This is a genomic window from Shimia sp. SK013 (genome assembly GCF_001292625.1).
Classification (GTDB): domain Bacteria; phylum Pseudomonadota; class Alphaproteobacteria; order Rhodobacterales; family Rhodobacteraceae; genus Shimia.
Genome location: NZ_LAJH01000013.1, coordinates 55,902 through 247,792 on the forward strand (window position 1 = coordinate 55,902; position 191,891 = coordinate 247,792).

Here is a 191,891-nt window from a genome sequence, read left to right on the forward strand (position 1 = left end):
ATTGGCGGCGTTTGAGTTGTGCGAGCTGAAACGGGGGGCGCGCAATCTGGTGTTTGCGGATGGCAACCCTGCCGCGCGGGTGATGATCATCGGCGATGCGCCAGGGCGGGATGAAGACCGAGAAGGCAAGCCGTTTGTCGGTGCTGCCGGGACCCTGTTGGACCGGATGTTTGGTGCGATCGACATGGGACGGGATGTACCGCTGTCTAAGGATGCGATTTACATCACCAATGTTTTGCCGTGGCGCCCGCCGCAGAATCGCGATCCCAAGCCTGCCGAAATCGCAATGCTGCGTCCGTTTGTGGAACGACACGTGGAGATCGTTGCGCCGGATGTGATCGTGCTGATGGGCAATGTCGCCGGTGAGGCCGTGCTGGGCAAACGTGGGATAACGCGGATGCGCGGCACTTGGCAGGAGGCGTTTGGCAAGCCGGTTTTGCCGATGTTGCACCCTGCCTATTTGTTGCGCCAGCCCCGTGCCAAGCGCGAGGCTTGGGCTGATTTGCTGAGTTTGAAGGCCAAACTGGAGGACACTGCGTGAGCAATCCCGTGAAGGTTTTGGCGTTTTCCGATCTGCACCGGGCGGCGCCAGCCGCGCGAAAACTGGTCGAGATGAGCCGCGACGCCGACTTGGTGATCGCGGCCGGGGATTTTACCAATCACCGCAAGGATCTGGCGGGCGCGATGGCGCTGCTGGAGGGTTTGAAAACGCCAGTGGTGATGGTGCCGGGCAACAACGAAAGCGAAGATGAGTTGCGCGCGGCGGCGCCTGAAGGTGCCGTTGTGCTGCATGGTCAGGGCGCCGAAGTGGCAGGTTTGCGTGTCTTTGGACTGGGCTATGCCGTTCCGGTTACGCCGTTCAAGGACTGGTCCTGTGATCTGACCGAGGCGCAGGGCGCTGAGATGTTGGCGGATTGCGGCGACGTGGACATGTTAATTTCCCACTCGCCACCCAAGGGCGTTGTCGATGTGACGTCACAGGGCATGTCGTTGGGCTCGACGGCGGTTCTGGACACGATCGAGCGCTTGCAGCCACCGTTGGTGGTGTGCGGACATATCCACGATTGTTGGCGGCAAAGCGCGATGGTTGGCAAAAGCCGCGTGGTGAACCTTGGGCCGGTTGGCACGTGGTTTGAGATTGAGCCAAAAGGATAAAACGGCATGAGCAGGATTGACGAGACCAAAGAGTTTATTGCCGTTCGGATTGCCATCCTGACCGTCAGCGATACGCGCTCTCTTGCCGAAGACCGATCCGGTGACACGTTGGTGGCGCGGCTCCAAGCGGCGGGCCACACGCTCGCGGATCGCAAGATTGTTCAGGATGAGCGCGACGTGATTGCCGATCAGCTGCGCGCGTGGTGCGCATCGGATGCGGTGGACGTAATCATCTCGACCGGTGGCACGGGATTGACAGGGCGCGATGTAACCGTTGAGGCGCATCGCGATGTCTATGAGAAGGAAATCGAAGCGTTTGGCACCGTGTTCACCATGGTCAGCATGCAAAAGATCGGCACAAGTGCCGTGCAAAGCCGGGCCACTGGCGGAGTGGCGTTAGGCACATATCTGTTTGCGCTGCCTGGCAGCACCGGAGCCTGCAAAGACGCTTGGGACGAAATTCTGAAGTGGCAGCTCGATTACCGTCACATGCCCTGCAACTTTGTCGAGATCATGCCGCGGCTTGACGAACATCTGCGGCGCAAGTGAGCGCAGCGACGGGCAACATTTTTGAAGTTTTTTCGACGGATTGCGCGGGCTGGGGCGTATCACCCTAAGTTGCCTTGGCATTTGCATGTGTCAGGCGCATCATACGGACTGAGCATCGCAAGGGGAGACGACGCCAGATGAGGTTTTTACGACAGAGCCTGACCGGGTTATTCCTGTTGTCACTGACAGCAGGGCTTTTGCTGTATGCGGGCGACTTGGTGCGCGGCGCAGTCGAAGACCGCCTGTCCCGCGACAACGCCGGACCTCCGGCGCGGGAGCGGGTGTTTTCGGTAAATGTGATGCAGGCGGAGCTGAGCAGCGAAGCGCCGGAGTTGGTGGCGTTTGGCGAAGTGCTGTCGCGGCGTTCTTTGGAAATCCGAGCGTCGGCGTCAGGACCGATTGTGCAACTGGCGGAGAATTTTGAAGAAGGCGCGCGGGTGAAGGCGGAAGAGCTGTTGGTTCAGGTCGATCCCAGCCGCGCCCGGTTTGCGCTTGAGAGGCTGGCCAATGATTTGTTGGATGCCGAGGCGGAAGACCGTGATGCGGTACGTACGCTGACCCTGACACAGGATGAACTGGCGGCAGCAGAGGCGCAGTTGGCGCTGCGTAAGAAGGCATTTGACCGACAGCAGGATTTGCTGGCACGCGGCGTAGGCACGGCATCGACGGTGGAGACGGCCGAGTTGGCATTGTCGTCGGCACGGCAGTCTGTGTTGGGCAGCCGGCGGGCCGAGGCGCAGGCGGAGGCCCGGATTGATCAGGCCGAGACCCAGCTAAATCGCCTTCGGATTGCCCTTGCCGAGGCCGAGAGAGATCTGGATGACACCATCATCCGCGCAGATTTCACAGGAACCTTGTCAGACGTGACTGCGGTTGAAGGCGGATTGGTGTCGATGAACGAGCGGCTTGCAACATTGATTGACCCGCTGTCGCTGGAAGTCGCCTTTCGAGTGTCGACACCGCAATATGTCAGGCTTTTGGATGATACGGATCGATTGCATCAATCCGAGGTCATTGTATCGCTGGATGTGATGGGCACGGATTTGCAGGCATCGGGCGTGATCACGCGCGATGCGGCGGCGGTGGGCGAAGGCCAGACCGGCCGCGTTCTGTTTGCGCGTCTGGATGGGGCCCGCGGGTTGAAGCCGGGTGATTTTGTCACTGTGCGCGTGAAGGAACCGGCGCTGGATCGTGTGGTGCGGCTCCCTTCTATGGCGCTTGATGTGGGGGGCACCGTGCTGGTTGTCGGCGACGAGGATCGATTGCAGGCCATACAGGTCAATCTGATACGCCGTCAGGGCGACGAAGTGCTGGTGCGCGGTCGCGGACTTGAGGGGCAGCGGGTTGTAACGCGCCGCACGCCGCTTTTGGGGGCTGGCATCAAGGTAAAACCGGTCGATGCGGCCGCTCCTATGCCGGTGCAGAATGAGACGGTCGAACTGAGCGATGAAGAACGCCTGAAGTTCGTGACGGCCATTGAGGCCAGCGACCGCATTCCTGGCGACGTGAAGAAACGCATGTTGAAGGCGCTTAGTCAGCCGCAGGTTCCAGCGCAAATGGTCGAACGTTTGCGCGCCCGGATGGGGGGCTAACCCATGCGGGATATCGGAACGCGCGCTGGCGGCATCCTGAGCTATTTTACACGCCACGCGACGGCAGCAAATCTATTGCTGGTGGTGCTGATTCTTGCGGGTATCGCCGCCGTGCCACGGATGCGGGCGCAGTTTTTCCCGGATGTTATTGTCGAAACCGTCACTGTCTCGGTGAAGTGGGAAGGTGCGGGCGCGGAAGATGTTGATGCGGCCATCGTGCAGGTCATGGAGCCGGCATTGTTGGCAGTGGAAGGTGTTGAAAGTACGTCCTCGCGATCCACCGAAGGCTCATCCCGGATCACGCTTGATTTCGAGCCCGGCTGGGACATGGCGCGCGCGACAGACGAGGTGCAGGTCGCCGTAGACACTGTGACGACTTTGCCTGAAGAAGCGGAGGATCCAGTGGTGCGGCGTGGTGCTTGGCGAGACCGGGTCACGGATGTTGTGATCACCGGACCTGTTGGCATCGACCAGATCGCGCGGTTTGCGGATGAATTTGTCGTGCGCTTGTTTGCCGAAGGGGTCACCCGAACAACAATTCGCGGCCTTGCAGAACGTGAAACTGTGGTCGAAGTGTCCTCGGTCGACCTGATCACGCATGATATCACGCTGGCCCAGATTGCCGAAGCCATCGCGCAAGAGGTCAACGCCGATCCCGCAGGCGATGTCACCGGCGCTGCGGCGCGCGTGCGTACCGGCGTGGAAAAACGAGCGCCCGACGAGATCGCGGCCATTGCGCTCCGGTCAAACCCTGATGGCACAAAGCTGACGGTGGACGATGTAGCCACGATCCGCGTGGACGGCGTGGACCGCAACCGCAGCTATTTCGTGGGCGAAAATCTGGCAATCTCCATTCGGGTTGATCGCACCAGTTCCGGCGACGCCATAGGCATGCAGACCAAGGTCGAAGAGGTCGTTGCCGAGTTGCAATCGACCTTGCCCCAAGGCGTCGAAATGCAATTGATCCGCACCCGCGCCGAAGCCATTACCGGCCGCCTGAACATCCTGGTGGACAACGGCGCGATGGGCTTGATCCTCGTGGTGGTGTTGCTGTTTCTGTTTTTGAACGCGCGCACGGCATTTTGGGTGGCAGCGGGCATTCCGACGGCAATGCTGGCGGCTGTGGCGCTGATGTATATGGCGGGGTTGACGATCAACATGATCTCGCTGTTTGGCCTGATCATCACTTTGGGCATCGTGGTGGACGATGCCATTGTGGTCGGGGAGCACGCGGATGCGCGCTCGCGCCGGCTAAACGAAGCGCCGCTGGTGGCGGCAGAAAACGCGGCGCAGCGCATGGCGATGCCGGTGTTTTCCTCGACCCTGACCACGATCATCGCCTTTTTCGGTCTGACTGTGATTTCCGGCCGGTTTGGCGAGCTGATTGCCGATATCCCGTTCACCGTGGTCGTGGTTCTTGCCGCGTCATTGGTGGAATGTTTCCTGATCCTGCCGCACCATATGGCACACGCGCTGAAACACACGGCGAAAGAGCATTGGTACGACGTGCCAAGCCGGATCGTGAATCGCGGGTTCCGCTGGGTACGAGACACGTTGTTCCGTCCATTCATCCGTTTTGTGGTCTGGGGGCGGTATCCGGTGGTTGCGCTGGCGATTGTGGTCTTGGCTGGACAGGCGGCGTTGTTCATCAACGGGGACGTCAAATGGCGGTTCTTCAATGCGCCAGAGCGTGGGTCCGTGACCGGCAATTTCGCGATGTTGCCCACGGCCACCCGCGAAGACAGCCTGGAAATGATGCGCGAGATGCAGCGTGCCACCGAAGAGTTGGGACGCGAATACGAGGAACGACATGGGCGCAATCCGCTGGACTATGTGATCGCAGAGGTCGGCGGCAATGCGGGGCGGACTTTGCCCGGGGCGGAATCGCTTGATCCCGATCTTTTGGGGTCCATTTCGATCGAGTTGATTGATGCCGATCTGCGTCCCTATTCGAGCTTTGCCTTTGTCGGAGAACTGCAAGACCGCGTTGCGCGGCATCCGCTGGCGGAAACCCTGAGTTTCCGTGGCTGGCGGTCCGGTCCAGGAGGCGATTCTCTGGATGTGGAGTTTTTTGGGGCCGGCAGTGACTCTCTTAAGGCGGCCAGTGAGGCGCTGAAGACGGCGCTGCTGGATTTCTCCGAAGTTTCGGCCGTGGAAGACAATCTGAGTTATGACAAAGAAGAAATCATCCTTGATCTGACACCACAGGGCCGCGCGCTTGGGTTCAACATCGATGCGTTGGGGCGCGTTCTGCGCCACCGGTTGAACGGCATCGAGGCAGCGACCTATCCGGATGGACCGCGCAGCGCGGCGATCCGGGTCGAGCTGCCTGAAGGCGAATTGACGGCTGATTTCCTCGAAGGCTCGCTGATGCGCACGCCGCAGGGGGCCTATGTGCCGCTGGCAGATGTGGTGACAGTGCAAAGTCGGACAGGGTTTTCGACGGTGCGCCGCGAGAACGGCGTGCGGTTGATCAATGTCACTGGTGACATATCCGAAGACGATCCCGCGCGGGCGGAATTCATCATGGCGCAGCTGCGCGACGATATCCTGCCGACAATTGCCAGTGAGATGCAGATTGAGTGGCGGCTGTCGGGCTTGGCGGAGCAGGAAGATGATTTCCTGAACGACGCGCGCACGGCGTTGATCCTGTGTCTGGCGGGGATATACCTTGTGCTGGCTTGGGTGTTCTCAAGTTGGACACGACCGGTGGTGGTCATGGCGATCATTCCCTTTGGACTTGTGGGCACCATTTACGGCCATCACATGCACGACGTGCCGCTTAGCATGTTCACGGTCGTGGGCCTGTTGGGGATGACTGGCATCATTATCAACGACTCGATTGTTTTGGTCACCACGATTGATGATTACGCCCAAGAGCGCGGGCTTGTGCCGTCAATCATTGATGGCGCGGCGGACCGTCTAAGGCCTGTGTTCCTGACCACGGCGACCACGGTACTGGGGCTTGCGCCGTTGTTGTTTGAACGCTCTCAGCAAGCGCAGTTCCTCAAGCCGACGGTGATCACGCTGGTCTATGGCCTAGGTGTTGGCATGGTGCTGGTGCTGGTTGTTGTGCCTGCGTTGATGGCAATGCAGTCTGACATCGGGCGGCAAGTCGCGGCCGTGCGTCGCGGATCAAAAGCGCCCGGGTTGCGAGGACTTGTCACCACCGCTGGTGTGGCCATAGCTGCTTGGCTGGTGGCGACTCTGGGCTGGGTGGTGGTCTTCGGCGAAGTTGTGCCAGTCCTCGCAAGTGTAGCGCCGGTGTTGGCCTCAGTCAGTGGGCCGTTTGCGGCGCTGGGCGTGTTTGCGCTGGGCGTTTTTGTGGTGACGGCGTTGGCATTCACCTTTGGTGCCGTGGGCATTACGTTGCGCCGTCGGTCTGCGTCAGCCTGAGCAGCCGCGAATATCGACGGCGTGGGCCGCACCCAAAACGGTGAACCTCAGACCGGATCTGTCCAGAATAAAGGGCGTTTCGTCCACATGCATCATTTCGGTTTCCGCAATCAGCGTGTTGCCCTTACGTGTCGTGGTCGCCTCCGCCACCCAGATGTGGGGGTCACCGGCTTCGATCACGGCCACTTCGCGGCCTCCCGCGTGCGGCATCTGTATTGTCGCCCGCAGTCGCAGACCGTCCGCAGTGGGGCTGACACGGCACGTCACAGAGCCGACGCGCGCGTCTTGTTGTGACATCGGCTGGTCATTCAAGGCGGCGGCGATGCGGCCGTCATGTTCGCCATCGGCGGGAAGTTCAGCCTTGATCCGGAGCGTCTGAGGTACGCAGATGTCGCGGCATACGCCAATCTCCAGCTGCGCTTTCAGGGTCATCGCTTTTCCTGCGTTTTGCGGTGAGATCTGCACAGGTATGATGACTTCTTCGGTATAGCCAACCGATCGCATGCCGTTCTGGTCGAACACCTCTGGTGTCGGCCAGCTGAGTTCAGCGCCGCCCAAATTGCGCGAGCCGCGCCATGTGATGCGCGGCGGGATGCCTGCGTCACCGGGCGCACGCCAGTAGGTTTTCCAGCCTGGATTGAGCGAGATTCTGAGAGCCGCGGTGTGGGTGCCATCCGCGTTGCGCCAACCCTGCAAAACCTCAGCTTGCACAACCTGATCATAAGATTGTGCCAGCGATTGCGTGGCCATGAAACAAAGGGAAACGGCGGTCATGAGGGCGGTGCGTATCATGCTACAGACATGGGACACTTGCTGATCAATGCCAATACACAATCGGGCGAGAATTGACACAGGTTCTGAAACAAAGCGGGCTTAGGTGAGTGGTGGCTCTTGCGTGGGGGACGCTCGCGCCACATGTTGGAAAGAACAGAAGTCAGCAGACGAAGGGGCCATCGGTGCAGGACGAAACAGAAACCACTGACAGTCTTGATCTGACCGGACGCCTGTTGATCGCGATGCCGGGGATGGGTGACCCACGATTTGCCCATTCGGTGGTGTTTCTGTGCGCCCACTCCAAGGACGGAGCGATGGGGTTGATTGTGAACAAGGCGATTGAAGGCATGCGCCTCTCGGCGCTGCTGGATCAGCTGTCTATCACGCTTGCGCGCCCCGAGCTGGACAGCAATCTCTACTTTGGCGGGCCCGTGGAAACCGGCCGTGGTTTTGTTTTGCATACGCCGGACTATGTGTCCGATCTCAACACTCTGATGGTCAGTGACGACTTTTCAATGACCGCAACGCAGGATGTGCTGGAAGCGATTTCCGTCGGCGCAGGACCAACGCGTTCGTTTATGGCGCTTGGATATGCCGGTTGGGGGGCAGGCCAGCTCGAGCGAGAAATCGCGGACAATGGCTGGCTGACGTGTGATGCGCCGGTGGAGCTGGTATTTGACACACCAAATGGTGACAAATGGGCAGACGCCCTCAAGACGCTGGGTGTGGATCCGGTGAGCCTTTCGGCCACCGCAGGCCGGGCCTAAGCAACCGCGCCATTGCAGATCAGCGCCAAGCCCAAAGCGCCTGGCACGGTTTGTGGTTTCTTTCTGGCCAGAAATACCCGAAACCTAACAGGTGCAGGCTTTCGCGCCCTGTGCGACAGGGTAAAACACCGGGGATGCAAAAGGGGCTTCGCTTTTTTGCCGAAACCCTCATTGGTGTCGGGTGAATCACTTGACGCTCCCCCCAAACCGGCCTAAAGACGCGAAACGAAATTCCGGGTGCGGCCTAGGCGGCACCCATCTGCTTTGACGGGGTTGCTATCCCCGTAGACCGTAAAACGAGGATAAGCCCATGTCGCGCCGCTGCGAATTGACCGGAAAAGGCCCGATGACGGGCAACAACGTAAGCCACGCCAAAAACCGCACTCGTCGTCGGTTCTTGCCAAACCTGAACGATGTGACTCTGCAGTCCGAGACTCTCGGCCGTGGCGTAAAACTGCGCATCTCTGCTGCAGCTCTGCGCACTGTTGATCACCGTGGTGGTCTGGACGCGTTCTTGGCAAAAGCCAAAGACAGCGAGCTGTCTGACACCGCGCTGAAAGTCAAAAAAGACATCGTCAAAGCCCAGGCCGCAAACGCCTAATTCCTTTGAACGTCTGAAGTTTTTAGCGGCCTCGCCATATTTGGTGGGGCCGCTTTCTTTTGTCACGTTGCTCCCGACATCAGCGCGTGTATACCAGACGGATGACTGATCGCTTCCGCATGATGCTTTCGTGGATAACTGTGCTGGCCCTCGTGTTGACGGGCCATGCAATGGCGGTTGCGCGGGGCATGCCTGGCGCTTCTGGTTATGCGGAATACTGCATCAACGACGTGGCGGTTATGGTTGCGGTGGATGCCGACGGCACTCCAACCGGCGAGAGCCACATCTGCCCCGATGTAAGTCTGTCTTTGCTAAATATGGTGACGCCGGAGGGGCCAGTTGTTCTGGCGCCAACGCAACGGGCACGCAAGGCCACCGCGACGGACCTCGCGTTTGTTGAAGTGATTCGACACATCAAGGCTACGGCACGCGCACCGCCTGTTCAGGCTTAAGATCTTCTCATTTCTTAAGGCCCACTATCGAACAGGAGACACACAGATGTCCTTGAAAGTAATCACTCTCGCGGCGCTCGCTGCAACTGCCATTGCGGCTGCGGTACCAGCGCTGGCTGACATCAAAATCGAAGACGCATATGCGCGTGTATCGACCCCAATGTCGAAATCCGCAGCGGCCTTTATGGTCATCAGCAACGACGGTGATACCGCAGACCGTTTGGTCGATGTCGTCAGTGACATCTCCAAGCGAACTGAGCTGCATACACACAAAGACGATGGCAACGGCAATATGTCGATGGTGCACGTCAAAGAGGGATTTGCGATCCCCGCAGGCGGCGAGCATGCTTTGATGCGGGGCGGAGACCACGTGATGTTCATGGGGCTTGGCAACGGGCTCGCACATGGGGACGTGGTGCCGCTGACCCTGGTGTTTGAGAATGCGGGCGAAGTCTCGATCGAGGTGACCGTTGATCTTGAGCGCAAGCCCGCGCATGGCAAGATGAAGAAACACGGCCACAAAGATCACTGAGATTTTTTGACACGGTGTTTCGGGGCCGTCTTTTTGGGGCGGCCCTATTTTTGTGTACGGGCCAATTCATCGGCGACCCATTGCGGCACGACCTCGGTGGCGGGACCAAAGCGGGTTTCGGCAAAGCCGGAGGCGCCAGCGGAAGGTTCCAGATTGAGTTCAATTGTATGCGCGCCATGGTGGTCGGCCTCGGCCACAAAATTCGCGGCTGGATAGACCTCACCGGAGGTGCCAATGGAGACAAAAACGTCGGCTTGTGACAGCGCCTCGCTGATAACATGCATGCCATAGGGGATTTCCCCAAACCAGACCACGTCGGGGCGGGTGGCTGGTTTTCGGCAGTGCGGGCAAGGGTCCGTGACGGACATGACCGGCGGCGCGGGCCAGCGGTGCTCGCAGGCCTTGCACAACGCGCCATGCAAGGCCCCGTGCATGTGCAGGACATTGCGGCTGCCAGCCGCCTCATGCAGGCCATCGACGTTCTGGGTGACGATGAAAACCTCGCCCGGAAAATCGGCCTCAAGCCGCGCAAGAGCCTTGTGAGCCGCGTTGGGGGTGGCCTCGGCTGCATTGGCGCGACGGGCATTGTAGAAGGCCATCACCAGCTCGGGATTGCGGGCGAAACCTTCGGGGGTTGCGACGTCGTTGAGGTCATATTTGGTCCAAAGACCGTCGACGTCGCGAAAGGTGCCTAGCCCGCTTTCGGCGCTGATGCCAGCGCCTGTGAGGATCACGATTTTGGCGGTCATTTGGGGGCTCCGGGGTGGAAGGGTTGAGCATGAGAGTCGGGCGGGCGTTGCACCTGATCCTTTTAACACGCGGGACTTTGACGGCATGTCGACGTTGATTGAAGACCGCGCAACGCGCGTATGGGGCGCTTTGTAGTCGCGTGGAATTTTGGGTTTCTCAAATCTGAGGGAAGCGGCATTACTCTTCTAGAATGCGAAGATTGTCCCGTAGCCACGGGAAACGCTCGATGCCCGGCGTGATCAGGTGTTGCTGGATCAGACGGCGCATGGTTTGCGCCACGTCGCGTGGCACGGTGTCCGCCCAATCGTCGCCAGCCAGCAAAGAAATGCTGCGGGAGAAGGGCGGAAAAGGCAGGGGGTGCGCGTCGACTTTTTCGTGAAACCGTGCTGCGCGCAGGAAGCCGAACGGCGTGGTGACCGCCCAGCCGATGCCACGCGACACCATGGCAATGAGCGACGGATTAGAGGCGATTTCAAACCGGTTGGGTGGGTCAAATTGCGCCCGCTTGAGGTGGGCTTCGATCTGGCGGGAAATCAGCTGTTCACGGCCATACCGCAACATCGGGAGGCTACGGAGCGCTGGCATCGGATCGCTGCCCGGTGCCACCAAACCAGCTGGCGTCACAAGAATAAATGGATCCCGCGCCAACGGATATTCAGAAACCCCATCAATGACTTCTCCGGTAGAGGCCGTGACGCCGAGGTGCAGGCTGCGGTCCCGCAATGAGTCAGCAATCTCGTGGCTGGGGGCGGTAATGAGGCGGAACTGACAGCGGGTCATAGATTCCGCCAAGGTGGTGACAAGACGGGGAGTCAGATCGTTGTCAAAGTCATCGATGATACCCATCGACAGCTGTGTCAGATGTGTCAGGTCCATCACCGAAAGTTCGGAGTGTGCCAGTCGCAGTTGGGCCAGCACTCCGGAGGCACGGGCAAGATAGGCCCGCCCAGCCGGGGTGAGCTGCATTGGCCGCTTGCTGTGGTCCAAGAGGTCGCTGCCAAGGGCGGTTTCGAGATTGCGAATTTGCTGGCTTACGGCAGGTTGCGACAAGCCGGTGGTGCGGGCGGCCTGCGCCACAGATCCACTGGCCGCCAGGGCTTCAAAAACCTCTAGTCCACGTAGAGTTACGCCTTTCATCAACATTCGACCTGCTCCGCTAGATTTGCCATTTGTGAATTCAGCGAGCGGGGTTGGTCAAGCTAAGAATTAGCGAAGGTGTCCACAGGAGGCTGATACGACGGAGCCAAAATCTTTGTAACGCAGCCAGAATTTCTCGTGGCTGCCATTGCTGGATTGGCGGATTTCCTGGGCTTTGTGCGGCTCGCTGAAAAAGCTGGCCGCGAGTTTTTGGTCGGAGCGCGACAGGTTTTGATTGGCAACTTGTTGAATGCAGCGACAGACCGAGCGCGTCGCCCCGCCACGGTCGGATTTCAAACAGGCACGCGAAACGGTGCCCGCTTCGGTCGTATATGGGAATATCAGGAACAGAACTGCGCCTGCAAATGCGGCGCCTAGGAGCGATTTCATTTGTGCCTCTCATCCGGATCTATGATGCCCGGTATTTGCCTCAGGTCGGTCGCGGCGGTCGCCCGTTTGTCGGTGTCGTTCCCTGCCACGCTTGGCTTGCAGTATGCGCAAACTGGCGTGCGGTTGCAATCGGGGCGCCGCGGGTGATGCCTAAAATGTCATCCATAGACCGAGTTTGAGCTTTGTGCGCTGATCCGGGGATAGAACAGCCGCGCCGACCAGGTGCATGTTCGAGCGGATTTGAAAGGCGAGCGACGGTGTTAGCATGGTGCGAAGCGGTTGACCGGTTTCTTTCTCGGCCGTGGCTTGCAAAAAGGTGATCGCCTTCGGCGTCAGCGACAGGCCAATTGTGGTTTCTGATTTTATGACAGTGGTTTGTGTCGAAATCACATAGGCAGCTGACGTATCGATTGTCAGCCAACCGGAGCGCTGCAACATCGTAAGATTGCGCCCCCAGCTGAGTTCCGGGCGCAAAGCGTAGCCGACGCCCGCCGCCGTGCTTTGTTGTCCGACGCCCAGTGCAAGAGCGACGCGAGCTGACCGACCTTGCCAGACCGGACGGCGCAGAAAAATGTAGGCTTTGCTGTACCCAAGTCCATTGGCACCTGTGTCAAAGCCCATGGTCCAGTCGCGTTTCAACCCACGCTCATAGTAAACAGAGGCAAACGCCTGAGCCAGCGAGTCGGCGTTGTGTGGTGCCTCAAGCGAAACACTCATGAACTGCTCGCCCGGCGGCCTTGGCCAGGGACCGGAGTGCGCCGCCGGAGCGAGCGCGAGGAATACTAGTACCAACATAATCATGAACACCTCGCGGTTCATGATTTGTTATTTAAGGTGAATAATTGGTTAACAACACCCGTTATGCGGGTGCGTGATTCATGTAGCCAGCGGGGCGGAGCGTGGTCTAAGCTGAAGACAGCAAGGGAGGAAGCCATGCCGAAAATCGCACAGGGTGCCGAGCTGCAAACCGTGATCACCACGTTTGAAATGACTCCGGGCACGTGTCAGGACCTGATGGATGCGTTGACCGATGCCTATGACAGCTTTATCTCCAAACAACCGGGATTTATTGCGGCGGGACTGCATGTTAACGATGCACAGACGCGCATCGCCAACTATTCGCAGTGGCGGCGACGCGAGGATTTTCAAGCGATGCTGCGGACTGACGAAATGCGGGAGCGCAATCGCAAGATAAACTTGTTATGCCGTAGTTTTGAGCCGGTCATGTACGAGGTGGCCGCTGCTTTTGAATAAGCGAAAGGAAGGGACCTGATGTATCAGCATATTCTAGTGCCTGTGTCGTTCGATGAGGACCACCATACCACGGCGGCGCTAGTCGTTGCCGGTCAACTGGCAACACAAGGCGTTCGGGTGACGCTGCTGCATGTCATGCAACAGGTGCCAAAATACGCGGTGAACTATATTCCGGCGGGGTTTCAGGACGAAGCGCGGCGCGCAATTGAGGTCAGCCTTGAGACACTGGGCGCGGAATTGCCGCACGCCAATGGGGTCGTCATCGAAGGTCCGGTGGGCAAGAGTATTCTTAAATGGGCGGAAGCCAACGACGTTGACTGCATCGTTGTCGCGTCACATCGCCCGAGCGTGCAGGATTACATACTGGGCAGCACTGCCACCCATGTGGCACGTCACGCGCGGTGTGCCGTGCATTTGGTGCGGTGATCGGGGGCAGAACGCCTCAGGGGATGCCATACGTGGCTATTGAATTTGGAGGTAAAGGATTGCAAGGTTTGACTAAATTGCTGTCCATAGCGGTTTTGGCCGTGGGCATTTTAAGCGCGTCCAATTCCGGGGCGGAAGAGGGCGACATAGGGTTCTCCGCAAGCCAGACGGACCGCACTGTGGCTGCATTTTCAAAGGGGATCGAGGGGTGCATGGAAGCACCGCCGGTATTCCGGGTGGACTGTTTTCAGCACGCTTACTCTTCGACGGTGCGGGTGATCGCCAATGCCTCCGCTTACTGGGAGGCAGAGGTGGCTTTGACGCGAGTAAACCGGACCCTCTACCAGTTTGTGCGCGCCAATACCGACAAATCGCTGGGTAAAGAACGATATGGATCGTTTAAGCCCCGCGCCATTAATGAATCGGTTCTTGCGGAAGCGCAGGCGCTTTACGCGGACCTTGTTGATAAGGCTGTAGCGATTATGCGGGGCGGCAGTTCGAGCGAATTAAAGTATTTCCAGCCACTTGCAGATGCCGTCGAAGCAACGCGCGATGCGTTGCGCTGACCGCCGCATTCGTTCGAGTTAATTTTTGATTTTGCGGAATTTTGGGCTGCGGTAGTGCGTCGGCAACCCGTAGGTATTGCATCGGTGCGACTTTCGCCCGCTAACAAGTGTTAACCAGCGTAGCGTCCGGTCAGTTGCGTCCGGTCAGTCTATGAAATCATCTGCCCGCAATCCGGCCCGTTCTATGTGAATAGGTAACGTGCGGCCATAGAGCTGCTGCGTGCGTTCGACGCTGCCAACCATTCCCGGTTCTTCTACATAGGAAAAGATGGCCACATAGCGGGGGCGGTCCCCTCTGAGCGGTGCGACCCGGTGCAGGGAGTAACGGCCCCGAAACAGCTGCAAGTCGCCCGGTTCCAGTTCAAGCACAGTGATCTTCTCGGACGTTCCGTCCAAGACACGTTTCACCTCTTCGAAATTCTCGTGCTCTTGCCGGATGCCCGCGGCGTATTCAAACGCCCCGCCATGGTCGGCGTTCTGAATGGCGAGCGTTACGGTGAAATTATTGGTGTCAAAATGCCATGGAAACCCGTTGCCTTCGTCGGCCATGTTCACGATCACATCGGCCAGCGGATCGGCATAACGATGGAAATTCTCCTCGTTCAAACACTCCTGGATGAACCGGTCGAACCCGTCAAAGTCATGGACTGTACGCAACGCCCCGTCGGGGGCAAAATTATCCGCCGGAATGAATGCGTTTGAGCGATCAAAAAATTGCCGGCGCGGATCATTGCTTGGCAGACTGGGGTCATCATTTGTGAAGTAGGCATTTGTCCGGCTGAACGAGCGATGGCCTGCGTTTGCGACACCGTCGGCCTCGGTCGTAAGGGCGGATATGCCCTGTGGCGTCAGAAAGCCTTTCAGGACGGCACAGCCATCGCGTGCGAGGTCGCTTTGCACTCCGGCGAGGACAAGATCCCTTTCCGGACCTTCGCGATGAATTGGATAGCGTTCCAGATTGATCAAGTCTTCGCCACGAAACCGCATGTGCACCTCCTGTTGTCAGGTCAGGCTCAAATACTTCCCGAGCGGTTTCTGTCTTGATCGCGACATCGGATTTGGCGGAAAATAGCGAAGGCGCGCAGACTTAAGTGGCGCTGTCCCCTTTAAGTAACCCACCGCGCCCGCCCCGCGAGGGCGGTTCGGGTGCTGGCAAAGCAACGCCTTGGCGATGGGGACCAAATGCGAAGGAATGGCAGCTATGCTGGACAAAGTGTGAATTCGCTGCGCCTGCGCCAAGGTCCGCACATGTCTAAACGGACGTGAGGTGATCGGGATGAATATCGGCACGCCCGGATAACTTTCCGAGCGCGCAAGTAATTTTCGACTACTGTGCTTGGGGCAGTGGCCTCGCTTCGTAGGCCACCATATGCTGAATCGAACCTTCTTCTCGTAAGGGTACGAGCGCTTGATATTCGTCCGAGTTGTGCCAAGTATCGAGTGCCTCCATGGATTCGAACTCAGCGACAACGACCATCTGATGGCCGTCGCTCTCACCGTTGAGCATCTTGGGTTGGGCTCCGATCGCGACCGGTTTGGCTCCGTATTTGGCGCCCACGGCCCGGGTCTTGTCAAAATAGCTGTCGAATTTCTCTTTGTTGGTCACGGTCACGTGCGAGATCATGTAAGCAGGCATTGGTATTTCCTTTTTTGAAGGTTTGAGGATCTGGTCGTTCATCGAGATTTCCGAAGACGCCGGATCAGGCGTTTTCGCCTTCCTGATGGCTGAAACCCCGGTCAGGCGACTTGCTTTGAGATTGGTTTCAGCTCGGTTGATGCGTGGCTTTCGCGCCAGGTGTCGTCGTCGAGGCAGAATGCTGGAGCCTTGAGCTTGATGTAGTCCTTTTGGGTCTCGATGGCGGAGACGTCCGGTGCCCTGGTGATCAAGATTTTGAGAAACCCCCCGATGGCCTTGAGTTTTCCGGCAAGGCTTGGCCGCAATTTAGGACGTGCGGCCACGTATCGCCTGGCAATGCTCTCGAAGTTTTCCGGCGTGCGTCCACCAACTGTTTCCACATCCGTGGTCGGTGCGCCCACCGCCATGGAGCCACGACGGTATTCGTCGGTGTAGTAGTGCCCGGCTTCCAGAAGCACGACAGAGTAATTGGGTGGAGCTGTTGCCTTGAGCGCCTTCAACATCAACCTTGGTGAGATGTTCTGATACTTCACCCTCCGGCCAAGCGCCTGACCTATCGCGGCAGCAATGTCATTTGGTGACAACAGCTCTGGTCCAGTGGGCCTGTACCTCTTGCCAGCGTGAGTGTCCGGATCGATCAAGGCGCCAACGACAACGCTCGCGATGTCTTCGTTGGAAGGCGGCGCATTCTTTTTCACATTTCCATCGCCAAGAGGCATCGAAAACACGCCGAGATGCAGCGCCGAATCCAGCGACGAGAGGTAGTTGTCCGCGAACCAACCGGGGCTGACCGTTGTCACCGTCATCTCGGATCTCATCCGGATCAGAATGTCCCCGATATAAGTGTCGCGGGTAGACTGTGATGGGTGGCTCGGACTCGCCAGCCACTGGCTGAGTGTAACGACATGCTCGAGTTGGGCTTCGTAGGCGGCAGCCGTGAAGACCGCGTTGAAGACCGAACCATTGGGCGCGGTGGGCGCGCATTGATAGGCGCGCTGCACGCCGTTCATTGCGGCCCGCATATCGGTGATAGAATACTGGTTGCCGAGGAACACCTCTGCCCCAGCGTGTTCAAGCGCCTGGCTTCGATCATCGAGCTTTCGCACGAAGGCACGGACCGGAAATCCCTTTTCAAGCAGTTGCAGGACTGTCGGAACGCCCGTCTTGCCTGTGGCGGATGTGACAAGGATTTTCGGTCTTGCAGACATTTTGGTTGTTCCCCTATAAGCTGGCTTGAGTGAATAAAGCGACCACTTTAAAAAATAAAGTAACAAATCTGTGATTGAGATGAAACAAAAGACGAGAAGCTATAACCTGCTCTGCCCGATCTCTCGGACGCTTGATCATGTCGGCGACCGTTGGACGCTGTTGATCCTGCGAGACCTCCATGCGGGCCCTGCGCGATTCAAAGACCTTCAAACCGGGCTGACCGGCATTGCATCGAACCTATTGTCGGATCGGTTGAATGCACTGGAATCCAGCGGCCTCATCCAGAAATACGAGTCAGAGTTCGGAGTGTCGCTCTATTCGTTGACTGAGTTGGGCGAAGAAACCGGGCCGCTGATTTTTGAACTTGCGCGGTTTGGTGGCCGGATGCCCCGGCCAGCGAAAAGTCGAAGACCCGGCAATCTCAGAACTGTGGCGGTCTCATTAGGAACGGCCATCAAAAGGGCGGTTGGCCCAGAGCATGACTTCGAGGCCACTCTGATGATCGACGGGGAAGCCTTTCGGATGACGGCAAGAAAGGGAAGCGCCGAGGTCCGCGCGGGCGCGGCAGAGGCCCCCGATGTGGTTATGACCACGTCATACGATCCAATAATGGCGCTGGCAGACGGCGAGATCGAGCAAAGCCAGTTCTTCTCGGAACACGTAGCTTTGGACGTCAATACGCCCGGCAAGGAGGCTGAGTTCTTTGACCTTTTGTCACGCAGCATGCGCGAGTTCGATTGACCAAGGGGGTCAAAACAGACCGATTTTAGAACGAAACCCCTGCTGAAACAGCCAACGTGGCTCAGGTCTCGTTGCCAGTGCCATTGCAACAGTTTCGTCAGCTAGCTGCTCGGTCAGTCCCAGTTTGCCGCGTAGCCACGAGCAAGTTGGTCAAATTTCGAGCAGTCGACTAGCTGAGGGTGCGCAGCTAAGCCATCACTCAGCCGAAGGCCGCCTTCACGGCTTCCAACACACGCTTGCTACTGCTTCGCAGGCGATAGTCGTCGGTTTGATCAACCCACCGGATCGTCCCGGTTTCATCGATTAACAGAGTGGTCGGAATGGCCATTGCCTCGAATTTGAACGGCGCAAGCCCCACAGGTACACCGCCAATCGTGAGCTTTGTGTTCTTTGTCTGACCAAGCGCTTTGTGATGCTCAACGCCATAAGCTCTGATGATTTTCAGGTCCGGATCGGACAGCAATGGGAAATCAAGCCCGTCACGCGTTTTGTGAATCTCCGCCTGCTCGGGCGTATCTTTGCTCAAGGCCAAAACGCTCACATCATGTTTTGCGAGCTCGTCCTTCATTGCGTCAAACGCAACAAGTTCAGCCGAGCAGTACGGACACCATCCGCCCCGAAAGAACTTCAGTAGAGTTCGTTTGCCGGATAGTTCTGAGCTGTCAAAGGCTGCGCCCTCTGACGTCATCGAGGTAAACGGTAACAGATTGTCCCCCACAGCGACTTTGATCTCTCCTATCGGCGTTTTGCGCTGAGTAAGAACCCACAAAATGAAGCCGCCAAAGAAGATCCCAAGACTGGCCAGAACATAGGTCAAAGCACCGGCCATGCCTTCGCCAGTCAGACCAAGATAGACACCAATCAGTGACAGCGCGACGCCTATGATCAGCTTGGTGGCAAAGCCGCCAACTTTCTCTGGAACAGTCCCCCGAGGGATCGTTCGAAAGTAAAGGATTATCGAGATAAGAACGATGGCGAAGCCAGCCATTGCTGTCAGTATTGCTGCGGTGTTCATCTGGGTTTCCTTTGGCGATCAAGATTTGGCAGGTTAAACTAAATACACCTGACTAGCCCAAAAGCAGAATACTAGATTCACCGCCGCGGCGGCGGAGATCGTGGACATCGGCAATGTCCGGGTCGTTTATCCAAGCCATTGCCGCCTCCTTGTCAGGGAAACTCAGCAGCGCCGCCATATTTGGCATCTCTGGCTCACCCTCCAAGGCGGTGAACTCGCCAGTGGCGGTGGCGACTTTTCCGCCGTGCTTTTCAAGCGCTGCCCCGGCCACATCCCGGTACTGCGCTAATGCTTCAGGGTTCTTAACGCTCATTTTTGCAATTGCGTAGATCATCTAAGCCTCCAACGTGTTTCTGCACCGAACATTGGCCTAGCCTGCGCCAAGTGAAAACGCGTGCAATTGCATAGCGCTCGTGCATAAAAGCATACATGGATATAGCTTGGGATGATTTGCGCACAATTCTGATGCTCGTGCGGCATGGTTCACTGGCAGGCGCCGCGGAGGCCCTGAACATTAACTACACGACCGTAGCGCGCAGAGTTCGCCGCGCCGAAGAGGCATTAGACCAGCTCTTGTTTGAACGCTTGCCGGACGGATACAGACCAACCGAAGCGGCACATTTGATCGCCGAAAACGCCGAAAGAATGGAAAACGCGGAACACGATATGTTGCGCCGGTTGCAAGGGACCAGCACAGAGCTGTCGGGAAGTCTAAAGATAACAGCACCGCACGTGCTCATTGCCAATTTCCTGTCTCCGGTCATCGATGAGTTCAGCAAAGCCCACCCAAGAATTGACCTGCGTATACTGGCAACAACCGAGCTTTTGGACCTGACACGGCTTGAGGCTGATCTCGCAATCCGTATCAGTCGAAACCCAGGCGATACCCTGACTGGAGTTCGGCTCCTGAAACAGGACACTGCGAGCTTCGCAAATCGGGAGGTTGCAGAACGCATTCGAGTTGATCCGACCGCGATGATCGACTGGCTTGTTTACGAGTCTCACCCAAATCTTCCCAAGGCGATTTCGCCGGAATTTCCGAACAACCGCGCACGTCTTCAGTTTGATGATGTCGTCGCCATGATTGGGGCTGCGCAGGCCGGATTGGGTGTCATGCGTTTGCCGATGTTTCTGGGACGCGCCTCTACTGGGTTGGTCCAGGTTCCGGTTCTGCCACCCCAACCTTATGCCGATATTTGGGTCGTGGGGCACCCCGACGTGTGGCCCTCGCAAAAACTGCGCGCACTCAGGGCTATTCTGACGAAGCACTGCAAGGCACAAAGCCACAGGTTTGTCGCCTGAATACTGAGCGTTCAGGATTGGCCCGAAATCTTTGCGTCAACACCAAGCGATCGATTTCGCGAATTTCCGAACACCCGACATTCATGCAACGCGCAGCATCCTGTAATTTGGGCTCAAAGTGAGAACTCGTTGCACTGGCGTATCCCAAGCCGCCAAACAAAAACGCCCCGCTTTATCCAAGCGAGGCGCCTTAATCTTCTTCACAAACTTAAATCAGACACCTGCGTCGATGATCGCCTGTGCCAGCGTCGGGATGGTGTCTTTGTTCAGGCCCGCGATGTTCATGCGGCTGTCGCCCACCATGTAAATCGCATTGTCCACGCGCATTTTCTCCACCAGATCGGGCGTTGTGCCCAACAGGCTGAACATGCCGCGGTGCTGCGCAAGGAAACCGAAACGGTCTGACCCGCTCAGCCGCTGCAACTCGTCGGCCAACTGCTGGCGCAAGGCCAACATGCCCAGACGGGTTTCCTCCAGCTCGGCCATCCAATCGGCCTTCAGTTCGGGATCGGTCAGGATCGTGGTCACTACCCGCGCGCCGTGGTCCGGCGGGAAGGAGAAATTCTGTCGGTTCAGGTGGTTCAGGTTGCCCTGCGTCACCGGCGTGTCCGCCGCATCCTTGCTGATCGCAATCAACAGACCAGTGCGCTCACGATAGATACCAAAGTTCTTGGAACAGGACGCCGCAATCAGCAACTCAGGCACTTGTGACGCCACCAAACGGGTCGGCGCGGCGTCCTCTTCCAGACCATCGCCAAAGCCCTGATAGGCAATGTCGATCATCGGCAAACAGCCTTTGTCGAGGATCAGGTCAATCACCGTCTGCCACTGCGTCAGGTTCAGGTTCGCACCCGTCGGGTTGTGACAGCAGCCATGCAGCAGGATCACATCCTCTGACGTCGCATCCGCCAGATCTTCCATCATGCCGTCAAAATCGACCGCGCGGGTGTCCCCGTCGAAATAGCGGTACTTCACCACCTCGATGCCGAGATAGCCAAGGATGCTGACATGGTTCGGCCAAGTGGGGTCCGACACAAACACACGCGCATTCGGACTCATCTGTTTGGTCAGCTCAAACGCCTGCCGCACAGCGCCGGTACCGCCCGGTGTCGCTGCCGCCGCAATGCGCGCACGATCCACGCTGTCGGCCAGCAACAGATCACACATCGCGCCCGAATATGCCGGATCGCCCGCCAGACCGGTGTAGGCCTTGGTTTCCTGCTCTGCCACCAGCTTGCGTTCGGCCGCTTTCACGGCGCGCATCACAGGCGTCACGCCCTGCGCGTTTTTGTACACACCCACACCCAGATCCACCTTGGTGGCGCGCGGGTCTTCGCGATACTGGGCCATCAGGCTCAGGATTTTGTCTTTGGGTTGCTCTTTGAGGTTCGTGAGCATCAGGCTTCTCCGGTGGCTACGGGCATGGTGGGAAACGCGCCCCACTCCGCCCAGGATCCGTCATAAAGCGAATGGTCGGACTTGCCGAACCGCTCCATGGCGAGGCTCAGGACCGCGGCAGTGACGCCCGATCCACATGTTGTAATCGCGGGTTTGGACACATCCACACCCGCCGCTTCAAATACCGCGCGTAAGTCATCCGGCGACTTCATCGTACCATCTTCAGCCAGCAAGGTCCCGAACGGCACATTCTTTGACCCCGGAATATGCCCACTGCGCAATCCTTCGCGTGGCTCCGGCGCTTCGCCGCGAAACCGCGGCGCGGCACGGGCATCGATGACCTCATGATCGCCAAGCTTGGCGGCCTGCGCCACCTGCGTCACGTCGCGCACCATATGGTTTTGACGCCGCACAGTCATGTGCCGGTCGCGCACCACCGGCGGCAGGTCATCCGTGTCGCGCCCTTCTTTGATCCATTTCGGCAAGCCACCGTCCAGCACAGCGACGTTCATTTGCCCCATCAGGCGGAACAACCACCAGACGCGAGCCGCCGAGAAAATCCCGTGGCCGTCATAAACCACCACCTGATGTCCGTCGCCCACGCCCATGGCCCGCAGGCGCGACATGAACTTTTCAACCGGCGGCACCATATGCGGCATCTCGCTGCGGGCGTCAGACACGTCATCAATGTCGAAAAACCGTGCTCCCGGAATATGCGCCTCGGCGTATTCCGCTTTGGGGTCGCGCCCCATCGTTGGCAGATACCAACTCGCATCCAGAATACGCAGATCGGGATCCTTCAGATGCGCCGCCAACCATTCCGTCGAGACCAGCGTTTTCGGATCGTCCAAAGCCATTCTATCCCCCTCGTTCTGCGCCGCCACGCACGATTGTTGCGCGGCCAATCCAGAGTCATCTGAATGCCTACATCCGGGGGAGGAGAGTGGCAAGGCGAAGACTACGACGAGAAGGATATCTACACCGTAGTCAAAGCCGAATTGGTTGGCGAAGTAGATGACTTTGGCACATGCGAAGATTTTGCTTGGTTTAAGGCGATATTCAACAACGTTCTGGGAAATGAGGACAAAAACATGGTGTCTTTGACCGCCATCGTTTCGCAGACTTCTATCGTTGACGACAACTTCAACACCAGAGGATTTGCAGTACCACTGTTGCGGTTTCAGAAAACTGAGGGGGAGGGTGAATACACAAGAACTTTGAATCGGTCCTCGACCATTGCGCGTCTGCGCGCTGATGGAGAATTGAAAGTTCTGGTGACCTATACATACAGCGACAATTTCGAATATCTGGACAATCTGTCAAGCCTCGCAGACAGCGCGATTGGGGGGGGGTATGAACGGCGCGATAGGTGCGGCAGTACCGGTTGTATCGGACCTTCTTGGTGACGAAATCGGCTTTTTTCGCAAATCCACCCTACGAGAGGAGCTGACCATTCCGCTGACACCACAAACGGATGAAGACGCTTATCAATTGTCTATCCCACTAGGTCAAAGCGGCAGTATTCGGCTGGTCATCTCCCAAGATCCGGCGGGTGTGTCCGCACCAGCAGACCTGAAAGGCGTCGGTGATCTGCAAACCGCGATCACCACCGCCAAAGTTCTTCAGGTCAACGATGACAACTCTATTAGCCCGATCAGAAAAACCCTACAGGAGCAATTCGTTGGCACCGTGAACTTTAACAACGGATTTTTCTCAAATCAGAACAACGACTTAGACGATCTAAGAGACAACTGTCAGGATTTACGCACGGCCATGAGTGGCTTTGGAATGACACATACTGCGGTTGAACACCTTATTGCGTTGATGGTGCGAGAGTACCTCTTGACGGGCAAACACGCGGACGCGAGAACAGTTGGCCAAACGCAAACCGTTGGGAACAACAGTTTCGTGACTCCAGCCTGCGTGTCCACCGGTGACTATGAGGCACATAGAGCCGTGGTCTTTCGGAATATTGGCCCGGCTCCAAAAAAATGCTCTGGAAAGATCGATTGGGTGGTTAGCGAAGGATCGTCGTTGCACAACGCCTGGCGTGATGTGTCCTATGAGCAGATCAAAGAGTTGTTCCGTACTGACAAACTTGATCTTAGTCAGGATGAAGTGAACCGCGCCTACCGCGAGTTTTCTGCATCTCGGCCAGAGCGCGAAAATGACCCGCAGGCCGATTATGTGGACACGGTTTTGGTACCGATGCGCAAGGGCTGTTACCATTCGCTGGCCAGCGAAAAATATGCGTTACAGCCAGAGCAATACGGATATTGCAATATCGCCTACGCGTTGTTTAGCAACGACAGGGATCCAATTTGGGTACAAGTGCAAAGCAAAGACGGAAAAGGCATGCTTGCAGAGGCCAATATCGGGATCCAAAACATCGGAAAATTGATCGACTTTTCCAAAATCTCCGCAACGGGCACGTCAACTCTTTGTGCCGCGGAAATCAAGCGGCAAAAGACCCTCATAAAGGCAGCTGAGCCGTCCTGATCAAAGCCTACCGCCGGTCGCGTGTAATCTGAGCATGTGATCGGCCTTGAATGCGGCCAGCCAAGTTTAAAGTCGGAGGAATGGGCCGAATGCGTGTTTCCAGTGCCCGTTAGAAATCGACCCTATTCCTAGTAAATCGCATCTCAGAGAGGCAAGGGTGCGACCCCATCAGGCCGCACCAAAAGCGTTATTTTGCGAGCGCGTTGCGCACCACGCTGACGATCGCCAGCACGACACCGCCGCCGACGCCACCGCTGGCGACCTGACCGATGATACCGGCGATGTCCATGCCACCGCCCGCAAGACCACCAGCGCCGATCAGGCTCAGCACCTGACCGCCAAGGCCACCGCCAACAATACCTGCAATCGAGTTGATCAGCGGTCCCTGATCAATCTTGCCCACCAGCTTACCAGCAGCATTGCCGCCCACAGCGCCCGAAATCAGCGAAATCAAAAGTTCCATCAAACGTCCCTTCGTTACCGGACCTTGGTTGATTGGTTATATTGGCGGGCCCGTCGCCTGCCGCTACATAAGCTGCGTCTTCAAAGCCACATAAGGGGAATTCTCACCTCATCTTCCCGCCGCATCCGTCACATCTTGTTTCCAAACCTTTGTAAATCTGATCTATTTTCTTCAGTTGCACGTAGTACGTTTGAAGCAACCCTGTAACTCGCCCGATCGCGGAGGCCGTTTTGTCCGCCAGCTGTTCCACAGTCCTGATCCTTGGCAGCGCACCGAATGCGGTGGAGGCGGCCCCTTGGCCGCGCGCGCATTTTGATCACATCGTGGCCATCAACAACGCATGGGCCGTAAGGCCGGACTGGTCCCACCTGATCCATCCCGAGGATTTCCCCGAGGCGCGCCGCCCGGTCGATCTGCGCGAGGACCAACAGCTTGTGGATTACACGCACTACATCCCGCAACAAAACGCCTTTGGAGGCATCGTCTATACCGGTGGCACTATGGCTTTTACCGCCGGTTATTGGGCGCTTGGCGCGCTGAAACCGCGTGTTATGGCCTTCATGGGCTGCGATATGATGTACGCCAGCGCAGGCAGCACACATTTTTACGGCACCGGCGCTGCGGACCCTTTGCGCGACGACATCACCCTGCAATCGCTTGAGGCCAAATCCGCCCGTCTGGCACTATTGGCGGCCGAGCAGGGATGCGCCTGCGTGAACCTGTCCAAAGATCCCAGCCGCCTCGTGTTTCCACGCCTGTCACCGGAGCATGTTACCCGCGCAACACGGGCAAGGCTCGCCGACACACGCGGCATCGCCGCGGCGCGCGCTCAAGAGGCGGCGCTGGATTACGCGGCACCCGACGGGCGTTACTGGAAAGTCCAAGATCAATTTGATGCGGCCGAACTGGCCCGGATCGATGCACTGTGGCTCACCGCCTACGAGGCCGCCTCAATCGCCGTGGCGTAGCAGCCGCTGTTTCTGGCGACCCCAATCACGCTTGGCATCATCAGCCCGTTTGTCGTGATTTTTCTTACCCTTAGCGATGCCGATCTTCATTTTCACAAGACCCTTGTGATTGAAGTACATCACCAGCGGCACCAAGGTCATGCCTTTGCGCTGGGTTGCATTCCACAGATTTGAAAGCTCTTTGCGGCTGACCAAAAGCTTGCGTTTACGCCGCTCCAGATGCGGGAACATCGCCCGCTCGTATGGCGCGATATAGGAATTCACCAACCAGAGTTCGCCATCTTCCACCGCTGCATAACTTTCGGCGATATTGCCGGATTTTTCGCGCAGGGATTTGACCTCGGACCCGGACAGCATCATGCCAACTTCAAGATCGTCGTCGATGGCATAATCATACCGTGCCCGCCGGTTCTCGGCGATCACCTTATAGTTGGGATCCGTATCTTTCTTTTTCTTCGCCATAGCGGGGACGGGATACCGCGCGGAACACCCCTTGTCCATAAGGCGTGTTCCGATGACCTCCAAAAGACCCCAAGCCCCGCCTCGCGCCTGCACCTCTCTGCCGTTTCCCCCTCGCAGCCGCCGCGTTTTACAGTTAAACCGCCCCTATGACCCAAGCACCCCCCAAGTTCGAAATCTTCGCCACCACCGCCCCTGGCTTTGAAAAGGCGCTGGCAGCTGAAATGACCGAGGCAGGCTTCAAGAAGCCCAAGATGATGCCCGGCGGTGTCCGCTTTCGCGGCAATTGGCACGACGTCTGGCGCGCCAACCTGACGCTGCGGGGCGCGGTCAAGGTGCTGGCCCGCGTTGGGTCCTTTCAGACCATTCAACTTGAGGGGCTGAAAAACCTCACAGCTGAATTGCCATGGCTCACCCACCTGAGCCCAGATGTGCCGGTGAAGGTCGACGTTACAACGCAGAAATCGAAAATCTACCACGCGGGTGCCGCGCAAGAGCGTATCGAAAATGCCCTGCGCGACGCGATTGGCGTGCAAATTTCGCCCGACGCCCCTGTCACCATCAAGGTGCGCATCGACAACAACATGGTCACCTTCTCGCTGGATACCTCGGGCGACAGCCTGCACAAACGCGGCTTCAAGGCTGCCGTCGCCAAGGCCCCCTTGCGCGAAACCATGGCCGCGATGTTCTTGCGTCAGATGGGGTATGACGGCACGCAAACGGTGCTGGACCCGATGTGCGGCTCTGGTACTTTTGTGATCGAAGCCGCTGAAATCGCCGCCGGTCTTTTGCCCGGACGCGAACGCAGCTTTGCCTTTGAACATCTTGCCACGTTTGACATCGAGGATTACGCCGCCCTGCGCGCCACGGACGCCACAACTGCGCCAACCGCGCGCTTCTTTGGCTCCGACAGAGACGCGGGCGCCGTGCGCATGTCCGAGGAAAACGCCACCCGCGCAGGCGTCGCCGACCTCTGTACCTTCACCAAGATGTCCGCAGGCGACATCACCCCGCCCGACGGCCCACCCGGTATCGTGATTGTGAACCCGCCTTACGGCTCGCGCATCGGCGACAAGAAACCTTTGTTTGCCTTGCACGCCAGTTTGGGCAGCGCGTTGAAAAAACGCTTTGCCGGATGGCAGGTTGGGCTTGTGACAACGGACGGAAGTTTGGCCAAGTCCACTGGTCTGCCGATGAACTCTCGTTTCGCGCCCGTGGCCCACGGCGGCCTTTCCGTGAAACTGTACACCTGCGACTTATAAGGCCACGATCTCGGCGCATCTTTGCTTTGCAACCTGCGCTTGACTCAAAGTCGGCTGCACGGCCTTAATCCGACTTTTTGTCTGAGTTGGTCCCATGCGCAATTTTTTTGATACCGATGTCGCAGAAACCTATGACGCCGCCCATGGCGGCACTGACACCGCGCTGATCGCGCAAACCGTCGACACCTTGGCCAACCTCGCCGGTGACGGACCGGCCTTGGAATTCGCCATCGGCACGGGCCGCATTGCCCTGCCCTTGGCAAAACGTGGCGTGGCTGTGTCCGGCATCGAACTCTCTGAGCCGATGGTGGCCGAGATGCACGCCAAACCGGGCGGGGCGGACATTCCCACGACCATCGGCGACATGACCACGGCCCGTATGCCCGGAACCTTCTCTCTGGTCTTTCTGGTGTTCAACACGATCGACAACCTGACCACTCAGGATACGCAGGTCGCGTGTTTTGAAAACGCCGCCGCGCACCTTGCTCTTGGCGGTCGCTTCGTGATCGAAACCCTGATCCCCCCGCTGCAACGCCTGCCGATGGGCGAAACCCGCCTGCCCTTTGCCAACGACGCCGACCACTTGGGCGTGGACGAATTCGACGTCACCACCCAGACCTACGCCTCACACCACATCTGGCTGCACGGCACTCAGGCCGAGCATCTCTCCGTGCCGTTCCGCTATGCATGGCCCGCCGAGATGGACCTCATGGCCCGCATCGCTGGCATGCAGCTTGAACACCGTTGGTCCGACTGGTCCCGCGCGCGCTTCACCAACCTCAGCCGCAGCCACATTTCGGTGTGGCAAAAATTGCCTTAGCGCGCAAAGCCTCCGCGCGCTGTCTCTGTCGTCGCGCCGCAACGCGCGCGCCATTTACCGGCCTCAAGGCAAAAACCGCACCGACGCGATGCCGACGTGATACCGTCGCTTTGCAGATCCTGAAAATCGCTCTAAATCAGTCCATTAACCCTTGGTTCGGCTCCCCCGGCGTCAACAGATGCCGCAACAGCGCGACAGGGTGTTTTCGCAGAGTCAGCCGCATCGACACATAGTCCTCCACCACCTGTTCCCCCATACTCATCTCCGGCAGATGCGCCGCTGGCTCCATGATGCCCTCACCATCCATATCCCCTGCAAAAAGCGGCAGCGGCTTTTCGGATTGGATCGCCTTGGTCTCCCACAACGCCTCCCGCCGCTTTAGTCCCAACGACGCAAAGGCATCCGCCTCCGCCAGGCGCGTCAACACATGCGGCCCAATGCCTGCACGCCGCCACACATCCTCGACTGTCTGATAGCCATTGCCCCGCGCCGCCGCGATCCACGCCGCATCCTCTTCGCGCAGCCGTCGTATCTGGCGGAACCCCAACCGCAGCGCCAAACCACCGCGCCCGTCAGGCTCCATCACATTGTCCCAGAAACTCTCGTTGATATCCACGGCCCGCACCTCGACGCCATGCTCCCGCGCATCTCTAACTATCTGGGCAGGCGCATAAAATCCCATCGGCTGACTGTTAAGAAGCGCACAGGCAAAGATGCCTGGATGGTGGCATTTGATCCACGCGCTGGCATAGACCAACAGCGCAAATGACGCCGCATGGCTCTCGGGGAAACCATACGATCCAAACCCCTCAATCTGGCTGAAACACCGCGCGGCAAAGTCGTCCTCATAACCATTCTTGCGCATCCCACGCATGAACCGATCCTGAAACTCCGACACAGATCCATGCTTTTTGAACGTCGCCAAAGACCGCCGCAACCGGTCGGCTTCCTCTGGCGAAAACCCCGCCCCGATGATGGCAATCTGCATTGCCTGTTCCTGAAACAACGGCACACCCAGCGTCTTTCCCAACACCTCGCCCAGCGCGTCAGACGGAAAGCTCACCGTCTCCTCGCCATTGCGCCGCCGAATATAGGGATGCACCATGTCGCCCTGAATGGGCCCCGGTCGGATGATCGCCACTTCGATCACCAGATCATAGAAATTGCGCGGCTTCATACGCGGCAAAAAGTTCATCTGCGCACGGCTCTCCACCTGAAACACCCCAACGCTGTCGGCCTTGCACAGCATGTCGTAAACCACTGGATCTTCAGGTGGAATCGTCGCCAGCGCCAACTCCATTCCGTGATGCTGCGCCAACAAATCAAAGCCTTTCCGGATGCAGGTCAGCATGCCAAGCGACAGCACATCGACCTTCAAAATCCCCAGTGAATCAATGTCGTCCTTGTCCCAACAAATGACCGTGCGATCCTCCATGCTGGCGTTCTCGATCGGCACCAACTCATCCAACCGCCCCTCGGTCATAATGAACCCGCCCACGTGCTGGCTCAGATGCCGCGGAAAGCCAATGATCTCATGCACAAGGTCCATCGTCTGCGCCAAGCGCCGGTCGTTTGGGTCCAAGCCGATCTCGCGCATGCGCTCATCCTGCACTGCATCGACGGAGAAGAACCCCCACAACTGCGAGGACAGCGCGCTGATCGTATCCTCCGTCAGCCCCATCGCACGCCCCACTTCGCGGATCGCGCGCTTGCCACGATAATGCACCACCGTCGCACACAGCCCCGCACGGTGACGACCATAGCGCTCATAGATGTGTTGGATCACCTCTTCGCGGCGTTCATGCTCGAAATCCACGTCAATATCCGGCGGCTCGTCGCGCGCCTCACTCACGAAACGCTCAAACACCATCGTGCCAATCTCGGGACTGACCGAAGTCACGCCAAGACAATAGCAAACCACTGAATTCGCAGCACTTCCCCGCCCCTGACACAGAATATCGCGACTGCGGGCAAAAGCCACCACATCGCGCACGGTCAGGAAATAAGGTTCGTAATTCAGCTTGGAAATCAACGCCAACTCATGCTCCAACATGGCCCGCACTTTCTCCGACGCCCCTTGCGGATACCGCCAGCGCAACCCCTCAAATGCCAACCGATGCAGCCGTTCTGTGGCGGTTTCTCCCTGCGCCACCTCGCTGGGATACTCATAGCGCAGCTCATCCAGCGAAAACGTGCACTGCGCCTGCAGCCACTCGGTCCGCGCCAAGGCCTCTTCATAGCCCCGATACATCCGCACCATCTCGGATGCCGACCGCATACGCCGCTCGCCATTGGCCTGCGCCCCACGGCCCAATGCATCCACCCGACAGCCCAGTCGCACCGCACTCAACACATCCGCCAACCGCCGCCGCTGCCCCTGATGCATCACCGGCGCCGCCGTCGCCACCAACGGCATCCCCATCCGCGCCGCCTCTGCTGCGCGGGCCGCAAACCGTGCGCCGTCCTCTCCGTCATAGGCAGGCGTCAACCCAAGTTGCATTTTGCCAGCAAAGCGGCGCGTCAGGCGGGGCACATGTGTCTCCCATCCACTCGCGCCGCACACCCCCGCCAGACCCAACTGCGCCGGATGCAGGATCACCTGTAACCCTTGCGCAAAATCCACAAGGTCCGACAGGCTGAGAATGCAACTGCCCTTCTCCGCCCTCAGCCGCCCCTTAGACAAAATACGACACAGGCTCGCCCAACCCTGCCGGTTCTCGGGGATCACTGTCACCGGCGGCGCATCGCTGAACTCAAGCCGCGCCGCAGGCATCAAGCGCGGCGTCGCATAAATCGGCGCACTCAGTGGAGCTGCAACCCCCTCAGGCCGCGGCGGTCCAATCAACCCCGTTGCCTCATCAACCCGCCGCCGCTCGCGCACTTTACGCGCAATTTCACGCGCTTCGGTATGAGCACGCACAATGCCCGCCACGCTGTTCACATCGGCAATGGAAATCGCCTCTATTCCGGTCATCGCGGCACGGCGGATATACTCCTCCGGATGTGATCCCCCGGTGAGAAACGTGAAATTCGACGTGATGCAAAGCTCGGCTACCATAACGCAACGCATGATATTCACGTTTTGTTCTCAATGCGAGTCCCAGATACGCAACACGCCCTCGGCTTTTTGTTCTCAAAATACCTTGGGGTGAATGCGCCAAAGGCGCAGAGGGGCAAAGCCCCTAAATATCCGTACTAAAACGGTGCCTTAGCGCGAAAAGACATACCCTTGCCACTTTCCGGATGATTGAACCGAAGCTCCTCGGAATGCAGCATCAACCGATCAAAATCCCGCGCCTGCCCTTTGGCATACAAAGGATCCCCGAGAATCACATGACCCAGCGCCAACATATGCACCCGCAACTGATGGCTCCTCCCGGTCTTGGGAAACAACCGCACGCGGCTTTCTTCATCGGACGTTTTCAGCACACGATAGTCCGTCACCGCAGGCTTGCCGTTCTCATGATCCACCATCTGCAACGGCCGGTTCGGCCAATCCACAATCAACGGCAAGTCCACCGTGCCGGTCTTCTCTTCCATCCGGCCCCAGACCCGCGCCACATAAGTTTTGCGCGTCTTGCGCTGCTCAAACTGCATCGACAAATGCCGCTGCGCATGTGGCGTCAACGCAAAGATCATCACACCCGACGTGTCCCGATCCAGCCGGTGCACCAACAGCGCATCTGGAAACGCCGCCTGCAACCGCGTGATCAGGCAATCCGCCAGATGCTCGCCACGTCCAGGTACCGACAACAGGCCAGCCGGCTTGTTGACCACAACGACGTCGCTGTCTTCATGCAAAATATCCAACGGAGTGTCAGGCGGCAGATATGGGGTGATTTCACTCATAGCGCCTGCCATACGCGTTTGACGCCACGGCCTCAACCCAACGTCACGCTTGCTATGCCACCAACCATCGGCAATCTGAACGGCGATTAGATCACAAAGCCACACCGCCATTCTCAAGGGAGAGAGAGATGCACCCAACCATCGTGAAAATGCAGGAAGTTGTTGCCAAAGGTAACGAAGAAGACATCAAAGGCCTGCTGGCCGAAGACGTGACCTTCCAGCCCCCCACCTACTGGGCCACTTGGACAGGCCGCGATGCAGCTGCCGCCGTGTTGGGCCATGTTGGCCAGGTGTTTCAGGAATTCAAATACCGCCGCGTGATGGGCGACGGCAACGACTGGGCGCTTGAATTTCAATGCAAGGTCGGCGAGTTCGACTGTGTTGGTGTCGACTTGATCACGCTTAACGATGCAGGCGAAATTCAACACTTTGAAGTCGTCATGCGTCCTTACAAAACCATCGGCGCCCTGCGCGAAGCGATGAACAAACGCGTCATGACCGACGTGCGCTTCCTCAAATTCAAAGACGCGCTGAGTTAAGCTCACCTTGCGTCACCCCCTTTGGGCAGGTTTTCCAAACTTGCCCAAGCCCCACGGGATTCATACGGTGCGCAAAACAGAGTTAGGATTGAGTTTCAGATGTTCAAAGCCACGCGCCGTCTCACCGCCACTGCCATTCTCGCCGCCCTGCCTGCAACGTGGGCTCAGGCGGATGTCACGGCAATGGATGTCTGGGAAAACATGCGCGCACATGCAGCCGTTTTCGGAGGAAACCTAGCTGCGCGACTGGAGGAGACCGAGGACGGGCTGAAGGCCTCAATCATCACCTATAGGACGAGCCTCAAGGTGCCGGAAGATGGGATTGGTAGCCGTCCCTTGCACGTGGCGGATATTGAAATCAGCCTACCTGATCTGTTGTTTGCCGAAGCCTCGGACGGCTCCGTCACCCTACACGTTCCGGAAAACCGACCGATTGTGTTTGATTTTGCAACCGAACACGACTTCGCGGCATCCATCCCCATTTCAGTCGAAACACTAAAAATGAAGGCGCGTGCCGTCGGAGAACCAGGCGCAATCACCTATGGATACACGACTCCTCGATTGCGTTTTGCACTCAAGTTTTCCGCCACAGACACGACCATCGAAGCCGCCCACAGCATGCCCGCCGTAACACTGGCATCGGAATACTCCGACGTCGATATCCAGACACACCTTACCGAAGGCGACCTGTTAAAAGTCGCCTCGACGGTCCGTGTCGCGAAGACCCAAATGAGGACGGAGATCATTCCGCCCAGCGGCCTTAAGCAGATCACAATCGCTACCTCGACGGATCAATCGGGAAGCTATGACATTGCCTACCCCAAACGGCTCTCACTGATCAGCCTTGCCGACTCCATCGACAGAGGGTTTTCCGTTTCGATGTCAAACAGCCTCGCTAGTTTCAAACAAACGGAAACCGAGATTGACGACAACGGCGAAACCCATAGCAGCGTCAGCGTGTCTGCGGGCCGCACCGACACGGCCTTTTCTCTGAACAGTGAAGGGCTGTTTGTAGAAGCAAACGCGGTGGACGGCCGGATTCATGCCGCCATGATGGACGTGCTCCCAATGCCGATTGAAGTTGCCGCTGACCAGATGTCCTTAACGCTCAACCTACCTCTGTCCAAAGCAAACACGCCTGCTCCGTTTGCCTATGAAACGACACTTTCGGGGCTTACTTTGGGGGGTGATCTCTGGTCTGCGTTTGACCCGATGACTGAGCTTCCCCGTGACCCCGCTTCCCTCGCAATCGATCTTTCCGGCACGCTGACGCACAAGGTCGACTGGCTGAATTTCCTCGCCGTGCCCCACGCGATGGACGCCTTGACCAGCCTGCCGATAGAACCCCACGACGTCTTGATCAACGCGCTGACGCTTGACGCAGCAGGCGCCAATCTCGCCGCCAATGGTGCGTTTTCCTTTGACCTCGATGACATGCAAACCTACGCCGGTATGCCACGACCCGACGGACAGATCAGCGTTGACGTTCAGGGCCTGGATGGCCTTCTGGACGCTCTGATCGCCATTGGCCTATTGCCCGAAAACCAGGCTATGGGAGTGCGCATGATGCTGGGCGGCTTCGCCAAATCCGTTGGCGAAGATCACCTGACATCCACCATCGAGATGACGCCGAGCGGCCAAATTCTCGCAAACGGTCAAAGGCTGAAATAGCGGATGATTGCCATCGACCAAATCGCCCGCATCCCCCTTGTGCCGCTCTTGGTGGCGCAAGGCTTGGGCATTCGGCGCAGGGTCAACCAACTGCCGGAACCTCCGGGCGCGCGGTCCGGCACCGAAGGCCAAGGCCCAACGCTGCGCCTTCTGATCATCGGCGACAGTTCCGCCGCAGGCGTCGGTGCCACCACGCAGGCAACCGCGCTGTCCGGCCAGCTGGTCGATCAGCTGGCCCAAACTCATCGCGTGCACTGGCGGCTTGAGGCCGCCACCAGCGCGACCACCCGTGTCACGCTGGACCACATTGCGTCGCAGATGCCGCAGACTGTTGATGTGGTGGTTTCAGCCCTTGGGGTGAACGATGTGACGCGCGCGACGTCCAAAACCAAATGGGTGGAGCGTCAGACAAGGCTGGCCGATTTCATGGCCGACACTTATGGCGCCAAACTGATGGTAGCGTCTGGCTTGCCGCCAATGGGAAACTATCCGAAACTGCCGCAGCCGTTGCGATGGGTGTTGGGCGAACAGGCCAAACGTCTCGACCGTGGCCTCGCCAATCTGGCATCCAGACACGCGATCCTGTCCCATTTGCCGATTGATATCCCCTTTGAGCCACGCTTTCAGGCTGAAGACGGATATCACCCGTCTGAGGAAGCCTACGCGCTTTGGGCCAAACTCATCGCAGAGCACATTCACGCAAATCTGACGACCTAGCTCTTACGCCGGAACTCGCGCAGCATCGGGATTGAATAGATCACCAATGCGGCCCAGATCATCGGAAAGGCGATCATGCGGGCTTGGCCAAACGGCTCTTTGAACACGATCACAGCCACGAGAAAAATCATCGTGGGCGCGATATATTGCATGATGCCGATGGTCGACAAACGCAGCAGTTTGGCGCCATTGGCATACAGCAAGAGCGGCACCGCTGTGACCACGCCACAGACCAACAGAAGCCACGTGTCTTGCGTGCCTTGCAGAAAATGGCTCTGCCCCTGTGCGGTCAGCCAAAGCAGATACAACGTCGCCGGAATGCTCAGGATCAGCACCTCAAGCAAGAAGCCCTGATTGGGGCCAATCGGCAGCGATTTCTTGAAAAAGGCATAGAAACCCCACGACACCGTAAGGGTCAGCGCGGCCCAAGGCAGGGTACCCGCATCGATCCACAACACGCCAACAGCGGCAGCTGCAAGAGCCACCGCAACCCACTGCAATCGCGTGAGTTTTTCACCCAGAAGCAAGGCCGCGAGTGCGATACTGAAAAGCGGGTTGATATAATACCCCAGAGCCGCATCCAACGCGCGATCTGTTGCAATCGACCAGACATAGATGCCCCAGTTGATCGACACCAACGCCGCTGTCACACAGGCCATCATCAACGTTCGCGGGCTCTTTAATGCAGCAACAAGCGCGTCTGTGCGGCGCATCAACAGCAGGATCGCACCCGCAATCGGTACCGACCAAATCACCCGATGCGCAACGATCTCCACCGGCGGAATATGCGCCACCATTTTCATGAAAAGCGGCAAGAACCCCCAGAACACATAAGCGCCCAGCGCAAAGGCAAAGCCTTGCTTCGTGTCCACATTGTCAGCGCGATCTGTTGGGGGTGCCATTGGCGTCTCCTCAGGGGCGGCCACGCGCCCCGACGCTCTTTGGTAGACGGGCTTTGCCGCAAAGGAAAGCCGTTAAGATGTGAAGTAAACCATCAATTCCAGTGATGCCGCGCCACCAACTCAGACCCGCGGTCCTGCAGTCATCGCTGCAATCATTTCCTTCATATGGCGCATGTCGGTGCCGCAACATCCGCCCACAACATTGATCTGCGAAAACCTGTGCTCAATGTCTGCAAGTTGTTGGCCGAATTCTTTCGGATCACCACTGTCGAGCGTGTCTGCCTCATCCAGTTCCGCATGGCTGCAGCGAGACGCATTGGCGACCACACCGCGCAAGCGCTCCCGACACAAAGGCGAATCAATTGCGCCGATCAAATGTTCAGGGTGAGCACAATTCACCATGAAATAAGCAGGATAATAGTCACAGGCCTCGTCTACCTCTCGGATCGCCGCCTCCAAGGAAACGCCAACAGGCAAGCGCCCATCCGTTTCCACCGTGAAGGCGATTACAACTGGCAAACCCGCCTTCTTAGACGCCAAAGCAATGCCCGCGGCTTCGTTTGGATAGGACAGTGTATAGCCCGTCACCAAATCCGCTTCCGTTTCTGCCAAAACCGCAATCTGCTCTGTGTGATACGCCGTTGCTTCGGCCACGGTCATCTGTTCACGCGGTGCGTAAGCGTCTTGGCGCGGACCAACATTTCCGCTGAGCAGAACCGGATGCACCGCACTTGCGCGCAATTCATCCATAAACGCCATCGCTGCGCGGTTGGCTTTGGCCAAGGCATCCGGTCCATACCCAATCGCCGCCGCGCGATCCCTATTGGCCAGCCAAGTCGTGCTTTCCAAAATCACGCCAAGCCCGGCCTCTAGGCCCAGATCGATCATCTGCTGATACGACCGGCGCAACAACGCCCGCCCCTCGGCCGTTTCCAACAGCGGATAGGAGGCAAATCCTGGCAACTCGGCGCCTTGCGTAAACAGCAAATCGGTTTCCATGCCTGTGTAAGCAAGGAATAAATCACCGCTTTCGTGCGGAAGAAGGTTAGGCATTTGTGACACCGGCAATTCCTGTAGGTTTTGCCGACCTTAACAGAGCTTTCAGGGCGCAGGGAAAAGGATGCATTTGGCGGGTTTCACCACTTTGTGCCACCCATGCATCCTAAACCTTCACACGTTCCGATTTGGGATCATACATCGGCCGGATCGACGCCTCAGCGCGCACTTTCGTGCCCATCACGTCGATCTCATAGGTCGAGGCCAACACCTCTGCCGCCTTTTCCCCTGCGCAGGGCACATAGCCCAAACCAATCGCACCACCCAATGTGTGGCCATAATTGCCCGAGCTGAGGTATCCAACATATTCCCCATCCCGCAAGATCGGTTCATTGTGGAACAACAGCGGCTCTGGATCGGTGAGTTTGAACTGCACCATACGCGCCTGCGGACCCGTCTCTTTGCGGGCAATCACCGCCTCTCGGCCAATGAAATCCGGCTTGTCTGTCTTGACCGCAAAGCCCAGCCCCGCGTCCACCACATGATCTTCGCATGTGATGTCATGGCCAAAATGCCGGAAGCCTTTTTCGATCCGGCAGCTGTCCATCATATGCATACCACACAACTTCAGCCCCATGTCCTGACCGGCGTCAAACAACGTCTCAAACGCGTGCCCCGCCATGTCTGAGGACACATAAATCTCCCAACCAAGCTCGCCCACAAAGGTTACCCGATGCGCTCGCGCGAGGCCCATGCCAAGCTCGATCTCTTGCGCTGTGCCAAACGGGTTTGTCGCATTGGTGAAATCGGCGGGCGAAACTTTCTCCAACAGCTTGCGCGCGTTTGGCCCCATGATCGCCAACACACCTTCGCCCGCCGTGACATCGGTGATCACCACGTTAAAGTTGCCCTTGTTGCGCATCATCCACGTCTGATCTGCCAATCGCGTCGCCGCGGGGGTCACCACCAAATAAGCGATCTCGCTCATACGTGTGACAGTCACATCCGCCTCGATCCCACCCTGACGGTTTAGGAATTGCGTATAGACGATCTTGCCATTTGGCACCGAATAGTCGCCACCGCCCACGTAGTTCATAAAGGCCTCGGCATCCGGCCCTTCGACGCGGATTTTGCCAAAAGACGACATGTCGTACATGCCCACGTTTTCACGCACCGCGCGGTGCTCGGCGGCAGAATTTTCAAACCAGTTCTGACGCTTCCACGAGTAATGATAGTCGCGTTCCTGGCCGTCGTTGGCGAACCAGTTGGCCCGCTCCCACCCAGCCAATTCGCCCATCACCGCGCCTTGTTCTTTCAGATGATGATGAAACGGCGTGCGCCGCACACCGCGCGCAGTGGCCTTTTGACGATAGGGGAAGTGGTCCGCATAAAGCAGCCCCAGCGTTTCCTTAGAGCGTTCAAACAGATAGGTTTTGTTGCCCTGAAACGGCTGCATCCGCGAGATATCGACGTCGCCCAAATCAAAAGGCTTCTGCCCGTCTTCCATCCACTGCGCCAAGGCCATACCCGCGCCGCCCGCCGATTGAATGCCAATCGAGTTGAACCCCGCCGCGACCCAGACATTGTCCATCTCGGGCGCCAAACCAAGGTGATAGGCATCATCGGGCGTAAAGCTTTCAGGGCCGTTGAAAAAGGTATGAATGCCCGCCTCTGCCAGCATCGGCATGCGATTGACCGCCGCCTCTAGGATGGGTTCAAAGTGGTCAAAATCCTCTGGCAGTTGATCGAATTCAAAGCTGTCGGCAATGCCGTTCATGCCCCAAGGTTTGGCCGTGGGTTCAAAAGCACCCAGCAGGATTTTGCCCGCGTCCTCTTTGTAATACGCGCATTCATCCGGCACCCTCAGCACCGGCAATTGCGTCAACTGCGGGATGTTCTCCGTGACGATATAGAAGTGTTCACACGCATGTAGCGGCACATTCACACCCGCCATACGGCCAACCTCATGGCCCCACATACCGGCGCAATTGACGATCATGTCGCAGTCAATATGGCCTTGATCTTGGCCGTCATCGCTGACCCAATCCACGCCCGTCACCTCGCGACCTGCCTTGGCGATATTCGTGACCTTCACCCGCTCTTTGACGATGGCGCCGTTCTGACGCGCGCCTTTGGCCAGCGCCAGCGCGATATTGGCCGGATCGCCCTGCCCATCAAGCGGCAAATAGACCCCTGCGGTCACGTCTTCGATGTTGAGATGGTCGTATTTGGCTTTCACCTCGGCGGGCGAGATTTCCTCGACCTCTACGCCAAAGGCCCGCGCCATCGCAGCTTGGCGATAGATTTCTTCGCGGCGCTCTTCGGTCAAGGCGACGGTGATCGACCCACAGCGCTTAAAGCCCGTGGCGACGCCCGTTTCAGCCTCGAGATTGCCGTAGAGCTCTTGTGAGTACTTCGCGAGTTTGGTCATATTGGCGGTGGCGCGCAGTTGCGCGATCAGGCCAGCGGCATGCCATGTGGTGCCGGACGTGAGCTGTTTGCGCTCCAGCAGGACCACGTCTTTCCAACCCAGTTTGGTCAAATGATAGGCGACTGAGCAGCCAACAACGCCGCCGCCGATGATGGCCACGCGGGCCTTGTTTGGGAGATCAACCATGGCAAAGTCCTTTCAGGAATTTCGACTGGCTTGCGCCAACGATCCGGCCGGGGGCGCTGCCCCCGGACCCCCGGGATATTTTGAGCAAGAGGAAATCATGCACCGACAATCGTGTGACCTGCGGCAGCGAGGCGTGTGGCAAGCTCTGCGATATGCGCGGGGCCGACCTCGCAGCAGCCGCCGATCAGTTTAAGGCCCTGATTGGCCCAGCCCAAGGCGAAGTCAGCGTGCGTAGCAGGGGACAAGTCTGTGCGCGCTGACAAGGCATCAGCCGTGCCGCCAATTTCAAGCGCACCAATCCCGGTGAAGCCATTGGCATAGGCCCCCGTTGGCAAGCCAGCGGCCAGAACCGTGGCGATATTGGCGTCAATCACTTCGGGTTTGCAGCAATTGAGACCCACGCCCGCGATGCCAGAGCCTTGTAGGGCTGCGAGTGCCTCGGCCAGTGGTTCGCTCGAGCGCAACGTGCCGCTGGCGTCATCTTTCAGCGTCATGAAAACCCAAGTGGGCAGGCCGGTCTCAACCGCCGCCAGTGCCGCAGACGTGACTTCGGCGACGCTAGAGAGGGTTTCTGCAAGGATCAAATCGCTGGCCGCGACCTGACCTGCGATAATCTCGCGGTAAAGCGGCAATAGATCATCGTGGCTCATGGCCATATCGGGCCGGTAAGAGCCGTGCAAGGGCGACAGGCATCCGGCGATCTTGACACCTTCAGCGCCAACCTCATCCCGTGCAGCACAAGCGAGGTCGACCGCGCGTTGTTGCAGCCGCGCAAACATATCCGGCTCACCTTCACGCTCCAGCCGTTCGGGCGTCACTGTATACGTGTTGAGTGTGATCAGGCGCGCACCGGCGCGGATATAGTCGGCATGCACCCCCTGAACAACGTCGGGCTCGTCCATCATTACCTTGCAGGACCACAATGGATGAGGTGGCATCGACGAGCGCGCCAGAAGCTCTTGGCCGGTGCCACCGTCTTTGAGAATGATGTCGCTCACGCCCGCAGTCTTTCGTTTTCCGGATCCCACATCGGTTGATCTTCTTGCACCACCGCGCGGTATTTTTTGCCGTAGATTTCGACCTCAAGCTTTGTGCCGGCCGCTGCCAGTTCCGCCTTGATCATGCCCAGCGCGATCGAGGCATTCACCCGATAGCCCCAGCCACCCGATGTGGTTTCGCCAACGATCTGATCGCCATGCCAGACGCAGGACATATAGGGCGCGTCCGTATCTCCGGCCTCGACCTTCAACGTCACAAAGGACTTTTTCACGCCCTGCTGTTTCTCACTCAAGATCGCGGCTTTGCCCGGGAAATCCTGCGGCTTACCAAGCTTCACAAAGCGCCCAAGTCCACCTTCAAGCAGCGAATAATCTGTCGACAAGTCGCCTTTCCACGCGCGGTAGCCTTTCTCCAGACGCAGCGAGTTCAGCGCATACATGCCAAAGGGCTTCGCCCCGCCTGCGACAATCGCATCATAGATCGCCGGCATATCGGCGTTCAGAGCATGGACTTCCCAGCCCAGCTCGCCCGCAAAAGACACGCGGATCAAATAGGCAGGCTGACCGGCCACTGTGGCAGACTGATGGGTCAACCAACCGGTACTAAGGTCCGCATCGGTCAAACCCGACAGGATCTCACGCGATTTTGGCCCCGTCACAATCAACGTGTCCCGCGAGGTGGTGACATCTTCGACCGTCACAGTCGCGGGCATCGCAGCCGTCAGAATATCGCGGTCATGCCATTGCGCCGTGGCGGCTGTGATCATCAGGAAGTCATCATCGCCCATCCGGATACAGGACATTTCCGTCAGGATCCGCCCACGCGCGTCTGCCACATAGACAAGGTTCATGCGACCCACTTTCGGCAAACCCCCGGTGATCAGGCCACGCAAAGTTTCCGCCGCGCCTTCGCCGCGCACCATGAACCGCGAGAACCCCGGCAGATCAAGCACGCCGCAGTGATCGCGCACGGCTTCACATTCTTCTTTGATGCGCGCTTCCCAGGGGCCGGAGCGCCCCCATGTGTGGGTGGCGTCCAGCGACGTGTCGTCGCCGTCCTTGGCGAACCAATTGGCCCGCTCCCAACCGTTATAGGCCCCCATAACACCACCCTGTGCAACAACCCGGTCATGGACGGGGGAGAGCTTTTTGTCGCGCGCGGCGGGCCATTCGTGATGCGGGAAATGCATGGCGTACTCGTTTCCGTAAACCTCCATGCCTTTCTTCACGCAATAATCGTGATCTGTGTAATCCGTATAGCGGCGCGGATCGACGGCCCACATGTCCCACTCGGGCGCGCCATCGACGATCCATTCCGCAAGAACCTTGCCTGCGCCGCCACCTTGGGCAATGCCAAAGGTGAACACACAGTTTTCAAACGCATTTTCCACGCCCGGCATCGGACCAATCAAAGGCAATCCGTCCGGCGCATAGGGGATCGGGCCATTGATCACACTGCTCACGCCAGTGGTCGCCATCAAAGGCACACGCTCCATGGCGTCGGTCACAATGTCCTCGATCCGGTCCAGATCATCCTGCCAAAGCTGGAAGCTGAAATCGTCAGGCATCACTTCGCCGTCCGTGTCCCAATGCGCCTTACAGTTGGGCTCATAGGGGCCAAGGTTATAGCCGTGCTTTTCCTGCCGCAGATAATAAGACACATCCACATCGCGGATCAGCGGCAGTTTCACGCCGCCGTTTTCCTTGGACCAGGTCTCGATCTCGGGGATCTGCTCGGTCAACAGATACTGGTGGCTCATCACCATCATCGGCACTTTGCGCCCTCCATAGGGCTCAAACATCTCGCCGACGCGCTGTGCGTAATACCCAGCTGCGTTCACCACGTAATCACAGGCGATGTCGCCTTTGTCGGTGTGCACAACCCATGTCTTGTCCGCCTGCTGCGTCACACCGGTGGCCGGACAAAACCGTATGATCTTGGCGCCCATGTCACGCGCACCTTTGGCCAAGGCCTGCGTCAGCTGCGCGGGGTCGATGTCGCCATCTGTCGGATCATACAACACACCGGCAAGGTCGTGTGTCTCAAGGAACGGATAGCGCTCTTTGGCCTCTTCCGGAGTCCACATCTCCATCGGGATGCCTTGATAGCGGCCCATCGACAGCGCGCGCTCAAACTCCTGCATGCGCGCTTTGGTATGCGCCAGCCGGATTGACCCCGACTGGTGATAGTTCATCGGGTAATCGACCTCTTCGCCCAATCGCGCATAAAGCTCGGTCGAATAACGCTGCATGTTCATGATCGCCCAACTGGTCGAGAACGTCGGCACATTGCCCGCCGCGTGCCACGTGGACCCCGCCGTCAGCTCGTTCTTCTCCAACAACACACAATCGGTCCAGCCCTTCTTGGCCAGATGATACAGGCTGCTTGCGCCGACAACGCCGCCGCCGATGATGACCACACGGGCCTTGCTTGGAAAGTCAGACATGATGGTCTCCCTCAGTCAAATACCAGTTTTGCCGCCAGCCCGCCAAAGATGACGGCCGCGATCTTGTTCAAAATTCCCGTGGCTTGTTTGAGCTTTTCCCCAGCAACCCCGGCCGAAAGTCCGATGATCGAAACGACCACCAATCCGCCCGACGCATACATCACCCCGAGGATCACGATTTGCTGCCAGATCGGGCCCGCAACGGGCGTGGTGAATTGCGGCAGAAACGCGAGGATAAACAGGATTATCTTGGGGTTGAGCATGTTGGTCAGAAACCCGCGGCGCACCGCGCGCGGAATGCTGGACCGCCCGTCCACGTCATCGCCAACTGGCTTCGCAGTCCATGCCTGATACGCCAGCACCACCAGATAGGCCGCCCCCGCATAGCGGATCACCAACAACGCCGTGGGTGAGGCCGCGACCAACACCGCCAAACCCGCCGCTGCTAAGGTGATGTGTACAACCAACCCCAATGTCACACCGACAGACGCCGCAACCCCAGCCTTTGGACCTCCGGAAATTCCGCTGGCGATGGTGAACATCATGTCCGCGCCGGGCGTCAGATACATCACAAGCGATGCCGCCATAAACGCCCAAAGCGTCACGCTTTCCATTTGTGCGAATGTTTCCAGCATGTTCAGTCCTTCTGCTCCAGACCATCTGCGATGTCGTAGAAGTCGCCCTTGTCCGCGACAAAGATATGCCTCTCGATCTTGATCCCTGTTGGCCCGTCCAACGCGCCCAAAGCAAAACTCATCGTGTCTTCGTCATGTGCTTTCCAAAACAGATAGGCCCCACAGCGCGGGCAACTGCCACGCTTGGCAGTCTCGCTGGCTTCAAACCACAAGACGTCTCCACTGATTTGCAACGCATTCTCCGCCACAAAGGCCGACGCCCAAACACCGCCGGATTGTTTGCGGCACTGGCTGCAATGGCACATCGACGGTCCTTGTGGCGGCGCGGATGTCTCAAACGTTACATCCCCACACAGACACGATCCTCTTAGCATCGCTTTCCCCCTCAATAGACCGGCGGCGCGATCACCCAGATCGCAACACAGGTTTCATCATAGGGATTTGACCAATGGTATTCCTCGCCCCGAATGCGGAAACTGTCGCCCGGTCCAACCGAAAAATTCTGCGCCCCGATACGCAGATCAAGTCGACCGGAAATCACATATCCCACTTCTTGCGTCGGCCGCTCCGCAGGCTCCTGCATGGACGAGCGTGCCGCAAAAGTAGAATGCACCATCTCAAAATCGTCGGTCAGATCAGGCGACAACAGCTCCTCGACCAGACCCTCGTCGCTGCCGCCCATCGGCCGGCGCGCACCGGCGCGCACCACATAACCTTGCTCATGCGCGGGTGCTGACGATTGCCCGAACAACATCGACATCGGCACATCCAGCACCTTGGCAATTTGGCGCAAATCGGAAATCGTCGGCTCGGACTTGTCACGCTCCACTTGACTCAGCCAGCCCACCGACCGCTCTAGCTGCTCCGCCATATCCACAAGCGTCAGCCCACGCGCCTTACGCAAGGCGCGCACATCGGCTCCCAAAGTCTGAAGATCTGTCGGCACTTTGTGCAACACGTGCGATTCTTCCATGAAATTATTCAACTGAATTTCACGGTGCGTCAATCTCGTGAAATTACCAAGAACTTTTTCACGGCATCACGAATTTTCTCGCGCAATCGGCGCTTTCTGTTCAAAAAAATACCTTGGGGTGAAGGCCGTCAGGCCGAGGGGCAACGCCCTTAATCCGTTCGCTGATTGCATCTTCATTGTTTCATGCTGCAGAAACGAACCTTCACGAACGGGCTGCTGAGTGACCGCATTGCGGGACAAACCGACTTTCGCCGCAACCGTTCCAACGATTGCACTCTGCAAACCCACTCAATACCGCACACAATCCACGCCGGCAGACATTTGAGTATTTGTGCCGCTTTCAAACAAAGCCTCACAAACAACCACGATGCGCCACGAAGCGAGGTAGAAAAGACGTTGGTCACATGGCCGTAGAAGCAGGTACACGCGTCACCGCGCGCCGGTTTCGGAAGCGTCTTCGCTCAGCACTTTCCTTGCTGCGCGAAAGCATTCCAGCCCCTGCGGGACACCACAGTAAATGGCAACCGCATGAATGATGGCTCGGATTTCTTCCTCAGTGACACCATTATTGATGGCCCCACGGCAGTGAAGTTCCCATTCGGTCATTTTCCCCAAAGCACCGATCATTGCCAGATTCATCATCGAGCGGGTCTTGGCGTCGATCACCTCATCTCCCCAACCAAAGCCCCAGCACCAGGCTGTCATCGCCTCCTGAAAGGGGCGCGTGAACTCGTCCGCGGCGGCGAGGTTCTTCTCCACATACTCTGCTCCCAGAGTTGCTTTGCGTTGCTCCAGGCCCTTCATGAACAGGTCTTCGTCAAAAGTCGTCATTACGCGATTCCTTAAGTGGCTAGGCCTTCGGCTATTACTATGTTCGCGGTGCAGGCCGTTTCGCGATGCACGCGAGCCGATTTGTATTCGGGCGAATGGTAGCAGGCGAGCGCCTGAGCTTTGCTTTCAAATTCAATGATCACATGTCGTTGAAAGTCCTGCCCTTCCAGTGTGTCGCCATCGTCGCCGCGCACCAAAAATTTTGCACCGTATTTGGCAAAAGCTGCCGGTGCGTGTTTTTGGTAGCCCGCATATCGGCTCGGATCAATGACGGTGACAAAGGCGATCCAGTAACCTTTAGGCATCTTTCACCTCCGGTTGGTCCGCGTTCAAAAACCCCCGCGCCGTTTTGGCGGCATCCGTGATATGCGCCTCTACAGCGGCACGCGCGGTGGCGGCATCCCGGCTAAGAATTGCGTCATGAATTGACCTCATATGGCTCATGCCTGATGTTTCTCGGTCGCGAGCAGCAATGGTCAAAGCGCGTAGACGGCTTATTCTGCCGTTTAGGCGTTGCACGATGTCCCATGCGATTGTCTGACCTGCTTCCAGAAAGATAAGCTCATAGAACTTTGTGGTTGCTTGCAAAAGATCGGCCCATTCGGTGTCATCCATAGTGGCTTCGACAGCATTTAGAGCACGGGTGAGTTTTGGACCAAAATTCCTGCCCTGAACCACAGTGCAAGCAGCAGCCGCGGACCCTTCCAACAGCAGGCGAACGTCGTATATCTGCTTGGCCTGATCCCAGCTTAACGTGGCGACGATGGGCCCCTGGTTGGGCACAATCTCAACCAGACCCTCAGCTTCGAGGTAGCGGATAGTTTCGCGCACGACAGTCCGACTGACGCCAAGCTGGTCACAAAGCGGACGTTCGACAAGGCGTTCGCCGGGTGCAAAGTGGCCAGCGATAATGGCTTCCCGCATCCGGTGTTGCACGATGTCGCGCAGGGTTTGCGGGGCCTTGGTGATCTTTTTCAATTGGGTAACTGACATACTGCGTGCTTATCAGGGCGACCGAAGCGCTTCAAGCGTTCTTGACATACGGTCTTATGGTATACCATGCTTTGAGACGACTCAGTAACCCAAGGAAATGCAATGCCCGCTGAAATCCGCAAGACGCTGCTTCATGTTGAGAACACGCTGATCGAGGGCGGTAAAATTGCTGAAACGCCCCTCAAGATGATCGCGGCGGTCGCAGTGATAAAAAACCCATGGGCAGGGCGGGGGTTTGTCGAGGATCTGCGTCCGGAGATCCATGAGTGTGCACCGGGGCTCGGTGAAATTCTAACCGAATTGATTCTTGAAGCCGCCGGCGGCGGTGACAAGGTGGAGGGCTACGGGAAGGCCGCTATTGTCGGTGTGAATGGCGAAGTGGAACATGCCTCGGCTTTGATCCACACCCTGCGGTTCGGAAATCATTTTCGTGAAGCGGTTGGGGCCAAGTCTTATTTGGCTTTCACCAATACGCGCGGCCCAGCAAACGCATCTTTGCAAATCCCTTTGATGGACAAAAACGATGGCGGCCGCCGCAGCCACTACTTGACCATTCAACTGTCTATCGCGGATGCGCCCGCCCCAGACGAGATCGTGGTTGCATTGGGAGCCTCAGTCGGCGGGCGTCCGCATCACCGCATCGGAGACAGGTATCAAGACTTGAAGGAACTTGGCCATGACGTTGACAACCCTGCGGCTGTCTGACCCATACGGCAAACTGGCATTTCGCGAAGCAGGATCCGGGCAGCCGATTGTGCTGATCCATGGTGTCGGTATGCAGTCTGCCGCTTGGATGCGACAGATCGAAATGCTGTCCAAAACACATCGCGTGATTGCCCTCGACATGCCCGGTCATGGCGGGTCCTCGCCTCTCAGGCGCGGCGCGCAACTTCCTGAGTATGTTGATTGGCTTCAAGCCGCCTTGAGGGGTCTCCGCTTGGAACGCATAAGCTTGGCTGGTCACTCGATGGGAGCCCTGATCGCTCTGGGGTTTGCCGCTACCCACACACAAATGCTGGATCGCGTCGCAGTGCTGAATGGCGTCTACTGCCGGTCAAAGAACGCGCGCGCCGCGGTGGAAGAACGCGCAGCACAGATCAATGAAGGCGTATTTGATTTGGCAACGCCTTTGGCCCGATGGTTTGGCGACACACCCTGCGAGCAGATCGCGCGCGAAAAGGTTGCTGGGTGGCTGTCTGAGGTGGATTTGCAAGGCTACGCAACAGCGTATGACGCCTTCGCACGCGGAGATACGACCTATGCCGACCGACTGGGCAATATCACCTGCCCACTGCTGGCTTTGACCGGAAGTGATGATCAGAATTCGTCGCCTGAAATGGCGCGATCCATCGCCGCCGCCGCGCCGCTCGGGCAAGCGCTGGTGATAGAGGGGCACCGCCATATGGTTAGTTTGACAGCTGAAGAAGCGGTGAACACAGCCCTGCAAGAGTGGCTCGAAACAAAACAAAAAGTAGAGGCGCAATGACGGAATTTGACCCACGTGAACTGCGCGATGCCTTTGGGGCTTTCATGACCGGCGTGACCGTCGTGACCACCCATGACGTCGACAAAAAGCCAATCGGGTTCACCGCCAACTCTTTTTCCTCGGTCTCATTGGATCCGCCGTTGGTTTCGATCTGCATTGCCAATAGTTCAAGTAACTATGACGCACTCGCAACCGCGTCGGGCTTTGCCGTCAATGTTCTGTCGGAAACCCAAAAGGATGTATCTAACACATTTGCCCGGCCGGTCGACGACCGTTTTGCCGCGGTGACCTGGCAGAACGGTCCGAACGGCGCGCCCGTCTTTGAGGATTGCTCGGCTTGGTTTGATTGTTCGATGTTCAAAACGGTTGAGGCCGGAGACCATCTAATCTTGATCGGCAAAGTTGAAGCCTTTGAGAACAGCACGAGACCCGGCCTTGGCTATGTGCGTGGTGCCTATGTGACCCCCGCATTGGAGGCCGAAGCACTCAGCAACACGTCCAACCTCCTGCTTTCGGTGTTGATCGAATACCGTGGGAAAGTTCTTTTGGTTGATGATGGGCGCGGCCAGCTTTCGTTACCTGAAATGCACGTCGGCAAGGAGGGTGTCTCAGCCGTTTTGCAAGGACTTATCACGAGCAACGGTGCCGAAGCCGAGGCTGGGTTTATCTACTCGGTCTACGAAGATGAAGCCCGCGCAACGCAACACATCTCGTTCCTTTGTCAGGCAAGCAGGGGCACTGCGACGATCGGAGCTTTTGTCGAACTGTCTTCGACCACTCTGGCGGACATCGCAGACCCGGCTGTCCGCATCATGCTTGAGCGGTTTGCGAGCGAAAGCCGGATGGGGAATTTTGGGGTATATTTTGGCAACCACGTCAGCGGCAATGTTCGCGCGATGACATCAGGGAGTTAAGGCATGAAGTTTTCTCTTTTCGCTCATATGGAGCGTATTTCCTCTGATGAAGATCAAAAGCAGCTGTATGATGAGTTCGTTGAACTGTGCAAAATCGCGGACAAGGGCGGGATGCATGCGGTTTGGACTGGCGAACATCACGGGATGAACTTCACGATCTCGCCGAACCCGATGCTCAACTTGGTGGACATCGCACGCCAAACGACAAATGTGCGGTTGGGCACGGGCACCGTCATTGCGCCGTTCTGGCACCCGATCCGTCTGGCTGGCGAAGCTGCCATGACAGACATTATTACGGAAGGTCGATTGGATCTGGGTATCGCACGCGGGGCGTATTCGTACGAGTATGAGCGCCTTGTGCCCGACATGGACGCTTGGGAAGCTGGGCAGCGAATGCGAGAGCTGGTCCCCGCAGTCAAGGCTTTGTGGAAGGGGAATTATGCCCACGAGGGAGAGTTCCATTCCTTCCCCAAAACCACGTCATCGCCCAAGCCCATCCAAGCAGATGGACCCCCAATCTGGATCGCAGCACGCGACCCTAACAGCCACGAGTTTGCTGTGCAGCAGGGCTGCAACGTGCAGGTCACACCCCTGTGGAACGGAGAGCCGGAGATCGCGGACTTGATGAAGAAATTCAACGACGCTTGTGCGAAACACTCTGATCTCCCCCGTCCCAAGATCATGTTGCTCTTGCACACCTATGTCGGGGACAGCGATGAAGACAGCAAGCAAGCAGCCGTCGAACTCAATCGGTTTTATTGCTACTTTGGCGCATGGTTCATGAACAAGCGCGATGTCGATCAGGGCCTGATCGCACCGATGAGCGACGAAGAAATCGCGGCTCACCCCTTCTATACTCCTGAGGCGATGGAACGTGATCTGGTGATCGGAACGCCCGAAAAAGTGATAGAGCGTCTCAAAGTGTATGAGGCTTTAGGATATGACGAATACTCGTTCTGGATCGACAGCTCGATGCCGTTTGAGCGCAAAAAGGCTTCGCTTGAAAGGTTCATAAACGATGTGATGCCGGCCTTCGCATAAGACGATGACAAGGAAAAACCAAATGCAGAGATTTCAGCAGTATATCGATGGTGAGTTCCTGAACGGGAGTAGCCAGTTTGACAGCCTCGATCCTGCAACGGGTGCACCTTGGGCGAAAATGCCGGCGGCCTCCGGCGCAGACGTTTCCCGCGCAGTTGAGGCTGCGGATCGCGCGTTTCTTGCGCCTGATTGGGCCTTAATGACGGCAACCGCACGCGGGAAACTATTGATGCGGCTCGCGGACCTGATTGCAGACAACGCCTCCCATCTGGCCGAGCTGGAAACCCGTGACACCGGAAAAATCATCCGAGAAACCAGCGCGCAGATCTCCTATGTCGCGGACTACTACCGCTACTATGCCGGATTGGCCGACAAGATCGAAGGCGCCCACCTCCCTATCGACAAACCCGACATGGAAGTCTGGCTGCGCCGTGAGCCCATAGGTGTTGTCGCGGCAATTGTTCCGTGGAATTCGCAGCTCTTCCTGTCTGCCGTCAAAATAGGACCAGCCCTTGCGGCGGGCTGTACTGTGGTTCTGAAAGCCAGTGAAGAAGGCCCCGCGCCCATGTTGGCGTTTGCACGCATTTTTGATCAGGCCGGTTTCCCCAAGGGCGTTTTCAACGTGGTCACAGGCGGACCCGAGGTTGGCGCCGCGCTGACCAGCCATCCGAAAGTCGCCCATGTGGCCTTTACGGGCGGCCCCGAAACCGCACGACATATTGTGCGAAATTCGGCGGAAAACCTGGCGTCAACCTCGCTCGAATTGGGGGGCAAGTCGCCCTTCATCGTGTTTGACGATGCTGATCTGGAAAGCGCGGTAAATGCGCAAGTTTCAGGGGTTTTTGCGGCCACCGGACAAAGTTGCGTGTCCGGCTCTCGTCTTGTGGTTCATGCTGATATCAAAGAGGCGTTTCTTGCGCGTCTCAAGGCAAAGGCCGAGGCGGTGGTGATCGGCGCACCTGATGATATGGCGACCGAGGTCGGGCCGCTTTGCACCCTTCGACAGCGCGACACCGCGCTGAGCCTGATTGCGCAATCTGTCAAACAGGGCGCCAAACTTGTGACGGGGGGCGTGGCTTTGGAACGCGATGGGTTCTACTTCCCGCCGACTATTTTGGATTGTGACGATGCTCCAGAGGCCGTCAGCCTGAGCCAAGAATTTTTCGGGCCGGTCTTGTCCGTCGTCAGCTTTCATACCGAAGCCGAGGCCGTTGAGATCGCCAATAGCACTCAGTTCGGTTTGGCATCGGGGGTGTTTACGCAAAACTTAACCAGAGCGCATCGCATGATCCGGGCAATCCGAGCAGGCATTGTATGGGTGAACACGTACCGCGCCGTCAGCCCAATAGCGCCATTTGGTGGCCACGGGCTGTCTGGTCACGGGCGCGAAGGCGGTATCGAAGCTGCTTTGGATTTCACCAAAGTGAAAGCCGTTTGGTTGCGAACCAGCGACGAACCCATTCCAGACCCTTTCGTGATGCGTTGACCGGCATCACGCGCACGTGACGTCTTCAAAAGTTCCCCATCGCCATCAGACGCGAACCCAACCCTTGTGTTCTCTCCCGGTCAAATCATTGTTCGTGGCGGTGACGTGGAGCGCGCCAAATGTGCAATCAACGGCGTGCAAAGGCCCTCTAAACGGCCTCAGCGAACACGTTGGCCAACAATGCGGCCAAGGCATTTGCATCTTTGTGCGTGAACGCATCCGGCAAATCACTGTCCAGATCAAAGACCCCCAACAAGTCGCCTTTGCCATTCACAACCGGCAACACCAATTCTGAACGTGTCGACGTCGCACAGGCAATATGGCCCTCAAAGGCCTCGACATCCGCCACCAGCTGCACCTCACGCGTGCGCGCCGCGGCGCCGCAGACCCCCCGTGAGAACGGGATCACCAGACAACCGTGCCCACCTTGATAAGGCCCGATCTTTAGCAAGTCCGGCGCCACTACGCGGTAAAACCCTGTCCAGTCGAACCGGTCGTCGCTGTGATGTACTTCACAGGTCAGCGTCGCCATCAACGACACTGTATCCGTTTCCCCTTCGGTCAACGCCAGCACCGTCTTGTTCAACTCGTCATAGTCCACGCGCATCGCTCAGCTTCCTTTAAACACGTCCTGCAGCCAATTGGCCGTTTTCTCGATCGCCTCATTGCCCTGTGGGATGACCTTGGTCAATGACATGAACGCGTGGATTTGGCCCGGATAAGTCACCAACTCCACCGCGACGCCCGCCTTGCGCAACGCCTCCGCATAGACATGTGCGTCATCCCACAAAGGATCATGCCCGCCCGCCACAACAAACGCTGGCGACTGTGCCGCGAAAGTGTCGGTAAAAACCGCAGATATCCTTGGATCCAACCGGTCATGACCCTCCGGGATATACAGATCAAGATACCACCGGATCCGCGTGCCCGGCAACAACGGCTGATCCTGTAAATCCTGCATCGACTGTGCCGTCATCCGCGCATCCACCGCCGGATAAATCAACAATTGCGCCTTCGGCATCAGCAAGCCCGCCTTGGCGATGTCATGCATCAAAACCGCCGTCAGGTTGCCGCCCGCACTGTCGCCGCCAACCACCAGCTGTGCGGCGTCAACCTGCAGCCCGGTCTCGCCTGCGATCAGGGCGCGGTAGCACGCTAAAACATCATCCACCGCCGCCGGAAACATATGCTCCGGCGCAAGACGGTAATCATACGACACGACCCGAATGCCCGCCAAATCCGCCAACCTTGCGCACAGCCCATCGTGGCTCTCAATCGCACCCTGAACCCAACCTCCACCATGCAAATACAGCAACGTCGGCCCGGCAGCGTCAGGCGACACACCTGCTGGTGTATAGACCCGCGCGCGCCTCTCTCCATCGGCCCCCGGAAGCTGAATATCCACCATGCCAACACTGTTGGGCCCCGGTTTTTCCAGCTTCTGCGCGGTCTCCAAAAGCTGGCGACGGCTTTCCTCAACTGTGGGCATGTCGTTGATGTCACGCATCATAGCCACGGCCTCGCTGACCGCCTGCGCCTTGGCGTCGATCATGCGCCCCGCCACAACCGTGCGTCGCCCGCGATACATCCATGCAACGATGGGTTCGGGCAGAAGAATTCTCAGCAGCCCGAAAAAGGTTTTCAACTTGGACACGACGCGCCTCCCACAGCTTCCCGCAAGTAAGCTGCACCGAGACCGCGCCGTGTTCAACTGCTACACGCGTTCAATCGCGATCGCCGTGCCTTCGCCGCCGCCAATACAGATCGCGGCCACGCCACGCTTCAATCCGCGTTTTTCCAGCGCATTCAGCAACGTCACCATGATCCGCGCGCCCGACGCCCCAATTGGATGGCCCAGCGCACAGGCACCGCCGTTCACATTCACAATGTCACGGCTCAGACCCATCTCATGCATGAACGCCATCGGCACCACAGCAAAGGCCTCGTTGACCTCCCAAAGGTCCACATCGTCTTTGGACCAGCCGATTTTTTTCAGCAACTTTTGCGCAGCGGGAACCGGCGCCGTGGTGAACAATCCTGGTGCTTGCGCATGGCTTTCGTGACCCAGAATACGCGCACGCACCTTTAGCCCCTGCGCCGTGGCCGCTTCCTCGGACGCGATCACCAGCGCGGCTGCGCCATCGGAAATCGATGATGCGTTCGCAGGTGTCACTGTGCCATCTTTGCGGAACGCCGGCTTGAGCTGCGGGATTTTTTCAGGGCGTGCATTACCCGGTTGTTCATCCTCGCCAACAACCACGTCACCCTTGCGCGTCGCGATGGTCACGGCCGCCATCTCGCCCTCAAATGCGCCGGATGTCTGCGCCTCCAAAGCGTTGGACAATGACTTCAACGCATATTCGTCCTGCGCCTCGCGGGTGAACTGATAGCTCTCCGCGCAATCCTCGGCGAATGTGCCCATCAGGCGACCTTTGTCATAAGCATCTTCCAGACCATCAAGGAACATGTGGTCTTTGACCTCCTGATGTCCGATCCGCGCACCGCCGCGCATTTTCGGCAGCACATAAGGCGCGTTGGTCATGCTTTCCATGCCGCCCGCAATCATCAAATCCCGATCCCCGAGCGCGACAGAGTCAAACGCCATCATCGCCGCTTTCATGCCGGAGCCGCACATCTTGTTCAGCGTGGTGGCAGGCACTTCCTCGCCCAGTCCACCGGCAAACCCGGCTTGCCGCGCCGGTGCCTGTCCCTGACCGGCGGGCAAAACACACCCCATCAGCACTTCGTCCACAGTCGCCGTGCCTGCATCTTTCAGGGCCGCGCGAATCGCTGTGCCACCAAGCGTCGCTGCTTCGACACCATCAAACGCACCTTGGAATCCGCCCATCGGCGTACGTGCTGCACCGGCAATTACTACATTTTTCATAGATTTCTCCCCCAAATCAGATATTTACCCCTCGACGCGTATGGTTTGCACCACAAACCTTGCACCGATGTTGCAGCTTTCCTGCGGGATCTGGCAAAGGTGTGCAACATGTTCGCGCTCACTTATTGGTAAGGATTTTTGTGTATAGTTTTGTACTGACACATGGTTTCGGGAGATACTCATGAACTTAACAAGTAAAACAGAAGGCGAGACACGAATTGTAACGGTGCACGAAACCCGCATCGACGCATCTGTCGCGATCCAGTTCAAAGACCGCATGCGAGAGGAAACCGATTCCGCCGAAGGACGCGTCGTATTGGACCTGTCCGAGGTCGACTTCATCGATTCCAGCGGCCTCGGCGCCATTGTCGCCGCCATGAAACAGTTGGGCAGCAAGCACCGGATGGATCTTTCCGGCCTCAATGAGAACGTCGACAAGGTTTTCCGCCTAACCCGCATGGACACGGTTTTCAAAATCCACCCCTCTCTGGAGGTGGCGCTGGCAGCTTGAGTTGCCAGTATCAAGGAAGGACCGGGGCACTTGGTCAAAAATCATCCCGACATCCACATCGAACTCGAAGGCACGCCTGAAGAAGTGCGCGCCGCGCTGATGAAACTGCGCGAACGCCTATCCGAGCATCAGGTTGAGACATTCAATGCTGGTACCCTCGAAGTGGTGCTCGCAGAAGTGTTGAACAACGTCGTCGAACACGCGCTCGCCAATCATAGCGACGGCACAATCACACTGTGCGCCAATTATGACGTCAACAAATGGTGTATCCGGGTGCGCGACAACGGCACACCGATGCCTGACAATCAGATCCCGGCCGGCGAACAGCCAGATGTCGACGCCGATCTATTGGACTTACCCGAAGGCGGCTTTGGATGGATGATGGTGCGCACGCTTGCCCATGACATCGTCTATGCCCGCACGGCACACAACTGGAATGAGCTGACCTTTACCATTCCGGACACGCCCGGCTAACCACGCGCACCTCGGTTTGGGCCCAAGTCCACTTTCTGGACCTTGCACTTCGTCCCAAGCTGCCTCAGTCTCCGTTCCAAGAGGCAGGCTGACAACACAAGGGACACCTATGCGCGACTTTCAACTTCCCGGGCGTTCGCCCGTTATGTCCTCAAACGGCATGTGCGCGACGTCGCACCCATTGGCGGCGCAGGCCGCACTCGATATCCTGAAATCCGGCGGCTCTGCCATGGATGCCGCCATCGCTGGCGCGGTGCTTCTTGGCATTTGTGAGCCGCAATCCACCGGAATCGGCGGCGATTGCTTCGCTTTGGTCTCCTTGCCCGGCAGCAGCGAAGTCCATGCCTTCAACGGCTCAGGCCGGGCCCCGGCCGCGGCAAGCGCCGCCCGCCTGCGCGACATGGGCCACACGGCGGTACCTGTGTTTGATGTTGAGGCGATCACCGTTCCCGGCGCCATTGACGGCTTTTGCCAACTGTCTGAAAAATACGGAAAACTCGGCATCGCTGACAGCCTTTCCCCTGCCATCCACTATGCTGACGCCGGCGTACCTGTCGCGCCGCGTGCCGGGTTTGACTGGGGCAACAATGGCCGCACTTTGCAGGGTCATGGCCGCACTCACTTCATGAACAACGACAAGCCTTATTCGACCGGCCAACTCTTCAAGGCCCCCGGTCAAGCCGAGGTTCTGCGCCGCATCGCCAAAGAAGGCCGCGACGCCTTTTACACTGGCGAAATTGCCGAAGACATGGTCGCCACCTTGAATGCTCTTGGCGGCGTGCACACGATGGAAGACTTCGCCGACAGCGTCGGCACCGACGCCACGCCGGTTAGTGGCACATATAAAGACGTAGAACTGATCGAGCATCCGCCCAACGGCCAGGGAGCTGTTGCGATCTTGATGCTCAACATTCTCAAGCATTTCGACATCGCCTCGATGGACCCCTTCGGCACGCAACGCGCCCACATCGAGGCCGAAGCTGCCAAGCTCGCTTACGACGCGCGCGACCGGTTTATTGCCGACCCGGACTCCACCACGCGACTGGATCATCTGCTGAGCGAAGAAACCGCCGCCAAACTTGCCGCGCTGATCGACCCGAAAAAGGCGCTGCCTCACCCTGCCCCACTGACCGAAGCGGTGCACAAAGACACAGTCTATATCACCGTCGTCGACAAGGATCGCATGGCGGTCTCGCTGATCTATTCGATTTTCCACGCTTTTGGCTCCGGCATTGCGTCTGAGAAATTCGGCATCCTGATGCAAAACCGTGGCGGCGGCTTTACCCTGCAAGACGGCCACCCCAACGAGCTCGGCCCCAACAAACGCCCGATGCACACCATTATCCCCGGAATGACCCGCCGCAATGGCGTTGTCGAAATGCCCTTCGGCGTGATGGGCGGACATTATCAGCCCAACGGTCACGCCCGCGTGCTGACCAATATCGAAGACTTCGGCATGGACGCCCAAGAAGCATTGGACGCGCCGCGCTCCTTTGCCGAAGATGGCGTGCTCAAAGTCGAGCGCGGCTATTCTGACACCGTGCGTCAGGACCTCGCTGACCTTGGCCATACCGTCGAAATCCCGCCCGCCCCGTTGGGCGGTGCACAGGCGATTCAGATCCATCCCGATGGCTATTTGATCGGCGCCTCTGACCCGCGCAAAGACGGCGCAGCGATTGGATACTGATCGATGACCATCACCCCTGTGAAAACCCTCGTAGCGCAAGCCAAGGACCAGATCACCAGCCTGTCACAAGACGCGGCCGAGGAGATGGTGGCAGATGGAAAAGCGCTGTTTGTCGACATCCGCGACCCGCGCGAATTGGCGCGTGAGGGCCGAATCGAAGGCGCGTTTCACGCCCCGCGCGGCATGCTGGAATTCTGGTTTGATCCCGAAAGCCCCTATCACAAACCTGCGCTGGCGACCGACAAAACCCTGATCCTGTTCTGCGCCAGCGCGTGGCGCAGCGCCTTGTCGGTGAAAACCCTGCAAGACATGGGCGCCACCAATGTGGCCGAGATGGAAGGCGGGTTCGCAACGTGGAAAAAACGCGGCGCACCAGTCGACACCGACTGACGCGCCCAATTTTTCACGGCCCAAACGGGCTCAGTTCATGTTGTAATGCAGCGGGTATATCCCGTCTTCCATCGGACCAAACATCTCCGGCAGGTCAGGATGGCCAACCGGTTCGCCGGAATAATCCGCGATTAGGTTCTGCTCAGAAACATAAGCCACATAGTAGCTTTGGTCATTCTCGGCCAACAGATGATAAAACGGCTGGTCTTTCACCGGCCGACTTTCCTCAGGGATGTTCTCATACCATTCGTCGGTATTGGAAAACTCGGGGTCGACGTCAAACACCACGCCGCGAAACGGGTGTTTACGATGACGGACCACTTGACCGAGATAATATTTTGCGCGTGTTCTAAGCATGTATTGCAGCCTCTATTGCCTAAAGTTAGACCCTTCAAGGGGGCAATGTCCAACTTTTGACACATTTTTCCGGGAAACAGTCTGTGAACATAATCTTAACAGTTCTCGAAATTGTCGCGCCGGTCTTCCTGGTCGCGGGGGTTGGCTTTGCCTGGGTAAAGGCCGGATTTGAATATAGAATTCAATTTGTTACCCGCCTCGCCATGACACTGGCGGTGCCCTGTCTGATCTTCACCGCATTGATGAAAACGCAAGCTGATCTCGCCACCCTTGGCACGCTCGCCATCGCCGGAAGTGTCGGCTACGCCGTCATTGGCGTGCTGTCATGGGGGATCTTGTCGCTCGCTGGCCTCGACATCCGCACCTACCTCGCACCGGTGATTTTTGGCAATACCGGCAATCTTGGCATTCCGTTGTGTTACTTCGCCTTTGGACAGGTCGGGCTTGAGGCCGCCGTGGTCATGCTGGCAGTGACCGCGATCTGGTCTTTTACAATCGGCATCTGGCTGGTCGCGGGCAAAGGCTCGGCGGGCAAGATCCTCAAAGAACCGATGATCGCCGCCACCATTCTGGGCGCGCTGTTCCTGTGGCAAGGCTGGGAAACGCCGCGCTTTCTGACCAACACGCTTGATTTGATTGGTCAAATGGCAATCCCCCTGATGCTCATCACGCTGGGCGTGGCCGTCGCCCGCCTCACCCCGGCCCGCGTGACCACCGCAATTTGGCTATCGATCGCCAAACTGGCGCTGTGCACCGCCGTGGGTTGGGGCGTGGGCCTCGCATTTGGCCTAACCGGCGCCATTTTTGGCGTGCTGGTACTGGAATTGGCGACGCCCGTGGCCGTCACCGCCTATCTTTTGGCGGAAAAATACGAGGCTGACAGCAACGCTGTCGCGGGACTAGTGATGGCCTCGACTCTGACATGTGTGATCGGATTACCGCTCATCCTTGGCTTTCTGGTCTAGCCCCCCGCGATTGTGATTTCATCTCGCAGGTGGAATGCGCTAAAGTATCGCAAAACAACAAACATAGCGTGAGGCAGATGAGCAGAGTCCTTATCGCGCTTTTGGCCGTCCTTATCGTGGCGTCCTGTGGTGGCGGCGACAAACAGCCACCAAGAAACCTTGAGAACGCATGTTCGATTCTCAAGGAGAAGAAGCATTTCGGCAAAGCGTTCAAACGAACGCAGCGCAAATGGGGTGTGCCGGTCAACGTGCAAATGGCCGTGCTGTATCAGGAGAGCAAATTTGTCTCCAATGCCCGCACACCGCACAAATATATTCTCGGCGTGATGCCAATGGGGCGTCAATCCTCGGCTTATGGGTATGCTCAGGCGCTCGACGGCACTTGGGATCAATACCGCAAGGAAACCCGCAACCGCAGCGCCAAGCGTAACGACATCCGCGACGCGTCCGATTTCATGGGTTGGTACTTCACCAAGTCCCGTGAGCGGAACGGCGTTTCAATGGCGGACGCTCGGGGTCAGTATTTGAACTACCACGAGGGACACACAGGGTATGCCCGCGGCACCTACAGGAACAAATCGTGGCTGGTACGCGTGGCCGACGACGTCAACAGCCGCGCGGCCCGTTATGGCCAGCAACTGCAAGGCTGCAAACGATTGTGGTAAAGTCGGCAGGCGCGGGGCTCAGTTGGCGCCGCGCCGTTCCCGGTCAATGTCAAAAATCCGGTTGCCCAGCGGCATTCCTGACTTGGTATCTCCAAGGATCACAGTGGTCTGACTGCCTGTGTTGTCATTGATCACCCACTGCCGCAGCTCCACCGGATCAGCCGTAAACTTCAACTGAATGCTGCCAATGTCAGGATTTTGCGGATCTTGCGCGGTCACCACGGTGGCTGTGCCGTCATAGTCGTGCCCGACCACCATATTGGCCTGCCCAAGGTTCACGTCCTTATCCAGAATGATCGACAGCGGCGTGCGCTTCAGCGGATAAACCTCCGGCGGCTGGTTTGACCGACCGTCAAAAATCGCCACGCTGTTGTTGAACGTCAGAACAAGGGCTTTGTCCGGCGGGTTGTATTCGAACCGCATCATTCCAGGCCGTTTGATAAACAGCTTGCCAGTCTGCACGGATCCGTCGTCCGATATCTGCGTGAAATTCGCCTGCACGGTGCCCATGTCGTTCAAATAGTCAGACAGCGCATCCAACGAAATCTGGTCCGCCTTCGCAGGCAAAGCATAAGCCGCAACAGACGCGGCCACGACAGCGGGGGCAACAAAGCTTTTCAACATTCTCATAGCCTTAAACTAAGCAACCGCCGCTCGGAAATCAGCCCCGAACGGCGGTCACAATCCTGTGTCAGCGACGCACCGCCGACCTATTGCTCGGGCACCAGAATTTCGCGTTTGCCCACATGGTTCGCAGCACTCACCAAATTCTCGTCTTCCATCTGCTCCACAAGGCGCGCGGCCTTGTTGTACCCAATCGCCAGTTTGCGCTGGATATAGCTGGTCGAACACTTGCGGTCCTTGATCACAATCGCAACGGCCTGATCATAAAGCGCATCTTCGCCCGTGGTGTTGCCACCGGTATTGAGACCGAGAACTGCATCGATATTATCGGCCTTTTCGTCGGCCGGCCCTTCAACCACGCCCCCGATGTAACTTGGCGGACCAAAGCTCTTGAGGTGGTTGACGATTTCCTCAACCTCTTCATCGCTCACAAACGGGCCATGACACCGGGTGATCTTGGCGCCACCAGCCATATAAAGCATGTCACCCATGCCCAGCAGTTGCTCGGCGCCCATCTCACCCAGAATGGTGCGGCTGTCGATCTTGGACGTCACTTGGAACGAAATCCGTGTTGGGAAGTTCGCCTTAATCGTACCGGTGATCACATCTACCGATGGGCGTTGTGTGGCCATAATCAGGTGAATACCCGAGGCCCGCGCCATCTGTGCCAGACGCTGGATGCACGCTTCAATCTCCTTGCCCGCCACCATCATCAGGTCGGCCATCTCGTCTACAACAACGACGATATATGGCATTTTCTCAGGCATAATCTCTTCGGTTTCAAACACTGGCTCGCCGGTGTCATCATCAAAACCGGTCTGCACGGTACGCGAGAATGTCTCGTTCTTGGCAAGTGCGTCGGCCACGCGGCTGTTGTGGCCATCGATGTTGCGCACGCCCATTTTGGACATCTTGCGATAGCGTTCTTCCATCTCGCCGACGACCCACTTGAGCGCCACAACGGCCTTCTTCGGGTCGGTCACAACCGGTGACAACAGGTGGGGAATGCCGTCATAAACCGACAGTTCCAGCATCTTGGGATCGATCATGATCAAACGGCAATCATCTGGTGTCAGACGATAAAGCAGCGACAGGATCATCGTGTTGATCGCCACCGATTTACCGGACCCCGTGGTCCCCGCAATCAACAAGTGAGGCATCTTGGCCAAGTTGGCCACCACCGGATCGCCGCCAATGTCTTTGCCCAACGCCAGCGGCAGCTTCATATTGCTGTCGCCAAAATCGCGCGCGCTCAGGATCTCGCGCAGCACCACTTTCTCGCGGTTCTCGTTTGGCAACTCGATGCCAATCACACTGCGGCCGGGCACCGTGGACACACGCGCCGACAAAGCCGACATCGACCGTGCAATGTCATCCGCAAGGCCAATCACGCGGCTGGCTTTCAGACCCGGCGCAGGCTCAAGTTCATACATCGTTACAACGGGGCCGGGGCGCACCGAAACGATCTCGCCTTTGACACCATAGTCGTCCAAAACGGATTCCAGCATCCGCGCATTCTCTTCCAACGCATCATCGCTCAGATGATGGCGCGAGATTTCCATTGGGCTTTCCAACAGGTTCAGCGGCGGCAATTCGTATTCGATCTTGGTCTCGTCAAAGGCCAGCGACGGCTGCGCCTCTTGCTTGGCCCGCGTCGACGGCTGCACCGGCTTGTTCTGGCGCGGCTGCACCACCTTGCGCTGCTCGGGTACCGGAATCTGCTGTGGCGTCGCTTGGCGGTAGGGCGGCATCGAAGCCGGTTCCGCAAGCATCGGGTCCTGCCAGCCCGAGTCGTCGTCCAAGACAACATCTTCGGCCATTGGTGTTTCTTCATACATCTGCGGCGCGGTCATTGCCGGCATCCCAGCTGAAAGCGGCGGCTCGGCGCGCAGACCAACACCGCCCGTCAAAGGTGGCTCCATCGGATGGGCCGCTTGCGGGATCTGCGCTTCATCCTGCGCATCTGTCGCCAGCACCAAGGGCGCAGGTCGACGACCGCGGCCTTTGGTCAGCGGTTTGTCGGCGTGCAGATCGGGATGCAACTCGGCGTCCATATCCGGCGGCGACACTGCTTCGCCACGCTGCGCACGGCTGCGCATCACGTCGGCGATCTTGGATTTGATCCGCGCCTCTCCGCCCGGCACATCCGCGATGTCCTGCACAAAGATATTCTCAACCAGTTCCTGTTCCGGCAATTCTTCAGGGGCCGCTTCGGTCCGCTTGATCAGCGTCGGCATCCGCAGGCGCGGCTTGGCAAACGGCGCAACTTCTTCAATCGTCGACGCAGGCGTGTCCTCAACCACAGCGTCATTCCAGCCCTCGACAGCCGCTTGCGCGACGCGTGCTTCTTCAGCTTCGCGGCGCTCCTGACGGCGGGTTTGCATGGTCTTGGCTGCCTGCGATGCGCCGGCAACTGCGCCGCTTGCACCACGGCCCAACAGGGTCATCAACTTGTCGTAGGCCAACACCAGACCCACCACGATCCGGCGCGCAACGCCTTGCAGCTCCGCCTTGGTGAAGCCAAGCGTAAACAGCCCGATCGCAACAAAGGCCACGCCGGTCGCCAACGACAGGATTTTCACGCCCGCCTGAGCCCCGATCGGCAGCACTGTCAACAAAAAGCCGGTCACAGTATCGCCAAACAGCCCGCCAACACCAAAGTCATGAGTCCACGTCACACCAGGGGCCAAAGTAGAGGCATAGATCGCCCCCAAGGCCAACATGATCGGCGCGAAAATGATACGGGATTGCACCCGGTCTTCGCCAATATGTAGCGCCAAACGCACGCCCCAAACGACCAATACTGCCGCCACACCCCAGCTTGCAAAGCCGATGATCACAAACAATCCGGCAGAAATCGACGCCCCAATCCAGCCCATCCAGTTCTGCACCGGCGCATCTGTCACCGACATGAAACTGGGGTCCGTCGGCGTATAAGACGCAATCATCGCCGCCGCCATCAGACCAAGCCCAATCAGCACAAAACCAATCAGCTCCTTGCCTCGTTTTTCCACCGCTGCCTGTGTTGCACTGTCCAAAAGAGGGCCTCTTCCACGCGCTTGATATGCCATCTCGTTACCTACCTCGTTCTTTTATCCGTAAATGCAGGCGCGCAGCTTGGTGAGCGCTTCCTGTACTTCGGTCTTTGGGGCCACCAAGGCGACCCGAATAAATTTTTTGCCGGGGTTAAATCCCTCGGCGTCGCGGCTCAGATACGCGCCGGGCAACACCCGCACGCCGGTCTCTGTCCACAATTTGACCGCGGCCTCTTCGCCGTCGTCCACCGGCAACCACAGGAAAAACCCGGCCTGCGGGCTCTTGTATCCCGGCACATCCCCAAGAATCGCGTCTGCAATGTCGAACTTTTTGGCATAAAGGGCGCGGTTCTCTTCCACATGCGCTTCGTCCGCCCAAACCTTTTCGGCCGCACGCTGCAACGGCAGTGGCAAAGGCGCGCCGGAATAGGCCCGTAGCTGGCGAATACGTCGGATGCTCTCCGGCCCGCCCGCGACAAAACCGGACCGCAAGCCCGGCAGATTTGATCGCTTGCTCAGCGAATGGAAAATCAGAACCCGTTCGGGGTCTGCTCCCATCTCATGCGCGATCTGCAAGGCACCGGTCGGCGGTGTCTCGCGATATACTTCGGAATAACACTCATCGGCGAAAATTTGGAAATCGTGCTTTTCTGCCAGCGTGATGAGCGCACGCCAATAGGCCGCATCCGCCACCGCGCCCTGCGGATTGGCAGGCGAACACACGTAGGCAATCGCGACGCGATCTAACACATCCGCGTCCAACGCGGCAAAATCCGGCAAATGGCCACTTGCCTCGGTTGCTGGCACAAACCGCGCCTCTGCCCCCACGGATGCGGCAGCCACAGCATAAACCTGATAGAACGGGTTCGGCGTTAAAATGATCGGCAGCGACCCGTTTTTGGTTTCCGGGCACAACGCCATCGCGGCGTTATAAAGCCCCTCACGCGTGCCATTCAGCGCCATAATCTGCGCCGACGGGATACCGACGTCATACCGACGCTTTATCCACGCGGAAATAGCATCCAAAAGCTCAGGCGATCCATCATTGGGCGGGTATTTGTTGAAACCTTCAGCATGTTGGACAATCACATCCGTGACCCACTGCGGAAAGGTATGTTTCGGCTCACCAATGGTCATATGCGTGACCGGCCCACCTGGTTGCAGGTGATCCAATAGCGCGCGCAAACGCGGGAACGCATAGGCCGGTAGGTTCGAAAACCGCTCGGGGAACATCATATTCAATCTGCCTCAGGATCGGGATCATATCGCCCCGTTTCAAACCCAAGTTACCCAATGCGAGTCCGCCAGTCCACTAAAATGCCGAAGACTCCGGCACTTGTGGCCTCTGCGCCACCCGACATTTCTGCGATAAACTAACTAAACTTCTTCATTTGGCGCAAATCACTGCAAAAGCGGTTGCGACAAAGGCCGTGAACGACCGCAGCCCGACTAAGCCAACACAGCTTCAGCTGCCGCCGCCAATCGCAACAAACGCTCTTCCGTGTTCGGCGCACCTAGCATCATCACGCCGCAACTTGGCATTCCGGATGGCAAGGTTACTGCCGCACTGCCCATCAGGTTGCCAATCCGCGTATTGCGCAAAGCCAAAAGGTTTTCAGTGACATAGTAGTCCTGATCGCTCATCAGCCGCGCCGCGTCGGGGGGCAGAATCGGCGACGTCGGCAAAAGAACTGCATCAAATCCGGCAATCCGTGCATTCCACCGCACACGGTGCTCTTCAAGCGCTTGCCACGCATGCACATAATCCGGCCCCGAAAACGATGCCCCTGCGCGGAACCGTTCCAGAATCTGGTCAAACATCAAATCCGGTGCCGCCTCGATTTCGTCGCGCCACTCGCCATAGGCCTCAGACGTGAACAGCGGTCCGGTCAATTCCATCGCCCGCGCAACCTCTCCGGCTTTCAGAAATTCCATCTGGGCGCCCGCTTCGCTGAACCGCGCCAACGCACGCTCAAACCCTGCCATCGGCGCATCGCGCACACTCTCAAGGGCGACCGTTTCCAAGATGGCAAACCGCTTGCCCTCAAGCGTCGCGCCCTGCAGATCCACCGGCTTCTCACCGCTCAACGCGGCGAAAAGCAATGCTGCATCCTCAACCGTGCGGGCCAGCGGCCCCACCGTGTCAAAGCTCCGGCACAACGGCACAACGCCTGCGTTGGACAGCCGTCCCGACGTGGTTTTTAGCCCCACGAGATCATTCCACGCCGACGGAATCCGAACCGACCCTCCCGTGTCGGACCCAATACCAGCAGCGGCCAATCCAAAAGCGACAGACGCCGCCGCACCCGAGCTCGACCCACCCGGCACAGCCTTTGGGTCATTCACGCAAGGCGGCGTTGCCGTCATCGGGTTCAAACCCAACCCTGAAAACGCCAACTCGCTCATATGTGTTTTGCCCAGACACACCAGCCCGGCTGCGGTGGCATTGCGCAGCACCTCCGCATCGCGGCCCGGCACGCGGCCCTTAAGCAACAACGACCCGGCTTCGGTCGCCACATCGGCGCTGTCAAACAGGTCTTTCCAGCTGATCGGCACCCCATCCAACAGGGATAACCTCTCCCCGACCCGCGCCCGTTCAGCCGCAGCAGCCGCCTCCGCCAGCGCCCGCTGACGGGTGACAGCCGAATAGATCCGGTCTTTGTGATCACTGCTGTCGATCGCGCCAAGAAACGCCTGCGTCAGCGCCACGGGATCAATCGAACCTTCGCCAATCCCGCGCCCCAAATCCGCCGCGCTCATTTCCAGCCAGTCCAACATCACAAGTCCTCAAATATGCCTTTACGGGACGGTAGCGGCGCAAAGGCACATGGACAATCCCGAACCGACTCCCATATTGGGACCATGCGCTTTGACACAGATATCCTCATCGCCGGTGGCGGTCTTAACGGCCCTGCCCTCGCCCTCGCCCTCAGCCACGCGGGGTTCACTGTTACCGTGGTTGACGCCCGCCCTGCCCCGGAACGCGCAGGCAGCAATTTCGACGGGCGCGGCTATGCGCTGGCGTTGGCCTCCAAACGTCTTTTGGATCGGCTTGGCGTTTGGCAGGATGTCGCGCCGAACGCCCAACCCATGCTGGATATAAAGGTCTCAGATGGCCGCGCCGGCGAAGGCCCTTCGCCGTTCTTCCTGCACTTTGACCATGCCGAACTCGAAGAAGGCCCGATGGGCTTCATGCTGGAAGACCGCTTTCTGTATCGCGCGTTCCAGACCGCCATGGAAAACGATCCCGCCATCACCCTGATCCCGGATACCAGCGTCACAGAGCAATCCGTCGATGCCTCCGGCGTCACGGTCACGCTCTCCACTGGCGAAACCCGCCGCGCCCGCCTTTTGGTGGGCTGCGACGGCCGCCAATCCGGTGTTGCACAGCGCGCAGGCATCCGGCGCACCGGCTGGGGCTACGGCCAAACCGCACTGGTCTGCGCCATTGCGCATGAACTGCCGCACAACGGTGTCGCACACCAATTCTTTATGCCGCCCGGACCGCTGGCCATCCTGCCGCTGCCGGGCAATATGTCCTCGATTGTCTGGTCCGAAACCGAAGAAAACGCCGCCCGCATCCACGCGCTTTCAGACGAGGATTACCTCGCCGTTCTACGCCCGCGGTTTGGCGATTTCCTTGGCGACATCTCCCCTGCCGGGCCCCGGTTTACCTATCCATTGGGCCTCACCGTCGCGAACCATTTCGTGGCTGAGCACATTGCTTTGGTGGGCGACGCAGCCCACGGAATGCACCCGATTGCGGGCCAAGGCCTTAACGCAGGCCTACGCGATGTCGCAGCGCTGGCCCAAGTGCTGACCGAGGCCAAATCGCGCGGCGAAGACATCACCTCAATTCTGGTGCTGGAACGCTATCAGGAATGGCGTCGTTTCGACACACAGGCCCTGGTGGCCGCGACGGACATCACCAACAAACTGTTTTCCAACGACAATCCGCTCTTGCGGGCTGGCCGTGACATCGGCATGGGGCTCATCGGCAAAGTCCCAGCCCTGCGCCGCACCTTTATGCGCGAAGCCGCAGGTCTTACAGGGGATCTGCCCGACCTGATGCGCTAAGGCATATCTTCCTTTTGCCGGAAATATCCCGGGGGTGAATTGGCCGCAGGCCAAGGGGGGGCTGGTCCCTCCCCTCCTCAGTCCAACGTGCGCGCCTCATCCACAAGCATCACGGGGATGCCGTTGCGGATCGGAAAGGCCAATCCGGCGCCGCGCGAAATCAGCTCCTGCTTGGCCGCGTCATATTCCAGCGTCGCACGCGTCTGAGGGCACACCAGCGCCTCCAGCATACGCCGGTCAAATCCGGGTTCAGTCACGTCATGTGTCATTGTATCAAGTCCTCTCCGCCGCCGCCACGCAGCGCAAATTCCAATAGCGTCACCAAGGTTTCGCGGCGTGTGCTCAGGCTCGGCGCTTCGAGCAACGCTTGCTTGTCCTCAGCGCCAAAATCCAGAAGCATCGACAGCGAATTGATCAGCAGTTCGTCATCCGCATCTTTGAGCGTTTCCCAATCGGTCTGCAACTCCAACTGCTCGAAATACCGCTTCAGCAGCGCCAAGAACACGGGGCGGTGAAACACCTCGTCGCGTTCCGTCCGCCCCAGATCCCGGTCAAACCCATCCCAGCTCACGGAACACCGCCGATACGGCGCAAATCCGTCAACTTCGGCCTGGATGCGAAACCGCGACACCCCAGTCAGCGTGATCATATAGCGATTGTCATCGGTTTCGCTAAATTGCGTGATCCGTCCGGCGCAGCCGATGGTCTGCAATCCAATCCCTTCGCGGCCCGGTACTTCGTTGGGCTGCACCATGCCGATCAAACGCTCAGGCGTCTTGAGCGCATCATCCAGCATCGTCAAATAACGTGGCTCGAAAATGTGCAACGGCAGACGTGATCGCGGCAGCAAAAGCGCGCCCGGAAGCGGAAAAACCGCAATCATGTCTGGAAGATCGGCTGGCCTGATCATACCGCCAGCCTACGCTAGATTTGCCAATCAGGCAAAGATCATCGAACTCAGCTTGCGTCGCCCGTTCAAGACAACCGGATCATTCGGCTTGAGCGCCTCAAAAATGGTAAACAACTGCGTTTTGGCGGCGCCGTCATTCCACTCACGATCGCGTCGGAACAGGTCAAGCAACTCATCCACAGCCGCCTCAACCTCACCCGCACCATGCAGCGCCTGCGCAAGATCCAGCCGCGCTTGATAGTTGTCGGGCTCCGCCTCGACCAGCGCCCGCAGCTCTGCCACCGGACCCGCGTTTTCGGCTTGCCGCGCCAGTTCTAACTGCGCGTGCGCTGCTTCGACTTCGGGGGCATCCGCAAACTCGGCAGGTGCGCCGTTCAGCACGGCTTCGGCCTGATCCAAAGCGCCCATGGCGATGTTGGCCCGCGCCAAGCCCGCAAAGGCCGCGACATTGTCGGTGTCTTGTTCCAGAATCGCAGCAAAGGTCTCACCTGCGTCCTCGGCTTGGCCCTCGACCAGCATCTCTTCGGCTGCCGCCAATGCATCATCAAGCCCACCGTCGGGCATCTGCCCGCCACCGGCTTCAACCACTTTGGTGACAAACGCTTCAATCTCGCTGGGCGGCAATGCGCCCTGAAAACCGTCAATCGGCTGACCCTGATAAAACGCATAAACAGTCGGGATCGACTGAACCTGCATTTGGCCAGCAATGCCCTGATTTTCGTCGACGTTGATCTTGGCCATCTTCACCGCGCCGCCAGCCGCCGTGACCGCTGCCTCAAGGGCTGGCCCCAACGTTTTGCACGGCCCGCACCATGGCGCCCAGAAATCCACGATCACTGGCACAGTCATCGAGACATCCACGACATCCGCCATGAAGGTTGCCTCGGAAACGTCTTTGATCAAATCGCTGTCGGCCGGCGCTGCTGCACCGTTGCCTTGTCCAAGTTCAAGCATTGGAGTCGTCCTTTATATGCGTTGGTCCCTATATGAGGTCCCGCGTCGGAAAGTCAAAGGTCAAAGGTCGCAAACACTGGCGCATGGTCACTGGGTTTTTCCCAGCCCCGCGCATCGCGCAAAACCCGGCTTGAATGCCCCGCATTGGAGATATCACCAGTCGCCCATACATGATCCAGCCGCCGCCCCTTGTCGGCTGCATCCCAATCCCGGGCGCGATAGCTCCACCAGCTATAAAGCTGTCCTTCAGGGACATCCTGTCGCGTGATATCAACCCATCCGCCCGCGTCCTGTGTCTCGGCCAGTGCTTCGACTTCAACCGGTGTATGGCTGACGATCTTCAGCAGCTTCTTGTGGTCCCACACATCGTCTTCGCGCGGCGCGATGTTCAAATCCCCGACAAGCACCGCCTTCTGCATCTTCTCACGGTGAAAATAGTCGCGCATATCGCTGAGATAATCGAGCTTCTGGCCAAATTTCTCGTTCTTCTCGCGGTCCGGCACATCGCCGCCCGCTGGCACATAAAAATTGTGGACCGTCACACCGTTTTCCAGCTTGCCGGCGATATGACGCGCGTGGCCGAGGTCTGCAAAATCTTCCGCGCCGGCTTCAACCATCGGGAATTTCGACAGGATCGCGACACCGTTATAGCCCTTCTGCCCGCGCGCAACCATGTGCGTGTAGCCAAGCGCGGCAAATCCTTCGGTCGGGATCTTATCAACCGGGCTTTTGCACTCCTGCAAACACAACACATCCGGCGCTTCTTCTTGCAGCAGTTTAAGCACAATTGGCTCGCGCAAACGCACCGAATTGATGTTCCAGGTGGCAAGACTAAAGGACATGAAAACTCTCCGCGCTGATACTGTTCGCGCACCCTACCCTTGCCCCTGACGCGATGCCAATGCCATTTCCTGCGCATTGGTGCACCGCCGCCCAAAAAAAAGACCCGAGCCGAGGCCCGGGTCAGTCCAACAGGGAGGTCATGTCATAACCCGGACATGGCGGGGTTCTCTCATGACTCTGATATAGGAAGAATCTTACGGAATTCTTGCTTTATCGGCGCCAAGGTTGTTCTTTTTTCTGTCACACTGGACACCTTTCTAGGCAACCAGCCGATATCCACCACTCTCCGTCACCAAAAGCCGCGCGTTGCTGGGATCGGGCTCGATCTTCTGGCGCAGGCGATAGATGTGTGTTTCAAGCGTGTGCGTTGTAACGCCAGCATTGTAGCCCCACACCTCATGTAGCAGCACATCCCGCGCCACCACGCCGTCCGTGGACCGATACAGATACTTGAGGATGTTGGTCTCTTTCTCGGTCAGGCGGATTTTGCGCTCATCTTCAGTGATCAGCATCTTCATCGCTGGCTTGAACGTATATGGACCAAGTACAAATACCGCGTCCTCAGATTGCTCATGCTGGCGCAGCTGCGCCCGAATGCGGGCCAACAGCACTGGGAATTTGAACGGTTTGGTCACGTAATCGTTGGCACCGCTATCAAGGCCCAAAATCGTGTCCGCGTCGCTGTCATGCCCCGTCAGCATCAGGATCGGGCTCTTGACCCCCTGCTTGCGCATCAGGCGACACAATTCGCGCCCGTCTGTGTCCGGCAGGCCCACATCAAGAATGATGATGTCATACAGGCCTTCTTTGACGCGACTCATCGCCTCGACGCCATTTCCGGCCTCAAAGACATCAAAATCTTCGGTCATCACAAGCTGCTCTGACAGAGCCTCGCGCAGATCTTCATCATCATCCACAAGCAGGATTTTCTTAAGCTGGGCCATCCGTATCCTCCACGTTCAATCTGTATCACTTTGTTGTTCACGACATGTATACGAACGAAAGCCGCAACAAGATTTGCTGCAATTGCCTCACGGCCTCGTGTTTCTGTGACGTCAAATGTTTCATCTTGCGACAAAGGCAGCTAAATGTGATGCGCTAAGCCGCGAGGACCCCATGAGTTTTTCTCCCGATATCGTCGAACGTCTGGCCCGCGCCAGAGCTGACCTGCGCATGGGTGTGCCTATTGTGCTGACCGGCAACGGCACGGCGATTATCCTAATGGCTGTTGAAACGCTGGACCGCGCCCGCCTTGCGGATTTGCGGGCTTTGGGCGGCGCGCCCTTGTTGGTGATCACTGGCCGTCGGGCCGAAACGCTTAAGGCGCGAGCCTATGATGGCGACATTGCCCGCGTTCATCTGCCCAGTGATGCCGACCTGAACTGGCTACGCGGCATCGCTGATCCCGCCGACGACCTCATGCGCCCGATGAAAGGCCCGCTGCAAACCGAACGTGAGGGGGATGCCGACTTGCACCGCGCCGCCGTCAAATTGGTGAAGTCGGCGCAACTTTTGCCCGCAGCTTTGTCTCTGCCTCTCCCAAACGCTGGCGCCTTTGCTCTGGAACACGGCCTCACCGTGATCCCAGCCGACCTCGCGGCGCCACATCTGACGGCCACAAGCCCTTTGCACCCTGTCGTGCACGCCCGCTTGCCGATTTCTGCGGCTGACGCGGGTCGTCTGCACATCTTCCGGCCCGAAGACGGCGGCGAAGAACACTATGCCATCGAGGTCGGCCGGCCACCCCGCGACAAACCCGTGCTCGCGCGTTTGCACTCCGCCTGTTTCACCGGCGACGTGCTTGGATCTCTGAAATGCGATTGCGGCCCACAACTCAACGCCGCTTTGATGCAAATGGGGGCCGCTGGCGCAGGCGTGTTGCTTTATCTCAACCAAGAAGGTCGCGGCATTGGCCTCGCCAACAAAATGCGCGCCTACTCGCTGCAGGATCAGGGCTTTGATACCGTTGAGGCCAACCACCGCCTCGGTTTTGAGGATGACGAGCGCGATTTCCGCATTGGCGCCAAAATCCTCGCGGAAATGGGGTTTTCATCGGTGCGACTGCTCACCAACAATCCCCGCAAGATCGAGATGATGGAAAACGCGGGCGTCTCTGTCGCAGAACGCGTCGCGCTCAAGGTCGGCGAAAACGCCCACAACCGCGCCTACCTCGCCACCAAAGCCAACAAATCAGGCCACATGCTGTGAGTCCCTTCGACCTTGTGCTTACAAAGCGCGGGGTGCGCTACATGAGCCGCTATTTTCCCTGCACCATCGGCAAGGGTGGCCTGCAGTCAGACAAACGCGAAGGTGACGGCGCCACTCCGCGTGGCACCCATCGTATCACTGGTTTGCTCTATCGCGCCGACCGCCTCGCCTCACCCGCACCGTGGGCACACCCCATCGGCAAGGACGACCTCTGGTCAGACGCGTCAGGCGACACCGCCTACAACCACCATGTCCGCGCACCCTACGCGCCAAGCCACGAACGCCTGCGCCGAGCTGATCCTTTGTATGACATGATTCTGCTCACCGATTGGAACTGGCCTGACGCGCAGCCGGGCAAAGGCTCGGCGATTTTCCTGCACAGCTGGCGACGTCGCGGGGCCCCAACGGAGGGCTGCATCGCCTTTCGTCGGGATCACATGAAAATCATTGCGGCGCACGCCGGTCCCGGCACGCGCCTGATTGTGCGCTAAGGCTCACTCAGGGTACTTGCGTGCCGCTTTGGCCTTTCCAACCACCTTGCCATCCGCCCGTGCTGTCGCGGTCCACTCATAGGTATGTGTGCCGCTCGGTGGACAAGGGCTTTTGTATTTGAACGTCCCCGCAGCCACGCGACCATCCTGCGATATCTTCAGCTTCTTGCTGCCACCATGGTTATAGTTCGGCACGTCCAGATCCTTGATCTTGAACTGCACGGTGGTTGTCCCTGCTGGCAGACCTGTCACGACAAACTCAGGATTACCAACGGTGTTTGGGCGCCCGGTGGTACAGGACTTAATGCCTCCCCAATTGGCAAAAGAGATCTTGAATTCGGCGGCTGCGGGGACTGCCCACAGCGCCACAAAAATTGCTCCGATAAAAAGACGCATTCCTAAAAACTCCACTAGAGACGATACACTCAGAGTATGACCGCTTTTTTTGTATACCAATGACAATTTCGGCGAGAGCTCAATTCCCTCCAAGGCGCCACCACCTCGCAAAACCTTGCGCGAGAAACATCCTGCGCCCTCTTACTCCGGATACTTGCGCCTTGCCTTCGCGTTGCCGCTGATCCGGTTTCCCGCCCGCGCCGTGGCCTTCCACTCATAGGTATTTGCGCCATTCACCGGACATGGACCCCGATAGTTAAACGTGCCTGCAGGGATGCGTCCGTCAGCCGGAACCGGCAATCGTTTGCTCGCCCCGCGATTGGCAGCCGGCACGTTCAGGTTCTTGAAATAGAACTGCACCGTCGTCGTTCCAGCCGGAATATCCGTCAAATAGAACTCGGGATTGGGAACCGACTTCGGATTACCGTTGTTGCAAAACGGGATATCCCCCCAACCGTCAAACCGCAGGGAAAACTCTGCGGACGCCATTCCAGCGCTTACACAAAGGGACAAAACAGCAAAAAGAAAACGCATCATAAAACTCCTGAAACAATGGGGCCGTGTCTAAGTGTTGCATAGACCCCGCCACTGCTCAAAGAGGCGCTTCATCACGTTTGCGTCGGACGCTCTCCAAAGATCGCTGACCCCACACGCACATGCGTCGCGCCCAGCGCCACAGCCCGCTCAAAATCGCCGCTCATGCCCATGCTGAGCCCGTCTAGCCCGTTGCGTGCCGCCATCTTGGCGAGCAGGGCAAAATGCAGCGAGGCTTCCTCGTCTACCGGTGGGATGCACATCAGGCCCACAATCGGCAACTCCAACGCGCGGCACTCCGCGACAAATCCATCCAAATCTTGTGGCAGCACACCCGCCTTCTGCGGCTCTTCACCTGTATTCACCTGAACAAAAAGATCGGGACACGTACCCATTTCCTGCGCCAATCGTGCCAGCGTCTTGGCCAACTTTGGACGGTCCAGCGAATGGATCACATCAAACAACTCGATCGCTTGGCGGGCTTTGTTGGACTGCAGCGGCCCCAACAAATGCACCGAAACGCCCTCGTAAGTCTCTTTGAAGCTAGGCCACTTGCTTGCCGCTTCCTGCACCTGGTTCTCACCAAACACCCGATGCCCGTCTGCAAGCACCTCCGCCACCCGCGCGTCGGGCTGTCGCTTGCTGACGGCGATCAACTGCGTCGCGCCCACCGCGCGGTCCGCATCTGCTTCAGCCTTGTGAATAAGTGCGGTGATTTCGGCAAGCGACATAATGGGCTCCTCAGACAGGGTGTGACGTGTATCTGCGCCCCGCAAACAACACCATTGCCGCCCAAAAGAAAAGCCTCTGCACCCGCTCTTTCAATGCAAAAAGGCAGAGCCGAAGCCCTGCCTTTCGCTATGTGTTTTGATCAAGAACCGATCAGAATTGGAAACGCACACCAAGGTCGGCAAGCGTGGCGCCCAGCTCGTTGCCGTGCACAGCTCCCGCAAGAACCGCGCCGCCCAGAGAGTGTGTGAAGCCCAGCCCCCAAAGAGTGTCAGTGCCGCTTTCGTCATCCGCCACAAAGGCCGTGATGTCGGTGCCGGACCCAACCTGAACAGTGCCGTGCAGGCGCCATTTGTCGGTGCCGTCGTTGTCACCGTAACCAGCGCCAACGCTAAAGTTGCCAAATTCGGCGCCACCGATCAGCAGCAGTTTTTCGTCAATCGCGAGAGGACCGTCCTGATAAGCACCAGACACAAACCAGTTGCTGCCTTCATAAGCCAGAACCAGAGCGGTCAACTCAGTCGAGGAACCGTAGCTCAGGTGGCCCATAAAGCCGCTGTTGGAATAGATGACTTCAGCACCGTTTGAACCACCACCAGCAGAGCTGAAGGCGTCATAGTTGCCGCCGGTGCGGTTTGTGACCGCAACCGCTGTCGGGTCATTAAAGGCCGTCAGGCCAATTTCGCCGTCATACAGGCCGGGCATTTCTTCGATCGCACCCTCGATGTTGCCTGTTGCGAATTCAAAATTGCCAACGCGCAGACCAACACGTGGTGCCGAAACACCGGAAGGTGACGTGGCACTAATACCTTCGTTTTCGCCACGAACGCGAACGCGTGCAAAGAACTCAATGCCCGTGTCGGCTTGAACCGACCCATCGATGTTCAGTGTGAAACGGTTGTGGAGCTTAACCTCATTCGCTGCGGAGTCGTCATAAACGACACCAAAACGGGCCGAGCCGCCAAAGTTGATCTCTGCTGCCGCAACGCCTGCGGACAGAACCAGAGCTGTCGATGTAAGGAGGAGATGTTTCATGGGGAATCCAATAATCTGGGGAGTTCAAAGGAGTTCTTTTGATGAAGACATACTCTCAAAATACGTGCCCTGAGACAACGACCCAAATGCTGCAGGTGCAAAGATGTTGTGCAAAGGCCACAAAAAAGGGGCAGGCCAAGGCCTACCCCAATCTCGAAATGTTGCGTTGATCAGAAGGAGAAACGCACACCCAAATCGGCTTGGTTTTCGCCGTCTTCGTCGCCGACAACACCGCCAACGAGCTCTGCACCACCGAGGTCATGCACAAAGCCCAGACCCCACATGGTTTTGCTGGATGCGATGTCTTCATCAGCAACAAAGGCTGTCACGGCTGTACCGGAACCGACACGAGCGGTGCCGCTCAGACGCCATTTGTCGACGCCGTCGTTGTCGCCGTAGCCGACGCCGATGTCATAGTTGTTGGCGATTGTGACGCCAGCGGTCAGCAACGTTTTGTCTTCGCCAACCATGCCGCCGTCTTGGTAACCGGCTGCAACGAACCATGTGTCGGCGGTGTAAGCCACGTTCACAGCGGTGCGTTCGCTGGTCGCGCTGTGGGACATGTGACCCGAGAACGCGCCGTTGGAGTACAGCACTTCTGCACCGTTAGCACCACCACCAGTGGAGGAGAACGAATCCCAGTCGTAATCGTTGGCGGAGGTAAGAGCCACAGCGTTAAGGTCGCCCAATGCGGTCAGACCCACTTCGCCGTCGTACAGGCCGGGCATTTCTTCGATCGCACCAAGGATGTTGCCCACTGCAACTTCCACACCATTGTAGCGCATCCCCACGCGCGGAGCAGATACGCCACTGTCGTGGGAGCCGCTTGTGTCGTTGGTTTCGCTCTGGATACGGATACGCGCGAAGAACTCGAGACCGGAATCGGTTTCGGTGGTCGCGTCGATGTTCAACCGGAAACGGGTGTGAACGTTAAAATCGTCAGTTGCGGCAGTGGAGTCGTAGAGACCACCAAAGCGAGCTTCGCCGGAGAAGGTGATGTCCGCCGCGGCAACGCCAGCCGACAGTGCAAGCGCCGTAGAGGCGAGGAGTAGGTTTTTCATAACACTTCCTAATAGATTTGGTGTCACGCACTCGCCGGGGTATTCCGACTGCGTGTGCCGCTCTATTTGCAACGATTTAGGGGGCCTTCAATCGCCTTCTCGTGCAGGAAGGGTCGCCTACGATCTGATCGGCGGAAAGTGGATCAGACAGTCGGCAGGACTTCGCCACAATTTGCCAAAACCTGCGGCAAATGTCCGATATCCCACATTTTTGTCCTTAATTCCAATGAACCTGAGATCTCCGACTCAGATCGAAAAGTGACCCGCCTCTCCCGTCGTCCGCACTCTTTGCCTGCGCACTCGGGGTTTCCGACTCACCCACCGGACAAAAGAAAAGGGGCAGAACCGAAGTTCCGCCCCTCTCTATATAAGGTGTTTGTCGTTCTGAATTAGAACGAGAAACGAACACCCAGGTCACCAACGGTCTCGCCGTCAGCTTGACCAGCTACGCCACCGGCCAGAACAGCGCCGCCCAGCGAGTGGGTGAAGCCCAGACCCCAAAGGGTATCTGCGCCAGCCCAGTCTTCGTCTGCGATATAAGCAGAAACAGTGGTGCCGGAACCGAAGGAGTAGGAACCGTTGATGCGGAATTTCTTCACGTCGAACAATTCGTTGTCAGCGTAAGCAGCGCCAACACCGAAGTCACCGAAGGAACCGCCAACAGTCACAACAGTCATGTCGTTGCCAGTCTGGGACTGGTGAGCCGCAGCAACAGTCCAGTCGCCGAAGTTGTAGGACAGGTTGATCGCTGTACGATCGCTACCTTGACCAGACCAAGACAAGTGACCGCCGAAACCAGCGTTAGAGTAGATCACTTCAACACCGTTAGCACCACCACCTGCGGAGGAGAACGAGTCCCAGTTCCAGTAGCCAAGACCTGTGTCTGGATCACCGTAGTTGGTTACCAGGTTGCCCCAGCCAAGACCGGTCAGGCCGATTGCGCCGTCATACATGCCAGGTGCACTTTCCAGCGCGCCCAAGATGTTGCCGGTTGCAACTGTGAAGCCAGCTACGGACATACCAACGCGTGGAGCCGAAACGCCGGAAGCGCCTGTACCGCCAGTACCGGTGTTGCCGCCACGAATACGTACACGTGCGAAGAACTCGATGCCGGAGTCTGTTTCAACAGAACCATCGATGTTCAGAGTGAAACGGTTGTGGATGGCCAGTTCGTCAGTTGCGCCTGCGTCGCCGTCATAGATGACACCAAAACGTGCGGAACCGCCAAAGTTGATTTCTGCTGCAGCCATGCCCGCTGTTGCGATCAGCGCGGTGGTTGCGAAGAGAACGTTTTTCATAGTTTTTCCCTCGGTTTTTCAATTCATGCGCCCAATCCGGAGAATCCCAGAGTGGGTATGGCGACACGTTTCGCTTTTTTGGGGGGCGCTTTGCAAGAAAACCGAAGTCCCGTTTCGCATTGCACACAGAAATGGTGCAGACATGTCACACTCAATTTTCGGGCCTCTCTGACAGGCTCCGCCGCAACAATGCGTATCCAACTGACCTATTGCCAGCCAAGCGACTATTAATCTTGCCCAATGCGGCAGGCTTGGCTAGGACAGTAACAGATTGTTTCTAAGGGCTGGATCATGGACCTACTTCGCCGCACGACAATGATTTTTCTGTTGGGCGCGCTTGCTGCGACAAGCGCCTGTGGAAACCGGAACAAAGGTGCCTCCAATACCACGCACCGAGAACTGGAACGCCGCGACGACGTCGGCAACCCGATTGACGGCCTTTATGCCGACGAAAACGCATCATCGGAGTCCATCTGGAATCTCTTTGGTCCGGACGACAGCGACCTGACGCTGAGCGTGAATAAATACCTCTGGGCCGCCTCCATCGAAGTCCTGAACTTCCTGCCCATCCAAACCGTGGATCCGTTTTCCGGCGTGATCTCAACCGGCTACGGCACACCGCCCGGCGGTGGGCGCAGCTATCGCGCGACCGTTTATATCCGCGACGCCGCTTTGGATGCCCGCTCTCTGAATGTTGCATTGCAAACCCGCGGTGGACGCGCTGTTTCCGAGGGCACCGCCCGCGCCGTCGAGGACGCTATCCTGACACGCGCACGCCAGATCCGGATCTCCGACAGCAAATTCTAACAGCAGACACTGCCGCGACATCCATCGGACCAAAAAAGGCCGCCACATAGGGCGGCCTTTTTGCTGTCTGCACCGGCGTCGTCAGGCCGTCACCTTCCCCGGAGTCATTGCGTAAAGCTGATCGATCCATTGCACTTGTTTCGGCAAGCACTGGCTTTCAAGGTCATACCCCGCCACCGCAAACGCCCGCGCCGCCGCCCCCAATCGGGCGCGCAAGTCCGGGTCTTCCAGTACTTTACACACCTCGGCCACCATCTGGTCGCCGTCAAAAAACGGAAACAAGCGCCCGGTGTCGCCATGGCTGATCACCTCGCGCAAAGGCGCAGTGTCACTCGCCACAATTGGTGCCCCGATGGCCATCGCCTCGATCAACGACCAACTCAGCACAAAGGGATACGTCAGATAGACATGCGCCCGAGTGATCTGCAGCATCGCCAAAAAGCGATCATAAGGCACCTTGCCCAAAAAATGCACCCGCTCCCAATCCGGCGTCGGTATGCGGCCGCGCACTTCGTCGATGTATTTCTGTTTCCACGTCTGTCCTTTGGGTGGCGCAGCGCCATAACTGACCTCATCGCCCCCCACGATCAGAACCTGCGCATCGGGCCGCTCTTTCAAAAGCTTCGGCAGCGCCCGCATGAACACGTGATAGCCGCGATACGGCTCAAGGTTGCGATTCACGAATGTGATCACCTCATCTTTGCGCGTCAGAACCTGCCCGTCCTCCAAGGCAAACGCCGCCTCAGGATCAGGTTTCACTACATTGGTGTCGATCCCGTCATGAATGACCGAAATGATTTTGCGCCACTCCTCGGGATAAGTGCCGGCCTGAAACTCTGTCGGACTAATCCCCAAATCCGCCACGCCGCGATGCATTTTGTTGTTCAAGTTCTTCAAACGCAGGCGGATCGCCTCACTTTCCGGCTCCACCCTCGGAAATTCCGGATCAAACCCCACATCCGTATCTTCGCCGCCATAATAAAGCTCGCAATACAGCCCGATGCGCGCGGTTGGCCACAGATCCCGCAAGAACATCGGCTCTCCCCACCCGGGATGGGCCACAATAACATCCGGTGTGAATCCTTCATCCCGCAACCGCCGCGCCGCCACAAAACAGCTCTCTGCCCGCAGCATCTTGGTCTCAAAATCCACCAGCCACGGATGCAGACCTTTGGACGGTTTGCGTTTGATCTCATAAGGCAGCAGCCGCACACCTTTCCACTCGCCGGGATTCTTCACCCGCAGGGTCAGCGACACCACCTCATGCCCGCGCTCCACAAGCGCCGGTGCCAGATGTTTGAACTGCCCCGGAAAGTTCTGATGGATAAAGAGGATTTTCATGCTGCTCGCCTGCGAAATTGCGCCAATTGAAGCTGTATATCGCAGATTCTCGCACCCGTAAGCCCGCAACGCGCGCATTTTCACGGCTCGGCACTGGACCGCGACGCCAAGCCCGCCTATCACCTTGCCCGAACTGCGCCGCAAATTGCGGACGAGACTCTATATATACAGGTGTCACCCATGTCGCGCTACACACCCGCCGAAATCGAAGCCAACTGGCAAGCCGCTTGGGCCAAGAACGAGACCTTCAAGGCCGTTCGCGATGAAACCAAGCCGAAATACTACGTGCTAGAGATGTTCCCTTATCCGTCGGGCAAACTGCACATGGGTCACGTGCGCAACTACACGATGGGCGACGTGATCGCGCGCCACAAAATGGCGACGGGTCACAACGTGTTGCACCCGATGGGCTTTGACGCTTTTGGTATGCCTGCCGAAAACGCCGCGATGGCGTCGGGCGGTCACCCCAAGGATTGGACCTATTCCAACATCGACACGATGGTCGAGCAGATGAAGCCGCTAGGCCTGTCGCTCGATTGGTCGCGCATGTTCGCCACCTGTGACGTGGATTACTACGGCCAGCAGCAATCGCTGTTCCTCGATTTCCTCGACAAAGGACTGGTCTACCGCAAAAACGCCGTGGTGAACTGGGATCCGGTCGACATGACCGTTCTGGCCAACGAACAGGTCGAAGGCGGCCGCGGCTGGCGCTCTGGTGCTTTGGTGGAACGCCGTGAACTCACACAATGGTTCTTCAAAATCTCCGAGCATTCCGACGAGCTGCTGACCGCGCTTGAAGGTCTGGACAACTGGCCCGCCAAAGTGCGCCTGATGCAGGAAAACTGGATCGGCAAATCGCGCGGTCTGGAATTTGGCTTTGAACGCACCGATGCGGGCGACCCGATCACTGTCTATACAACACGCCCCGACACGCTTATGGGCGCGTCTTTTGTGGGCATCTCGCCGGATCACCCGATCTCCAAAGAACTGGAAGCCGACAATCCAGAACTGGCCGCCTTCCTTGCCGAATGCCGCAAAGGCGGCACAACCGAGGAAGCCATCGAGACCGCGCCGAAACTCGGCTATGACACCGGCATCCGCGTGAAACACCCGCTGAACCCTGATTGGGAACTGCCGGTCTGGATCGCCAACTTCATCCTGATGGACTACGGCACCGGCGCGATCTTCGCCTGCCCCGCGCATGACCAACGCGACTTTGAGTTCGCCACCAAATACACCCTGCCGATTGCTCCTGCATTCGTTGCTCTTCCCGACGATCATGCAAAGGAACAAAAGCAAGATGCACCATCGGACCTGACCATTGGGTTTATGACTTCATTTGACGTTACTGGCACTGTCTTCGACGAAAACAGTAAGTCAGTGCTGACTGAAGCTTTCGTGCCCGGCAAAGAAGAAAAGGTGAAATGGGTCAACCACTTCGCCGGTCTGGACGAGGCCACCGGCCAAGAGGCCATCGACGTCACCATCGACTTCGCCGAAAAGGCCGGTTGGGGCAAAGGCGTCACCAACTTCCGTCTGCGCGACTGGGGCCTGTCCCGTCAGCGTTACTGGGGCTGCCCAATTCCAGTTGTGCATTGTGACAGCTGTGGCGTGGTGCCGGAAAAGAAAGAAAACCTGCCGATCGAACTGCCTTATGACGAAGGCGGCAAACCGATCGACTTCTCCGTGCCCGGCAACCCGCTGGACCGCCACCCCACATGGCGCGACTGCGCCTGCCCGAACTGTGGCGCGCCCGCGAAACGCGAAACCGACACGATGGACACCTTTGTGGACAGCTCGTGGTACTTCGCCCGCTTCACCGCACCCAAGGCCGACACGCCCACCGTGGCGGAAGACGCCGCTTACTGGATGAACGTCGACCAATACATCGGCGGCATCGAGCACGCGATCTTGCACCTGCTCTATTCACGCTTCTTTGCGCGCGCGATGCACATCTGCGGCCACCTGCCGGAATCCGCCAAGGAACCGTTTGATGCGCTCTTCACCCAAGGCATGGTGACCCACGCGATCTACAAGCGCGAAAACCAAAGCGGCCGCCCGACTTACTTCTATCCTGAGCAGGTCGACATCAAAGACGGCAAGGCCTTCCTGAAAGAAGACGGTTCCGAAGTCGACATTGTGCCCTCGGCCAAAATGTCGAAGTCGAAAAACAACGTCGTGGACCCTGTCGACATCATCACCGCCTTTGGCGCCGACACCGCGCGTTGGTTTGTGCTGTCCGACAGCCCGCCCGAGCGCGACGTCGAATGGACAGCCTCTGGCGCCGAGGCCTCTTTCAAGCACCTCTCGCGCGTGCACCGCATCGCCTGCGACATCGCCGAGATGCCCGCAGGCACGGCGCAAGGCGACCAAGAGCTGCTGCGCGAAACTCACAAGGCGATCCGCGATGTGACCCTTGGTGTGGAAAGCTTCGGCTTCAACGCCTCTATCGCGAAACTTTACGGCTTCACCAACACGCTGGCGAAATCCAAGGCCGGTGGCGATGCCAAACGCACCGCTGCACGCGCACTGGCGCAACTGATGGCGCCTATGACGCCCCACCTTTCCGAGGACATCTGGCAGATGCTCGGCGGCGAAGGCCTTGTGGTCAACGCACCGTGGCCCGTCGCGGACGAGGCGATGCTGGTCGAAGCCGAAGTCACCCTACCGATCCAGATCAACGGCAAACGCCGTGGCGAAATCACCGTTGCCAAGGATCTGCCGAAAGAAGAGGTTGAAAAACTGGCGCTGGCCCACGAAGCTGTCTCCAGCCGGCTGGAAGGGGCCCAGCCTAAGAAACTCATCGTTGTCCCCGGCCGGATTGTGAATGTCGTCATCTAAATCGTTTCCCGTTATGAACAAAATACAGCATCGGTTTTCTGCGTTTGCGCCAAAGGCGAAAGGCAGCGAAAAACGATCCCTTTCTAACGGGACAACGATGAACCGACGCGGCTTTCTTCTGCTCACCGCAGCCGCCGCCCCCACGTTGGCGGGCTGCGGCTTTGAACCTGTCTATGGTACCCAAGGCGCCGCATCCGGCCTTCTGGATCGGATCGCCATGGATGAACCCAACGACAACAACAGCTACCTTCTGGTGCGCGAACTCGAAGACCGGCTTGGCCGCACCTCTGGCGGCGAAACTTTTGGCCTGTCGTACTCTGTCGCCACCGAAAGCAAGGCAGTGGGCAAAACAGTCGCTCAGGTCACATCACGCTTTGATATCTTGGGCGAAGTCACCTACGCGCTGCGTGATCTCGACACCAAAGAGGTGCTGACCACCAACACGATCAACAGCTTTGTGGGCTATTCTGCGAGCGGCTCCACCGTGTCCGAGGTCGCAGCCGAGGCCGATGCCTACGAGCGTCTGATGGTGGTCTTGGCGGACCGCATCGTTGCCGAACTGCAAGCCTACGCGACCACCAACGCCCTATGAAGCTCCCCAGCCGCGACGCAAACCGCTACTTTGGCAAACCCGATCCAGACCGCACCGGCGTTCTGATCTATGGGCCAGACGCCATGCGCGTGGCGCTAAAACGGCAGGAATTGATCGCCGCCCTGATTGGCCCGCAAGGCGAAGAAGAAATGCGCCTGACCCGCATCCCCGGCGCGGATCTGCGCAAAGACAAGGCCAAGCTGCACGACGCCGTCAAGGAAATCAGCTTCTTCCCCGGCCCCCGCGTGGCCTTTGTCGAAGACGCAAACGACACCGCTGCACCGGCAATCCTTGCAGCGCTAGAGGATTGGTCGCACGGCGATGCGCAAATCGTCGTGACCGCCGGTCAACTCAAGGCCAGCTCAAAAATCCGCAAAGCCTTCGAAAACCACGCCCGTACTTATGCCGTGGGCATCTACAACGACCCGCCCAGCCGCGAGGAAATTGAGTCCGACCTAACCTCTGCCGGTCTGAAAAACATTGAGCCAGAGGCCAAGACGGACCTCTTCAATCTGTCGCGTGAACTCGATCCCGGAGATTTTCGCCAAACCGTCGAAAAACTCGCACTCTATAAACTCAACGACGACCTGCCGGTCACCAGCGATGACGTCGCCGCCTGCGCGCCCGTTTCCACCGAGGCCGCGCTTGACGACATTCTCAACATCGTCGCCGAAGGCCGCGCCGAGGAACTCGGTCCGATCCTGCGCAAGCTTCAGGCTCAGGGCACCAACCCCGTGGCGCTTCTGATTGCCGCCACCCGCCACTTCCGCGCGCTTTATACCGCCGCCTCTGATCCCGGCGGCGCCTCTGCCGGTATCGCCCGTATGCGCCCGCCAATCTTTGGCCCCCGCCGGGACCGCATGCTGCGTCAGGCCTCCGGCTGGGGCGCACCGAAACTTGAACAGGCGCTCACCGGCTTGACGGATACGGACCTGAAACTGCGCTCTGCCGGCCAACACGCCCCCGACATGGCGCTTGTGGAACGGTTGTTTTTGCGCATGGCCATGCTGGCCCGTCGCTAGCGCTCAAGACACCCAACCCCAAGACCGAACGTCACCGATCGCAACCAACGCTTGTGCAACCCTCTCGCCCTTGGCACTCTGCCGCCAACAGGGAGGATCACTATGTATGACGTCATCGGAAGTTCCACCAGCCGCGCCTTTCGCGTGATGTGGATGCTTGAGGAACTCGGCCAGCCTTACACCTACATCCCAGAGCAGCCGCAAAGCGACATGGTCCGCGAACTCAACCCCTCCGGCAAAATTCCCGTTCTGCGTGACGGTGAGGCAGTGATCACCGACAGCACTGCGATCCTCACCTATCTCGCGGACAAACACGGCGCGTTGACCTATCCCGCAGGCACGCTGGAGCGCGCTCATCAGGACAGTCTCACGCTGATGATCCTGGACGAGATCGAAAGCCCGCTCTGGACCGCCAGCCGCCACAGCTTCATCCTTCCAAAAGACAAGCGCGTGCCCGAGGTCAAAGACAGCCTGAAATGGGAATACAGCCGCAACATGAAAACCGTCATGTCCCGCAGACGCGGCGCCTACATGATGGGCGACATGTTCACCCTGCCCGACATCATCCTCACCCAATGTGCCACGTGGGCCAAAGTCGCGGGCTTCCCGACCGACAATGAGGATCTGCTTGCTTATATTCAGGACACCCGTGCACGTCCGGCGTTTCGAACCTTGCTTGAGAAAATCAAAAAGTAATTCTGGGCGGGGCGGCTTTATGCGGCTGGCGGTCTGGACAGGTATTTCACCGCCCCGTCGCCCGCCCAGCGCCCCGTCGCCAAACAGGCCGTCAGCAGATAGCCGCCCGTCGGCGCCTCCCAGTCCAGCATTTCACCGGCGGCAAAAACGCCGGGACGGGCCGTCATCATCAGGCTCGCATCCAACGCATCAAATCGCAGACCGCCTGCTGTGCTGATTGCCTCGTCCATCGGACGCGGCCCTAAATGCGTGACATGCAATGCCTTGATAACCGACGCCAAATCCTGTGGCAAAGGCCGCGCAAACTCCATCAACAACGCAAGCTTCTCTGGCGGCAGCTTCAGCGCCTTGCGTAAAAAGTTCGTCAGGCTGGCCTTACCGCGCGGTTTTGCCAACTTTGCCCGCACCGCGTCCAACGACATGTCGGGCAGCAGGTCCAGCGTCAACGCCTGCCCTTCCCGCATCATACGCGACACGGCATAGATCCCACCGCCTTCGAGACCCCTCGCCGAGATCACAAACTCTGCGCGCACGCGGTTTGCGCCCACCTGCAGCTCTACGTTTTTTACGGGCGTGCCAAAATGCTTGGCCATATGCGGCGACCATTCGACTTCAAATCCCATATTGGCCGGTTGAAACGGCGCGACCGGCGCATCAATCCATTCCGCCCACGCCCCGTCTGACCCCAATCGTGCCCAGCTGGCGCCGCCACAAGCCAACACGCAGACCTTGGGCATAATCTCCTGCACGCCCTCGGGCGTCTCAAAACGATAGGCGCCCCCAATCCAGCGCCATCGCGTCCGAACCTCTACACCCTGCGCATCCAGTCGCCCAAGCCACGCCCGCAACAGCGGCGACGCCTTCATCGCTTTGGGAAACACCCGCCCGGACGAGCCGGTGAACATCTCCTGTCCCAGCCCTTCGGCCCAAGCGATGGCTTGCGTCGGCCCAAAGGCCTCCAACATGGGCCGCAACACTGGTGCGGCCTCTTCATATGCATTTAGGAAAGCCTCAAACGGCGCATCTTTGGTCAGGTTCAAGCCCGACTTGCCCGCCATCAGAAACTTGCGTCCCACAGACGGCTTGGCCTCGGCCACCACCACGGAATGTCCCGCAGCAGACAGCACATCTGCCGCCATCAACCCCGCAGGGCCTGCCCCTATCACCAATACGTCGGTCACGACGTGGGCAAAGGCGTTTTGAGTTCCACAACCCGATGCGGATAAGGGATCTGGATGCCTTCGTCCTTGAGCGCATTCCAGATTAGAAACAGCACATCGGACAGGAATTTGTTCTTACCGTCATCAATGCCTTCGACCCAGAACTCCACCGAGAAATCCACACCGCTGTCGCCAAACCCTCGCAATTCGCAATCCGGCGGAAAGGGTTTGTCCAGCACACCGGGATGTTTGGCCACAGCCGCCTCGATGATCGCAGGCACACGGTTGATGTCGGTGTCATAGCTGACCGAAAAGTCCGCTTCATAGCGATTGGCAGACCCGCTGTCGGAATAGTTCACCACCCGTGTGGTGATGAAGTCTTCGTTTGGCACCACGATCCAGCGCCCGTCGTAGGTTTCCAGAATGGTCGCCCGCGCAGTCATTTTGATGATCGTGCCCGCCTCGCCCCCGTCCAGTTCAACATAATCGCCGACCGTGGCTTGCCCTTCGAGCAGAAGGATCACACCCGAGATAAAGTTGGACGCAATTTTTTGCAGACCAAAGCCAAGGCCAACGCCAATCACACCGGTCAGAACCGCCAGCGACGTCAGCGATATGCCCATGATGTTCATCACCAACAGGAAGGCGACGCCAAAGATCGCGATCTCTATGGTTTTGGCCGCCAGCTCGCGCATGGCGGGGCGCATCTCATCCTGACTTTTGATAAACTGGCTGGACTGATCGTTGGACCACCGCCCCAGCCAGAAAATCGCGCCTGCCACCAGAACAAACCGTATGGCAAACAACACCGAGAACGACAGATTGCCCAGCGGCACCACTGTCGTGTCCAGATAGGCCATGACCTCATCCAGAATGCCCAGCGCATACAGACCGGCAATCGGCACAAGGATATACCGCCCCAGAACGTTCATCACCGGATCTTTGATGATTTCCTTCACCAGTATGCGAACCGCGAGGAACAGGAACACTCGTTTGCCAAAGGCAATCACCGCGCCTGAACCAAACATCGCACGGGTGGCGGTCTCTCCAACACCAATGAACGCATAGGCCAGAAGCGGCAAAAGAAGCGGCAGAAACATCGCCACAAACCGGCGCGCTCGCGCGAGATAAGTCTCCGCGTCCGCCGCCGGCGTCAGCATTCTGCTGAGCAAAGGACGCAGCTTCTTGGCCACAAACAGAGCCGCAACATAAGCCACCACCAACAGCGCGAATTGCGACCACGCGGCGGGCGACAACAGCCAGCCCTGCGCAATGTCCCAAAGCGCCGCAAGTTTCTGCAACGTCTTGTCGACGATCACTGAACTTTCCATGAGTGTCCCTCTAGCCTACCCTGACAGCCCTCTTGCCCGCTTGGCGGCTGCAACTCAATGGGGAACACCGGGGAAAGTATGACGCGTGACCTCACCGAAGCAGAGATCGTCCTGCTTTTCATAACCCGACAGTGCCCGACTTTTGCTGCCAGAACCATTCGTCCAACGGCATCCTCCCGTCCCTTCGGGTTGGGCGTGGCCGGGCTGCGCCCGGTACAAATGGGGCTATGCCCCTCGCGGCTATGCCGCTCACCCCAAGGTATTTCGGGAACAAAAAAGCCGAGAGTGCGCGCGTTGCGGTCACATTTGATCACAGCAAAACTGGCGAAATTGGCACCGACGCAATACCGACGTCGTACAGACGCATTGCCGAATACTGATTCGCTGTGACTTTGCCATTGGTTAACCGTGCTCTGAAAACGTCGTCAGCCTACTGCCCGTCGCACAGTGCCTTGATACCCGCCGCGATCTCGGGTTTGGCCGCAAGGGTGTGTTCCGCAATAGCGCGGGCCTCAGCAAGCAACTGATCGCGGTCTACCAGCCGGTCTACCAGTCCAAACGAGAGCGCGTCGCTCGCCGTGACTTTCTGACCACCCATCAGGATCAGCTTTGCCCGCGCCGGACCAATCAGCGCTGCCATACGGGCCGGATCCGACGGCTGTGGCAGGAACCCAAGCTTCATCACTGGATAGAAAAACTTTGCCTCAGGCACCGACAAACGGATGTCACACGCCAGCGCCATGCCCATCGCACCCCCAGCAAGTGTGCCGTTAAGCGCCGCGATCGTCAGTCCCGGCAAGCTTGCAATGGCACCTGACAGCCGCTCCCAGACCTCGCTGATGGCGAGGCCCGCCCGGGCCTCCTCCAAATCGGCGCCGGCCGAAAAAATCTTGCCTGTTCCAGTGATTACCAACACACGGGCCGCTTGTGCACTCTCGGCAATTTCTGCCAATTCAGTCAGCATCGCAAGGGTCAGCGAGTTCGCCTTATCGGGGCGGTTGATGGTCACCACCCACAGCCCCGAAGGCTCCTTGATCAGATCGATCATATGAGGCCAACCTTGCGGCGAATGTCTTCATCGCGCAGGGAAATCTCGTCGCCCAACCAGCCATCGGCCTCAGCTGAACACATCCAAAGCAAGCACTTTGCCGGCCATTCCGGTGGCACGTGGTCTGTCCACTCCAGTTTGCTAACCGGATTAATGCCGCTTGCTTTGATCTCACGCTGCATTTGCGTGGCCACCGTGCCGGGGCTCAGGCCAATCGCACGGATGCCTTTATCGCCTGCTTCCTTGTGCACACACTGGGTCAACATGTTGACCGCCGCCTTGGAGGCACAATAGTGGCTCCAGGCCTCAACCGGTCCATGTGCCGCGCCCGAGCTGATAGTCAAAATCGAGCCGCCGCCAGCCTTTTCCATCAATGGCATTACAGCCCGCAAACCGTGGTAAACGCCTTTGAGATTGATGTCGATCACCTGCCCCCATTCGGCTGGATCTGATTGATCCAAATGGGAAATTGGCTCCACCACACCTGCGTTGTTGATCAGGATATCCAAGCTACCAAACTTGGCCACAGCCGCAGCAACAGCGGCCTCGACTTGCGCATAATCAGCCACATCGCAGGTAACCGCCATCGCCTGAGCGCCGATGTCGGCCGCAATCGCCTCGATCGCGTCGCCCCCGCGCGCGGTCAACACAACATTGGCGCCCGCCGCAGCAAACACCCGCGCTGCACTCTCGCCAATGCCGCGACTCGCGCCTGTGATCATCACTGTTTTTCCGGATACATCAGACATATCGTTCTCCTGCATTCTGTTGCGTCCAAGTGCTACTGTGCCAGCAAGCGATCGTCCAGCCTTTCGCCTTGACGATCGCCCGCGTTCAGCAGACCTTTGGAAGGTCATATTTATCGAGGATCATTCACCATGCGTATTTTTCCAGGCCATCGAATGCTTGCCAGCACTGCAGGACTGGCGCTATTGTGCGGGCCAGCGCTGGCCGATGTTACGGCTCAGGACGTCTGGACCAATTGGCAAGCTTACATGAAAGAAGCCGGCTATGATCTGACCGCGTCAGAAGAAGCCGGAAGCGGCGTTCTGGTGGTCAAGGACGTCGAGATGCGCATGGCGATGCCCGAAGACGATGGCCAAACCTCCCTGACTATGCGGGAATTGTCGTTTGTGGAAAACGGTGACGGAACCGTCTCCGTCTCGGTGTCCAACAATCTACCGATCAGCTTTGCCTTTGATGATGGTGACGAAGATGTGGCCGCCACGCTTGTGATGTCTCACCAGGGGTTGACAACTGTGGCCTCCGGATCACCCGAAGAGATTGTTTACACCTACGGCGCGGTCAATATTGCCCTGACATTGCAGGACTTGATGGTTGATGGCATGCAAGTCGACGATCTCGATGGCGAGGTCGCGGTGGCCAATTTGGCAGGCACCCAACACGTCTCAATTGGCGAGAACTTCTTCAGCAAGGATGCGATAACCGCAGAGAAGCTGAGCATTATGGTCAAAGGCATCGATCCCGACTCCGGTGGCAATATTGACCTCACAATGGCCTTGGTTGGTCTTCAAGGACGATCCGAAGGCACCCTGCCTTTTGGCAGCTTCGCAGGAAGTCCCTCCGCGATGTTTGGTGAAGACCTAAGCCTGTTGTCCAGCTACACCATGCAAAGTGCTGCTTTGGCCGCTGCTTTTGAGGACGAAGACGGCCCCGGTCAGATCAATCTCACGACTGGTGCAGGCGCAAGCGATATCGAAATGAACGACGAGCTGATGTCTTATAGCGGCGAGATTGCCGATATAGAGACAACTGTCATGGCGCCGGATGTGCCACTGCCAATCGATGTGTCCTTTGGCGAGTTGGGATACGATCTCAATGTGCCGCTCAAGGCGTCCGAAGAGGCGCAGGACTTTGGCCTAAGCCTTAAATTCAACGATATCAGCCTGTCCGACTTCTTGTGGAACATGTTTGATCCGGGTGCGGTGTTGCCGCGTGATGCGGCATCATTGTTGGTTGACTTGTCTGGCCGCGCCACCTTGTTTGAGGACCTTGTCTCACTGGACGAAGACATATCGGACATTCCCGGTGAAGTGAACGCGGTGTCCATCGATGCCCTTATGCTAAGCGCTGCAGGCGCCGACATCTCCGGTACAGGAAGCTTTACCTTTGACAATTCCGACATGGTTTCCTTTGACGGTTTCCCGCGGCCCGAGGGGGCCGTTGATCTAAAAATCAACGGTATCAACGGATTGTTGGACAGCCTGGTCACAATGGGCCTTTTGCCTGCGGAACAAGCCATGCCGGTGCGTATGATGTTGGGCATGTTTACTGTGCCACAGGGCGAAGACCAACTGACCTCGCGCATTGAAGTGAACGATCAAGGTCACGTTCTGGCCAACGGCCAGCGGCTAAAATAAGTTCACCAACTGGCAAACGCAAAACCCTATGAGAGGCTGCATTTTGCAGTCTCCATTTTGGTGGCGACTTGCGCTGTAAGCCCGCGCGGTCTAACTCAGTTCAAACACCCAGTGAGGACACGATGGCAGACACCCCCAAAGCCCTGACCCAACAGCTTTTGGACGCAGCCCGCGCCGCAGGCGCCGATGCCAGCGACGCCATCGTTGTGTCTGGCACGTCTCTTTCCATCGAAGTGCGCGCCGGCGCGCTGGAGCAAGCAGAACGCTCCGAAGGTCTGGATCTGGGTCTGCGGGTTCTGGTCGGGAAACGGCAAGCCAACGTATCGATTTCCGACGCCCGCCCTGACGCCATCCGTGAGATGGCGGAACGTGCGGTGGCCATGGCAAAAGAGGCACCCGAGGACCCCTATGTCGGCCTCGCGGACGCCGATCAGCTTGCCACAAACTGTGACTCTGATGCGTTGCAACTTGCAGACCCCTCTGCGGAACCGGATCCCGCCGCGCTTCAACAAGACGCCCTCGCAAGCGAAGCCGCTGCGTTGGCTGTGGACGGAGTCACACAGGTTCAATCTGCAACCGCAGGCTATTCCGCCAACGATGTCTGGCTGGCGGCCAGCAACGGATTTTCCGGCGGCTATCGCCGCACAAGCCGTGGCACCTATTGCACGGCCATCACCGGCACGGGCGACGCGATGGAACGTGACTATGATGGCGACAGTCGAGTGTTTCAAACCGACCTGCGCACGGCCGCCGAAATAGGCCAATCCGCCGGTCAACGGGCCGTCGATCGCCTGAACGCTCGTCAGCCGCAAACCGGTACATTTCCGGTTCTGTTTGATGAGCGCATCTCGAGCTCTCTGCTTGGCCACCTTCTGGCCGCCGCAAACGGCGCCACTGTGGCGCGCGGCTCCGGGTGGTTGCGCGAGAAACTTGGCGAACAGGTTTTGCCTGCGACTATATCGGTGATCGAAGAACCCCATCGGCCGCGCGTCACCGGCTCTCGCGTTTTTGACGCCGAGGGCCTACCCACACGTCGTCGCGCCATCTTCGAGAACGGCGTGCTGACAGGTTGGACGCTGGATCTCGCCAATGCCCGCAAGCTTGGCATGACATCCACTGGCAACGCTGCGCGTGGCGTGTCCGGCCCGCCCTCACCTTCCAACTTTAACGTGTCAATGTCCCAAGGCGACAAGACCCGCGCCGAGTTGTTGAAAGACATGGGCACAGGCCTTTTGGTCACCTCGATGATCGGCTCTACCATCAACCCAAATACCGGCGACTACTCTCGTGGTGCGTCCGGTTTCTGGGTCGAGAACGGCGAAATCACTTTTGCGGTCAACGAATGCACCATCGCCGGAAATCTCCACGAGATGATGCGCTCTCTGATCCCTGCAAACGATGCACGTTTGCATCTGTCGCGGCCTGTCCCTTCATTGTTGATCGAAGGACTCACCCTTGCCGGCGCGTGATCTTCAACTCCTACTAGATGCCGCACAAGAGGCCGGTCGTATCGCCATGCGCTTCACTGGACCCAAAGCCGAAACCTGGCACAAACCAGACGGCGCTGGCCCGGTAACCGAGGCCGACCTCGCTGTGAACAATATGCTGGAAGCCACGCTGCGTGGCGAGCGCCCCGACTATGGCTGGCTCAGCGAAGAAAGCAGCGACGGACCAGAACGCCAAGACGCCGAGCGGGCTTTTATCATCGATCCTATCGACGGTACCCGCAGCTTTATTGATGGCTCCAGTACATGGGCGCATTCGCTTGCGATTGCTGAACACGGCCAGGTCACTGCCGCCGTTGTTTATCTGCCGATGCGCGACAAAATCTATGCAGCCGCACTTGGCAGCGGCGCGACAATGAACGGTGTGCCGATCACTGCCACGGATCAAGAAAAAATGACCGATGCAAGCGTGTTGGCTGCTCGGCCCGTCATGCATTCAGACTTTTGGCGCGACAAGGCACCGGCTTTCAACCTCGGCTACCGTCCGTCGCTGGCTTACAGGCTGGCGCTGGTGGCGCAGGGGCGATTTGACGCCATGCTGACGTTGCGCCCGACATGGGAGTGGGACATTGCGGCCGGCGACTTGATCCTGCGCGAGGCCGGTGCAGCTGTGTCTGACCGGATGGCGCAACCACTTGTGTTCAATAAACCCGACCCGCGGTTGAACGGTGTGGTCGCCGGAGGCGCTCCGTTGCACCGTCGGATATGCGATGCACTTGCTCCCGTTGATCCTCTGTAGCTTAGAGACCAGATTGTGGGGCACAAAACAGGTCTGCCCTTGAGGCCCGCAGCTAACACGATTAGTTTGCCCAAGAACCCAGCTTCTCAAAGGAGATCCACGATGGCGCAACGCTTGCACCTTGTTTTTGGTGGTGAACTAATCGATCCGACCAAAACAGCTTTCAAAGATGTGGACGACATCCACGTAGTTGGCATTTTCCCTGACTACCAATCGGCTTATGACGCATGGAAAGCTGAAGCACAGCGCACCGTGGACAACGCCCATATGCGGTACTTCATCGCCCACTTGCATCGCTTGCGCAACGAAGCCACCGAAGCTTCCTCCACCGAAGAACTCGGTTAAAGCCGACGATGCCGCGCTCACTCGGGCTGACAGCATATCTTGCATTTGCCCGCCGCCAGCCGCGCAGGTTCAAACCGAGTACAACTGAACGTCCCAAAGGGGAGCTTATCTGGCTTCACTGCTCAGATCCGGCTCGTGTCCGCAGCCTTGCTCAACTGGGTTTGCGGTTGGCCCATTTGCGGGATGACACACAAAAAGTCCTAATCACTACGGCAGGCGATGCTTTGCCAGCGCATAGCCTGCCGGCAGGTGCAATCTGGCAAAAGTGCCCCGGCGAGAACCCGGAAGACATCCGGGATTTTCTTGAATACTGGCAGCCGGAATTGTTAATTTGGCTTGGTAAATGGCTTCGACCGGCCCTCATTGTTGCAAGCTCTGAACGCATGCCCGCGATGCTTTTGGAACCCGGATCTCCGATGCTTGAAAACAAACGCTGGCGGGTCGGCCCCGAACCAATCCGGGCCACACTCGCGCGTTTCTCTATCATTCTTGCAAACACGCCGGCGGGCGAGTCCCGCCTCCGATCAATGTTGCCGGAGAACGTACAGGTGCGAGCCAGCGGAGAACTGACCGAAGAGGCCCCAGCTTTGAGTTGCGTAGTCAGCGATCTCGAAGATCTGCGCGAAACTTTGGCCGGAAGGCCTGTTTGGTTGGCGGCTCGGGTGCAACCCGAAGAGATGCCTGCGGTCTTGACCGCTTACAGAGCCGCGTTGCGTCTTTCACATCGCCTGCTTCTGGTGGTGGTGCCTGACTCTCCGACGCAAGTCGCGGCAATTGACCGCCAGATCACCGACCAAGAATGGCGCGTGGCTTATTGGGATGATGGTGTATTCCCGCAACGGGATACACAGGTTGTGCTCGCGGAATCGGCGCATGAACTGGGGCTTTGGTACCGCATTGCACCTGTTAGTTTTGTGGGATCATCACTGGTTTCCGGTCACGGCGGTCGCGATCCCTTGGAACCCGCCGCGCTCGGTTCTGCGGTGCTTTATGGGCCCTCGGTGCGCAACCATCTGGACAGTTACACACGCCTTGCCAATGCGGGCGCAGCGCGCATTGTGCGGGACGCCGACAGCCTTGCCACGGCCCTTATTCAACTAGCCGCGCCTGATCAACTGGCGACTATGGCACATGCGGGCTGGCAGGAAATTTCTCAAACTGCAGAGGTCACCGATACCATCGTCGCCCACGCCCAGAGATTATTAGACGAACAGGAGGCCGCGCCTTGAAACCCCCTATCTTCTGGAGCAATCCGCCGAGCGCGCCGGGCTGGCAGTCTACGTTGCTGGCCCCTCTTGGAAAGCTATATGCTGCGACCACCAGCCGTCGTCTCGCCCAGGTATCAAATGCCTATCGCGCGCCGGTTCCGGTGATCTGTATCGGCAACATCAATGCCGGTGGCACCGGCAAAACTCCGACAACCATCGCGCTTGTTCAACACCTCCAATCCAAGGGCTTTTCTCCGCATGTTGTTTCGCGTGGGTATGGCGGAAGCTTGGAGGGACCAGTCGAAGTTCACGAGCGCACTCATCGCGCGGACCATACCGGCGATGAACCTCTGTTGCTTGCCGCTTTTGCACCCACATGGGTGGCCAAAAACCGCGCCGCGGGCGTCAAAGCGGCGGCGGAAGGCGGAGCTAAGATTATCTTGCTCGACGATGGTTTTCAGAACCCGTCTGTTGTCAAAGATGCCTCCATCGTGGTCGTGGATGCCCAGCGCGGCTTTGGCAACGGACACTGCATTCCCGCAGGACCGTTGCGCGAAACGGTAACGGCCGGCCTTGCACGCGCAGATGTTCTATTGTCGATCGGAAGCGCAGCTGCACAAGAAGCATTTTCAGACACATGGGGTCACGCCATCTCGCGGCCCCATGTGCGCGGCGCCCTAAATCCGCTGCCAACAGGTATGGACTGGACCCAAACACCGTTTCTTGCGTTTGCGGGGATTGGCCATCCTGAAAAGTTCTTTGCCACCTTGCGCGGGCTTGGTGCGACGCTTTTGCACTGCGAGGCAATGGCCGATCACCAGCCATTTTCGCGTCAGCTTTTGACGCGCCTCTCGATGGACGCCAAGCGTTTGGGCGCGCAACTCGTGACGACAGAAAAGGACGCGGTGCGCCTGCCACAAGACATGCGTCACGACGTTCTGACATTGCCCGTCAGACTTGAATTGGAAGACTGGTCAGAAATAGACGCGCTACTGGAGCGCGTTGTTCCCGGGCAAAGCTAACCCCACCCGGGACTTATAGCTTACTCAGCCAGTTTCTCTTCGATAAGTTCCTTCAAAGCGGCATAGCTCATGTTGGAATACTTTTCGCCATCGATAATCAGTGTCGGCGTCGCGTTAACGTCGTCAGCAGCGGCGTTTTCCTGATACCAACCGACAAGCGCTTTTGCCTTATCTTCGTCTTGCAGACACGCTTGCAGGGTATCGTCATCCAAACCCGCCAGACGGCCGGTTTTACGCAGAGCACCAGCGATAGCCGTTGGATCACCAGCGCGGGACCATTCCGCCTGAGTGCTCATTAGAATATCCGCAATGCCAAAAAACTTTTCCTGACCACCGCAACGGGCAACCATGCTGGCCCACAGGCCAAATCGGTCAAAATAAACATCACGGAAGATGAATTTTACTTTGCCGGTATCCACAAATTCCGCTTTCAGCGGCTTCAGAACTTGGCTGTGAAAAGACGCACAATGTGGGCAAGTGAAGGACGCATATTCGATAATCGTGACTTTTGCGTCTTCGGCGCCCATCACCATTTCAACCACGCCAGAGGTGTCTACATCAGCACCGTCTGAGGACACCGGTTCAATCTGGGTGACCCCAGCAACCGGCCCCTGTTGGGTATTTAACCAGTAAGCGCCGCCTGCCACCGCAAGCACCACAACCGCGACAAGCGGGAGGATACGTTTCATCTAGAAACCTTTCTTAGTATGTTTGTTTTTATCGAGTACATTTTCTGCGAGCCGCGCAAGCGCCTGTCGCAAATCCGGGTCACCAACAGGGGACGCGACATGCGCCGCCTCCTTGACCACCTCAGGGTCTTTGGGTGCGTCTGTCTTTTTCTTGGCTGGCGCAAACTGGGCCTGCCCTTCGGCGAAGCCCGTGGCCGCTGTTTGGGTGATACGCAGGTGGGCAATCGCGTTATAGCCATAGGCAGCATTCACGCGGTTGCGCAGTTTTTCTTTTTGCATCTCCAACATCGGCGCCTGCGCGCCTGTGGTCAGAACGGTCAATGTCGCGCCAAACCCCTGACGCCCGTATTTGACATCTACCGGGCGACAGATACCCGCCATGTCTTCACCAACAATTTCCGTCCAATGCGTCAGCACCCGCGTCACGGCAAAACCACGACTTTCCCCCGCGCTGCGGATGCGGTCCCGCAGCAACGTTGACGTGCGTTTGAAGCCTTTGGTTGTGGCGCGTCGCATGGTCGGCCTTGCATCCTTGGATCGCTGGCTATTTTAGTAGCCCCGCGCACATGCGCCAGCGAAACCGTTCCTAAAGGGGGATAAAACTTGCGTGACCAGCAAGACAGCACCGATTTGCTTGAGTGGTACGATCGTAATGCCCGCGCAATGCCTTGGCGCGTTAGCCCCGCTGATCGAGCGGGCGGCATCTCACCCGATCCCTATCGGGTTTGGCTGTCAGAAATCATGCTACAGCAAACCACGGTGGCCGCTGTCAAAGACTATTTTGAACGGTTCACCGCTCGCTGGCCCACCGTTCAGGATCTGGCGGATGCGGCAGACGAGGACGTTATGGCGGAATGGGCGGGCCTTGGGTACTACGCCCGTGCCCGAAACCTCTTGAAATGCGCTCGCGTGATTGCCAATGAGATGCAAGGCCAGTTCCCGGCAGATTACGATGACCTGCTGACCCTGCCCGGCGTCGGTCCATATACTGCAGGTGCGGTGTCAGCGATTGCCTTTGACCGACCTGCCACTGTGGTCGACGGCAACGTCGAACGCGTGATGGCGAGAATGTTTGATGTCCACACACCTTTGCCCGCCGCAAAACCCGAGTTGACCAAACATGCGGCCGCGCTGACTCCGGCCAAGCGTCCGGGCGACTATGCGCAGGCCGTAATGGACCTCGGCGCCACGATTTGCACACCGCGCAATCCAGCTTGCGGTATTTGCCCATGGCGCGCACCGTGCAAGGCGCGTGACCTCGGCACTGCAACCGAGCTTCCCAAGAAAACACCGAAAAAACCCAAACCAATTCGGTACGGCGTGGTGTACATCGCCAAACGCATCGACGGGGCCTTCTTACTGGAGAGGCGCCCTGAGAGTGGCCTTCTTGGCGGTATGCTTGGCTGGCCCGGATCGGAATGGGTTGAACAGGCCGCCCCCGCCCACAAGGCCCCCATTCGCGCCGAGTGGAAAACCCTCAACGGCGAGGCCCGCCATACCTTCACACATTTTCACTTACGCCTGACGGTTAAGACCGCGCTTGTGCCAATGGACCGACAACCTCAGGGCGGTTTTTTCGTGGAAAGCGAAACATTTACGCCCAATGATCTGCCCACAGCGATGCGCAAAGCCTTTGCCCTTGTACCGGACAGCTAGACCCGTTGCAGCACGCCTAATATCGGCTCATACTTCCACCCAAATTTGATGGAGACGCTCATGATCCCTGCACAGAAAGTCGCCAAAGTGACCAGCGCTTTGCCGTTCTGGATATCGCTTTTGTTGATCCCGCTGATCTGGATCTCGGCCAATTTGGGTGGTTGGTGGGTCCTGTTGGTGCCGGTCATAACTTGGTATCTCTTTGCCGGCCTTGATGCGATTGCAGGTCTGAATCTAGAAAATGCGGATCTTGAGACCACCGACGACCAGCTGCATTTCTACAGTTTGGTCACCAAAATCTGGCCATTTGCGCAGTTTTTCACTCTTTTCGGTCTAATTTGGTTCGTCACCCACACCGACCACTTGTCCGTAGGGGCGACGGTTGGTTTGATGTTCGGTATGGGGGTGATTTCTGGCACAATCGGCATCAACTACAGCCATGAGTTGATGCATCAAAAGAACAACACTGAACGCTGGATGGGTGACGTCTTGCTTGCGATGGTGCTGTATTCCCACTTCCGCTCCGAACACCTGCTGGTGCATCACCGCTACGTTGGAACACCGCGTGACCCGGTGACTGCGCGCTATAACGAAGGCTTTCACCGTTTCTTTCCGCGCGTGCTTATCAATTGCTTCAAAAGCGCCTTTCGTGCCGAAAAGGAGATGCTGGCCCGCAAGGATTTGCCATGGACCGATCTCTCCAATCCCTTCGTTCGCTATTGGGCGCTGCAAACCGCGATGCTGCTTCTGGCTCTGATCATTGGCGGATGGGTCGGTGTTCTGTTGTTCATTTGGCAAGCTTACATCGCCATCTGGCAGCTGGAACTCGTGAACTATGTCGAGCACTATGGCTTGACCCGCAAACATCTTGGTGAAGGCAAATACGAACACGTTAAGCCACATCATAGCTGGAACGCCGCGCACAAGGTATCCAACTGGCTGTTGATCAATTTGCAACGTCACTCGGACCACCATTACAAACCTGACCGCCGCTTTCCTCTGTTGCAAAACTATACGGACGCAGAGGCGCCCCAGCTGCCCTTTGGTTATCCGGTCATGACCATCGCGGCGATGATCCCGCCACTGTGGAAAGTTGTGATGAACCCGCGCGTTCGCAAATGGCGCGGTATGTACTATCCGGAAATCACCGATTGGCATGCCTACAACAAGGCCAAAAACCCAATGCCGCGGTAATTCTCAAATTAAACCTTATGATCCAGCGGCCGTTCAAATGCCCAGACTGTCAATTTTTCAGCCACACCGCGAATGTCCTGATTGGTGAACTTCTGCAAGCCGTCCAGACATTCATCACCGCCTTCCGCCAAAACCTCGGCCCGCATGCCATCGCTGATCACCAGACGCGCATTTAAACCCCGGGTCATACTTTCCAACCGGGAGGCCACATTTACAGTGTTGCCTACAACGGCAAATTCAAGCCGGTTCGCGCCGATGTCAGCCAAAACCGCCGGACCATAGTGCGCGCCAAACCCAACCCGCAACGGCGGCTGCCCTTTGGCGATCCGTTTGGTGTTCCAATCATCTACGTCCGCCATCATTTGACGCACGCATTTCATGGCATTCTGGGCGTCATGATCCGAAGGACTGGGCGTGCCAAACGTCGCCATCAGCCCATCACCAAGGTACTTGTCCAACGTTCCTTCGTGGGAAAACACCGCGCGCTCCATAAGACCATGAAAATCCCTTAGGGTGTCGATAACCTCCTCCGGTTTGCGCGTTGCGGCGAACTCGGTGAAACTGACGATATCCACAAACAACACTGCGATGTCGTGGCTTCGGATTTGTTTGAGAGGTTCGTCATTCTGGCTTAGTTCTTCGACCACATTCGGTGAGAAATAGCGCGACAGGTTGGTTCGTTCCCGCTCAAGCGATGCATTTGACCGCATCAGCGCGTTGAACCGCCGCACGCCAAGACCCAACACAATTGCGACCAATACAAAAATCACGATTTCCTGAATGCGTTCCTGAACGTTGAAGCGGTTAGGATCCACTTGCTCCGCCAGCCCCGGAAAGTCGAGCAGCGCGCCGCTGACTGCTTCACTGATGCCCGGAATTGGCTCGGTGAACCAAATTGAAATCCCCAAGGCCGCCGCCCACATAACGCCAGTCCACGTGCCAATCGCAATCACAGTCCGCCAAGAGTACGCCAGCGTGCCAGCAGCCAAAATCAGGAAAAAGTATTGGAAATTTCCGAACTGAAATTGCATTGCCTGCGGCCAGTCCGCGTGGGCAATCGGATTAGGGCCAATCATGCCCACAACCATCAGAGATAGGTCAACAAAGATCAGAAACAGCTCCGTCCGCGATTTTCCGACGCGGCCCACTCTGCGGATCAACCATCCGTTGATACACAACAGTAGTAGGATAAACTCGTAGTAAAAGACGTCGGGCCAAGGCGCTACAAAAAGCAAAAAAACGCCAACCACAGCCATCGCGACCCAACGCGCGACAACGGCAAGCTCCAAACCCTCGCGCTTGTGTTTCTCAAGCACGGCCTCGGTATAGCTGTCGTCTCGAAATCCGTCCTCGTCAAACCGATCAAGCACAACAGCTTTCTCGTTGCGCGCGTCCGTCGCGGTGTTCTGGGCCATTTTGTCTGGTTCTCCCTGCTCCGCTGCACAAAATAGGTGCGACTTAGGTCTATCACACCCCCCAAACGAGAAAAAACCCCGCCGTTAGAACGGCGGGGCAAGTCATGGTGCCTGCCCGACCGTTCTGGACGGCGGCACCGGCGGTATCACTTGAGTGATCTGTATTCTTAGTTTGGACGTGCGGCCATTTCCGACCGAATCTGCTGACGCAGCAGATCGATGGGCACCTTTTTGCCGTCCTTTTTGAACGACCAATAGGTCCAGCCGTTACAGCTTGGCGCCCCTTCCAGGTGCGCTCCGACCTGGTGGATCGACCCTTTTATGTCGTCCCCAATCAGAGTGCCGTCAGCACGGACTTTCGCCTTGTGACGGCCATTAAGCGAGTAGAGTTCTTCACCCGGACGCAACATGCCACGCTCGACCAGCTGGCCAAACGGAACACGCGGCTCGGCGCGCTTCGACGCCGTGACCTGCAACGCTTCTCGGTCAAATTTGCGCACATCTTTGATGCGCTTCTCGGCTACCTTGCGATAGGCCTCTTCGCGTTCGATGCCGATAAATTCGCGGCCCAGCATTTTGGCAACGGCCCCTGTGGTGCCTGTGCCAAAGAACGGATCAAGGATGACATCACCAGGATTGGTCGAACCAACCAAAACGCGATGCAACAGGCTTTCCGGCTTCTGCGTCGGATGCGCCTTATCGCCGTTTTCGTCTTTCAGACGCTCGTGGCCGGTACAGATTGGCAGAACCCAGTCGCTGCGCATCTGAATGCCTTCGTTGAGCGCTTTCAACGCTTCATAATTGAAGGTGTACTTCGCACCTTCGGATTTCGACGCCCAAATCATGGTTTCGTGGGCGTTGGTAAACCGCTTTCCGCGGAAATTCGGCATCGGGTTGGATTTGCGCCAAATCACATCGTTCAGGATCCAGTAGCCCTGATTTTGCAGTTCCGCACCCATGCGGAATACGTTGTGATAGCTGCCAATCACCCAGATTGCGCCGTTGGGCTTAAGGATACGCCGCGCGGCCTTCAGCCAAGCTCGGGTAAACTTATCGTAAGCCGCAAAGCTCGAGAACTGATCCCATTCGTCGTCCACCGCATCAACCTTGGAGTTGTCAGGCCGATGAAGATCGCCCTTTAACTGAAGGTTATAGGGGGGATCTGCAAAGATCAGATCGATTGAATTCTCTGGCAAACTGTTCATCACTTCGATGCAGTCACCAGACAAAATGCTATTGATCGGGAGCGCAGGAGCGCTCTTCGCTTTGGTCATCGTTTTCATTTTCTGCCTCATACACGGCGCAGTTTTGTCGCGCTCGTTGATTGCCTCTAGGATGAGTCAATCCTGATTCGGCGTCAAATTCTTTTTTGAATCAACGACTTAGTTTTTACCCTTGATACAAGATATTGTGTACCGGCTTGAACGAACGTCTATGATGTGGGGTTACACCAAGGTTTTGCAGTGCCGCTTTGTGGCTTTTTGATGGATATCCGGCGTTTGTGTCCCATCCATAGCCTGGAAACTGTTGCGCCAAATCCATCATGATGTCGTCGCGTGCGATTTTTGCCACAATAGATGCCGCTGCAATCGAGACTGATTTGCCATCTCCTTTGACCACCGCCTTTGACGTCAACGTCAAGCCGCGCGGGATCATATTGCCGTCGATCAGCAAATAATCCGGTGCAGGATCAAGTGCCGCCACAGCGCGTTCCATCGCCAGATGGCTGGCGCGCAGGATATTGATCTCGTCAATTTCCTCGACCGTTGCATGCGCGACCGACACTTGTGCGGTTGCCCAAATGTCTTGCGCAATCACCTCACGTTTCTTGGCGGAAAGCTTTTTGGAATCATTCAAACCGGCAGGTATGCGCGCAGGATCGAGAATGACGGCAGCCGCAGTAACCGGGCCAGCCAGAGGGCCGCGACCTACTTCGTCAACCCCGGCGACACGCGTGGCCCCACTTGAAAGCGCCAGCTCTTCGAGAGAAAAATCAGGATAATCCATGACGCCTGAGAACCATTTTGCAGCGCCCAGATCAACAACAAACCGGGGCACATTTCTGTGCCCCGGCCTCGGATACCGGTCTATGCCGGCTTTCTGCCCGATGGTTCAGCGCCAGCTGACGTCAAACCCTTTGCTATTAAGGCATTGGGTTTTGTACCCCGTCACCTTGCGCCCATATTGATTGATCGCCTTGAAATGACATTCTTGAGGCAACCGTTGCGTACGGGCGCGGGCTTGCACCAAACATCCCGACCCATAGGCTTGCAGCTTGCGTCCCCCGCGAAGGGTAAAGGTCCTAGAACACCGGCGCGGCAGAATGTGACGCCCCGGGCGACGATCCGGCAGAATGTCCCGGGGCTGCGGATCCCGAGGCCGCGTAACGACAACGGGCTCGGGATCATTGCCGCGGGAGACAGCGCTGCCAATGATGACCAAAGCGGTGGCGCCAAACAGAATCTTGGCAAGATCATCGTCGCTTAGCGCACGAGCGGGCATTGCAGATATGCCTGTTACTGTCATGGCAAGGCCGAGAATGGAGGCGATAAACTGTTTTGAGGTCATGGCGTTTCTTTCCTGTTGGAGTCTGCTCAATAGAGTGACGCTTTGAACGTCGGTGATGCGCCAACGTGACCCAACTCTGGAAAACCGCTCAATATCAGGTGTTTGTTATGCGATAACCGCGACAATCCGAGCACTGGTTATTGAATAACAGGCCGTTTGGGCGCAGGGTTTGACCATGTTGACACAGCTTTCACAATCCCTTCGCAAGCTAGCGATCCCTGTCGCACTTGCACTGGCATCTCCCGCTGGGGCTGCCGACTGTTACGCCGACTACAAAGCTAAGAAGGACAACCCTTTGCGGCTGCACTACGGTGTGATCGCGTTGCGGTCTGGCTGTGATAAGCCATCGGCACGGACAGAAGTCGCAAACCGCATCGCCAAGGACGACTGGACTTTGCTAGACGTCCTCTCGGTGTTTGACGAAACCGAACTTTCTGGAAAGGAAGCCAGTGCAGGGCAATTCTACCTCTTCTACTGACTTACGCCGCAACGGTGGGCGCATGGTTAGCTTTGGCATAGGTGCGATCGTTGCGATCCTTCTGGCGGGCACGATTGTTTTGGTCGTTGCGCTTCCGGACGCCAACGCCTTCAATGCACGGGTAGAGCAGTTGTTTTTGGAAAACGACACGCTGACGGGCCAGGCCGAAATCAAACTCTTGGAAATTCTCGCCCAGTCCGGCACGGCCTTTGCCGATACACTGGCCAGTTACCGCATGGTGATCCTTGTGCTCTTGGTCTTTGCAACAGCGATGATGATTGCCGCACTGGTCTTTCTTGTGGCGCTGGTGATGATGAATCGTCGTATGGCGCAAATCGAACGCGCAGGCATTCAGGTGAATTCCTTGATCGTCAGCCGGGACGAAAAGACCGTCTACCTCAACAACATGGGCTTTAAGCTCACCGATGCAGCGATGGAGACGCTTTCGGTTCTGGCCGAGGCGCGGTTGGACGATGATGTGATTTCCGGCATCGAGATCGAGGCTGTGATCTCTGGAAAATCGACGGCGGATTGTGATGAGGCGGCGGGTGCTACCCGGATCAAAAGGCTACGCGACAGTCTCGGCAATCAAATGGTGAGCGAGCTTCTGGTTAAAAACATTGCGCGCAAAGGCTATATGTTGGCCATCGACAAGGACGTGATACGTGTCTTGTGATCTAAAGGCTTGCCGCAGTGTCACGGAAATCTGACACAGCAGCAACCTTGGATTTTGCCGCGATCGCCCACACATAACTTCTAGCAGGATACGGAGGGCAGCCCCATGGAAGGGTCTCGATTTAACAGTGCGGCGGGTTATGGCATCGACATCGAACCCGTGAAAGGTCGCGTGCGGATCTTGCGCGATGGGATCGTATTGGCGGACAGCACCCGCGCCAAGGTGATGTATGAAACCCGCCTGACGCCACAAGTCTATGTTCCACTGGAAGACGTCACCGTTGATTTGTCTGATCAAACGGATCTGAAAACCTTTTGCCCCTTCAAAGGCACAGCACGATACCGCAACATGGTTCTGGACACAGAAACCATTACGAACGGTGTCTGGTCCTATGACGACGCGCTGCCCGAAAGCCGTGACATCAATGGCTTTATCGGCTTTCTGTCCTCAAGCTATACAGAGGTTGACCTCGGCGAAGCGCAATTCGACGCCGGGGTTGCAGGCAACATCTCCGGTCCGCTGGTCGATTGGCTTATGCGCGGCGCGGCCTTTGAGCCCACCCCCGAGGATTTCATCCGCGCCTTGGGCGAAAAGATGATCGAAAGTGGCATCGCACTTTATCGAATGTCCGCGATGATCTGGTCACTTCACCCAATGATCGCCGGCAAAAACTATATCTGGACACGCGATGCCGACGAAATACGCACGCTCGCACCGTCTTATGAGTTGTTCGAGCATCGCAGCTTCATCAATTCGCCGCTTCACCATGTGTCCAATGGACTAGGTGGTGTGCGTCAAATGCTGGACGTGCCCGACGACAAGATGCAGTTCCCAATCATGAAAGACCTCAAGGATGAGGGGGCTACGGATTACGTTGCCATGCCACTGTTTTTCTCCAACGGGCAGGTCAACGTGCTTACCTTGACCAGCGACCATCCCGATGGCTTCACCACTGCCAACCTTGGCCTTATCTTCGAAGTTTCCAGCGTCATCAGTCGTTTCTTTGAGGTTTTCACCCAGAAAGAAAACGCCCAATCCCTTTTGGAAACATACGTTGGTCGGCGGTCCGGAGCGCGGGTTCTCGGCGGTGAAATTCGGCGCGGCGACGGGGATGAAATCGATGCTGCCATCATGTTCTGCGATTTGCGCGGCTCAACTAGCCTTGAAGAGAAACTGGGGCGCGCGACTTACATCGAGCTATTGAACGGTTTCTTTGACACGGTGTCTGCGGTTGTCCACGACACAGATGGAGAGGTGCTAAAGTTCATCGGAGACGCCGTTTTGGCCGTATTCCCCGACCATGAAAAAGGCACCGAAGGCAGCATCAACGCAATTGAAGCCTGCAAGGGCATTGTTGCCCAATTAGACGCGTTGTCCCAAGAGGGATCGCAGCGCATAGAGTGTTCCATTGGTGTCAGCCATGGCAGCGTAACCTACGGCAATGTCGGCTCTCTGGAACGTTTGGATTTTACCGTGATCGGACAACCTGCAAATGTTGCGGCACGCTTAGGTGATTACGGCAAAAAAGTCGGCCACCGCATTGTCGTGTCTCAGGATTTGGCAGACCAATGCGACGACTGTATCCCACTTGGCCCCGTCTCTTTGCACAATGTATCCGAACCCGTAGAAAGCTTCGCCGTCAACGCCGGCGTGGCGAAACCTGCGGAGCCTGCGGCCTAACCGCTTGAACCCTCTGAGATGTTCGCGCTAGCATCACAAACAGATCAGCGGGAAAACAAAAATGACTCAAAACAACCGTTCTTTGACCCTTCGCGATGTCTCAGAGGCCTCCGGCGTTTCAGAAATGACCGTAAGCCGAGTGCTACGCAATCGCGGCGACGTCTCTGCCACTACGCGTGAAAAGGTTCTGTCCGCTGCCAAGGAACTTGGATATGTGCCGAACAAAATTGCGGGCGCGCTTGCCAGCCAGCGAGTCAATCTTGTGGCGGTCATCATCCCGTCGCTGTCAAACATGGTTTTCCCCGAGGTGCTGGCGGGTGTTAGTCAGGTTCTGGAAGACACCGAATTGCAACCCGTTGTCGGCGTGACTGACTACCTGCCTGAAAAAGAAGAAAAAGTTCTTTATGAGATGCTGTCTTGGCGCCCGTCCGGCGTGATTATCGCCGGTTTGGAACATACCGAAGCAGCGCGCGCCATGATGAACGCCAGTGGAATTCCGGTTGTGGAGATTATGGACGCCGACGGAGAGGCCGTGGATGCGATGGTCGGGATTTCCCATCGCCGCGCAGGGCGTGTGATGGCGGCCTCCATCCTTGAGGCCGGATACAAAAAGATTGCTTTCCTTGGCACCAAAATGCCACTGGACCACCGCGCACGAAAGCGGTTCGAAGGATTTACCGAAACGCTCGCAAAGTCCGGCATCGAAGTCGCGGAACGTGAGTTCTATTCCGGTGGGTCAGCGCTCGCCAAAGGGCGCGAGATGACCCAAGCAGTGCTAGAGCGGTCTCCGGACATCGATTTCATCTACTATTCCAACGACATGATCGGTGCAGGTGGTTTGCTCTATCTCATGGAAAAAGGCATCGACGTTCCTGGGCAAATTGGCCTCGCTGGTTTCAATGGTGTTGAGCTGTTGCAAGGACTGCCGCGTCGATTGGCCACCATGGACGCCTGCCGCCGGGAAATTGGCGTGAAAGCTGCAGAAATAATTGCTGCCAGCGTCAATGATAATGTCACCGAAAAGTCGGTGACGCTGACCCCCAAAATCAGCTTTGGTGACACGCTGCTTAGGAAGTAATCAGGACTTAAACTTGGCTATGCGTGCGTCCGCAGCGCGCAACGCTTTGCGGAAAACCGGCGCGCCACGCCGGGCCAAAACAGCGGTGCAATACCGCTTGATCAGCTTAGGGCGATCGGACTTTTCCAGCGCTGCCAGCATCTCTTTCTGATATCGCGCAACTTCGCGACGCCGCCGCAAAAGCGTGTAAAACTCAGTTTGTGTCATGGTGCCCGCTACGCACCCTTCGATGACCGGTTTGAGAACCCCCATCAAAAGCCACAACGATGCAATCCGGTGTCCCATAAAGCGGCAGCGGTACTTGGTGACATTTTCTCCGCGATAAAGCGCAGCATGCATGGCATCCAGTGGCGCGCGCGGGTCATAAAACACATGCACTGCCTCGGCCGTCGCGGCCATCTCTGGACCATAGGCATACCGACTGTGAAAATCGCGCTTCCACGCCTTGCGATATCGCGTTTCCCAGCTTGCGATCTCGCGATCCAGCGTGGCCTGTGGAGAAATACAGATCACCGTCGCACCCGGCGCGGCGCTTGAAAACACCGACGCGGCATAAGCCCCCATCGAAGCGCCGTAAAAGATCACTTTTTCAAAGCCTTCAAAGAACCCGTCGTCGCGCAGCCGATCAAAGAAATCATGCACTGAATCGTCGCGATACCATGTCCAGTCGTGCGCCATCAGGCCCAGCATCGACCAACCGCGTGACGTGACAAAATCATAGCCCCATGGCATCCGATCATCGCCCCGCTCATAAACGTGATCCAGATTTTCAAACGTCACGATTAGCGTTTTTCCACGCTCAACAAACAGCGCAGTATGCTCATCGCCAAGAGCCTCATAGAACCCTTCGGCCGCTCCGACTTTCTCAAGGTTGCCGCGCCATTCAAGTTGTGTTGGCTCTTTGGTCACTATGCAGCCCGCGCGAGCCGGTGGCGCACGTCCTCATACATATCGAAATCCTCGCCAAAAGCGGTTTCGATGTTACGCCGATCTGTCGGAGTCATCGCCTCGATCATCTCAGCACTGGCCGACTTGTGGCCCAGCGAGCGACGTGTGTCCTGAACGACAGGCTGACCGACGTCAAACAACGTTTTAACAACGAGACCCAGCGCCCCGTTCAGATCAGCCATATCGCCTACAAAATCGTAATTGATGAAGTCGTAAGACACTTCTTTTCGCTGGCTGCGCCAATGTCGGTCAATGTCGCGTGCGGCTTCGTCATGGGCCATGATGTCTAGAAACTGTGACAGCGTGATTTCGTCATCAACCGGTCGATTCAGATGACGCATCAACTTGGCCTTCTGTTTCTCACCTTTGACAATTTTGTCTGAAAACGACGACACCGTCCGCGCAACCGGTTCTCGCACGACAGTGAATTTAAAGACCTGCCGATCCGCCAATGCCTCCATCACGTGCGCCATGGTCAGCCCTCGTGGACCGGTCAACAAAAGCGACTTGGGTGGAGTGTGCACGCTTGTCATGTCGATGGTTTCGCCACCGTCGCCGCGCAACTTGATCAGATTGTCCATCAACGTGGCCAAAACCGTCGTACAGGCGGCCTTGTGGTTTTTCATATAAAGGAACGGCTTTCCGAACACCGGAACGTTCACCAATTGCAAAAAATGCTTGGTATGTAGGTAGTTGTCCAGAATGCGAGGGTGGTGATCCATCACTTAATCCTCTTGAAACAGACTTGGCGCTGCTTGGATCAACTTCGCGCGACAGTCCTTGATAAACTGCTTATCCACGAGGAAATCGCGTGAAATTTTTTCCACGGAGGCCTCACCCTTGAGAGATTCAATTGCGATTTTGGCGCGGAATTCCGGATCATTTACCGGCGCCTGCTGCGTGACCTTCTTGGCGGGGATCGGCGCGGTATCGGGATCGATGCCATGCTTTTTCATCACTTCGTCCATGAACGAGCCACGACGCGGGCGATTGTTCTCTGCTTCCTGCAAACGCGGCTTCATGCGGCGCGCCCAAAAATGCACCGCCTTGGTGTCTTCATTCAGCCAGTCTTTTTCGATATCGAACTTGCTCTGGAACATCTTGTTCCTGTCTTTGAACGATACGGGATAGAAGGCCTCAACAGGTTCAGCATATTTGATCTCACCGCTCTGCTGCAGGAACCACGTCACCGCCGCCGGTCCGGTAAAGCCCCAGTTCTGCGCGGTCATATGCACCGGCTTACCCGCGTCTTTCTCGGCCTGAAGTTCCTTTTGCTGCCACGGCTTCAACCACGGACCAATCGCATACTCATCTTCAAAGAACTCAAGCATGTCCTTAAGTGCGCGTGAGGTCTTGGGCAGACCCAACACGGCGTTGCACACCAAACCCTCTTTCTCCCAGCCGAAAACGGTCTTGCGCGTAAACTTGAACGGCCGATAACAATAAATATCGGCATCCACCCAGATCTTATCGGTCTTGGCCAACATGTTGAGCCGCCATAAATCGGCGTGGATCGCGGGGCTTCCTGTGCGCACATGACGGTGCATCGGTTCGCCCGGAAAAATCTCGGCCGCATCCGCCGCGTGCACGCCCTCGGGAATGTTGGGAATTTCCTCGTAGCTATAGAGCGTCGTGTGATGCCCCATATCCGCGAAGGATTTTAGACATAGCTGTTCTAACCACGACAGACGCCCACCGATCCACAACGATGCAATTTCAGGAAGCCCGGCCATCTCGCCCACCTTTTGTTCTTTATTTGAGAACAGTTTAGCCCACCCCGTGAGCATTGTCTCCGAATTTCAAACCGTGACACATGCTTAGTGTGCCGTCTCCTGCTTCTCCACCGTAAAGAAGAAATCTTCCGGTAAATCATCACGTTCCACGACCCAGTCAGGGATCACTTCCGGCCCTGCAAGGAACACATTAGCCCCAAAATACGGATGCATCTGGGCGAGGCGTTCCTGACGGGCACTCGTCAAGTCTTCATAGAACTGCGCATAGTTTGAGGTTTGTTTAAGAGCGTCAATTTTTGCCCTATGCCGGTCAACGGAAAAGGCATGTGCCTCGGCAATTTCCGGATCAGCCAACAAATGATCCATCTCCGCTTGCATTGCGGGAATCATACGCTGGATCGACGTGTCCTCATCCACGTTGTTGTTCATCCGGAACCAATAGGCCATGCCTTGATCCCGATCGACGTGGTTCACACGTCCGCGATCACGTTTCACCAAGAAGCTTTCGGCTGAGCGCACGGCATAATGGTTGAGCTGCACGAGGTCATAGCCAATCGTCGAGGTGGTGGACCGCCAGGCATTGCGGTACATATCGCGCGGCAGCGGCTCACCGGACCCGTTCACCCAATTGATGTGCGACCAAAGCTGAGGGTTCAGCCCCTTGGGCCGGTGCACACCCAACTTCTTGAACAGGCCAATGTTGCGATACAGCGTCTTGAACCCCCAGGCCTGATGTGGCTTGCGAGTCTGCTCAAGCGCGCAGCGCGTAAACTGCGCCACCAACGGCTCATCGGCAAATTCATGCACGTCGGAATTGCCAAAAAGCCGCCATGTGCAGGAAATCAGGTTCGCGTCAGGCACCGTCTCAAACAGCGCCTTGAGCGTGCCATCGCCCGTTTTGACGTTGATGAATTCATCCACGTCCATGGAAATCACCCAATCAGCATCTTTTATGATCGGTTCTTTTTCGCCAGCTTGCAGAGCCGCATGCTGCGGTTTGAGTCCGGTGCCCTTGAACGGGTTGTCACGGTGCTGCACCACGCCCTTCTCCTGCAACAAATCCAAAAACGTGTCTGTGCCGTCGTTGCAGTCGTTGGTGTAAACAATGAACCGTTTCACCCCAATCGCACGGTGATATGCCAGCCATTCTAAAATGAACGGCCCTTCGTTTTTCATGCAGGTGATGATTGCGACTTCGTTGTTTTGGAGATTGACCTCTGGTGTATCGAGTTCGGGCATCCGCAGCGCTTTGTGGTCAAACAGCTTCCGCGACATCTTCCGAAGCTCATCATCTTCAATCAGCGATGTCTTGGGTACAATTTTCGAAACAGTGTCTGCTGGATGGCGCAATCCCATAAAGCGGAAAAACTTGACCCACTCGTCTTTCGCAGGGCGGGTGCCGACGACGCGGATCAATCGCCAAACGACGTCAGGCTTGGCCTTGGCCGGTGCAACACACCAGCGTCGCCGGGCTTGGGTCGCATCAAACTGAACACAGATATGATCGCCAAAGCTGACCTCATCGTCATTGCGAACGCGCCAAGGGTAGCAGTGCATTCCCACAAGGTTGATCGACCCGGTTGACGACTTTTCTGCCTTGTCAAAAACAGTTTTGCCTTTGACGCCTTCGCCTTTGTCCTGACTTAGCACATCGGAAATATCCAAAAGCGCCACAGCCCTCGCCTTGGCGAGAAACCAATACCGCATCATTTCAAAGAGCTGCAGTTCTCCGAGAGGCGAAGTCCACGGCTCCGGCTCGGGGACGTCCATCCGGTCTTTGCCTGGCGCATCGGGCGCATTAAACGGGTGTTGCTCCGGTGGCAGGTCAATTTGCCCAAGCGGCACATCAGCCCGCAAGACCACGACAGTCTTCAGACCGCTTATTTTGGAAATCCCAGCCTCTACCGCCTCAAGATATGCCTCATCTTCTCCTGGCACAGCCCGGTCGATGATCAGCGCGGCCTGCAAATTCTGGCTCTTGGCGTGAATTTGCAGCCACGTCAGGGTGCTCTCAGCGCTTTCGCCATTTCGGACGGCCAGAAAGCAGTTCAGCCCCTCAAACAACGCCAGCTCAGGCACCATTGTCGGCAGCTCATAGCGATGCTCGTCCACCGCCAGCGTGGGAACCGCATCAATTTTCTCCAAATGCGCAATCGCGCCATTGCCAACGCTACGCATCACCGCAAGTTTGCTTCCGCCCACTTGGGAAAACCGTTCGGTCTCAACCCCGGTCTTGAAGAAAGCCATCGCCTGATCTTCCGCCGTCCGCAAACAGCCAAGCAAAATCGCCCCTCCGGCCTCAAAATGGGAAATCTGGCGTCGGAAAAACGCGGGTTTGCTCATACTCTCGACCTGCTCAGCCCCTATAAGAGCCTTATGAATTATCTTTGTTAGCGTCTTGATACCATTGAACCAGCATTTTCTGCAATTGCGGCGATGGCACTCGGCTACTGCCAGCACATAGAATCTGAGACATAAGTTCTTGCGAGTCTGGCTGCGCAATCAACGCTTCAAACCGCGCCCGATGCCATGACAACGCTTGAACATGTAACTTCTCGACGTTTGGCGTAAGCATCAATTCTGCCAATGCGGCCTCTGTCCCAGAACGCATCCGCGCAATGCGGGTGTCCTCGACCGTGTTGAAATTACGCTCAACCCAATAGGCGAGGTCGACCTTTTTTGTGGCGCGATTGGGTAACCCTCGATCCCGCTTGATCACAAAGGCCGCCGCCGAGCGCACAGCGTAGTGATTTAGCTCCACCAAATCCCGCGCCACGCCCAATTGCCACAATGACAACCGATGCGGATGATCCGCCAAAAACGGGTGCATCAGTGCGCCAGAGCCGTTGTAGAATTTCGGCGCGTTCGCCTTGTCGCGTGGCTTTTGCTTGGGGCGGTGCACGCCAAACTGATTAAACGGGCCTTTGGCTCGAAACAGGGTTTTGAACAAGCTGGCGGCAATGGGATACTGCGCCTCTGGCGGAATGGCGCGGGTGAATTGTTCCGTCACCGAACGCGCATCAATCCCGGCCACCTCATTGTGACCAAACAGGCGCCACGGCAGGACTATCGCGTCCGCATTGGGCATTGCGGCAATCAGATCCGGAATCGTGTGGCCGTCCGCGTGAATATTGATGAACTCATCCACATCGCTGACCAACACCCAGTCCGCTTTTTTGCGCAACGGATGTTTCCACGCGGCCCGCAATGCCTGCCACTGGATCGACTTGCCTGGTTCGGGCGCGTGCGGTTTATGTGTGACCACACCCGCCGCATCCAACGCCTGCAACATATCGTGTGTGCCATCGTCGCAATCGTTGGAATATATTAGAAAATCCGTGACACCCGCCGCTTTGTGATGCGCGATCCATTCCAGCAGGTAAGGTCCTTCATTGCGAACCGATGTAACGCTGAGAATGCGCAAATGCCCTACCCCATGAGGTGTTTTCCATGTCCTAACACAGAGCAACCGCATGCGTCACCCTTGCATACGGGACCAATGCCGCGTCCTAGTCCGTGGCCAAAGTGTCGAATATTCGACAAGACGGGTCGCTATCGGACCAGATCACCATGCACACGTTCGCCCTACACTTGGTTATGGTTCGACCAAGAGAATGCAATATCCGCCTCGGTTCGGCACTCCGGTTCCGGGCGCATGTGCGGGTACCGCCGTTTGGCTGCATTGCGCCAGGAAAAGACGCCAAACCAATGCCGCAAACCGCTGGTGATAAGTTCAAAAATGAAGAAATTGCTAATGCGCTCTTGACGAATCCACTTAACCACACGGAAACTTTACATATTGCGACGTCCGGTTGGACCGTGAATGGTTATAGTATGAAGGAGGACCGGACGCAGCCAGGGGTGTCCATCGCAAGTCATGCGCTAGCATGCCGGTGCGGACAACTGACCCCGCGGGAGGAAAAAATCATCTGTGTGGCACCTGACCATCCAGACGCGCCGGAAACGTTCTGGCCAGATATCTCCTACCGAATGCTCCAAAAAACAACCGTGTCCTTTGAACACAAACAGTAGACTTCAAACGATGCGACCACAGGAACAACAAACCGGCGGGTGACCACTGCCCACCACAACAAATTGCAGCAACGACTGCGCTTCGGGGGCACCCGGAAATCAACAGAGAGGAAGCCAATGACCTTTAAGACACGTACCGGCAAGCCGATGCCTAAAGTGATCGTCGACCAAGCCCACAAAGTGGGTGAGGACGAAGTAAATCGCCGCGAATTCCTCGCGCTTGCAAGCGCCTTCGGCGCGACCGCAGCTACCGCCTATGGCATGCTCGGCATGGCCGCACCCGCATATGCGGATGGCCACGCCAAAGCCGGCGGAACAGTGCGCATCCAGATGGAAGTGCGCGCGCTTAAAGATCCGCGCACCTATGACTGGTCGCAGATCGCCAACTTCTCACGTGGTTGGCTGGAGTACCTCGTGGACTATGGCCGCGACGGCACCTTTGGCCCCGGTCTTCTGGAAAGCTGGGAAATCAGCGAGGATGCCAAGACCTACACCCTGAACGTCCGCAAGGGCGCTAAGTGGAACAACGGCGATGACTTCACTGCAGACGACGTGGCGCGCAACATCGCCGGTTGGTGTGAAAAAGAAGTCGAAGGCAACTCGATGGCGGGCCGTTTTGCGACGCTGATCGACGAAGCCACCGGTAAGGCGGTTGATGGCAGCATCGAAGTTGTCGACTCCCACACTGTCAAACTGAACCTGCCCAAGCCCGACATCTCGTTGATCCCTGGCATGGCGGACTATCCGGCTGCTATCGTGCACGGCTCACACAACCCGGACGACATGCTGTCCAACCCGGTCGGCACAGGCCCTTACCTGCCTGACGGTCTGGAAGTCGGCGTAAAGGCCGCACTTGTGCGCAACGAAAACCACATATGGTGGGGTGCTGATAACGGCGCTTGGATGGATCGTATCGAATACATCGATTACGGCACTGATCCGGCGGCATGGGTTGCCGCGGCTGAATCCGAAGAAGTCGACATGCTTTATTCGGTAGACGGAGAGTTCATCGATCTCGTGTCCTCGCTTGATGGCTGGGTTGAAAACGAAATCGTGACCGCTGCGACCATTGTGATCCGCCCGAACCAGTTGGCCGAAGTAGACGGCAAGATGCCTTATGCTGACGTCAGAGTCCGCAAGGCAATTGCCATGGCTGTCGACAACAACGTTCTGCTGGAATTGGGTTATGACGGACGCGGTCAGGTTGCAGAAAACCACCACGTTGGTCCGATGCACCCAGAGTATGCGGAAATGCCTGCGATGAAGCACGATCCCGCGGGCGCCAAGGCGCTTCTGGACGAGGCTGGCATGGGCGATTTCGAGATGGAAATCCTCTCGATCGACGATGCATGGCGCAAGAACACCACCGACGCTGTGGCCGCACAGCTGCGCGACGCTGGGTTCAACATCAAGCGTACTATCCTGCCAGGCTCCACCTTCTGGAACGACTGGGCGAAGTACCCGTTCAGCTCGACCAACTGGAACCACCGTCCATTGGGCGTGCAGATTTGGGCACTTGCCTATCGCTCCGGCGAAGCATGGAACGAGTTCGGCTACTCCAACCCGGACTTCGACGCCAACCTCGAAGAAGCGCTGGCAACAGCCGACATCGAGAAGCGTCGCGAGCTGATGGCCAAAGGTCAGGCGATGCTTCAGGATGATGCCGTGACGATCCAGCCTTATTGGCGGTCGCTCTACAACCACACGGTTGATGGCCTTGAAGGTGGTGCACACCACATCTCCTTCGAGATCCACCCGGCCAAGCTGCACTGGACCTAATCAAGCCGCAGCGATTTTCACGGGCCGCCCTTGGGCGGCCCGTTTTCATGTAAGGATCTTTTGATGGATATGCTGCTGACGGCGCAGACCGTTTCCCTTTTGTTGCCAACGCTTTGGCTCACAACCGGCGTTCGCGACAATATCCTTCATCCGTCCGTGAATGAGGTCTTTACCGCGCAGGTTCTAACCATGGAGCGGATGAAAGAAGACTATCCCGACGAATATGCCCGTGTGGCGCATCGCGCGATCAAAAGCCGTGCTTGGCAGACCCGATTTTTTCGCTTGATCGTCGCCGCTGAAGTGATGACCGTTGCGGTGATGTGGGTCGGAGTCGTGTTGTTGGCGCTGGCCGCGACTGGATACGCATTTCCTTCAATGGCCCGAGACGTGGCTTTAATCGGGGCCCTGATGTTCACTGGCGTTTGGTCGATGTTCACCATCGTTGGCAACCATTTCAGCTATTGGTTTTGCCATGAGGGCGCCCAGACCACGCATTTTCAGCTATTGCTCTGGGGGCTGGGAAACATGATTTTGCTGAACCTTTAGAGGTTCAGCAAAACGCCGTTAGTGGTCGTCGTGCTTCAGGCAACTAAAAAAGTCATCAGACATCTGGCCAATGACAAGATTGTAGAGATCCGCTCCGACGTCTTGGTTGGCACCCAGCGGATCCAGTTCCGCAGTTTGAATGTCGAGACCTTCCGCCACCGATGCAACCAGCGAATCAGGGAATTGAGGTTCGCTAAAGATGCACTCAACCTTGTTCTCTTGCAGCGTATTGCGCGCTTCACGCAGACGTGCCGCACTTGCCGATGACCCATCACCAACACGAATAGCACCAGACGCGATCAGCCCGAACCGGGTTTCAAAGTACTGGTATGCATCATGGAACACCACAAAGTCAGCATCAGACACAGAGATTAGCTTCGCTGCGATCTCCTCTTCCAAGGCATCCAGTTCAGCTTGGGCTGCTGCCGCGTTCTTGGCATAGGTAGCGGCGTTTGCAGGATCAACCTCGGAAAGCTCGTCAGCGATCAGTGATAACCACACCCGCGCATTGTGCGGGTCAAGCCAAGCGTGGACGTCAGTTCCATCGTGGTCGTGGCCTTCGTGATCTTCATGCGCATGATCGTCGTGGTCTTCGTGCTTGGCCTCGTCTTCATGGCCATGGTCATCGTGCTCGGCGTGACCATCGTTTTCATGGTCATCATGGCCGTGTTCGGCATGATCGTCATCTGCGTGGTCATCATGATCCTCGTGATCGTCATGATCACTATGCTCGTCGTGATCATCATGGCCGTGTTCATGATCCTCTTCCGAGGTTATCTTGAAATCCTCCGAGGTCCGGTAATTGTGTCGCACAGTGTCAGCGGAATTGAGCAACTCCACGACATGCGCTTCATCAGCCAGAGACTCAAGCACGCCCTCGAGTTGAGGCGTCAATTCATGACCGATCCAAAACACCAGATTTGCGTTCTGCAGCGCACGGGCTTCCGACGGGCGCAAGGCGTAGCCATGCGGAGAGGCCGTCGGCTGCATCAAAAGATCAGGCATCCCAACACCTTCCATGACCTGCGCGACAAGGCTATGAACGGGTGCAATATCGGCGACAACACGTGGAGTTTCTGCTTGAACAGTCAAGGTGGCACCAAGAAAGGCCACAAAGCTGACGGGGAGGAGTTTCATGAGGGTACCTTTGATATAAACTAACGCGACCACTGGCCCTAAACAAAATGTTATACTATATCAAGTGCAATTCGTAAGGAGATCACGATGGACAGCATCGGCTTTGAACATCACGATCATTCGGCCTGCATGGGCGGAGGTATGAAAACGGCCGAGGACGTTTGCACCGCCAAGGGGCTACGGCTCACCAAAGGGCGACGGCGAGTGTTGGAAATCCTGTTGCAGGAACATCGCGCGATGGGGGCTTATGACATTCTTGCGCTAATGAGCGACGAGGGCTTTGCCGCGCAGCCGCCGGTGGTGTATCGCGCACTGGAATTTCTAGTGACGAACGGCTTTGTGCATAAACTGGAAAAGCTAAACGCCTACATAGCCTGCGCCCATCCTGGTGACGAGCATGCGCCAGTGTTCCTGATCTGTCGCGGCTGCGAAACCGTCGCTGAAACCTCGGTGTCGCTGAACGCGAGCCTTGGAGCGGCGGCCAAGTCGATGGGCTTTGAAATCGAGACAACCGTGGTTGAGGCGGAGGGCCTGTGTCCTTCCTGTCAGAGGGCCGCGACATGAGGCTGGTCACCATCAAGGATATGTCGGTGACGCTTGGCGCGCACGTTGCGCTTTCGCACGTCGATCTGACCATCGACAAAGGCGAGATCGTCACAATTGTCGGGCCAAACGGATCCGGAAAATCCACCTTGTTGCGCAGTGTCATAGGTGCAATCACCCCTGACAGCGGCACTGTTCTGCGCGCAGCAGGATTGAAAATTGGATATGTTCCTCAGAGCCTTGCGATTGATCCGACCCTGCCATTGAGTGCAGGCCGCTTTCTGTCCCTGCCCAACCGGCGACCCGCCGAAGCCGTGGCGAAAGCGCTGAGGCAGGCCGGAGTCGAGGACATCGCAGATCGCCCAATGGCCGGCCTTTCGGGCGGACAATTCCAGCGCGTTTTATTGGCGCGGGCATTGATGGATTCACCCGATCTGCTCATTCTGGATGAGCCCACGACAGGCCTCGACCAACCCGGTTCAGCCGATTTTTACACCCAGATCGAAGAGGTTCGCCGCACCACCGGAGCGGCCGTTCTGATGGTCAGCCACGAGCTGCATGTTGTGATGAGCGCGAGTGACCGAGTGGTGTGTCTAAATGGTCATGTGTGCTGTCATGGCACGCCCGAAATCGTGGCCTCGGCCCCGGAGTATCGCGCGTTATTTGGCACCGGAACCCACGGTGCTCTGGCACTCTATCGACACGAGCACGACCACCATCATCACGAAGACGAGGCCTGTGACCACGACCATCCTCACACGCACGATCATCTGGGAAATCACTGATATGTTTGATGATTTTCTGGTTCGCGCGGCTCTGGCCGGGATCGGCGTGGCACTTGCAGCGGCGCCTTTGGGGTGTTTTGTGGTTTGGCGACGCATGGCATATTTCGGGGATGCGACAGCGCATGCTGCCATTTTGGGCGTCGCGTTCTCGCTGGCCTTTGGAATGTCTGTCTTTATCGGCGCACTAGCGGTGGCATTGGCGATGGCTGTTACGGTCACAACGCTTGCAGGTCGGGGCTATGCGATGGACACGCTGCTGGGAGTGTTGGCGCACAGCGCATTGGCCTTTGGCCTTGTGGCTGTGTCGCTTCAACAGGGCGTGCGGCTTGACCCGATGTCTTACCTGTTTGGCGATATTCTGGCGGTGTCCAAATCCGACTTGGCGGTGATATGGGGTGGCGCGATTGCTGTTATTTCCTTGATGATCTGGCGTTGGCAGGGGCTTTTGACGTCCACGCTGAACCCCGATCTTGCTTATGCCAGCGGTATCAATCCCAAACGGGAACAACTGGTGTTGACCTTGGGTTTGGCGGTAGTCGTCGCCGTGGCAATCAAGGTTGTTGGCGCGTTGTTAATTGGCGCTTTGATAGTCATTCCCGCTGCCGCGACGCGGGCTGTAACCCGCTCACCCGAGGCCATGGCAGCCAGTGCTGCGGCGGTTGGAGTGGCTTCGGCCAGCGGTGGATTGTGGGCATCGTATTATTGGGACACGCCAGCGGGTCCGTCGATTGTCTGCGTGGCCGCGCTCTTTTTTGCGCTTACCAACTTGGCAGCGCGGCTTGGGTTAACGGCCTGAAAGAACGTCGTTTTGCTGGTCGGCATCGCGTCAGTATGGCGTCGGTATTGCGTAGGTGCCGATTCCGCGAGATCTACGTTTAGCGCAACGCGCGGTGCCTCAGTTGGTAAGCGCCCCGTGTACCAGTGCCTTGAGCTGTGGTCGGGTGGGATAGGAGCTTGAAGGCGACAGCTGGGTGAAGAAGACCACCGAAAGGTCCTCGACCGGATCGACCCAGAAAAATGTCGAGGCCATTCCGCCCCAGCTGAAGTCGCCGACGCTTCCGGGCACGCGGGCGCGGCCCGCATCCAACACAACGGCGCCGCCGAGACCAAAGCCCATGCCCTCCATCGGTTGTTCGGCAAAACTTTCCGGACCCATCGAGGCGATGTCGCCCCGCAAATGATTGGACATCATGAAGTTGGTGGTGCGCGGCGACAAAAGTCGCGCGTCGCCCAGTGCGCCGCCCCTGCGCAGCATTTCCGCAAAGCGCAGGTAATCATCCATCGTGCCAACTAGCCCGCCACCGCCGGAAAACGTGGAAGCGTTCAGAAACGGTGACTCGTCCGGCCGATCCACAAGCCGCAGGGTTTCAGCGCCCATTTCGGCGTCGTTGAGCCCCATGGCGTTGCCCGCCAGTGGCGTATAGAGCGCGGCAAAGCGGTCAGATTGAGACGGTTGCACGGAAAAGCCGGTTTCGGTCATACCCAAGGGGCCAAAAATCTCGTCTTGAAAAAAGACGTCCAGCGGTTTGCCCGACACCGCCTCGATGACACGGCCCAAGACATCAATGCCAACCGAATATTCCCAGCGCGCGCCGGGATTGAACGCCAATGGCAGGGCCGCCAGTCGGCGCACCTCATCGGCCAAAGCGCCTTGGTTGGGTTTGAAAAGAACGTCCTGTTCATCCATTTCGGCGGCCAGAACGCCGGGGTTAAACGGATAGCTCAGGCCGGAGGTGTGGGTGGCAAGTTGGTGCAATGTTGGTGTGGCGCAGGGTTCTGTCTGATCAATGGATGTCGCGCCTTTGATCAGTGCGCGGCAGTCCGCGAACTCCGGCACAAATTCAGATACGGGCGCGTCCAGATGAAACAGCCCTTTTTCGGCCAGCATCATCAGGGCCACGGTCGTCACCGGTTTGGTCATGGAATAGATCCGCGCGACGGTGTCTCGATCAAAGGTGGTGGCGTTTTCGACGCTGCGCAGTCCGGCGACGTGATCAAACACCACATCCCCGCCGCGTGCGATCAACAGCCCGTTGCCCGCATGTTTGCGATCCGTCACCAGAGACTGCATCCAATCGCGGATCACCTCCAAGCGTTTGGAGTCAAATCCGCGATCCCGAGGGTCTGCTGTGCCTATCATGCGCTGCGCCTCCCGCTGCGGTAAATCTTGCGATTAGAGTGGCGGCAGCGTGGCCAATCGACAAGGCGGTAAGAATACGTAGGTCGCGACGTCGCATGAAATGGTGTGCCCTCTTCCATGCCGGACCGGAATCGCCGCATACTTGCGTAACCCTTGGTTTTCGAAGGAATGAACGATGCGCGTCTTTGCGGTTATGGCCTTGTGCCTGTTCACCGGTCTCGGCTTTGGTGCATCGGCACAGGAGCGGGACGGGCTGAATCTTTATTTCTTTGGCAACAGCCTTGTGCACCACCTGAGTGACACCGACGAAACCGCGGTGCCACATTGGTTGGCGCGGCTCGCGGAGGCGGATGGCAAGACAATCGCGGTGGATGGCCAGTGGGGGTTTCTGCGCGATTTCGCCAAGGACGAAACGCCGTTGGCAAATTGGCGGTTTGACAAGGTCAACCGCGCGTGGACGCGGCAGTATCGCAATTTCGCAGACGTGGATTGGGACGTGATGATGATCAACCCCGCCAATTTCATCCAATACCAAGGCGCGGACAAAGCCTTTGACGGGGACAACCCCGACAAGGCCTCGCCGGTCTCAGCCACGTTGGCGGTGATCGACCAAAGGGCGGACGTCGCGCCGGACCGTTTCGTGATTTACCAAGGCTGGGCGGACATGTCGGGATATGGCAGCTTCCCCCCCTCGGCGCGCAAATTCCGCCGCTATTTGCAGTTCAACGCGGGGGACTATGACACCTGGTATCAAGACTATGTGGCGCAGCTGCGCGACGCGCGCCCTGATCTTCGCATCGATATGATCCCTGTGGCGCGGGTGATTTCGGAGTTGGTGGATGGCGGCGTGTTGTTCGATATGACGCCCAAGGATTTGTACACTGACGACGCGCCGCACGGCACACCGACGTTGTATCTGTTGGCCGGTGCGATCACCTATGTCGGGCTGTTTGAGGCGGAGTTGCCGCTTGCGATCGATTTGCCCGAGACGGTCCACGCGGATGTGCGCACCTATTGGGAGGCTGTGCGCGAGGAAATTCACCGGCTGGTTTTGGAGCCGATCAGGATGGCAGCCGTTGAAACGCCATCGCGCGAGACTGAGGCTGGCCAGTCGTTCAAAACGCCTGCGACACTGCTTGTGGACGGCGGCGCGGCGGGAATGGGCCTTGCTGATCCGGCACTGGCGATGGGGTTGGCGGCAATTTCGGATTGGGGCACGCAGCTGCCGTTCATTGATCTGATGAGAACCGCGCGGCCTTGGGTCGGGCATTTGCCGGGCCAATGGGGTGGCGTGTCGACAGAGGAGATGGAGGACTTTGGCCTCATGGACGAGGCGGGCTGGGTCTGGGGCATTCCCGAAAACATCGCCTCGGTCGAGGCGCTCATGCTGACGGATCAGCCGCCCGAAGCCACCGGTTTGTCAGGGAGGTTCCGCGTGTCATGGCAGGGCGCCGGGTCCGTTGAGATGACGGGCCGTGCGCGTGTAACAAGCCGCGAGGATCATGAGATCTGGTTTGAATATACACCTGGCGAGGGCCATGTCGGGGTGCGCATTCGTGACACCGATCCGACCCGCACGGGCGATTATGTGCACAGCGTTTCTGTGGTGGCCGAGAAACATATCCCGCTGTTTGAGGCGGGTGCGGTGTTCAATCCGGAGTGGCTGCGCATTGTGGGTGATTTGCGGCTGGTGCGGTTCATGGATTGGATGCAGACCAACGCATCCACACAAGCCACGTGGGACGGTCGCCCGCTGATGAGCGATTTTACTTACGGCTGGCGCGGGGTTCCAGCAGAGGTGATGGTGCAACTGGCCAACGAAATCGGCGCGGATGCGTGGTTTAACATGCCGCATCTGGCGGATGACGCCTATATGCGCAGCTTTGCAGAGCTGGTTCGTGACCACCTGAACCCTGATTTGGTGGCGTATGTGGAGTATTCCAACGAACTTTGGAACTGGGGATTTCAGCAAGCGCAATGGGCTTTGAAGGCGAGCGAGGCGCGCTGGGGACAGGTTGAAAACGGCCATATGCAGATCGCTGGCGCGCGCGCAGGCGCCATGGGGCGGATCTGGGGTGAGGTGTTTGGCGCCCAAGCCGAAACGCGATTGATGCGGGTGGCGGCGACGCACACCGCCTGGCCGGGACTGGAAAAAGGATTGCTGGAGGCGCCATTGGCGCAAAAGGACGGCGCACCGCCACCAGTGGCGAGCTTTGACGCCTATGCGGTGACCGGATATTTTGGCGTCGGTTTGGGTCTGGACGGCGGCGCAGACGCGGTTTTGGGCTGGCTTGAAGACAGCCGAGCTACCGCCGAACGGATCGGTTCTGAGGAAGGATTGCAGCGCGCGGCGTTGGCGGCATTTGTCGACACCCAGCAATACAAAGGGATGCATGCCAAAACCGCAGAAGCCTTGCGCAAAGGGTCGCTCAGAGAATTGATCAACAAGATGCTGCCGTATCAGGCTGACGTGGCGCGCGACAACGGCCTCGCGCTGGTGATGTATGAGGGCGGCAGCCATGTGGCGGGTGTGGGGAATTGGGCCAACAACGACGCGCTCACACGCTATTTTGCGGCGTTTTCGACCAGCGATGATTTGGGCGAGATCTATGATCAGTTGCTGGCTGAGTGGCGCACGCTTGGCGGGCGCAGTTTCAACGCGTTCAACGATGTTGGCAAATCCAGCAAGTGGGGCAGCTGGGGGCATCTGCGCCATCTGTGGGACGAAACACCGCGCCATACCGCACTGACCGCATATAACGAAAAGGGGCCGCATTGGTCCGAGGCCCGCGCAGAGGACGCTTTTCTGCACGGCGGGGTGTTTGAGGGCGACGACGGGGCAAACCGGATTGCCGGAACTGTCAAGATCGACAGCCTGCTCGGCGGTGGCGGCGATGACGTGCTGATCGCGGACGGAGCGGCGGATCGGTTACATGGCGGCGCGGGCACGGATCGGGCGATCCTGCCGGGGGCACGGGCGGATTATGATTTTGTCCGCGACGGAGCGCAGGTACGGGCCACTGCGGAAGGCCAAACCTACCTTTTGACCAGCATCGAGGCCGTGGCTTTTGCCGCCTCTCCCGCTTTGGTCATACCGATGTCAGGGTTGCTCTGAATGGGCAGCACGCCCAGGAAAACAATCGCTTTTTTGCGCGCCACTGGCAGGTGGGCGGGGTTGTCTGATAAGGTCGCCACAAAGCCCGCACGACAGGGCATCGGCAATGAGGCAATCCGCAGGTGTTGAGCATCATCATCCCCGCGCACAACGAGGCAGAGCGTATCGACGCTTGCCTGCAATCGGTGCTGTCTTCCAGCGGCCCGAAGCAGGCGCAGGTGATTGTTGTCGCCAATGGCTGTGACGACGAAACAGCACCTTTGGCGCAAATGTATCAAGGTGTGGCCGAAGACCGTGGCTGGCATCTGGACGTGCTGGACATGCCCGCCATCGGAAAACCCGGCGCGCTCAATCAAGGCGACCACATTGCACATTTTCCGATGCGGACCTATCTGGACGCGGACGTTGTCGTGGATCGCGACCTGTTTGCCCAGATATGTGCCGTGCTGAACACCAAAGAGCCGCGATATGCCAGCGGTCAACTGCGGCTGGCACCGGCGAAATCCTGGGCGACCCGCGCCTATGCACGCATCTATCAACGCGTGCCATTCATCACAGATGGCGTCCCCGGTGCCGGGCTATTTGCGGTGAATGGCGCCGGACGGCACTCTTGGGTGCTGTTCCCCAAGATCATTGCCGACGACACCTATGTGCGCCTCAGTTTTCCTCCGGAGCAGCGAATCGCAGTGCCTGCCGGATATGATTGGCCGCTGGTCGAAGGTTTCCGCGCGTTGGTCAAAGTGCGGCGGCGGCAAAATGCGGGGGTGGCCGAGGTGGTCGAAAAATTCCCCTATCTTCTGGAAAATGATGACAAACACACGCTCAGCCTGTGGCAAAAGCTGCGCATGGGATTGCGCGACCCGTTGGGGATGCTGGTCTATGGCGCCGTCGCTGTGATCGTAAAACTGACACCGCAAAAAGACGGCAGTTGGGGCAGAGGCCGATGAGCCGACTGGCACAGCTTTCCTCCGGCTCGTCGTTGGCTGCCCGTGCGTTTCGCTCCGGCGGATTGACGATCATCGGCTATGGCGGCTCTCAGGCTTTGCGGTTGGCATCCAACCTGATCCTGACGCGGCTGTTGTTCCCCGAAGCCTTTGGCGTGATGAGCCTCGTCTGGGTATTTCTGCAAGGGTTGTCCAACCTGAGTGACATGGGCGTGACGCAATCGATCCTGCAATCCAAACGCGGCGAGGAGCGCGCGTTTTTGGACACGGCCTGGACCATTCAGGTCATTCGCGGGCTTCTGTTGTTGGTGGTGACATGGGCCTTGGCGGCGCCTGCAGCGGCGTTTTATGACGCGCCTGAGTTGGCCGATATCCTGCCCGTGGTCGGCGTGACGCTGTTGATCATGGGACTGTTTCCAACCAAACGCGACAGCGCCAATCGCAACCTTGTGTTGGGCCGGATCACGACAATTGATCTGAGTGCGCAAGTGCTTGGATTGGTGGTAGGTGTAATGGTCGCGTGGGCCACTGGATCGGTTTGGGCGCTGGTGGCAAATGCGGTGACCACTGTCTTTATGCAATTGATTTTGTATCAAATTTTTCTGCCGGGCGCATTGAACAAGCCGCGGTGGGAACGCCCCGCTGCGCGAGAATTGATCGGGTTTGGCAAATGGATATTCCTGTCCACGGCGGCCGGTTTTTTGCTGTCTCAGGGCGACAAGATCGTGCTGGGCAAATTCCTAAGCCTTGGGGCATTGGGGGTTTATAATATTGGCTTCTTCCTCGCCTCCTTTCCGCTTTTGTTGGGCGGAATGGTGACGCGCCGGATCATGATCCCGATCTATCGCGAAAAGCCCCCGCAAGAGAGCGCGGCGAACCGCGCCAACCTGCACAGGCTGCGCATGATGCTGAGCGCGGGGTTGTTTGCGTTGTTGACCGGGTTCGCAGTTCTTGGCGTCTGGCTGGTCGGTGTGCTTTATGATCCGCGCTATGCGCTGGCGGGCGGCGTTGTGGTGCTTTTGGCGGTGATGCAGATCCCGCAGATTATCGCATTGACCTATGACCATGCTGCTTTGGCCGCGGGCGACAGTCGGGGGTTTTTTGTGCTGGCATCGACCCGCGCCGCGCTGATGATGGCAGGACTGATCCTCGGGGCGAGCGCCTATGGTCTGATCGGGGCATTGGTGGGTCAGGGTGTGGCAATGGTACTGGCTTATCCGGCGGTGATCTGGCTGGCGCGTCGGCACAACGCGTGGGATATGCGCCACGATGTGGTTTTCTGGTTCTCGGGACTCCTTTTGGCAGGAATCGCGCTTTGGTTGAACCAGGCAGCAGTTGCCAGTCTGTCCGCCCTCAATTTGCCCTAGTTTCACCTTTCTGAGGCACCCTTGGCGCAATAACTTTGGTATCAATCAATGAGTCTCGGTGCGTGATGGGCGTAACTTGAGGCCAAAATGGCATAGTTAGACGCAGGTTTTATTGTGAGCGACCACTCGGACTCGCCGGTTAGCGAGACGGATATTGCGATTGTGGGCATGGCGGCCCACCTGCCCGGCGCGACCGGCATTGAGCAGTATTGGCAAAACCTGCGTGACGGTATCCGCTCGATTTCCCGACTGTCCGAAGACGATCTGCTGGCCAATGGTGAAAGCCGCGCACGGCTGAAGCATCGCAATTATGTGCCTGCTGCCGCCATGCTGGATGGCTTTGCCGAGTTTGACGCCGATTTCTTTGGTCTGTCGCCGAAAGAAGCCGCGATCATGGACCCGCAACATCGTCAATTCCTTGAGGTGAGCTGGGAGGCGTTGGAGAACGCCGGCCACATGCCCGAGAACTTTGGCGGGCCGATTGGGGTTTTTGCCGGCTGCGGCATGGGCAGTTATTTCTATTTCAACATCTGTTCCAACCGCGATCTGGTGGACAGCACCGGCATGTTCCTGCTGCGCCACACCGGCAATGACAAAGATTTCCTTGCCTCGCGGCTGAGCCATTTCCTTGACCTGAAGGGGCCGTCTCTGGGTCTGCAAACCGCTTGTTCCACATCGCTGGTTGCGGTGCATTACGCGGCGCAGTCGATCCTGAACGGTGAATGCGACATGGCCTTGGCGGGCGGCGTGACCATCGAGTTGCCGCACGGGCGGGGCTATGTGTTTGAGGACGGCGAGATCCTGTCACCTGACGGCGAATGCCACGCGTTTGACCATCGTGCCCAAGGCACGGTGTTTGGCTCGGGCGCGGGCGTGGTTGTGTTGCGCCGACTTGAAGACGCAATTGCCGATGGCGACCATATCTGGGCCGTCGTCAAAGGCTCGGCAGTGAACAACGACGGCAGTGACAAGGCCGGATATCTGGCTCCGTCTGTGGGCGGACAAGCTTCGGCTGTGGCCGACGCTATGGCGATTGCCGATGTCACCGCAAACACGGTCGATTACGTGGAATGCCACGGCACCGGCACCTATCTAGGCGACCCGATCGAAGTGACGGCCCTGACCGAAGCATTCCGTGAAACCACAGACGACACGGGGTTCTGCCGGATCGGATCGGTGAAAACCAACATCGGCCATCTGGACACAGCGGCGGGTGCAGCGAGCCTGATCAAGACCTCGCTGGCGCTGCATCACAAACAGATGCCACCGTCGCTGGGATTTGAGAAACCCAATCCGGCGATTGATTTTGACACCAGCCCGTTTGCGGTCAATGCCGCGCTGACCGATTGGACACCACGCAACGGCATCCGCCGGGCCGGGGTGAACAGCCTTGGGGTCGGCGGCACCAACGCGCATGTGATCGTGGATGAGGCACCCGTGAGGTTGCCTAGTGCCGACAGCGACTGGCCGTTTCAATTGATCGCTGTTTCCGGCCGCTCCGCCAAAGCGCTGGACGCCAACGCCGCCAATCTTGCGACGCATCTGAGGACCAATCCGGATCAGCCTTTGGCCGATGTGGCACACACATTGCTGAATGGCCGGCGAAAGTTCGAAAAACGGCGGGTTGTGGTGGCGGAGAGCCATCAAGAAGCTGCGGATTTGTTGGAATCCGGCAATCATCTGCGCGTTTTTAATCATTCTGCCGAGGCTGACGCGCCCGAAGTTGTCTTCATGTTCCCCGGTGGCGGCGCGCAATATGTCGGCATGGGGCGCGATCTGTTTGAGACCGAGCCGGTCTTTGCCCAATGGATGGACCACGGCTTTGACGTGCTGGCCGGCAAGGGTGGCGAGGCGCTGCGCGCGCTTTGGCTGGCCGAAGGAGACGCGGCGCAAGATGCCGAAGAGGCGTTGAAAAAACCGAGCTTGCAGCTGCCGCTGATTATGATGGTGGAATATGCGCTAGCCCAGCTGTGGATCAGTTGGGGCGTGACGCCTGCCGCTTTGGTTGGCCATTCGATGGGCGAGAACACCGCAGCCTGTCTGGCGGGCGTGATGTCGTTTGAGGAGTGCCTTGGGCTGGTGCAGCTGCGCGGCCAACTGTTTGATACCGTGCCCGCGGGCGGCATGTTGTCGGTGCCTTTGCCGCTGGGCGAAGTAACCGCACGCCTTGGCAAAGATTTGGACATTGCGTCAGTAAATGCGCCCGTTCTGACCGTGGTTTCCGGTCCAGATGCCGCGCTTGACGCGCTGGCAGCGGAACTGGCAGCCGAGGAAATCGACACCCAACGCGTGCCCATCAACATCGCCGCGCATTCGAGTATGCTGGAACCCATTCTGGAGCGGTTCGGCGATTACCTGCGCGGGATCGATTTGCAGGCGCCCACGCTGCCGATCATTTCCAACCGCACCGGTGCGGCTTTGCTTGCGAGCGAAGCAACCGAACCCGACTATTGGGTCGCGCACCTGCGCAACACAGTGCTGTTTGCCGACGACATCACTACGCTGAGCCAGACTCAGAACCGCGTCTACCTTGAAGTCGGTCCCGGTAAGGCGCTGGCCTCGCTGGTCAAAATGCATGGTCAGGTGAAAGCGGACAAGGTGGTGTCCTCGCTGCGCCATCCCGAAGACAAAATCGCGGACGACGCCTATTTTCTGACGGTTCTGGGACGGCTATGGGCCTGCGGCGTTGCTGTGGATTTTGAACAATATTGGGGCGGCGTGCCGCGCCAGCGTGTGGTCCTGCCAAGCTATGCGTTTCAGCGCAGCCGCTATTTCATCGAGCCCGGAAAGGATCAGATTGACGCGCCGGATGATCTGTTGATGCGCCTTGATGACACTGCCGACTGGGCCTTTGCACCGGTTTGGCGACCGCGACTTGCGGAATGTGAAATCGATGTGGCCACTGAGCTTGCGGACGCGCCTAAACACCATTGGTTGATCTTCACCGATGCTGGCGGAACCGGCGCCGCCGTGGCAAGTCAGCTGCGCAATGCGGGCCATGATGTGGTGACCGTGCGCACGGGTGATGCCTTTGCCGCTAACGGGCCGGATGGCTATGTGCTTGCGCCCGAGAGGGGCCGCGAAGGCTACGATGCGTTGATTGCCGATCTGATGGCCCGGGGCCGCGTGCCGGATCGCGTGGTGCATATGTGGCTGCTGACGGAAACCGAAAACCATCGACCCGGTTCCAGCTTTTTCCACCGCAATCAAGAGCAGGGGTTCATGAGCCTGTTGTTCCTTGCGCAAGCGATCACAGACGAGAACCTGCCACGCCCGCTGCATATCACCGCGATCAGTTCCGGAGCGCTGCAAGTGCGCGGCGAAGCCCTGCCCTATCCCGAGAAATCCACAGCACTTGGCGCCGTGCAAGTGATCCCGCGTGAGCTGCCGGGTGTGACCGCGGCGTTGATTGACGTGCAACCGCCGGCACGCAAAGGCCACCTGACGCTTGCGATGCGCCTGATTGAGGACCTGATGGCCGAACCGCGCAGCCTGATTGCGGCTTGGCGCGGGGACAAACGATTTGAGCGGAGCTATCGCAAGACAGAGCTTGGCGCCGAACATATGCCGGTTTGGAGAGAGGGTGGCACCTATCTGATCACCGGCGGATTTGGCGGAATTGGCCTGACTTTGGCGGAACGCGCCATTCGCGAGGCCCGCGCCAACGTGGTGCTGATCTCTCGCAATGGGCTGCCGGAGCGGGGCACATGGGCCACCTATCTGCGCGGCCACGCTCCGCAAGACCGTATTGCCCGCCGCATCCGCGCCGTTGAGCGTCTCGAGAGCCTTGGTGGTCAGGTGCTTTGCCTTGCGGCCGACGTGTGCAATATCGACGAAATGGGCGACGCTGTCGCCACCGCGCGCGGGGCCCTTGGCCCCATTAACGGCGTGATCCACGCCGCAGGGGTGATCGACGACGCGCCGCTTTTGGCCAAAACGTCTGCGCAGATTGACGACGTGCTGGCGCCGAAATTGCACGGCACACAAGTGTTGGAACAACTCTTCCCCGATGGCGATCTCGACTGGCTGGTGTTGTTCAGCTCATCCTCCACCGCCACTGCACCCGTAGGGCAGATCGATTATGTTGCCGCCAACGCTTACCTGAACGCTTATGCGCAATCGCGCCGCGGCGGCGCGACGCGTGTGCGCGCGATCAACTGGGGTATTTGGGCCGAAATCGGCATGGCAGCCGAAGCGGTCGCCGCGCGACAGGGTGACGTTGCCCCGACGCAAATGGAGCCGATCAGCGCACCGTTGTTGGACACGGCGGGGTTTGACGCCGCCGGACATCGCATTTTTGAAGCGCGTTATGACACGTCGCGTTGGGTGTTAGACGAACACCGCACCAAAGAAGGCGCGGCAATCCTGCCCGGCACCGGTTACATCGAGTTGGCGGCTGAGGCGCTGCGTGAACATGGCGAGGACGGCGGATTTGCGCTGCGTGATTTGCTGTTCCTGCGTCCGATCCGCGTTGACGAGGGCGAAACCCTCACCTTGCGGGCGCGTTTGGAACGCTCAGATGAGGGGTATCGGTTCGAGGTGCAAAGCGCCTGCAAATTTGACGGCCGTGAAGCGTGGCAAACCCACGCCGAGGCTCGGTTGATCCCCGCCGTCGGGAAACCGCCTGTTTTAGATACTGCCAGCGCTATGGCCCGCGTCGGTGAAGGAAGCAAGGCGGCAGGGTCCTCTGCGCTGTCGGCCCCGCAAGAAGCGCATTTGACGTTCGGCCCGCGCTGGAAAGTCCTGCGCAAGATGGCCCTAGGCGATGGCGAAGGCTTGGCATCGCTGGCGCTTGATACGCAGTTTGTAGGCGACGGCTGCGTCTTGCCCCCTGGTTTGCTGGATATTGCGACCGGATGGGCGATGGATCTGATCCCCGGCTATGGGCAAGCACATCTCTGGGTGCCGGTCAGCTATGACGTGCTGACGATGTATGCGCCGTTGCCGTCCGAAATCATAAGCCACGTCCGCCTTGCCTCCGGCACCAACGACGACGGTGTGGTCCGTTTTGATGTGACACTCGCCGCACCGGACGGAGGGGTCTGCGTCGAAGTACAGGGCCTGTCGATCCGCCGGATTGAGGCCGCTGGCTTGGTCGCGCAACCGCCGCTGAGCGCGGCCGAAATCTCTTTTGCTTCGCAAGATCAGGTTATGCATCCTCTCTCAGCTGCAGAGGAACGTCTGATCCATAACTTGGGTCAGGGCATCCCGCCGACGCAGGGCGCTGCTATGTTTGAGGCCGCCTTGCTCGCGCCTCTGGCTCAGGTCGTTATTTCCTCGCTCGATCTGCCCGCGCTTATTGCGCAGGCAGAAGTGGGCATGACCGACACTGCGGGCGATGGTCAGGCGTTTGAACGGCCTGAGCTGGACACTGATTTTGTCGCGCCATCAAATGACATCGAACGCACCTTGGCCGGTTTCTGGCAGGATTTGCTGGGCGTCGACAAGGTCGGCACGCGTGACAGTTTCTTTGACCTTGGCGGGCACAGCTTGATCGCGGTGCGTCTGTTTGCGATGGTCAAAAAGGCCTATCGCATCGAGTTCCCGATCTCGGTCTTGTTCGAAGCGCCCACGATCGAAACCTGTGCTGCGATGATTGCGGATCGCGTCGGTGGCGACACGGCGTCTGACGCCCGTCAGACCGGTGCGAACGAGGGCTCATCTGAGCCTGAGGTTGGGGCGCGCCCCGCCAGTAGGTTCACTCATCTGGTGCCCATGCACAGTGGAGAAGGCGGGCCGCGACGCCCGTTCTTCCTTGTGGCGGGCATGTTTGGCAACGTGTTGAACTTGCGCCATCTCGCGCATTTAATTGGGGCTGACCGGCCGTTTTATGGCCTTCAGGCGCGTGGTCTTTTGGGCGACGCCGCACCGCATGATGACTTGCAAGAAGCCGCGCGTGACTACATCGCCGAGATGCGGCAAGTGCAGCCGAACGGGCCGTATCTGCTGGGAGGGTTTTCCGGCGGCGGCATCACTGCCTACGAAATCCGACGCCAGCTTGAGGCTGACGGAGAAGAGGTCGCGCTTGTCGCCCTGCTTGACACACCGCTGCCGCGGCGCCGTGCGCTTTCGCGCGCTGACCGGATGAAAATCCAGATGCAGGAACTCAAGGCAAAAGGCCTCGCCTATCCGCTGATCTGGGCCAAAAACCGTATCGCTTGGGAGCTCTCCAAGCGTCGTGCGCCGGAAGAGACTGCACAGGACGCGCAAGGCCAACAGTTCCACGATGCCGAAATCGAGGCGGCGTTTTTGCGCGCCGTTGCCACCTATGATGTCACGCCGTGGGCCGGCAACCTCGTGCTGTTCCGTCCGCCTCTTTCGGGTAAGTGGGATATGGGTGAGGGTCGTTTGGTCGACGCGGACCGCGCTTATGTGTTCTCCGACAACGACTGGGGCCAATACGTGCCGCATGTGCAGGTCTTTGAGGTGCCAGGGGATCACGACAGCATGGTTCTGGAACCCAATGTGCGTGTGCTGGCAGCCCGCATGAAAAAGGTAATCTCCGAGGCTGAAGCCACCTTATCAAGCCAGCGAAAGGAGGCCGCCGAATGAGTGACGCCCCCCGCCTTTTGACTGTGATACTGAACTGGCGCACGCCAGAAATGACCCTGCGCGCAGCCGAGGCGGCCGCGCGTGAAATGCAGGGCCTTGATAGCCATATCGTGATTGTCGACAACAACAGCGGCGATGGCAGTTTTAAGGCGATCCGCGATGGTATTTCCAATGCCGACTGGGCCGAAAATTGCGTTGAGGTGGTGCAATCGGGCCACAATGGCGGCTTTGGCGCGGGCAACAATTTTGGCATCCGGCACGGCGCCGCCAAGGGCTTTGACTACTTCTATATTCTCAACTCTGATGCGTTTCCCGATGCGGGCAGCATTCAACTGCTGCTGGCACATCTGACGTTCAATCCGGACGTTGGCATTGCTGGCAGCTATATCCATGGCGAAGACGGCGCACCGCATGTTACCGCGTTCCGTTTTCCCACGATCTGGAGCGAGCTTGAGGGTGCCGCGCGCCTCGGGGTGATTTCGCGAGTGCTGAAAGACCACATCGTTCCGCTGCCGATCCCGTCTGCGACCATGCGCGTGGATTGGCTTGCGGGTGCGTCGATGATGCTGCGGCGCGAGGTTCTTGAAGACATTGGTCTCTTTGACGAGAGCTTTTTCCTCTATTTTGAAGAAACCGATTTGTGCCTGCGGGCCGCACGGGCCGGATGGCCCACCGATTATGTGCGCGCCAGTGAAGTGACCCACATCGGGTCCGTGTCTACCGGCATGAAAACATGGCGGCGCATGCCGTCTTACTGGTTTGACAGCCGTCTGTATTACTTCCGCAAAAACCACGGCAGCGCTTTGGCCCCCACGCTGGCCCATGTCACCGGCACGCTGATCTGGAAGCTGCGCCGCATCGTCGGGCGCAAACCGCGCCGTGATCCCAACTGGTTCCTGTGGGACCTGATCCGCCATTACATCCGCAATATCCCCAACCGGACCCCGCGCGAACGGACCGAAACACCCACGCTAAATCCGCGCAAGGAGGCCAACACATGAGCCTTGATACCCTGTCCACTGCTCGCATGAGCGCCGTGATGATCGGCAACGAAAGCCTGCTGATCCAATGCGCCACCATGTGGCGCGACGCTGGCCATGCCATAACCGCCATCGTCACGCGCGCTGCCGATATCCGCACATGGGCCGAGGGCGAAGGGCTGCGGGTTGTGTCCTCTGATGCGGATATTGTTGAGGCCCTGCGGGACGAGGCATTTGATTGGTTGCTGTCGATTGCCAACCTCGACATGTTGCCTCAAGCGGTGCTGGGTTTGCCTGCCAAAGGCGCGGTGAATTTTCATGACGGGCCGCTGCCGCGCTATGCGGGGTTGAACGCGCCGGTCTGGGCGCGCCTTAACCAAGAGGCCCGCCACGGCATCACTTGGCACAAGATCGAAGCCAAAGCTGACACCGGCGACATCATTTCCCAGCGCATGTTTGATATTTCGCAGGCCGACACCGCGCTGACGCTGAACACCAAAGCCTATGCCGCCGCAATCGAGAGCTTTCCCGAAGTTGTCACCGCCCTGTCCAATGGCTTGCCTGATGCGCGGTCTCAAGACATGGGGCAACGCAGCTATTTCGGCCTTGGCCATCTCCCGGAAGCGGCTGGTCGGATCGATTTCCGCCGCGATGCCCAAGAGGCCGTTGCGCTGGTTCGCGCGCTGGATCACGGCGATTACTTCAACCCGCTGTGCATGCCAAAATTTGTGGCGTCAGGTTGTGTGTTACTGGTCGGAGCCGCCGAGATCGCCGAAAGCGCGGGCCATGGCGAACCCGGCGCGGTGCTGGCTGTTGGCGCCGATACGGTGACCATCGCCTGTGGACGTGGGGCTGTGACATTGTCTCGCCTGACCGACAGTGCGGGCCATTCGCAAACACCCGGCCATGTCATCCGCGACGGAGAACGTCTGCCGCTGTTGGATCGCGCTGCCGCTGAGACGCTGAGCGCCACCATGGCCAAAGTTGCCAAGTCCGACGCATTTTGGCGCGCGCGCTTAGCGGCTTTCTTGCCTGCAAACCTTCCGCTGATCGCCGCTGCTGGCGATCTGCCCGATATGCGCAGGGTCGCGTTGACCCTGCCCGAGTTGCCCTCCAAGCAAGCCCTGACCGCAGTGACCCTTTGGGCATTGCGGTCAGGGATACCGGAGGCTTGTGACATTGCCCTGCGTTCCGCCGACCTGCCCCGCGCAGCTGGCATTCTGAGCGATTGGGTGCCGCTACGGGTGAGCGCCGAAGTCCTACATGGCACCGTCGCCGCAGCCGTGAATGCCGTTGCTGCAACAAACGAAACACTGACCAAACACGGCACTTGGGCGCTGGACTTGATTTCCCGTGATCCGAAACTTGCCGCGCCAGTGATGCCTGATGTGGCGGTGACGCTGGATGGGTCCGGCGCGCTTGAAGGCGCCACGCTGACCATCGCGCTTGGCGATGCGCCAGAGTTGCATTTTGACGCCAGCCGCCTCGGCGAAAGCCACGCCAAACGCCTTGCCGCGCGTTTGGAACTTTTGGCAGGTGCCATGGTGGATGACGCCGCCGTTCAGGACCTGCCCTTCCTGCCGGAGACCGAGCGCCAGGACCTGCTGACCAATTGGAACGACACAGTGGTCGATTTTGATGCGGACGCCACCATTGTTACCCAGTTTGAGGCGCAAGTTGCGGCCACACCAGACGCGGCGGCGCTGGTATTTGAGCATGAAACGCTCAGCTATGCGGACCTTAACGCCCGTGCCAACCGTGCGGCGCATGTGCTGCGCGATATGGGAGTGACACGCGGGGCTTTGGTGGGGCTGTGCACCCGTCGCGGTCCCGATCTCTTGGTCGGGGCACTGGCGATCCTAAAGGCGGGCGGTGCTTATGTTCCGATGGATCCGACCTATCCCGCCGATCGTCTGGCGCATTTCATCGCCGATTCCGGCTGCGGTGTGATCGTCACACAAGCAGCGCTTGCCAAAGACTTGCCTGACCATCAGGCACAGACCTTGCAACTCGACACTGACGCGCGGCTGTCAGATGCCAGTGCGCAGAATCCCGAGGCGATTTCCGGCGGCGATGATCTCGCCTATCTGATCTATACCTCCGGTTCTACCGGCACACCCAAAGGGGTGATGGTCGAGCACTGCAATGTCGCCAATTTCTTTGCCGGAATGGACGCGCGGATACCGCACAAGACCGGCGACACGTGGCTTGCGGTCACCTCGCTCAGCTTTGACATTTCAGTGCTGGAGCTGTTCTGGACCCTGTCGCGGGGCTTTAAGTTGGTGGTGTCAGGCGATGAGACCACCACGCAGATTTCAGGCGGACGCCTGCCGACGGCGGCCGGCGGCATGGAGATGTCGATTTATTACTGGGGCAACGACGACGGTCAGGGGTCCAAGAAATACGAACTGTTGTTGGAAGGCGCGAAATTCGCTGACGCGCATGGGTTTTGCGCCGTTTGGACGCCGGAGCGGCATTTCCACGCTTTTGGCGGCCCCTATCCCAACCCATCAGTCACCGGCGCAGCGGTGGCGGCTGTGACCAAACAAATCGGTGTGCGCGCCGGATCTTGCGTCGCGCCCCTGCACCACACCGCCCGCATCGCCGAAGAATGGGCGGTGATCGACAACCTGACCAACGGCCGCGCGGGGATGGCGATTGCATCAGGCTGGCAGCCGGACGACTTTGTGCTGCGCCCTGAAAACACACCGCCTGCCAACAAACCGGCGATGTTTGAACAAATGGCGGAGCTGCGCAAACTCTGGCACGGCGAAGAGGTGGAATTCGCCAAGCAAGACGGCTCTATGCATGCGGTTGTGACGCAACCGCGGCCCGTGTCCAAAGAGCTGCCGCTGTGGGTGACCACGGCGGGCAATCCCGAAACATGGAAAGAGGCCGGGCGGCATGGCTGTAACGTGCTGACGCACCTCTTGGGGCAAAGCGTGGACGAAGTTGGCGGCAAGATCGCGCTTTATCACGATGCGCTGCGAGAGGCAGGCCACAATCCCGATGAGTTCAGCGTCACCTTGATGCTGCACAGCTTTTTGGCTGAAGACCGCGAAAAGGCACGTGAAATTGCCCGCGAGCCAATGAAAGATTATCTGCGCTCCGCTGCCGGTCTGATCAAACAATACGCTTGGGCCTTCCCTGCTTTCAAAAAACCTGAAGGCGTGGACAGCGCTTTCCAACTCGACCTTGGCAGCCTGACCGAAGAGGAACTCGAAGGCATCCTGGATTTTGCGTTCCAGCGCTATTTCGAGGACTCGGGCCTGTTTGGCACCATCGAGGACGCCTTGGATCGGGTAGAGCAGGTCAAGCGCATCGGTGTCACCGAGATTGCGTGTTTGATCGATTACGGCATCGATACAGCGACCGTCATGGAAGGGCTCAAACCGCTCGCCAAAGTCCTTCGGCTGGCCAATGAGGGTGGCGAGTTGGACCCGTCGGATGTGTCGATTGCGGCGCAAATGATCCGCCACGATGTCAGCCACCTGCAATGCACCCCGTCGATGGCGCGGATGATTGCGATGAACGACGAGGCGCGGTTCGCGCTACGTGGTGTAGATCATTTGATGATCGGTGGTGAGGCGCTTTCGGGCAGTTTGGTTGCCGATCTGAACGCGGCCACAAACGCGGACATACAGAACATGTATGGTCCAACCGAAACCACCATCTGGTCGACAACCGGCATGGCCGAAGCGGGCGAAGGCGTCGCCAATATCGGCACGCCGATTGCCAACACGGAAATCTACGTGCTGAACGCGACGGGTGATCCCGCGCCCGTTGGAGTGCCCGGCGAGTTGTTGATCGGCGGCGCGGGCGTCACGCGTGGCTATTGGCGGCGCGAAGACCTGACTGCGGAGCGTTTTGTCGAAAACCCCTTTGGCGACGGGCGGCTTTACAGAACCGGCGACTTGGTGCGCTGGCGAGATGACGGCAAGCTTGATTTCCTTGGACGCGCCGACCATCAGGTCAAGCTGCGTGGCTATCGCATCGAGCTGGGCGAAATCGAAACCCGTCTGGAAGAGATCGCTGGCGTCGCGCAGGCTGTGGTTATGCCGCGTGAAGATACCCCGGGCGATGTGCGCCTTGTGGCGTATCTGCGTGGCGAGGCGATACCCGATGAGAGCGACATACGCGCGGCTCTGCGCGTCAACTTGCCGGCCTTCATGCGACCGCAGCATTATGTGACGCTCGCCGACTTCCCACTGACTCCGAACAAAAAGATCGACCGCAACGCGATGCCGTCGCCCGAAGAAACCCGCACCGTCGCGGTCGCAAAACCGGTCGCGGCGGCGCGCGTGTCTGCACCGGTCGCGGTGTCAGGCGATGTCGCGGCAACGGTTGCAGCGGTTTGGTCGCGGGTGCTGGGCGTGGCCGAGGTCAACGCCACCGACAACTTCTTTGACATTGGCGGGCATAGCCTTTTGGCGGTTCAAGCACATCGGGACATCCGCACCGAAACCGGCGCGGCGAAGCTGTCGATCACCGACATTTTCCGCTTTCCATCCATGGCCGGACTGGTCACACGTATCCAAGAGCTAACGGGTGGCACACGCCCCGAGGATGCGCCGCAGGTGGCGAGTCGCGAAGATGTTGCGGACCGCGCGGATGGACGCGCCGAAATGATGAGCAAGCGCCGCGCAATGCGGGCGCGCCGAAGGGCAAGGACGTGATGACGGATCCCTCTCAGAACCTGACCGATCTGTTGGATTTGGCCCGACGGTTTGCACCGCGCGGTGTCGGTGTTGGCGTGGCCGACCCGACGCAAAGCCCCGCCACGGTCTTGCCCGAAGAAGCGCCCGCCATCGCCACAGCGATCCCTAAACGCAAACGCGAATTCGCCGCCGGCCGCCGGGCCGCGCGGCAGGCGTTGCAATCGCTGGATCTGCCAGCCGTGGCCATACCTAAAGGCACCGACCGCGCGCCGGTGTTTCCCACAGGCATCGCCGGATCGATCACCCATAACCGCGACGCGGCTTTGGCCATTGTCGCGCCCCAAACCCGTTTTCGGACGCTTGGCGTTGATGTGGAACCCCAAGCGCCGCTCAAGCCGGAATTGATCAAAGCAATTTGCACGCCCGATGAGGCCGCGATGCTGGCGACACTTCCTGAGACCGAGCGGCTGTTTCTGGCACGCCGCCTGTTTTCCGCGAAAGAAGCCGTGTTTAAGGCGCAGTTTCCGATCACACGGCAAGTGTTTGGCTTTCAAGCCGCCTCGATCACGTTCAACGCTTTGCGCAGCGGCTTTGTGGCAACGTTTCATCGCGACATCGCCTCCATCAGCGCCGGAAGCACCGTGTCAGGCCAATGCGGCGTCGCGGGCGGTCATATCCTGACAATGGTCACGCTTGGGGCTGTGGTGGGCACGGAAAACGCCAATTTCCCTGTTTGCGCCACGGGATAACCACATTCATTCACCATAGTTAATTCCAACAGAGCGCGAAATCACGGCGCCAGAATGACGTTTGAGGATCAGGCATGGACAGGTTTCAGTCTCTTGGCGAGGTGCTGAGCATGCTCCGCAGAAGGGCTCTTCTGTGGGTGTCTGTGATTGCGTTTGGCGTACTGATCTCTCTGGTCTACGTGCTGTCTTTGCCGCGTGAATATGAAACATCCGCCACCATTCAGATCGAACAGCCCACCATTCAGACCGGCGAGTCCTCGCGCGGATCCCTGAATGCGGAGATGTTGCAGAAATTGCAAATCGTGGAGCAGCGGGTGATGGCGCGCGATAACCTTCTCGCAATCATCGAGAAATTTGGCCTCTATCGCAACGCTGGTCTGAGTGATCTGCAAAAGGTCGACCTGCTGCGTCGTGCAGCCCGTGTTCAGCACATCACCAACCCCCAACTGCGGTGGCGTCAGGACATCAGCCCCTCGGCCCTGTTGGTGACCGTGCGCATGACCGATGCGGCGCTGGCGGCCAATGTCGCCAATGAGTTGGTGAACAATGTGCTGGATCAGGAAGAGGCCAGCCGGTCGGCGCGCGTGCGTGAAACCCTTGACTTTTTTGACAGCGAAGAGCGCCGTATCAGTGCCGCGATCTTTACGCTTGAGGCGGAGATTGCCGAGTTTAAACGTGAAAACGCAGTAATCCTGCCTGGGAGCGTGGAAAGCCTGCGCACCCGCTTGACCGATTTGCAAGAAATCGAACTTGAAGTGCAGCGCCAGATTTTGTCGTTGCAAGACGGTGGGCAAGCCGAAGCCAGCACCATTCGCGGGCAACGCGTGGCGCGCCTGGCCGAAGAGCGCGCGCTCTATCAACTTGAGATCAGCGGGCTTGAGGCGCAATTGGCCGCGACCCCTGCGATCGAACAGGCCTTTAGCAAGCTGCAACGTCAGCTGGGCAAACTGGAAGATCAGTATGAGGCCGTCACCATCGGCAAGGCGCAGGCCGAGATGAACCAGATGCTTGAGGCCAATCGCAAATCCGACAGCTTTGCCGTGCTTGAAGTGGCGCTGCCACCGGATTGGCCGATTGCACCGTCGCGCAAGAAGATCCTCGCGACAGGCGGCATGCTCAGCGCGGCTATGGCACTCACTCTGGTGTTTCTGGCCGAAATGCGCAGTCCGGTGATCTGGACCCGCGGGCAACTTGAGCGGCAGTTGCGCCTGCGTGCCGTCGCCGCGATCCCGGTGATCGAAACCAGGCGCTCGCGCCGCAATCGCCGCATTCTGAGCTTGGCGAAGATTGGCACAGTGCTGGCAGCGGCAACTGCGCTGGCGGGAATCGCTTTGAAATTCGGACGATAAGTCGCCCAATTCCCGCCACATTTCAGCCTATTCCCCGAATCAATGACCGATTGGCGTGGTTCTCAGAGCCATTTCGCGAACTTCAAAAACCTGTTTTGCGAAACAATCCTACAAGCGCTGATAGAACCGTTTCCAACTACGGATCATATAGCGCGATAATTAACCGCTTTTTAACACGGCCACTTTTTTCATTATTGGTTAACATTAAACTAAATCAATGACTTAGGGAATATTGATGCAAAGTTACGGTGGATTTCGGGAAAATTGTGTCTAATATATGTTCTTGGGTGGGCGCTTCTGAGAATGGAGCACCGAGGGAAAACGAAAGACTGCTGAGCGATGAGCCCTGCTGCCAGGGCGCTATTCATAACGGTCCAATACGAGCCACACGTGTCAATTTTGGCGCGACGGCGAAGCTTTGACCAAAACTTGGCCTTTCAATCATATCCCTAAGTGCCCCAAGCGACGTGTTAGTGGGGATGACGCTGATGGCGATCTATTCGCGAAGAGACTTTGCGCAAGGCTTTGAGATTTCAACGCCGCAGCGCGGCCTGTACCGCGGCTTTGTAAAGCGTGTTCTGGACATTTTGTTTGTCCTGACGATCGCGCTGCCGGTGGGCTTTGTGGTACTTATGCTGGCGCTGCTGATCGCCCGCGACGGAGCTTCGCCGTTTTACCGCCAAAAACGCGTCGGCAAAAATGGCCGCATCTTTTATATGCTCAAGCTGCGCTCAATGGTGCCCAACGCGGATCAAAAACTCGAAGAGTATCTGCGTCAAAACCCTGAAGCCCGCCGCGAGTGGGACGAAAAGCAAAAACTGTCCAACGATCCACGCATCACGCCGATTGGCCGCCTTATCCGCAAGTCGTCGCTGGATGAGCTGCCGCAATTTTTGAACGTGCTGAGCGGTGACATGTCTGTGGTTGGCCCGCGTCCGATGATGCCGGAGCAAGTGCCCCTGTATCCCGGTGCCGCCTATTTCACGATGCGTCCAGGGATCACCGGATTTTGGCAGATATCCGAGCGCAACGAATGCAGCTTTGCGGAACGTGCCATTCACGACGGAAATTATGATCGTGCGCTGTCGTTGCGCACGGATGTGGCCGTGGTGCTGCGCACTGTGTCGGTTGTGGCACTGGGCACCGGTGTCTGACACAGCTGACCGCTGACAATCGAGAGGCGCGCGCTATAGTGGCGACGCGCCTTTTTCATTCCCACCAAACAGGATGTGCCCCGCCCTATGCCAAACGCACTTGCCACAGTGATGCTTGTGATCTGGCCGGTCGTGATCTGGCGGCTGTTTGTGGTGCTGCCACCGGGCCGCGCGCTGATCTGGTCGTTGCTGGGCGCCTATTTGTTGTTGCCGCCTCCACCTGCGGCCATCGACTTTCCATTGATGCCGGCCTTGGACAAGACGTCCTTGCCCAACCTCGCCATCCTGATCGTGGCCTTTCTGGTGTTGCGTGGCGAAAACCGCCCGCGCCTGTTGCCTGACAGCCTGATTGCGCGGTGGCTGCTCCTGATCTTTGTGCTCAGCCCGATCGCCACAGTGTTCACCAACCCCGAGCCGTTGATCTTTACCGAGAACATCATTCGCGGGCTTTATCTTCAGGATGCCATCGCGCAGCCGATCAACCGGTTCATTCTGGTGATTGGATTTCTGATGGCGCGGCAGTATTTGACCACACGTGAGGATCAGCGAGACCTGCTGATCGCGTTGGTGATGGCCGGTCTGGCTTACTCCCTGCCGATCCTGATCGAAGTCCGTCTGAGCCCGCAGATCAACAACTGGGTTTATGGCTACTTCCAACACCTGTTCTCGCAGACCGTCCGTCAGGGCGGGTATCGTCCGATGGTGTTCCTCTATCATGGCATCTGGCTGGCCTATTTTGTGCTGACCTGCCTATTGGCGGCGCTGGCTGTCTGGCGTGCGGATCGCAGCGCGACACGCGCCAAATACATGATTGCGGCATTTTACCTCTTTGGCGTGCTGGTCCTGTGCAAAACCCTTGCGACGCTGGTCTATGCCGGTGCGGCTGGGGCGTTGATCCTTTTGCTCAGCACGCGGATGCAGGTGCGGGTTGCCGCCCTTCTGGCGTTGATCACGATCAGCTATCCGGTGCTCAAGTCGATCGACCTTGTGCCCGCCGAGGTCATCCTATCGCAGGCCGAAGCCATCAGCGACGAGCGCGCACACTCGTTGGCGTTCCGGTTTGAGAACGAGGATATTCTGGTGGACCGCGCTTTTTTGAAACCGTGGTTTGGCTGGGGCATCTGGGGACGCAACCACGTCCATGACCCCGATACCGGCTTTATCACCTCTGTGTCAGACGGCTATTGGGTGATTGTGCTCGGAGTCTGGGGGTGGGTCGGCTACATCGCGCAATTTGGGCTAATGTCCCTGCCGATTTTCCTTGTCTGGCGCGAATTGCGCTTGGTGTCCCGGTTTGAAGAGCAACAGTTTCGGCGCGACGCGTCCTTTGCGCTGATGGAAGGGGCACAGGGGGCACGAGACAAAGACCGCGGCTTGTCACCGTACCTCGGGCCGCTGGCGTTGATGCTGGGGTTCAATCTGATTGACCTGTTGCCCAATGCGACGCTGACACCGACGACTTGGTTGATTGCGGGGACGTTGTTTGGTCATGCCGAACGGTTGGCGCGGCGCAGAAAAGATGGCGTTCAGGAAGACGTCGAAACGCCCCCGCCGTCAGAAACTGTGTTGAAGCGGCGAACGGTTCTTTAGATACGCGGCGCTATTCAGTCAAACGCGACCCAATCACTTTTGCAGGCACGCCGGCCACCACCGCACCGGAGGGCACATCTTTGGTCACCACCGCGTTGGCTCCGATTTCGGCGTGGTCACCCACAGTTAACGGTCCGATTATTTTGGCGCCTGCGCCCACATCAACATGACCGCCAAGCGTCACCGCGCCTGCCAATGTCACCTGATGCATCAACTGGCAATTTGGTCCGATCACCGCGTCAGGATGCACTATTATGCCACTCGGATGCGGCAGTCTCAGCCCGCCTGCGATCTGCATGTTCAGGTGCACTTCGCATTGTGTCAGCAGCGACCAGACCTTGTGCACCACAACCCAATACTTTGCCGCGATCCCCCCAAACAGCCCACCGCGCGCCTTGGCGGCCTGATAGCGCCGGATGCTGCGCACGAGCTTTGGGCCCGCATCCCAGAAGCCACGCACGGCCTCGCGGCCCATATCTGCGACCTCTGCTGAAACTGTTTGATCTTGTGACACGCTGCCCTGCCTTCAAATTGCCCCTAAATCGTTGTCGCAAAACCTCTCTTGTCGTGCAACGTCCGTGTTGTAGCACGCGCGGCTCTTGCGGGTTTTGTCCGAGGGGTATTTTCTGCGCACCATGAAGGACGCCATGAGCCAACCCCACGCCCATCGGGCGGAAATTGACGGTCTGCGCGCCATCGCCGTACTGGCGGTGGTGTTTTATCACTTTGGCCTGCCCGGAGTTTCCGGCGGGTTTGTTGGCGTGGACGTGTTCTTTGTGATCTCCGGCTTTCTGATCGGCGGCATCCTTTGGCGCGAGAAGATTGCGACCGGAAAGCTTGGATTGGGCAAATTCTATCTGCGACGCATAAAACGCCTTGCGCCGGCTTATGTGGTTATGGCCATCGCTGTGTTGGTCGTGGGCTGGCTGGTGCTGTTGCCCAATGACTATCGCGAGACCGCCAAAGGGGTGATCGCCGCGACTGTGTATTTGTCCAATGTGCTGTTCTTCCGCCAATCCGGATATTTTGACGGCGCGGCTGAGGAAAAGGTCCTGCTGCACACGTGGTCTCTGTCGGTGGAGGAGCAGTTTTACCTGTTTTTGCCGCTGGTCTTTCTGTTCCTGGGCCGGTCGCGGCCTGCGATGCTTTGGGGATTTACGGCGCTTTTTCTGCTTTCGCTGATTTCATCTCTGCCGATGACTGAACGCAGTCAGCCTGCTGCATTCTACCTTTTCCCCTTCCGCGCGTGGGAGCTTTTGGCGGGCGTGCTGCTCGCGGTTTGGGCCACCGAGAAATGCTTTGAGTATCGCGTCAATGCAGGGGTTAGCTACGCTGGTCTCGCGATCACGCTTGGCGCGGTTTTTCTGATCCAACCCGGTGCACACTTCCCCGGATGGCAGGCGATTTTTCCTGTATTGGGCACTGTGATGCTGATCGCGAACGGGCAACACGACAACCTTGTGAACCGTGTGTTGTCGATGCGCGTGCCAGTGGCGATAGGGCTGATTTCTTATTCGCTTTACCTTTGGCATTGGCCGGTGCTGACGCTCACCACCTATGTAAGGGGCGCGTATGCAGGCCCCGGTGAAGTGGCGCTTTGGATCGCGATCAGCGGGGTTCTTGCGACAGCCAGCTGGGCGGTGATCGAACAGCCGGTGCGCAAGGCCAAGTCCCTTGGTGGGCCGGCGGTTTTGGGCGGCGCGGTTGTGGCGTCTGTGCTGTTGTTGGGTGTCGCCGGATATGTTTTCCGCGCCGAAGGCGTCGCGGGGCGGTTTGGGCCGCAAGCAAACATCCATATCGCAGCCACCGGCGATTTCTTGCAGGATTTCTCTCGCTGCCGCACGGCGAACGAAGGTCCGTTTGAAGGGTTGGACGTATGTCCCATTGGCCCTGAAGATACGCCACCAAGGATGTTGATCTGGGGCGACAGCCATGTGCGTGCAATGTACGAAGGACTGGCGCAAATCGCAGACGAGTCTGACCGCGCTGCATTGGTGATTTGGCGCGCCGGCTGTGCGCCTGCCTTTGATCTGCAAAAACAAGAGAGCGCGGCAACAGCGGCGCAAGACGCCGCCTGCACTGCCGCCAATGCACAAATTCGCGAAGCCTTTGCCGAGATGCCTGAAATCAGCGACGTCGTGCTGATCGGGCGCTGGTCTTATTACGCGACCGGCAAAGGTACGGGCATTGATGCGCACAACACCATCACGCTTGCAAGCGACCGCTTTGATGCGCCTGCGCAAGCCGATCTGTTCGCGGGAGCCTTGCGTGCCACCGTGCAGGAAATCTCCTACACCGACCGGTTTGTGCATATTCTGGAACAACCTCCTGAGATCGCGTTTTATAGCGCGCCAAAGGTGGCCCGTGCGCTTGCTCACGGACAGATCACGCCGGATGAGGGCACACGGCGTTCCGCCATTGGGCGGGCCGATGCCGAACGCCGCGCAAAACCGGCGCAGACCGCGATTGCCGAAAGTGGCGCGAACCTGCTTTTGACGTGGGGGGCGTTCTGTGATGCCTTTTTGTGTGAAGCGATCCATTTGGGCGTTGGCCAGTATTTCGACAACAACCACCTGACAAACGCAGCCGCGCGCCGCATTCGTGGTGTATTTCACCCCCTCTTCAACGCGGAGCATCGGTGATGGTTTCAACGTCCAAGACATGGGATGTGATCGTCATCGGAACCGGCATGGGCGGTGGCACCATCGGGCGACGGCTCGCGGAGGCTGGTCTGTCAGTGCTTTTTGTTGAACGCGGTCCTGCCGGTTTGCGGCCGGAGGAAACCGAGCTTAACGCGCAAATCTGGGATCAGGAGGCACGGTTGGTGCGGGGCTTTTGGCCCGAGCCGATGACCGTCGAGCTGGACGGCGTCTCAACCACGTTCAATGCCCCACTCGGGGCCGGAGTTGGCGGAAGTTCGGTGTTTTACGCGGCGACGCTCGAGCGGCCCGAACCCCATGACCTGAACCACAGCGCAGAGATACCCCACCCCACCGGTGGCTGGCCCGTCACCTACGCCGAAATGCGGCCCTATTTCTCGGACGTCGAGCGGTTGTTCAGCGTTACGGGTACCCCTGATCCGTTGGGCGATGGCGACAGCCTGCCAGCCGGCCCCGAGATGCCCAGCGCCGACAAAGCGTTGCTTGAGGCGATGCAAACGGCGGGCTTGCACCCCTATCAGGGCCACATGGCGCTGCGAAATCTGGACAGATGCGCCACCTGTCTGGGCCGCAAATGCCCGCGATCCTGCAAGATGGACGGGCGTTCGGCGGGCGTGGAACCTGCGTTAGAAACCGGACGGGCCGAATTGCTTGATTTGACCGAGGTCACCCGATTGAGCGCGGATCAGAACGGCATCACCAAAATCACGGCGACCCGTCAGGGCGAAGAGTTTGACCTATCCGCGCGGGCCTATGTGCTGGCGGCGGGGGCGTTGACATCGCCGCGCCTGTTGATGGCATCTGATCTGGGCAATGGGTCCGGTTTGGTGGGGCACAACCTGATGTTTCATCTCAACGAAATCTTCGCGCTGTGGCCCGGACGTGCGTTCAAAGGCAGTCCCGCCACCAAGGCGCTGGCGTTTCGCGACACCTATCACGACGGCGAAACCCGTCTTGGGATGGTGCAGGCGATGGGGATCAAAGCCCGCTACGGCGAGATTGTGCATTACCTGAACATGGCTTTTGACCGCTCTGCCTTGCGCAAGCTGCGCCCTTTGCGCCAATTAACCCGCATTCCTGCGGCGATTGCGGTGCGCCTGTTTGGCGAGGCCAAGCTGTTTGTCGGCATCCTTGAGGATTTGCCATACGCAGAGAACCGCGTTGTGTTTGACGCCGATGATCCGCGGCGTTTGCATGTCAGCTATTCAATTGCGCCGGAATTGCGTGCGCGTCGCAAGACTTTCCGGCGGTTGATCCGCAGGCGCCTGAAAGGACTGCGCAGCGTATTCCTTGGTACAGGACCGGAGCTGAATTGGGGCCACCCCTGCGGCACGTTGCGGTTTGGGGATGATCCCACAACCAGCGTGCTGAACCGCGATTGCCGCGCGCATGAGATCGACAATCTTTGGGTGGCGGATGCGAGCTTTATGCCAACCTCGATGGGCGTGAACCCGAGCCTGATGATTGCCGCCAACGCGCTGCGGGTTGGAGATGCGATCATTGCCACGTTGAGCAAGGAGAAAACCGATGAACAAGCTAGCTGACGGTGTGGCCGTGGTGACCGGCGCGGGATCGGGTCTTGGGCGGGCTTTGTCTGTTGAGCTTTGCAAGCGCGGACACCGGGTGGTCGGGTTTGGCCGGCGCGCCGATGCCTTGGCCGAAACCGCCACACTGGCGGGAGATCTGTTCACAGCGATCCCAGCTGACGTGTCCGATTCAGATGCGGTGCGCGACGCTTTTGCCAAAGCCCGTGCGATTGCACCGGTCTCGATTCTGATCAACAACGCAGGTGTTTATCCGCACCGTGATATCTTTGATGAAACCGCTGAAAGCTTCATGGACACGGTGAACATCAACCTTGGCGGCATGGTCGCCTGCACCCGCGCGGCGCTTGAGGATATGGGCAAAACCGGCGTCGGTCGGATTGTGAATGTTTCAAGCTTTGCCGACATCGCGCCGCTGCCTTGTGGCGCGGCCTATTCCGTGTCCAAAGGCGCGTGTTCGGTGTTTTCCCGTGCTTTAGTGGCCGATCTTGGGGATCGCCTGCCGGGAATTGTAATCAGCACGTGGATGCCCGGCATGCTCAGAACTGACATGGGTCTGCCTGACGGGTTGGAGCCCGCAGTCGCCGCTCACTGGGGCGCGTCACTGGCATTGGATGCCGACCGCAGCTTGAATGGCTCTGTGTGGGAGATGGACCGCGAGATCTTGCCGACGCGTGGCATCAAGGGGCGGATCAAAGATGCGTTGATGTTGCGACGCAGGACTGCGCGACAGTTGTAAGCGCATGGCCTAGCGTTGCGCCCACGCGTCCCGCATCAGCGCGGGCAAAATGCCGACACAGCGCGCATAGCGCCGGACCAGCCGCGCCGGATTGCCGAGCAACCGCCATAGCCATTCCATCGCAATCGCCTGCACCCACTTAGGTGCGCGCGTTTGGGTTCCCGCGAGAAAATCCAGCCCCGCGCCGATGCTGGCAAAGCCGACATCGGGGGCCAGAGTGCGGCCGCACGCGGCCAGCATCTCTTGTTTGGGGGCGCCCAGCGCCAGAAACGCCAGCCCCGCACCGCTGGCATTGACGCGCGCCAACACTTCTGCGGCCGCATCACTTTCGGGATCAAATCCCATCGGGGGCGCGATCTGACAGACAACCTTCAGGCCTTTGACCTGCGCCTCAAGCGCCCGCGCCGCGCCGCTCAAGGCCTCAGCCGTGCTGCCGATCAAAGCCACGGAGACATCCGCTTTGGCGGCGAGCTGTGCCAGCGGCACCACGAGTTCGGAACCCGGCATCAAGTCGACCGGTCGCCTCGAAAGCCGCGACAACCAGACGATCGGATTGCCGTCCGCCACCACAAAATCCTGGGCCAAATAGGCCTGCGCAAACTTTGCGTCCCGCCGCAATTGCACCAGATGATCCAGATTGATCGTCGCGAGCGCAAATCCGTTTCCGTTGGCAAACCGGGCCGCTATTGCGTCCTGCAACGCGGCCGCATCCGGTTGATTCACCGTCACGTCGCCTTCAATCGAGTGAAATTTCACGCCTTAGCCCCTAAATTTTGCGCCACGCTATCATCCTGAGCGTCCAAAGCCAGCCGGAGATCAGCAAAAGCTTGCCAAATAGGCCGCAATTGGCGCTTGTTGGTATGTATATGGCCGCGCGCGCTGGTCACCTTTCTCAGATGCTTTATATTTGGCTCAAGTCATTGAACAAAGGACACAACTCATGAACGCTCCTGTCGCGCGCAGCGTGTCTATTGTCGGCTGCGGATTTGTCGCCGATCTGTACATGCGCTCGCTGGCCAAACATCCCGATATTGCCGTCACGCAGGTCTTTGACCGTGACCCGGAACGACTGGCGGCGTTTTGCAAGCATTGGAAAGTGCGCGGCGTTGACAGCATGGCGCGGTTTTTAGGCAACCTGCCAGCAGGTGCGCTTGTGCTGAACCTCACCAATCCGGCACAACATTACGCGGTCTCCAAGACCTGCCTTGAAAGCGGCCACCACGTATATTCCGAGAAACCGCTGGCCACCGAAATGGATCAAGCGATTGAATTGCACGAATTGGCTGCCGCCAACGGACTGCTTTTGTCTTCGGCGCCTTGTTCAGTTTTGGGCGAAGCGGCGCAAACTTTGGCCAAAGCCGTGCGCGATGAGGTCGCGGGACCGGTGCGGCTGGTCTATGCGGAATTGGACGACGGGTTTATTGCACAAGCGCCCTACAAGGATTGGACCAGCGACAGCGGCGCGCCGTGGCCTGCCGACGACGAATTCGCCGTCGGTTGCACGCTGGAACACGCGGGGTATTACCTGACATGGATGATTGCGATGTTCGGATCCGTGCGCCGTGTCGTGGCCGCCTCGACCGAGGCCATATCCGACAAACCTGTCACCGGAACGCCGGATTTCGCCACGGCGACTCTGTTTTTTGAAAGCGGCGTGACCGCGCGGCTGACCTGTTCGATTGTGGCCAGCCACGACCACCGCATCCGCCTGTTTGGCGACAAAGGCGTATTGCAAGTCAAGCAAAGCTGGGACAACAGCGCGCCCGTCAAATTCCATCGCCGCACAACGATGCGTCGCCGTCTGATCGAACATCCCTTTGGTAAACGCATCCGCATTGGCGGTGACACCCACCCCAAAGTGGACCGCTGGGGGGCTGCGGCCATGAATTTTGCGCTGGGTCCGGCCGAGATGCTGGACGCGCTTGCCCAAGATCGCCCCTGCCGGTTGAGCGCAGATTTTGGCCTGCATCTGACCGAGGTCACGCTGGCGATGCAAAACGCCGGAGAAGACGGATGCGCGCAAGACATGACCACCCGTTGTGACCCCATCGCGCCGATGGAATGGGCGACATGATCTCGCCCATCGCCGTGACTGGTGCATCTGGTTTTATCGGCCGTCGCACGGTTGAGGCCGCGCGAATTGCCGGTCTTGAGGTCCGCGTATTTGTGCGCCGCGCCGAAACCATGCCCGCCCACTGGCGACAGGATGCGGGCATCGACATCACCATTCTGGATCTCGTCAGCACAAAAAATCTGACCGGCTACCTTGAGGGCGTGCAAGCGGTGATCCATTGCGCCGCCGCCATGACGGGTGATCATGAAAACGACACGCTGGAGGCGACGCAGACCTTGATCGAGGCGGTCGTCAAAGCCGAGGTGCCGCATGTGGTCTTGGCCGGATCGGTCTCGGTCTATGATGTCGGCACGCTGGCGGATGGCGCGACGTTGACCGAGACGTGCAAGATCAGCGCAAAGGGGCGTGACGCCTATGCGGCGGCAAAATATGAACAAGAAGATATGCTGCGCGCCACCGCAGCGCTTTACGGGTTTGACCTGACGGTACTGCGGCTTGGCGCGGTCTGGGGGCCGCGGCGGTTGTTTAACGCCCATATTGGCCCCGCAGTTGGGCCTCTGTTGTTTCGGATCGACGGCGGTGGTGTCGTGCCGATTTGCGATGTCGAGCGCGCCGCCGAGTGCCTGATTGCGGCAAGCCAGTCGGCAAACGGTGTTGAGACCATCAACGTGGTGGATGATGACCTACCCACCCGCAGCCAGTTTCTGCATGCGTTTCGCGCTTGCGGCTGGCCCACTCTAAGCGTGCCTCTGCCTCTTGGGGTAATGCGCCTGATCGCCACCATCACACCCGATGCCCCAACCATGCCCGGCCTGCTGCGCCGTGCTATTTTGGACGCACGACACAAGCCGTTACACTATTCCAACGACCTGATGCACAAACGCCTTGGCCCGGTCACAAATATGCCGTTTGACACAGCTATGCATACCGCAATCAAAAATGAGCAGACTCTGTGACAGCCACGTCCAAACCTATTGCCTATTTGACCGGCGAGTACCCCCGCGCGACGGATACCTTTATCCAGCGTGAGGTCGCGGCCCTGCGCGATCAAGGCATCGACGTGCAAACATGTTCGATCCGCCGCACCGGCACCGAACATCTGGTGGGTGAAGAACAGCGCAGCGAGGCGGCCAATACCTTTTATGTGCTGGCGGCTGCAAAATCGCCAATCACGCTCCTTTCCGCACAATTTGCTGCGCTGACCCGCCGCCCCGGTGGTTATTTCCGCGCGCTGTTTCTGGCGTTGAAAACCGCCCCTCCGGGTCTGCGCGGTTTGCTCTTTCAGCTGTTTTATTTTGCGGAGGCCGCCGTTCTGGCGCAGCATCTGCGCAAAAAGGACGTGCGCCATCTGCACAACCACATCGCCAAGTCGTCTTGCACCGTGGCGATGCTGATGTCGGAAATGTCGGGCATTCCCTACAGCTTTACGCTGCATGGGCCGGATATCTTTTTCGCTCCTGATCACTGGCGGCTCGACGAAAAAATTGCGCGGTCAAAATTTGTCGCCTGCATCAGCCATTTTTGCCGCAGTCAGGCGATGGCGTTGTCTGATCCGAAACATTGGCACAAGTTGCACATCATTCACTGCGGCGTGGATCCCAGCCTTTATGCCGACACGCCGCCGCCGTCTGGCCATCGGTTGCTGTTTGTCGGGCGGCTTGCGCCGGTCAAAGGTTTGCCGGTCCTGCTGCGCGCGCTGGCGCCATTGATCAATGATTTTGCCGACCTCAAGCTGACCGTGATTGGCGACGGTCCGGGCCGTAAGGCATTGGAACACCAAGCGCAAACCACAGGCATTGCGGATCACGTCGACTTTGTCGGGTACAAGAACCAGACCGAAGTGGCCGAGGCCTTGGCGCAAACCGATCTTTTTGTTTTGCCGAGTTTTGCCGAAGGGGTGCCCGTGGTGCTGATGGAGGCGATGGCCGCGGCCCGTCCGGTGGTCACCACCCAGATTGCGGGCGTACCCGAATTGGTGGATCACGGCGCCTCCGGGCTGTTGGTGCCGCCCGGTGACACACACGCGTTGAGTCGCGCGATTGCCAGCATTCTGGCCGACCCGAAACGCGCCGCAGAGATGGGCGCACACGGCCGCGAACGGGTCGAAGTTGCTTTTACTGCCGCAACCGAAGCCGCGCGGCTGGCGCAGCTGTTTGAGGCGGGCGAAACATGACAACGGCAATCGTTATCGGGCGCAACGAGGGCGCGCGCCTGGTGGCGTGCCTGAAATCTCTCACGGACCAAGACGTTGAAATTGTCTATGTCGACAGCGGCAGTTGGGACAATTCCGTTGGCGAGGCGCGCAAAGCTGGCGCGCTGGTGGTGGAACTTGAACGCGATGCGCCTTTCACTGCCGCCCGCGCCCGCCAGGCCGGATTTGACGCGCTGGCGCAAACCGGAGATCTGCCCGAATTTGTGATGTTTGTGGATGGCGATTGTGTAGTGGTGCCCGGATGGATCGCCGCTGGCGAAGCCGCACTGCGCGAGACCCCTGACCTTGGTCTTGTCACCGGCTGGCGGGCGGAACTCTATCCGCAGCGCTCGGTCTATAATGCCATGTGCGAATTTGAGTGGCGCCGCCCAGCTGGCGTGATCACGGCCTGTGGCGGCGATATGATGGTGCGCACCGAAGCCTTTCAACAGGCCGGCGGATTTGATGCCACAGTGATTGCGGCTGAGGATGATGAATTCTGCGTACGATTGGCCAAAGCGGGCTGGGGCCTGATGCGGTTGCCGCTTGAAATGACCCGCCACGACGCAGCCATGTTGCGGTTTGGCCAATGGTGGCAGCGCGCCAAACGCACAGGTCACGGCTTTGCGCAAGTCGGCTGGATGCATCCGCCTTACTTTCGGCGTGAGCAAGTGCGCGCGGTGGTTTACGGGCTGATCTTGCCTGTGCTTTTGGTGGTCGGGTTTTTCTCCTCTCCGCTGCTGTTTCTGGGGGTCATGGCGCTTTATGGCATGAACTATGTGCGCACCAGTAAGGGCCTGATCGCGGACGGTTTGCCCGGTTGGGAAGCCCGCCGTCACGCGCGCCTGCTGACCCTGTCGAAATTGCCCAACATGATGGGTATGATCCTGTTTCACTGGCGCCGCCTGCAAGGTCGCGCCATGCAAATAATCGAGTATAAATAGCCATGACCGCCTTTGATCCCGACCGTCCAATCCGCGCCGCCCTTTTGGGTGCTGGCTATATCGCTGACTGGCACGCAGGCGCGATCAAGGCCACGCCGGGGGTCGAATTGGTCGCCGTGTGTGACCGCTCCGAGGCCGCCGCCGAGGCGCTGGCGCAAACCTATGGGATCACCGCGTATTCTGATCTGGACGCCATGTTGGCCGCAGGTGTTGCTGATGCGGTTCACATCGTAACCCCACCGCAAACCCACCGCGCATTGGCCGAGACTTGTTTGCGGGGCGGGGCGCATGTGGTGGTGGAAAAACCTGTCGCTTTGTCGGGCAAAGAAACCCGCGAAATCACCGATATCGCGGAGGAAACAGGCCGCGTGTTTGCCGCCGGGCATAACTTTATGGGCACGCCGGGCTATCAGCGGCTGAAGAACCGGCTTGAAGCCGGTGCGATAGGCCGTGTTGCTGCGGCGGAGATCAACTGGCATTTCCCTCTAGCGCCGCTTCGGTCTGGCCCCTTTGGGCTTTGGCTGCTGCGGGAGCCCAAAAACCTTTTGCTGGAACTCGGGCCGCACCTGTTTGCCTTTGCGGTGGATCTGTTTGGTGATCTGGACGTGCATCATGTTGCGCTGTCCAAGCCCGTCGCCATCCCCGGTGACACTGACCGCCCGCAAGGGTTTCGCATCCTCGCCAGCGCCGGCGACGTCAGCGTGACGATCAACCTGTCGTTGGTAGAAACGATGGACGACCGCTCGGTGACGTTGCACGGCTCGACCGCGACCGCGCGGTATGATTACGCGCATGACGTTTTGGTCGTGGAAGCGGAAAACGCCGCCGACATTGTCGCCAACCCGTTCCTGCGCCAGATGGGCCTTGCCGGACAACACCTGCGCGAGGGCGTGGTGAACGGTGCACGCCAGCTAGTCTCGCTAAATCGAAAATCCCCCTATGGGCTTAGCTTTGCCGGGCTTGCCAGCGCGTTTTATGGCGCCATTCGATCCGGTCGGCCGCTTGATCAACGTTTTGACGGGGCCAGTGCCGTCAAGGTCATGACGGCCATAGACGCCGCAAATGCGTTGTTGCCCAAGCCCGAAAAGAAACCCAAGGCCGCGTCGCGCGCCAAGCCTAAACCAACGGTATTGATCATCGGCGGTACAGGCTTCATCGGCCGCGCACTGACCCGCAAATGGGTCGCAAAGGGGCGTGATGTGCGGGTGTTGTCGCGTGGTCAATCCGGCCCGTTTGACGACATAGCGGATCATGTTGAACTCTTTGGTGCGTCGCTCAGCGATCCCGAACAACTCGCCGCTGCATTTGACGGAATCGAGATCGCCTATCACCTTGGAAAATCGATGGACGCCACGTGGGAGGCGGCTCTGAAAAACGATGTCGAGGTCACTGAAACCATCGCCCGCGCCGCCTCTGCCGCAGGTGTGGCGCGGTTTATCTATACCGGCACCATCGCCAGCTACGACATGTCCGACCCCGATGTAAGCATCACCGAAGACACGGGCTTTGGCGACGAAATGGAAACCCGCAACATCTATGCCCGCTCCAAGGCGGAATGCGAGGCGCGGTTGCTGGAATTGCACCGCAAACACGGCTTGCCGCTGGTGATCGCGCGACCCGGCATCGTGGTGGGCAAAGGTGGCCCGTTGCAACATTGGGGCATTGGCCGCTGGCACGGCGCCGGTGCGGTGCGGATCTGGGGCAATGGCAAACATATCCTGCCCTTTGTTCTGAATGACGATGTGGCCGACGCGCTGATCCTGATGGCCGAAGAAGACGCCGCGATTGGCGAAAGTTTCAACCTTGTCGGCGAACCGATGCTGTCCGCGCGTGACTATTTTGACGCCATCGCCGCGCGGCTTGGCGCTCGGATCAAGGTGAAACCTAGTCATCTTGCGGTGCTGTATGGCACGGCCACCATCAAGTTCTGGCTCAAGAAACGTGTCTTTCGGAGGGGCGGCCTGACGAACCCGTCGCTCGCCGATTGGAAAAGCCGGGCTCATTTTTCGCAGTTTGACAACGCCCGCACCAAGCAGCTCCTTGGTTGGCAGCCAGAAGCGCGTCGGGATGAATTTCTTACTCGCGCAATTGACCATGCGGATCTGCTTGGGTTTTGACGAACATCCGACCCAAATTCAGGCGAAGTTTTAGCCGCAATACCCGGCTAACTACTTCATTCTAAGCCGCTTCAGGGGTGGCTAACGCGCGGCAAATATTGCGAAATTTGCCTTTGACGAGGAATCCAAAAGCCACCTGAATTTACGTCGCCCAATCTCCGCAATGGCGCCTTTGTTTTGTCCGCATTGACCTGATAGCCTACGGCTCAGGCAGATGGATAAAACGTCATGAACGACGAGCAGACACAGGATCTCAGCGAACTCTCACCCGCGCCGGAGGACAACCTTCCGGCGGTGCATGACCCCGAGGTGTTCTGGGATAGCCTTGCCGTGGCCGCACCGGATGAGGCACAGCTTTCCGAGGCCAAAATTGTCAGCGCCACGCGTGACCATCCTGCGCACGCCGCTTTTGACATGCTGCGGACCCGCCTTTTGCAGGCGCTGTCTGACAACGGTTGGACCCGTGTTGCGGTGACCGCACCGACGCGGGGCTGTGGCAGCAGCTTTGTGACACTCAATCTGGCCTATGCGGCTGCACGGCTCAAAAACACTCGCACCGTGGTGCTCGATCTCGACCTGCGCAAGCCGAGCCTTGGTGAGATGCTCAATATCGAGGCCATGGACGACATGACCGACTATTTGTCCGGTGAAATCGCGCCTGAAGATTTCTTGATCGCCACGCAACGCAACCTTGCTTTTGGCCTCAACGCCAGCCCCGCCGACAACTCCGCCGAGATGTTTCAGGCGACAATGACAACAGACGTTCTGGACGAATTGGGCGATTTGCTGGAGCCGGACCTCGTGTTGTTTGACATGCCACCAGCGCTTGAGTTTGACGATGTCTTGGCCTTTTTGCCGAATGTTGATGCGGTGTTGGTTGTGGCCGGCGGCGGGGTGAGTTCGGCTGAGGAAATCACCAAGGTCGAACAGATCCTTTCCGAGGTAAAACCGATCCTTGGCGTGATGTTGAACAAAGCCGACGGGCCAGTGTCTTACTAGCGACCGTCACGTCCTGGTGCCGCACCATTGTGTCGCTGGAATAGTTCACAAAATCTTTGAATGTGATGGATGCTACGTGATCCTTCCCCGCGGATTCGGGGCTTCGTTTTTGGCATCGACACCAATTGGTTCACACGGTTGGGCCGTTAACCAAATTATTCACCCCTCAGTCGCAAATTCGCCTGAAGGGTTCGGTTTTTCCGTTTGAAATTCTAAATACAATCCACACGCGGATTGGCATCAAGTCTTTGACTATTTTGATTTATTTTTTGAATACGTCACTTTTCCCCGGATAATTCACCACCCAAAACCACAACGTTAGAAAAACTAACATGTGTGTGAGTATTTCGAAATTTAATCGTGTCGCCTCCGTCACTAAGTCTGTGTGGCGAAGGAACCGACAACACTTCATCCCTCGAAGTTGGCACGCCCTTCACGAAACATCGGGCCGACACGGTCCCCAAGTTGTCACAACGTGTGAATGGAACAGATCACTATGAAACTCCCCTCCTCATCCGCAACAAACCTCGAAAAACCAAACCTGCGTCACTTCCTGAAAACGCAAGATTTCTCCCGCGCCGAACTGCAGGAAATCCTCGACCTGATGAAGATGCTGAAAGACGCCCGCCGCGACAACGCCGTGCCTCAGCTGTTCGCCGGCAAAACTGTTGGCATGATCTTTGAGCAACCTTCGACACGTACCCGTGTATCCTTCGAAGCCGCTGCCACCATCCTTGGCGGCCACGCTCAGTTCCTGTCCCCCAACGACATCCACTTGGGTTCCAAAGAATCGCTGGAAGACACCGGCAAGGTTCTGTCCCGCATGGTTGACGTGATCATGGCGCGTGTTGACGTACACTCAACCGTTGCCGGTCTCGCCAAAGGCGCTTCCGTTCCTGTCATCAACGGTCTGTGCGACTGGCTGCACCCAACGCAGATGATGGCTGACGTCTTCACCATGTTTGAGCACCTGCCCGAAGGCAAAAAACTCGACGATCTGAAGGTGGCCTTCATCGGCGATGCGACCAACGTGTCCAACGAGCTGGCAATGATCTGCACCAAATTCGGCATGGAATATGCCCACGTTGGTCCAGCAAAATACCACATCTCAGACGACATCGTGGAAATGATCAACGACAACTGCAAAGAGAACGGCGGCACATTTGTGATGACCGACGATGTCGACGCAGTCAAAGGCTTCGACATTCTGGTTGCAGACAGCTTCTACTGGTTCGGTCAAGAAGCCGAAAAAGAAGAGCGTCTGGCAACATTCATGCCTAACTACGTTGTTGACCAGCGCCTGATGGACCTCGCAGGCCCACAGTCGATGTTCATGCACTGCCTGCCAGCCAACGACCAGCGTGAAACAACACGCGAAGTCATGGACGGCCCAGACTCGGTCATCATGGACGAAGCTGAAAACCGTCTGACTGCTCAAATGGCTCTGCTGGTGTACTTCACTCACAAAGACTTCGGCAAACCATCCGCCGAGCTGGTCAAACAGCACGACGACAAGATCTCCGGCTTCCTCGCAAGCATCTGATCTGTCTCGGGCCCGCGGCGCACATCCCTCCCTGTGTGCCGCGGGACCCCCCCTTTTACCCACTCCCCTTTCCTCTTAGAAATAGGAACGCAACATGAGAATTGTGGTAGCTCTCGGCGGCAATGCCCTGCTTGAGCGCGGTCAGGCAATGACTGCTGAAAACCAAATGCAAAACATCCGCACAGCCGCAAAATCGCTGGCCAAACTTGCGGAAAACCACGAAGTCGTCATCGCACACGGCAACGGCCCCCAAGTTGGCCTGCTGTCGTTGCAGGCGTCCGCTTACACAGACGTCGAAGCCTACCCACTGGACGTTCTGGGCGCGGAATCCATCGGCCAGATCGGCTATATGCTGGAACAGCAAGTCGGCAACCTGCTGACCGAGAAAAAATTCGCGACTTTGCTGACCCAAATCGAAGTCGATCCGAAAGATCCGGCGTTCCAGAACCCGACCAAGTTCATCGGTCCGGTTTACAACAAAGAGCAAGCTGACAAACTGGCGGCCGAAAAAGGTCACGAGTTCAAAGCAGACGGCGAATACTTCCGTCGCGTTGTCGCCTCCCCACTGCCCAAGCGCATCTTTGAAGTCGAAGTGATCAAAGACCTGATCGCAAACGACACTGTTGTGATCTGTGCCGGTGGCGGTGGTATCCCGACCGCATTTGGTGAAGACGGGTCCCTGCACGGTGTTGAAGCCGTGATCGACAAAGACCGCGCCGCGTCTCTTCTGGCGCAGGAAATCAACGCAGATGCGCTGATGATCCTGACCGACGTGGACTCCGTGTACCTGAACTGGGGCACCGACGAGCAAAAAGCAGTTCGCACTGTCACACCTGCCACTTTTGCAGCCTATGACTTCCCTGACGGCTCGATGGGCCCGAAAGTGGAAGCGGCTTGCGAATTCGCAAACGCAACTGGCGGCATGTCCTGCGTCGGCAACCTGGAAGATGCAGTTGCAATGCTCGAAGGCACAGCCGGCACGACAGTGACCAAAAGCTGCGAAGAAACCGTACTGGTTTAATGACCACAGCGCGCCGCAGCGCGGCGCGCCTCCGGGTGGGGGCCACGGCCCCCGCCACACCCATTGTCAGGAACCATTTCAACCAACCCCTATTGGGTTTCCTGATTTCACTTAACTTCAAATTGGAAAAACCATGTCAGAGAAAAAATCTGTGAACATGTTTGGCATTCTGCTTGTTGCCGTAAGTTCGGTCCTCGTGATCGACACGGTTGCAGCGTCTGCCATGATCGGACCGTCCGCCATCGGTTGGTGGGTCTTGTTCTTCTTCATCTTCTTCTTGCCCTACGGTCTTGTGACTGCCGAACTCGGCACCACCTACAAAGACGAGGGTGCCATCGTCGACTGGGTGCAGCGCGCATTTGGTCGCGGCGCCGCAGCCCGCACATCCTGGCTTTACTGGGTGAACTACAGCCTCTGGGTTCCCGCAGTTTACTATATGTTCGCGATCATCGTCGGCCAGATGATAGGTATTGAATTTGGCCCCTACATGATTGCCATCTTTGCGGTCGCAATGACATGGTTGACCTCCTGGATCGCAACCTTCGACGTGGAACGTCTGACATGGATTGCTGCACTCGGCGCGATCTTCAAATCCGTGATCATGATCATCCTCGGCGTTGGCGGTCTCTATGTGGGCTTCACCAACGGTTTCGCAAACCCGTTCACTCTGGCAGACACCTTGCCTTCCTTCGGTGACGGCGCAACCTACCTGCCGATCATCATCTTCAACGTCATGGGCTTTGAAATCATCGCAGGCGCGGCCTCGACCTTCAAAAACCCCGACCGCGACATCCCCAAAGCCACCATCCTCGGCGGCATCCTGATCACCTTCTTCTACCTGCTCGCGTCCCTCGGCATCCTCGCCGTTATCCCGCTGGCAGACATCTCCGACAGCTCGGGTGTGATCGACGCGTTCATCATGGTGTTCGGCGACTCCGCTGCTGCTCAGGTTCTGGTCTATGTTGTTGGTATCATGGTGCTCTACACGCTGGTGTCCAACGTTGTGACATGGGCGATGGGTGTGAACCAAACTGTTGTTTATGCTGCAGAACATGGCCTGATGCCCAAAGCTCTTGCCAAAGTGTCTGACAAAACCGGCATGCCGACAACAGCATCCTGGGCCAACGGCTGGTTGGGTACCGCAACTATGGTAGCCTACCTTGTGATGGTGGCTGTGACTGGCAACGAAGACCTCTTCTGGAACGTCTTCTCGCTTGGCGCAATCGGGCTTCTGGCATCTTATGTCATGATGTTCCCGGCCTTCCTGAAACTGCGTCTGACCGACAAAGACGCCGTGCGTGGTTACACCGTCCCAGGTGGCACCCCGATGGCAATCTACTGCTCGGTTATTCCGACCATCGTTCTGCTCACTGGCCTCGTGTTCTTCTTCTGGGCACCCGGCGTCGGCATGGACATGGAATACTTCTACACCGTTGGTTCCGGCCTCTTGCTGGCTGTGATTGGTGGCGAAGTCCTGATCTGGAAAGCCAACAAGGAACACGCCGCTTCTGTTCCTGCTGAGTAACGAAAACAAAAGGTTGGCGGCACACGCCGCCAGCCTTACCCTCTCCCCAGCCCCTTAGGATTTTTGACATGAGCAAAGTTCATACATCCACCCCCGCAGCCGATGGCTTTTTCATGCCCGCAGAAGATGCCCGTCACGACGAAATCTGGATGGCGTGGCCCGAGCGTAACGACAACTGGCGCAATGGTGCCAAGCCCGCACAAGCGACTTTTGTCGAAGTTGCCAAAGCAATCGCCGAAGTCACCCCGGTCACCATGACCGTTTCTGCCGCCCAATATGACAACGCCCGCTCGCGTCTGCCTGAAAACATCCGAGTCGTGGAAATGTCTACGAACGACAGCTGGATGCGTGACATCGCACCAAGCTACGTCGTGAATGGCAACGGTGAGCGTCGCGGCGTTCAATGGGAATTCAACGCATGGGGCGGCTTTGTTGACGGTCTGTATGCGCCATGGGACAAAGATAACCAGGTTGCTGGCAAAATCTGCGACATCCACCGCGACGACAGCTACAAAGCTGGCTTTGTACTGGAAGGCGGTTCGATCCACACTGACGGCGACGGCACGCTTTATACCAACGAAGAATGCCTGCTGCATGCGTCTCGTAACCCCGACATGTCCAAGGAAGAGATCGAGCAATCGCTCAAAGATCACCTTGGCGTTGAAAAGGTTCTGTGGCTGCCTGACGGACTGTTTAACGATGAAACCAACGGACATATCGACAACCTGTTGCACGTTGTCCGCCCCGGCGAAGTCATCCTGAGCTGGACTGAGGACAAGACTGATCCCCAATATGAGATCAGCCAACGCGCCCTTGCCTTCTTGAGCAACGCAACCGATGCCAAAGGCCGCAACATCAAAGTCCACAAGGTGCACATCCCCGGCCCGCTTCACTTTACCGAAGAAGAGGCCGCAGGCATCGACATGTCCGACGGAATGGAGCGTGAAGCAGGCGAGCGTATGGCCGGTTCTTACGCCAACTTCCTGATCACCAACGGCCGCATCATCCTGCCACTGCTGGATGAGAAATGGGACGTAGAAGCGCGCAAAGTGCTTCAGGAAGCCTTCCCAGAGCACGAAATCGTTGGCGTTCAAGCCCGCGAAATCTTGCTGGGTGGCGGAAATGTCCACTGCATCACACAGCAGGTTCCGGCTGTTTGATCTCGCAAACATCAAGAAATGCCGGGCTTAGGTCCGGCATTTTGCTTTTGTATTTGCTTCGCTTCCAAGCTAGTTGATCCATTATCGGTGTCAGAAACTGTTTGATGGCCAAACACCTTTATCTTCCGCAGACAAGGATACCTATGGAAAGCGCCCCTGCTAAGAAAATTGGTCTGCTCGGCATTATCTTCTTTGTCTTTTCAGGCATGATTGGCTTTGACGGGTTGGCTGCAACCGCCGCCGTTGGCCCGTCTGTTTTCGGGTGGTGGGTCGTTGTTATCGTACTTTTCCTGATCCCGAACCTTCTCATGACGTCCGAGTTGGGCACCGCTTTTCCATCAGACGGCGCGATCTATGATTGGGCCCACAAGGCGCTTGGGCCGCGCCATGCAGCCCGCGTCGGCTGGTTTTACTGGATCAACGTGCCGTTCTGGATGCCCGCCGTTTATCTGATCGCTTCTGGCATATTGTCTTTGCTGTTTTTCCCCGACGCGTCTGTCTGGGTACAGATCTTTATCGCCATCGCGATGGTCTGGATCACAGTGTTCATTTGCAACGCGCCTGCGGCGACCAGCAACATGGTGAACTATGTCGGCGGCACTGCCAAAGTGATCGTTCTCATGGCTTTGATCATTGGCGGCATCAATTTCGTAAGCACCCATGGCGCGGCGAATGAAATCTCTCTTGAGACAATGATGCCCCGCTTTGACGAAGGCTTCCGCTATGCTCCGACATTGGTCTATCTGATTGTTGGCGCGGAAACCGTGGCCTGCCTTGGCGGCTCGCTGCGAAACCCGCGACGCAATATTCCGCTGGGTTTGTTTCTTGCCGTAAGTTTTATTCTCGTGCTCTACAGCTTGGCAATTGGTGCAATCATGGTGGCCTTGCCCACCAACGAACTAAGTCTCGTAGGTGGCATCACACAGACCTTCTCAATCTTGTTTGGCGACTCCGCCGCGGGCCGCGCCTTGACTGTGTCGATGTCTCTGGTCGCGATTGCGGCGTTGATGGTTTACATCGTGCCGTGGCTCATGGCGTCGTCGCGCGCCGCAGCCGAAGGCGCCGACGGCAAGGAAATGCCCGCCATCTTTGGCAAGCGCAACGCGTCTGGAAGTCCGGTCGGGGCCAATCTTCTGACGGGTGTTGTCGCCACCATCGCCCTTGTGGTCTACGGGCTGATGTCGGGGTCAGCAGACGAACTTTTCTGGAGTCTTTTCGCATTTGCCAGTTTCCTTCTGTTTGTGACCTACTTCTTCATGATCGCATCCTTCGTGAAACTGCGCGAAACACATGCTGACACGCCGCGCCCCTTCCGTGTGCCCGGCGGAAAATTTGGCGTCTGGACGGTCGCGTTGATGCAGGGTCTGGTGCTGGTGGTTTCCTGCCTCGTCTTTGCTTTTCCCGATATCATGTTTGGCGTGATCGACCTTGGCGACAGCGCGCCGATCCTTGGGGGGATTCTTGGGTCTTTCTTGTTCATTGAATATTCGGTCCGCCGCATGGTTCCCAAAAACCAGCCAACCAAGTCGTCGGCGCTTTCCCCCTCATGAGAGCCCGCAGGGACGGGTGAACTGGACTCTTGGTGGCTGACCTGTAACCTGAAGGCATCGCAAATCTGATCTTTCATAACAGGCGCGGCTGATGCACCGAAACATGCCTCCATTGAACGCCATTCGCGCGTTCGAAGCCGTCGCGCGGCACCAACACCTTGGCCATGCTGCGGATGAGTTGAACGTGACGCACAGCGCTGTGAGCCAGCAACTCAAGCACCTTGAGGAATGGTTTGAACAGCAGCTGTTTTCCCGTGTCAAAGGACGCCTCATTTTGAATTCTGCAGGGAGCCAATTGCTTGAAGGCTACGGCCGCGCTTTGGACCTGATGAATGACACAACCGACCTTTTGCAGCGGCGCGCGCCCGGCGAACACCTGGTCCTGCATTGCGACCCTGCATTCTTTTCTAAGGTGATGATGCCTTTGGACGAAGTGGCACGAGCGGCGGCGCCGGGCATAACATTGGACGTCAAAACCACAGCCTTCAACCAGACGGCGTTTCCTGACTCCGCTGACATTGTGATCGATCACACCAAACACAGTGAATGGCGCAATGTCACCCGCGAACACCTTCTGGATGTGCATGGGTTCCCGGCATGCGCCCCCTCCCTGCTGGAAAACTTTGAGCGTCCCAAGCGGCCTTTGGATCTGCGTCAGCTCCCGCTTCTGCACGGCGCGGATCGGGACAGTTGGAATTCGTGGCTGGTTGAGTTTGCCGGCTCTTCAAGTGCCGGCTGCGCCAACACTTTTTATGATGACTTCGCCATGACGATTGATGCAGCCGTGCGTGGGCGCGGCGCCATTCTGGCTGATCCGGTTCTATGCCAACATGAATTGGAAACCGGGCGACTTGTGCCACTGTTTGACCACACCATCCACGAGGTCAGCTACTACGCCATTTGCACCAATTTGAAATATTCGACCCGCGCGGTTCGGCAAGCCTTTGACAACATCGTCAAAATGCTGCGCGACCACGACGCGATGATCCAATCAGCGCAGACAGGCAAACGGCCGACGCAGCGCCCATGGGATACGCACGGAGCGGTGAATCAGTAACCGCCTCTTTCCCAGCTACAAAAAAAGCGCCGGAGATTGCTCCGACGCCTTTTGGTTTTTGGTCCCGATCCCTTACTTGGACAGAATGGTGCCAATCGTCACGCCCAAAATAGCTGCGCCCAATGCGTTGCCGTTCTGGTTTGAGCGGCGTTTTTTGGACGAAGTGCCCGACGTTGCCCGAGCCACGGGCGCGGAATACGGCGTGTAGAGCCCTTCGGTCTGGGTCATCAAAAGCTCATATTGAGACTGATTGAGGTAGCCCGTGGGCTGCAGACCGTTGACAGTTTGCCAGCCAGCAATACCGCGTCGGGTTTTACCGCCCCATTGACCGTCAACACCGCCGACATTCTGACCTGTCGCATTCAGGCGCGCCTGAATGTTGCCTTTGGTTGAGCGATCCAAAGTCATCAGGCTTTCCGAATACTCCGAGCTTGGCTTTGCCCTCAGATTGGTGGAGACCGGCAGGATCAGCGGTCCGTTTTCGTCAATCGCGTCTGCTTTGGACGACGACAGCCCATTGCCCACAACTTGAATAGATCCGCCACTGGTCGCCCGCGCACTGGCCACGACACCGACGCCTTGTTCACTTTCAATCTTGCGGATCGAACGACGGACATTGTTGGCGTAAAGCCCGTTGGGAAAAGTCTCCAGATAGGCTTTGAAGTCCTCCACGTCACCGGTTTCGCGGGCAAGGTCAAACAACATCTTTTGCTCTTCCAGCATAGCAGAACTGGTTGTGGCAGGCGTGGTCCCGGTGCTGTCCGCGGCCACGCTCAAAGGTTGGGCAGATTCAGCATCGGTCACCGGATTTAGCATAACAGGCCCGGTCAGGGACACGTTCAACCAAGGCCGTTGGGCCTGATTGGTGGATCGGTATACATCTCCGGTCACCCGCGTGAACACCTCTGCAATGTCAGTATTTTCCGCGTCCAGATGGTTCAACAACGCCGAGGTAAACGGGGAGTTGTGGCCATCCCCATCCAAAGCCACATCACCCGGGCTGGTAGCAAAGGCAATCGCCATGCCCTTGCCGGGATTTTGGATTTTCATCTCAGACAGGCCGTTGGAAACCGCAGCCGACCGTGTCGCGCCCATCGAGCGGGACAGGGTTTTGGATAATGGGTTGTCGCGACAGGCATCCAAAAACACCAAATTCACCGCGTCTGACACTGACATCTGGCGGGTTACGAAATCAACCGGCACCGCCTCAAAATCCAACGCAGTGTCATCCTCAAAGGCCGCATCAATCGGCACAAGGTAGTTGATCCCGTCCACGCTCATGCCGTGACCGGCGTAGAAAAACAGGTTCACGTCACTTTCACGCGACGCTCGCGCAAATTTACGCAAAAGGCCTTCCATGCCCATTTTGTCGAGGTCATAGCCTACATAGGTCTCAAACCCGAGGTCGCTCAACTTTTGAGCGATCGCCCGGGCATCATTGACCGGATTGGCCAAAGGTGACGCATGTTGATAGGCGCCGTTGCCCACAACCAGCGCCAATCTTTTTTCTGTCGCCGCGTGTGACGCAGTTACAAACCCAAACGCTGCGACCATCCAAATCAGGCTTTTGATCACCAGGTTACCCATATGCTCACTCCTTACAAAAACGGCCATCATGACAAAGGTTCCAGATTGATGATTTCCACCCGTCGGTTGAGTGGGTTCATCAAATTCGCGGGATCCATCGGACGCGACATGCCGTATCCGATCGGGATCAACTGCCCGACGGGCACGTCGTAAATCGTGGTCAAATGCTCAACCACCGTGCGCGCCCGCGCGTCCGATAACTTCATGTTAAACGCATGATCGCCACGTCCATCAGTGTGACCTGCAATCTGAAAGGTCATGCCGGTCAGGGTGGGATCGTGCAACGCTTTGGCCAGCGACCGCAGTGCAAGCATTCCGTCCGTGGTCAAATAGGCAGACCCCAGTTCAAAATTCACCGTCAAGCTGACCGAGGGTAAGTCGATTTCGGTGGGCAACTGCCCCTGAATATCAATGCCGCGCTTGGCAATAGGCGACATAGACCGCACTTGCGGCCCTGTATTCTGTGGCGTCAATTGCTGGATAATGGACTGACTTTTTACAACCTGTGCAAACCCTGGTGTGGCCAGTCCAATGGCCGCACAAAGTGCAATAACAACGGTCCCAAAGCGCATTAATCAATTCCCCTCAAAATCTCAAATTCAACCCTACGGTGTTAAGGTATCACGTTTAGATACAAAACTTCAGCCGAAATTTCACGCCGCTCCGTGCTATTTTGCACCGTTTGATTTGCCGCCAAATCCAGAATTTTCAAAAACTGCGGCTGCGTCAGAGTCTGTGAGCCGCTTTGGGCATACTGTCCTGCGGTGCCCTGCTCCAGATCATCCAACAGATCAATCGGGCTGCGCGAGGCCAGCGCGACAATCGCCTCGGCCCCGGCCGGCGCCGTGGCGGTAAACGTGCGGCGCCCGTCGCGGCCGTCACCAAACAGAAGTTGGGTGTTGGGCGCATGTTGCGCGCGCATCAGCCCGCGCTTAGGCAACAGATTCACAACCGATCCGTCGGCCTGAAGATACACCAGATACAGGAAGGCATAGAAATCCGGGGTCACCACCTCAAACGCGAGACTTTCGTTGAAGGGAATGCGTGTCTGGTTGGACAGCATCCGGACCTTTGGTTTCAAGTCCGAAGTCATCGGTATTTCCAAGGCCGTCACCGCCGCACAGGCCGGGTACGGCACTTCCTTTACCGTCGCAAGAATTTCGGGGCTGAACCGCTTTGACAGCGCCTGACGGTCCTTGCCGCTTTGAACGTGTCCCGTCAGCCTCAGTTGGCCGTTTGCCCCTGTTGTCCAGAACAGGGACGCACACTCCATTTCGACGGGAAACCGAATACGTGGAGACAGATTTTGCGCGCAAGTCAGCGCCCGTACCGGATCGGCAAACTGGTCCGCCATGCCCAAGGCCCGCAATTCATCCTGACAATCGCGTGTGGCATTGCTGATCATCGGATGCGCCGCAATCTGTTGTCCTACGACACCACCAGACGTCGGCACGCCCAAACTGGATGCCGGCTGCACCACACCACGCGCCATTTCTGCTTCCCATTCAGACAAACGGCGACGGGTTTTGTAAATCGTGTCACGCACATGCGACAGTTCGCCAAATGCTTCGTTTACCAGCCCGTTGATTTCGCGAACTGCGTCAGGTTGTTGCGCCACCGCGGTTGTCGCACCCGCAAACGACAAGGCCAAAGCTACAACCAAAAATTGCGCCGCGCGCATCAGCGTCTTGCTCACTCGCACCATCCCGCCGCCTCCCGAAAGATGCGTTGAGCGTCCCCGTAAAGGCTCAGCATCTGGCGGGCGCTGCCGTATTTCTGATCCATGTCCAACTCTGCCCCCGCGCTGTCCAAAACACCGCTGTCGGGCCAGCAACTCTCCAGATGATAAGTGACGTCCAACAACTCGACGCGCGGCACATCCGCCAGCCGGGCTTTGGCTTCTTTCAGAATATCCGTCATGAACGAGGGGCAGTTACCCTGTTTGTTCAACGCTTTCAGTCCGGCAAAGGATGTCAAAAACGAACCGGCGTCTTTGACGGCTGTTTCGACGTCGCCGAAATAAGCATCCAGCAGCTCTGGCGAAGTCAGGCCATAATCACTGTCCTGAAAACACGATGGGTTTGTGCGCGACCGGCTTGTTGCAGGAATAGCCACCACGTCCGATTCTGCGGAACTCTGCGCAGGTTTTGAATCGTTCTGAAGCCCAACCGAGCCGACCCGGACCAACTCCACGCGGCGCTCAATATCTTCGATGATCGTGTCAAACTTTGTCAGCGACAGCTCGTCCATGTCACCGTCGGTCAGGGCTTGTGCCAGTGCAAATGACGACGTTCCCACGGGCAAAGCTACCGCTCCCAGAACCACAAACACCGCCACCAAACCCTGTTTTATCAAGCCCTGCATCAAATCTCATATTATAAAGAATCAATTGTAAATCTTAGCAATGTCGAGAATAGTCAGGGAAATCCTGCGTCGCAACACTCTTAACAGGTTTAAAAAATTGAGATTTTTGGGGCTATTTCAGCTTTCCCCTTTTGTAGTCATTCTTAGCACTGGAGCGGTTTTTGCTCAGGACGACAAAGGCACATCGGTGCTTGACGCTATGGGCCCGTCACCCGCAGTGGTCTGCGATGACCTGCCGGTTCTGGAACGCGGCAAGTTTCAGGACTGCAGGTTCCAATACTTACGCTTCGACCTTCCGGAGTTTCTCGCGACAAGAGAAGAGGCGAGGGTGAGCCGCGTAAAGCGGGCGCAATCGCAGATTTGGGATTGGCTGGATCGCCCGCCAAGCACCAACTGCGATACATTGCCGGACCTTGAACGTGGCAAGTTCACCTTTCACTGCAACGCACCCGATTTGGGCTCCGATATTCTGGGCACGCTTCAGGCTCAGCTCGCTAGCCTGAAGGCAGAGCGGGAGACTCTGGCAGGTCAAATTGCCGATCTTCGCGCGAAATTCCAAGATCTCTCACGGCACCAAGACAACGTCAGCCCAGCCGCAGATCCGCAGGACCTCGAGGCGATGGCGCAAACGTTGCAGGCGCTTGATGCGGCTATGGTACGCATCGATCTTATGGGGCGCCTGTCGGCGGCGCTTGATGCTGCTCCCGATGCGCCCACCATCACGTCGCTGGCCTTCGCGCAGGCGCCACAAGGCGTGGCGCTGCGGGTTACTGCTGACGAAAACGCGGACACTTTGGGCGAGGTAACCCGCCCGAATGAAACCGTCATTATAATAAAAACCGCTGACCCCGATCACCTTATGGTGGTACATCCGTCTTTGGGTGTGGGGTATGCAACCGTTTCAGATTTCAGAACGAAATAGAGGATCCGATGGCCAATTTGACTTGCTTTGACCTTCCGCGCCGTCTTGTGAAGGCTGCGACATGTTCCGCCACCACGCTGGCTCTGGCATTGTCCGTGACGTTTGGCGCGGCACCTCTGGCACAGGCCCAAGAAGATGTGCCCGTTCTGACCATCACAACTGGCGGAGCCGACGGGACGTACTATCAATTCGCGCAGGAAATCCAACAGATGATGCCTAGCGATGTGCCGCTCGAGATCGCGACCAGCGAGGGCTCCGTCCAAAACCTGCGACGTCTCATTGGATACGAAGGCCCGTCTGAACAAAAATTCTATCAGCTTGCCTTTGTGCAGGCCGACGTGCTGGAACAACTTCGCGCCCGCGCCAAAGGCGATGCCGTGCTGGAAAGCATCGTGGACCGCATCAAAGTGGTGATGCCGCTTTATGGCGAAGAAATCCACGTCTTCACCCGCGCGAAATACAACATTCCGTCCATCGAGGCACTGATGGAAGGCGATTGGGACGTCAACGCCGGCGCAGATAAAAGTGGCACCAACCTGACCGCGCGCTGGCTTTACGAACAAATGGGCCATGCCGAGAGAACCCTGAACTGGGGGAACTCCGAAGTCGAACCGGGCCTACCTTATCTCGGTGAGGGCGGTTATGAAGTTTTCTTTAGTGTTTCCGGCGCGCCCAGCGACGTGGGGCGCTCTATTCAGGCGGGCGGAGATGTAACTTTGTTGCCGGTGGATCTTCCGGAATTGTATAATGACCGAGAGTCGCCGTACCGCCCAGCTATCCTTAGTAAACTGCACTATCCTTGGCTCGATCGCGACGTGCGCACCATGGCTGTGACCGCGTTGCTGGTGGCGTTTGATTACGACGTAGACAACCCGTATTGCACCCAGATCGAAAAACTGACCCGCAATATTGTTGAAGGCCTTGACCTGCGGCAATCGCCCAACGGCGGCCACCCCAAGTGGCGCGAAGTGGATCCGGTTAGCGGTCACAATCGGGCCGATAGCTACACCTGTTCCAATGCAGCCCTCGCTGGCAAAAGGTGATCCATGCTGCGCCGCACGACACTCTGGCTAAAGACTACGTTATTCGCACTGACGGCGAGCCTTTGTGCTGTTCCGGTTTTTGCGCAATCTGCGCCGGACCGCTTTGCCTTTGTGGTCGGCAACAGCGCCTATGAACGCCGTGCCGACGGGCAAATGATCGAAAGCTCCTCGCTCAACCTTTATTCACCGCGCCATGACGCGTCCAAATATGCCGATGTACTGGATGGCATGGGCTGGGACGTTCTTAACGACGTTCCATTCGACCGAACCGCCGCCAGCTTGCAAAATGATCTGGACGCCGCTGCGCGCCAAATCACCTCCGGCTCGGAAGTGGTGTTTGTGTTCAACGGCCACGGCTTTTCGCAGGGCAAATCAAACTTTCTGGTTGGCGTGCCGGACGACGGCGAACGCTATGCCTCTGTGGGCGACATGCGCGCTGGCAGCATCAAACTTAGCGACGTGGTCGCGCGCCTTGCAGAAGCCAATCCCGCCCGCATTATCCTGATCATTAATGCCTGCGGTGACGAAGCGCTGGTGGACGGCGCGGACCTTGCGCCGACCAAGCCGCGCTTTGACACCTCGGTCGAAGAAGTGCTGGTGCTTTACAGCTCCTCGCCTAAAGGCGTGGCGTTTGATTTTATCGACAGCCCCGACCTTGAAGGTGAAAACGACGGCTTTGATCTGGGCGGCGGCGACGTGGTCGTGCATTCGGTGTTCTCTCGCGCGTTCCTGTCTTTCATGGAAAACGACCAGCCGCTTTTGTCGGTGTTTGCGGAAACCCGTATTGAGGTCGAAAAGATAAGTCGACGCGCTGCTGATTTCCGCAACATGCCCGGCCGTCAGGGACTGCAGATCCCCCACGTGCTGTTTGACACGATCAACGGACAGTTCAATCTGGCCGATGTGTCCGGCACGCTGTCGTCGACCAGTCTCGGCACCGATTGGCGTCACGATCCTCAGGTCTGCCGCTTTGCCCCCGACAGCCTGCAAGAGGCGCTCGCGTTGCGGGCGCAAACGGGCATCGCCAGCAATCCGCAGGCCCGCGCCTGCATCCTTGCTGCAGCCTTGGCGGATTTGGGCATCGAAAAACTAGGTTTTGACAGCAGCCTCGGCGGCGTGATCGTTGTCCAAACCACGCCTGATGCTCTGTTTGGACGAGGCGATCTGATTACCCGCGTCACCGTGTCCAACCCCGAAGGCCGCGAAAAGCTACGATTTAAGCAATTGTCAGATTTCAGTGGCGTTTTGGCGCAATATTTCGACGAGCCGGGCCACAAACTGGTATTCTCCTGGAAGAACGAGGAAGCCGAAGGCAAAAAATCCGGTTTCAAGGGAATCGAGTTTTAGGGAGACTGACATGATCAATTTCACACGACCATTTCTGACTGCCCTTGTCGCGACTTGGGCTGCCACGGCACAAGCCGAATTCGTCGACCTGCGCCCTGCTGGCGCCTTTTCGATGACGGAACATGTGGAGGCGGGTAAAGGCACGATGTCTGGCAATCACAAGCACAGCATCCGCACCAACCGCCTGTTTGCCGGCATTCAATTGACCCAGCAAAAGAAAACACCCGACTTTTCTGATACCGTAGAGACCGTCACACTTAGCGAGCTGCTTTTGGCGCCCATTGTCCTGCCGGGTGACGTCGCCGCGAAACACAGCGACAAGGTCAAAATCTGTGCCGAAGTGCGCACAATCAACGGATACTACACTGCGACAGGCGGCACCAAAGCAGAGCAATTTGTCCGTGACAGCACAGCCCCAGACCTAATCAATGCAGCTTATGAATCAAAGCATCCGGACGTTAAAAGCGAATACTCCGAAGACATGTTGTTGATGCGCGCAATGGTGGCTTTGGACTGCCTTGCAGGACGCTCGTCGTATTATGTTCCTGTCAGCCTGACACGTGACCCAGACACGTTGTTGGTCGTGCTCGAAGTTGGCTCCGGCACCGTTGCTCCGACTTTGGCTGGCGTTTTGTCGGAGGCTGGCGACCTAGCCGATCCAACCCCGCTGAGCTGCGCGCCGAGCGTGCGCGTAGAAAGCGGCTATGACTGCTCAATCGCCTTGAAAGACATCGGCACAGACAAACATCGCCTTTGGGAACTGAGCGTGGCCGTGACGTCTCTGGGCGAAGAAAGCACTCACCGCGCCCGTTTGGCCCTTCCTAGACTACCAAACTGATACATGAAAAAAAGCTCTGAAGACACCAAAGTCCCACGCGACAATATCAAAGATCGGGTAGAAGCTTTCTTACCGGCCTTGCAAATTTCAGCCTCCCTGACGCTTTTTGGTATTGGCCTGGCGCTTTTGCTTTTCACGGCGGTCCGCATTGGCGGCCACCGCGGCGACTACTTCCTGATTGAGGCGGAAACGTCCCGATTTGAATATCAGGTCACAAACAGTGAGCAGGCGATGCTGTTTGTCTCCGGCGTTCGGATAACCAGCGGAAATAAAGAGGTCGTAAGAAAATCGCCGGACTCGGCAGAAGTTACTGACGCCCATTGTGTCAGCGGACATTTAGAGCCGCAACACGGCGCTGTTATGGAATTTGACGTTTTGAACGGGCTGCAACGTCTGCAGATTCGCGCGGCCAAAGGTGACGAATACAAGAAACGTCAGACTTACTTCGATCGGTTCCTGAATTGGACGCGCGTCTTCATTGCGACGGGCCCGTCCGCGCGGCAATTCGTCCCGAACAAGGAACTCGTTCCCCTTGCCGCTTTGGACTTCGCGGGGGCCGAATATGTGATTTCGGGCGCTGATGCGCCTGTTGACGTTTTTCTGCTGGATAAAGAGCAACCAACTGGCAGTCTGACGTTTGATCAACACGTCGTCATTGTTGAAGATGAAAGCTGTCGGAAATCAGAAAATGCCGACTCGGGTGCGCGCGACGAGCCGAAGGCGAAGCAAACGGAAGTTGCCTTCGGTCCGCGAGGCGAGCCAATTCCGATCGATGGTCCGGGCTATATCGGACGCCGATTGGTGGCCAATACCGACGGCAACTGGCGGCCCAGCACCGATCTGGAATTCACCAGCGGCAGTATCGAAATTTTGGTGCGCGAAACGCTTTGCGGGCCTCTCACAATGTTGTCCGCGACCGGTTGTCGACGGGTATACCGCCCCAATCGCGATGCCACACCGATCCCCGGCGGTGCCACATTGCGCGGCCTTCAGAAAGCATCGGGCAAGGAATTCACCTCATTGATGTGGGGTCAGGTGCATTTCGACGGAGAGATGTACAAGGTCAACGTGTCGACCGAAGCCTACGCTGTTGACATGATACAGCCTGGCGGACCGTCGCGCGTGGCAGGCAACCGCTTGTCTCTAACGCTGTTTGACCGGCTGTTTGTGGAGCCGGCACTGGTCATTGCCGTCACTTTCTTTGCCGCTGTGATCGGCTGGATACTTAGCATTCTTCAAATTGAACCTGTCGCGCCACGCGCAGCAAAGCCGGGCAACCGCAAAGAGGCTGAGGCAATCCCCGCAGACGGCGAGACTCCCCCGCCATCTGAAGAAACTAACGAGAGCTGATCTGACCTAGGCTTGCGCTGCTTTGATCATGTCGGCGCATTTTTCGCCAATCATGATGGTTGGCGCATTGGTGTTGCCGCTGACCAGCGTCGGCATCACCGACGCGTCTGCCACGCGCAACCCTTCCAACCCATGCACCCGCAGTTGCGGATCTACCACGGCCATCTCATCCACCCCCATTTTACAGGTGCCGACCGGGTGATAAACCGTGTCCGCGCGCGCGCGAATATGACCTTCCCAGTCGGCGTCACTCATCGCGTCGTTCAGACCAAACAGCTCTTTGTGTTTGTATTTCGCCAGCGCCGGCGCGTCCATCACGGCACGGGTCATCTTGGCGCCTTTGATCAGCGTTTGAATGTCCCGCGCATCGTCAAGGAAATTTGGATCGATCTTGGGCGGCGCCAATGGATCGGCGGAATTCAACGTTACTTCACCACGCGAATGCGGGCGCAACACACAGATATGGCACGAATACCCGTGACCAAGATGCAGCTTACGCGCGTGATCATCCACGATGGAGATCACAAAATGCGTCTGCACATCGGGGCGCTCAAGGCTGCTGTCGGTTTTGAAGAAAGACCCTGCTTCTGCAAGCGTGGAGGCGACCATCGAGTTGCCATCCTTGCGCCATTTGAAAATCTCGCGCGTCAGCTTGGCGGTGGCGCGCACACCAATGCCGACGTTGTCGGTGTCCTTGGTTTTGTAGGCCAAGACAAAATCGATATGGTCCTGCAGGTTTTGCCCCACACCGGCCAACTCATGTTGCATGTCTATGCCGTGTGGCGTGATGTCCTCGGCCCGGCCAATGCCCGATAGCTGCAACAGTTGCGGACTTTGGAATGCACCGCCGCACAGGATCACCTCTTTGTCAGCCAGCACCTCAAGATCCTTGCGACCTTGGCGATAGGCCACGCCAACCGCGCGTTTGCCCTCCAGCAACACTTTGGTTGCATGCGCTCCTGTAATCACGGTCAGGTTGGGTCGCGCATCGATCACCGGATGCAGATAGCCCGCCGCTGCGGAACACCGCTCCCCGTTCTTTTCAGGCGCGTGAAACAGCGTGGTTTGATAGAGCCCCGCCCCTTCGTTGTCGCCGTCGTTGAAATCCGCCGTCTCGCGGACCTGCGTCTCGCCACTGGCCTCGACAAATGCGCGGGATATAGGCCGCGGAGCTTTGGCATTGGACACGTGTAAGGGCCCGGAATCGCCGTGAAAATCATCCGCGCCGTTGACGTTGTTCTCGGCCTTTTTGAAATACGGCAGCACCGCATCCCACCCCCAACCTTCACAGCCTAAATCGGCCCAGCCATCATAATCCTGCCGCTGGCCGCGCACATACAGCATCGCATTGATCGCGCTTGACCCGCCCAGCGCCTTGCCGCGCGGCTGATAGCCTTTGCGGCCGTTCAACCCCTTTTGCGGCACCGTCTCAAAGGCCCAGTTGTTGATCTTGCCATAGCCCGGCAACATCGCGACCACGCCAATCGGCGCACGCACCAAAATGCCGTCACCTTTGCCGCCTGCCTCAAGCAAACAAACCTTTGTCTTTGGATCTTCGCTCAGCCGTGACGCAATCGTGGCCCCCGCAGAGCCGCCCCCGACAATTACAAAATCATAGCTCACAACAGTCCCTCCCCAATGATCGCGTTGACGTTCTCCCAAACGTCGCCACGCTCCAATGGCCCCAATGAAGCAGCCGTTGTGGCGCGCGGTCCAGCTATTTGCAAAGTGACTTTCCGTCACCTTTGCAGTCAGAAACGCAAAAGGCAGGGCCAAAAACCCTGCCTTTCACATCATTATCAATAGTTTAGAAAGCTCAGAGCACCAAAGATGCCCGCGCCTTGACCTGTTCCGGTCCCATCACCTGCATGATGGAATAGAGGTCCGGCGAGCGCTCCTTGCCAGCCAGCAACACGCGGAAAATCTTGGCCACATGCGCCACGGTGCCTTTGTAATCGTCCGGATTTTTCTTGAAATCCTTGGGGCGCAGGGCAAATCCGTGCTTGCCGCCCAGTTCCTTCATTTTTCCAAACCAGGTCTCGTTGTCATCGGCAGGATCATAGCCTTCAAGGAATTCTGACACCAACACCGCCAATTCATTCGCGCTCAGATAATCCAGCATCGCCCGCGCTTCATCAGCGGTCAGGGCAAAGCGGTCATCAAAGAAATAGGCCAGCTCGCCCTTAACGTCGCTCCACTTTTCGATGTCCTTGCGCGGGTTCTGCGCCTCATCGCGTTCAATCGCCATAATGGCGCGGGACCGATCAGGATCCGCCGTCATCAAGGCCGCGAGATCGGCGTCATGGGTCTTTGCCCAAGGCAGCACACGGTCATAAAGTTCGTCGCTCTTGAGGGTCGAGACAAAGTTGCGGCTGATGTGGCCGAGTTTCTCGAAATCAAACAAAGGCCCGCTGCTGCCTTTGAGGCCGCGCATCGTCAGCGGGAATTCCCACGACGATGTCTCGGGGTTCTCTTTGGACCAGTCCTCAAAGTTGGCATCCGCCAGCGTCATCAGATAATCCAGCACCGCCTCGTTGGAATAGCCCAACTCCTCAAAGTAGCCGACGCTTGCCTCGGGGTCTTTGCGCTTGGACAGTTTGCGGCGCGAGGTGCCGTCCATCTTGTTGATCGGTGCAATGTGCGCATATTCCGGTACGTCCCAGCCCAGCGCCTCGAAAAGCTGCAAATGCGTCGGGATCGACGACAGCCATTCGTCACCACGAATAACGTGGGTGGTGCCCATCAGGTGGTCATCGACCGCATGGGCAAAGTGATAAGTCGGCAGGCCGTCGGCCTTCATGATCACGATGTCCTGATCGTTCTCCGGCAGTTTACGTTCACCAAAGAGCAAGTCCTCGAACTTCATCTTGCGCTCGATTTTGCCTTCGGAGCGGAAACGGATCACGAAAGGTGTGCCCGCATCCAATGCCGCGAGCACGTCCTCTTCGGGGCGATCACGCCATTCAGCCCAAACGCCATAATACCCCGTACGCATCTTGCGCAACTGCTGCTTGTCGCGCATCGCGTCAAGCTCTTCGCCCGAGGCAAAACACGGATAGGCTTTGCCGGTCGCCAACAGATGTTTGACGTAGGCCTGATAGATTTCCATGCGTTGGCTTTGGCGATAAGGGCCATAGGCGCCTTTGTCTTTGCCTTCGGTGTCGACGCCTTCGTCAAACGTCACGCCAAAATGGTCAAAGGCGTGGGTGATGAAATCCACCGCGCCTTCGACTTCGCGTTTCTTGTCGGTGTCTTCAATCCGCAAGATCGACACCCCACCAGTTTCACGTGCGAAATGGGCACAGATACGGCCCACATAAAGCGTGCCGATGTGCATGAAACCGGTCGGGCTTGGCCCCACCCGCGTAACCATCGCGCCCTCAGGCAGGTCGCGAGCCGGAAAACGGTCTGCAAGCTCTTCGGGTGTGGGCAGGGGATTGGGAAAAATGCGATCAACGATGTTGGACATGACACCAGCGTTTCTTGAAAGGACAGCAATTGCCGCGCCCCAAATGGCGCAGCGCGAATTTGCGTCACCTCTAGTGGGCATGGGCCTTGTTGACAAGGGTTGCGCACAAAACGAAGCGGGCCAGCAAGGACCCGCCCCTCGCCTTTTTGTCGCTTAGTCTTACCCCAGCGAGACCCAACCGGCGTTTTTGCGGGAACTGGTCACGCAGGCATCGACAAATTGCACGCCGGCCAATCCGTCGGAAATCCCGGGAAGTGGTGGGTCTGACGGCAAACTTGCCCCCGGTGTATGCGCACGGATCACGTCAGCCGTTTGCGCATAAAGGTTGGCAAAAGCCTCAAGGTATCCTTCAGGGTGGCCACCGGGCGTGCGGGTCAGGTCTTCAAACGCCGCCCCCATGCCGGACCCAGCGCGGGTCAGGATTTGCGTCGGCTTGCCAAACTCGGTGAACAGCATCTGGTTTGGGTTTTCCTGCGCCCACTCGATGCCGCCTTTGGAGCCGTATACCCGCAGCTTGAGCGCATTTTCATTGCCCGGCGCGACTTGGGAACACCAAAGCATCCCCCGCGCACCACCTTGAAAACGCAGCATCACATGGGCGTTGTCGTCGACTTGCCTTCCTGCCACAAAACTTTGCAAATCCGCGCTCAGCGCTTCGGGTGTCAGACCGGAAACAAAACATGCCAGATTGAAGGCATGCGTGCCGATGTCACCGGTTGACCCACCGGCGCCAGACCGCGCCGGATCTGTGCGCCATGCGGCCTGTTTGTTGTCACCGTCCTGCGCCTCGGTCAGCCAGTCTTGCGGGTACTCCACCTGCACCACGCGAATGTCGCCCAGCGCGCCGTCCGCCACCATTTGCCGCGCTTGGCGCATCAGAGGATACCCAGTGTAATTGTGCGTCAGAATGAACAGCGCCTCCGAGCTTTCCACCGCCTTCGCCAATTTGCGCGCGTCCGGCAAATTAGAGGTCAGCGGTTTGTCGCAGATCACGTGGATACCGCGTTTGAGAAACTCCCGCGCCGCCGGATAATGCACATGGTTCGGCGTCACGATGGCCACGGCCTCGATGCCGTCTTTCAATCGCGCCTCGCGGATCGCCATCGCCTTGAAATCATCATAGGTACGGGCCGGATCAAGCCCAAGCGCCGCGCCGGATGCCTGTGCCTTTGCCGGCGTCGAGGACAAGGCCCCCGCCACCAGATCAAACTGCCCGTCGATACGCGCGGCGATGCGGTGTACCGCGCCAATAAAGGCGTCGTTCCCACCGCCCACCATGCCAAGTCGAATTGGTCGCGTCATGGCTCAGATCCCCAGCATACGTTTGTTGGTCACGTCATCTGCTCCGGTGTCGGCAAAGTCATCAAACGCCTTTTCCGTCACGCGAATGATGTGGTCGCGCACAAAGGCCGCGCCTTCGCGGGCACCGTCTTCGGGATGCTTCAAACAGCACTCCCATTCGACCACGGCCCAGCCATCAAAGTTGTTGGCCGCCATCTTGGAAAACACCGCGTTGAAATCGACCTGACCGTCGCCCAACGAGCGGAACCGTCCAGCGCGATCCACCCACGGTTGGTAGCCGGAATAGACACCCTGTCGGCCTGTCGGATTGAACTCCGCGTCTTTGACGTGGAACATTTTGATCCGGTCGCGATAGATGTCGATGTTGTCCAGATAATCCAGACATTGCAGCACATAATGGCTCGGATCATAAAGCATGTTGCAGCGCGGGTGATTGTTCACGCGCTCTAAGAACATCTCAAACGTGATCCCGTCATGCAGATCTTCACCCGGATGGATTTCATAACAAATATCCACGCCCATCTGATCCGCGTGGTCCAGAATGGGCCGCCAGCGGTTTGCCAGCTCCTCAAACGCCGTGTCAATCAAACCCGCAGGCCGCTGTGGCCAAGGGTATACATACGGCCACGCCAGCGCGCCGGAAAACGTAACATGCTGATGAATTCCAAGGTTATAACTTGCGGTGATGGCCAATTTGACCTGCTCCACCGCCCACGCCTGTCGCGCTTTTGGATTGCCATGCACTTCGGGTGCGGCAAAGCCGTCAAAAGCCTCGTCATAGGCTGGATGCACGGCCACCAATTGGCCTTGCAGATGGGTGGATAATTCGGTGATCTCAACGCCGTTTTCCTTGGCCACGCCAACCAATTCGTCGCAATAGCTGCGCGAACTTGCTGCTTTACCAAGGTCAAAAATGCGTGCGTCCCAGCTTGGCACTTGAACACCTTTGTATCCGCAATCGGCCGCCCATTTGGTGATGCTGTCCCATGAATTGAACGGTGCCTCGTCCCCTGCAAACTGCGCCAGAAACAGCGCGGGACCTTTGATGGTTTTCATTGTCTTTCTCCTGTTGCCGGGGGTGGTTGTGGCAAGAGGACGATTGGGAGAACGCCCTCTTGCCGAATTTCCCTAAATCGTCGACTTAGAACGGGGAGTCAGGGAAATAGAAGCTGGCCGCGTTTTCCTGAGTGATCAGGGTCGCGCCCAGAATGTAGCGACCGGCCACAGGACCGTTAGATTTGAACGCAGCCACGGTCACATCCATCGCTGTGGCGATCATGCTTGGTGGATAGAGAACGTCGACTGGAACCAGCTCGTTGCCATCCATGATGCCTTTGATGGTTTCCTTCATGCCAGCACCGCCAACAACGAACATACCATCGCCATCACGACCCGCCTGCTTCAGCGCAGCCACAACACCAATCGCGATGTCATCATCCTGTGCCCAAACCGCGTCGATGTCGGGGAAACGCGACAGGAAATCCTGCATCACTTCGAAACCGTCATCGCGGTTCCAGTTGGCGTGTTTGTGGTCGAGGATATTGACGCCAGAGCCTTCCATTTCGGCCATAAAGGCATCGAAACGCTCGTTGTCGATCAGCGTCGGAATACCGCGCAGAACCACGATGTTGTCACCGGATTCCAGACGGGTTTTCATGTACTGCGCCGACACACGACCCAGCTCAGGATTGTTGCCCGCCACATAGATGTCTTCGATGCCAGGCTGGCTCAGACCGCGGTCTACCACAGTAATCAAAGCGCCCGATTTCTTGACGTTCAGCACTGGATCTGTGAGCGGCTCGCTTTCAAACGGCAGCACCACAAGCGCGTCAATGCCATGCACCGACACAAGGTCTTCCAGCGCGCTGGCCTGTGCGGATGGATCAGGCGAGTTGATCAGCACCAGATCCACATCGGGATACAGTGCCTCAAGCCGCTTTTCTGCCTGTTCGGCATGCCAGTTCATACCAGCCGCCCAAGCGTGGGTCGGTGTCGGATAGCTGACCCCGATCTTGATGGTTTCGGCACTTGCGAACCCTGCCAACGACATCGTCGCCGCAACCGCCAGTGTGCTGATTTTGCTAAGTGTTTTCATGTCTTCCTCCCTAGGAATTTGGACGCACCTCTCCTGTCCGGTGGCGCCCGGTTCTTTCGCGCAAGTTTTTGCGAGAAACTTAGTTGTTCTTGTGTTTCCGGCCCCAATCACCGCGTTGCAGCCAGACCGCAACGATGATGATCAGACCCTGCATGGTCCCATTCAAATAGTTGGAAATCATATCGGTAAAGTTCAGAATATTGCCGATGGTTGTTAGGATCAGTGCCCCGAGAATGGTGCCGCCTATACGACCATAACCACCCTTAAGAACTGTGCCGCCAATGATCACCGCCGCGATGGCTTCAAGCTCCCAGAGCACACCGGTTGACGACGACGCCGAGCCCAATCGTGGCACATAAATGATTGTCGCCAGCGATACGCACAGGCCCTGCAAAACGTAGGTCCAGGTCTTGATCCGGTCGACCCTGATCGCGGAATACTTTGCCACGCTCTCGTTCGACCCGATCGCCGTGCAATAGCGGCCAAAAGCGGTGCGGTTGAGCAGCAGCCAGCCACAGATCGCCACCACGATGAACACCCACACTGGGATCGGTAAACCAGCAAAGCTGTCATAGTAAACTGGGCGATACACGCCGCGAATGTCATAGTTCAGCGACAGCGTGCCGCCGTCCGCAAAATAGGTGACCAGCGAGCGGAAGATACCCATCGTGCCCAGCGTCACAATGAAGGCTTCGATTTTGCCTTTGGTGGTCAGAAAACCGTTGATGAACCCTGCGCCAAGACCAAGGATCACACTGCAACCGCAGCCAATCAGAACCGTGGTCACACCTGTGCCAAATGTCTCCACCGCGCCGTTCATCACGATGATCATGACCCCCGCAATGACGGCGGCCATAGACCCGACCGACAAATCGATCCCACCAGCGGTGATCACGAAAGTCGCGCCAACCGCAATGATCCCGATAAAGGCGGACCTTGTCAGCAGGTTGGTGATGTTGCCCTCACTCAGAAAGGCTGGATTGAGCAGAAAACCAATGATGCACAGAATGATCAATGCAATCGCCGGTCCGGCCGTTTTAAAGTCAAAGTTTTGAAAACGGGATTTTTGTGTTTGTGTCATGGCGGTCTCAGTCATGGTTTGTCTCCCGCTTCAGCCCAGCGGCATAGCGCACGATTTCATTTTCGTTGATGTGATCACCGCTCAGAATTCCGGTAATCTGGCCCTCGCGCATCACCGCAACCCGGTGGCTGACGCCGATGATTTCCGGCATCTCCGACGAGATCACGACGACCGACACGCCTTCGGCGGCGATGGCGGCGATAAAGTGATAGATCTGCTGTTTTGTTCCTACGTCGATGCCGCGCGTCGGCTCGTCGATAATCAGGATACGCGGGTCACATTCCATCACCTTGGCCAGCAACAGTTTTTGCTGATTGCCGCCTGACAGATCACCCACATCGATATTGGCGTCGCGCGACCGAATGTCGAAACGACGCACGGCGCGTTCCATCGCCTCGGTTTCTGCTTTGCGATCCACAGATCCGTTGCGCACGAATTTCGGCAAAGCAAAAAGCGTCAGATTTTCGCGCATCTTTTTGTCAAGCAACAGGCCTTTGCCTTTGCGGTCTTTTGTCAAATAGACCACGCCCGCATCGCGGGCCTTGGACACCGATGTAAACTCGGCGGGTGCGCCGTCAAAAAGCACCTCGCCAGCGTCAATCGGCGCGAGGCCACAGATTGCTTCAAACACCGCCGTGCGCCCAGATCCGATCAGACCCGAAAACCCAAGAACTTCGCCTTTGCGCAGGTAGAAACTGACGCCTTCGACGTCGGGCGCATAAAGGTTTTTGACCTCCAGCACACGGTCCGCGTCAACATCCGCCTCATTGATCGGTGGATACAGATCGGACAATTCTCGACCGACCATCATCTGCGCCATGGCGTCCAGTGTCAGGTCGCCGGCGTCCTGTGTGGCGATCCACTGACCGTCGCGCATCACGGTGACCCGGTCCGAAATTTCTTTCACCTCAGTCAGCTTGTGGCTCACGAAAATGATCGCAACACCCTGCTCCTTGAGCCGTGCAATCTGCTCGAAAAACAAACTGGTTTCGGCCTCGGTGAGTGTCGCCGTTGGTTCATCCATGATCAGAACCCGCGCATCGCGGCTCATGGCTTTGACGATTTCAACCATCTGCTTTTGAGCAATCGACAGGTCGGAAATCCGATCCCCCGGCGCGATGTTCAAACCAATGTCGTCAAGGTAACCCTGAACAACATCTGCCATCCGCTGTCGGTCGAGCCGTCCGCGATGGGTGATCTCACGTCCAAGGAAAACATTTTCCTCAACCGTCATCTGCTCTGCGAGGTTCAGCTCCTGATGGATCAAAACAACGCCCAGCTTTTCGGTCTCGCCATTGGGCGGCAAGCTCATTTCCTGGCCGTCCATCAGGATGCGGCCCGAGGTGGGTTGGTGAAAGCCCGAGAGGATTTTCATCAGCGTGGATTTGCCCGCACCGTTCTCGCCAATCAGCGCGTGAACTTCGCCGGCTTTGATATCCATCGACACGCTGAACAGAACCGGGACGGTTCCGAACGACTTGCTGATACGCTCGGCGCACAGCACCGACGCCGCTATGGTCTGGCCATCTGGCACAGCCTCTCCTCCCATGTTCCTCCTGCGGCTTTCACCGCTCTCCTAACTTCGATGTAAACCTTTTCATTGGCCATGTAAACCTTTTCATAAATCGATGTAAACCTTTTCACCACTTACGCAAAAGGCTATACCTGCCTTAACAGCATTGATTTACAAAGCGAATTGAACTTCGCAGACAGGCACAAAATCCGGTGACGGAAGAGACCAGAAAACCCGCGACAATCGAGGATGTCGCCAAGCTTGCAGGCGTCTCAATCGCCACTGTCAGCCGTGCGATTCGCAACCCCGAGAAGGTCGCTGAAAGCACCCGCAAGAAGGTCACCGCCGCGATTGCCCGCACCGGGTACACTGCAAACGCAATGGCCCAGAACCTGCGGATGAAGCGTTCGCAAATGGTTATGGTGCTTGCCCCGTCGATTGCTGATCCGAACTTTCCGACCATCCTGATCGGTCTTGAAAAGATCGCCAATGAACGCGGCTACGGAGTGCTTATTGGCAATACCGAAGGCGAGATCGCACTCGAAGAGGCCCACATGCGATTCCTGTCCACGGGCATGGCTGACGGGCTTGTGCTGCTCACCGGTCATGTGCCCGTCGCGGGCGGCCCACACGCCACTCCGGCGCAATTGCCACCCACCGTTGCGGTTGGACGCCCGATCGAAACCGAAGACCTCGCCTATGTCGGTGTTGACGACGTCGCCGCGTCAAAAATGGCCACCGAATACCTGGTGTCGTTGGGCCACCGTCGCATCGTTTATGTCACGGGCGGGCCGGGCAACATCGTCTCGGAACTGCGCGAAAATGGCTATCGACTTGGCCTTGCTGAATACTCCGAACCGCTGGAAAGCTGGAGCATCGACGGCGACAGCAGCTCTGAAAGCGGCCGAGCCGCGGTCGAACGCCTGTTCATCAAAGATACGTTGCCCACTGCGTTCTTCTGCTTCAATGACAACACGGCGATTGGAGTGATCTCGGCTCTGCGCCTGCGCGGCTATCGCGTGCCTGAAGACTTCTCCGTGATCGGTTTTGACGACATCCCGTTTGCCAGCCACATCACGCCCGCTCTGACCACAATCCGCCAACCGCGCAGCCAGATCGGCGAACGTGCGATGACGTTCCTGCTGGATGGGCTGGAGACCCGCCAAAAGCCCCGACAACACGAGCTTTTGCATGGTGATCTGGTGGTGCGTGAAAGCTGCGGACCCGCGCCTTCTTCTGCACATCAACTGACCCGTCGAGACACCCCCTAAAACGGCGAAAGCCGCCGCTCCGACAGGAGCAGCGACTGCCGCGGGAGGTCTCGTGAACGCTTCAGGAAAAGAGCATTCCGCCGTTCACATCAATATTGGTGCCGGTTACGAAAGACGACTCGTCGCTGGCCAAGAAGCCGACCACTTTGGCCACCTCTTCGGATGACCCTTCCCGCTTCAGCGGCGTGATACCGGCTACGTGTTCGCGCACCGCATCGGCTGTAAACGTGTTGTGGAAATCTGTGTCGATCATGCCGGGGCACAAGCTGTTGACGCGAATATCAGGCCCCAACTCTTTGGCCAGTCCACGTGTCAGCGTCATAACGGCGCCTTTAGACGCGCCATAGGCCGCCGCGCCAGGGCCACCTCCGTCACGCCCTGCTTGGGACGCCAAGCCGACGATGGACCCGCCCTTGGCCATATGCGGCAAGCTCGCCGAGACCATCAACATAAATGACGTCAGGTTCACGTCCATGACCGCATTCCAGTGCGCCAACGTCATCTCGGACATTTTCACCCGCTTAAGCAACCCGCCGGTCACATGCACCAACACATCAACGCTTCCGAATTTGGCAACGGTTGCATCAACAATCGCGGCAACGTCGGCCTCTTTGGTCAGGTCGCCTTGCATCGCCAGAGCTTGCCCGCCTGCAGCCTCGATCTCGGCCACAGCGCTTTCGGCGCCAGTCGAACTTGCAAAATAGTTTATGACAACGTTGGCCCCGCGCGCGGCCAGTTCCATCACACAGGCGCGCCCGATGTCGCGCCCGCCACCCGTCACAATTGCCGTTTTGCCCTTGAGATCCATGACACCCTCTTTGTGCTGCGGCCCGCGAATTGGCGGACCTGTTTCATCACAGGAGGTATCGCAGGATGGCGCCTTTATCAATACAAATATTTACAAATTCAGATCCCGCCAAGAGACGCTGTGGCAATGCGACGGATCCAGCTTATCGCGCTGATAGTAAAGTATTTTTTGGATCATCCCCATGGAAAGGACCGAAAAATTCACGCCAGAGGATCACTGTGATTTGCCAATAACTTACAAATTTCCACAATCAAGAGACGGGCTTACTGCCCTTCAAACACCCGCATCCGGGCGTTATCCACATGGGCACGCATCGCCAAACGTGCGGCTTCGCTGTCGCGTGCGTCGATGGCTTCCATAATCGCATAATGCTCGCGCTGGACCATCTCCATCCGCTCTTTGGGTTTGGTCAGAGACAGATTGCGGGTCAGGTTCAGGCCAATCAGGATATTGGGCTTCATCGACGCGCGCGCAGCTGAGAAATACTGATTGCCAGACGCCGTGCAGATCGCCTCGTGAAAAAGCTCATCCGTGTCCACGCCCAACTCATCGCGCGCCACGCAGCGGTCCAACTCCTCCAGAGCTGCCCGCATCGCTTTGAGGTCGGCGTCACTGCGCCGCGCTGCTGCCAGAAAGGCCGCCTCGCCCTCGATTGCCACGCGAAATTCGAAGGTACGTTGAATATCCGCAATCGAGCCCACTGGCGCAAAATCCAGCACTGCGCCTTCGGGGCGACGCTGCACAAACGATCCGGATCCCTGCCTTGAAACGACAACACCGTCTTCGCGCAACTGCTTCAACGCTTGCCGCAACACCGGACGAGACACTTCCAACTGCTCACTTAGCTTGTGTTCTGTCGGAAGCTTTGCCCCAACCGCAAATTCGCCGCTTACGATCATCGACAAGATGTTTTCATAACACCGATCCGACAACGTACGGTCTTTGCCACGGCGGGCAGCGGTTTTCACATTGGGGTCTTCAAGGGTCATCGGTTTTTGCGTTGCCTCCACGAAGCGAATTTTTCGGCGGTACCCGGATCGGTCGGCGGATACAGCCCGAATGTTGACACGCCCTCTTGCACCATTTCCAGAACGAAGTCTTCAAAGACTGTCATTTCTGCCGACTCTGTGGCGATTTGTTCCACAAGATGCGCCGGAATACACACCACACCCTCGCCGTCACCGACGATCACGTCACCCGGAAAGACCGAAACGCCACCACAAGCCACCGGATCGTTGATCGCAACCGCGTGGTGGCTGATCAAATTGGTCGGCGCACTTGGGCGTGTGTGATAGGCGGGCATGTTCAGCTCGGAAATCTCCGGCGTGTCGCGAAACCCACCATCTGTCACAATGCCTGCGACGCCTTTGGTCTGCAAACGCGTTACCAAAATACCCCCCGCCGATGCTGCCGAGGCATCCTGGCGCGAGTCGATCACAAACACCGCGCCTTCGGGACACTCTTCGACGCCTTTGCGTTGCGGATTGTCCCGATCGGCAAAGCTTTCGAGCATGTCCAGATCTTCACGCGCGGGAATGTAGCGCAAGGTATATGCCTCGCCGACCATGTTCTTGCCGGGATTCAGCCGATGTGGTCCCTGAAAGAAAATGTTGCGAAAGCCGCGCTTGAACATCGCAGTGGTCAGGGTTGCGGTGCTGACATCCATCAACATGTCGCGGATTTCTTTGGTCAGAACAGTCATAGGGTTTCCCTCAGTCAAACAGCGATGGCAGGAACAAAGACACCGCCGGCACATAGGTCACAAGAATCAACGCGAACAGGATCGCAAGGTAGAACGGCCAGATCGTTTTGAGCGTTTCTTCGATCCGGATACGCCCAACAGCACAGCCGACAAACAGGCAGGTGCCCACCGGAGGCGTACACAGACCAAGCCCAAGGTTCACCAACAGCATGATGCCAAATTGCTCAGGCTCCATGCCAAGGTTCTTTACGATAGGCAAAAAGATCGGCGTACAAATCAGGATCAGCGCTGCCATGTCCATAATCATGCCCAACACCAGCAGCATCAGGTTGATCATCAGCAGGATCGCGAATTTGCTATCCGAGATGCCTAACATGAACGAGCCAAGCTTGTCCGGCACTTGATAGAGCGCCAGAAGATAAGCAAAGGAGCTGGCAAACCCGATCAGAACCATAACCATCGCGGTGGTGCGTACGGCTTGAACAACAGCGGTTTTGAACCCATTCCAATCCAGCGAGCGATAGACAAAGAACGTCAGCAACAGCGCATAAATTGCACCAAAGGCACCGGATTCCGTCACAGTAAAGACGCCAGACAGCACCCCACCAACGATGATCACAGCGGTAACCAAACCTGGCAACGCGGCGAGCGACGAACGCCAGACCTCACCCCACCCAGGGAACTTCTCCGCTGGGTAGTTGTGTTTCACTGCAATGATATAGGCCGCCACCGCTAGGCAGACACACATCAGGATACCCGGCACAACGCCCGCGAGGAACAGTTGCGAAATCGACAGACCGCCACCTGCGGCAACCGCGAAAATGATCATGTTGTGGCTGGGCGGAATGACGATGCCCGCAATTGATGAGGTCACGGTGACGTTCACCGCATAGTCGGGCCGATAGCCGCGCTCTTTCATCACCGGAATGAGGATCGAGCCAAGCGCCGAGATGTCTGCAACCGCTGACCCCGAGATACCGCCAAACAGCATGCTGGAGAAGATGTTCACCGACGCAAGGCCACCACGAATGTGCCCCACGAGCGCCGAAGCGAATTTCACCAATCGCGCGGCGATCCCGCCGTGCAACATCAACTCGCCGGCAAAGACAAAAAACGGGATCGCCAACAGCGAAAACACCGAAATGCCCGAAACAGAGCGTTGAAAAGTGATCAGCAGAGGGAAGCCCTCGTACCAGAATGCGGCGGCTGCGGCGATGCCCATGGCGAACGCCACCGGCAGACCAATAATCACACAACCGAAGAATGCGCCCAGAAGCAGTGCCAAACCCATCTTACACGACCTCTCCGTCGATATAGCTTTGTCCGCGCATCATCAGCGCAAGACGGAAAAGGGCGCGAAACCCGGCGAAAATGCACACCAGACCGCCACACAACAGGGCAGACAGGGTGCGAAAACTTTCTGGAATATTCAGCATCGGCAACATGGTCGACCAACCGAACTGAAACAGCTCAAGGCTCGCCACCATCATCAAAGCACCAAACACCGAAAGAACGACGTCGTTGAACAGGCGCAACGCGGCACTCACTTTGGGGCCCATTGCGTCGCGAAACAGTGTGACACCCAAATGGGTCTGCTCATGCACACCGGCCGCTGCGCCAAGATAGGCAATGTAGCACACCAGCAAGAGCGCCAGTTGCTCTACCCACGTTGGTGTCGCGTTCAGCACGTACCGGCCAAACACCAGCCAGCCAAACGTGGTCACCAAAACCACCAACGCACAGGACGCGGCGAAAATGCAGAGATTGCTAAGCCATCCCAGAATGCGCTCACCGCGATTTATCCAACCGGGATATTCTTGCACTGTCTTCCCCCCAATTTCGAAAAAGAGAGGCGCCCCACGTTTGCCGCAGGGCGCCTGCCAAATTTGTTAACTCAGATCATTCCGCGTTGCGGAACAGGTTGACCAGATCGGTCATTTCCGGGTTTGCAGACAAGAAGCTGTCATAGACAGGTGCCATCGCCGCCTGGAAAGCCGATTTGTCAGCAATCTCGTTCACGGTGACGCCGCCGGACTTTACAATTTCCATCGACGCCATTTCGCGCTTCTGCCACAGCTCACGCTGCAACTCGGTGGATTTGCGACCAGCTTCGCGTACAGCAGCCTGTTGATCCGCACTCAGCGCATCAAAAGTCTTTTTCGCCATGCACAGACACTCAGGGATGATCAAGTGCTGCGACATGGAGTAGTACTGCGCAACTTCAAAGTGGCTTGTGGATTCGTAAGATGGTGGGTTGTTTTCCGCACCGTCCACAACACCGGTCTTGATCGACTGGTACACTTCGGCAAAGGCCATCGGTGTGGCGTTGCCGCCCATGGCTTCGATCATGCCAACGAACAGGTCGTTGTTCATGACGCGCACTTTCATGCCTGCAACATCATCAGGTGTGTTGATTGGCTTGATAGAATTGTAAAAAGAACGTGCGCCTGCGTCATAGTAACCCAGAGCAACAATGCCTTTTTCTTCCAGTGCTTTACCAAGCGCTTCACCGCCGGCACCATCCATCAGTTCATACATCTGTGGAACAGATTTGAAAATGAATGGCAGCGACACAACGTTGGTCGCTGGAACGGCCTGACCCATTGGGCCGAGGCTGAAGACACCAAAGTCAATGATGCCAAGGCGCAGTTGCTCGATCGCGTCAGGCTGAGAGCCCAGAACGCCCGAATGGAATACTTTGCCCTTGATGTCGCCACCGGTGGCTTCGGTCACGTCCGCCATGAAAGCTTCCATGCCATGCGACACGGGATAGTCTTCAACGTGGATGTTCCAACCGCGCCAGTCTTTGGCTTCGGCTGCCAATGGCAGCATCATGCCCGCAGCTGCTACCGCTGCGGTCAGAGTCTTTTTCGAAATCATCTTCGCAAATGTCATTTTGTCCTCCTCCTGACAATTTGTCAGATTTGTAACTCCCACACATTACAAATTTTCACAACAATTTATTTTGTACCTTGCAACTTACCATCGACGAAAAAGTGGCCGCACCCCTAATTTCAAAGGCGCGGCCAGTCAGTGCCGTTCGTTTAACAACGCGGCACGGAAGGGTTCTGTTGTCTCATAGGTCAGGCATGTTCTGATAACTCACCGGCCGCAAAAAGCGACGAATCGACAGCGTGCCCACCGAGGTGGCCCCAAAGTTTGTCGACGCCGGATACGGGCCGCCATGTACCATCGCATCGCAAACTTCGACGCCGGTCGGGAACCCATTGGCCAACACACGGCCTGCTTTGCGCTCCAACACAGGCAGCAGGCGCCGCGCCTCTTCATGATCAGAACCGTCCATTTGCAGCGTGCAGGTCAACTGACCATGCAGCGATTTGGCCAAGGCCAACCGCTCTTCTTCATTCTCAACCGTCACAACCATACCCAATGGCCCAAACACCTCTGTGCCCAACGCCTCATCCTCAAGCCAGGCTTGCGCCGTCGCCTGAAACAACTGTGGCGTTGCTTCGCGCGGCCCTCCGGTCGTTGCCAACACCTGCCGAACAGCCTTGGCTCCGGCCAACTGTGCCGTACCGATGCGATACGCTGACGCTATGCCGTCGGTCAGCATAGTTTGCGCCGCGACAGTTTCGAGTGCATCGCTTGCCGCCGTAACAAACGCCTCCGCCTGTGCGCCTTGCCGCAAGACCGCGATCCCGGGGTTGGTGCAAAACTGTCCCGCCCCCATGGTCAACGACGACGCCCAACCGACAGCAATTTCATTGCCGCGCGCCGACAGGGCTCCATCCATCACAAACATCGGGTTGACCGATCCAAGTTCCCCAAAAAACGGGATAGGTTCGGGGCGCGACGCGCAAAGATCAAACAAGGCGCGACCGCCGCCCAATGAACCTGTGAACCCGACAGCACGGATCAGCGGATGCTGTACCAATGCCTGGCCAACGGCGCGATTGCCGCCTTGGATCTGGCTGAACACGCCTGGATGTAGACCGCAAACTTTAATCGCCGCCTCGATGGCCTGCGCTACGATGTCTGAAACTCCGGGATGCGCCGAATGGCCTTTGACCACAACAGGACAACCAGCCGCCAACGCGGCCGCGGTATCGCCACCCGCGGTAGAGAAGGCGAGCGGGAAGTTGGAGGCACCAAACACAGCAACCGGACCAATCGGGCGTTGTCTCAGTCGAATGTCAGGCCGTGGCATAGGCGCGCGATCCGGCAAAGCGGGATCAAACCGCTCGTCCAGATAGCTGCGCGCCTCAATATGATCAGCAAACAAACGCAACTGGCCCGTTGTACGCCCCCGCTCACCTTTCAGCCGACCTTCGGGCAAGCCGGTTTCTTTGACACCCATTGTCGTGATGTCCGCGCCACGCTGTTCGATCTGATCGGCAATTTCACGCAAAAAGGTCGCGCGCGTCGCGTCGTCCGAATAGCCATAACTCCAGAACGCCGCCTCGGCCTCTTCGCAGGCACGCGTGACATCTGCCACAGTACCGCGCGCAAAATAGTCTTCGTCGCCCTGTACCGGTTCATTGGCAAATGTCTCATCGCCGCCAGCCCAGTTGCCGGCAATCAGGTGTTTTCCGATCAGCATGTTGTGTCCTTAATTCGTCAAGTTGTGCAGTCGCTGAGTGCCCAATTCCGCACCGACGTCTTACCGACGCGATGCAGACGCTTTGCAGACAGGGACATTTGGTCGTCAGTCACCACAGGTTGCGGTAACCTGTCAATCCAAATTTTACAAATTATTACAACTTTGGAGGGGCGGGATGGCGAGAGCGAGTGTGCCTCAGAAGGGCAATTGTACAACCGCCGCCGAAGTGCCCCGCAAGGAAACATGCACATCTGCCCCGACTGTCGGGGATTAACACAACCGGTTGTGTACGCACGTGTCCGTCGAAGACCCAGTGCCGGGGGCTTTGCGCCACTTCCAACAATAAGCAGGTCTATGCTCGCAGGCCTGTTCTCTGACGTTTTGGGACAGGGCAAAACTCCAGTTCAGGCAATCTTCCAGCGATTTTTGCCATTTCTGATGATTTTGACGCCTCATCAGTCCGAATATCACGTCGGCTACGCTTTAGAAGCTGAGATCCATGTTCCAGAAACAACAAAACCGCCCCGGAGGGCGGCTTGGTTTAAAACATCGTAATTGAGAGATACGTATTATACGAGGTCGTTTACTAGGTCTGGCGATGA

The 191,891-nt window shown here is 57.8% G+C and carries 173 protein-coding genes (1 of these 173 only partly in view); 89 read left to right on the forward strand and 84 right to left on the reverse strand.

From position 1 onward, the window contains the following. The 5 genes from SHIM_RS12620 to SHIM_RS12640 all read left to right on the forward strand — a co-directional run. Positions 1-541 carry the 3' portion of a uracil-DNA glycosylase gene (locus SHIM_RS12620; protein ID WP_054003030.1) on the forward strand. The gene continues 251 nt to the left of window position 1, outside the view, so 541 of the gene's 792 nt are visible here — the last part of the coding sequence; its start codon lies beyond the left edge, outside the window; it ends in the stop codon at positions 539-541. Beyond that, positions 538-1,155, forward strand: coding sequence for a metallophosphoesterase family protein (locus SHIM_RS12625; RefSeq protein ID WP_342585517.1), 618 nt, complete (start codon positions 538-540; stop codon positions 1,153-1,155). Before SHIM_RS12620 ends, SHIM_RS12625 begins: the two co-directional genes overlap by 4 nt. Before the next feature lie 6 nt (positions 1,156-1,161). Continuing rightward, the gene (moaB, locus tag SHIM_RS12630) at positions 1,162-1,704 is read left to right on the forward strand and encodes a molybdenum cofactor biosynthesis protein B (RefSeq protein WP_054003031.1); all 543 of its coding nucleotides are present in this window, start codon (positions 1,162-1,164) and stop codon (positions 1,702-1,704) included. Between the two features lie 137 nt (positions 1,705-1,841). Then, positions 1,842-3,296: an efflux RND transporter periplasmic adaptor subunit gene (locus SHIM_RS12635; protein ID WP_054003032.1), complete on the forward strand. Its 1,455-nt coding sequence runs from the start codon at positions 1,842-1,844 to the stop codon at positions 3,294-3,296. Positions 3,297-3,299: 3 nt separating this feature from the next. Then, positions 3,300-6,692, forward strand: coding sequence for an efflux RND transporter permease subunit (locus SHIM_RS12640; RefSeq protein WP_054003033.1), 3,393 nt, complete (start codon positions 3,300-3,302; stop codon positions 6,690-6,692). On the opposite strand, the gene SHIM_RS12645 is transcribed toward SHIM_RS12640, so the two are convergent. Continuing rightward, on the reverse strand, positions 6,684-7,484 hold the full coding sequence (locus tag SHIM_RS12645) for a protein-disulfide reductase DsbD domain-containing protein (protein WP_054003034.1): 801 nt from the start codon (positions 7,482-7,484) through the stop codon (positions 6,684-6,686). The two genes, SHIM_RS12640 and SHIM_RS12645, sit on opposite strands and share 9 nt — an antisense overlap. Positions 7,485-7,648: 164 nt before the next feature. On the opposite strand from SHIM_RS12645, the gene SHIM_RS12650 reads away from it, so the two are divergent. The 4 genes from SHIM_RS12650 (at position 7,649) to SHIM_RS12665 (ending at position 9,818) form a co-directional block, all read left to right on the forward strand. Further along, complete coding sequence (locus SHIM_RS12650; protein WP_275043953.1) at positions 7,649-8,233, forward strand: YqgE/AlgH family protein; 585 nt, start codon at positions 7,649-7,651, stop codon at positions 8,231-8,233. A gap of 310 nt (positions 8,234-8,543) precedes the next feature. After that, positions 8,544-8,834: a 50S ribosomal protein L28 gene (gene rpmB, locus SHIM_RS12655; RefSeq protein WP_054003035.1), complete on the forward strand. Its 291-nt coding sequence runs from the start codon at positions 8,544-8,546 to the stop codon at positions 8,832-8,834. A gap of 101 nt (positions 8,835-8,935) precedes the next feature. Next, positions 8,936-9,286, forward strand: coding sequence for a hypothetical protein (locus SHIM_RS12660; RefSeq protein ID WP_054003036.1), 351 nt, complete (start codon positions 8,936-8,938; stop codon positions 9,284-9,286). A 46-nt stretch (positions 9,287-9,332) separates the two neighbouring features. After that, positions 9,333-9,818, forward strand: coding sequence for a copper chaperone PCu(A)C (locus tag SHIM_RS12665; protein WP_054003037.1), 486 nt, complete (start codon positions 9,333-9,335; stop codon positions 9,816-9,818). A gap of 44 nt (positions 9,819-9,862) precedes the next feature. Here SHIM_RS12665 and SHIM_RS12670 read toward each other — a convergent pair whose 3' ends face one another. The 4 genes from SHIM_RS12670 to SHIM_RS12685 form a co-directional block, all read right to left on the reverse strand. Next, a complete protein-coding gene (locus SHIM_RS12670; RefSeq protein WP_054003038.1) occupies positions 9,863-10,567 on the reverse strand; it encodes an NAD-dependent deacylase in 705 nt (234 codons plus the stop codon). Positions 10,568-10,745: 178 nt separating this feature from the next. Next, positions 10,746-11,711 (reverse strand): LysR family transcriptional regulator, encoded by a 966-nt coding sequence (locus SHIM_RS12675; protein WP_054003039.1) that lies wholly within the window; start codon positions 11,709-11,711, stop codon positions 10,746-10,748. A 63-nt stretch (positions 11,712-11,774) separates the two neighbouring features. Then, complete coding sequence (locus SHIM_RS12680) at positions 11,775-12,095, reverse strand: hypothetical protein (RefSeq protein ID WP_054003040.1); 321 nt, start codon at positions 12,093-12,095, stop codon at positions 11,775-11,777. A gap of 150 nt (positions 12,096-12,245) precedes the next feature. Next, positions 12,246-12,890, reverse strand: coding sequence for a hypothetical protein (locus SHIM_RS12685; RefSeq protein WP_152926544.1), 645 nt, complete (start codon positions 12,888-12,890; stop codon positions 12,246-12,248). Positions 12,891-13,028: 138 nt separating this feature from the next. On the opposite strand from SHIM_RS12685, the gene SHIM_RS12690 reads away from it, so the two are divergent. From SHIM_RS12690 to SHIM_RS12700, 3 genes are read left to right on the forward strand one after another with little or no spacing between them, the layout of a single operon-like run. After that, positions 13,029-13,349 carry an antibiotic biosynthesis monooxygenase family protein gene (locus SHIM_RS12690; RefSeq protein WP_054003042.1) on the forward strand — a complete coding sequence of 107 codons (321 nt, stop codon included), beginning with the start codon at positions 13,029-13,031 and terminating at the stop codon, positions 13,347-13,349. 18 nt (positions 13,350-13,367) lie between these two features. After that, positions 13,368-13,775 (forward strand): universal stress protein, encoded by a 408-nt coding sequence (locus tag SHIM_RS12695; protein WP_054003043.1) that lies wholly within the window; start codon positions 13,368-13,370, stop codon positions 13,773-13,775. Positions 13,776-13,807: 32 nt separating this feature from the next. After that, positions 13,808-14,341: a hypothetical protein gene (locus tag SHIM_RS12700; RefSeq protein WP_152926545.1), complete on the forward strand. Its 534-nt coding sequence runs from the start codon at positions 13,808-13,810 to the stop codon at positions 14,339-14,341. A gap of 144 nt (positions 14,342-14,485) precedes the next feature. Here SHIM_RS12700 and SHIM_RS12705 read toward each other — a convergent pair whose 3' ends face one another. From SHIM_RS12705 to SHIM_RS12715, 3 genes are all read right to left on the reverse strand, one after another. Further along, positions 14,486-15,328 carry a HalD/BesD family halogenase gene (locus SHIM_RS12705; RefSeq protein ID WP_054003045.1) on the reverse strand — a complete coding sequence of 281 codons (843 nt, stop codon included), beginning with the start codon at positions 15,326-15,328 and terminating at the stop codon, positions 14,486-14,488. A gap of 340 nt (positions 15,329-15,668) precedes the next feature. After that, positions 15,669-16,019 (reverse strand): DUF1330 domain-containing protein, encoded by a 351-nt coding sequence (locus SHIM_RS12710; protein ID WP_054003046.1) that lies wholly within the window; start codon positions 16,017-16,019, stop codon positions 15,669-15,671. A 59-nt stretch (positions 16,020-16,078) separates the two neighbouring features. Next, complete coding sequence (locus SHIM_RS12715) at positions 16,079-17,185, reverse strand: NmrA family NAD(P)-binding protein (protein ID WP_054003047.1); 1,107 nt, start codon at positions 17,183-17,185, stop codon at positions 16,079-16,081. 79 nt (positions 17,186-17,264) lie between these two features. On the opposite strand from SHIM_RS12715, the gene SHIM_RS12720 reads away from it, so the two are divergent. Continuing rightward, a complete protein-coding gene (locus SHIM_RS12720) occupies positions 17,265-17,927 on the forward strand; it encodes a winged helix-turn-helix transcriptional regulator (protein ID WP_054003048.1) in 663 nt (220 codons plus the stop codon). A gap of 199 nt (positions 17,928-18,126) precedes the next feature. On the opposite strand, the gene SHIM_RS12725 is transcribed toward SHIM_RS12720, so the two are convergent. Next, complete coding sequence (locus SHIM_RS12725; RefSeq protein ID WP_054003049.1) at positions 18,127-18,942, reverse strand: peroxiredoxin family protein; 816 nt, start codon at positions 18,940-18,942, stop codon at positions 18,127-18,129. A 52-nt stretch (positions 18,943-18,994) separates the two neighbouring features. Then, the gene (locus tag SHIM_RS12730; protein ID WP_054003050.1) at positions 18,995-19,276 is read right to left on the reverse strand and encodes a DUF1330 domain-containing protein; all 282 of its coding nucleotides are present in this window, start codon (positions 19,274-19,276) and stop codon (positions 18,995-18,997) included. A gap of 95 nt (positions 19,277-19,371) precedes the next feature. Between SHIM_RS12730 and SHIM_RS12735 the strand changes: the two genes are divergently transcribed. Beyond that, a complete protein-coding gene (locus SHIM_RS12735) occupies positions 19,372-20,244 on the forward strand; it encodes a LysR family transcriptional regulator (RefSeq protein WP_054003051.1) in 873 nt (290 codons plus the stop codon). A 213-nt stretch (positions 20,245-20,457) separates the two neighbouring features. Here SHIM_RS12735 and SHIM_RS12740 read toward each other — a convergent pair whose 3' ends face one another. Beyond that, positions 20,458-21,642 (reverse strand): amino acid aminotransferase, encoded by a 1,185-nt coding sequence (locus SHIM_RS12740; protein WP_054003052.1) that lies wholly within the window; start codon positions 21,640-21,642, stop codon positions 20,458-20,460. Continuing rightward, the gene (gene sseA, locus SHIM_RS12745; protein ID WP_193749918.1) at positions 21,642-22,499 is read right to left on the reverse strand and encodes a 3-mercaptopyruvate sulfurtransferase; all 858 of its coding nucleotides are present in this window, start codon (positions 22,497-22,499) and stop codon (positions 21,642-21,644) included. Before sseA ends, SHIM_RS12740 begins: the two co-directional genes overlap by 1 nt. Positions 22,500-22,562: 63 nt before the next feature. Between sseA and SHIM_RS12750 the strand changes: the two genes are divergently transcribed. Both SHIM_RS12750 and SHIM_RS12755 read left to right on the forward strand, forming a co-directional pair. Further along, positions 22,563-23,048 (forward strand): hypothetical protein, encoded by a 486-nt coding sequence (locus SHIM_RS12750; protein WP_054003053.1) that lies wholly within the window; start codon positions 22,563-22,565, stop codon positions 23,046-23,048. Then, positions 22,996-24,141, forward strand: coding sequence for a hypothetical protein (locus SHIM_RS12755; RefSeq protein ID WP_054003054.1), 1,146 nt, complete (start codon positions 22,996-22,998; stop codon positions 24,139-24,141). Before SHIM_RS12750 ends, SHIM_RS12755 begins: the two co-directional genes overlap by 53 nt. 187 nt (positions 24,142-24,328) lie before the next feature. On the opposite strand, the gene SHIM_RS12760 is transcribed toward SHIM_RS12755, so the two are convergent. Continuing rightward, complete coding sequence (locus tag SHIM_RS12760) at positions 24,329-24,604, reverse strand: hypothetical protein (RefSeq protein ID WP_054003055.1); 276 nt, start codon at positions 24,602-24,604, stop codon at positions 24,329-24,331. Positions 24,605-24,834: 230 nt separating this feature from the next. Between SHIM_RS12760 and SHIM_RS12765 the strand changes: the two genes are divergently transcribed. Continuing rightward, positions 24,835-25,572 carry a hypothetical protein gene (locus SHIM_RS12765; protein ID WP_054003056.1) on the forward strand — a complete coding sequence of 246 codons (738 nt, stop codon included), beginning with the start codon at positions 24,835-24,837 and terminating at the stop codon, positions 25,570-25,572. On the opposite strand, the gene smpB is transcribed toward SHIM_RS12765, so the two are convergent. After that, entirely contained in the window at positions 25,555-26,034 is a 480-nt protein-coding gene (gene smpB / locus SHIM_RS12770) for an SsrA-binding protein SmpB (RefSeq protein ID WP_054003057.1), read from the reverse strand. The genes SHIM_RS12765 and smpB overlap by 18 nt on opposite strands. A gap of 146 nt (positions 26,035-26,180) precedes the next feature. On the opposite strand from smpB, the gene SHIM_RS12775 reads away from it, so the two are divergent. Further along, entirely contained in the window at positions 26,181-27,293 is a 1,113-nt protein-coding gene (locus tag SHIM_RS12775) for a THUMP domain-containing class I SAM-dependent RNA methyltransferase (RefSeq protein ID WP_054003058.1), read from the forward strand. 94 nt (positions 27,294-27,387) lie between these two features. Further along, positions 27,388-28,113, forward strand: a complete 726-nt coding sequence (locus tag SHIM_RS12780) for a class I SAM-dependent DNA methyltransferase (protein WP_054003059.1) — start codon at positions 27,388-27,390, stop codon at positions 28,111-28,113. Positions 28,114-28,249: 136 nt separating this feature from the next. Here the strand turns inward: SHIM_RS12780 and SHIM_RS12785 are convergent, their stop codons facing one another. Both SHIM_RS12785 and SHIM_RS12790 read right to left on the reverse strand, forming a co-directional pair. Further along, positions 28,250-31,171: an error-prone DNA polymerase gene (locus SHIM_RS12785; RefSeq protein ID WP_054003060.1), complete on the reverse strand. Its 2,922-nt coding sequence runs from the start codon at positions 31,169-31,171 to the stop codon at positions 28,250-28,252. 137 nt (positions 31,172-31,308) lie between these two features. Further along, the gene (locus SHIM_RS12790) at positions 31,309-31,962 is read right to left on the reverse strand and encodes an RluA family pseudouridine synthase (protein ID WP_193749919.1); all 654 of its coding nucleotides are present in this window, start codon (positions 31,960-31,962) and stop codon (positions 31,309-31,311) included. Positions 31,963-32,090: 128 nt separating this feature from the next. On the opposite strand from SHIM_RS12790, the gene SHIM_RS12795 reads away from it, so the two are divergent. The 3 genes from SHIM_RS12795 (at position 32,091) to SHIM_RS12805 (ending at position 34,889) form a co-directional block, all read left to right on the forward strand. After that, entirely contained in the window at positions 32,091-32,501 is a 411-nt protein-coding gene (locus SHIM_RS12795) for a nuclear transport factor 2 family protein (protein WP_054003061.1), read from the forward strand. Positions 32,502-32,600: 99 nt separating this feature from the next. After that, the gene (locus SHIM_RS12800; protein WP_054003062.1) at positions 32,601-34,172 is read left to right on the forward strand and encodes a DUF2125 domain-containing protein; all 1,572 of its coding nucleotides are present in this window, start codon (positions 32,601-32,603) and stop codon (positions 34,170-34,172) included. A 3-nt stretch (positions 34,173-34,175) separates the two neighbouring features. Beyond that, positions 34,176-34,889, forward strand: a complete 714-nt coding sequence (locus SHIM_RS12805; RefSeq protein WP_054003063.1) for an SGNH/GDSL hydrolase family protein — start codon at positions 34,176-34,178, stop codon at positions 34,887-34,889. Here SHIM_RS12805 and rarD read toward each other — a convergent pair. The 11 genes from rarD to SHIM_RS12865 all read right to left on the reverse strand — a co-directional run bounded on the left by rarD (position 34,886) and on the right by SHIM_RS12865 (position 46,281). Continuing rightward, positions 34,886-35,791 carry an EamA family transporter RarD gene (gene rarD, locus SHIM_RS12810; protein WP_054003194.1) on the reverse strand — a complete coding sequence of 302 codons (906 nt, stop codon included), beginning with the start codon at positions 35,789-35,791 and terminating at the stop codon, positions 34,886-34,888. The genes SHIM_RS12805 and rarD overlap by 4 nt on opposite strands. 120 nt (positions 35,792-35,911) lie before the next feature. Beyond that, a complete protein-coding gene (locus SHIM_RS12815; protein WP_054003064.1) occupies positions 35,912-36,844 on the reverse strand; it encodes a homocysteine S-methyltransferase family protein in 933 nt (310 codons plus the stop codon). 109 nt (positions 36,845-36,953) lie between these two features. Further along, the gene (locus SHIM_RS12820) at positions 36,954-39,404 is read right to left on the reverse strand and encodes a GcvT family protein (RefSeq protein WP_054003065.1); all 2,451 of its coding nucleotides are present in this window, start codon (positions 39,402-39,404) and stop codon (positions 36,954-36,956) included. A 95-nt stretch (positions 39,405-39,499) separates the two neighbouring features. Then, positions 39,500-40,402, reverse strand: a complete 903-nt coding sequence (locus SHIM_RS12825) for a homocysteine S-methyltransferase family protein (protein ID WP_082358388.1) — start codon at positions 40,400-40,402, stop codon at positions 39,500-39,502. Then, entirely contained in the window at positions 40,399-42,849 is a 2,451-nt protein-coding gene (locus tag SHIM_RS12830) for a GcvT family protein (RefSeq protein ID WP_054003066.1), read from the reverse strand. Before SHIM_RS12830 ends, SHIM_RS12825 begins: the two co-directional genes overlap by 4 nt. 11 nt (positions 42,850-42,860) lie before the next feature. Continuing rightward, a complete protein-coding gene (locus SHIM_RS12835; protein ID WP_054003067.1) occupies positions 42,861-43,484 on the reverse strand; it encodes a LysE family translocator in 624 nt (207 codons plus the stop codon). Positions 43,485-43,486: 2 nt separating this feature from the next. Beyond that, positions 43,487-43,858, reverse strand: a complete 372-nt coding sequence (locus tag SHIM_RS12840) for a GFA family protein (protein ID WP_054003068.1) — start codon at positions 43,856-43,858, stop codon at positions 43,487-43,489. Positions 43,859-43,869: 11 nt separating this feature from the next. Then, positions 43,870-44,457 carry a helix-turn-helix domain-containing protein gene (locus SHIM_RS12845; protein WP_054003069.1) on the reverse strand — a complete coding sequence of 196 codons (588 nt, stop codon included), beginning with the start codon at positions 44,455-44,457 and terminating at the stop codon, positions 43,870-43,872. Positions 44,458-44,886: 429 nt separating this feature from the next. Next, on the reverse strand, positions 44,887-45,288 hold the full coding sequence (locus SHIM_RS12855) for a carboxymuconolactone decarboxylase family protein (protein WP_054003071.1): 402 nt from the start codon (positions 45,286-45,288) through the stop codon (positions 44,887-44,889). Positions 45,289-45,299: 11 nt separating this feature from the next. Then, positions 45,300-45,593, reverse strand: coding sequence for a DUF1330 domain-containing protein (locus SHIM_RS12860; protein ID WP_054003072.1), 294 nt, complete (start codon positions 45,591-45,593; stop codon positions 45,300-45,302). After that, positions 45,586-46,281 carry a GntR family transcriptional regulator gene (locus tag SHIM_RS12865; protein WP_054003073.1) on the reverse strand — a complete coding sequence of 232 codons (696 nt, stop codon included), beginning with the start codon at positions 46,279-46,281 and terminating at the stop codon, positions 45,586-45,588. The genes SHIM_RS12860 and SHIM_RS12865 overlap by 8 nt, the downstream gene beginning before the upstream one ends. Before the next feature lie 102 nt (positions 46,282-46,383). Here SHIM_RS12865 and SHIM_RS12870 point away from each other — a divergent pair, with 102 nt between their 5' ends. The 5 genes from SHIM_RS12870 to SHIM_RS12890 are packed head-to-tail and all read left to right on the forward strand — an operon-like array spanning position 46,384 to position 51,208. Beyond that, entirely contained in the window at positions 46,384-46,986 is a 603-nt protein-coding gene (locus tag SHIM_RS12870; protein ID WP_054003074.1) for an amino acid synthesis family protein, read from the forward strand. After that, positions 46,958-47,767 carry an alpha/beta fold hydrolase gene (locus SHIM_RS12875; protein WP_054003075.1) on the forward strand — a complete coding sequence of 270 codons (810 nt, stop codon included), beginning with the start codon at positions 46,958-46,960 and terminating at the stop codon, positions 47,765-47,767. The genes SHIM_RS12870 and SHIM_RS12875 overlap by 29 nt, the downstream gene beginning before the upstream one ends. Beyond that, positions 47,764-48,681, forward strand: coding sequence for a flavin reductase family protein (locus SHIM_RS12880; protein ID WP_054003076.1), 918 nt, complete (start codon positions 47,764-47,766; stop codon positions 48,679-48,681). The genes SHIM_RS12875 and SHIM_RS12880 overlap by 4 nt, the downstream gene beginning before the upstream one ends. A gap of 3 nt (positions 48,682-48,684) precedes the next feature. After that, positions 48,685-49,722, forward strand: a complete 1,038-nt coding sequence (locus SHIM_RS12885) for an LLM class flavin-dependent oxidoreductase (protein ID WP_054003077.1) — start codon at positions 48,685-48,687, stop codon at positions 49,720-49,722. Between the two features lie 22 nt (positions 49,723-49,744). Further along, positions 49,745-51,208, forward strand: a complete 1,464-nt coding sequence (locus tag SHIM_RS12890) for an aldehyde dehydrogenase (RefSeq protein WP_054003078.1) — start codon at positions 49,745-49,747, stop codon at positions 51,206-51,208. Between the two features lie 148 nt (positions 51,209-51,356). On the opposite strand, the gene SHIM_RS12895 is transcribed toward SHIM_RS12890, so the two are convergent. The 3 genes from SHIM_RS12895 to SHIM_RS12905 are packed head-to-tail and all read right to left on the reverse strand — an operon-like array spanning position 51,357 to position 54,095. Then, the gene (locus SHIM_RS12895; protein ID WP_054003079.1) at positions 51,357-51,815 is read right to left on the reverse strand and encodes a GAF domain-containing protein; all 459 of its coding nucleotides are present in this window, start codon (positions 51,813-51,815) and stop codon (positions 51,357-51,359) included. Between the two features lie 3 nt (positions 51,816-51,818). After that, positions 51,819-52,862: an alpha/beta hydrolase gene (locus SHIM_RS12900; RefSeq protein WP_054003080.1), complete on the reverse strand. Its 1,044-nt coding sequence runs from the start codon at positions 52,860-52,862 to the stop codon at positions 51,819-51,821. A gap of 60 nt (positions 52,863-52,922) precedes the next feature. Then, positions 52,923-54,095: a thiolase family protein gene (locus SHIM_RS12905; protein ID WP_054003081.1), complete on the reverse strand. Its 1,173-nt coding sequence runs from the start codon at positions 54,093-54,095 to the stop codon at positions 52,923-52,925. A 181-nt stretch (positions 54,096-54,276) separates the two neighbouring features. Here SHIM_RS12905 and SHIM_RS12910 point away from each other — a divergent pair, with 181 nt between their 5' ends. From SHIM_RS12910 to SHIM_RS12925, 4 genes are all read left to right on the forward strand, one after another. Further along, positions 54,277-54,606 (forward strand): STAS domain-containing protein, encoded by a 330-nt coding sequence (locus SHIM_RS12910; protein WP_054003082.1) that lies wholly within the window; start codon positions 54,277-54,279, stop codon positions 54,604-54,606. Between the two features lie 30 nt (positions 54,607-54,636). Beyond that, on the forward strand, positions 54,637-55,080 hold the full coding sequence (locus SHIM_RS12915; protein WP_054003083.1) for an ATP-binding protein: 444 nt from the start codon (positions 54,637-54,639) through the stop codon (positions 55,078-55,080). A gap of 109 nt (positions 55,081-55,189) precedes the next feature. Further along, positions 55,190-56,767, forward strand: a complete 1,578-nt coding sequence (locus SHIM_RS12920; protein WP_054003084.1) for a gamma-glutamyltransferase family protein — start codon at positions 55,190-55,192, stop codon at positions 56,765-56,767. 3 nt (positions 56,768-56,770) lie between these two features. Next, positions 56,771-57,157 (forward strand): rhodanese-like domain-containing protein, encoded by a 387-nt coding sequence (locus SHIM_RS12925; protein WP_054003085.1) that lies wholly within the window; start codon positions 56,771-56,773, stop codon positions 57,155-57,157. 30 nt (positions 57,158-57,187) lie between these two features. On the opposite strand, the gene hspQ is transcribed toward SHIM_RS12925, so the two are convergent. Then, positions 57,188-57,514, reverse strand: a complete 327-nt coding sequence (gene hspQ / locus SHIM_RS12930; RefSeq protein WP_054003086.1) for a heat shock protein HspQ — start codon at positions 57,512-57,514, stop codon at positions 57,188-57,190. An 83-nt stretch (positions 57,515-57,597) separates the two neighbouring features. Here hspQ and SHIM_RS12935 point away from each other — a divergent pair, with 83 nt between their 5' ends. Then, on the forward strand, positions 57,598-58,479 hold the full coding sequence (locus SHIM_RS12935; protein ID WP_054003087.1) for an AEC family transporter: 882 nt from the start codon (positions 57,598-57,600) through the stop codon (positions 58,477-58,479). Positions 58,480-58,556: 77 nt separating this feature from the next. Continuing rightward, positions 58,557-59,144, forward strand: coding sequence for a transglycosylase SLT domain-containing protein (locus SHIM_RS12940; RefSeq protein ID WP_054003088.1), 588 nt, complete (start codon positions 58,557-58,559; stop codon positions 59,142-59,144). 18 nt (positions 59,145-59,162) lie between these two features. Here SHIM_RS12940 and SHIM_RS12945 read toward each other — a convergent pair whose 3' ends face one another. The 4 genes from SHIM_RS12945 to SHIM_RS12960 form a co-directional block, all read right to left on the reverse strand. Next, a complete protein-coding gene (locus SHIM_RS12945; RefSeq protein ID WP_054003089.1) occupies positions 59,163-59,768 on the reverse strand; it encodes a LolA family protein in 606 nt (201 codons plus the stop codon). Positions 59,769-59,854: 86 nt separating this feature from the next. Then, positions 59,855-62,839, reverse strand: coding sequence for a DNA translocase FtsK (locus SHIM_RS12950; RefSeq protein WP_054003090.1), 2,985 nt, complete (start codon positions 62,837-62,839; stop codon positions 59,855-59,857). 21 nt (positions 62,840-62,860) lie between these two features. Next, the gene (locus SHIM_RS12955; RefSeq protein ID WP_193749927.1) at positions 62,861-64,036 is read right to left on the reverse strand and encodes an aminotransferase class I/II-fold pyridoxal phosphate-dependent enzyme; all 1,176 of its coding nucleotides are present in this window, start codon (positions 64,034-64,036) and stop codon (positions 62,861-62,863) included. Between the two features lie 216 nt (positions 64,037-64,252). Continuing rightward, positions 64,253-65,581 (reverse strand): amidase, encoded by a 1,329-nt coding sequence (locus SHIM_RS12960; RefSeq protein ID WP_054003092.1) that lies wholly within the window; start codon positions 65,579-65,581, stop codon positions 64,253-64,255. Between the two features lie 84 nt (positions 65,582-65,665). Here SHIM_RS12960 and SHIM_RS12965 point away from each other — a divergent pair, with 84 nt between their 5' ends. Beyond that, on the forward strand, positions 65,666-66,880 hold the full coding sequence (locus SHIM_RS12965) for an FAD-dependent monooxygenase (protein ID WP_054003093.1): 1,215 nt from the start codon (positions 65,666-65,668) through the stop codon (positions 66,878-66,880). A gap of 77 nt (positions 66,881-66,957) precedes the next feature. Here SHIM_RS12965 and SHIM_RS12970 read toward each other — a convergent pair whose 3' ends face one another. From SHIM_RS12970 to SHIM_RS12990, 5 genes are all read right to left on the reverse strand, one after another. Then, entirely contained in the window at positions 66,958-67,149 is a 192-nt protein-coding gene (locus tag SHIM_RS12970; protein WP_054003094.1) for a Trm112 family protein, read from the reverse strand. Further along, positions 67,146-67,790, reverse strand: coding sequence for an LON peptidase substrate-binding domain-containing protein (locus tag SHIM_RS12975; RefSeq protein WP_054003095.1), 645 nt, complete (start codon positions 67,788-67,790; stop codon positions 67,146-67,148). Before SHIM_RS12975 ends, SHIM_RS12970 begins: the two co-directional genes overlap by 4 nt. Before the next feature lie 27 nt (positions 67,791-67,817). Continuing rightward, positions 67,818-68,744, reverse strand: a complete 927-nt coding sequence (locus SHIM_RS12980; RefSeq protein WP_054003096.1) for a thioredoxin family protein — start codon at positions 68,742-68,744, stop codon at positions 67,818-67,820. A 53-nt stretch (positions 68,745-68,797) separates the two neighbouring features. Further along, the gene (gene xth, locus SHIM_RS12985) at positions 68,798-69,586 is read right to left on the reverse strand and encodes an exodeoxyribonuclease III (RefSeq protein ID WP_054003097.1); all 789 of its coding nucleotides are present in this window, start codon (positions 69,584-69,586) and stop codon (positions 68,798-68,800) included. Between the two features lie 258 nt (positions 69,587-69,844). Further along, a complete protein-coding gene (locus tag SHIM_RS12990) occupies positions 69,845-70,531 on the reverse strand; it encodes a response regulator transcription factor (RefSeq protein ID WP_054003098.1) in 687 nt (228 codons plus the stop codon). 172 nt (positions 70,532-70,703) lie between these two features. Here SHIM_RS12990 and ribA point away from each other — a divergent pair, with 172 nt between their 5' ends. Continuing rightward, positions 70,704-71,795, forward strand: coding sequence for a GTP cyclohydrolase II (gene ribA / locus SHIM_RS12995; RefSeq protein ID WP_054003196.1), 1,092 nt, complete (start codon positions 70,704-70,706; stop codon positions 71,793-71,795). Next, positions 71,792-72,286 carry a L,D-transpeptidase family protein gene (locus tag SHIM_RS13000; RefSeq protein WP_054003099.1) on the forward strand — a complete coding sequence of 165 codons (495 nt, stop codon included), beginning with the start codon at positions 71,792-71,794 and terminating at the stop codon, positions 72,284-72,286. The genes ribA and SHIM_RS13000 overlap by 4 nt, the downstream gene beginning before the upstream one ends. 3 nt (positions 72,287-72,289) lie before the next feature. Here SHIM_RS13000 and SHIM_RS13005 read toward each other — a convergent pair whose 3' ends face one another. From SHIM_RS13005 to SHIM_RS13030, 6 genes are all read right to left on the reverse strand, one after another. Further along, the gene (locus tag SHIM_RS13005; RefSeq protein ID WP_152926546.1) at positions 72,290-72,775 is read right to left on the reverse strand and encodes a hypothetical protein; all 486 of its coding nucleotides are present in this window, start codon (positions 72,773-72,775) and stop codon (positions 72,290-72,292) included. A gap of 48 nt (positions 72,776-72,823) precedes the next feature. Further along, positions 72,824-73,216 carry a hypothetical protein gene (locus SHIM_RS13010; RefSeq protein WP_152926547.1) on the reverse strand — a complete coding sequence of 131 codons (393 nt, stop codon included), beginning with the start codon at positions 73,214-73,216 and terminating at the stop codon, positions 72,824-72,826. A 74-nt stretch (positions 73,217-73,290) separates the two neighbouring features. Further along, the gene (locus SHIM_RS13015) at positions 73,291-73,947 is read right to left on the reverse strand and encodes a YggS family pyridoxal phosphate-dependent enzyme (protein ID WP_054003102.1); all 657 of its coding nucleotides are present in this window, start codon (positions 73,945-73,947) and stop codon (positions 73,291-73,293) included. Positions 73,948-74,098: 151 nt separating this feature from the next. Continuing rightward, positions 74,099-74,980, reverse strand: a complete 882-nt coding sequence (locus SHIM_RS13020; RefSeq protein ID WP_054003103.1) for a porin — start codon at positions 74,978-74,980, stop codon at positions 74,099-74,101. Between the two features lie 170 nt (positions 74,981-75,150). Further along, positions 75,151-76,041 (reverse strand): porin, encoded by an 891-nt coding sequence (locus SHIM_RS13025; protein ID WP_054003104.1) that lies wholly within the window; start codon positions 76,039-76,041, stop codon positions 75,151-75,153. 389 nt (positions 76,042-76,430) lie between these two features. Beyond that, positions 76,431-77,339 (reverse strand): porin, encoded by a 909-nt coding sequence (locus SHIM_RS13030; protein WP_054003105.1) that lies wholly within the window; start codon positions 77,337-77,339, stop codon positions 76,431-76,433. A 291-nt stretch (positions 77,340-77,630) separates the two neighbouring features. Here SHIM_RS13030 and SHIM_RS13035 point away from each other — a divergent pair, with 291 nt between their 5' ends. Continuing rightward, positions 77,631-78,146, forward strand: a complete 516-nt coding sequence (locus SHIM_RS13035) for a DUF3576 domain-containing protein (protein ID WP_054003106.1) — start codon at positions 77,631-77,633, stop codon at positions 78,144-78,146. A gap of 81 nt (positions 78,147-78,227) precedes the next feature. Here SHIM_RS13035 and SHIM_RS13040 read toward each other — a convergent pair whose 3' ends face one another. Next, positions 78,228-79,487, reverse strand: coding sequence for a glycosyltransferase family 4 protein (locus SHIM_RS13040; RefSeq protein ID WP_054003107.1), 1,260 nt, complete (start codon positions 79,485-79,487; stop codon positions 78,228-78,230). Between the two features lie 180 nt (positions 79,488-79,667). On the opposite strand from SHIM_RS13040, the gene leuS reads away from it, so the two are divergent. The 4 genes from leuS (at position 79,668) to SHIM_RS13060 (ending at position 84,638) form a co-directional block, all read left to right on the forward strand. Beyond that, positions 79,668-82,328 (forward strand): leucine--tRNA ligase, encoded by a 2,661-nt coding sequence (leuS, locus tag SHIM_RS13045; RefSeq protein WP_054003108.1) that lies wholly within the window; start codon positions 79,668-79,670, stop codon positions 82,326-82,328. 97 nt (positions 82,329-82,425) lie between these two features. Beyond that, positions 82,426-82,920, forward strand: a complete 495-nt coding sequence (gene lptE, locus SHIM_RS13050) for an LPS assembly lipoprotein LptE (RefSeq protein WP_193749920.1) — start codon at positions 82,426-82,428, stop codon at positions 82,918-82,920. Continuing rightward, positions 82,917-83,942, forward strand: coding sequence for a DNA polymerase III subunit delta (gene holA / locus SHIM_RS13055; RefSeq protein WP_054003110.1), 1,026 nt, complete (start codon positions 82,917-82,919; stop codon positions 83,940-83,942). The genes lptE and holA overlap by 4 nt, the downstream gene beginning before the upstream one ends. 102 nt (positions 83,943-84,044) lie before the next feature. After that, a complete protein-coding gene (locus tag SHIM_RS13060; protein ID WP_054003111.1) occupies positions 84,045-84,638 on the forward strand; it encodes a glutathione S-transferase family protein in 594 nt (197 codons plus the stop codon). Positions 84,639-84,655: 17 nt separating this feature from the next. On the opposite strand, the gene SHIM_RS13065 is transcribed toward SHIM_RS13060, so the two are convergent. From SHIM_RS13065 to SHIM_RS13080, 4 genes are all read right to left on the reverse strand, one after another. Continuing rightward, positions 84,656-85,819 (reverse strand): TIGR03862 family flavoprotein, encoded by a 1,164-nt coding sequence (locus SHIM_RS13065; protein ID WP_054003112.1) that lies wholly within the window; start codon positions 85,817-85,819, stop codon positions 84,656-84,658. Then, a complete protein-coding gene (locus SHIM_RS13070) occupies positions 85,816-87,129 on the reverse strand; it encodes a mechanosensitive ion channel family protein (protein ID WP_054003113.1) in 1,314 nt (437 codons plus the stop codon). Before SHIM_RS13070 ends, SHIM_RS13065 begins: the two co-directional genes overlap by 4 nt. A 430-nt stretch (positions 87,130-87,559) precedes the next feature. After that, positions 87,560-88,177 (reverse strand): enoyl-CoA hydratase/isomerase family protein, encoded by a 618-nt coding sequence (locus tag SHIM_RS13075; RefSeq protein ID WP_054003114.1) that lies wholly within the window; start codon positions 88,175-88,177, stop codon positions 87,560-87,562. Beyond that, positions 88,174-88,926: an SDR family oxidoreductase gene (locus SHIM_RS13080; RefSeq protein ID WP_054003197.1), complete on the reverse strand. Its 753-nt coding sequence runs from the start codon at positions 88,924-88,926 to the stop codon at positions 88,174-88,176. Before SHIM_RS13080 ends, SHIM_RS13075 begins: the two co-directional genes overlap by 4 nt. A gap of 129 nt (positions 88,927-89,055) precedes the next feature. Here SHIM_RS13080 and SHIM_RS13085 point away from each other — a divergent pair, with 129 nt between their 5' ends. The 6 genes from SHIM_RS13085 (at position 89,056) to lpxK (ending at position 95,377) form a co-directional block, all read left to right on the forward strand. After that, positions 89,056-90,558, forward strand: a complete 1,503-nt coding sequence (locus tag SHIM_RS13085; protein WP_082358390.1) for a DUF2125 domain-containing protein — start codon at positions 89,056-89,058, stop codon at positions 90,556-90,558. Between the two features lie 122 nt (positions 90,559-90,680). Continuing rightward, positions 90,681-92,027 carry a TldD/PmbA family protein gene (locus tag SHIM_RS13090; RefSeq protein WP_054003116.1) on the forward strand — a complete coding sequence of 449 codons (1,347 nt, stop codon included), beginning with the start codon at positions 90,681-90,683 and terminating at the stop codon, positions 92,025-92,027. Next, positions 92,014-92,802: a 3'(2'),5'-bisphosphate nucleotidase CysQ gene (locus tag SHIM_RS13095; protein WP_054003117.1), complete on the forward strand. Its 789-nt coding sequence runs from the start codon at positions 92,014-92,016 to the stop codon at positions 92,800-92,802. Before SHIM_RS13090 ends, SHIM_RS13095 begins: the two co-directional genes overlap by 14 nt. 102 nt (positions 92,803-92,904) lie before the next feature. Further along, a complete protein-coding gene (locus SHIM_RS13100) occupies positions 92,905-93,147 on the forward strand; it encodes a DUF4170 domain-containing protein (protein ID WP_054003118.1) in 243 nt (80 codons plus the stop codon). An 8-nt stretch (positions 93,148-93,155) separates the two neighbouring features. Next, entirely contained in the window at positions 93,156-94,376 is a 1,221-nt protein-coding gene (locus SHIM_RS13105) for a 3-deoxy-D-manno-octulosonic acid transferase (protein WP_054003119.1), read from the forward strand. Further along, a complete protein-coding gene (gene lpxK / locus SHIM_RS13110; protein WP_054003120.1) occupies positions 94,373-95,377 on the forward strand; it encodes a tetraacyldisaccharide 4'-kinase in 1,005 nt (334 codons plus the stop codon). Before SHIM_RS13105 ends, lpxK begins: the two co-directional genes overlap by 4 nt. Positions 95,378-95,397: 20 nt before the next feature. On the opposite strand, the gene SHIM_RS13115 is transcribed toward lpxK, so the two are convergent. Together SHIM_RS13115 and SHIM_RS13120 are read right to left on the reverse strand one after the other, a co-directional pair. Beyond that, positions 95,398-96,066, reverse strand: coding sequence for a DsbA family protein (locus tag SHIM_RS13115; RefSeq protein WP_054003121.1), 669 nt, complete (start codon positions 96,064-96,066; stop codon positions 95,398-95,400). Next, complete coding sequence (locus SHIM_RS13120) at positions 96,067-96,582, reverse strand: DUF721 domain-containing protein (protein ID WP_054003122.1); 516 nt, start codon at positions 96,580-96,582, stop codon at positions 96,067-96,069. A gap of 87 nt (positions 96,583-96,669) precedes the next feature. Here SHIM_RS13120 and mutY point away from each other — a divergent pair, with 87 nt between their 5' ends. After that, a complete protein-coding gene (gene mutY / locus SHIM_RS13125; RefSeq protein WP_054003123.1) occupies positions 96,670-97,722 on the forward strand; it encodes an A/G-specific adenine glycosylase in 1,053 nt (350 codons plus the stop codon). 60 nt (positions 97,723-97,782) lie between these two features. Beyond that, a complete protein-coding gene (locus tag SHIM_RS13130) occupies positions 97,783-98,916 on the forward strand; it encodes an alkane 1-monooxygenase (protein WP_054003198.1) in 1,134 nt (377 codons plus the stop codon). A gap of 8 nt (positions 98,917-98,924) precedes the next feature. On the opposite strand, the gene SHIM_RS13135 is transcribed toward SHIM_RS13130, so the two are convergent. The 4 genes from SHIM_RS13135 to SHIM_RS13150 form a co-directional block, all read right to left on the reverse strand. After that, entirely contained in the window at positions 98,925-100,331 is a 1,407-nt protein-coding gene (locus SHIM_RS13135; RefSeq protein WP_054003124.1) for an adenylate/guanylate cyclase domain-containing protein, read from the reverse strand. 167 nt (positions 100,332-100,498) lie between these two features. After that, on the reverse strand, positions 100,499-101,614 hold the full coding sequence (locus SHIM_RS13140; RefSeq protein WP_054003125.1) for a site-specific DNA-methyltransferase: 1,116 nt from the start codon (positions 101,612-101,614) through the stop codon (positions 100,499-100,501). Positions 101,615-101,720: 106 nt separating this feature from the next. Continuing rightward, the gene (locus tag SHIM_RS13145; RefSeq protein ID WP_054003199.1) at positions 101,721-102,338 is read right to left on the reverse strand and encodes a ribonuclease HII; all 618 of its coding nucleotides are present in this window, start codon (positions 102,336-102,338) and stop codon (positions 101,721-101,723) included. Between the two features lie 105 nt (positions 102,339-102,443). Further along, on the reverse strand, positions 102,444-102,899 hold the full coding sequence (locus SHIM_RS13150) for a hypothetical protein (protein WP_054003126.1): 456 nt from the start codon (positions 102,897-102,899) through the stop codon (positions 102,444-102,446). A gap of 175 nt (positions 102,900-103,074) precedes the next feature. On the opposite strand from SHIM_RS13150, the gene SHIM_RS13155 reads away from it, so the two are divergent. The 4 genes from SHIM_RS13155 (at position 103,075) to SHIM_RS13170 (ending at position 106,811) form a co-directional block, all read left to right on the forward strand. Next, positions 103,075-103,377, forward strand: a complete 303-nt coding sequence (locus SHIM_RS13155) for a hypothetical protein (protein WP_054003127.1) — start codon at positions 103,075-103,077, stop codon at positions 103,375-103,377. 22 nt (positions 103,378-103,399) lie between these two features. Beyond that, entirely contained in the window at positions 103,400-104,053 is a 654-nt protein-coding gene (locus SHIM_RS13160) for a histidine kinase (protein WP_054003128.1), read from the forward strand. Between the two features lie 105 nt (positions 104,054-104,158). Further along, the gene (locus SHIM_RS13165) at positions 104,159-105,733 is read left to right on the forward strand and encodes a DUF427 domain-containing protein (protein ID WP_054003129.1); all 1,575 of its coding nucleotides are present in this window, start codon (positions 104,159-104,161) and stop codon (positions 105,731-105,733) included. A 61-nt stretch (positions 105,734-105,794) separates the two neighbouring features. After that, positions 105,795-106,811, forward strand: a complete 1,017-nt coding sequence (locus tag SHIM_RS13170) for a LacI family DNA-binding transcriptional regulator (protein ID WP_054003130.1) — start codon at positions 105,795-105,797, stop codon at positions 106,809-106,811. Here SHIM_RS13170 and SHIM_RS13175 read toward each other — a convergent pair whose 3' ends face one another. The 5 genes from SHIM_RS13175 to SHIM_RS13195 all read right to left on the reverse strand — a co-directional run bounded on the left by SHIM_RS13175 (position 106,812) and on the right by SHIM_RS13195 (position 112,916). Further along, positions 106,812-107,720: a hypothetical protein gene (locus SHIM_RS13175; RefSeq protein WP_054003131.1), complete on the reverse strand. Its 909-nt coding sequence runs from the start codon at positions 107,718-107,720 to the stop codon at positions 106,812-106,814. Beyond that, positions 107,720-108,481 (reverse strand): sulfotransferase family 2 domain-containing protein, encoded by a 762-nt coding sequence (locus SHIM_RS13180; protein ID WP_054003132.1) that lies wholly within the window; start codon positions 108,479-108,481, stop codon positions 107,720-107,722. Before SHIM_RS13180 ends, SHIM_RS13175 begins: the two co-directional genes overlap by 1 nt. 3 nt (positions 108,482-108,484) lie before the next feature. Then, positions 108,485-109,492, reverse strand: coding sequence for a hypothetical protein (locus tag SHIM_RS13185; RefSeq protein WP_193749921.1), 1,008 nt, complete (start codon positions 109,490-109,492; stop codon positions 108,485-108,487). Positions 109,493-109,576: 84 nt separating this feature from the next. Then, positions 109,577-111,835 (reverse strand): glycosyltransferase family 2 protein, encoded by a 2,259-nt coding sequence (locus tag SHIM_RS13190; RefSeq protein ID WP_082358391.1) that lies wholly within the window; start codon positions 111,833-111,835, stop codon positions 109,577-109,579. 31 nt (positions 111,836-111,866) lie between these two features. After that, positions 111,867-112,916, reverse strand: coding sequence for a glycosyltransferase family 2 protein (locus tag SHIM_RS13195; RefSeq protein WP_054003134.1), 1,050 nt, complete (start codon positions 112,914-112,916; stop codon positions 111,867-111,869). A gap of 725 nt (positions 112,917-113,641) precedes the next feature. Here SHIM_RS13195 and SHIM_RS13205 point away from each other — a divergent pair. Together SHIM_RS13205 and SHIM_RS13210 are read left to right on the forward strand one after the other, a co-directional pair. Beyond that, positions 113,642-115,303 (forward strand): ABC transporter substrate-binding protein, encoded by a 1,662-nt coding sequence (locus SHIM_RS13205; protein WP_054003136.1) that lies wholly within the window; start codon positions 113,642-113,644, stop codon positions 115,301-115,303. 63 nt (positions 115,304-115,366) lie between these two features. After that, positions 115,367-115,849, forward strand: coding sequence for a DUF2165 family protein (locus SHIM_RS13210; RefSeq protein WP_054003137.1), 483 nt, complete (start codon positions 115,367-115,369; stop codon positions 115,847-115,849). Between the two features lie 18 nt (positions 115,850-115,867). On the opposite strand, the gene SHIM_RS13215 is transcribed toward SHIM_RS13210, so the two are convergent. Continuing rightward, positions 115,868-116,986 (reverse strand): zinc ABC transporter substrate-binding protein, encoded by a 1,119-nt coding sequence (locus tag SHIM_RS13215; RefSeq protein ID WP_054003138.1) that lies wholly within the window; start codon positions 116,984-116,986, stop codon positions 115,868-115,870. An 87-nt stretch (positions 116,987-117,073) separates the two neighbouring features. Between SHIM_RS13215 and SHIM_RS13220 the strand changes: the two genes are divergently transcribed. Genes SHIM_RS13220 through SHIM_RS13230 form a run of 3 tightly spaced genes read left to right on the forward strand, consistent with a single transcriptional unit; the run spans position 117,074 to position 119,110 of the window. Continuing rightward, positions 117,074-117,550, forward strand: a complete 477-nt coding sequence (locus tag SHIM_RS13220; RefSeq protein ID WP_054003139.1) for a transcriptional repressor — start codon at positions 117,074-117,076, stop codon at positions 117,548-117,550. Then, entirely contained in the window at positions 117,547-118,314 is a 768-nt protein-coding gene (locus tag SHIM_RS13225) for a metal ABC transporter ATP-binding protein (protein ID WP_054003140.1), read from the forward strand. The genes SHIM_RS13220 and SHIM_RS13225 overlap by 4 nt, the downstream gene beginning before the upstream one ends. A 1-nt stretch (position 118,315) precedes the next feature. Beyond that, on the forward strand, positions 118,316-119,110 hold the full coding sequence (locus SHIM_RS13230; RefSeq protein ID WP_054003141.1) for a metal ABC transporter permease: 795 nt from the start codon (positions 118,316-118,318) through the stop codon (positions 119,108-119,110). Positions 119,111-119,209: 99 nt separating this feature from the next. Here the strand turns inward: SHIM_RS13230 and SHIM_RS13235 are convergent, their stop codons facing one another. Next, a complete protein-coding gene (locus SHIM_RS13235) occupies positions 119,210-120,454 on the reverse strand; it encodes a serine hydrolase domain-containing protein (protein ID WP_241488868.1) in 1,245 nt (414 codons plus the stop codon). A gap of 175 nt (positions 120,455-120,629) precedes the next feature. Here SHIM_RS13235 and SHIM_RS13240 point away from each other — a divergent pair, with 175 nt between their 5' ends. The 10 genes from SHIM_RS13240 (at position 120,630) to SHIM_RS13285 (ending at position 142,912) form a co-directional block, all read left to right on the forward strand. After that, positions 120,630-123,569, forward strand: coding sequence for a calcium-binding protein (locus SHIM_RS13240; RefSeq protein WP_054003142.1), 2,940 nt, complete (start codon positions 120,630-120,632; stop codon positions 123,567-123,569). 122 nt (positions 123,570-123,691) lie between these two features. Continuing rightward, on the forward strand, positions 123,692-124,516 hold the full coding sequence (locus SHIM_RS13245; protein WP_054003143.1) for a glycosyltransferase: 825 nt from the start codon (positions 123,692-123,694) through the stop codon (positions 124,514-124,516). Further along, on the forward strand, positions 124,513-125,880 hold the full coding sequence (locus SHIM_RS13250; RefSeq protein WP_054003144.1) for an oligosaccharide flippase family protein: 1,368 nt from the start codon (positions 124,513-124,515) through the stop codon (positions 125,878-125,880). Before SHIM_RS13245 ends, SHIM_RS13250 begins: the two co-directional genes overlap by 4 nt. Positions 125,881-125,994: 114 nt before the next feature. Next, on the forward strand, positions 125,995-132,432 hold the full coding sequence (locus SHIM_RS13255) for a type I polyketide synthase (protein WP_275043954.1): 6,438 nt from the start codon (positions 125,995-125,997) through the stop codon (positions 132,430-132,432). Then, a complete protein-coding gene (locus SHIM_RS13260; RefSeq protein WP_054003146.1) occupies positions 132,429-133,433 on the forward strand; it encodes a glycosyltransferase in 1,005 nt (334 codons plus the stop codon). Before SHIM_RS13255 ends, SHIM_RS13260 begins: the two co-directional genes overlap by 4 nt. Continuing rightward, positions 133,430-138,088, forward strand: coding sequence for a MupA/Atu3671 family FMN-dependent luciferase-like monooxygenase (locus tag SHIM_RS13265; RefSeq protein WP_054003147.1), 4,659 nt, complete (start codon positions 133,430-133,432; stop codon positions 138,086-138,088). Before SHIM_RS13260 ends, SHIM_RS13265 begins: the two co-directional genes overlap by 4 nt. Then, positions 138,088-138,819 carry a 4'-phosphopantetheinyl transferase family protein gene (locus SHIM_RS13270; RefSeq protein ID WP_054003148.1) on the forward strand — a complete coding sequence of 244 codons (732 nt, stop codon included), beginning with the start codon at positions 138,088-138,090 and terminating at the stop codon, positions 138,817-138,819. Before SHIM_RS13265 ends, SHIM_RS13270 begins: the two co-directional genes overlap by 1 nt. Positions 138,820-138,893: 74 nt before the next feature. Next, positions 138,894-140,168, forward strand: a complete 1,275-nt coding sequence (locus tag SHIM_RS13275) for a Wzz/FepE/Etk N-terminal domain-containing protein (protein WP_054003149.1) — start codon at positions 138,894-138,896, stop codon at positions 140,166-140,168. A gap of 488 nt (positions 140,169-140,656) precedes the next feature. Beyond that, on the forward strand, positions 140,657-141,322 hold the full coding sequence (locus SHIM_RS13280) for a sugar transferase (protein ID WP_054003202.1): 666 nt from the start codon (positions 140,657-140,659) through the stop codon (positions 141,320-141,322). A gap of 87 nt (positions 141,323-141,409) precedes the next feature. Continuing rightward, positions 141,410-142,912 carry a hypothetical protein gene (locus SHIM_RS13285; RefSeq protein ID WP_054003150.1) on the forward strand — a complete coding sequence of 501 codons (1,503 nt, stop codon included), beginning with the start codon at positions 141,410-141,412 and terminating at the stop codon, positions 142,910-142,912. Between the two features lie 10 nt (positions 142,913-142,922). On the opposite strand, the gene SHIM_RS13290 is transcribed toward SHIM_RS13285, so the two are convergent. Next, positions 142,923-143,426 carry a serine O-acetyltransferase gene (locus tag SHIM_RS13290; protein WP_241488869.1) on the reverse strand — a complete coding sequence of 168 codons (504 nt, stop codon included), beginning with the start codon at positions 143,424-143,426 and terminating at the stop codon, positions 142,923-142,925. A 121-nt stretch (positions 143,427-143,547) separates the two neighbouring features. On the opposite strand from SHIM_RS13290, the gene SHIM_RS13295 reads away from it, so the two are divergent. Genes SHIM_RS13295 through SHIM_RS13305 form a run of 3 tightly spaced genes read left to right on the forward strand, consistent with a single transcriptional unit; the run spans position 143,548 to position 147,855 of the window. Beyond that, on the forward strand, positions 143,548-145,554 hold the full coding sequence (locus tag SHIM_RS13295) for an acyltransferase family protein (protein WP_082358393.1): 2,007 nt from the start codon (positions 143,548-143,550) through the stop codon (positions 145,552-145,554). Continuing rightward, positions 145,554-147,116, forward strand: coding sequence for a GMC oxidoreductase (locus SHIM_RS13300; RefSeq protein ID WP_054003152.1), 1,563 nt, complete (start codon positions 145,554-145,556; stop codon positions 147,114-147,116). The genes SHIM_RS13295 and SHIM_RS13300 overlap by 1 nt, the downstream gene beginning before the upstream one ends. Next, positions 147,100-147,855, forward strand: coding sequence for an SDR family oxidoreductase (locus SHIM_RS13305; protein ID WP_054003153.1), 756 nt, complete (start codon positions 147,100-147,102; stop codon positions 147,853-147,855). Before SHIM_RS13300 ends, SHIM_RS13305 begins: the two co-directional genes overlap by 17 nt. A 9-nt stretch (positions 147,856-147,864) precedes the next feature. Here SHIM_RS13305 and SHIM_RS13310 read toward each other — a convergent pair whose 3' ends face one another. Further along, positions 147,865-148,611: a WecB/TagA/CpsF family glycosyltransferase gene (locus tag SHIM_RS13310; RefSeq protein WP_054003154.1), complete on the reverse strand. Its 747-nt coding sequence runs from the start codon at positions 148,609-148,611 to the stop codon at positions 147,865-147,867. 184 nt (positions 148,612-148,795) lie between these two features. Here SHIM_RS13310 and SHIM_RS13315 point away from each other — a divergent pair, with 184 nt between their 5' ends. From SHIM_RS13315 to SHIM_RS13370, 12 genes are all read left to right on the forward strand, one after another. Then, positions 148,796-149,929, forward strand: a complete 1,134-nt coding sequence (locus SHIM_RS13315) for a Gfo/Idh/MocA family protein (protein WP_054003155.1) — start codon at positions 148,796-148,798, stop codon at positions 149,927-149,929. Further along, complete coding sequence (locus SHIM_RS13320; protein WP_193749923.1) at positions 149,926-150,885, forward strand: NAD-dependent epimerase/dehydratase family protein; 960 nt, start codon at positions 149,926-149,928, stop codon at positions 150,883-150,885. The genes SHIM_RS13315 and SHIM_RS13320 overlap by 4 nt, the downstream gene beginning before the upstream one ends. Continuing rightward, on the forward strand, positions 150,882-152,102 hold the full coding sequence (locus SHIM_RS13325) for a glycosyltransferase family 4 protein (RefSeq protein ID WP_054003157.1): 1,221 nt from the start codon (positions 150,882-150,884) through the stop codon (positions 152,100-152,102). The genes SHIM_RS13320 and SHIM_RS13325 overlap by 4 nt, the downstream gene beginning before the upstream one ends. Continuing rightward, a complete protein-coding gene (locus SHIM_RS13330; RefSeq protein WP_054003158.1) occupies positions 152,099-153,064 on the forward strand; it encodes a glycosyltransferase in 966 nt (321 codons plus the stop codon). Before SHIM_RS13325 ends, SHIM_RS13330 begins: the two co-directional genes overlap by 4 nt. 2 nt (positions 153,065-153,066) lie before the next feature. Next, positions 153,067-155,181 carry an NAD-dependent epimerase/dehydratase family protein gene (locus SHIM_RS13335; RefSeq protein WP_054003159.1) on the forward strand — a complete coding sequence of 705 codons (2,115 nt, stop codon included), beginning with the start codon at positions 153,067-153,069 and terminating at the stop codon, positions 155,179-155,181. A gap of 228 nt (positions 155,182-155,409) precedes the next feature. After that, positions 155,410-156,180 (forward strand): CpsD/CapB family tyrosine-protein kinase, encoded by a 771-nt coding sequence (locus tag SHIM_RS13340; RefSeq protein WP_054003160.1) that lies wholly within the window; start codon positions 155,410-155,412, stop codon positions 156,178-156,180. A gap of 481 nt (positions 156,181-156,661) precedes the next feature. Beyond that, positions 156,662-157,723 carry an ornithine carbamoyltransferase gene (argF, locus tag SHIM_RS13345; RefSeq protein ID WP_206541366.1) on the forward strand — a complete coding sequence of 354 codons (1,062 nt, stop codon included), beginning with the start codon at positions 156,662-156,664 and terminating at the stop codon, positions 157,721-157,723. Between the two features lie 94 nt (positions 157,724-157,817). Then, positions 157,818-158,744: a carbamate kinase gene (gene arcC, locus SHIM_RS13350; protein ID WP_054003161.1), complete on the forward strand. Its 927-nt coding sequence runs from the start codon at positions 157,818-157,820 to the stop codon at positions 158,742-158,744. A gap of 133 nt (positions 158,745-158,877) precedes the next feature. Continuing rightward, entirely contained in the window at positions 158,878-160,269 is a 1,392-nt protein-coding gene (locus SHIM_RS13355; RefSeq protein WP_054003162.1) for an APC family permease, read from the forward strand. 68 nt (positions 160,270-160,337) lie between these two features. Beyond that, positions 160,338-161,429 carry an agmatine deiminase gene (gene aguA, locus SHIM_RS13360; protein WP_054003163.1) on the forward strand — a complete coding sequence of 364 codons (1,092 nt, stop codon included), beginning with the start codon at positions 160,338-160,340 and terminating at the stop codon, positions 161,427-161,429. Positions 161,430-161,572: 143 nt separating this feature from the next. After that, a complete protein-coding gene (locus SHIM_RS13365) occupies positions 161,573-162,979 on the forward strand; it encodes an APC family permease (protein ID WP_054003164.1) in 1,407 nt (468 codons plus the stop codon). A 91-nt stretch (positions 162,980-163,070) separates the two neighbouring features. Beyond that, positions 163,071-164,036 (forward strand): LysR family transcriptional regulator, encoded by a 966-nt coding sequence (locus SHIM_RS13370; RefSeq protein WP_054003165.1) that lies wholly within the window; start codon positions 163,071-163,073, stop codon positions 164,034-164,036. Between the two features lie 72 nt (positions 164,037-164,108). Here SHIM_RS13370 and SHIM_RS13375 read toward each other — a convergent pair whose 3' ends face one another. From SHIM_RS13375 to SHIM_RS13390, 4 genes are all read right to left on the reverse strand, one after another. Further along, positions 164,109-165,623, reverse strand: coding sequence for a caspase family protein (locus tag SHIM_RS13375; protein ID WP_062946302.1), 1,515 nt, complete (start codon positions 165,621-165,623; stop codon positions 164,109-164,111). 26 nt (positions 165,624-165,649) lie between these two features. Next, entirely contained in the window at positions 165,650-166,060 is a 411-nt protein-coding gene (locus tag SHIM_RS13380; protein WP_193749924.1) for an OmpA family protein, read from the reverse strand. Between the two features lie 176 nt (positions 166,061-166,236). Continuing rightward, the gene (locus SHIM_RS13385) at positions 166,237-167,319 is read right to left on the reverse strand and encodes a DUF4384 domain-containing protein (RefSeq protein WP_193749925.1); all 1,083 of its coding nucleotides are present in this window, start codon (positions 167,317-167,319) and stop codon (positions 166,237-166,239) included. Beyond that, the gene (locus tag SHIM_RS13390) at positions 167,316-167,987 is read right to left on the reverse strand and encodes a hypothetical protein (RefSeq protein WP_054003168.1); all 672 of its coding nucleotides are present in this window, start codon (positions 167,985-167,987) and stop codon (positions 167,316-167,318) included. Before SHIM_RS13390 ends, SHIM_RS13385 begins: the two co-directional genes overlap by 4 nt. Before the next feature lie 187 nt (positions 167,988-168,174). Between SHIM_RS13390 and SHIM_RS13395 the strand changes: the two genes are divergently transcribed. From SHIM_RS13395 to SHIM_RS13415, 5 genes are read left to right on the forward strand one after another with little or no spacing between them, the layout of a single operon-like run. Then, positions 168,175-168,909, forward strand: a complete 735-nt coding sequence (locus SHIM_RS13395) for a hypothetical protein (protein WP_193749926.1) — start codon at positions 168,175-168,177, stop codon at positions 168,907-168,909. Between the two features lie 8 nt (positions 168,910-168,917). After that, positions 168,918-169,952, forward strand: coding sequence for a TAXI family TRAP transporter solute-binding subunit (locus SHIM_RS13400; protein ID WP_054003170.1), 1,035 nt, complete (start codon positions 168,918-168,920; stop codon positions 169,950-169,952). A gap of 3 nt (positions 169,953-169,955) precedes the next feature. After that, a complete protein-coding gene (locus tag SHIM_RS13405; RefSeq protein ID WP_054003171.1) occupies positions 169,956-171,299 on the forward strand; it encodes a caspase family protein in 1,344 nt (447 codons plus the stop codon). A 10-nt stretch (positions 171,300-171,309) separates the two neighbouring features. Further along, a complete protein-coding gene (locus SHIM_RS13410; protein ID WP_054003172.1) occupies positions 171,310-172,137 on the forward strand; it encodes a hypothetical protein in 828 nt (275 codons plus the stop codon). Positions 172,138-172,140: 3 nt separating this feature from the next. Next, a complete protein-coding gene (locus tag SHIM_RS13415; protein ID WP_054003173.1) occupies positions 172,141-173,487 on the forward strand; it encodes a hypothetical protein in 1,347 nt (448 codons plus the stop codon). A 6-nt stretch (positions 173,488-173,493) separates the two neighbouring features. Here the strand turns inward: SHIM_RS13415 and SHIM_RS13420 are convergent, their stop codons facing one another. The 7 genes from SHIM_RS13420 to SHIM_RS13450 form a co-directional block, all read right to left on the reverse strand. Next, positions 173,494-175,110 (reverse strand): GMC family oxidoreductase, encoded by a 1,617-nt coding sequence (locus tag SHIM_RS13420; protein WP_054003206.1) that lies wholly within the window; start codon positions 175,108-175,110, stop codon positions 173,494-173,496. 193 nt (positions 175,111-175,303) lie between these two features. Beyond that, positions 175,304-176,956, reverse strand: a complete 1,653-nt coding sequence (gltX, locus tag SHIM_RS13425; protein ID WP_054003174.1) for a glutamate--tRNA ligase — start codon at positions 176,954-176,956, stop codon at positions 175,304-175,306. Between the two features lie 159 nt (positions 176,957-177,115). Then, positions 177,116-178,258 (reverse strand): Gfo/Idh/MocA family protein, encoded by a 1,143-nt coding sequence (locus SHIM_RS13430; RefSeq protein WP_054003175.1) that lies wholly within the window; start codon positions 178,256-178,258, stop codon positions 177,116-177,118. Between the two features lie 3 nt (positions 178,259-178,261). After that, complete coding sequence (locus tag SHIM_RS13435; protein ID WP_054003176.1) at positions 178,262-179,314, reverse strand: sugar phosphate isomerase/epimerase family protein; 1,053 nt, start codon at positions 179,312-179,314, stop codon at positions 178,262-178,264. A gap of 85 nt (positions 179,315-179,399) precedes the next feature. Then, entirely contained in the window at positions 179,400-180,353 is a 954-nt protein-coding gene (locus SHIM_RS13440) for a substrate-binding domain-containing protein (protein WP_054003177.1), read from the reverse strand. Positions 180,354-180,432: 79 nt separating this feature from the next. After that, a complete protein-coding gene (locus SHIM_RS13445) occupies positions 180,433-181,449 on the reverse strand; it encodes an ABC transporter permease (protein WP_054003178.1) in 1,017 nt (338 codons plus the stop codon). Beyond that, a complete protein-coding gene (locus SHIM_RS13450; protein WP_054003179.1) occupies positions 181,442-182,983 on the reverse strand; it encodes a sugar ABC transporter ATP-binding protein in 1,542 nt (513 codons plus the stop codon). The genes SHIM_RS13445 and SHIM_RS13450 overlap by 8 nt, the downstream gene beginning before the upstream one ends. Positions 182,984-183,159: 176 nt before the next feature. Here SHIM_RS13450 and SHIM_RS13455 point away from each other — a divergent pair, with 176 nt between their 5' ends. Next, the gene (locus SHIM_RS13455; protein WP_054003180.1) at positions 183,160-184,218 is read left to right on the forward strand and encodes a LacI family DNA-binding transcriptional regulator; all 1,059 of its coding nucleotides are present in this window, start codon (positions 183,160-183,162) and stop codon (positions 184,216-184,218) included. Positions 184,219-184,279: 61 nt separating this feature from the next. Here the strand turns inward: SHIM_RS13455 and SHIM_RS13460 are convergent, their stop codons facing one another. The 7 genes from SHIM_RS13460 to SHIM_RS13490 form a co-directional block, all read right to left on the reverse strand. Next, positions 184,280-185,026, reverse strand: a complete 747-nt coding sequence (locus tag SHIM_RS13460) for an SDR family NAD(P)-dependent oxidoreductase (protein WP_054003181.1) — start codon at positions 185,024-185,026, stop codon at positions 184,280-184,282. A 263-nt stretch (positions 185,027-185,289) separates the two neighbouring features. After that, complete coding sequence (locus SHIM_RS13465; RefSeq protein ID WP_054003182.1) at positions 185,290-186,015, reverse strand: FadR/GntR family transcriptional regulator; 726 nt, start codon at positions 186,013-186,015, stop codon at positions 185,290-185,292. Then, complete coding sequence (locus tag SHIM_RS13470) at positions 186,012-186,728, reverse strand: ribonuclease activity regulator RraA (RefSeq protein ID WP_054003183.1); 717 nt, start codon at positions 186,726-186,728, stop codon at positions 186,012-186,014. Before SHIM_RS13470 ends, SHIM_RS13465 begins: the two co-directional genes overlap by 4 nt. A 10-nt stretch (positions 186,729-186,738) precedes the next feature. Then, on the reverse strand, positions 186,739-188,019 hold the full coding sequence (locus SHIM_RS13475; RefSeq protein ID WP_054003184.1) for a TRAP transporter large permease: 1,281 nt from the start codon (positions 188,017-188,019) through the stop codon (positions 186,739-186,741). Position 188,020: 1 nt separating this feature from the next. Continuing rightward, positions 188,021-188,551, reverse strand: a complete 531-nt coding sequence (locus SHIM_RS13480) for a TRAP transporter small permease (protein WP_241488870.1) — start codon at positions 188,549-188,551, stop codon at positions 188,021-188,023. Positions 188,552-188,627: 76 nt separating this feature from the next. Further along, positions 188,628-189,608 (reverse strand): TRAP transporter substrate-binding protein, encoded by a 981-nt coding sequence (locus SHIM_RS13485; protein WP_054003208.1) that lies wholly within the window; start codon positions 189,606-189,608, stop codon positions 188,628-188,630. A 196-nt stretch (positions 189,609-189,804) separates the two neighbouring features. Then, positions 189,805-191,289: an aldehyde dehydrogenase (NADP(+)) gene (locus SHIM_RS13490; protein WP_054003185.1), complete on the reverse strand. Its 1,485-nt coding sequence runs from the start codon at positions 191,287-191,289 to the stop codon at positions 189,805-189,807. Between the last annotated feature and the right edge of the window lie 602 nt (positions 191,290-191,891).

Coding starts and splice junctions, on each gene's coding strand:
- gltX (WP_054003174.1), bottom strand. CDS start 176,956: ATGTCCAACATCGTTGATCGCATTTTTCCCAATCCCCTGCCCACACCC.
- SHIM_RS12790 (WP_193749919.1), bottom strand. CDS start 31,962: ATGAGTGAAATCACCCCATATCTGCCGCCTGACACTCCGTTGGATATT.
- SHIM_RS12740 (WP_054003052.1), bottom strand. CDS start 21,642: ATGCTCACGAACCTCAAAGAGCAACCCAAAGACAAAATCCTGAGCCTG.
- SHIM_RS13295 (WP_082358393.1), top strand. CDS start 143,548: ATGAAGGACGCCATGAGCCAACCCCACGCCCATCGGGCGGAAATTGAC.
- SHIM_RS13275 (WP_054003149.1), top strand. CDS start 138,894: ATGGACAGGTTTCAGTCTCTTGGCGAGGTGCTGAGCATGCTCCGCAGA.
- SHIM_RS12760 (WP_054003055.1), bottom strand. CDS start 24,604: ATGGAACTTTTGATTTCGCTGATTTCGGGCGCTGTGGGCGGCAATGCT.
- SHIM_RS13210 (WP_054003137.1), top strand. CDS start 115,367: ATGGATATGCTGCTGACGGCGCAGACCGTTTCCCTTTTGTTGCCAACG.
- SHIM_RS12860 (WP_054003072.1), bottom strand. CDS start 45,593: ATGCCTAAAGGTTACTGGATCGCCTTTGTCACCGTCATTGATCCGAGC.
- aguA (WP_054003163.1), top strand. CDS start 160,338: ATGAGCAAAGTTCATACATCCACCCCCGCAGCCGATGGCTTTTTCATG.
- SHIM_RS13150 (WP_054003126.1), bottom strand. CDS start 102,899: ATGACCTCAAAACAGTTTATCGCCTCCATTCTCGGCCTTGCCATGACA.
- SHIM_RS13120 (WP_054003122.1), bottom strand. CDS start 96,582: ATGCGACGCGCCACAACCAAAGGCTTCAAACGCACGTCAACGTTGCTG.
- rpmB (WP_054003035.1), top strand. CDS start 8,544: ATGTCGCGCCGCTGCGAATTGACCGGAAAAGGCCCGATGACGGGCAAC.
- SHIM_RS12910 (WP_054003082.1), top strand. CDS start 54,277: ATGAACTTAACAAGTAAAACAGAAGGCGAGACACGAATTGTAACGGTG.
- SHIM_RS13235 (WP_241488868.1), bottom strand. CDS start 120,454: ATGATAGGCACAGCAGACCCTCGGGATCGCGGATTTGACTCCAAACGC.
- SHIM_RS13090 (WP_054003116.1), top strand. CDS start 90,681: ATGGCAGACACCCCCAAAGCCCTGACCCAACAGCTTTTGGACGCAGCC.
- argF (WP_206541366.1), top strand. CDS start 156,662: ATGGAACAGATCACTATGAAACTCCCCTCCTCATCCGCAACAAACCTC.
- SHIM_RS12725 (WP_054003049.1), bottom strand. CDS start 18,942: ATGAACACCGCAGCAATACTGACAGCAATGGCTGGCTTCGCCATCGTT.
- SHIM_RS13215 (WP_054003138.1), bottom strand. CDS start 116,986: ATGAAACTCCTCCCCGTCAGCTTTGTGGCCTTTCTTGGTGCCACCTTG.
- SHIM_RS13440 (WP_054003177.1), bottom strand. CDS start 180,353: ATGAAAACACTTAGCAAAATCAGCACACTGGCGGTTGCGGCGACGATG.
- SHIM_RS13250 (WP_054003144.1), top strand. CDS start 124,513: ATGAGCCGACTGGCACAGCTTTCCTCCGGCTCGTCGTTGGCTGCCCGT.
- lptE (WP_193749920.1), top strand. CDS start 82,426: ATGAACCGACGCGGCTTTCTTCTGCTCACCGCAGCCGCCGCCCCCACG.
- SHIM_RS13330 (WP_054003158.1), top strand. CDS start 152,099: ATGACAACGGCAATCGTTATCGGGCGCAACGAGGGCGCGCGCCTGGTG.
- SHIM_RS12645 (WP_054003034.1), bottom strand. CDS start 7,484: ATGATACGCACCGCCCTCATGACCGCCGTTTCCCTTTGTTTCATGGCC.
- SHIM_RS12780 (WP_054003059.1), top strand. CDS start 27,388: ATGCGCAATTTTTTTGATACCGATGTCGCAGAAACCTATGACGCCGCC.
- SHIM_RS13305 (WP_054003153.1), top strand. CDS start 147,100: ATGAACAAGCTAGCTGACGGTGTGGCCGTGGTGACCGGCGCGGGATCG.
- SHIM_RS13180 (WP_054003132.1), bottom strand. CDS start 108,481: ATGGATCACCACCCTCGCATTCTGGACAACTACCTACATACCAAGCAT.
- SHIM_RS13165 (WP_054003129.1), top strand. CDS start 104,159: ATGGAAGGGTCTCGATTTAACAGTGCGGCGGGTTATGGCATCGACATC.
- SHIM_RS12680 (WP_054003040.1), bottom strand. CDS start 12,095: ATGAAATCGCTCCTAGGCGCCGCATTTGCAGGCGCAGTTCTGTTCCTG.
- SHIM_RS13070 (WP_054003113.1), bottom strand. CDS start 87,129: ATGGAAAGTTCAGTGATCGTCGACAAGACGTTGCAGAAACTTGCGGCG.
- holA (WP_054003110.1), top strand. CDS start 82,917: ATGAAGCTCCCCAGCCGCGACGCAAACCGCTACTTTGGCAAACCCGAT.
- SHIM_RS13410 (WP_054003172.1), top strand. CDS start 171,310: ATGATCAATTTCACACGACCATTTCTGACTGCCCTTGTCGCGACTTGG.
- SHIM_RS13370 (WP_054003165.1), top strand. CDS start 163,071: ATGCACCGAAACATGCCTCCATTGAACGCCATTCGCGCGTTCGAAGCC.
- SHIM_RS13280 (WP_054003202.1), top strand. CDS start 140,657: ATGGCGATCTATTCGCGAAGAGACTTTGCGCAAGGCTTTGAGATTTCA.
- SHIM_RS12970 (WP_054003094.1), bottom strand. CDS start 67,149: ATGACACATGACGTGACTGAACCCGGATTTGACCGGCGTATGCTGGAG.
- SHIM_RS12710 (WP_054003046.1), bottom strand. CDS start 16,019: ATGAACGACCAGATCCTCAAACCTTCAAAAAAGGAAATACCAATGCCT.
- SHIM_RS13020 (WP_054003103.1), bottom strand. CDS start 74,980: ATGAAACATCTCCTCCTTACATCGACAGCTCTGGTTCTGTCCGCAGGC.
- SHIM_RS12755 (WP_054003054.1), top strand. CDS start 22,996: ATGAACGGCGCGATAGGTGCGGCAGTACCGGTTGTATCGGACCTTCTT.
- SHIM_RS13285 (WP_054003150.1), top strand. CDS start 141,410: ATGCCAAACGCACTTGCCACAGTGATGCTTGTGATCTGGCCGGTCGTG.
- SHIM_RS12925 (WP_054003085.1), top strand. CDS start 56,771: ATGACCATCACCCCTGTGAAAACCCTCGTAGCGCAAGCCAAGGACCAG.
- SHIM_RS13375 (WP_062946302.1), bottom strand. CDS start 165,623: ATGGGTAACCTGGTGATCAAAAGCCTGATTTGGATGGTCGCAGCGTTT.
- SHIM_RS13080 (WP_054003197.1), bottom strand. CDS start 88,926: ATGTCTGATGTATCCGGAAAAACAGTGATGATCACAGGCGCGAGTCGC.
- SHIM_RS12675 (WP_054003039.1), bottom strand. CDS start 11,711: ATGTTGATGAAAGGCGTAACTCTACGTGGACTAGAGGTTTTTGAAGCC.
- SHIM_RS13115 (WP_054003121.1), bottom strand. CDS start 96,066: ATGAAACGTATCCTCCCGCTTGTCGCGGTTGTGGTGCTTGCGGTGGCA.
- SHIM_RS12950 (WP_054003090.1), bottom strand. CDS start 62,839: ATGGCATATCAAGCGCGTGGAAGAGGCCCTCTTTTGGACAGTGCAACA.
- SHIM_RS13485 (WP_054003208.1), bottom strand. CDS start 189,608: ATGATTTCGAAAAAGACTCTGACCGCAGCGGTAGCAGCTGCGGGCATG.
- SHIM_RS13460 (WP_054003181.1), bottom strand. CDS start 185,026: ATGGATCTCAAGGGCAAAACGGCAATTGTGACGGGTGGCGGGCGCGAC.
- SHIM_RS13160 (WP_054003128.1), top strand. CDS start 103,400: ATGGTTAGCTTTGGCATAGGTGCGATCGTTGCGATCCTTCTGGCGGGC.
- SHIM_RS12795 (WP_054003061.1), top strand. CDS start 32,091: ATGCACCCAACCATCGTGAAAATGCAGGAAGTTGTTGCCAAAGGTAAC.
- SHIM_RS12750 (WP_054003053.1), top strand. CDS start 22,563: ATGCCTACATCCGGGGGAGGAGAGTGGCAAGGCGAAGACTACGACGAG.
- SHIM_RS12965 (WP_054003093.1), top strand. CDS start 65,666: ATGCGCTTTGACACAGATATCCTCATCGCCGGTGGCGGTCTTAACGGC.
- SHIM_RS12805 (WP_054003063.1), top strand. CDS start 34,176: ATGATTGCCATCGACCAAATCGCCCGCATCCCCCTTGTGCCGCTCTTG.
- smpB (WP_054003057.1), bottom strand. CDS start 26,034: ATGGCGAAGAAAAAGAAAGATACGGATCCCAACTATAAGGTGATCGCC.
- SHIM_RS12660 (WP_054003036.1), top strand. CDS start 8,936: ATGACTGATCGCTTCCGCATGATGCTTTCGTGGATAACTGTGCTGGCC.
- SHIM_RS13400 (WP_054003170.1), top strand. CDS start 168,918: ATGGCCAATTTGACTTGCTTTGACCTTCCGCGCCGTCTTGTGAAGGCT.
- SHIM_RS12775 (WP_054003058.1), top strand. CDS start 26,181: ATGACCCAAGCACCCCCCAAGTTCGAAATCTTCGCCACCACCGCCCCT.
- SHIM_RS12730 (WP_054003050.1), bottom strand. CDS start 19,276: ATGATCTACGCAATTGCAAAAATGAGCGTTAAGAACCCTGAAGCATTA.
- SHIM_RS12855 (WP_054003071.1), bottom strand. CDS start 45,288: ATGACGACTTTTGACGAAGACCTGTTCATGAAGGGCCTGGAGCAACGC.
- SHIM_RS13380 (WP_193749924.1), bottom strand. CDS start 166,060: ATGTCGCCTATTGCCAAGCGCGGCATTGATATTCAGGGGCAGTTGCCC.
- SHIM_RS12705 (WP_054003045.1), bottom strand. CDS start 15,328: ATGCGGTTTCGTGGCGAAGACTTGATCAATCTGGAACGCTATCCAATT.
- SHIM_RS13040 (WP_054003107.1), bottom strand. CDS start 79,487: ATGAAAATCCTCTTTATCCATCAGAACTTTCCGGGGCAGTTCAAACAT.
- SHIM_RS13450 (WP_054003179.1), bottom strand. CDS start 182,983: ATGGGAGGAGAGGCTGTGCCAGATGGCCAGACCATAGCGGCGTCGGTG.
- SHIM_RS12720 (WP_054003048.1), top strand. CDS start 17,265: ATGAAACAAAAGACGAGAAGCTATAACCTGCTCTGCCCGATCTCTCGG.
- xth (WP_054003097.1), bottom strand. CDS start 69,586: ATGTCCTTTAGTCTTGCCACCTGGAACATCAATTCGGTGCGTTTGCGC.
- SHIM_RS13300 (WP_054003152.1), top strand. CDS start 145,554: ATGGTTTCAACGTCCAAGACATGGGATGTGATCGTCATCGGAACCGGC.
- SHIM_RS13220 (WP_054003139.1), top strand. CDS start 117,074: ATGGACAGCATCGGCTTTGAACATCACGATCATTCGGCCTGCATGGGC.
- leuS (WP_054003108.1), top strand. CDS start 79,668: ATGTCGCGCTACACACCCGCCGAAATCGAAGCCAACTGGCAAGCCGCT.
- SHIM_RS13015 (WP_054003102.1), bottom strand. CDS start 73,947: ATGTCGCTTGCCGAAATCACCGCACTTATTCACAAGGCTGAAGCAGAT.
- SHIM_RS13315 (WP_054003155.1), top strand. CDS start 148,796: ATGAACGCTCCTGTCGCGCGCAGCGTGTCTATTGTCGGCTGCGGATTT.
- SHIM_RS13265 (WP_054003147.1), top strand. CDS start 133,430: ATGAGCCTTGATACCCTGTCCACTGCTCGCATGAGCGCCGTGATGATC.
- SHIM_RS13010 (WP_152926547.1), bottom strand. CDS start 73,216: ATGCGTTTTCTTTTTGCTGTTTTGTCCCTTTGTGTAAGCGCTGGAATG.
- SHIM_RS13085 (WP_082358390.1), top strand. CDS start 89,056: ATGCGTATTTTTCCAGGCCATCGAATGCTTGCCAGCACTGCAGGACTG.
- SHIM_RS13340 (WP_054003160.1), top strand. CDS start 155,410: ATGAACGACGAGCAGACACAGGATCTCAGCGAACTCTCACCCGCGCCG.
- SHIM_RS12890 (WP_054003078.1), top strand. CDS start 49,745: ATGCAGAGATTTCAGCAGTATATCGATGGTGAGTTCCTGAACGGGAGT.
- SHIM_RS12815 (WP_054003064.1), bottom strand. CDS start 36,844: ATGCCTAACCTTCTTCCGCACGAAAGCGGTGATTTATTCCTTGCTTAC.
- SHIM_RS12830 (WP_054003066.1), bottom strand. CDS start 42,849: ATGTCTGACTTTCCAAGCAAGGCCCGTGTGGTCATCATCGGCGGCGGC.
- SHIM_RS13135 (WP_054003124.1), bottom strand. CDS start 100,331: ATGGCCCAGAACACCGCGACGGACGCGCGCAACGAGAAAGCTGTTGTG.
- SHIM_RS13100 (WP_054003118.1), top strand. CDS start 92,905: ATGGCGCAACGCTTGCACCTTGTTTTTGGTGGTGAACTAATCGATCCG.
- SHIM_RS13355 (WP_054003162.1), top strand. CDS start 158,878: ATGTCAGAGAAAAAATCTGTGAACATGTTTGGCATTCTGCTTGTTGCC.
- SHIM_RS13320 (WP_193749923.1), top strand. CDS start 149,926: ATGATCTCGCCCATCGCCGTGACTGGTGCATCTGGTTTTATCGGCCGT.
- SHIM_RS13490 (WP_054003185.1), bottom strand. CDS start 191,289: ATGCTGATCGGAAAACACCTGATTGCCGGCAACTGGGCTGGCGGCGAT.
- SHIM_RS13405 (WP_054003171.1), top strand. CDS start 169,956: ATGCTGCGCCGCACGACACTCTGGCTAAAGACTACGTTATTCGCACTG.
- SHIM_RS12735 (WP_054003051.1), top strand. CDS start 19,372: ATGGATATAGCTTGGGATGATTTGCGCACAATTCTGATGCTCGTGCGG.
- SHIM_RS13105 (WP_054003119.1), top strand. CDS start 93,156: ATGCCGCGCTCACTCGGGCTGACAGCATATCTTGCATTTGCCCGCCGC.
- SHIM_RS12975 (WP_054003095.1), bottom strand. CDS start 67,790: ATGATCAGGCCAGCCGATCTTCCAGACATGATTGCGGTTTTTCCGCTT.
- SHIM_RS13170 (WP_054003130.1), top strand. CDS start 105,795: ATGACTCAAAACAACCGTTCTTTGACCCTTCGCGATGTCTCAGAGGCC.
- SHIM_RS13025 (WP_054003104.1), bottom strand. CDS start 76,041: ATGAAAAACCTACTCCTCGCCTCTACGGCGCTTGCACTGTCGGCTGGC.
- SHIM_RS13270 (WP_054003148.1), top strand. CDS start 138,088: ATGACGGATCCCTCTCAGAACCTGACCGATCTGTTGGATTTGGCCCGA.
- SHIM_RS12880 (WP_054003076.1), top strand. CDS start 47,764: ATGACGGAATTTGACCCACGTGAACTGCGCGATGCCTTTGGGGCTTTC.
- SHIM_RS13470 (WP_054003183.1), bottom strand. CDS start 186,728: ATGACTGTTCTGACCAAAGAAATCCGCGACATGTTGATGGATGTCAGC.
- SHIM_RS13260 (WP_054003146.1), top strand. CDS start 132,429: ATGAGTGACGCCCCCCGCCTTTTGACTGTGATACTGAACTGGCGCACG.
- SHIM_RS12690 (WP_054003042.1), top strand. CDS start 13,029: ATGCCGAAAATCGCACAGGGTGCCGAGCTGCAAACCGTGATCACCACG.
- SHIM_RS13230 (WP_054003141.1), top strand. CDS start 118,316: ATGTTTGATGATTTTCTGGTTCGCGCGGCTCTGGCCGGGATCGGCGTG.
- SHIM_RS12635 (WP_054003032.1), top strand. CDS start 1,842: ATGAGGTTTTTACGACAGAGCCTGACCGGGTTATTCCTGTTGTCACTG.
- SHIM_RS13445 (WP_054003178.1), bottom strand. CDS start 181,449: ATGACTGAGACCGCCATGACACAAACACAAAAATCCCGTTTTCAAAAC.
- SHIM_RS12715 (WP_054003047.1), bottom strand. CDS start 17,185: ATGTCTGCAAGACCGAAAATCCTTGTCACATCCGCCACAGGCAAGACG.
- SHIM_RS12905 (WP_054003081.1), bottom strand. CDS start 54,095: ATGAAAAATGTAGTAATTGCCGGTGCAGCACGTACGCCGATGGGCGGA.
- SHIM_RS12695 (WP_054003043.1), top strand. CDS start 13,368: ATGTATCAGCATATTCTAGTGCCTGTGTCGTTCGATGAGGACCACCAT.
- SHIM_RS13225 (WP_054003140.1), top strand. CDS start 117,547: ATGAGGCTGGTCACCATCAAGGATATGTCGGTGACGCTTGGCGCGCAC.
- rarD (WP_054003194.1), bottom strand. CDS start 35,791: ATGGCACCCCCAACAGATCGCGCTGACAATGTGGACACGAAGCAAGGC.
- SHIM_RS13435 (WP_054003176.1), bottom strand. CDS start 179,314: ATGAAAACCATCAAAGGTCCCGCGCTGTTTCTGGCGCAGTTTGCAGGG.
- SHIM_RS12640 (WP_054003033.1), top strand. CDS start 3,300: ATGCGGGATATCGGAACGCGCGCTGGCGGCATCCTGAGCTATTTTACA.
- SHIM_RS13185 (WP_193749921.1), bottom strand. CDS start 109,492: ATGGCCGGGCTTCCTGAAATTGCATCGTTGTGGATCGGTGGGCGTCTG.
- SHIM_RS12895 (WP_054003079.1), bottom strand. CDS start 51,815: ATGCGCGTGGACTATGACGAGTTGAACAAGACGGTGCTGGCGTTGACC.
- moaB (WP_054003031.1), top strand. CDS start 1,162: ATGAGCAGGATTGACGAGACCAAAGAGTTTATTGCCGTTCGGATTGCC.
- SHIM_RS12990 (WP_054003098.1), bottom strand. CDS start 70,531: ATGGCCCAGCTTAAGAAAATCCTGCTTGTGGATGATGATGAAGATCTG.
- SHIM_RS13075 (WP_054003114.1), bottom strand. CDS start 88,177: ATGATCGATCTGATCAAGGAGCCTTCGGGGCTGTGGGTGGTGACCATC.
- SHIM_RS12955 (WP_193749927.1), bottom strand. CDS start 64,036: ATGTTCCCCGAGCGGTTTTCGAACCTACCGGCCTATGCGTTCCCGCGT.
- SHIM_RS13430 (WP_054003175.1), bottom strand. CDS start 178,258: ATGACGCGACCAATTCGACTTGGCATGGTGGGCGGTGGGAACGACGCC.
- SHIM_RS13240 (WP_054003142.1), top strand. CDS start 120,630: ATGCGCGTCTTTGCGGTTATGGCCTTGTGCCTGTTCACCGGTCTCGGC.
- SHIM_RS13365 (WP_054003164.1), top strand. CDS start 161,573: ATGGAAAGCGCCCCTGCTAAGAAAATTGGTCTGCTCGGCATTATCTTC.
- SHIM_RS12870 (WP_054003074.1), top strand. CDS start 46,384: ATGCCCGCTGAAATCCGCAAGACGCTGCTTCATGTTGAGAACACGCTG.
- SHIM_RS12945 (WP_054003089.1), bottom strand. CDS start 59,768: ATGTTGAAAAGCTTTGTTGCCCCCGCTGTCGTGGCCGCGTCTGTTGCG.
- hspQ (WP_054003086.1), bottom strand. CDS start 57,514: ATGCTTAGAACACGCGCAAAATATTATCTCGGTCAAGTGGTCCGTCAT.
- SHIM_RS12865 (WP_054003073.1), bottom strand. CDS start 46,281: ATGTCAGTTACCCAATTGAAAAAGATCACCAAGGCCCCGCAAACCCTG.
- SHIM_RS12845 (WP_054003069.1), bottom strand. CDS start 44,457: ATGGAAGAATCGCACGTGTTGCACAAAGTGCCGACAGATCTTCAGACT.
- SHIM_RS13205 (WP_054003136.1), top strand. CDS start 113,642: ATGACCTTTAAGACACGTACCGGCAAGCCGATGCCTAAAGTGATCGTC.
- SHIM_RS13035 (WP_054003106.1), top strand. CDS start 77,631: ATGGACCTACTTCGCCGCACGACAATGATTTTTCTGTTGGGCGCGCTT.
- SHIM_RS12800 (WP_054003062.1), top strand. CDS start 32,601: ATGTTCAAAGCCACGCGCCGTCTCACCGCCACTGCCATTCTCGCCGCC.
- SHIM_RS13335 (WP_054003159.1), top strand. CDS start 153,067: ATGACCGCCTTTGATCCCGACCGTCCAATCCGCGCCGCCCTTTTGGGT.
- SHIM_RS13390 (WP_054003168.1), bottom strand. CDS start 167,987: ATGCAGGGCTTGATAAAACAGGGTTTGGTGGCGGTGTTTGTGGTTCTG.
- SHIM_RS13155 (WP_054003127.1), top strand. CDS start 103,075: ATGTTGACACAGCTTTCACAATCCCTTCGCAAGCTAGCGATCCCTGTC.
- SHIM_RS12980 (WP_054003096.1), bottom strand. CDS start 68,744: ATGCTTGAACTTGGACAAGGCAACGGTGCAGCAGCGCCGGCCGACAGC.
- SHIM_RS12840 (WP_054003068.1), bottom strand. CDS start 43,858: ATGCTAAGAGGATCGTGTCTGTGTGGGGATGTAACGTTTGAGACATCC.
- SHIM_RS12665 (WP_054003037.1), top strand. CDS start 9,333: ATGTCCTTGAAAGTAATCACTCTCGCGGCGCTCGCTGCAACTGCCATT.
- SHIM_RS12920 (WP_054003084.1), top strand. CDS start 55,190: ATGCGCGACTTTCAACTTCCCGGGCGTTCGCCCGTTATGTCCTCAAAC.
- SHIM_RS13030 (WP_054003105.1), bottom strand. CDS start 77,339: ATGAAAAACGTTCTCTTCGCAACCACCGCGCTGATCGCAACAGCGGGC.
- SHIM_RS12960 (WP_054003092.1), bottom strand. CDS start 65,581: ATGTTGGACTGGCTGGAAATGAGCGCGGCGGATTTGGGGCGCGGGATT.
- SHIM_RS12670 (WP_054003038.1), bottom strand. CDS start 10,567: ATGACCGCCAAAATCGTGATCCTCACAGGCGCTGGCATCAGCGCCGAA.
- SHIM_RS13465 (WP_054003182.1), bottom strand. CDS start 186,015: ATGACCCTTGAAGACCCCAATGTGAAAACCGCTGCCCGCCGTGGCAAA.
- sseA (WP_193749918.1), bottom strand. CDS start 22,499: ATGGCTTTGGACGATCCGAAAACGCTGGTCTCGACGGAATGGTTGGCG.
- ribA (WP_054003196.1), top strand. CDS start 70,704: ATGAGTTTTTCTCCCGATATCGTCGAACGTCTGGCCCGCGCCAGAGCT.
- SHIM_RS13415 (WP_054003173.1), top strand. CDS start 172,141: ATGAAAAAAAGCTCTGAAGACACCAAAGTCCCACGCGACAATATCAAA.
- arcC (WP_054003161.1), top strand. CDS start 157,818: ATGAGAATTGTGGTAGCTCTCGGCGGCAATGCCCTGCTTGAGCGCGGT.
- SHIM_RS12835 (WP_054003067.1), bottom strand. CDS start 43,484: ATGCTGGAAACATTCGCACAAATGGAAAGCGTGACGCTTTGGGCGTTT.
- SHIM_RS13130 (WP_054003198.1), top strand. CDS start 97,783: ATGATCCCTGCACAGAAAGTCGCCAAAGTGACCAGCGCTTTGCCGTTC.
- SHIM_RS12885 (WP_054003077.1), top strand. CDS start 48,685: ATGAAGTTTTCTCTTTTCGCTCATATGGAGCGTATTTCCTCTGATGAA.
- SHIM_RS12940 (WP_054003088.1), top strand. CDS start 58,557: ATGAGCAGAGTCCTTATCGCGCTTTTGGCCGTCCTTATCGTGGCGTCC.
- SHIM_RS13060 (WP_054003111.1), top strand. CDS start 84,045: ATGTATGACGTCATCGGAAGTTCCACCAGCCGCGCCTTTCGCGTGATG.
- SHIM_RS12875 (WP_054003075.1), top strand. CDS start 46,958: ATGACGTTGACAACCCTGCGGCTGTCTGACCCATACGGCAAACTGGCA.
- SHIM_RS13145 (WP_054003199.1), bottom strand. CDS start 102,338: ATGGATTATCCTGATTTTTCTCTCGAAGAGCTGGCGCTTTCAAGTGGG.
- SHIM_RS12820 (WP_054003065.1), bottom strand. CDS start 39,404: ATGGTTGATCTCCCAAACAAGGCCCGCGTGGCCATCATCGGCGGCGGC.
- SHIM_RS12685 (WP_152926544.1), bottom strand. CDS start 12,890: ATGTTGGTACTAGTATTCCTCGCGCTCGCTCCGGCGGCGCACTCCGGT.
- SHIM_RS13140 (WP_054003125.1), bottom strand. CDS start 101,614: ATGAAAACGATGACCAAAGCGAAGAGCGCTCCTGCGCTCCCGATCAAT.
- SHIM_RS12785 (WP_054003060.1), bottom strand. CDS start 31,171: ATGGTAGCCGAGCTTTGCATCACGTCGAATTTCACGTTTCTCACCGGG.
- SHIM_RS13190 (WP_082358391.1), bottom strand. CDS start 111,835: ATGAGCAAACCCGCGTTTTTCCGACGCCAGATTTCCCATTTTGAGGCC.
- SHIM_RS13475 (WP_054003184.1), bottom strand. CDS start 188,019: ATGGGTTTGGCACTGCTTCTGGGCGCATTCTTCGGTTGTGTGATTATT.